Below are 222,236 nucleotides of genomic sequence, written 5' to 3'. Positions count from 1 at the left end.
CCCCGCCGTCCTGCCCCCGCCGTCCTGCCCCCGTCGGCTTGCCCCCGTCGGGCCCCTCGGGCAGTCTCGTCCCGCCGGCGCCGCAGGCCGGGACGAGGAGGAGAGGATCATGCCCGCCCCGACCGATGTCGAGATCCACGACCCGCTCTTCGCCCGCTACATCCTCCACGCGGCGCGGGTGAAGCAGCTCGCCACCGGGTTCGACTGGGTCGAGGGGCCGGTCTGGTTCGGCGACATGAACTGCCTGCTCTTCTCCGAGATCCCGTCGAGCCGGATGATGCGCTGGTCGCCCGAGACGGGTCTCTCGGTCTACCGCGCCGACAGCCATTTCTCGAACGGCAATACCCGCGACCGGCAGGGCCGGCTCGTCACCTGCGAGCACGGCACCCGCCGCGTGACCCGGACCGAGCATGACGGGTCGATCACCGTGATCGCCGACAGCTTCGACGGCAAGCGGCTGAACTCGCCCAACGACGTGGTCGTGGCCCGCGACGGCGGGATCTGGTTCACCGATCCGCATTACGGAATCGGCTCGAACTACGAGGGCCACGCGGCGGAGGCCGAGCTGCCGCTGCAGGTCTACCGGGCCGATCCGGACGGTTTCGGGCTGACGCTGATGATCGATGACATGACGGGGCCGAACGGCCTGGCTTTCTCGCCGGACGAGAGCCTGCTCTACGTCGCGAATACCGGGCGGATGCACATGGAGGACGAGCGCGGCATCCGCGTCTACGACATGGTGGGCGGGCGCCCGATGAACGGACGCCCCTTCCACAGCGTGGACGTGCCCGCCTCGGACGGGATCCGGCTCGACAGCGACGGCAACGTCTGGTCGTCGGCCGGGGACGGGGTGCATTGCATCTCGCCCGAGGGACGGCTGCTGGGCAAGATCCTGGTGCCGGAGCGGGTATCGAACGTCTGCTTCGGCGGGCGGGCCAGACACGAGCTCTTCATCACCGCGACGACCAGCCTCTACCGGGTGGCGCTCAACCGCGTCGGCGACCAGCGGCCCTGAGGTCAGTCCGGCAGGAAGCCGGGGCCGATCGCGTAGTCGGCCAGCACCTCGTGGTGATGGGCGCCCCCCGCAGGGATCGACTGCACCAGCGAGAACCGGTCGGGGGCATAGGCGGGCACGGGCGGGGCGTGCCATGTCGCGAGGAACCGCGCGATCTCCTCGTCGCGCATCGACTGCGCCTCGGTCAGGCGGGCCAGCGTCACGTGCGGGCGGTAGCGCCGCCGCTCCAGCCGGATCCCGGCCCCGGCCAGGCGCGACGCGACGCGCGCGGCCAGCGCCGCCAGGGGGGCGGGATCGGCGGGCACGGCCCAGATCATCCGTCCGTCCTCGCGGTCGAACCGGTCCACATGGGCGAGATGCAGCTCGAACGGGTCCGGCCGCAGCGTCTCCAGCGCCTCGTGCGCGGCCTCGACCCGGCGGTCCGGCAGCTCGCCGAGGAAGGCGAGGGTGACGTGGAACTGGTCGGGATCGCTCGGGCGACCGAAGGGCAGCCCCTCCTGCACGGCTTCGAGCGCGCGGGCGACTGGCTCGGGCACGGGAAGGGACACGAAGCAGCGCATGGGCGGGATGTATCCCGCCCGCCCCGCCTCGCCAAGGTGCGCGCGGGCGGGTAGGCTGGGACCATGCGCGCCGCCCTGCCCCTCCCCGTCCTGCCCCGCTCCGCCCCCGCCCTCCTCGCCCTGCCCTTCCTCGTCCTGGCCGCCTGCATGCCCGTGGCGGACGGCGCCGTGCCGAGCGGCAACGCGCTGCCCCCGGCGATGCACGGAACCTGGGGAGAGAGCTGCGCCGCCCCCTTCGTGATCGGCCCCCGCCGGGTCGAGGGGGCGAACACCGTCTGCATCCCCCAGGAGGTGCGCCCTGGCGCGAGCGGCGGAATCGTCGCCCGCATGGCGTGCGAGGGGCCGGGCGGCCGCTACGAGGATCTCGTCCGCCTCGCCCGCGACGGGGGGGCGCTGACATGGCAGAGCGCGGGGGCGACCCTGCGCTGGGAGAGCTGCGGGCGTTAGGCCGGCCTTCCCCTTCCGGGGTGCGGGAGAGCGCCGATCGGGGAGGAGAGAGCCCATGGACGCCCGATCGGCCCAGCCGTCCCGCGCGCGCCGACCCGCCCCGGGGGGGCTGGCCTTCCGTGATCTGGCCCCGGGGCCGGCCCCCGTGATCTGGCCCCCGTGGTCTGGTCCTCCGTGAAGTGCCCCAGTGATCTGGCCCCCACCCGGGTCGGCCGACCTGACCCGGGGCTTGGCGGTAGCCGAACCCGGCGCCGCTCAGCGGGATCGGCCGCCGGACGAACCGGGTTCCGCTGCCCCGGATGGGCCGGGCATTGCCCCGACACGGGCCGCCGCACCCCGTCCGCTGCCGCACTCCGCGCCACCTTCCGCGACCCGGCCCGCCTCTCCCGGTCCCGGGTTCGGCGTCCGGGGGATGGCCCCGTCGCCCCCCACCCGCTCCCGCAATCTGAGCCACCCCCCGCGGCCCGGCCGCGCCTCCCGGTCCCGGGACCGGTTTCCGGGGGGCTGGCCGTCGCCCGCGCCCGCTCCTACTCTGTCCCCGCAGGCAGAGCGGGGAGGACCATGCCATGGCGACCACCGAGAGGGGCACCGGACCGAGCCACGTCCTCGCGATCGACCAGGGCACGACCTCCTCGCGCGCGCTCATCTTCGACGCCGACATGGCCGTCACCGCCACCGCGCAGGAGGAGTTCGCCCAGCACTTCCCCCGCTCCGGATGGGTGGAGCACGATCCCTCGGACCTGTGGTCCACGACCGCCTCGACCGCCCGCGCGGCGATCGAGAAGGCGGGGCTCACGGGGGCCGACATCGCAGCCATCGGCATCACCAACCAGCGCGAGACCACCCTGGTCTGGGACCGCGCGACCGGCCAGCCGATCCACAACGCCATCGTCTGGCAGGACCGGCGCACCGCCGCCTTCTGCCGCGAGCTCGAGGCGGCCGGCCATGGCGAGACGGTCACCGCCACGACGGGCTTGCTGATCGACCCCTATTTCTCGGCGACCAAGTTGAAATGGCTGCTCGACGAGGTGGAGGGCGCCCGCGCCCGGGCCGAGGCGGGCGAGCTGCTGTTCGGGACGGTCGACACCTGGCTGATCTGGAAGCTGACGGGCGGCGCCGCCCACGTCACCGACGCCACCAATGCCTGCCGCACCATGCTCTACGACATCAGGGCCAATGCCTGGTCGGAGGAGATCTGCACCCTTCTCGGCATCCCGATGGCGATGCTGCCCGAGGTGCGGGACAATGCCGCCGAGTTCGGCGAGACGCGGGCCGACCTGTTTGGCCACCCGATCCCGATCCTGGGCGTCGCGGGCGACCAGCAGGCGGCGACGCTGGGACAGGCCTGCTTCCGCCCCGGCATGCTGAAATCGACCTACGGGACGGGCTGCTTCGCGCTGCTCAATACCGGGGACACGCCGGTCCGCAGCTCGAACCGGCTGCTGACGACGATCGCCTACCGGCTTGACGGCGAGACGACCTACGCGCTGGAGGGTGCGATCTTCATCGCCGGGGCGGTCGTGCAATGGCTGCGCGACGGGCTCAGGATCGTGCGCCACGCCTCCGAGACGGGCCCGCTCGCCGCGCAGGCCGATGACGGGCAGGAGGTGATCCTCGTCCCCGCCTTCACCGGCCTCGGCGCCCCCTACTGGGAACCCGATTGCCGCGGCGCGATCTTCGGACTGACGCGCGGCTCGGGCCCGGCGGAGCTGGCCCGGGCCGCGCTGCAGAGCGTCGGCTTCCAGACCCGCGACCTGCTCGAGGCGATGCGCGCCGACTGGCCGGATGCCGACAGCCCGACCCTGCGGGTCGATGGCGGCATGACGGCGAGCGATTACGCGATGCAGTTCCTCGCCGACATCCTCGGCGCGCCGGTGGACCGTCCGCGCATGACCGAGACGACGGCGCTGGGCGCCGCCTGGCTCGCCGGGCATCGCGCGGGCCTCTATCCCGGGCCCGAGGGCTTCGCCGAGGCCTGGCGGCTCGACCGCACCTTCGAGCCCGGCATGGACGAGCCCGCGCGGGAGGAGAGATACGCCGCCTGGCAGCGGGCCGTCCGGGCGACCATCGCCTCCTGACGGGCCGCCCGGGCCATCGCCAAGGGTCATGGCCCGCCCCGCCCGCCGGTCCGGTCCGTCAATGCGGGGCGGGGCGCGGCGGGGCGCGGCGCCCCCCCCCCACCGATCTCAGGCGCGAAGGCCCTCGCTCCCGAGGCCGGGGTCGTGCTCGGCCACGAAATGCTCCGGCGCGACCTCGACCAGCTTCGGGCGGTACTGCTCGGCCACCGGATCGTCCTTGACCACGGATTTGAGGAACCGCAGAGGCGCGCGGGTGTCGAGCGGGCTGGGCAGGTCGCCGGACAGGCGGACCCGTTCCCGCGCACGCTCGCGCTCCGGGTCCGGGACGGGCACGGCGGCGATCAGCGCCTTGGTGTAGGGGTGGCGCGCATCGGTGTAGATCGCATCGCGTCCCGCCAGCTCGACGACCCGGCCGAGATAGAGGACCATGACCCGGTGGCTCACCTCGCGCACGACGCTGAGGTCGTGGCTGATGAACATCATCGTCAGCCCCATCGTCTTCTGCAGCTCGATCAGCAGGTCCACCACCTGCGCCTGCACGCTGACGTCGAGGGCCGAGACCGCCTCGTCGCAGATCACCAGCTTCGGCCGGGTGATGACGGCGCGGGCGATGCCGACGCGCTGGTTCTGCCCGCCCGACAGCTCGTGCGGGTAGCGGTTGATCATGGCCGGGTCGAGGCCGACCCGGTTCAGCATCTCGCGCACCTTGGCCGCGCGCTCGGCGCCGCGCATCTCGGGGGTGTGGACCTGCAGCGGCTCGGCGATCGAGGCGCCGATCGTCATCCGGGGGTCGAGCGAGGCGAGCGGATCCTGGAAGACGATCTGCAGGTCCTTGCGCAGCGCCTTCATCTGCTGCCGGTCCGATCCCGCGATGTTCCGGCCGAGCCAGGCCACCGTGCCGCCGGTCGGCGGGATCAGGTTCAGCACCCCCCGCGCCAGCGTGGACTTGCCGCAACCGCTCTCGCCGACGACGCCCAGCGTCTCGCCCCGGCGCAGGTCGAAGGACACGCCGTCGACCGCGCGCAGCTTGCGCGTGGTGCCGAAGAGACCGCCGCGCATGCGCACGTCGAAATGGACGTTGAGGTCGCGCACCTTCAGCAGCGGCTCCTCGCCCCGTCCGGCGTCGATGTCGATCTCGCCCTTGCCGCTGCGCTTGACCTTGTCGATGCGCGGCACGGCGTCGAGCAGTATCTTCGTGTAGTCGTGCTGCGGATTGCCGAAGATCTCCTCCGCCGTGCCCGCCTCGACCACCCGGCCATGGCGCATGACGATGATCCGGTCGCACATCCGCGCGACCACGCCCATGTCATGGGTGATGAGCGCGATGGCCGTGCCGGTATCGCGCTTGAGATCGTCCATCAGGTCCAGCACCTGCGCCTGCACCGTCACGTCGAGCGCCGTCGTCGGCTCGTCCGCGAACAGCAGCCGCGGCCCGCAGAGCATCGCCATGGCGATCATCACGCGCTGGCGCATGCCGCCCGAAAGCTCGTGCGGATACTGCCGCAGCCGCCGCTCGGCCTCCGGGATGCGGACCTTCTCGAGCCACTCGATGCAGATCCGGTCGGCCTCCTTGCGGGGAAGCTTCCGGTGGATCTCCAGCACCTCGCGCATCTGCTGGCCGATCCGCAGCTGCGGCGTCAACGAGGTCAGCGGGTCCTGGAAGATCATCGACATGTCGTTGCCACGGATCTTCAGCAGCTCGCGGTCCGAGGCGGCCAGCATGTCGTTGCCGAGGAAGTCGATGCGCCCCGTCGCGGTCCCGTTGCGGGCGAGCAGGCCCATCGCGGCGAGGGCGGACTGGCTCTTGCCCGAGCCGCTTTCGCCCACGATGCCGAGGCATTCGCCCGGGCGCAGCTCGAAATCGACGCCGCGCACGGCCTCGACCGCGCCGTCGGGCGTCTCGAAGGTCACGGCGAGGTCGCGCACCGTCAGAACCGGGGCGCCGTCCGCCTGGGGGCGCGCCGGGGCGGTCTGGGTATCGGTCATGGCCATGGCTCAGCGGTCCTTGGGGTCGAGGGCGTCGCGCAGGCCGTCGCCGACGAAGAACAGCGCGAAGAGCAGCACGAGGAAGAAGGCCAGCGGGAACAGCAGCATCCAGAGCGTGCCGTTATTCATCTGCGCCGTGCCGAGGTTGATCAGCGCGCCGAGCGAGGTCATCGGCTCCTGGATGCCGAGGCCGAGATACGAGATGAAGCTCTCGAAGATGATCATGCCGGGCACCAGCAGCGTGGCGTAGACGATCACGATCCCCAGCAGGTTCGGCACGACGTGGCGCAGGATGATCCGCCACGAGGACACGCCGGTGGCGACGGCCGCCTCGACGAATTCCTTGTTCTTGATCGACAGCGTCTGGCCGCGCGCGATCCGGGCCATGTCCAGCCACGAGATCAGGCCGATGCCGATGAACAGCATCAGGATCGAGCGGCCGAAGATCACCAGCATCAGGATCAGCACGAACATGAAGGGGATCGACATCAGCACGTCGACGATCCGCATCATGATCTGGTCGGTGCGTCCGCCGACATAGCCCGCCGTCGCCCCGTAGAGCGTGCCGACGATCACCGCGACGAGCGCGCCGACGATGCCGACCAGCAGCGAGATCCGCGTGCCGATCACGGTCCGGGCGTAGAGGTCGCGGCCGTCCACGTCGGTCCCGAAATAATGCCCGGTCTCGATCGAGGGCACGCCCCGGTAGGCGTTCGCCCCCATCAGCGAGAAATCGACCTGGGCCGGGTCGTACTGCGCGAGGAAGCCGCCGAAGAAGGCGAAGAGCATCACCAGCCCCAGCACGCCCAGCGAGAAGACCGCCGCCTTGTTGCGGAAGAAGCGCATCCGCGCATCGGCCCAGAGCGAGCGGCCCTTCACCTCGCCGAGCTCGCCCGTCGCGTCGAGGATCTCGGCCTGCGGCTCGCCGTGCTTCTCGCTCTCGATATGATCGATGTCGCGGGTGTCGGTGCCCGGATTGCGGGGTTCGGTCATCGTCCGTCCCTCCCCATCAGTAGCGGATGCGCGGATCGATCCACGCGTAGAGGATGTCGACGATCAGGTTGAAGGTGATCGTCAGCGCGCCCACGAGGATCGTGATCCCCATGATGACGGCGTAATCCCGGTTGAAGGCGGAGTTGACGAAGAACTGGCCGATCCCGCCGGTCGAGAAGATGACGTCGACCACGACCGACCCGGTGATCATGCCGACCACGGCGGGGCCGAGATAGCTCAGCACCGGCAGGAGCGCCGGTTTCAGCGCGTGCCGCACGATCACCCGGCGCATCGGCAGGCCCTTGGCCTTGGCCGTGCGGATGAAGTTGGAATTGAGCGTCTCGAGCATCGAGGAACGCGTGATCCGCGCGATCGAGGCCATGTACGAGGTCGATAGCGCGACGACCGGCAGGATCACGTATTGCCACTGTCCCCCGTACCAGCCGCCGCCCGGCAGCAGGCCGAGCCAGAGCGTGAAGACGAGGACGAGGATCGGGCCCATGACGAAGTTCGGCAGCGCCTGCGCCCCGATCGAGATGCCGACGGCCGTGTAGTCCACCCAGGAATTCTGCCGGATCGCGGCGACGACGCCCAGCGCGACGCCGAAGATCACCGCGACGATGGCGGACCACAGCCCGTAGGTCAGCGTCACGGGAAAGCCCTGCGCGATGATGTCGTTCACCGTGCGGTCCCGGTACTGGAAGGACGGGCCGAAATCGAACTGCGTGACCACGGCCACGACGTAGTCCCACATCTGCTTCCAGTAGGGCTGGTCGAGTCCGTAGCGCGCCTCGATGTTGGCCATGATCTGCGGCGGCAGGGGACGCTCGGAATTGAACGGCCCGCCGGGCGCGGCGAACATCAGCACGAACGAGAAGACGACGAGGAAGAGGAGCGTCGGGACCGCGACCGCGAGGCGCCGGACGATGTATGCGAACATGAGGGGGGATTCCTCCGCTGGGCGCGAAAGCGAAGGCCCGCGCCCCCATCGGGGCGCGGGCGGTCAGTCGTGCGAGGGTCCGGTTACTCGGACTCGGCGACCCGGTACAGGTCCTTGGCGTACCAGTTGTCCTGCGCGTTCTCGAGCGGATAGCCCTCGATCGCGTCGTCCATCATGAAGACGGTCGAGTAGAAGTAGATCGGCAGGATCGGCAGCTCTTCCTGGATGATCGCTTCCGCCTGCTGGTAGAGCGGCAGCGGATCCTCGGCGGTGCGGGCCTCGGCCAGCAGCGCGTCGTATTCCTCGTTCGTCCAGCCCGAGTCATTGTAGCCGGAATCGGACTGCATGATGTCGAGGAACGAGGACGCCTCGTTGTAGTCGGCGCACCAGCCGGCGCGCGCGACGCCCTGGTAGTTCTTGTCGCCCCGGGTGGTCAGGTAGGTCTGCCATTCCTGGTTCGACAGCGTCGTCTCGACACCCAGCGTCTGCTGCCACATCTGGCCGATCGCCACCGCGATGGAGCGGTGCGCGTCAGAGGTGTTGTAGATGATCTCGACGTTGAGCGGCTCGCCGTCGGGACCGTAGCCCGCCTCGGCCAGCATCTCCTGCGCCATCGTGTTGCGCTCTTCCTGCGTCATGCCGATGATGTCGGCCTCCGGCACCTCGAAGCCCGCGGTCGCCCAGTGCGTCAGCGAGTAGGCGGGCCGCTGGCCGCCGGCGGTGACGTTCTCGACGATCACGTCGCGGTCGATGGCGAGGTTCAGCGCCTGACGGACCGACTGCTCCTGCAGCGCCGGCAGGCCGGCCTCGGTCACGTTGACGTTGTAGTAGTAGGTGCACAGGTTCGGCACCGACACGGCCTGCTCGGGATATTCCTCGCTCAGGCGCGGATATTGTCCGGCCGGCACGTCGGTCTGGTCGAGCTCGCCGGCGAGATAGCGCGTCAACGCCTGGTTCTCGTCGTTGATGATGAGCGCGGTCACCTCTTCGAGGTAGACGTTCTCGGCATCCCAGTATTCGGGGTTCTTCGTCAGGACGATGCGCTCCTGCGGGACGCGCTCGGACAGGACGTAGGCGCCGTTCGACACCATGTTGCCCGGCTGGGTCCAGGCGTCGCCGAACTCCTCGATGGTCGCCTGCGGGACCGGGAAGGTCGTCGTGTGCGTCACCATCTGCGCGAAGTAGGGCAGCGGCTGGGACAGGCGCACCTCGAGCGTGTGGTCGTCGACCGCGGTCACGCCCAGCTCGGAGGGCTCCATCTCGCCGGCCATCACGGCGTCGACGTTCTCGATCGCCATCAGGCCCATGTACCACTGGTACTCGGACGCGGTCGCCGGGTCGGCGGCGCGCTGCCAGGAATAGACGAAGTCGCCGGCGGTCACGGGCTCGCCGTTGGACCAGCGGGCGTCGTCGCGCAGCGTGAAGGTGTAGGTCATCCCGTCATCGGAGACCTCGTAGCCCGTGGCGACGCCGGGGACCACGTTGCCCTCGCTGTCCTGGTTCATCAGGCCCTCGAAGAGGTTGCGGCCGATGGCGGAGCCTTCGACGTCCTCGATGAGGTTGGGGTCGATCGACGGGAACTCGTCGAGGACGCGGTAGGTGAAGGTCTGGTTCTCGGCCAGGGTCTCGCCGTTGGGGCCGGTCATGTCCTGCGCGAGCAGCGCGGAACCGGACAGGGCCACCAGAGTGGCGGCGGTGCCGGCCATCAGGTGCGTCTTGAGTTTCATACGAAATGTCTCCCTTGTCGTGACGCGCCCGGTGCATCGCCGGACGCTTGGTCGATGGGTGCCCCGGCGGAACCTGCGGATCCGGCGGGCATGGGCATGATCCTTTGACCTTCGCCCCTGAAACGCAAGTGCGGACCCCACGTTATTTCGGGTCCGCAGGCCCGACGTGAACCGCCGTGAGGGGCAGGGACGCGACGTTAGCGCCCACGGCCCCCATTGCTCAACGCGGCAGAGGAATCACGGGGGATGGACGCGGGCCTCGGCGGCGGCGAGGCTGCCGCCCATGATCGACAAGCTGCAGATGTTCATCGCCCTTGCCCAGGCCCGCCATTTCGGCCGGGCGGCCGAGGCGATGGGCGTCACGCAGCCCACCCTGTCGAGCGCCATCAAGCAGCTGGAGGCCGAGCTCGGCGTGCTGCTCGTCGTGCGCGGCTCGCGCTACGGGGGGCTGACGCCCGAGGGCAAGCGGACGCTGGACTGGGCGCGGCGGATCACCGGCGACGCGCGGATGCTGAAGGACGAGATGCGGGCCGCGCGATCGGGCGTGGCGGGCGACCTGCGCCTCGCCGTGATCCCGACCGCGCTGGCCGCGATCTCGCCCCTGACGGCGCGCTTCGCCGCCGCCCATCCGGGCGTGCGCCTCACCATCGTCTCGGCCCCCTCGACCGAGATCGCCGCGGCGCTCGAGAATCACGGGGCCGATGCCGGGGTGACCTATCTCGGCGGGGAACCGCTCGGCCGGGTGGTGACGGTCCCGCTCTACGAGGAAAGCTACGCGCTCGTCCTGCGCGAGGATGCGCCGCTCGCCGGACGGGCCTCGCTGGGCTGGGCCGAGCTGCCGGACCTGCCGCTCGCCCTGCTCACGCCCGACATGCAGAACCGCCGGATCATCGCCGGGCATCTGGGGTCCGCGGGCCTCGCCCCCCGGCCGCGGATCGAGACGAACTCGACCCTCGCCCTCATCGCTCATGTCCTGACCGGGGAGTGGGCGACGATCCTGCCGCAGGATGCGGTCGCGCCGTTCCTCGGGACCGGTCGGCTTCGGGCCGTGCCGCTGACCGGGCCGGATGCCCGGCATCCGGTCGGCCTGATCGCGCCGCGGCGCGCCCCTCAGGCCCCGGTGGTGGAGGCCCTGCTGGAGGCGGCGGCGGAGGGCGCCCGATAGACCAGGGCTATCGAGGGACGGAACGGCGATATTGATCCGTCGCCCGTCGCGGGGCAGAACGAGACGATCCCCGGGGAGGAGCCGACCCATGTCCATGTCCGAGGCGCCGCACGCCGCCGAGATCGGCGCCCGCCTGCGCGAGATCGTGGCCGCGCATGCCCGCCTCGACGGGCCGCTGTTGCCGATCCTGCACGCGGTGCAGGCCGAATGGGGCCACGTGCCGCGATCCGCCATCGCCCCGCTGGCGGACGCGCTCAACCTCACCACGGCCGAGGTGCATGGCGTGGTCAGCTTCTACCACGATTTCCGCGACGCGCCGGCCGGCCGGCACCTGCTGAAGGTCTGCCGGGCCGAGGCCTGCCAGGCGAGGGGCGGCCGCGGGATCGAGGACTCGGCCCGGGACCGGCTGGGCATCGAGTTCGGCGAGACGACGCCCGACGGCGCCGTGACGCTGGAGCCGGTCTACTGCCTCGGCCTCTGCGCCTGCGGGCCGGCGGCGATGCTCGACGGCACGCTCCATGCCCGGCTCGACAGCGACCGGCTGGACGCCCTGCTGGCGGAGTGCGGGGCGTGAGGGTCTACGTCCCGAAGGACGCCGCGGCCCGCGCGCTCGGCGCCGACGCGGTGGCCGAGGCGCTGACCCGCGAGGCGGAGGCGCGGGGGATGGAGATCACCCTCGTCCGCACCGGCTCGCGCGGGATGATCTGGCTGGAGCCGCTGGTCGAGGTCGAGATGGACGGCCTGCGCCATGGCTGGGGACCGGCCGATCCGCGCGATGCCGCCGCCATCCTCGACGGGGCGGGACCGAAAGCGCTGGGGCCGGTCGAAGAGCTCGACTGGATGAAGCGCCAGACCCGCCTCACCTTCGCCCGGGTCGGCGTGGTCGACCCCGCCTCGCTCCCCGACTACGCGGCGCATGGCGGCCTCGCCGGCCTGCGCCGGGCGCTGGAGATGACGGACGCGCAGATCGTGGCGGAGGTCCGCGAGAGCGGGCTGCGCGGGCGGGGCGGCGCCGGCTTCCCGACGGGCCTCAAGTGGGAGACGGTGCGCACCGCCCCCGGCCCGGTGAAATACATCGTCTGCAATGCCGACGAGGGCGACAGCGGCACCTTCGCCGACCGCATGCTGATGGAGGGCGACCCCTTCTGCCTGATCGAGGGGATGGCCATCGCCGGCCTCGCCGTGGGGGCGGAGAAGGGCTTCGTCTACATCCGCAGCGAATACCCGGACGCCATCGCGGCGATGGAGTCGGCGATCGCCGCCGCCCGCGCGGGCGGGATGCTCGGCGTCTCGGTGCTGGGCAGCGGCCGCGCCTTCGACATGGAGGTGCGTGTCGGCGCGGGCGCCTATGTCTGCGGCGAGGAAACCTCGCTGCTGAACTCGCTGGAGGGGAAACGCGGCACGGTCCGCGCCAAGCCGCCCCTGCCCGCGCTCGAGGGTGCCTTCGGGCGGCCCACCGTGGTGAACAACGTCATCTCGCTGGCGTCCGTGCCGACGATCCTGGCGAACGGCGCGGCGGCCTATGCCGCGCAGGGGCTGGGACGCTCGCGCGGGACGATCCCGATGCAGATCGCGGGCAACGTGGCGCGCGGCGGGCTGTTCGAGGCGGGGTTCGGCATGAGCCTGGGCCGGATCGTGGACGACCTCGCCGGCGGGACCGCCTCGGGCCGGCCGGTCCGGGCGGTGCAGGTCGGCGGGCCCCTGGGGGCCTATTTCGGGCGCGAGAAGTTCGACACACCCTTCGGCTACGAGGAATTCGACGGCCAGGGCGGGCTGATCGGTCATGCCGGGATCGTGGTCTTCGACGACAGCGTCGACATGCTGGCCCAGGCCCGCTTCGCGATGGAGTTCTGCGCCGTGGAAAGCTGCGGCAAGTGCACGCCCTGCCGGATCGGCGCGGTGCGCGGGGTCGAGGTTCTCGACCGCGTCGCCGCGGGAGATCCGGCCGCCCTGCCCCTGCTGGCCGATCTGTGCGAGACGATGAGGGACGGCTCGCTCTGCGCGCTGGGGGGCTTCACCCCCTACCCGGTGATGAGCGCGGTGACCGGCTTTCCCGAGGATTTCGGCGGCGCGCGGGAGGCGGCGGAATGACCGCCTTCGGCGAAAGGCCCGCGAGGATCGCCCGAGCCCCGGGCCGGGCCCGGGACGAAGCCTCGGAAAAGGGAGCGATGCGATGACCGACAAGGTGAAGGGCCCCGCCTCCTACTTTCCGTCCATCGAGGCGAAGTACGGCCGTCCCGTGCAGCACTGGCTGGACCTGATCGCCGCGCGGCCGGAGGAAAAGCACATGGAGACCGTCGCCTGGCTCAAGGCCGAGCACGGGCTCGGCCACGGCCATGCCAATGCCCTCGTCGCCCATCACCGCGCAGGAGCCGGGACATGAAGGACTTCGTCATTCCTTGGGACGACCGCGACCTCGGCACGCCCGCCGCGCGGTCGGGCCTCGCCGTCACCCTCACGGTCGACGGATTCCCCGTTACCGTCCCCGCCGGCACCTCCGTCATGCGGGCCGCGGCGCTGGCCGGCATCCAGGTGCCGAAGCTCTGCGCGAGCGACAATCTCGAGGCCTTCGGCTCCTGCCGGCTCTGCGTGGTCGAGATCGAGGGGCGGCGGGGCACCCCCGCCTCCTGCACGACGCCGGTGGCCGAGGGCATGGTGGTCCTGACCGCCTCCGACAAGGTGCGGCGGATCCGCCGGGGGGTGATGGAACTCTACGTCTCCGACCACCCGCTTGACTGCCTGACCTGCGCTGCCAACGGCGATTGCGAGCTGCAGGACATGGCCGGGGCGGTCGCGCTGCGCGACGTGCGCTATGCGCCGGGCGAGAACCATTTCGACCCGTCGGGGACCGGGGCCTACAGCCAGGCCGAGGGGTGGAGCCGCCTGGGGCGTGAAGGTGCGACGGATGCGGCTCGGCCGACCGGGCCGCCTGCGGCCCGGGAGACGGCCGCACCGCCCCCCCGGGGCGGCCGTTCCGGCCCCCCCGCGGCGCGGCCCTCTCCCTCCGGGGTGCCCGTGTCCCGAAAGACCGGACGCCCTGCCCCACAGAACTGGCGCTACCTCCCCAAGGACGAGAGCAACCCCTACTTCGCCTACGATCCGGCGAAATGCATCGTCTGCTCCAAATGCGTGCGCGCCTGCGAGGAGGTGCAGGGCACCTTCGCCCTGACGGTCGAGGGGCGCGGCTTCGAGTCCCGCATCTCCTTCGGCGCGCGGGGCGACGACGCGATGCACTCGGACTGCGTGTCCTGCGGCGCCTGCGTGCAGGCCTGCCCGACCGCCGCCCTGCAGGAGAAGAGCGTGGCCGAGTTCGGCACGCCCGACCGCAAGGTGGTCACGACCTGCGCCTATTGCGGCGTCGGCTGCTCGTTCGAGGCCGAGATGCGCGGGGACCGTGTCGTCCGGATGACCCCGTGGAAGCATGGCGCGGCGAACCGGGGGCATAGCTGCGTGAAGGGCCGCTTCGCCTGGGGCTATGCCGGGCACAAGGACCGCATCCTCGAGCCGATGATCCGCGAGCGGACCTCCGATCCCTGGCGGATCGTCAGCTGGGAGGAGGCGATCCGCCACGCCGCGACCCGCCTGCGCGACATCCAGGGACGGCACGGCATCCGGGCGATCGGCGGCATCACCTCGTCGCGCTGCACCAACGAGGAGACGTTCCTCGTGCAGAAGATGATCCGCGCGGTCTTCGGCAACAACAACACCGATACCTGCGCCCGGGTCTGCCACTCGCCCACCGGCTACGGGCTCAAGACCACCTTCGGCACCTCGGCCGGGACGCAGGATTTCGACAGCGTCGAGGCGGTGGATGTGGCCGTCGTGATCGGCGCGAACCCGACGGACGGGCACCCCGTCTTCGCCTCGCGGCTGAAGAAGCGGCTGCGGGCCGGCGCGAAGCTGATCGTGATCGACCCCCGCCGGATCGACCTCGTCCGATCGGCCCATGTCGAGGCGGCGCATCACCTGCCGCTGCGGCCGGGGACCAACGTCGCCGTCGTCACCTCGATGGCGCATGTGATCGTGACCGAAGGACTGTGCGACGAGGCCTTCATCAGGGAGCGCTGCGACTGGGACGAGTTCCAGGACTACGCCGCCTTCGTCAGCGAAGACCGCCATTCGCCCGAGGCGACCGAAGCGCTGACCGGCGTGCCCGCCGCCGACCTGCGCGCCGCGGCCCGGCTCTACGCCACCGGCGGCAACGGCGCGATCTATTACGGGCTCGGCGTGACGGAGCATTCCCAGGGCTCGACCACCGTCATGGGCATCGCCAATCTCGCCATGCTGACCGGCAATATCGGCCGGCCGGGCGTAGGCGTGAACCCCTTGCGCGGGCAGAACAACGTCCAGGGCTCCTGCGACATGGGAAGCTTCCCGCACGAGCTGCCGGGCTACCGGCACGTCTCCGACGACGGCGCCCGCGAGGTGTTCGAGAAGCTCTGGGGCCGCCAGCTGGAGCGCGAGCCGGGCCTGCGCATCCCGAACATGCTCGACGCCGCCGTGGATGGAACCTTCAAGGGCATCTACATCCAGGGCGAGGACATCCTGCAATCGGATCCCGACACCCGCCACGTCGCGGCGGGCCTCGCCGCGATGGACTGCGTGATCGTGCAGGACCTCTTCCTCAACGAGACGGCGAACCACGCCCACGTCTTCCTGCCCGGCTCCACCTTCCTCGAGAAGGACGGCACCTTCACCAATGCCGAACGTCGCATCAACCGCGTCCGCGAGGTGATGAAGCCCCGCAACGGCTACGCCGACTGGGAGGTGACGCAGCTGCTGGCGAACGCGATGGGCGCGGGCTGGGCCTATACCCATCCCTCCCAGATCATGGCCGAGATCGCGGCGACCACCCCCTCCTTCGCGGGCGTCTCCTACGACCTTCTCGACCGGCTCGGCTCGGTCCAGTGGCCCTGCAACGAGGATCACCCGGCGGGCTCTCCCATCATGCACGTGGACGGTTTCGTGCGCGGCAGGGGCAAGCTCGTCGTCACCGAATACGTCGCCACGGACGAGAAGACCGGGCCGCGATTCCCGCTCCTGCTCACCACCGGGCGGATTCTCAGCCAGTACAATGTGGGCGCGCAGACGAGGCGCACGGCCAACAGCCTCTGGCACGAGGAGGACCGGCTCGAGATCCATCCCCAGGATGCCGAGACGCGCGGCGTGACCGAGGGCGACTGGGTGCGCCTCGCCTCCCGCGCGGGCGAGACGTCGCTGCGCGCCACGATCACCGACCGGGTCATGCCGGGCGTCGTCTACACGACCTTCCACCATCCGGACACGCAGGCCAACGTGGTGACGACCGACCATTCCGACTGGGCGACGAACTGCCCGGAATACAAGGTGACGGCGGTGCAGGTCGCGCTGTCCAACGGGCCGACGGACTGGCAGGAGGGCTATGCCGCGCAGGCCGAGCGCGCCCGCCGGATCGCCGCGGAATGAGCCGGCCGTGATCCCGGGGACCCGTCTCGTCCCCGCCACCGGGCCGGCCGGCGCCGAGGATCGGGCCCTGCCCGAGGAGGTGCCCGTCGCACTGGTCTACAACGGCGGGACCTTCGCGGTGATGATGGCAAGCCCGGCCGACCTGACCGAATTCGCGGTGGGGTTCACCGTCTCGGAAGGGATCGCCCCGGCGGACGAGGTCGGCGAGGTCGAGATCGCCGGGCATCCCGCCGGGATCGAGCTGCGGATGTGGCTGCCGGCCACGCGCGAGGCCGCGATCGCCGCCCGCCGCCGGGCGCTCGCGGGGCCCGTCGGCTGCGGCCTGTGCGGGATCGAGCGGCTGGAGGAGGCGACGCGCCCCCTGCCCCGCCTGCCACCGCCCCGCTGGTCGCTGAGCGCGGGCGCGGCGCGCGAAGCGCTTGACGCGCTGCGCCGCCACCAGCCGCTGCACGACGCGACGCGGGCGGTCCACGCGGCCGGGTTCTGGGTGCCGGGGACGGGCATCGTCGCCGCCTGCGAGGATGTCGGCCGGCACAACGCCCTCGACAAGCTGATCGGCGCGCTGGCCCTGTCCGGGCGGGACGGGGCGGAGGGCGCGGTCGTCCTGACCAGCCGGGTCTCGATCGAGATGGTGCAGAAGACCGCCGCCCTAGGCGCCCCCGCGATCCTCGCCGTCTCGGCCCCCACGGCGCAGGCCGTGGCGCTGGCGCAGGGCGCGGGCCTCGCCATCCTCTCCGGCGCGGGCGGGACGATCCGCGCCTATTCCGGCACGATCCTGGAGACGCCATGACCGGCACCGACGACAAGCTGATCCGCATGGCGAACCAGATCGCCACCTTCTTCGAAAGCCAGCCGGGCGACGGGGCCGAGGCGGTTGCCGGTCACCTGCGCGACTTCTGGGATCCGTCCATGCGTGCCCGGATCCGCGCGCTGCACGGGGACCCGGGCCTGCGCCCCCTCGCCCGGGCGGGGATCGAGCGCCTGCCGGAGACCCGCGAGGGCGCCGCCTACCCGCTGACCGACGGCCGGATCGCGACCCCGTCCGCCGCCGGGACGGACCGGACTTAACCCCGATTTAAGGCGCGGCGTGGCATCTCGCCCGGGACGGGACGGCCAGGGGGCCGTCCGCCCCTTCGGAGATGCCGCATGTCGCGTTCGATCCGCGCCCAGTTCCTGATCCTGTCGGGTTGCCTCCTGCTCGCGGCGGCCGGCCTCGTCGTCGGGCAGGTGGCCCCGGGCGCGATCGGCGCCGCGGGCGCGGCGATCTCGGGCGGCGCGCTCGCGCTTGGCCTCGGCCTCGGCGCGCTCGTCCACCGGCAGATCACGGACCTGCTGACCGCGATGGGCGCCAGCGTGGCCCGGCAGGCGGCCGGCCAGCCGATCGGCCGGGTGCCGGGGTCCGACCGCGCCGACTGCTTCGGCGACCTGGCCCGCGGACTCGAGGTACTGGGTCCGCCCCGGGCGGAGGAGGGTCCGGCCCCCGCACCCGCACAGGACCTGCTGCTCGCCGAATTGCGGGGCACCCTCGACCGGGTCGCCGCCGGCGACCTGACCGCCCGGATCGATCCGGCCCGGCGGGATCGGCTCGACGCCGCCTCGGCGGCGCTCTGCACCGCGCTCGACGACATCGTGGCCGGCTTCTCGGATCTCGTCGCGGGGGCGCGGCAATCGGGCGAGAGCCTCGGCCGCGGCGCCGAGGAGGTGGCCCGCATCTCCCGCCAGCTCTCCCGCCGGACCGAGGCGCAGGCCGCCACGGTCGAGCAATCCGCCGCCGCGCTGGACGAGCTGACCGCCAGCGTACGCGCCGCCGCCGCCTCGGCCGAGGAGGCGGATCACTTCGTGGCCGAGAACCGCGAGGCGGCCGATCTCGGCGGTCGCGTCGTCGCCGAGGCGGTGACCGCGATGGCCGCGATCGAGAAGACCTCGGCCGAGGTGGTGAAGATCATCACCGTGATCGACGACATCGCCTTCCAGACCAACCTCCTCGCGCTCAATGCCGGGGTAGAGGCCGCCCGCGCGGGTGAAAGCGGGCGCGGCTTCGCCGTCGTCGCCTCCGAAGTGCGCGCCCTCGCGCAGCGGGCCGGCGAATCCGCCGGCAGGATCCGCGACCTGATCTCGATGTCGAACACCCAGATCAAGGAGGGCAGCGCCCTCGTCAGCCGCACCGGCACCGCACTGGAGGGAATCGTCGGTAACGTGGCCGAGGTGGCGCAGCGGATGAACCAGATCGCGACCTCTGCCCGGGAACAGGCGCAGGGCCTGCAGGAAATCAATCTCGGCGTGATGGAGATCGACAAGGCCACGCAGCAGAACGCCTCCATCGTCGAAGAGACCGAACGCGCCGCGGCGACCATCTCGGACGGAGCGGCGGCGCTGGAGCGCAGCCTCGACCGCTACCGGGTGCCCGCCATGACGGCGCGCCCGCTCCCGCTCTCCGTCGTTTCCGCGCCCGATGCGGCCCGGCCGAACGCCGCCTCGGCCCGCCGTCCCACCGGCCCGGCCACGCGCCCGGACCCCGCAGACGCCCGTCGCATCCCTGCCGCCGCGCATCCGGCCCCGGTGAAGCTTCGGCCCGGCGCCACCGCTGCGCAGGCAGATCCCCGCCCGATCCAGTCGGGCGGACGCGCCTCCCCCGGTGCATCCCGCGACAGGGCACCGGCCGCCCGGTCCGATACCGGCAGCGGTGCTGCGGCATCGCGGAGCCCAGCGCGGGCAGCGACCTCAGGCGCCCCCCGCGCCCCTGCGGCCACGGCGATTCCCGCCGCGCATCCACTCGCCGCCCCGACCCGGACGACACGCGCGGTCCACGAGAAGGCGGACGAGAAATGGGAGGATTTCTGAGGCCGGCCCCGGGGCCGGCGGTCCTTGCCCGGCCCCGGACCGCGCGACCCGGTCCCGCCCCAGCGGAAACCGGGCGAACGAGGACTGGGGGGGCGTGGTCCGGGGAAGCAGGGGCAGGGCGAGTCCGACTCCGGCGAGCCGGACTCGGGCGAGCCGGACCAGGGGGAGTCGGACTCGGGCGAGCCGGACCAGTGGTAGCCGGACCAGGGGGAGCCGGACCAGTGCGCGCCGGATCAGGGCGAGGCGAACCCGCGCGGGTTCGACCCGGGCGAGCCGGATCGGGGCGACCGGCTCTCCGGGGGGCGGGTCCCGGGCGGGCGGGTCCGATCGCCTCAGGCGGGGACGCCCGCCGCCTCGACCTCTGCCACCAATCCGTCGACGATCCTTGCCAGCAGACCCTCGTCCTCGCATTCCGCCATGACCCGCACCAGTGGCTCGGTCCCGGACTTGCGGATGAGCAGGCGGCCCCGCCCCTCGAGCTGGCGCTCGGCCTCGGACATCGCGGCCTTCACGCTCGCGGCGGAGAGCGGGTCGGCCCCGGCCGCGTAGCGCACGTTCTTCAGCATCTGCGGCACTGTCTCGAACTGCCGGACCAGCTCGCTCGCCGGGCGCCGCGCGCCGACCATGTGGGCGAGGAACTGCAGCCCCGCGAGGAGGCCGTCGCCGGTCGTCGCGTAATCGGTCATCACGATATGGCCCGACTGCTCCCCGCCGAGGTTCCAGCCGCCGCGCCGCATCGCCTCGACCACGTAGCGGTCGCCGACCTTCGTCCGCTCCAGCCGCAGACCCTGGCCCTGCAGATGCCGCTCGAGCCCGAGATTGGACATCACCGTCGCCACCAGCGTGCCGCCCTGCAGCCGCTGCTCCGCCGCCCAGCGCCCGGCGAAGAGCGCCATCAGCTGGTCGCCATCCGCCACCTGCCCCTTCTCGTCGATGATGAGGACGCGGTCCGCGTCCCCGTCGAGGCAGATCCCGACATCCGCGCCATGGGTCAGCACCGTCTCGGCCGCGACGCGCGGCCGGGTCGAGCCGCAGCCGTCGTTGATGTTGGTGCCGTTCGGATGCGTTCCGACCTCGACCACGTCGGCGCCGAGTTCCCACAGCACCTCGGGGGCCACCCTGTAGGCCGCCCCGTTGGCGCAATCGACCACCACCTTCAGCCCGTCGAGCCGCAGGCCGGCGGGGAAAGTCGACTTCACCCGCTCGGCATAGCGGAACCGGCCATCGTCGATCCGCCGCGCCCGCCCGATATTGACCGCCTGGGCCAGCTCGATCTCGCGCGACATGATCCCCTCGATCTCGGCCTCCGCCGCGTCCGACAGCTTGAACCCGTCGGGGCCGAAGAACTTGATCCCGTTATCCTCGTGCGGATTGTGCGAGGCGGAGATCATGATCCCCACATCCGCCCGCATCGAGGTCGTCAGCAGCCCGACGGCCGGCGTCGGCACCGGCCCGAGCAGCAGCACGTTCATGCCCGTCGAGGTCAGCCCCGCCGTCAGCGCATTCTCGAACATGTAGCCCGACAGGCGCGTGTCCTTGCCGATCACTACCCGGTGCCCGTTGGACCCGTCGTTGCGGAAGAACCGCCCCGCCGCCGCGCCGAGGCGAAGCGCCATCTCCGCGGTCATGGGCGCACTGTTGGCCCGCCCCCGCACCCCGTCCGTCCCGAACAGCTTACGCATCGATCTCACCCGTTCCGCTCATGGCCTCGTGCAGGCGCAGGGCCTGCCGCGTTTCTGCCGCGTCGTGCACCCGGACGATCTGCGCCCCCTGATCGACCGACCAGAGCGCGACCGCGATCGAGCCGGGCCCGCGCGACTTCGCGTCCGGCGCCTGCCCGATCGTGCCTATGAAGCGCTTGCGCGACACCGCCGACAGCAGGGCCGGACCGAGGGCATGATACCGCGCCAGCGCCCGCAGGACAGCGACATTCTGTTGCAGGTTCTTACCGAACCCGATTCCGGGATCGACGATCAGGCGATCCTCCGCCACCCCGGCATCGAGAGCGGCGTCGATCCGCCGGGATAGCTCGTCGAAGACCTCCTCGACCACGTCGCCGTAGACGGCGCGCGCGTCCATGTCCGCCGGCGTGCCGCGGGCATGCATCAGGACGATCGGACAGCGTGCCCCGGCCACAACGCGGCCCATCTCGGGGTCGAAGGACAGCGCGGAGACGTCGTTGACGAGGTCGGCCCCCGCCTCCAGCGCGGCGGCCGCGACCCGTGCCTTGCGCGTGTCGACGCTGATCGGCGTGACGATCCCCTCGGCCCGGATGGCGCGGATCGCCGGGACGACACGGGCGATCTCCTCGTCGGTCCCGACCTCCGCCGCGCCGGGGCGCGTGCTCTCTCCGCCGATGTCGAGGATGTCCGCCGCCCCGGCCATCTCGCGCGCGCGGGCGATCAGCGCCCCCTGCGGCGAGAGGTCCCCGCCATCCGAGAAGCTGTCGGGCGTGACGTTGAGGATCCCCATGATCCGCGGCCTGTCGAGCGGCAGCCCGCAGAGATCCGGCCGCCGCGCCGAGAGGCGCCGCCGCTCTGCCGAGTCCAGCTCGGAGACCGGGACCGCCCGCCCGTCGCGCAGCACCTGCGAGAAGCGGATCCGCGCGCTGCCCGCGAGGGGGAGGCCGCCCTCCGTCGCCGCCGCGCTCGGGATCGGCTGCAGCCGGCTCATGCCATGCTTCCATACGCGGCGAGCCAGGTGGCGAGGTCGCCGCCCGTTTCGGGGGTCTCGCCGCTGTCCAGCAGCATCCGGGCCGGGGCCCAGACACAGGCGCGGCCCTGCCCCGCCATGTGCTCGAGCTCTGTCCGGGTCGCGACGACCGGCAGGCCGAGCCGGCCGCCCGCCGCCCAGGCCGCCTGGTCGAGCGCGAGAAGCGCGATGCGCCGCCGCGCCTCGCCCTCCGCCGCCGGCAGGGCGCGCATCGCGGGCGTGACGCAGAGGATCGCGGCACCCCCGGGGGGCTGCGCCCCCTCCTCTTCCGCGGCCAGGGGCGTGCCGATGCGGAAGCGGCGGGGCCCGGCCGCGCCGCCGTCGCGAACGATCTCCACCCCCAGATCGCCCGGCCCCCGGTCGAGCTTCTCGACCCGGACATGGACCCGCGCGGCCTGCGGCTCGGCCAGGACCCCCGCGGCGATCCGCTCGGCCAGCGTCTCGAGCAGGTCGACGCGCCCCGCCGCGACCGCGGCACCGACCGCGGCGGTGATCCGGTCGTAGGAGAGGATGGAATCGACGTCGTCCGCCCCGCCCGCCCCGGTCCCGCACACTTCGGCCACGACCGAGATCCGCAGCCGCTGGGTCTGGCCCCGCTCCTCTCCGAAGGCGCCGATCTCCACCTCGACGACATGGTCGCGGAGCGAGATCCGGTCGCCGCCGGCCGGGCCGGCGGAGGCAGCGGCCCGGCTTTCCAGCGGGGCGAAGGCGCTCGCGTCGTCGGTCATCTCGGCCTCGTCTGGCAGGGGCGTTGCATCGGGGGAACGGGGCCGGGATAGCCGCCGCGCCGCCGCCGGGCAAGCCGCTCAGCCGCGCGCCGGGCCGTCCCCGCCGAGGATCGCGAGCTGCGCCGCCGCCAGCCGGGCCACCGGGACCCGGAAGGGCGAGCAGGACACGTAGTCGAAGCCGAGCTCGCGGCTGAAGGCGATGGCCCGGCGGCTGCCGCCATGCTCGCCGCAGATCGACAGGGTCACGCCGGGGGACCGGGCCCGCCCCCGCTCCGCCCCCATGCGGATCAACTCGCCCACCCCTTCGGTATCGAGCAGATGGAACGGGTCCTCCTCGTAGACGCCCTCGCGGACATAGGCGGACATGAACCGCCCCGCATCGTCGCGCGACAGCCCGTAGGTCATCTGCGTCAGGTCGTTCGTGCCGAAGGAGAGGAAGGCGGCGTGCTCGGCGATGTCGCCGGCGCGCAGGCAGGCACGCGGGGTCTCGACCATCACGCCGAGGCGGTAGTCGAAATCGACCCCCGTCATCGCGCGGGTCGAGGCGGCGACGGCGTCGATCCGCGCCTTGACCAGCTCGACCTCGCGCATCGCGCTGACGAGGGGGATCATGATCTCGGGCACGACGGGGTCGCCGTGGCGCGCCGTCTCGGCCGTCGCCTCGAAGATGGCGCGGGCCTGCATCTCGTAGATCTCGGGCACGGTCACGCCCAGCCGCACGCCCCGCATCCCCAGCATCGGGTTGTATTCGCTCAGCGCCTCCACCCGGGCGGACACTTCCGGCACGGGCAGCGACAGCGTCTCGGCCAGCTCGCGCAGGCCCTGCTTGTCGGCGGGCAGGAATTCGTGCAGCGGCGGGTCGAACAGGCGGATCGTCACCGGCTGGCCCGCCATGATGTCGAACAGCGCCGCGAAGTCGGCCCGCTGCAGCGGCAGCAGCCGGTCCAGCACGGCGCGCCGGTCGTCCGGCTCCTCGGCGAAGATCATCTCGCGCATGAGGCCGATCCGGTCGCCCTCGAAGAACATGTGTTCGGTCCGGCAGAGGCCGATCCCCTCGGCCGCGAAGTTGCGCGCGGTCTGCGCGTCGCGCGGCGTGTCGGCATTGGCGCGGATCCCGATGTCGCGGAACCCGTCGGCCCAGCCCAGCAGGGTGCGGACGCTGTCGTGGAGGGCGGCCTCGACCGTCGCCGCCTCGCCGGCCAGCACCTCGCCCCGGGTGCCGTCGACGGTCACGATCTCGCCCTCCGCGATGCGCCGGCCGTCCGGGGCCACGATCACCCCCGCCCGCCGGTCGATGGCGAGGTCCGAGGCGCCGACGACGCAGGGCAGGCCGAGGCCGCGCCCGATCACCGCCGCGTGGCTGGTCACCCCCCCGCGCAGCGTGACGACGGCCCGGGCGACGTTCATGCCCCGGATGTCCTCGGGCGTGGTCTCGCGCCGGACGAGGATCGCCTCCTCGCCCCGCGCGGCGCAGGCCTGCGCCTCGGCGGCGGTGAAGCACAGCCGGCCGGCCGCAGCGCCGGGCGAGGCGGCGATGCCGCGGACCAGAAGGTCGCGATGCGCGCCGGCATCGACCTGCCGGTGCAGCAGCTCGGAGATCTCGTTCGGGTCGACCCGGCAGATCGCGTCCGCCCGGTCGATCACGCCGTCCTCGGCGAGATCGACCGCGATCCGCACCGCCGCGCGGGAGGAGCGCTGGACCCGCACCGCATCGAGGATGCGCAGCCGCTCGGCCTCGACCGTGAACTCGATCTGCATCTCCTCGCGCAGCCGGCGGCGGCCGATCCGGCCGAGGCGGTGCAGCTCGTCGAAGATGGCGGGACAGATATCCTCGAGCGAGGGGCCCCGCTCGTCGCGCGTGAGGTAGATCGCCCGCGCCTCGGACAGCGCGTCGCGGCCCTGGCTCTGGCTGAGATAGCGCCCGGTGACCTGCGGCTGGCCGCTGGCCCCGTCGACGAACTGGATCACGCCCGATCCGCTCTCGTCCGGGCCGACGCCCATCGCCATCTCCTGCACGACGAGGCCGAGCCCGGCATCGGCCGGCGCGCCCTTGGCCTGCCGCAGCAGGCGCGCGGTCGTCCCCTCCCAGGCCCGGGCCATCGAGCGCAGCACCTCGGCCAGCTGCACCCCCGGATCCTGCGGGAAGGGCTCGTCCGTCTCGGCCTCCCACGCGGAAAGCAGTGCGGCGAGCGCCGCTTCCGGCGGGGCGCCGGCATCGGGCTCGAACGTCTCGGGATCCAGCCGCGCGACATGGACCGCGTAGGTCTGGACGAAGCGCAGGTAGAGCCGGCTCGCCGCCGCCGCGCCGATGGTGCGGGACAGGCGCGCATGGGCCGCATCCGACATGCCGATGTTCAGCACCGCGCCCGGCCCGCCCCAGTCGGGATCCTGGCTGGACGGGCGGACCGACAGCAGCCGCCCCGGCTCGAACGCGGCGAGGATGGCGGCGATGTCGGGCATCCGCCCGCGTGCGATCCCGCGGATCGCATCGAAGGACAGCGCGACGGTGGCCGGGACCGGGAAGTCCAGCCGGATCAAGCGCTGCAGGCATTTCGCCCGCCCGCCATGCACGGCGGCCGACATCCGCGCCGTGGGCGTGATCGGGGTGACTTCGTCGAAGATCGGAAATTGCTGCATCGCGGCGAGGCTCCTGTCCCGGGCAACATAACCGGGGCGGTCCGCCTTTCAAACGCCGACGATCGCCGCAGCTGTCTAGACGGCGAGCGATATTCCGTGACGGCCCGCGAGATCGGTGAAGAACTGCCAGGCGACCCGCCCCGACCGGGCGCCCCGCGTCGCCTGCCATTCGATCGCCTCTGCGCGGAGGGTATCCTCGTCGACCTGCACGCCGTGGGCCTCGCAATAGCCGCGGATCATGGCGAGATACTCGTCCTGCCCGCAGGGATGGAAGCCGAGCCACAGCCCGAACCGGTCGGAGAGGGAGACCTTCTCCTCGACCGCCTCGGAGGGATTGATGGCGCTGCCGCGCTCGTTCTCGATCATGTCGCGGGGCATCAGGTGCCGGCGGTTCGACGTGGCGTAGAGGATGACGTTGTCCGGCCGCCCCTCGATCCCGCCGTCGAGCACGGCCTTCAGGCTCTTGTAATGCGCGTCGTCGTGGCTGAACGACAGGTCGTCGCAGAACAGCAGGAAGCGCCCCGGCGCGCCGCGCAGCAGGGCGAGGCAGCGGTCGATGGAGGCGAGGTCCTCGCGCTGGATCTCGACGATCTTCAGCGCCGCGTGCGCCCTCTGAACCGCGCCGTGGATCGCCTTGACGAGGCTCGACTTTCCCATGCCCCGCGCCCCCCACAGCAGGGCATTGTTCGCCGGCAGCCCGGCAGCGAAGCGGCGGGTGTTGTCCATCAGCGTGTCGCGCGCCCGGTCGATCCCGACGAGAAGCGAGACATCGACCCTGTTCACCCGCTCCACCGGCACGAGCCGGTCGGGGTCGGGCTGCCAGACATAGGCGCTCGCGCTGAAATCGGGGGCGGCGGCGGGGGGCGGCGCCAGACGCTCCAGCGCCGCCGCGATCCGCTCGAGCGGGTCGGTCACTTCTCGGCCTCGTCCTCGTCGTCCTCGAACCACAGGCCCTGGGCCCTCAGCTCGGCCTCGCGCTTGCGCTCCACCCGGCCGACGAGGATCACCGACACCTCGTAGAGGCCGTAGACGACCGCGAAGAGGATCACCTGGCTGACGATGTCGGGCGGCGTGGCGAGCGCGGCGACCACGAGGATGCCGACCACCGCGTATTTCCGCGTCCGCTTCAGCCCCTCGGCCCCGACAAGCCCCGCCTTGCCCATCAGCGTCAGCAGGACGGGCAGCTGGAAGCACAGGCCGAAGGCGACGATGAACTTGATCGTCAGTCCCAGATAGGCCTGCGCGGACCCCTGGAAGGCGATGCCGGCGACCGCCGTCTCGTCCTCGACGCCGTCGAGCAGGCTGCCCGGCTGCTGGAAGCCGAGGAAGAAGTCGAAGGCGAGCGGCGTGATCACGTAATAGGCGAAGGCCGCCCCGGCGAGGAACATGACGGGCGAGGCGATGAGGAACGGCAGGAAGGCGTTCTTCTCGTTCCGGTAGAGGCCCGGCGCCACGAACCGCCACATCTGGTAGGAGATGATGGGGAAGGACAGGACGAGCCCACCCAGAAGCGAGATGTTGATCGCGACGAAGAACCCTTCCTGCAGGGCGATCAGGATCAGGCCGCAGCTCTCGCGCCCCTCGTCCTCGAGCGCCTGGCAGAGCGGGCGCGTCAGGAAGTCGAAGAGCGGGTTCCAGACGGTGAAGCAGATCACCATCCCCACGACGAAGGCCGCGAGCGACCACATCAGCCGCGTGCGCAGCTCGGCCAGGTGCTCGATCAGCGGGGCCGAGCTGTCCTCGATCTCGTCGCGCGTCGTGCTCACGATTGCGTCTCCGTCTGGGGCGCCGCCTGGCCGGTCCCGGCGGGCGCGCCCGGATCGGGCTGCGGCGCCGTCGTCCGGGCCGGGGCGGGATCGGCCATCGGCGCGGCGGCCGGGGTGGCCCCGGGCCGCGACCCGAAATCGGGCTCGGGCTCGTCCGACATCTCGGCCGCGTCGCTCGCCTCTGCCTCGGCCGCCTCGCGGGCCCTGCGCTCCTCGGCCTTGCGGGCCGCGCCCTCGGCCATCCGGTCGCGCGCCTCGGCGCGCTCCTTCGACAGGGCCTGCGTCGCCCCGCCCGGCTTGACGTTGCGCTTGCCGCTATCGGTCATCGCGTTCTTCACCGCATCGGTGCCGAAGCTCTTGGGGTTGGCCGCGGCGCGGAGCGTCTTCTCGACCTCCTTCACCCCGGCCTCGTCGGCCGCCGCCTCCATCGCGCGCGAGAATTCACGCGCCATGGCCCGGGCCTTGCCGGTGAACTGGCCGACCTGCCGGAACAGGCCGGGCAGGTCCTTCGGCCCCACGACGATGAGCGCCACGATGGCGATGAGGAGCGTCTCGCTCCAGCCCAGCCCGAACATGCCTCAGTCCCCCGCGCGCGGTCAGCCGCGCTGGTGCTCGGAATTGCGGTCGTGGACCGTGCCCTGCTCGGGCGCGGCGCTATCGTGGCTGACCGAATTCGAGGCGTTCTCGATCTCGCCCTTGCCCTCGTCCACGCCCTTCTTGAAGGCGGTGATGCCCTTGCCGACCTCGCCCATCAGCGACGAGATCTTGCCGCGGCCGAACAGGACCAGCACCACGACGGCGATGAGCAGAAGGCCCGGCAGGCCGATATTGTTGAGCATGTCGTCTCTCCCAAACTGACGCATGGGGGCCGGGGCCCCGGTGATCGCCCTCCCTCCCTACCCGCTCGGCGGGGGGCGACGAAAGGGGCGGGGCGGCCCCGCGCCGCCCGATCCGCCCGTCGCGGCCCGCTTTCCGGCCCGGCAGGCTCAACTGCCATTTTCCTGTCTGTTGGGCCGTGATAGGGTCCCGTCATGGCCGACCGTTCCGCCACAGCCGCCCGCCGCGAGGCGCTGATGCGCCTGCTCCAGTCCGGCCGCCTCTGGCGGGGGGAGGATCTGGCGGCGCGCCTCGGCGTGTCGCTGCGCACGATCCACCGCGACCTCGCCCTGATGGGGAAGGCCGGCCTGCCCGTGGCGGGGGCGCGCGGCCTCGGCTACGTGGCCACGGCCGAGATCGCGCTGCCGCCCCTGCACCTGAGCGCGCTCGAGATGGAGGCGCTGCAGGCCGCGCTCTCGGGGCTGGCCGCGACCGCGGACGACCGGGCTCCCGCCGCCGCGGCCCTGCTCGCCAGGATCGAGGGCGAAACGGGCGCGGCCGCACTCCGCGCGGATCCGCTGGAGGCGGCGGCCGGCGCCCTGCCCCACCTGCCGGCCCTGCGCCGCGCCATCGCCGCGCGGCAGAAGGTCCGGCTCGGGGGGCGCGTGCTGCATCCGCTGCGCCTCGCCTGGTGGGGCGGCGCGTGGCGGCTGGTCGCCTGGGACGTGGGCGCGGGGGACTTCGCCGAGGAGGCGGTCCATCGGGGGGCCGGCCGGGACGGCGACCTCGCGGTCCTGCCCGAGCTCTTCGAGGACCGGCCCGGCCAGCGGCTCGAGGATTACCTCGCCGCCGGCTGATCCGCCCCGCCCCGCACCGGGAAGACGAAGCAGCGGTCGCGGCGCATCATCAGCCAGAGCGGCGTGCCCGGCCGCGGGAGGAAGACCGAGGGAACCTGCGCCTTCAGCACGGAGCCGTCGAAGTCCATCCGGAACTCGACCAGGCTTTCCGATCCCATGAAGCGCGCGCGCGTGACGACGCCGCGCGCCGGCGTGCCCTCGGCGGCGGTGGGCAGCGGGCCCCGCCCCGCGCGGTCGAAATCGATCTTGAGGTGCTGCGGGCGGATCACGATCTCGACCTCGGTGCCGTCGGGCAGGCCGGGGGTGAGGAACTGGCCGAAGGCCGTCTCGGTCAGCGCGCCCCGCACCTGCCCCCGGATCACGTTGACGTCGCTGAAGAAGGCCGCCGCCTCGCGGTCCACGGGGGCATTGTAGATGTTGTAGGGCGCGCCCTGCTGCACGATCCGCCCGCCCCGCATCAGCGCGATCTCGTCGGCCATGCGCATCGCCTCGGCCGGCTCGTGCGTGACGAGGACGACGGCCGTCCCCTCGGCCTGGAGGACGGCCAGCGTCTCGTCCCGGATGTCGTCGCGCAGCCGCTCGTCGAGGCCCGAGAAGGGCTCGTCCATCAGCATGATCCGCGGCCGCGGCGCCAGCGCGCGGGCCAATGCCACGCGCTGCTGCTCGCCGCCCGACAATTCGTGCGGGTACTTCCGGGCGAAGCGCGACATGCCGACCTTGGCGAGTTGCGCCTCGACGATCCTGTCGCGGTCGGCGCGAGGGCCCTTCAGGCCGAAGGCGACGTTGCCGGCCACGTCGAGATGGGGAAACAGAGCGAAATCCTGGAACATCAGCCCGATTCCCCGCGACTCCGGCGGCACCTGGACGGTCTCGTCGAAGACGGGCGCCCCGTCGGCGCGGATCGTGCCGGCATCGGGCGTGTCGACCCCGGCGATCATCCGCAGCGTCGTGGACTTGCCGCAGCCGGACGGGCCGAGCAGGCAGGTCACCTGCCCCGCCTCGACGCTCAGCGACACCCCGCCCACGACCTCGCGCCCGCCGAAGCGGCGGACGAGGTCACGCACCTCGAGACGAGGCGGCGCGGCAGAGGCGGCGGGGCTGGGCGGCATCGGTCGGTCCCGACGAAAACGGTCGGGGGCGAGCTAGCAATCCCCCCGCCGGGGCGCAAGGCGCCGCCCGGCCGGGACCCGCCACGCCGCCGACGGCCGGCGGACTCGCCGCACCCTTGCTGCTGCCTGGCGCCTCTGCCTCTCGCAGCGGGGCGTCTTCCCTCTTCCTGCCGGCGGATGCGCCGGGGGCCTGCCGCGGACTGCGGGATCGCGGGCGCCCTCTCCCGATCGCCGACCCGATCCCGCCGGCCGGCAGCGACGCGGCACTGGACAAGCCGGCCCCCCCGCCCCACGGTCCCGCGCATGTTCCCGATCCGCGATCACAATCCGTCCCGGCACGTCCCGGTCGTCACGCTGGGCCTGATGGCGGTCAACATCGCGGTCTATCTCTGGGGGCTGGCCGTGCTGACCGACGACCGGGCGACCTGGGACTTCTATCTCGACTGGGCGTTGTTCCCCGCGCGCCTGTCGGACCTGCAGGGAATGCACACCCTCGTCACCTCGACCTTCCTGCATGCGGGGTTCTGGCACTTGGCCGGGAACATGCTGTTCCTCTGGATCTACGGCGACAACATGGAGGACGAGTTCGGCCGCGTCGGCTTCCTGCTGTTCTACCTCGCCGGCGGGATCGCGGCCTCGCTGCTGCAATGGGCGGCCGAGCCGTGGTCGCCGATCCCGGTGGTCGGCGCCTCGGGCGCGATCGCCGCGGTGATGGGGGGCTACCTGCTGCTCTTTCCCCGCGCCCGGATCGACATCCTGCTCTTCCTCGTCGTCTATGTCCGCACCTTCGCCGTTCCGGCCTTCCTCGTCCTCGGACTGTGGTTCGCGCTGCAGATCTTCGGCGGGGTGAACACGCCCACCGACGAGGGCGGGGTGGCCTACTGGGCCCATATCGGCGGATTCGCGGCGGGGCTGGCGCTGACCGTGCCGCTCTGGCTGCGGCTCGGCGGGCCGGGCTACTGGACGCGGACCCACGGCCATCCGCCCCACCCCGAAACGGCGATGGTCGAGAGCCGGGTGCCCGTCGTGCGGCGCAGGCGATGAGCGCGGAGCGCCCCGGCGCGATGCGCCTGACCTGCCATTGCGGCGCGGTCGAATTACGGGTCCGCCCGTCGGTCCCGCTGGGGGCCGCGCGCCATTGCGACTGCTCGTTCTGTCGCCGGCGGGCCGCCGCGACCGTCACGGTGCCGCTGGAGGATCTGGAGATCCTGCGCGGGGCGGAGGCGCTGACCCTCTACCGGTGGAACACCGGCACCGCGCACCACTGGTTCTGCAGGACCTGCGGCATCTACACCCATCACCGGCGGCGGTCCGCGCCGGAATACGGCGTCAATCTCGGCGCGCTCGACGGGGTCAATCCCGCCGAATACGAGCCGCTGCCCTGGGCGGACGGCGTGAACCATCCCTCTGACCGGGCGGACGGGGCGGGCTAGGGCTGCTGCGGGGCGGCGCCGGGCGCCGCCCGCGCGGCATCAGGCCTCGACCGAGCGCAGCAGGCCGGCGAAGCTTTCGAACACCTCGGGGTTCGCGGCGACGATGCGGCCGGTGCCGATCGGATCCTCGCCCTCGCGCAGGCCCTGGACGTAGCCGCCCGCCTCCTGCACCAGCACGATCCCCGCGGCCATGTCCCAGGCGCCGATCTCGCGCTCCCAGTAACCGTCGAGCCGGCCCGCCGCGACATAGGCGAGGTCGAGCGAGACCGCCCCCAGCCGCCGCACGCCGGCGCTTTCCGGCATCAGCCGGGCGAGGTCCTTCAGCGTCGCGGGCAGCGTCCGCTTGGCGCCGAAGGGGACGCCGGTGGCGAACAGGCACTCGGTGAGGCGCCGCCGGCCCGAGACGCGGATCCGCCGGTCGTTCATCCAGGCGCCCTCGCCCTTCTCGGCCCAGAAGAGCTCGTCCTTGGCGGGGTCGTAGACCACGCCCGAGACGATCTGGCCCTTGTGCTCCAGCGCGATGGAGATCGCCCAGTGCGGCAGCCCGTGCAGGTAGTTCGACGTGCCGTCGAGCGGGTCGACGATCCAGCGGCGCGTCGGATCCTGCCCCTCGATGGTGCCGCCCTCCTCGCCGAGGAAGCCGTAGGAGGGGCGCGCCTCCATCAGGATGTCGCGGATCGTCGCCTCGGCCTTGCGGTCGGCACGGGTGACGAAATCGCCCGGCCCCTTGGTCGAGACCTGCAGCTGCTCCACCTCTCCGAAATCGCGCACGAGGCCGCGGGCCGCGGTGCGGGCGGCCTTCACCATGACGTTGAGATTCGCGCTGCCCGCCATCTGGACTGCCTCCGGAATTCGCCGCTGTCGATCAGGGGGCGCGTATAGGCGTGGGGACCCGCCGCGGCAAGGGAGGGCGGCGGCCCGGGTCCGACCGGGGCGGACCGGTCGGAGCCGCCGCCCGGCGGGGCGGGGAAGGACGACGATGGGCGCCTCGCCCTCCCCCTCGATCCGGCGCCGGATCGGGCGGGCCATCGCCTGCCCCGCCCGGCGAGTTCCGGGACCCCCATGCGGACCCGAACGGAGGGAGCGGGGCGGGGCCGGCGGATCGGACGGCGCTCCCGGATCCGTCGGCGCCCCGGCCCAGGCGGTCAGGGGCGGGCCCGCGCGGGGCCGATCCCGCCCCCTGCCGTTCCGATGATGGCCGCTCAGACCTCGCTCGTGCGCTGCAGCTTCACCGCCTCCTGCCGGGCGAGGCGGATGAGATGGGCCATGAAGGGGCGGCTTTCCTCCCCCGCGCGGGTCGCGGCGTAGAGGCGCCGTGTCAGGCCGCCTTCGGTGATCCGCCGCGTGACGTGGTCGGCGCCGGTGCGGATGCCGCGCAGCACCCAGTCGGGCAGCACCGTCACGCCCCGGTGCGAGGCGACGAGCAGCAGGATCACGGCCGTCAGCTCCACCCGCCGGATCACCGCCGGCTCCACCCCCGCGGGCGTCAGCAGCTCGGTGAAGACGTCGAGGCGCGAGCGGTCGACCGGGTAGCAGATCAGCGTCTCGCCCCGGAAATCCTCGGCCGTGACGAAGGGCTTCCCGGCCAGCCGGTGCCCCGCCCCCGCGACGAAGACCGGCTCGTAGTCGAAGAGCGGGGTGAAGACCGTCTCGGCATCCTCCTCGGGATCGGAGGAGATGACCACGTCCACCTCCTCGCGGCGCAGGGCAGCCAGCGCGTCGAAGGCGCGACCGGGCCGGATGTCGATGTCGATCTCGGGCCAGGCGCGGCGGAACTGCTCGAGCACCGGCAGCAGCCATTCGAAACAGGCATGGCATTCGATGGCGATGTGCAGCCGCCCCGCCCGCCCGGTCCGCAGGCCCGCGAATTCCGCCTCGATGTCGTCCACCATCGGCAGGATGCGCTCGGCCGCCTCGAGCAGGCGCCGCCCCGCGGCCGACAGCTTCATCGGCTTGGACCGCCGGACGAACAGCTCGACCCCCGCCTGGTCCTCGATCCCGCGGATCTGGTGGCTGAGCGCGGATTGTGTGATGCCGAGGCGGTCCGCGGCCCGGGCCAGACCGCCGGTATCGTGGATCGCCTTGATGGTCCGCAGGTGCCGGAACTCGATATGCATCTGGCTCGCTCGTGCAATGCAACTCATCATGAGGATGAGAGTTATGAGTTTGTCTCACGGAGGCATCCGTGGGACAAGGCATGACCAGCCGATGAGAGTGACCGAGATGACCCGCCCCGCCGCCCTGTCCTTCGAGTTCTTTCCGCCGAAATCGCTCGAGGCGTCGTTCCGCCTGTGGGATTGCGCGACGACGCTCGCCCCGCTCGACCCCGAATTCGTGTCCGTGACCTACGGCGCCGGCGGCACGACCCGCAAGCTCACGCACGAGGCGGTCGCGGCGATCCACAAGACGATGGGCCTGCGCGTCGCGGCGCACCTGACCTGCGTCGACGCCACCAGGGCCGAGACGATGGAGATCGTCGACGGCTATGCCGAGGCCGGGGTGAGCGAGATCGTCGCGCTGCGGGGCGACCCGCCGAAAGGATCCGGCGGCTTCGCCGCCCATCCCGAGGGCTTCGCCGGCTCGGTCGAGCTGATCGAGGCGATCGCGGCGCGCGGCGGCTTCAACATCCGCGTCGGTGCCTATCCCGAGCGGCATCCCGACGCCGCGACCGAGGCCGCGGATATCGAGCATCTCAAGCGCAAGATCGACGCGGGCGCGACCAGCGCGATCACCCAGTTCTTCTTCCAGGCCGAGACGTTCTTCCGCTTCCGCGACGCCTGCGCGAAGGCCGGGATCGACGCGCCGATCATCCCCGGCATCCTGCCGGTCGAGAACTGGGCGGGCTGCCAGAAATTCGCCGCCGCGACCGGCACCTCGATCCCGCCGCTACTGCGCGAGGGATTCGACCGCGCGGCCGCAGATGGCAGCGCCGAGCTCTATGCCACCGCCGTGGCGACGCAGCTCTGCGACAACCTGCTCGAGGGCGGAGTGGAGCATCTGCACTTCTACACGCTGAACCGGCCCGAGCTCACCCGCGACGTCTGCCACGCGCTCGGCCTCGCCCCGCCGGTCGCGCTGGAACAGGTGGCCTGACCGGAGCGGCCGGACGGGCGCCTCCCGTCCGGCCCCGCCATTTCCGTCCCGCCTTGCCCCCCGCCCGGCCCTTGCCTATAGGGCACGCCGGACGGCCAGGGACGACGCGATCAATGCCCATCCTCGTGATGAAATTCGGCGGCACCTCCGTCGCCAATCTCGACCGCATCCACCGGGCGGCGAAGCGCGTCGCGCTGGAGGTGGCGAAGGGCTACGACGTGATCGTCGTCGTGTCGGCCATGTCGGGCGAGACGAACAAGCTGGTCGATCATGTCGCCGGCACCTCGCCGCTCTACGACGCGCGGGAATACGATGCCGTCGTGTCCTCGGGCGAGAACGTGACCGCCGGCCTGATGGCGCTGCGCCTGCAGGAGATGGAGATCCCCGCCCGGTCCTGGCAGGGCTGGCAGGTGCCGGTCCGCACGACCAGCGCCCATGCCTCCGCCCGGATCGAGGAGATCCCGCCCGCCAACATCCTGACCAAGTTCGCCGAAGGGATGCGCGTCGCGGTGGTCGCCGGCTTCCAGGGGATCAGTCCGGAGGGCCGGATCACGACGCTGGGCCGGGGCGGGTCGGACACGACCGCCGTCGCCTTCGCCGCCGCCTTCGACGCCGAGCGCTGCGACATCTACACCGATGTCGACGGTGTCTACACGACGGATCCCCGGATCTGCGAGAAGGCGCGCAAGCTCGACCGCATCGCCTTCGAGGAGATGCTGGAACTGGCCTCGCTGGGGGCCAAGGTGCTGCAGACCCGCTCGGTCGAGCTGGCGATGCGCTACAAGGTGCGCCTGCGGGTGCTGTCGTCGTTCGAGGAGCCGTCCGAAGAGGCCGGCACGCTCGTCTGCGCGGAGGAGGACATCATGGAAAGCAACGTGGTCGCCGGGGTCGCCTACAGCCGCGACGAGGCGAAGGTGACGCTGATCTCCGTCGCCGACCGTCCCGGCATCGCCGCCGCCATCTTCGGCCCGCTGGCCGAGGCGGGGGTGAACGTCGACATGATCGTGCAGAACATCTCGGAGGACGGGCGCACGGACATGACCTTCTCCTGCCCGCAGGACCAGATCCTGCGCGCCGAGCAGGCGCTGGCCGCGGCGCGGGGAAGCGAGGCGATCGGCTATTCCGACCTCGTCGTCGACCGGGCGGTGGCCAAGGTCTCGATCGTCGGGATCGGGATGCGCTCGCATGCCGGGGTCGCGGCCAAGATGTTCGCCACGCTTCGCGACGAGGGGGTGAACATCAAGGTCATCACCACCTCCGAGATCAAGGTCAGCGTGCTGATCGACCGCAAGTACATGGAACTCGCGGTGCAGGCCCTGCACGACGCCTTCGGACTGGACCAGGCCGCCTGATCGCGCGTCGCGGCCGGACCTGACGCCGCGGCCCGGCCGGAACCGGCCGAGGCGGCGGGCGCCGCCCGGCAGGATCCGGCCCGTGACGGCCCGGCCCCGCAACCCGTCATCCTGCTCGCCGTTCTGTTCCTGCAAGGCGCCGGTGCCCCGTCCCACCCCGGACGGACGGACCCAGCGCTCCACGAGAGCAGAACGCAGGAGGACGAACCGATGCGCAGGAATCTCGAACTCGCCGCCATCGCCCTGATCGCAGGCACCCTGTCGGGGAGCGCGATCGCCCAGTCGACGGCGACCGACCGCAACGGGCAGGCGACCGGCATGGACGATACGATGTCCACCGAAGGGGAGGCCGGGGCCGACCTCTCTTCCGACGCCGGGGCCGCGCCGGACTGGACCGGCAGTTTCGACAGCTACGGCTCGGTGATCGCCAGCCTGCGCGCGCAGGACAGTGACGCCGCCCGCACCGCCATCGGCTTGGTGGAAAGCGCGGAGAGCGTCGCCTTCGTTCGCCTGTCCGAGTTGAACGGCAATGGCGCCGAGAACGGCCAGGCGCTCGACAATGCGATCTCGGCAGAGAGCGCCGACATGGCCTCTTTCGTGGCCGAGCTCGACGCGTCCGAGCCGGTGCGCGACGCGCTGGAGGCGAACGACTACACCGCCTCGGACGTGGTGGCCTGGAGCAGCGGCAGCGGAGGCAGGCTGACGCTGGTCATCGACGACCGGGCCTGACCCCCCGGAAGAGACCTTGGACCGGTCAGGGAAGGGGTGCGCGCCGCGCGCCCCTTCCTGCGTTCCGGCCCGGCGAAGTTCGGCCGGCACAGCCGCGGGCCGGGAACGGCAGGTCGGTCCGGTCGGTTCAGCCGGCAATGGGGCAAGACCCTGACAGGAGAAGATCCATGCTCATGCGAACGACGAAACTCGCCGCAATGGCCGCCGCCGCCCTCGCCCTCGCCGCCCCCACGCTCGACGCCCAGGGGAATGGCAACGGGAACGGGAACGGGAACGGGAACGGGAACGGGAACGGGAACGGACGCAACAACGGAAACGGCAACGGTAACGGCAATGGCAACCGCGACTTCGTTCCGCCGGGCCATGGCGGCACGCCCCCGGGCCAGCTCCGCCGCGCCGCGCCCGGGGAGTATCGCGAGGACACCGTGGTCGTCGTTCGCCGGATCTACGTCGTGCCGGAGGAGGACATCGTCGAGGACGGGATCGTCGACTATGACGAGGAATACGCGACCGACGAGGACGCCGAGGGCCTGACCTACGGCGCGCTCGTCTCGGGCCTGCGCACCGGCGAGATGGACCTCACGGCAGAGGATCTGGACGGCGTGACGGGAATCGACGTGGTCGATCTCAGCGCACTGCCCGGCGAAGGGGCCGAGAACGGGCTGGGGCTCTACCAGGCGCTCGCGGACGATCCACAATACACGATGGACCTGCAATCCCTCATCGCCGGCACCCCCCTGCTGCGGGACGCGCTGGTCGGTGCCGGATACGAGGTGGCGGACATCGTCGCCTGGACGGTGCAGGGCGAGCAGCTGCTGTTCATCAACGACGATCTGCGCTGACGGCAGGGCGGCGGGCGGGACTTTGTCCTTTCCGCCGCCCCGGCCCCTGTGATCTAAGCGGGCGACGGAAACGAAGCGTTTCGAGGACCCGCCATGGCCGATGCCCGCACCGAGACGGAGAGCCGCAAGCTCCTCGGCCGGCTGCGCGACGTCATGGCGGAGGACAGCGCCGGGCAGGAGCGGCTCGACCGCATCGTGCATCTCATCGCCTCGTCGATGCAGACCGAAGTCTGCTCGATCTACCTCTTCCGCGACCCCGAGACGCTGGAGCTCTGCGCGACCGAGGGACTCGATGCGGGCGCCGTGCACCAGACCCGCATGCGCCTCGGCGAGGGTCTCGTCGGGCGCGTCGCCCGGACCCGGATCGCGGTGAATACCGCCGACGCCCCCTCGGCACGCGGCTTCCGCTACATGCCCGAGACCGGGGAGGAGCGGTTCTCGTCCTTCTGCGGGATCCCGATCCAGCGGCTCGGCGACACGCTGGGCGTCCTCGTCGTGCAATCCAAGGATGCGCGCGAATACACGGCCGACGAGGTCTACGCGCTGGAAGTCGTGGCGATGGTGCTGGCCGAGATGACCGAGCTCGGCGCCTTCACCGGCGAGGGGGCCGCCCTGTCGGCCCGCCATACCCGCGCGGCGATGTTCCGCGGCACCCAAGGGCAGGAAGGTGCGGCCCAGGGCCGGGTCTGGCTGCACGAGCCGCGCGTCGTCGTCACCAATCCCGTCTCGGACGACCCCGAGGCCGAGCTGACGCGCCTGCGCGAGGCGGTCGACCGGCTGCGGCTGTCGGTGGACGACATGCTCTCCTCCGCCCGCACGATGGATGCCGAGCAGGTGCAGGTGCTCGAGACCTACCGCATGTTCGCCAATTCCCGCTCGTGGATGCGGCGGATGGAGGCCGACGTGGAAAGCGGCCTGTCCGCCGAGGCGGCCGTCGAGAAGGAACAGTCGCAGGCCCGCGTCCGGATGGCGCAGGCGGGCGACCCCTATCTGCGCGAGCGGCTGTCGGACCTCGACGACCTGTCGAACCGGCTGCTGCGGATCCTGACCGGCCAGGGCCGCGACACCGGGGCCGAGATGCCCGAGCGGCCCGTCCTCGTCGCGCGCAACATCGGGCCGGGCGAGCTGCTCGACTACGGCAAGCGGCTGAAGGGCATCGTGCTGGAGGAGGGGTCGGTCGGCAGCCATGCCGCCGTCGTCGCCCGCGCCTGGGCGATCCCGCTCGTGATCCATGCCCGCGGCATCCTGACCGAGGCGCTGAACGGCGACACGATCCTCGTCGACGGCGATCAGGGCATCGTCCACCTGCGCCCCGACGAGCAGGTGAAGAACGCCTTCGCGGACAAGATCGCGATGCAGGCCCGCGCGATGGAGCGCTATGCCTCGATCCGGGACGAGCCCGCGACGGCGCGCTGCGGCACGACGATCGGGTTGCACATGAATGCCGGCCTGATCGCGGATCTGCCCTCGCTCCCCTCCTCGGGGGCCGAAGGGGTGGGGCTGTTCCGGACCGAGCTGCAGTTTCTCGTCCGCAACCAGATGCCCAAGCGGGGCGAGCTGGAATCCATCTATTCGCACGTGATGGACAGCGCGCGCGGCAAGCGCGTCGCCTTCCGCACGCTCGACATCGGCTCGGACAAGGTGCTGAGCTACATGAAGCCCACGGACGAGCCGAACCCGGCGATGGGCTGGCGGGCGATCCGGGTGGGACTCGACAAGCCGGGCGTGCTGCGGATGCAGCTCCAGGCGCTGATCCGCGCCGCGAAGGGGCGGCCGCTGAGCGTCATGTTCCCCTTCATCGCCGATCCGCGCGAGTTCCGGGCCGCGCGGGACGAGTTCGACAAGGCCATGGAGCGCGAGCGGATCCTCGGCCACCTCCTGCCCGAAAGCGTCGAGGTCGGCGCGATGCTCGAGACGCCGAGCCTCGTCTTCGCCAATGACAGCTTCTTCCGCGAGGTGGATTTCCTGTCGGTCGGGGGCAACGATCTCAAGCAGTTCTTCTTCGCCGCAGACCGCGAGAACGAGCGGGTGCGCCGGCGCTACGACACGCTCGACGTCAGCTTCCTCAACCTGCTCGACACGATCGTCGAACGGTGCCGGTCCAACGGCACCCCCCTCTCCTTCTGCGGCGAGGATGCGGGCCGCCCGGTCGAGGCGCTGGTCCTCGCCGCGCTCGGCTTTCGGACGCTGTCGATGCGGCCGGCCTCGATCGGGCCGGTCAAGCACCTGCTGCGCCGCGCCCATCTGGGCGAGGTGCGCGGCATCATCGAGGCCGCCCGCAACCGCGGCCACCACGTGCGCGAGGCGGTCACGGACTGGATCGCCGCCCAGCCCCCTGCTCCGGATTGAGGCGACCGGGCGAAGACCCGGCTCCGACGCAGGCCGCCCCGGCCCGGGCGCGGGATCAGGCGCGGGTCACCGGCGCAGAGGCGCGCGCGAGCTCGGCGTGGAACGCATCCAGCACCTGCGCCTCGCCATGCTCGCGGATCAGCTCGCGCAGGCCGAAATGGACGTGGGCGAGTTCGACGTAGTAATCGACGAAGGCGTAGTTGATGCCGGCTCCGGCCACCGCCCCGACCAGCGGCACGGCCCCGGCGGCGAGCTTCTGACCCAGCACGGCGGCGAAGCGCGGCGCGACCCGGCCGATCAGCGTGTGGATCGCCGGGCCGGTCAGGCCCAGCCGCGCGCCGATGAAGGAGGTGTCGATCCCGTCATCCGCCTCTCCCGGCAGGCCCGCGCCGAAGACGCGCAGGCATTCGGCGCGCGTCGCCTCGGCGGTGGGATCCTCGCCATGCGCCTCGGCCACGCCCTGCACGGCGCGGAAGATCACGGCCGTCGTGACGGGAATCTCGGCGAGGACGGTTGGCAGGCCCCCCGCCCCGCCCAGCGCGCCCGAGACGGTGCCGAGCGCGCGGTGATGCCAGTCGGTGCCGACCCGTGCGGCGAGCGGCCCCCGGCGGCTGGCGGCGGCGGCGTCGTAGGCCCGCGACAGGGCCGAGCGCGCGGCCCCCTCGATCTGGCCGCGCGCGCCCTTGGGTAGGAACTTCATCCCGTCCTCGACCTGCTTGCCGGCCAGCGAGATGACACGCATCACCACCCCGTTCGCCGCGCGCTGGCGCCGGGCGAGGCCGGCAATCTCCGTCCGGGCCGCCTCGGTCAGCGGGGCGGGCGGATGGTCGGGGTTCACGTCGCGCAGGGGGCGGCTCTCGGGATCGCTCATGGCACCGAAGATGGGGGGTCGCGGGCCCGCGATCAATCTCCCGCGAAGGTGGATCGCAGGGCGCGGCGCCGGCCGCCGAGGGGACCCGCGGCTCCGTCACGGGACCCGGGCGGCGCGCCGAGCATCGCGCCGCCCCCCCCCCCGGCGACGCGCGCGGGGCCCTTCCGGCGCGCGGGAACGCGGGCCCGGCCTGCCCGGGCGGATCCCCGGGCGCGGCGGCACGATCCGCAGCGGGGCGCCGTCCCCTCGTGCGGGCGCTTGCCCTCGCGGCGCGCCCCCGCGCCCATCGCGGCAGAGCGCGGGCGGGCCCGGTCGGTCCCCGCCGCGCCGATGCGCCAGTGCGCCGATCGGAGACCGGTCCGGCGGCGGCCATGACGGTGCGCCTTCAGTCGGGGGCGCGCCGCACCTCGCCGGTCACGCCGACCCAGCCGCCGGGGGACAGCGCGATGCCCAGAACGCGGTCGGGATTGGTGGGGGGCGGCATCTCCACCCCCGCCAGCTTGCGGAAGCCGAAGCGGCGGTAATAGGGGTAATCCCCCACCAGCATCACCCGGGCCCAGCCGATGTTGCGTGCGATGCCGAGGCACCGGAACATCAGGAGCGCGCCCAGCCCCTCGCCCTGCCGCGTGGGATGGACCGCGACCGGCCCCAGCAGCAGCGCGGGCCAGCCGCCGCCCCCGTGCCCCCCCTGCGGGTCGGGGCCGGCCGGCCCCCGATCCCGCGTCCCGTCGGCCCCGACCGCCGGCCCGCCGCCGATCCGCACCGGCCAGACCCGGATCGCCCCCGCCAGCACCCCCTCGCCGTCATGCGCGACGAGGCAGAGCGGCGCGACCGGATCGACCCCCTCGCGCAGCCGGTAGGACGAGAGCGCCGTCCGCCCCGGCGCGAAACAGGTATCGTAGAGGGCCTCGACCTCCCACCAGTCCGCCGGCCGCTCCTGTCGCAGATGGTATCCCGGCCCGGCCATGGCGTCCCCGTCGAAGCTGGACCCGCGCCTAGCACGCGGCTAGGTCGGGTTCCAGATCGGGGCCCGCCCCATCCGCGCCGCCGGCGCAGGCCCCTGACGCCACACGAGGATCCGCCCGCATGTTCTACCGACCCGAGGATGGCCACGGCCTGCCGCACAACCCCTTCAACGCGCTGGTCAGCCCCCGCCCGATCGGCTGGATCTCGACCCGGGGGGCGGACGGCTCGCACAACCTCGCGCCCTATTCCTTCTTCAACGCGGTGGCCTACACCCCGCCGCAGATCATGTTCGCCTCGACCTCCGCCAAGGAGGATCGCGGCGACACCAAGGACAGCGTCGCGAACATCCGCGCGACCGGGGTCTTCTGCGTCAACATCGTCTCCTACGCCTTGCGCGACGCGATGAACGCGACGTCCGGCCCCTGGCCGAGGGAGACGGACGAATTCGCCCATGCCGGGCTCGAGAAGGCCGGATGCGAGAGCATCGACTGCCCCCGCGTCGCCGCCGCCCCCGCCGCGCTGGAATGCCGTCTGACCGAGATCGTGACGCTGAAGGGGGCGCACAACTTCCTCGTCCTCGGCGAGGTGACGGGGGTGCATATCGACGAGGCCGTGCTGGCCGAGGGCCTGGTCGACTACGCGCGCTACGAGCCGCTCACCCGCCTCGGCTACAAGGACTACGCCCGCATCACCGAGACCTTCGCGCTGACGCGCCCGGGGCAGTAGTCGGGGCCGGTAATCGGGAACAGCAATCAGGGCCAGAGATTTCCGCCCGTGATCCGGGCCGGTCAGGGCCGTCCTTCACCCGCGCCCCATCCGTCCGGACGGAACCTGCGCCCCCCTCCGGCATTGCCTCGCCGAGGGAACCGGGCCGGCGGCCCGGACCGCCGCGAGCGACGAGGACACGACGTGAAGACAGCGATCCACCTTCTCGGCGGGGCGATGCTCCTCGCCGCCTGCGAGACGACAATCCCGACCGCCGTTCCCGAGAACCTGCGGGACGACATGCTGCCCAGCGCCGAGGTTGCCGCCTTCCAGCGGGTCGACGCGAGACTGGGCTACGAGGATGCGCGCATCGGCTACGATCCGGACGGCTGCGCCATCTACGAGGCGACCGGCCCCGACGGCCGCCCCTATGCCGAGTCGCTGCGCGGCGAGGATCGCGGCCCCATCTGCCCCTGACCCGCGGTGGCCCCGGCGGCCCCGGTCGCCCGCGCTGCGGGACCAGCCCGTCCGGCGCCGGCGATCTTGCCACGCCGCCGCGCGCTGGTCATGCTCTCCGCCAGGGGAGAAGGGGCAGGCGGCATGACACGCAGACTCGGCATCGTCGGCGGCAGCGGCGTCTACGGGATCGACGGGCTGCAGGGCGGCCGGTGGGAGGAGATCGAGACGCCCTGGGGCGCGCCCTCCGACGCCGTGCTGCGCGGCGAGGTTGCGGGGATCGACGTCGTCTTCCTGCCCCGCCACGGGCGCGGCCATGTCCACGCCCCGGGCGACCTGCCCTACCGCGCCAATATCGCCGCGATGAAGATGTCCGGCGTGACCGACCTCGTCTCGATCTCGGCAGTGGGGTCCTTCCGGGAGGAGATGGCGCCGGGCGATGTCGTGATCGTCGACCAGTTCATCGACCGGACCCGGGACCGCCCCGCCAGCTTCTTCGGGGCGGGCTGCGTCGCGCATGTCTCGCTCGCCCGTCCGGTCTGTCCGCGCCTCGCCGGGATCGCGGCGGCGGCGGCCGAGGCCCCGGGGGCGCGCGTCCATCGCAGCGGCACCTATCTCGCGATGGAGGGTCCGCAATTCTCGACCCGGGCGGAGAGCCGGCTCTACCGCGACTGGGGCGCGGACGTGATCGGAATGACGAACATGCCCGAGGCGCGGCTCGCCCGCGAGGCCGAGATCTGCTACGCCTCGATCGCGATGGTCACCGATTACGACGCCTGGCACCCCGGACATGACGCGGTGGACGTGGCCGCCGTGCTGGCGGTGCTGAAGGCGAACGGATCCCGCGCGCAGGCGGCGGCCGACGCCCTGCCCGCCCGTCTCGGCCCCGCCGGCCCCTGCCCGCATGGCTGCGACCGCGCGCTCGACCATGCGGTGATGACGGCGCCGGACCGGCGGGACCCCGCACTGGTCGGGCGACTGCGCAGCGTCGCGGGGCGGGTGCTGTGAGGGCGGCGGCCCTCTGCCTCGCGCTGGCCGCCGGCCCCGTGGCCGCGCAGGAGGATTACATCGCCACGCATGGCCGCCTGACGGACGAGGAATTCTACCGTCTCGTCGCCTGCGGCGCCCCGCCCGGCGGAGAGTGCGACATGCCCTTCGTCCGCTGGCCGCGCGAGGCGGCGCGGGCCCTGCCGATCGCCCTCGCCCCGCCGCCGCCGGGCTATTCTCCGGCGCTCGCGGCCGATCTCGAGGGCGCGCTCTCGCGGGCCATCGCCGAGATCAATTCGGCCGGCGCCGCGATCCGCCTCGTCCGGGCCGAGGCGAAGGGCCTGCCCCCCGCCATCACGGTCACCCCGCTGAACTACGGCAACGGCGAGCGGATCGCCGGGTCGGGGATCCCCGACCTCGAAGGCAGCACGATGGGCGCGGCCTTCGTCTACATCTGGTGGGACGGCCGCCACCGGATCACCGAGGGGCGGATCCTGATGGCCGACGACCTGCCGCAGGACGAGGTCTATCCCGTCCTGCTGGAGGAACTGACCCAGTCGCTCGGCTTCATGATCGACATCCGCAATCCCGCCTACGAGCGCGACAGCGTCTTCTCGGAGGACAGCAACAGCGTCACCCGCCTCGGCGCGCAGGACCGGGCGGCCCTCCGGCGGCACTATCCCCGCTGAGGCGGCCGCAGCACCGCGCCGGGATTCATGATCCCGGCCGGGTCGAGCGCCGCCTTGACGGCGCGCATCATCGAGAGCTTCGCCGGGTCGCCGTAGCGCTCCAGATCCGCGACCTTGAGCCGGCCGATCCCGTGCTCGGCGCTGATCGAGCCGCCCCGGGCCGCGACCATGTCGTGCACGCAGCGCTGGATGTCCCCCTTGACGGCGGCGTAATCCTCGCGCCGCCGACCCGGGACCGGGAAGGCGTTGTAATGCAGGTTGCCGTCGCCGAGATGCCCGAAGCAGTTGATGCGGATCTCGGCGATCCGCGCCAGCTCGGCCGGGGCCTCGGCGACGAAGCCCGCGATCTCGCTCAGCGGCAGCGACACGTCGTGCGAGGCGATGGCGCCGACGGCCCGGTTGCCGAGCGGGATGCTCTCGCGCAGGTGCCAGAGCGCGGCGCGCTGCGCCTCGGAGGTGGCGAGGACGCCGTCCACGGCCAGGCCTGCCTCCATCGCCGCCTCGAACAGCCCCTCCAGCGCCTCCGCCGCCGATTGCCCCGCGCCGAGGCCGAGATCGACGAGGACCGACCAGTCCGGCATCGGATCCATCGGCATCGCGATGTCGAAGCCCGTCTCGCGCAGGAAGGCGGGTCCGGCGGCCGAGATCAGCTCGAACCCCGAGACGCCCTCGCCCACCCGTGCCTGCGCGAGCGCCAGCAGCTCCAGCGCCGCCCCGGGGCCCGGAACGGCGATCAGCGCGGCCCCTTCCGAGGCGGGGCGCGGGACCAGCTTCAGCGCGGCGGCGGTGATGATCCCCAGCGTGCCCTCGGCCCCGATCAGCAGGTCGCGCAGGTCGTAGCCGGTATTGTCCTTCCGCAGCCGCGTCAGCCCGTGCCAGATCTCGCCCGTCGGCGTCACCGCCTCGATCCCGAGGCAGAGCGCGCGGGCATTGCCCCAGCGCAGCACCGCGGTGCCGCCCGCATTGGTCGCGAGAAGTCCGCCGATCCGCGCCGACCCTTCCGAGGCGAGCGAGAGCGGGAACAGCCGCCCCGCCCCCTCGGCCGCGTCCTGCACGTCGGCGAGGATCGCGCCCGCCTCGGCCACGAGCACGTTCTCCTCCGGCCAGACCTGCCGGATCGCCGCCATCCGCTCGAGCGTCACGATCAGCGGCACAGCCCCCTCGGCCGCGATCTGGCCGCCGACGAGGCCGGTGCCCCCGCCCCAGGGCACGATCCCCACCCCGGCCGCCGCGCAGGCCCGGACGAGGGCCGCCACCTCCCCGGTCGAGCCCGGCGCCACGACCGGCCCCCGCCCGGCCCAGCGACCCCGTGGCTCCTCGTGGTAGCGGGCGGGCTCCCCGCGGATCGCGAGGCCGGGGATGTCGGCGGCGAGCGCGGCGACGAAGTCGGGGGTGGCGTCTTTCGGCATGGCGCGAGGAAGCACGGCCGCCCCACCCTGCGCAAGCGCCACGCGCGCGAGCCGGGCGGGCCGCCCGCGTACGTCCCGGCCGCGTCCGGCCCTCCGGGGCACGCGGCGCGCCCCCGAGCGGGTCCCGCGGCGGCTGCCCCCCGCCCCGGATCCCGGGCGCCCGCCCCCCTCCTTCGCAGGGTCGCAAATACCGCGGCCGCCGGTCCCCGATGCGCGCGGCGCCGGGCAGGCGCGGGGCGGCTCACTCCCCGAGGAAGGACGGCTCGAGGATCATCACGGTCGGGCGCGACGGCAGGCGCTCGCGCGACATCACCAGCTCGGCGCCCTCCAGCCGCACCACGTCGAACCCCGCCTCGGCCATCCCGTCGGCGAAGCGGCCGAGCGGGACGGGACCGAAGGCATGGATCGGGATCACGACCGAGGCCCGGAGGCGCTCCATCGTCGCGATCACCTCCTCGATCGGCAGGGTCAGCCCTCCGTCCACCGCGACCATCGCGACGTCGACCCGGCCCATCGCGGCGTAATCCTCCTCGGTCGGCTCGTGATGCAGATGCCCCATATGGCCGAGGCAGAGTCCCGCCGCCTCGAACAGGAAGATCGAGTTGCCGTCCGGAATCCGTCCCCCCCGGCCGTTCCGGATATCGGTCGGCACGTTGCGGATCCGCATCTCGCCGAGGTCGAGATCGTGCGCGGCCGCCGCCCCCGCCTCGCCCCAGCCGTTCAGCACATGCGGGATGGCCGGGTCGGGGACGCGGGTGAAATGGGTCGTGTGGGCGCGGTTCATCGTCACCACGTCGGGGACGAGGTCCACGTTGCCCAGATATCCGTTGAAATCGGTGACCGCCCGCAGCGAGGGCGTCTGGATCAGCACCATCGAGTGGTCGACATAGGTCAGCCGCACGCTGTCCGGGGCGACGGGGTCGGTCCATGCGGCCGTCTGCAGCCGGGCCGGCCCCTCGGCGAAGGCGAGGCAATGGGACGGGATCCGCTCCTGCGCGAGGGCGGGCAGCGGCAGGAGGACGGCGGGGAGGAGATGGCGCAGCATGGGCGCCACGCTAACCCGCTCCACGCCGCCGCCGGGATCACGCTCGCGCGAGGGTGGCCGCCCGCCGGGGGCGGGAAACGGAGCCGGGCGCGAGGTCGAGGCTGGAGGCGGCCCGGGTCCCGGCCAGCAGGCTTGCCGCAGCCTGCTGCCGGTCGGGCGGGCGACGGGATCGGCCGCGCCGCGGGGCAGGTCCGGGGTGACGGGCGTCTCGCCTGCGCGCCGGCACGCGTCGGGCGGCCCGTGGCAGGCGGGGCCCCGGTCCGATGCCGGCAACCCCATCGTGGGGGATCGCCAGGTCGCCGACTGCCGGGGCAGAGGAGGGCCGGCACGCAGGAAAGGCGGGGGCGCGGTCTGGAGGCACGCAAGGCGCGTAGACCCGCGCTGCGATGGCGCGGTCGTCCCGGGCCGCGAGCGCCCAAGTCCGGGCGCCGGGCCATACCGGGTCAGCCGGCCTCGGTCCGGCCCCGGCGATCGGCGCGCAGGTTGGCGTAGAGGACATGGTTCCGCCAGCGTCCGGCGATCTGCAGGTAGCTCTGCGCCACGCCCTCGTACTTGTAGCCGCAGCTCTCCAGCAGGCGGCGCGAGGGCGTGTTCTCTGGCAGGCAACCCGCCTCGATCCGGCTGAGATCCATCCGGGTGAAGGCGTGATGGACGACCGCCCGGATCGCCTCGCGCATGTAGCCGTGCCGGGCGAAGGGCTGTCCGATCCAGTAGCCCGTCGTGCCCGCCTGCGCGGGTCCCCGCCGGATGTTGTCCAGCGTGATCGCCCCGACGAGCTGCCCGTCCTGCCTGCGCACGAGGAAGAGCGGCAGCGCCCGTTCCTGCGCGATGGCGCGCTGCGCCCAGTAGACCCGGTTCGTGAAGCTCTTCCGGCCGAGATGATCGGCCGCCCAGGTCGGCTCCCACGGCTTGAGAAAGTCGGCGCTGTCGGCGCGCAGGCTCGTCCACGCACGGAAATCCGAATGCTGGGGCGGGCGCAGGACGAGACGCTCGGTCTCGATCTGCAGCTTCGGCCGCCGCGCGAACATCAGGCGGCGAGCCTGTCCTTCAAGGCGGCGAGGCCGGGGGCCCGCTCCGCCGGTCCGTAGAGGGTCAAGGCCAGCCGGCCCTCCCCCGCGAGCCGGGCGCCGAAGGCGCGCACGTCCTCCACGCTGACCGCGTCGATCCGGCCGACCACCTCGTCGAGATCGGGCACCCGGCCCCAGATCGCGATCATCCGCGCCAGCCGCTCCGCCCGGTGCGAGGGGCTTTCCAGCCCCATCAGCATCCCGGCCTTCATCTGGGCCCGGGCGCGGTCGATCTCGGCCAGGCTCATGTCGTCGGCCGAGCGCCGGATCTCGGCCATCGTCAGGTCCGACAGGGGCGCGATCTCGGCCGCGGACGTGCCGGCATAGATGGTGACCAGCCCGGTATCCTCGTAGGCGCCGGCCTGGGCGAAGATCGTGTAGCACAGGCCCCGGTTCTCGCGCACTTCCTGGAACAGGCGCGAGGACATGCCGCCGCCCATCGCGGTGGCCCAGACCTGCGCGGAATAGATGTCGTCCGACCGGTAATGCGGGCCCTCGAAGGCCATCGCGAAATGGACCTGCTCGAGCCCCTTGTCGACGCGCCTCTCTCCGCCCGCGAAGCGGGCGGGCTCGAAGGGCTTGCGCTCGCCCCGCCGCTCCAGGTGGCCGAACAGCCGCTCGGCCGCGCGGCAGATCTCGTCGTGATCCACCGCGCCGGCGGCGGAGAGGATCATCCGCTCGGGCCCGTAATGCTCGGCCACGAAATCGGCCAGCGCCGCGCGGTCGAAGGCGCCGACCCGCTCGGCCGGGCCGAGGATGGTGCGCCCCAGCGCCTGGTCGGGATAGGCGACCTCCTGCAGCCAGTCAAAGATGATGTCGTCCGGCGTATCGAGCGCCTGCCCGATCTCCTGCAGGATCACCCCGCGCTCGACCTCGATCTCCTCGGGGGAGAAGCGGGGATTGAGCAGGATGTCCGCGATCACCTCCAGCGCCAGGCCGACATCCTCGCCCAGGACGCGGGCGTAGTAGGCGGTCATCTCGCGGCTGGTATAGGCGTTGATGTAGCCGCCCACATCCTCGATCGCCTCGGCGATGGCGAGGGCCGAGCGCGTCTTCGTCCCCTTGAAGGCCATGTGCTCGAGGAAATGGGCGATCCCGTTCTCCTCGGGCCGCTCGTGCCGCCCGCCCGCCGTCACCCAGATCCCGATCGAGGCCGATTTCAGACCCGGCATGTCCTCGGTCGCGATCCGCAGACCGTTCGGCAGGGTGTGGAGGCGGACTGTCACGCGGATACCTTCGACAGGATGAGATCCTGGAGCGCGGCGAGGTCGTCCGGCACATCCGTCACTCGTTCCGGGCGGTCATACAGGTCGGCCATGCGCGAGGGAAGGGGCGGCCGGTCGCCCGTCGCCGCCTCGACCGCGTCCGGGAACTTGGCCGGATGCGCGGTGGCGAGCGTGATCATCGGGACGGCGCCCAGATGCGCCTCCGCGACATGCACGCCGACGGCGGTATGCGGGCAGAGTGTCTCGCCCGTGGCGGCGCGGGTCCGGGCGATGGTGGCGGAGGTCTCGTCCTCGCTGGCGCGGCCGCTGTCGAACTGCTCCCTGAGGTACTCCCAGGCGCCCTGCCCCACCGCGAAGCCGCCCTCCTCGGCCAGCGCCCGCATCTGCGCGGAGGTCACGTCGCCGTCGCGGCCATAGGCGTCGAACAGCACCCGCTCGAAGTTCGAGCTGACCTGGATGTCCATGGACGGGCTGATCGAGGGCGTGACGCCCGCCTTGCGCTGCTCTCCGGTCTGGAGCGTCCGGTGAAGGATGTCGTTCTGGTTCGTCGCGACCACGAGCCGGTCGATCGGCAGGCCCATCCGCTTGGCGACGTAGCCGGCGAAGACGTCACCGAAATTGCCGGTGGGCACGGTGAAGCTGACCGGCCGGTGCGGCGCGCCGAGCGCGACGGCGGAGGTGAAGTAGTAGACGACCTGCGCCAGAACCCGCGCCCAGTTGATCGAGTTCACGCCCGCCAGCCGCACCCGGTCGCGGAAGGCGTGGTCGTTGAACATGTCCTTCAGCCGCGCCTGGCAGGCATCGAAATCGCCGTCGAGCGAGAGGGCATGGACGTTGTCCTCCCCCGGCGTCGTCATCTGCCGGCGCTGCACCTCCGACACCCGGGGGCCGGAGGGGAACAGGATGAAGACATCGACGTTCGACAGGCCCCGGAACGCCTCGATCGCGGCGCTGCCGGTATCGCCCGAGGTCGCGCCGACGATGGTGATCCGCTCGCCCGACCGCGCAAGCGCGGCCTGCATCAGCTGGCCGATCAGCTGCATGGCGAAGTCCTTGAAGGCCAGGGTCGGCCCGTGGAACAGCTCGAGCAGGAAGTGGTTCGGCGCCAGCTGCCGCAGCGGCGCGCGCGCGGGGTGGCCGAACCCCTCGTAGGCGCGGGCGATCAGCGGGCGAAGCTGGTCGTCGGTGAAGCTGCCGGCGACGAAGGGGCGCAGCACGCGCAGCGCGACCTCCTCGTAGGGCAGGCCGGCAAGGGCGGCGATCTCCTCCGCGCTCCAGGACGGGATCTCCTCGGGGACGTAGAGGCCGCCATCCCGGGCGAGGCCGGTCATCATCGCCTCCTCGAAGCTGAGGGACGGGGCCCGGCCGCGGGTCGAGACATAGCGCATCAGGTGGGCTCCTCGGTGTCGCGGGCCACGCCGGGATCGGGGCGGCGGGCCCGCAGGATCAGGAAGACGGACATCACCGCCCAGACCAGCGCCATGCCGAACCACTGGATCGCGTAGCCCAGGTGATTGTTCGGGATGCCGTCCGATCCCACCGGCAGCGGCGTCGCCCCCGGCAGGGGCGGGTCCATCTCGCGGACGACCAGCAGGATCGGCTCGGTCCCCAGCGCCTGCGCCATGCCCTCCAGGTCACGGGCGGGGCGGGCATTGGGCTGGTCGAGGCGGACGGGGCTGCCGTTGCCCTCGGGCGATTCGAGATTGCCGGTGACTGCGACCTCGCCTTCCGGCAGGGGCAGGTCGGTCCGGACCGGGACGAGACCGAGGTCGATCATCACCCGCCTTTCCCCGGCCTCCAGCACCGCGACGGCCATCTCGGCCTCGGCCGAGTAGACGAAGCGGATGACCGGCCCCACGACACGGCCGGTCGCGGCGACGGCGAGGTAATCCTCGCTCGCGGCAGGCAGCGGGACCGGATCGGCGGCGATGGCCGCGTCGATCCGCGCGATCATCTCCTCCTTCTGGTCCAGCCGCGCCAGCTGCCAGAGGCCCAGCGCGACCAGCGCCGCCGTGCCGGCGACGCCGAGGATCAGGGGAAAGAGGAGACGGCGCATGGGGCCCCGGATGTCGGACAGGAAAAACGCGCGGGCAGCCCTCGCCCCCCGCGCGTCCGGATCAGGCGGCCGGCGGCACGGCCGGCCGGCTCAGGCACCCCAGATGTAGATCGAGGCGAAGAGGAACAGCCAGACCACGTCGACGAAGTGCCAGTACCAGGCGGCGGCCTCGAAGCCGACATGCTTGGTCGGGGTGAAGTCACCGGCCTGCAGCCGCAGCAGGCAGACCAGCAGGAAGATCGTGCCGACGATGACGTGGAAGCCGTGGAAGCCGGTCGCCATGAAGAAGACCGCGCCGTAGACGTTGCCGGCGAAGCCGAAGGCCGCGTGGCTGTACTCGTAGGCCTGGAAGAAGGTGAAGATCACGCCGAGGACGACGGCGAGGATCAGGCCCCACTTCATGTCCTTGCGGTTGTTCTCGTGCACGAGCGCGTGGTGCGCCCAGGTCGCCGCCGCACCCGAGCAGAGCAGGATCAGCGTGTTGATCAGCGGGAGGTGCCAGGGATCGAAGGTGATGATCCCCTCCGGCGGCCAGACGCCGTCCTGGGCGGGAGAGTTCGGCCCCATCGGGTAGAGCGCGTTCTTGAAGAACGCCCAGAACCACGCGGCGAAGAACATCACCTCGGACATGATGAACATGATCACGCCGTAGCGCAGGCCGATCACGACGACGGGCGTATGGTCGCCCGAGCGGCTTTCGCGCACCACGTCCGCCCACCAGGCATACATGACGTAGAGCGTGCCGACGAAGCCGATAGCGAACATGAAGGGCGTGACGCCCCGCATCCAGAGCACCGCCCCGAACAGCATGACGAAGGCCGAGACTGCCTGCAGGAAGGGCCAGATCGACGGGTTGATGATGTGGTAGTCGTGGTTCTTTGCGTGCGCCATCTTGTCCGGTCTCTCGTCCCTCTCCGCCCCCTTTGCCGGGGGCGTATTCAGTTCTGGTCTATGGCCGACGGGCGGCTTTCGGTCAATTCCGGCGACAGCGCCGCCTGCTCCTGCGCGGCGGTCGCCTCCGCCCCCTCCTGCCAGTTCTCGGGCAGGTCGATCTCGTAGAAGGTGTAGCTCAGCGTCAGCTCGCGGACGTATTTCGCCTCGCGGTGATCGACGAGGTCGGGATCGACGTAGAAGCTGACGGGCATCTGCACGGTCTGGCCCGGCAGCAGCACCTGCTCGGTGAAGCAGAAGCACTGGACCTTGTCGAAGAAGGCGCCGACCGAATAGGGCGCCACGTTGAAGCTGGCCTGCCCCGCCACCGGCACGTCGGAGGTGTTCGTCGCCTCGTAGAAGGCCAGCCCGCTCTCGCCGATGCGCACGCGCATCTCGGTCTGGACGGGCCGGAATTCCCACGGCATGTCGGGCGCCACGTTGGCGTCGAAGCGCACGAGCATCGTGCGGTCGAGGATGCGGTCGGATTCCTCGCTGGCGACCTGGGTCGTGCCGCCGAAGCCGGTGACGGCGCAGAACCACGAATAGAACGGCACCGCGGCCCAGGCCATCGCGCCCATGAAGACGACGACCGAGCCGGCCATCGCGGCCGTGCGCAGGTTGGGGTCGCGGATCCGGTCGAAGGGGGTCTTCATCGCTGCGTTTCCTCCTCGCCCTGGTCTGTCGGGGCGGCCGCGTCCGTCGTGTCTGCCGCCTCTCGCTCGGCCGCGACGTCCAGCGCCGGGCGGGCGACGTGGTCGAAACGTTCCATCTCGGCCGCCGAGCCGAGGTTCAGCGTCTTGACCACCGTCAGGCCGAAGACGATCCCGACGAATCCGATCAGCACGACCAGCAGGCCCACATTGCGGCCGCGCCGGCGGCGGTGGATCTCGTGCTCGACCCTCAGAGCCATGCGACCGCTCCTTCCAGCCGGACGACGAGCGGCGTCGCCTCGACCATGAGCAGGCCGAAATGGAGGAAGAGATACCACAGCGACAGCTTGAACAGCTTGCGCTCGGCCAGGAAGCGGTCGGCCTCGGCGGTCGCCTGGTCGCGGCGCCAGACCCGCGCCGCGCCCGCCACGAAGGCGGCGTTGAGCGCGATCGAGCCGGCGAGGTAGATCGGCCCCCCGACCGAGGTCAGACCGAGCGCCAGCGCCACTGGGGCGAGCAGGAGCGCATAGGCGAGGATGTGGTTGCGGGTCGCGCGGGCGCCATGCGTCTCGGTCAGCATGGGCACGCCGGCATCGCCGTAATCGGACCGCACGAACAGCGCGAGCGCCCAGAAATGCGGCGGCGTCCACATGAAGACGAGCGCCACCATGAGCCACGGCTCCAGCGCCATGGCGCCGGTCGCGGCGACCCAGCCGACCAGCGGCGGCAGTGCCCCCGCCAGTCCGCCGATGACGATGTTCTGCGCGGTCGAGCGCTTGAGCCACATCGTGTAGACGACGGCGTAGAAGAAGATGGTGAAGGCGAGCAGCGAGGCGGCGAACCAGTTCGTCGCGAGGCCCAGCATCAGCACCGAGAAGCCCGAGAGCGCGACGCCGAGGCCCAGCGCCTCGCCCGCCTCGACCCGGCCGGCGGGGACCGGGCGGCCGCGGGTCCGCTTCATCCGGGCGTCGATGTCGGCGTCCCACCACATGTTCAGCGCGCCGGACGCGCCGCCGCCGATGGCGATGCACAGGATCGCGACGAAGCCGACGAAGGGATGGACCGGCGCCGGCGCGACCAGCAGCCCGACCAGCGCGGTGAAGACGACCAGCGACATGACCCGCGGCTTGAGCAGCGCGAGGTAGTCGCCGAACCCCGCCTCCGGGGTCCTGCCGTCGTCAAGGCCGTCGTTCAGGGACACGTCGGTCATCGTCTCTCCGGGGGACCGGCGCGGCGGGAAGAGCCGCGGCCGGCGCGTATCGGGGTGCGGGGGCGGGCCCCCGCCTGTCGGCTCACCAGGCGCGGTAGTCGCCGTCGGTCTGGACCCGTTCGACCCAGGCGGCATAGGCCTCGGGCGAGACTACCTTCACGGTGATCGGCATGTAGGCGTGGGCCTGTCCGCAAAGCTCGGAACACTGGCCGAAATACACACCTTCCTGCTCGGCCGCGAACCACAGTTGCGCGATCCGGCCCGGTACGGCGTCCTGCTTCACCCCGAAGGCGGGGATGGTCCAGGAATGGATCACGTCGGCGGCGGTGACGTCCATCACGATGGTCGCCCCGACCGGGACCACGACGGCGGTGTCGGTCGCCAGCTTGAACTCGCTGTCGGAATAGCCCGCCTCGGTCAGCTGCTCGCTGATCTCGGGCGACAGGTTCCCCATGCCGGCCCCGATCATGTAGCTCTCGAAGGCGATGTCCTCTTCGGGGTATTCGTAGCCCCAGTACCACTGGTAGCCCGTCACCTTGATGCGGATGTCGGCCTCCGGGATCTCCTGCTGATTGAAGAGGACCGGCAGGGAGAAGGCGCCGATGAAGACCAGGATCACGATCGGCACGATCGTCCAGGCGATCTCCAGCGGGGAATTGTGGGTGAAGGTCGCGGGCGTCTTGTTCCGCCGCGCGTTGTAGCGAAGGATCACGTAGGCCAGCAGGCCGAGCACGAAGATCACGATGACGCTGATGATCACCAGCAGCAGGCCGTCCAGCCAGTGGATCTCGCGCGCCAGCTCGGTCGCGGCGGGCTGCCAGCCCATCGCGCCCGGAACCGGTTCGCCGATGATCTCCAGTCCCTCGAGCGGATCGACCGCCTCGACCAGCGTCTGCGCCGCGGCGGGGGCGGCCAGGGTCAGAGCGGCGAGGCCGGCCCACATCTGTCTGCAATGCTTCATCAGGTCCATCCGGTCGGCCCCTCGCCTCGTCCTAGCGTGATCTTGTCCCTTGCGCGGGGATGCCCCATGTCGGGGCACACGTCTCCCGCGCCGTCGCGGGGGTATTCCCACAATCCGCGCTCCGGAACAAGAAGGCGGGTTGCGGCAAACGGCCGCGAAGGCGGCCGGTCCGATCCAGATCGGCCGCATCCGCGGCCGGCCCGTTCCAAGTCGAGGCTTCCCCATGACGCACGGCACGACCAACGCCCCCGCCCCCTTCCGCCCCTTCGAGGACCAGCTGGACGAGGACCGCGCCCTCGCCCTGCTGCGCGAGGCGGTGGCCGGTGCCGATGACGGCGAACTCTTCCTGGAACGGCGCGCCTCGGAGGTGCTGGCCTTCGACGACGGGCGGCTGCGCACGGCCAGCTTCGACGCGTCGGAGGGGTTCGGCCTGCGCGCCGTCCGGGGCGAGACGGCGGGCTACGCCCATTCGACCACGCTGGACGAGCATGCGCTGCGCCGCGCGGTCGAGACGGCGCGGCTGGCCGTCGGGGATGGCGGCGGCACGATGGCCCCTCCTCCGCCGCGCACCAACCGCCGGCTCTATGCCGATCTCGATCCCGTCTCCGGCGCCGCCTTCGGCGTGAAGGTCGAGACCCTGCGCGAGATCGACGCCTATGCCCGCGCCGCCGATTCCCGCGTCGTGCAGGTCACCGCCAGCCTCGCCGCCAGTCACCAGGAGGTGGCGATCCTCCGGCCCGAGGGCGATCTCTACACCGACGTGCGGCCGATGGCGCGGATGAATGTCAGCGTGATCCTCGAGCAGGACGGCCGGCGCGAGAGCGGGACCGCCGGAAGCGGGGGCCGCCACGGCCTGTCGGGGCTGATGCAGCCCGAGACGTGGAAGGCCCTCGTCGACGAGGCGACGCGCATCGCCGCGGTGAACCTGACAGCCGTGCCCGCCCCCGCGGGGGTGATGGATGTCGTCCTCGGACCCGGCTGGCCCGGCATCCTGCTGCACGAGGCGGTGGGTCACGGGCTGGAAGGGGATTTCAACCGCAAGGGCTCCTCCGCATTCGCCGGGCTGATGGGCCAGCAGGTCGCCGCCGGGGGCGTGACCGTCCTCGACGACGGCACGATCCCCGACCGGCGCGGCTCGCTCACCATCGACGACGAGGGCACGCCGTCGGGAAAGAACGTCCTCATCGAGGACGGCCGCCTGGTGGGCTACATGCAGGACCGCCAGAACGCGCGGCTGATGGGGGTGACCCCGACCGGCAACGGGCGGCGCGAGAGCTTCGCCCATATCCCGATGCCGCGGATGACGAATACCTACATGCTGGCGGGGCCGGACGATCCGGCGGACATCGTGGCGGACCTGAAGGACGGGATCCACGCCGTCGGCTTCGGCGGCGGCCAGGTCGACATCACGAGCGGCAAGTTCGTCTTCTCCTGCACCGAGGCCTACCGTGTCCGCAACGGCGTCAGGGGAGAGGCGATCAAGGGCGCGACGCTGATCGGCGACGGAGCGACCGCGCTGATGAAGATCCGCGGGATCGGCAACGACCTCGCGCTCGATCCCGGGATCGGCAATTGCGGCAAGGCCGGGCAATGGGTGCCGGTCGGGGTCGGGCAGCCGACGCTGATGATCGGCGGTCTGACGGTGGGCGGCGCGCAGGCGGGCGGGTCCGAATGAAGTTCCGGCATCGTTTACCGCTGTTTAACCAATGATCCGGTAGAACCGGACTCGCAGCGGGCCGGGCCCGGGGGCGCGGGCCGGATACGAGGGGTCTCCCTCCTTCCGACTCACCCCCCACTCCCACCCACCAGGAAGCTTTGGTCCCGTCACCGGCCGGTCCGCTGCACCCGATACGGGTTCGCATTCCAGTGATCTCCGCCCCGGCCGGGGCCATACCGGGCGCAGGGCATGCTTCGCCGGGTGTCTCTTGTCCGGGCGCCGCGCACGCTGCGCGCGCTGTCTCCTGTCCGGGCGCCACGCGCCCGGCCCCGGAACCCCGGCGTCGGAAGTGCCGCCGGGCCGTCCCGGGGCCGAACCCGGCCCGCCCTCCCCCATGATCCGCGTCTGCCGTGTCGAATGGCCCGGGCTGCCCTGGCTGGCGGCCGGACGAGCGGTGCCGACCGGGCCTGCGCGCCGGAGCCGTGCGATCGCTCGATGATCCCGGCCGCCCTTTTTCCGCCGCCGGTCTTAACGCCGCCTTAACCCTGACCGCGCGAGGATGGGCCGACAGCTGCCGGGGGGCCGCATGACGACGATGGACAGGGCCTGCGCGCCCGGAACGGACCAGCAGGCGGCCGGCCTCCCCCTGACCGAGGGCGAGCGGCTGGACTGGCTGCGCCTTCTGCGCTCTCGCCGGGTCGGGCCGACGACCTTCTGGCGCCTGATGGAGGAGGAGGGGTCGGCCGCCGCCGGTCTCGACGCGCTGCCGCGCATCGCCGCGGCGGCGGGGGTGAGGGATTACGCCCCCTGCACCGCCGACCTCGCCCGGGCCGAGCTGGATCGCGGCGCGCGGATCGGCGCCCGCCTCGTCGGACGGGACGAGGCGGGCTACCCGCCCGGGCTGCGCGAGCTGCCCGACGCCCCGCCACTGGTCTGGCTTCGCGGGCCCCTGCCCGTAGACCGTCCGGCAATCGGCATCGTGGGGGCGCGCAACGCCTCTTCCCTCGGGCTGCGGATGGCGACGCGGCTGGCCGCCCAGCTCTCGGCCGCGGGCTGGTGCGTCGTCTCGGGCCTCGCCCGGGGGATCGACGCCGCCGCGCACGAGGCCGCCCTGTCCGGCCCCGGGGGGACGCTGGCGGTGATGGCGGGGGGCGTCGACATCGTCTACCCGCCCGAGAACGCGGATCTCGCCCGGCGCATCGGCGCCGCCGGACTGCTGCTCTCCGACCAGCCGATCGGAACCACGCCGCAGGCACGGCACTTCCCCGCGCGCAACCGGCTGATCTCGGGGATCGCCCGCGCCGTGGTGGTGGTCGAGGCGGCCGCGCGGTCCGGCTCGCTCATCACCGCGCGGACGGCGCTGGACCAGGGGCGCGAGGTGCTGGCCGTTCCGGGCCACCCGTTCGACGCCCGCGCCGGCGGGGCGAACGCGTTGATCCGCGACGGGGCAATCCTCGTCCGTCATGCCGAGGACGTGATCGAGGCCCTGGGACCGGCGCCGGGACCGGCGCCGTCCTCCGCGCCGCGACCGGGCACCGGCGCGGTCCCGCAGCCCCGGGCGGTCCGTGGCCCGGCGCCGGTCCCCGGCCCCGCGCCCGGCGGCGGGCCGGAGCCCGCCCCGGGTCGGCCGCTGCGCGAGATCGCGCAGCTGCACCGGCGCATCCTCGACCGGCTCGGCCCCTCCCCGGTGGCGGAGGACCAGCTGATCCGCGATCTCGCCGCCGAGGCGAGCGCGGTCACCCCCGCCCTGACCGACCTCGAGCTGGAGGGCCGGATCGCGCGCCGTCCCGGCGGCCTGATCGCCCGCGCCGATTGAGGGGGCATCGGGGCGCCGCCGCCCCCTCGTCCTTTCCGCGACCGGGGCGCGGGACGGCCGAGGGGGGTGATTGACAATCGCGCGGCAGACCTCACATGGTCCGCAGCCATTCGGGCCGCCCCCCGGCCCGGGCCCCACTTCCGCCCGCATCCCCGAAGGTCCCCATGCCCGTCGTCGTCGTCGAATCGCCTGCCAAGGCAAAGACAATCAACAAGTATCTGGGCCCGGGCTATACCGTCCTCGCCTCCTACGGGCATGTCCGCGACCTGCCGCCCAAGGACGGATCGGTCGATCCGGAGCATGATTTCGAGATGAAGTGGGAGGTGGCCTCGGACAGCCAGAAGCATGTCCGCGCCATCGCCGAGGCGCTGAAGGACGACAATGCCCTGATCCTCGCCACCGACCCCGACCGCGAGGGCGAGGCGATCTCGTGGCACCTGCAGGAGGCGCTGACGAAGCGGCGCGCCATCCGGAAGGACACCGACGTCAAGCGGGTCACCTTCAACGCGATCACCAAGTCCGCGGTCGAGAAGGCGATGGCCGCCCCGCGCCAGGTCGACGCCCCGCTGGTCGAGGCCTATCTCGCCCGCCGCGCGCTCGACTATCTCGTCGGCTTCAACCTGTCCCCCGTGCTCTGGCGCAAGTTGCCGGGCGCGAAATCGGCGGGTCGCGTGCAGTCGGTCTGCCTGCGGCTCATCGTCGAGCGCGAGATGGAGATCGAGGCCTTCCGCCCCGTCGAATACTGGAGCGTGAAGGCGCTGCTGGCGACCCCGCGCGGGGATACGTTCGAGGCGCGGCTGACCACGCTCGGCGGCAAGCGGCTGGAGCGGCACGACCTGAAGACCCGGACGGATGCCGACATGGCGGTCCAGGCCGTCACCTCGCGCGAGCTGAAGGTGAAGTCCGTCGAGGCCAAGCCCGGCACGCGCAATCCCGCCCCGCCCTTCATGACCTCGACCCTCCAGCAGGAGGCGTCCCGCAAGTTCGGCATGGGCGCCAAGGCGACGATGAGCGCGGCCCAGCGCCTCTACGAGGCGGGGCTGATCACCTACATGCGGACCGACGGGATCGACATGGCGCCCGAGGCGGTGATGTCCGCTCGCGACGCGATCCGGGACCGTTTCGGCGAGGCGTACCTGCCCAAATCCCCGCGCATGTACAAGAACAAGGCCAAGAACGCGCAGGAAGCACATGAATGCATCCGGCCGACGGACATGTCCCTCGCCACCGAAAGGCTGCGCATCGCCGAGGCCGACCAGCGGAAGATCTACGACCTGATCTGGAAGCGCACGCTCGCCAGCCAGATGGAGGCCGCGAAGCTGGAGCGCACGACGGTCGAGATCGCCAGCGCCGACGGACAGGTCGGCCTGCGGGCGACCGGCCAGCGGATCGTCTTCGACGGCTTCATCGCGATCTATGTCGAGGGCCGGGACGAGCCCTCGGGCGAGGACGACGACGCCATCCTGCCGCGCATCGAGGAGGGCGAGGTCGCCGCGCAAGGCAAGGGATCGCTGGCCGAGGCCTTTGCCAAGGCGGCCGAGAAGGGCGACGGCGCGGATGCGCTGGTCGAGACCGACGGCTCGGGCAACCCCCACGCCATCCTGTCGAAGGACGAGGGCACGCTGGCGCTGCAGCACCACACCCAGCCGCCGCCGCGCTACACCGAGGCGACGCTGGTCAAGAAGATGGAGGAGCTCGGCATCGGCCGCCCCTCCACCTATGCCTCGATCGTGACCACGATCCAGGATCGCGGTTACGTCCAGAAGGACAAGAACCGGCTGATCGCGCAGGACAAGGGCCGGCTCGTGACGGCGTTCCTGTCGAACTACTTCAAGCGCTACGTCGATTACGACTTCACCGCCGACCTCGAGGAGGATCTCGACCGCGTCTCGGCGGGGGAGAGCGACTACAAGCAGCTGCTCGCCCGGTTCTGGCGCGACTTCTCGGCCGCCATCGCCGAGACGAGCGAGCTGCGGATCACCGAGGTTCTCGACAAGATCAACGAGGTGCTGGAGCCGCATCTCTTCCCGCCGACCCCCGACGGGACCGACCCGCGGCTCTGCCCCAATTGCGGCGCGGGGCGGCTGTCGATGCGGACCGCCCGTTCGGGCGGCGCCTTCATCGGCTGCTCGAACTATCCCGAATGCCGCTACACCCGGCCCTTCGGCCCCCCCGGCATGGCCGAGGAGGGCACGGGGATCGGTCCGGACGGCAAGATCCTGGGCGAGGACCAGGGAGAGAAGATCACGCTGCGCGACGGCCGGTTCGGCCCCTACGTCCAGCGCGGCGAGCCCACGGAGGAGGCGCCGAAGCCCCCTCGTGCCTCGCTGCCCAAGGGCTGGTCGCCCTCCGACATCGACCTCGAGAAGGCGCTGATGCTGCTGAACCTGCCGCGCGAGATCGGCCCCCATCCCGAGGACGGGATGATGATCTCGGCCGGGATCGGCCGCTACGGGCCCTTCGTCGCCCATGACCGCGAGGACGGGAAGAAGACCTACGCAAACCTCAAGGATGTCGAGGACGTCTTCACCATCGGCATGAACCGCGCGGTGGAGGAACTGGCCACGAAGGCGGCCCGCCGGGGCGGCGCGCGCGCGGCGGCCAAGGTGCTCAAGGACCTGGGCGAGCATCCCGAGGGCGGCGCGATGCAGATCCTCGAGGGCCGCTACGGCCCCTACATCAAGTGGGAGAAGGTCAACGCCACGATCCCCAAGGGCACCGCGCCCGAGGACGTGAACGAGGACATGGCGCTCGAACTGATCGCCGAGAAGGCCAAGAAGTCGGGCAAGAAGCCGACGAAGAAGGCAGCGGTTAAGAAGACGACCAAGACCGCGGCGAAGAAGACGACGAAAAAGGAGACCACGGCCGGGAAGACCACGGCGAAGAAGGCCCCGGCCGGGAAGAGCGCGGGCACCGGGAAGACCGCCGGAAAGAGCGCGAAACCCGATGCCGCGAAGGATGCCGGCGAAGGCTGACCGGCCCTTTGGGGATGATCCCCGGCGTTTCAAGGGGCGGGTAAGAGTTTCATCCCGGGCGTCGGCCAAACACGGCCGACGCCCGAGATTATTCAAGGATTACAGCGATCCAGAGCCATCAGCCTATCGTGATTGTTGCATAACGAAGACGCCTCCGCCGGGCGGGCGCGCGCGGCTGGACCTTTTGACCGTCCGCCCCACTTTTCCCCTCGAGCCGTGACGGAACTGTCGCGGACGCTGCATCCCATCCATCCCACTCCGAGGGGCAAGACATGAAAAAGACGACCATTCTCGGCACGGCCGCTGCCGTCGCTCTGCTTTCCGCCGGCACCGCCGCCTATGCGCAGCAGGGCATCGGGGCGACCGGCGCTCTCGACGCCGACCAGCAGAACGAAGACCTGATCGACGCGATCGAGGACGATGCCGAGCGCGACCTCGACCGGTTCGGCAATACCGGCCTGCCGCAGGGCCTGTCCGGCTCGTTCGCGCTGCGCGCCAACCTGCAGGACGGCAACACCGATGCCTACGACCTCGGCATCGGCACCGACCTCAACTACCTGTTCGGGCCGAACGGCATCGAGCTGCAGTTGAACTACAGCTACGGTGAAGAGGACGGCACGACGACGGACGAGAGCCTCGTCTACGCGCTGCAGTACACCCGCGACATCAACCCGCGGCTCTACGGTTTCGCCCGCCTGCAGGGTTCGTTCGACGAGTTCTCGTCCTTCCAGAGCGACACCTTCCTGTCCTTCGGCGCCGGCTACCGCGTGATCGCGACCGAGCAGACGCAGTGGGACGTGCAGGCCGGCGTCGGCTACCGCTACGCCGAGTTCAACTTCGACACGGCGCTCGATCCGCTGACCGACGACAGCTTCGACGAGCCGGCGATCGGCATCGGTTCGAACTACAGCCAGCGCCTGTCGCCGACGATGATCCTGACCAACGACACGGACATCATCTATTCGGACACCGACACGGTCGTATTCAACGACCTGGCCGTGTCCATGTCGATGACCGACAGCCTGTCGCTCCGGACCTCGCTGCTGACCGAGTACCACACCGACCCGCAGCCGGGCTTCGAGGACACCGACAACACCCTCGGCGTCTCCGTCGTCTACAGCTACTGATCGGCGCTTCTTCCGGCCCGGCATCCGTCCCTCGGGATGCCGGACCGGGAACATCGGGGCCTCTCCGCTTTTCCCGGGCGGAGGGGCCCTTCGCGTTTCGGGGGGATCACGACGAAAGCCGCCCTGCCCCCCCGCGTTGACACGCCCCGCCCTTCCCGCGACAACATCGGCGGATCAGGACGGAGGGCGAGATGCAGAAGGTTTACGGCTCGGCGGCGGAGGCCCTGGACGGCCTGCTGTCGGACGGAATGCTGATCGCCGCCGGCGGCTTCGGTCTGTGCGGAATCCCCGAACTGCTGATCGACGCCATCGTCGAGAGCGGGGTCAGGGACCTGACCGTGGCCTCGAATAATGCCGGCGTCGACGGCTTCGGCCTGGGCAAGCTGCTGGATACCCGCCAGATCCGCAAGATGATGTCCTCCTATGTGGGGGAGAACAAGGAGTTCATGCGCCAGTATCTCGGCGGGGAGTTGGAGCTGGAGTTCAACCCTCAGGGCACGCTGGCCGAGCGGATGCGCGCGGGCGGGGCCGGCATCCCCGGCTTCTACACCCGCACCGGCGCCGGCACCGTGATCGCCGAGGGCAAGGAGGTGAAGCGCTTCGCCGGCCCCGACGGCCGGGAGGAGGACTACATCCTCGAGCGCGGGATCTTCGCCGACCTGTCCATCGTGAAGGCCTGGAAGGCGGACGAGACCGGCAACGCGGTCTTCCGCAAGACGGCCCGCAACTTCAACCCGCCCGCGGCGATGTGCGGCCGGGTCTGCGTGATGGAGGTCGAGGAGATCGTGCCCGTCGGCAGCCTCGATCCCGACCACGTCCACCTGCCCGGCATCTACGTGCACCGGCTGATCCAGGGCCGGCACGAGAAGCGGATCGAACAGCGCACGACGCGCGCCCGCACCGACCAGGCGGCGGCCGCCGCCGGCGAGGAGGTCTGAGACATGCCCTGGACCCGTGACCAGATGGCGCAGCGCGCCGCTCAGGAGCTCGAGGACGGGATGTACGTCAATCTCGGCATCGGGATTCCGACGCTCGTGGCGAATTATACCGGCGACAAGGACATCACCCTGCAATCCGAGAACGGGATGCTGGGAATGGGCCCCTTTCCCTACGAGGGGGAAGAGGATGCCGATCTCATCAATGCCGGCAAGCAGACCATCACCGAACTGCCCAAGACCGCGTATTTCGACAGCGCCACCTCCTTCGGGATGATCCGGGGCGGAAAGATCGCCGCCGCCATCCTCGGCGCGATGGAGGTGGCCGAGAACGGCGATCTGGCGAACTGGATGATCCCGGGCAAGCTGGTGAAGGGCATGGGCGGGGCGATGGACCTCGTCGCCGGGGTCGGCCGCGTGATCGTGGTGATGGATCACCAGAACAAGGCCGGCGAGAGCAAGGTCCTGCGATCCTGCACCCTGCCGCTGACGGGGGCCGGCGTGGTCGACCGCATCATCACCAATCTGGGCGTCCTCGACGTGGTCGAGGGCGGCCTGCGCATCGTCGAACTCGCGGACGGCGTCAGCGAACAGCAGATGCGCGATGCGACGGAGGCGACGATTGTCTGAGGCGCCGCAGGTCCGTCAGAGCCGCTCGGGCCCCAGGGGCCGGTTCTGGATCGAGACGGAGGAGGGCGACGCCGAGCTGACGCTCTCCTTCGCGTCCGACGAGATGGCCATCGCCGACCATACCGGCGTGCCCGAAGCGCTGGAGGGGCGCGGCCTCGCCAGCACGCTGGTGCGGGCGCTGGTCGCCGACGCGCAGGAGAAGGGCTACCGGATCGTCCCGCTCTGCCCCTTCGTCGCGGCCTGGGCCCGCCGAAACCCCGAGCATGCCCGGCTGTTCATCTCGCGCTGAGGCGGAGCCTCACGTGCTGCCGACGAAGACGCAGCCGTCCGAGATGAGGACGGGCGGGGTGCGGCACAGGCCCCGCGCCACGGCGAAGGCGGCCAGCACCTTGGGCACGTAATCCCGCGTCTCGGCATAGGGCGGCACGCCGTCATTGCTGCGGACCGCCCCCTCCCCCGCATTGTAGCCCGCGAGCGCGAGGACCGGATCGCCGTCGAAATGCTCCAGCAGCCAGTCGAGATAGGCGACCCCGCCGCGGATCGACTGGGCCGGGCTCGCCCGGTCGGTGACGCCGAACCGCTCGGCCGTGGCGGGCATCAGCTGCATCAGCCCGAGTGCGCCGGCCGGGCTTTCGGCGCTGGCCCGCCCGCCGGATTCGATGGAGATCACGGCCAGGACCAGCGCCGGCGAGACCCGCGTGCCCACCGTCTCCATCAGGATCGTGGGCCCGTGAGCGGCCGCGAGCTCCTGCATGGCCTGCAGGCGCGGCGCGCGCACCTCGCCCCCGTCCGGGGCCTGTCCCAGCGCGCGGAGGGCGGCGTCGAGCCGGCCCGGGCCCGTATCGCCGATCGCGGGCGAGACGAGCCCCCAGAACCAGTCGTAGGCGGCGCGACGGCCCGCGGGCGCGGGACCGGGGGCGGCGACGGGCATCGCCGCCGGCTCTGCCGGCGTGTTGATCGCCCCGCCCCGGAAGTTCGAATCCCCCGCCCGGATCGCCGAGGGCGCGTCCGGGTCGATCTGCACGGTGATCCGCGGACCGCTCGTCGCGCCCGGCGCCATCACGCTGCGAAAGGTGAAGTTCGGCTGAAGCCGCCCGTCCTCGGCCAGCACCGGGCCGGGTACGAGCGTCAGCGCGGCCGCGAGGACCGCGCGTCCTGATCGTCTGGTCATGTCTGCCTGCCTCGGCATGTCATCGGGCCTGCGCCCCGTTTTGCCGCGAGGCTGGCACGGCCCGCCCCGCCGGACCAGCGGGGCCGGGAATCAGGGGCCGCGGGCGCGCCAAATCGGTCACGGGCGCCGAACCTTAGCCCGCCCTGTAGGGTTTTATTCAATATATGCATTGGCTTGCGGGATTGCCGATATTTCTGCCGGACTACAAAATTCACGATTGCGGTCCCATTCGCGCCCCAATCCGACGGGCATAAGGGCTCATCCAAGACGGGGATCGGGCAAGGTGAGAGAGGCTCGAAATGATCCGGCGGGATGTCTGGAAACCGAAGAGAAAACCCTAGGAGTGACCCTCATGACCAAATTCATCAACACCTTCGCCCGTGACGAAGACGGCGCCGTGACCGTCGACTGGGTCGTGCTGACCGCCGCCATCGTCGGCCTCGGCATCGCCGTCCTGGCGTCCGTCCGCAGCGGCGCGACCGATCTGGCCGGCGAGATCCAGACCGAACTGACAAACGCTGACATCACGAGCCCCTCCGGTCTCTGAGCTACGAGCACAGCCGCCTCTCTATAGGGCCGCGGATCCCGCGGCCCTATAGGTACAAGAACAGGCGATTATTGCGGATTCTGCTGTTCCGGTAATTCTCTTACTGCTCCGCTTGATTGGATATCGCGCCGGGGACCGACAACGGTTACGGCAAAATAAATGCAAAAGGCGTCTGGATATGGATTGCACCATTTTTTCCTTCCTGCGCGACTTTCACTCACGAGAGGATGGTGCAGTCACTGTCGATTGGGTCGTCCTGACGGCCGGCATTTTCGGATTTGGAATCCTGATTGTTGGACTAATCGCCCAAGGCGCAACGGATCCGGCTGACAGCGTTGGCGCGACGCTTTCCTCTGCTGACATTCAAGCCGTCAACTTCGACTAGAAACAGGCAGATAGGCACAACGATGCGAGCAGTATTCGGACTTGTCCTCCTCATCGGACTGGGACTGGCCGGCTTCGCCGTCTACATGGTCCAGGGCCATTTCGCGCAACAGGAACTGGCCCTCGCCCAGCAGCGGGCCCAGGCGGCCCAGCGCGTGCCCACGGTCGAGGTCTACGCCCTCGCCCGGGACATCGCCTATGGCGAGGAGATCACGCCGGAGGACGTGAAGCTCGTGCAATATGCCGAGCCGTTCCTGCCCGCCGGCATCTTCCGCACCGAGGAAGAGCTTTTCCCCCGCGGCACCGACGTCCTGCGCGCCGTGACGCAGCCGATGTGGGCGAACGAGCCCGTCCTCGCCTCGCGCGTGACCGAGCCCGGCGTCGATGCGGGGATCGAGACGCGTCTCTCGCCCGGCATGCGGGCATTCGCCATTTCCGTGAACGCGACATCGGGCGTGTCGGGCCATTTGCGGACCGGCAACCGGGTCGACGTCTACTGGACCGGCCGCCCGCCGGGCAACAGCACCTCCGAGGTGACGAAGCTTATCGAGACGTCCCTTCCGATCATTGCGGTCGACCAGTCCTCGGACACGACGCGCGAAGTCTCCCTCGCCGATACCGTCACGGTCGAGGTAACGCCTCAACAGGTTGCTCAGTTGAGGCAGGCGCAGGCGACCGGGTCGCTGGCCCTGTCGCTGATCGGCCAGCGGGACGAGACCATCGCCTCCGCGATCGAGGTGGACCAGCGCTCTCTCCTCGGGATCGTGGAACAGGCGCCGGTCGTCGAGGAGGCGCCCGACATGCCGGAAGTCTGCACCACGCGGGTCCGTCGCGGATCCGAGGTGGTGGACATTCCGATCCCCTGCAACTGACCCGGCGCCGACCGGGCGAGATGGCCGGCGGGGCGCCCTGTAGCGGGGCGCCCCGCCGGCGTTCGGGCCGATCCCTATGTTGCGGCAGTCCCACAACGCATAGCCGTAGGGGAAGGGGATTCTTGCATTAATACGACCCGCTCGTCAGGGTCGGCCCAATCGCGGGCGCAAAGACCCGGACATTTTCGTGATCGAGAGGCAGGTCACATGACAATCGACAAGTTTCTGAGGGCGGCCCTGGCCGGTCTCGCGCTCGGGCTCGCCGTTCCGGCTGCCCCGGCGGCGGCCGAGACGCTGCAGATCCTCGCGGGCTCGCCCAACCGGCCGCTGCAGGTTCCGATGAACCGCGCCGTCGTGGTCGAGAGCGACATCCCCTTTGCCGAGATCTCGATCGCCAATCCCGGCATTGCCGACATCTCGTCCCTGACCGACCGGACGATCTACCTCCTCGGCAAGGAGCCGGGTCGCACGACGATGACGATCCTGGGCGCCGATGGCGGACTGATCGCGAACGTCGAGGTCCAGGTCACGCCCGACATCGCCGAATTCCGCGAGCGCCTCGCCCAGGTGCTGCCGAACGAGCATGTCGAGGTGCGCACCGCCAATGACGGCATCGTCCTCAGCGGCACCGTCAGCTCGATCACGGCGCTCGACGCGGCGCTGGAACTGGCCAACCGCTACGCCCCCGACCGCGTCTCGAACCTGATGAGCGTCGGCGGCCAGCAGCAGGTCATGCTGCGCGTGCGCTTCGCCGAGATGCAGCGCTCGGTCGCGAAGTCGCTCTCCACCTCGCTGGGGCTCGGCGGCACCGCGCTCGGCGGCGATCTGGGGCTGACCGGCGGCACCAATACGCTCGGCAGCCAGGGGGGCCTGGCCAACGGCTTCGCCGGCAACATCCCGGCCGCCACCCAGAACAACGGCGCGATCCTGTTCGGCTTCAATGCCGGCGGCGTCGAGGTCGGCATCCTGCTCGAGGCGCTGGAGAGCCGCGGCGTGGTCCGCACCCTGGCCGAGCCGAACCTCACCGCCCTGTCGGGGCAGGAGGCGCGGTTCCTGGCGGGCGGCGAATATCCCGTGCCGATCAGCCAGGAGGGCGGCAACATCACCGTCGAGTTCAAGCCCTTCGGCGTCGAGCTCAACTTCACGCCGCGGGTCGTGGCGGGGGATCTCATCAATATCGAGCTCGAGGCCGCCGTCTCGTCCATCGACCCGACGAACGGCATCAACATCAACGGCTTCCAGATCGACGCCTTCCGCCGGCGCGAGACCTCCACCACCGTCGAGATGCGCGACGGCGAGAGCTTCGCGATCGCCGGCCTGCTGAGCGACGATTTCCGCGACATCAACGGCCAGGTGCCGTGGCTCGGCGACGTGCCGGTCCTGGGCGCGCTGTTCCGCTCGGCCGAATACGAACGCAACCAGACCGAACTGGTGATCATCATCACCGCCCATCTGGTCAGCCCGGTGCGCGGCGACACGCTGGCCCTGCCGACGGACCGCGTCCGCCCGCCCTCCGAGCGCGACCTGTTCCTGTTCGGACGCGTCTCGTCGGACGACGCGCCGCAGGCCGGCGGCGCGGGCGAAGTGGCCCGGCAGGACTTCTCGGGCAGCTACGGCTACGTGCTCGACTGACACATCACGCAGGCGCGGTTCAGCAACGGGGCGCAAGGCAATGAAGACTCTCGGCATTCTTACCTTGGCCCTTGGCGGGCTCGCGGCCTGCGCGCAGGCTCCGGCCAGCTTCGACCGCGAGGCGGGATCGGTGCAGACCACCTCCCCATTCGGCACCGCGGTGATCGAGAACTACCTTGCCCAGACCGACCCGGCGGCGGCGCGCATCGCGCTCGGCCAGCGGTTCGCGGCCGAGATCGACAGCACGGTGACCTTCGACTTCAACAGCGCCGCCCTGGGGCCAGAGGCGCAGGCCGTCCTCTCCCGTCAGGCGGACTGGATCCGCCAGTTCCCCGAGCTGCGCTTCTCGGTCTACGGGCATACCGACGGGGTCGGCTCGAACGGCTACAACTACAATCTGGGCCTGCGGCGGGCGAATGCCGTCGTGGCCTATCTCGTCGGGCGGGGCGTCGATCGCGGGCGCCTCGAGGCGCTCGTCTCCTATGGCGAGACCCGGCCCGTGGTGCCCACCGAGGCGCGCGAGCGCGCCAACCGGCGCACCGTGACCGAGGTCGCCGGCTTCTACGAGGGCGGCGGCACGCATTGCTGCCTCAACGGGCAATACGCCGAGGTGATCTTCCGCGACTACGTCGCCAGCGCCGGCACGCAGCAGACCCTCACCGGCATCCAGGGCAGCGAGGTCGCCACGGACCAGTAGCCGTTCCGTGCCGGATCCGCGGCTGGGGCGACAACGGCCGCCCCCGCCGCCGATCGTTCGCTCCGCCCTAACAATTACGCTCTTTCAGCCCAATTCCCGTCACCTTTGACGACGAAGGTGAGTGAAACCGGGAATGTCCCCCTCGACCATCTGACCGAATCGGTCGGGGGCCAGCGCCGGGTTCGCGCGACGCGCGGCCCGTGGCGCCCCGGGGTGGGATGAAGGAACGACGCGTATGAGCAGCACTGCCGCCCTGCAGCCGGACCCGGCGCCGATCGTCGCCTGCACGATCAGCCGCGACGTGCAGAACTTCGACCTTCTGATCGAGGACATGGAAGCGCTGATGGGCGAGAGCTGGGGCGATCTCAGCTTCGCCGACGCGCTCGCCTTTCTCGGGCAGGAGGATGCCTCCAGCCTGGAATTCGTCGCCATTGCGCTCGACGCCGAGGACGAGGGGGATCTCGGCCTCGTCATCGACATCGTGGCCGCCGCCAAGGGGCGCGGCATCAAGGTGGTGCTCATCACGGAGGATGTCTCGCCGGGCTCGCTGCATCAGCTGTTGCGCGAAGGCGGGGATGAATTCGTCCCCTACCCCCTGCCCGAGGGCGAACTGAACCGCGCGGTCGAGCGCCTGCGCCGCCCCCCGGTCGAGGATGTCGTCGCCGAGGAGCATCGCACCACGATCACGGCCACCGGCGACCGCTCGGGCGTCATCATCCCGGTCCACGGTCTCGCCGGCGGGACCGGAGCGACGATGCTCGCCGTCAATCTCGCCTGGGAACTGGCCAATGCGGACAAGGACGAGCCGCCGCGCGTCGCGCTGCTCGATCTCGACCTGCAGAACGGCGCGGTCGCGACCTATCTGGACCTGCCCCGCCGCGAGGCGGTGCTCGAGCTCCTGACCGAGACCGAGGCGATGGACAGCGAGGCCTTCATGCAGGCGCTGCTGACCTACGAGCAGAGGCTGCAGGTGCTGACGGCGCCCGCCGACCTCGTCCCGCTCGACCTCGTCGGACCGGCCGAGGTCGAGCGCATCCTCGAGATGGCGCGGACGAATTTCGACTACGTCGTGATCGACATGCCCTCCACCACCGTGGAATGGACCGAGACGGTGCTGTACGCGGCCCATGTCTACCTCGCCACGCTCGAGCTCGACATGCGATCGGCGCAGAACACGCTGCGGATCAAGCGCGCCTTCCAGGCCGAGGATCTGCCCTTCGACAAGTTCCGCTTCGTCCTGAACCGGGCGCCGGGCTTCACCGACCTCAACGGCAAGAGCCGGGTCAAGCGTCTGGCGGAATCGCTCGGCATCTCGATCGAGGTGCAGATGCCCGATGGCGGCAAGCCGGTGGCGGCCGCCGCCGACCAGGGCCGGCCGCTCGCGCTGGCCCAGCCCAAGGCGGCCCTGCGCAAGGAGATCGCGAAACTCGCGCACTCGATCCACGAGATCAACGTCGGCGCCGACGCAGCGCAGACCAGGAAACGCAAGCGGCGCTGAGGCGGAAAGGACGGAACCCGATGTTCTCGAAGTTCAAGAAACCCGACGCGGCGACCGCCGCGACCCCGCGGCCGGCTGAGGCCCCTGCCCCGGCATCGGCGCCGCAGGCCCGCGCCGTGCCCGCCCCGAAACCGGCCGCGCAGAAGGCCCCGCCCGCCCGGGCCGCGGCCACCGCCGCGCCGGTCGACAAGGAGAAGAAGCGCAAGGAGCGGCTGGCCGAGATAAAGCTCGAGCTGCACAAGGCGCTGCTCGAGAACCTGAACCTCTCCGCGCTCGAGAAGGCGGCGGAACAGGACCTCAAGGCCGAGATCCAGGCCATCGCGCAGGAATCGCTCGAGGAGATGGGCGTCGTCCTCAACCGCGAGGAACGGCACGCGCTGAACCAGGATCTCTACGACGAGGTGAAGGGCCTGGGCCCGCTCGAGGCGCTGCTCAAGGACGACACGGTCTCGGACATCCTGGTGAACGGGCCGCAGCAGATCTTCGTCGAGCGCAACGGCAAGCTTCAGCTGTCGGACATCACCTTCAAGGACGAACGCCACCTGATGCGGATCATCGACAAGATCGTGTCCGCGGTGGGCCGGCGTGTCGACGAATCCAACCCCTATGTCGACGCCCGCCTCGCCGATGGCAGCCGGTTCAACGCGATGGTGCCCCCGATCGCGGTCGATGGCTCGCTCGTCTCGATCCGGAAGTTCAAGAAGGACAAGCTCGGCATCGACGACCTCGTGCGATACGGCGCCTTCACCGAAGAGATGGCCGCATATCTGCAAGCCGCCGTCTCAACCCGGCTGAACGTGATCGTCTCGGGCGGGACCGGCTCGGGCAAGACGACCACGCTCAACGCCCTGTCGTCCTTCATCGACAATTCCGAGCGCATCCTGACGATCGAGGATACCGCGGAACTCCAGCTCCAGCAGACCCATGTCGGGCGGATGGAGAGCCGCCCCCCGAACGTCGAGGGGAAGGGCGCGGTGACGCCGCGCGATTGCCTCAAGAACGCCCTGCGGATGCGGCCTGACCGGATCATCGTCGGCGAGACGCGCGGCGAGGAGGTGATCGACATGCTCCAGGCGATGAACACGGGCCATGACGGGTCGATGACCACGATCCACGCCAACTCCGCCCGCGACGGCGTGAGCCGGCTCGAGAACATGATCGCCATGGCCGGGATCGAGATGCCGATGAAGGCGGTGCGCAGCCAGATTGCCTCGGCCGTCAACCTGATCGTGCAGGCGAGCCGCCTGCAGGACGGCTCGCGCCGCATGACCTCGATCACCGAGATCACCGGGATGGAGGGCGAGGTGATCTCGATGCAGGAGGTGTTCCGCTTTCAGCGCGTCGGCCTGACGCCCGACAACAAGATCATCGGCCATTTCACGGCGACCGGCGTGCGGTCGCACTACTCGGAACGCTTCCGGCTCTGGGGCTACGATCTGCCGCCCTCGATCTTCGAGCCCTTCAAGGGATAGACCCGCATGGTAATCTCAGCCGAACCGATCATCTACGGCCTGATCTTCGTGGCCGTCATCGTGCTGGTGAACGGCCTCTACCTGGTCGCCTTCGGCAAGTCGATCAGCCTCAATTCCCGGGTGAACCGCCGGCTCGAGATGCTCGAGAAGGGGACGGGCCGCGAACAGGTGCTGGACCAGCTCCGCAAGGAGATGAGCCAGCACATGAAGTCGCGGAGCATCCCGCTCTATTCCATGCTGGCCGAGAAGGCGCAGAAGGCGAACATCGCCTTCACGCCCAGTCAGCTGATCATGGTCATGGGGGTTCTGGCCGGCGTCGCCTTCGCCGGGCTGACCTTCGGGACGACCGCGTCGCTGCCGATCCGCGCCGCCGTGGCCGTGGTGATGGGCATCGGCGGGGTCTATGTCTGGGTGAACCGCCTCGCGACCAAGCGCATCTCGATGATCGAGGAGCAGCTCCCCGAGGCGGTGGAGCTGATGGTCCGCTCCCTCCGCGTCGGCCACCCCTTCTCCTCCGCCATCCAGATCGTCGCCAAGGAGGTGCCCGACCCGCTCGGCACCGAGATGGGCGTGATCGCGGACGAGGCGGCCTATGGCCGCGACATGGGCGAGGCGCTGAAGTTCATGGCCGAGCGGATCGACATGCAGGACATGCGCTTCCTCGCGGTGGCCGTGAACATCCAGCAGCAGGCCGGCGGCAACCTGGCCGAGATCCTCGACGGCCTCGCCAAGGTGATCCGCGCCCGGTTCCGCCTGTTCCGCCGGGTGAAGGCGATCACCGCCGAGGCCAAGTGGTCCGGCAAGTTCCTTTCCGGCTTCCCCCTGCTCGCGCTCGTCGCGATCAACGTGATGGAGCCGGGCTATTACGACGACGTGAAGGACACGGCCGTGTTCGTGCCGGCCTGCCTCGTCGTGGGCGGCTTCCTCGTGGCGAACATCTTCGTCATGCGGAGCCTCGTGAACATCAAGGTCTGAGGAAGGACCCGCGACGATGCTCGACAGGATGCAAGTTCTGCTGACCGACCTGCTCGGTCCCTTCGGCCCGCTGATCGCGGTCGGCTTTCTGGGCCTGCTGCTGATCCTGCTGACCCTGCCCGTCCTGCTGAGGAAGCAGGAGGATCCGCTCGACCGGCTGAAGCGCGGCCAGGGCCCCGCGGGGGACCAGACGGAAGGCGGCAAGAGCAAGTCGCTGCGCCAGGCCTCCGACGGCGGCGAGAAGCTGGACAAGTATGCCGGCTTCCTCGAGCCGAAGGACGACAAGGAATACGGCGCGGTCCGGCTCAAGCTGCTGCAGGCGGGGTACCGCAGCAAGAACGCGGTGCGGATCTACCATTTCGCGCAGTTCGCGCTGGGGATCGGCGGCCTGATCCTGGGCGCCAGCTACGCGATCTACGCCTCGGCGACGGGGGACCCCTCGACCACGAACCTCATGCTCTATGCGCTGGGACCGGGCGTGGTCGGCTACATGGTACCGAAATACTGGGTGACGAAGCGCCAGCAGACCCGTCAGGAGGCCATCGTCAACGGCTTCCCGGACTCGCTCGACATGATGCTGGTCTGCGTCGAGGCGGGCCAGTCGCTCGACCAGGCGATCATCCGGGTCAGCAAGGAGCTGCGCTCGGGCTTTCCCGACCTCGCCGACGAATACGAGTTGGTCAGCTACGAGATGAAGGCCGGCAAGGACAAGGTCAGCGTCCTGCGCGACATGTCCGAACGCTGCGGCGTGGCCGACATCTCGTCCTTCGTGACCGTGCTCATCCAGTCGCAGCAATTCGGCACCTCGATCGCCGACGCGCTGCGGGTCTTCAGCTCGGAGATGCGGGACAAGCGGGTGATGCGGGCCGAGGAGAAGGCCAACACGCTGCCGACGAAGATGACTCTCGCCACGATGATGTTGACGGTGCCGCCGCTCCTCATCATCCTGATCGGACCGTCGATCTTCGAGATCTATACCACCCTCGGGGGCGGCGGTGCGGCGGAGGCGACGGGTCTGAACTAGGCACCGGCCCCGCCCGGACCCTGACCAGACCGGCGGACGATGCGGCCCTTTCCCCTTCTGACGATCCTCGCCCTCGCCCTTTCCGCCTGTTCCGGCGCGGGGGACGGGGGCGAGGGCCTCTTCGCCCCCGGCGTGGCGGGCGAAATGGATGTCGACGGCCTGACCGTCGGGCATCGCCTGATGGAAGCGGGCGAGTACGAGCTGGCGCTGCAGGCCTATACCCGCGCGGCCGGCCAGCAGGGGCTGACGATCGACACGCTCTCTGCCCTCGGCTCGGCCAACCTGCGGCTCGGCCGGCTCGGCCAGGCGGAACGGCTGCTCCGGCAGGCTGTCGAGGAGGATCCCGACTTTCCGCCGGCCTGGAACAATCTCGGCGTGATCCTGATGGAACAGGGCCGCACCGGCGAGGCGTCCGAGATGTTCCGTCGCGCTTATGCCACGGATAACGGCGATTCCGACGAGATCCGCGACAACCTGCGCCTCGCGCTCGCCAGGCTCGATGCGACCGGCTATGGTGACGAGGAAGAAAACGCAGAGTTTCAACTGATCCGGCGCGGGCAAGGCGATTTCCTGATCCTGAACGCGCCCTGAGGCACTGGCAGGACAAGGACGCATCCGATGCGCCACCCGATCTTTCTGCTGCCCGCGCTCGTCGCGCTGGCGGCCTGCGGCGACCGTGGCGGTGACGCCGAAGTCGCGCGTGCGCTCGACGATATCAACGTCATCGACGAGACCAACCTCAACGACGTGATGATGACCGTCGCCGATCCCGGCGAGGCGGTGAGCTACTTCCAGCGCGCCTCCGACGCCAATCCCGAACGCGTGGACCTGCGCCGGGGCCTGGCGCAGAGCCTGGTGCGCGCCGGCCGCATCCCCGAGGCGGTCGCCGCCTACACCCAGCTCGTCGCCCTGCCCGCCGCGACCGAGGAGGACCGCGTGGCCTATGCCGGCGCGCTGATCCGCAACAACAGCTGGGACCGGGCCGAGAGCGTGCTCGACGCGATCCCGCCCACGGTCGAGACCTTCGACCGCTACCGCTTCGAGGCGATGGTCGCCGACAGCAACGAGGAATGGAGCCGCGCCGACAGCTTCTACGAGACGGCGCTGGGCCTCACGACGACGCCGGCCGGGGTGCTGAACAACTGGGGCTATTCCAACCTGACCCGGGGCAACTACGCAGAGGCGGAACGCTTCTTCGCCGATGCGCTGCGCCACGAGCCGAACATGTTCACCGCCAAGAACAATCTCGTCCTGGCCCGCGGCGCCCAGCGCAACTACGACCTGCCGGTGATCCCGATGACCCAGGTCGAGCGGGCGCAGCTGCTCTACACGATGGCGCTGACGGCCATCAAGCAGAACGACCTGAACATCGGGCGCTCGCTGCTGCAGGACGCGATCGACACCCATCCGCAGCATTTCGAGGAAGCGGTCCGCGCCATGCGCGCCCTCGACCAGGGCGCCTGACGGAGCGGCCGGCGTGGACACGCCCGCCCTGGCCGCGCAGGCGCTGCTGATCGTCGCCCTGCCCGTCTCGCTCTGGGTGGCGTGGTCGGACCTGTCGCGGATGAAGATCCCGAACAGGGCAGTCCTCGCCCTGCTCGCCGGGTTCCTGCTGGTCGGCCCCTTCGTGCTGCCCCTGCCGGATTACGGCTGGCGCTGGCTGCATTTCGCCGTGATGCTGCTGGCCGGGATGGCGGCGAACGCCATCCGCCTGATGGGCGCGGGCGATGCCAAGTTCATCGCCGCCGCCGCCCCCTATGTCGCGCTCGGCGATGTCGGGCCGCTGATCTGGATCCTCGCCACGGCCTCGGCCCTCGGCTACGCGCTGCACCTGATCGCCAGGGTCACTGTCGGCCCGCGCCTCGCGCCCGGCTGGGTCAGCTGGACCAGCGGCCGGCGCTTTCCGATGGGCCTGCCGCTGGCGATGACGCTGGTCGCCTATCTCGCGCTCGCCGCGACGGGCTGAAGGCGAGGCTCCGCGCGGGCGGCCCGAAACAGCCCCCGCCCGATCCCACTTCGGCCACAAACGGGCGCGACCCTGCCCCCGCAGCCGCAATCCCCGTCGCAGCGAGAAGGGCCGTCTTTTTCCGATGAACATGCAGGTCTCCGCCGAGGGCGTCACCCCGCCCCCCGCCCCGCGTTCGCTCGAGCAGATGAAGCTTCCGCTGGTCATGATGCGCGACATCCTGATCAAGACGATGTTCCGCAAGAACGTTTCGGAAGTGCCCGAGATCGCGGCCGCCATCTGCCTGCCGCGCTCCGTCGTGCAGGAACTGGTCGATCTCGCGCGTGGCCAGCGCCTGCTCGAGGCGACCGGCACGATGAGCGCCGGCGCCAGTGGCGAGATGGGCTACCAGCTCACCGACCAGGGCAAGGACCGCGCCCTCGACGCGCTGGCCCAGTCGGAATATTTCGGCGCGATGCCGGTCCCGCTCGAGGTCTACCGCGAGCAGGTGGAGCGGCAGTCCATCCGCAACATCCACATCACCCGCGACCGCCTGACCCAGGCGATGGGCCACCTCATCCTGCCGCCGACGCTGCTGGATCAGCTCGGGCCCGCCGTGGGCGCGGGCCGCTCGGTCCTGATGTACGGCCCCCCCGGGAACGGGAAATCGTCGATCTCGAACGGGATCCGCGACGCGATCGGCGACAAGATCTACATTCCCCGCGCCATCGAATATGCCGGCCAGGTCATCACCGTCTACGACCCGATCGTGCACACCGCCGCCGAGGAGGAGGTGCAGGACGAGAACAGCCTGCGCCGGACCACGGGCCGCTTCGACACGCGCTACGTCCGCTGCGACCGCCCCACCGTGATCACCGGGGGCGAGCTGTCGCTCGACATGCTCGACCTGGTCTACAACCCGACCGCGCGGACCTACCAGGCGCCGCTGCAGCTCAAATCCTCGGGCGGGGTGTTCATCATCGACGACCTCGGCCGGCAGGAGGAGCCGCCGCAGAAGATCGTGAACCGCTGGATCGTCCCGCTGGAAGAGAACCGCGACATCCTCGCCCTGCAATCGGGCGAGAAGTTCGAGGTGCCCTTCGACACGCTCGTGATCTTCTCGACCAACTTCCATCCCAACGAGATCTTCGACAAGGCCGCGCTCCGCCGGATCTTCTACAAGATCAAGATCGACGGCCCGGACCAGGAGAACTTCCTCAAGATCTTCGCCATGGTCGCGCGCAAGAAGAAGATGCCGCTGGACGAGAAGGCGCTGATTCACCTGCTGAAGGTGAAGTACCCGACCATCGACAACAATTTCGCCAATTACCAGCCGGTCTTCCTGATCGACCAGATGATCGCGATCTGCCAGTTCGAGGGCATCCCGAACCAGATGTCCCCGGAACTGATCGACCGCGCCTGGGCGAACATGTTCGTCAAGGAGGAGAGGATCGTCCACTGACGATCCGGCGCCGGCCCGGGGTCGCGGGGGCGGGGCCGCCTCCTCACTTCCCGGCCAGCAGGCGCTGCGGCTCGGACCGGAACTCGCGGCTCCACAGCACCCAGGTCACCGCCGCGGTGGCGATGGCCAGCGCGACCGGGCCCAGCAGCCAGGCCAGCGCGGCCAGCGCGAAGTAGACGGCCCTGAGTCCGCGGTTGAAGTTCATCGCCGCGCGGACGTTGATCTCGCCGGCGACGACGGCGCGGTGATTGACCCCCTCCCCCGGCTGGTTGGGCACGGCCGCGATCAGCACCGCGCAATAGCCGAAGAGACGGTTCGCCCAGACGAAGCGCAGGAAGGCATGGGCGAGGAACAGCAGGACGAGCATGAGCTTGGCCTGCCAGAGGATCTCGGGCGTGCCGTCGCCGATGAACCCCTCCGCCACCCCTTCGAGCGGGGCGGGATTCCCGATCAGGGCCAGCAACCCGCCGATGCTGATCAGCGAGGTGGAGGCGAAGAAGGCGGTGCCCTGCCGCAGCATCCCCATGATCTGGCTGTCGAAGATCCGGTTGTCCCGGCCCAGCATGACGCGCATCCATTCGCGGCGATGCTCGGACATCATCACCGTGACCGAGAGCCGCGCCCGCCCCGGATGCTCGATCCGCCAGCCGACGGCGAGGAACGCCCCGCCGAGCAGCAGCAGGGCGACGATGTCGAGCGGGGAGAGGAGGGAGAGCGTCGCACCGGGATCCATGGGCGCGACGCTACGACGCCGCCCCCGCGCTTGCCCAGAGGCGGATGCGGTTATATTCCCGACCCGATCGAAGCGCTTGGATGCGGACGTCGCGGCGCCCGATGCCCCCCGGGGAGGAGAGACCGGATGCAGATGCCCGCCCCCGATGTCCGGATCATGGGCCTCAAGGCCCGGCTCGTCTCGCGCCTGTCCGAGGTGCTGCCGCCGGATGCCGTGATCGCCGACCCGGCCGAGACGCGCGCCTATGAATGCGATGCCCTCACCGCCTATCGCTGCCCGCCGCTGATCGCGATCCTGCCTGCCTCGACCGAAGAGGTCGCGGCCGCGCTGCGGATCTGCCACGAGGAGGGCGTGCCGGTCGTGCCGCGCGGTTCGGGCACCTCGCTGGCCGGGGGGGCGCTGCCGACGGCCGATTGCGTCATCCTCGGCGTGGCGCGGCTGACCGAGGTGCTGGAGATCTCGACCGAGGACCGGCTGATCCGCGTCCAGACCGGGCGCACGAACCTGTCGGTGACCGGCGCGGTCGAGGATCTGGGCTTCTTCTACGCCCCCGACCCGTCCAGCCAGCTGGCCTGCGCCATCGCGGGCAATATCGGGATGAATTCGGGCGGCGCGCATTGCCTGAAATACGGGGTGACCACGAACAACCTCCTCGGCGTCACGATGGTGCTGATGGACGGCCGCGTCGTGGAACTCGGCGGCCAGATGGAGGCCGGCGGCCTCGACCTTCTGGGCGTGGTCTGCGGCTCGGAGGGGCAGCTCGGGATCGTGACCGAGGCGACGCTGCGGATCCTGCCGAAGCCGGAGGGCGCGCGACCCGTCCTGATGGGCTTCGACAGCTCGGAGGTGGCGGGGGCCTGCGTGGCCGACATCATCCGCGCCGGGATCCTGCCCGTCGCGATCGAGTTCATGGACCGCCCCTGCATCGAGGCGACCGAGGCCTTTTCCGGTGCCGGCTACCCGATCTGCGAGGCGCTGCTGATCGTCGAGGTGGAAGGCTCGGAGGAGGAGATCGCGGACCAGCTGGGCCTCATCGAGGAGATCGCCCGCCGCCACGACCCCGTGGAGCTGCGCCGGGCGAAGGATGCCGAAGAGGCCGGGCGGATCTGGCTGGGCCGCAAGTCCGCCTTCGGCGCGATGGGGCAGATCGGCGACTATCTCTGCCTCGACGGCACGATCCCGGTGGGCGAGCTGCCGCGCGTCCTGCGCCGGATCGGCGAGCTGTCCGAGCAGTTCGGCCTGCGGGTCGGCAACGTCTTCCATGCCGGGGACGGCAACATGCATCCCCTCATCATCTTCGACGCGAACCGCGAGGGCGACCTCGAGAAGGCCGAGGCCTTCGGCGCCGAGATCCTCCGGCTCTGCGTCGAGGTGGGCGGCTGCCTGACCGGCGAGCACGGGGTCGGGGTCGAGAAGCGTGACCTGATGGGCGTGCAGTACGGGCCCGACGACATGGACGCGCAGATGGACGTCAAGGACGTGTTCGACCCGGCCTGGCTGCTGAACCCGGCCAAGGTCTTTCCCCTCGAGGCCAGCGCGGGGCGGCGGGGTTAGGAGGGGGGCCGTCTGCCCCCCGCTGCCTGCGGCAGCCCCCCCCCCGAGAGTATTTGGAGCAAGATAAGAGCATGGACGGGCTGCGGCCGACGAGCGAGAGCGAACTGGCGGATGCGATCCGCGGGGCGACGGGACCGCTTTCGGTCCGCGGCGGCGATACGCGCGGCATGGCCCCGGCCGGCACGCCGCTGGTCACCGCCGGCCTGTCGGGCATCCGCCTCTACGAGCCAGGGGCCCTGACGCTGGTGGCCGGGGCGGGCACGCCGCTGGCCGAGATCGAGGCGGCGCTGGCCGCCGAGGGGCAGCGCCTGTCCTTCGAGCCGATGGATCACCGGGCCCTTCTGGGCACGACCGGGGTGCCGACGATCGGCGGGGTGGCCGCGGCGAACGTGTCGGGCCCGCGCCGGATCCAGGCGGGGGCGGCGCGGGACGTGATGCTGGGGCTGCGCTTCGTCGACGGGACCGGGCGGATCGTCGCGAACGGGGGCCGGGTGATGAAGAACGTTACCGGCTACGACCTCGTCCGGCTGCTGGCCGGGTCGCGCGGGACGCTCGGCGTGCTGAGCGAGGTGGCGCTGAAGACCCTTCCCGTGCCCGAGACCGAGTGCACGCTGCTCGCCGAGGGTCTGGCTCCCGGCGGGGCGGTGGACGCGATGTCGCGCGCCCTCGGCACGCCGTTCGAGGTGAGCGGCGCGGCGCATCTGCCGGACGGGCGCACGGCGCTGCGGCTCGAGGGGCGGGCGGCGTCGGTGCGCTATCGCGCGGAGGCGCTGCGCGGTCGCCTCGGCGGCACCTGGGCCGAGGCGGCGGACAGTGCCGCCCTCTGGCGGGAGGTGCGGGACGTGACCGCCTTCGCCGGGGGCCACGCCGCCATCTGGCGCTGCGCGATCCGGCCCTCGCGCGCGGCGGCGCTGCTGGCGGCGATCGGGACGGATCACCGGGCCCTGCTGGACTGGGGTGGCGGGCTGGTCTGGCTCTCGGTCCCCTCCGGCGGGGCGGAGGCCGTGCGCGGCGCGGCGGCGCGGCTCGGCGGGCAGGCCAGCCTGGTGCGGCGCGGCCCGGTTCCGGCGGAGGTGCCGGCCCTGCCGCCGGAGTCCCCGGCGGTGACCGCGCTGAGCGAGGGCCTGCGCCGGAAATTCGATCCGCGGGGCCTGTTCTCCGCCCCCCTCCGGGAGAACGCCTGATGCAGACGACCTTCACCCCCGAGCAGCTGACCGATCCCGGGATCGCGCGCAGCAACGAGATCCTGCGCGCCTGCGTCCATTGCGGATTCTGCACCGCGACCTGCCCGACCTACCAGGTGCTGGGCGACGAGCTCGATTCCCCGCGCGGCCGGATCTACCTGATCAAGGACATGCTCGAGAACGACCGCGACCCCGATCCGCGGACCGTGACCCATATCGACCGCTGCCTGTCCTGCCTCGCCTGCATGACCACCTGTCCCTCGGGCGTACATTACATGCATCTCGTCGACCATGCCCGCGCCTATATCGAGGCGCGCTACACCCGCCCCTGGCCCGACCGGGCGCTGCGATGGGTGCTGGCACAGATCCTGCCCCATCCGGGCCGGTTCCGGGCCGCGCTGATGGCGGCGCGGCTGGGTCGGCCGCTGCGGGGCCTGATGCCGGGCGCGCGGCTGAAGGCGATGCTCGACATGGCGCCCCGCCATCTGCCGCCGCCCTCGCCGAGCGACGCGCCGCAGGTCTTCCCGGCCGAGGGGACGCGGCGGATGCGGGTCGCGCTGATGACGGGCTGCGCGCAGAAGGCGCTGAACACCGACATCAACGAGGCGACGATCCGGCTCCTGACCCGGCTGGGCGCCGAGGTGGTCGTCGCGGACGGCGCGGGCTGCTGCGGCGCGCTCGTGCACCATATGGGCAAGGAAGAGGCCGCACACCGCTTTGCCGCCCGCAACATACGGGCCTGGATGTCGGAAAAGTCCAAGGCAGGACTGGATGCGATCGTGATCAACACCTCGGGATGCGGAACGACGGTCAAGGATTACGGGCACATGTTCCGCACCTCGCCGCTGGCCGGGGAGGCCGCCGCCATCTCGTCCCTCGCCCGGGACGTGAGCGAGGTCCTGGTCGATCTCCTCCACCCCGATCACGTCCGCACCACGCGGCCCGCGCGCGACGGCATCGCCGGCATCGACGCGCCGCCCGCCGCGGACGCGCCTGCCCCCGGGATGCGGGTCGCCTACCATGCCGCCTGTTCGCTGCAACACGGGCAGAGGATCAAGGCCGCGCCGAAGGACCTGCTCCGCACGGCCGGGTTCGAGGTGGTCGAGCCGGCCGATCCGCATCTGTGCTGCGGCAGCGCGGGCACCTACAACCTCATGCAGCCGGCGATCGCGGGGAAGCTGCGGGACCGCAAGGTCCGAACGCTGGAGGCGAAGGCGCCGGAGGTCATCGCGGCGGGCAATATCGGCTGCATGATGCAGATCGGCGGCGGCACCGGGATTCCGGTCGTGCACACGGTCGAGCTGCTCGACTGGGCCACGGGCGGCCCCCGGCCCCGTGCCCTTGGCGGCGACCGCCCCGGCGAGGTGCCCATCCTGCGCTGAGGAACGCCTGCGCTGAGGAGCGCCCGAGCTGAAAAACGCCCCGTGGCCGCCCTGCCCCGCCCGCGGCCGGGCCGCAAAGGTGCCGCAAGGTCCACCTAGCGTCGCGGCACCCCCCGGTGACAGGATCGGCCATGCTTCGCCCCGCCCTCCAGGCCCTCGCCCTCGCGCTGTCCCTCGCCGCCCCCGCCGCGGCCGAGGACAGCGGGCTGAACGCCTTCCGCACGATGGACGACGCCCGCGGCTGGGAGGCGGTCGGCCGGCTCGAGATCGAGGGCAAGGGCTTCTGCACCGCCACGCTGATCGCGCCCGATCTCGTCCTCACCGCGGCACATTGCCTGTTCGAGACGGAGAGCCAGCAGCGTGTCGACGACGCGCGGATGACCTTTCTGGCGGGGTTCCGCGACGGCCGTTTCGCGGCGGCCCGGCCGGTGCGCCGCTCGGCCATACCGGGCAGCTACGTGTTCCGCGGCGCCGACTGGGTGGAGGGCGCGGCGCAGGATGTCGCGCTGCTGCAACTGGGCCAGCCGATCCGCCTGCCGGGGCTGGAGCCGATCGGCGTCGGCGACGTGATCTCGGCCGCGCAATCGGTCTCGATCGTGTCCTATGCGCATGACCGGGCCGACGCGCCCTCGATGCAGGAACGCTGCGACGTGCTGGGGGGCGGCGACGGGGTCTACGTCCTGTCCTGCCTCGTCGATTTCGGCTCGTCCGGGGCGCCGGTCTTCCAGCTCGGGCCCGACGGGCGACCGCGCATCGTCTCGGTCGTTTCCGCCAAGGCCGTGGTCGAGGATCGCCCGGTGGCCATCGGCGCGCCGACCTCACCCCTTGCCGGCCTCATCGCGGACCTGTCCGGCACCGATTTCGGCGCCACGGCCCCGGGGGGGATCCGCGTCCTCGGGGCGGGGGACAGGGGCGAGCTCGGCGCGCGGTTCGTGCGCCCCTGAGCGGCCCGCGGCAGGTCTTGACCGGCCCGATCCCCCTCCCCACATGAGCGATGCGGACGGGATGCCCATGACGGGGCCCGGCCGCGACGGGTCCGTCCCCGGATGGGAGGCCCCGGGAAACAAGGCATCGCTCAATGGAGGATTCCCATGCGTTCCTACGATTTCGCCCCGCTCTACCGTGCCACCGTCGGCTTCGACCGCGTCGCCGACCTGATGGACCGGCTGATGACGACCGATACCGGGGCCCAGACCAACTACCCCCCCTACAACATCGAGAAGACCGGTGACGACGCCTGGCGCATTACCGTCGCCGTTGCGGGCTTCACCGCCGACGAGCTCACCGTCGAGGTCCGCGAGAACGCCCTGATCGTCGCCGCGCGCAAGGCCGACGAAGGCGAGGAACGGACCTTCCTGCATCGCGGCATCGCCACCCGCGCCTTCGAGCGGCGGTTCCACCTCGCCGACCACGTCCGCGTCTCGGGCGCCGAGCAGGCGGACGGCCTGCTGCATATCGACCTGGTCAAGGAGATCCCGGAGGCGCTGAAGCCCCGCCGGATCGAGATCGCCGGCCCGGCCGCCACGCGGACCAAGGTGATCGAGAACGCCGAGTGACGGCAGGTTCCCCGGCCCGGGCCCGGGCCGGGGCGATCTGACGCCGCCCGGGAAGGGGCTCCGGACCGATCCGGGGCCCCTTTCTCGTGTCCGGGGAAGGATCATGTGCCCGGCCGGCTTCACGCCGGCGGCGCCGTCGCCCCGACCCACGAGAAAAGGCCCCGGATCGCTCCGGGGCCTTTTGTCATGTCGGTTGCGGTCGCCGGCCCCGTCGATCGGGGCCGGGTTCCGCGCGTCAGTGCAGCTTGGCGCCCACCGTGTCGATCGACCGGTCGATCAGGGCGTTGGCCTGGTCCTCGCTCATGCGGCCGGCGATGACCTCGCGGGCGGCGGCCACGGCCACCGTGATCGCGCGGTCACGGACCTCGCGCACGGCCCGCGCCTCGGCATTGGCGATCTGCTCCTCGGCGGCGGCCATGCGGCGATCGACCGAGGTGGCGATGTCCGCCTTGGCCTGCTCGGCCGAACGCTCGGCCTCGTCGCGGGCATTGGCGACAATGCGATCGGCCTGCGCCTGCACCTCGCCCTTCTTCTTCTCGTACGAGGCGAGCAGGGCCTGCGCCTCGTCCCGCAGGGCGCGGGCCTCGGCCAGATCCTTGCGGATCCCGTCGGCGCGCTTGTCGAGCATGCCCGAGAGCTGCTTCGGCACACCGGCGAAGATCAGGATGCCGACGAAGACGAGGAACGCGATCAGGACGACGAAGTCGGTATTGCGCAGCGAGAAAAACACGTCCCCCGCGGCGAAGGCCGGGGCGGGCACGAGCAACGCGGTTGCCAGCAGAAGCTTCTTCATCGGTCAGCCCTCCACGCGGCGGTCCACCGCCTCGTTCACGGCGCCCTGGTCGGCCTCGACGCCCATGACCGAGACGATCTCGGCGGCGACGTCGCGGGCGACCTCGCGGACGCTGGCGACCGACTGGTCGCGGATCTCGCCGATGGCGCGCTCGCTCTCGGCGGTGCGCTCGGCGATGCGGGCATCGGCGGCGGCGAGCTCGGCATCGAGATCCTTCTGGATCCCGGCCCTCGTCTCCTCGACGATGCGGTTGGCCTCGCTGCGGGCATCGGCCAGCGCCTTGTCGTAGGCGCCCTCGGCCTCGGAGGCCCGGGTCCTGAGATCCTCGGCGGCGGCGAGGTCATTGGTGATCGTCCCGGACCGCTCGGCGAGGATGCCCCCGATGCGCGGCAGGGCGATCCGGCTGAGGATGAAGTAGATCGCGACGAGCGCGACGATCAGCCAGAAGATCAGGTTGGGAAAGACGGTCGGGTCGAGCTGCGGCATCCCGGGCGCGCCGGCCTCGGCCGCATGGGCCGCGTCGTTTACGCCGACCTCGGTGGTCAGCGGACCGTCGGCGATGGCCTCGCCCTCGACCGCCAGGTCGGCGCCGATCGGCAGGTCTTCGGTATCATGTTCCATGTCGGCCCCTCGGGGATGGTCGCGGCTGTATGGACGAAGGCCCGGGGGTCGGCGCACCGGCCCCCGGACCCGTCACAGGATCGAAGAGAGATCGATCAGACGGCGAACATCAGCAGGAGCGCGACGAGGAACGCGAAGATGCCCAGCGCTTCCGCGAAGGCGATGCCGATGAAGAGCGTCGCGGTCTGCGAGGCGGCCGCCGACGGGTTGCGCAGCGCGCCGCCGAGGAAGTTCGCGGCGACGTTGCCGACGCCGATGGCCGAGATCCCGGTGCCGAGGCCCGCGATGCCCGCGCCGATGAACTGGCCCATGTTTGCGATATCGCCTTCCATGACTTTTCTCCTGTGACTGGAATTGGCTTGCGAGGGGGTCCTGTCCGCCCGTTCGCGCTTAGTGCGAGGGGTGCAGCGAGTCCTTGAGGTACACGCAGGTCAGGATGGTGAAGACGTAGGCCTGCACCACGGCGACGAGCACTTCGAGCCCGTAGATCGCGGTGATGGCGAGGATCGAGAGCGGCGAGACGAGCGTGATCGCCGCGAAGGCCGCGAAGACCTTCATCACCGCGTGGCCGGCCATGATGTTGCCGGCAAGACGGATGGAATGGCTGACCGGCCGCACGAAGTAGGAGATCAGCTCGATCACGGCCAGGATCGGCCGCAGCGCCAGCGGCGCCGACGAGACCCAGAACAGGCCGAGGAAGGCGGCGCCGTTCTTGACGAAACCGATCACCGTCACGGTGATGAAAACCGCGAGCGCCAGCACCGCCGTCACCGCGATGTGCGAGGTGGGGGCGAAGGACATCGGCAGCAGCGCCAGCGAGTTGGCGGCGAGGATGAAGAGGAACAGCGCCATGATGTAGGGGAAGTACTTCACCCCGTCATGGCCGGCCACGTCCTCGACCATCTTGTAGATGAAGCCGTATATCAGCTCGGCCACCGACTGCATCTTGCCCGGCACGATCGAGCGGTGCCGCGTCGCGAAGGCCATGATCGCCCAGATCAGCAGCACCCCGAGCGCCATCCAGAGGGTGGCGTTGGTGATGGTGAACCAGCTGACCCCGCCATCGCCGAAGAGCGGCGTGACCAGGAACTGGTCGAGCGGGTGAAAGACCAGGCCGGTTTCCTCGCCGTGGATCGCTTCTGTCGCCACCTCAGCCGTCCTCGCGTTCCGGGGGCCGGGGGCCCGCCGATTGATCCGTGATCTCCCTGGCCGTGCGCAGCATGACGTTCACGCCGGCCGCGAAGCCCAGGAGGATGAACAGCACCAGGAAGATCGGCATCGTCCCCAGAAGGGTGTCGAGGCCGTACCCGATGCCGAAGCCGATCGAGAGACCGGCGACAAGCTCGATCACCATGCGCCAGGCGGTCTGCGCCCGGGAATAGTGTTCCTCGGAATGGGGCTTCGGCTCCGTGACCTTCTTCGCCGCCGCGATCCGGGCCTCGAGATCTCTCAAGCGGTCCTGGTCGGTCGGCTGGCGGGGCTCGGTCAAGGCGGCGGGGCTCCGTTCCGGTTGGCAGGGGGTTAAGGGCGGGGGGGACCGGAGTCAAGGAACCGGCGACGTGGTGCGCATGGCACTGTTTCGATTGAGTATTTTAGGCAAGATAAGAGCCTGGCCGAGGGAAGGGTCCCCGGCGGCACGTTCAACCGATCGGTTGACCTTTCTCCGGGGGCGGCGCATCGCTGCGGGCATGGCGCCCCGTCTCGACATCGTCTTCCTCGCCCTCGCCGACCCCACGCGGCGGGCGATCCTGTCGATGCTGCTCGAGGACGACATGGCTGTGACGGACGTGGCGGCGCCCCTGCCGATGTCGCTGGCGGCCGTGTCGAAGCACCTGCGCGTGCTCGCCGAGGCGGGCCTGATCAGCCAGGAGCGGCGCGGCCGCGTCACCTGGTGCAAGCTCGAGCCCGGCGCGCTGCGCGAGGCGAGCGTCTGGATGGCCGGCTTCGGTCAGATGGAGGGGCTGGATCTCGACGCCTTCGAGGCGTTCCTCGCCCGAGAGCTGGGCGAGGGCTGAGCCTCCTCGTCCCGCAGGAGGAGGAGAAGCGCCAGCATCGTCGCCGCGACGCCCAGCAGGGACAGGGCGGGCGGCGCCCCGCCCCCGGCGGCCAGTTCGACCAGGATCACCCAGGACGGGGTGAGGTAGGTATAGGCCATGACCTTGGAGGCCGGGAGCCGGAGCGCCGCGTATTGCAGCAGCACGACCGTGGTCGCCGAGGCGAAGAGGGCGAGGTAGAGGAGCGTGATCCAGGCGATCGGCGGCAGCGCCGCCCAGTCGGTCGCCGCGATGCCGCGCCAGCCCCAGGCGGTGAGGATCGCCCCGCCGCCCAGCAGCGTGCCGAAGGTGAAGACGAGCGGCGCCTCGCCCCGGTTCAGGCGGCGCACCATCGGCGTATAGAGCGCGTGCGCGACGCAGCCGACGAGGAACACCGCCTCGCCCCGGCCGATCTCGAAGCGCAGGATCGCCGCGAGATCGGCGCGGAAGATGACCCAGATCGCCCCGGCCCCGCCGATGGCGAGGGCGGCCGCGATCCGGGGCGAGACGCGCTGCCGCAGCAGGGCCCGGCCGAACAGGGCCGAGAGGACGGGCGTCAGGGTGAACACGGCCGAGCTGCTGACGGGGCTCGCCGTCTTCAGCCCCTCGAACATCAGCACGAAGTAGACGGCGTAGAGCCCGCCGAGCACGAGGTAGCGCCAGGGCGCGCGGGCGGCGCCCGCCAGTCCCGCCCCCCGCGCCAGCAAAGCCGCGCCGATGACGAGGGCGGCGAGCCAGAAGCGCACCGCGTTCAGCGCGGCGGGGTCGATCAGGGTCGCAACCCGCGAGCCGAGCGCGAAGCTGCCCGCGACGATCAGCGAGAAGACGAGCATCGCGAGATGGCCGCGCGCCGGTCCCCCGTCGACCGCCCGATCCCGCCCCTGCCCCGGCCCCTGTCCCGGCCCCTGTCCCGGCCCCTGTCCCGGTCCTCCCCCCGCAGAGGTCATTCCGGCCAGGTCGCCACCGCCTCGCGCAGGGCGGCCAGAAAGGCCTGCACCTTGGTCGTGCGATGCAGATCGACATGGGTCACGACCCACAGGTCGGCCGCCCAGTCCTCTCGCGGATCGCAGAGCCGCTCCAGCCCCAGGCCCTCGGCCTGCCAGCCGGTGAGGAAGCCGATCCCGGCCCCGGCGCGGACCGCCTCGACCCCGGTCGTATCGTCGCCGGTGCGGAACACGACCTGCTCGCGCGGCACGTTCCGGGCCATCCAGGCGTGGAAGGGTGCGCGGCTGCCCTCGTCGTCGGGGCCGACATAGAGGTGCCCGTCCGTGTCCTCGGGCCGCTCGGGTCGGCCGTGGCGGGCGAGATAGCCCGGCGCGGCGTAGAGCGCGGGGCGGATCTGGGAGAGCTTGCGCACGACGTTGTCGGGCTGTTCGGGCGGCGCGCCGGCCCGGATCGCGACATGCGCCTCGCCATATTCGAGGCGGAACAGGCGCGCGCCGACGAGATAGCGCACGATCAGCCCGCTATTCGCCTGCTGGAAGTCGTGCAGGACCGGCACCATCAGCGGCGCGAGCATCGTCAGCGTGGTGACGGTGAGGTCGCCCGACACGCTCTCGCCCCGGCCGCGGATCCGGCTCTCGAGCTGGTTAAACTGGTCGTCGGTGGCCTGCCCGACCTGCAGCAGGTCCGCGCCGGCCTCGGTGGGGGTGTAGCCCCGGGCATGGCGCTGGAACAGCTTGACCCCCAGCCGCGCCTCGAGCGCGTCGATATGGCGGATCACCGTCGCGTGGTGCACGCCGAGCGCATCGGCCGCGCCGCTGACCGTCCCGGCGCGGGCGACGAAATAGGCGGTACGGACCTCGTCCCAGTTCTTCATCACGGTTCCTGTCCCGTCGTCCCCCGTTCCGGCGAGGACGCTATTGCGCCCCGCCGGCGAGGGGAAGGGCTCGCCCGTCCCTTCCCTCCCGCTCGGCGCCCAGGCCCCCCCGCGCCTTGACTCCGCGCCCTGCCCCAGCGTAGACGCGCGGCGTTCCGGAAGCCCCACGACGCTTCCGGTCCCCGGGACGGTCCCGGGGATCGCCCCCCGTCAGCGCAGGTGCGCCCACGGGGGCGTTTGTCGTTTGCTTCGCCGGTCCCTATCTCGGGGCCACCTGATACAGCCCCGGAGGCGCGCGCATGTTCGAATCCCTCTCCGACCGTCTCGGCGGCGTCTTCGACCGCCTGACGAAGGCGGGCGCGCTGTCGGCCGACGACGTCAAGACCGCCCTGCGCGAGGTGCGGGTCGCGCTGCTCGAGGCGGATGTCTCGCTTCCCGTGGCGCGATCCTTCGTCAAGGCGGTGGAGGCCAAGGCGACGGGCGCGGCGGTGACGAAATCGGTCACGCCGGGCCAGCAGGTCGTGAAGATCGTCCATGACGAGCTGATCGCGGTCCTCACTGGCGAGGGCGATCCCGGCCGGCTCAAGATCGACAACCCGCCCGCGCCGATCCTGATGGTCGGCCTGCAGGGCGGCGGCAAGACCACGACGACCGCCAAGATCGCCAAGCGCCTGAAGGAGCGCGAGGGCAAGAAGGTCCTGATGGCCTCGCTCGACACCAACCGCCCCGCGGCGATGGAGCAGCTGGCCATCCTCGGCAGCCAGATCGGCGTCGACACGCTGCCGATCGTCAAGGGCGAGGATCCGGTCCAGATCGCGAAGCGGGCCAGGACGCAGGCCAGTCTCGGCGGCTACGACGTCTACATGCTCGACACGGCCGGGCGGCTGCATATCGACCAGGAGCTGATCGCCCAGGCGGCGGCGGTGCGCGACGCGGTCAATCCGCGCGAGACGCTGCTGGTCGTCGACGGCCTGACGGGCCAGGTCGCGGTCGAGGTGGCGCAGGAATTCGACGAGCGCATCGGGGTCTCCGGCGTGGTCCTCACCCGGATGGACGGCGACGGGCGCGGCGGCGCGGCGCTGTCGATGCGCCAGGTCACGGGCAAGCCGATCCGCTTCGTCGCCACCGGCGAGAAGGTCGACGCGCTTGAGACCTTCGAGCCCGAGCGCATCGCGGGCCGCATCCTCGGCATGGGCGACATCGTCTCCCTCGTCGAGAAGGCGCAGGCGACGCTCGAGGTCGAGCAGGCCGAGCGCATGATGAAGCGCTTCCAGAAGGGTCAGTTCAACATGAACGACCTGCGGATGCAGCTCGAGCAGATGATCAAGATGGGCGGCATGGAAGGCGTGATGGGCATGATGCCCGGCATGGCCAAGATGCAGAAGCAGGCCGCCGAGGCGGGCATGGACGACACCATGATCCGCCGCCAGATCGCCCTCATCAACTCGATGACCAAGCGCGAGCGGGCCCAGCCCGACCTGCTGCAGGCCTCGCGCAAGAAGCGGATCGCGGCCGGCGCCGGGCTGGAAGTGAGCGAGCTGAACAAGCTGCTCAAGCAGCACCGCCAGATGGCCGACGTGATGAAGAAGATGGGCCGCATGGGAAAGGGCGGCATGATGAAGCAGGCCATGAAGCAGATGATGGGTGCAAAGGGTCTTGGTGGCGGCGCCATGCCCGACATGAACGACCCCAAGGCCATGGAGCAGGCGGCGCAGGCGCTGGGGCGGTCGATGCCCCGCGGCGGCGGCCTGCCCGGCCTCGGCGGCGGCGGCCTGCCCTCCGGCCTGTCGGGCTTCGGGAAGAAGAAGTGACAGGTTCGGCCCGACATAATGGGACCTTCGCGGCGCGTAGGTCGGTTTCGTGCAAGCGCGGGGACCAGGCGTGATCCCCGTCCTGCACACCCGACGGCTGACGCTCGGCCCCTGCACGCCCGATCACGTCGCGGCCTTCGCGGGCTTCGTGGCGAGCGAGGCGTCGCGCTTCCTGGGCGGGCCGTCGGACGATCCGCGGGACGCCTGGTCCTCCTGCGCGATGCATGCCGGGCAATGGGTGATCCGCGGATACGGCACGTTCTGGGTCTCGGACGCGGCGGGAAGGCCGGTCGGGCGTGTCGGCATCTGGCATCCCGGCTGGCTGGACGAGCCGGAACTCTCCTGGGTGATCTACCCGGCGCATCACCGGCGGGGCTACGCCGTCGAGGCGGCCGTCGCCGCCCGGGACTGGGCAGCTGACCGGGGTCTGCCGCCGCTCGTCTCGCTGATCGCCCCGGGCAATGCCCCCTCCCTCGCCCTGGTCCGCCGCCTCGGCGCGGTGCGCGACGGGATCCATGTCTACGACCATGGCGGCGAGGTGGAGCGGTGGCGCCATCCCCGGCCCGCGCAGGAGGCCGCGTGATGGAACGGCTCGAGACCGAACGCCTGGTGCTGCGCCGCCCCGATTCCCGCGACTGGGAGCCGGTGCGCGGCTTCTTCATGTCCGAGCGGTCCGGCTTCATCGGCGGCCCGCAGAGCGAGCGCGACGCCTGGCGCAGCTTCGCCGCGGAACTCGGGCACTGGGACATCCGCGGATACGGGATGTGGACCGTCACGCGGCGCGGGGCCGAGGACGAGGGCCTGGCCCTGATCGGTCCCTGGTATCCGATCGACTGGCCCGAGACCGAGATCGGCTGGCTGATCCTGTCGCCCGAGACCGAGGGCACCGGCATCGCCACCGAGGCGGCCCGCGCCGCCATCGACCATGCATGGCGGGTCCTGCACTGGACCAGCATGGTCAGCTACATCGATCCGGCTAACGCCCCGTCGATCCGCGTGGCCGAGCGGCTGGGCGCGGTCCACGATCCGGATGCGCCCGCGCCGGGCGACAAGCCCGTCCTGGTCTACCGCCACACCCGGCCGGAGGGCGCATGATCCCAACGCTCACCACCGACCGGCTGACGCTGCGCCCCTTCGCGATGGGCGACTTTCCGGCCTATGCCGCCTTCCTCGCCTCGGACGAGGCAGTCTACATGGACGGCCCCCACGGCGAGGAGACGGCCTGGGGCTGGTTCTGCCACGACACGGCGAGCTGGCACCTGCAGGGCTACGGCTCGCTGATGATCGAGGATCGCGCGACGGGCGCCGCGCTCGGCCATGTCGGCATCCACCGCCCCCCCTCCTTCCCTGAGGTCGAGATGGGCTGGGTGCTCTATCCCGCCGGACGCGGACGGGGCGCCGCGACCGAGGCGGCGGCCGCGCTGCGTGACCACGTGACGGCCGATGCCGACCTGCCGGGCCTCGTCTCCTATGTCGATCCGCGCAATACCGCGTCGATCCGCCTCGCGCAGCGCCTCGGCGCGGTGCGCGACGACGATGCCGCCACGCCCGGCGGCGCCCCGACCCTCGTCTTCCGCCACCCCCTCCCCCAGAGGACCGCATGACCGAGACATCGCAGATCCATCCCTGGCAGGAGCCGGTCCACGGCCAGTCCGCCGTGGCCGTCGACCGCATCGCCGGCGCCCTGCCCCGCATCGCCCGCGACCGGATCATCCTGCGCGCCCCCTATCTCGAGGACTGGCCGCATTACCGCGGCATCGCCACCACCCAGCGCGCCGTCCATTTCGACGGCCCGATGGACGAGGACGAGGCGTGGCAGGACTTCCTGCAGATGACCGCCTCCTGGATCCTGCGCGGCTGCGGCCTCTGGGCCGTCGAGGTGCAGGAGACGGGCGAGACGGTGGGCTTCGTCGTGCTCAACCACGAGGCCGGGGATCCCGAGCTGGAGCTCGGCTTCATGTTCACCGAGGAGGGCGAGGGTCACGGCTACGCCTTCGAGGCGACCCGCGCCGCCCGCAACAACGCCTTTTACTCGCTCAACCGCGACACGCTGGTCAGCTACATCGCCCCCGCCAACGACCGCGCCATCGCGCTGGCGCAGAAGCTGGGGGCCGCGCACGACGAGGCGGGCGACATCGACGGCTGCCAGTGCTGGCGCTACCCCCGCCCCGAGTTCGACTATGAGTGACGCCGTGGAAAAGGCCGCCGCCCTGCTGCGCGAGCATCGCGAGTCGATCGACCGGCTCGACGCGATCCTCGTCTTCACGCTGGCCGAGCGGTTCAAGCACACCCAGGCCGTCGGCCGGCTCAAGGCCGAGCATGACCTGCCCCCCGCCGATCCGGTCCGCGAGGAGGCCCAGATCGCCCGTCTTACCGAGCTCGCCCGCCAGGCCGATCTCGACCCCGCCTTCGCCAAGAAGTTCCTGGCCTTCATCATCCAGGAAGTCATCCACCACCACGAACAGCACCAGAGCTGACCCAAAGCCATTCGAAGGAGAAGACACGATGGCCATGAAGATCCGTCTCGCCCGCGGGGGCTCCAAGAAGCGCCCCTACTACTCGATCGTCGCCGCCGACAGCCGCATGCCGCGCGACGGCCGCTTCCTCGAGAAGCTGGGCACCTACGCCCCCCTCCTGCCCAAGGACAGCGAGGACCGGGTGAAGATGGACACCGACCGCGTCCAGTACTGGCTCGACAAGGGCGCCCAGCCGACCGACCGGGTCGCCCGGATGCTCGAGGCCGCGGGCCTGCGCGAGAAGACGACGCGCAACAACCCGAACAAGGCCAAGCCGGGCAAGGCCGCGCAGGAGCGCGCGGACAAGAAGGCCGCCCGCGACGCCGCGCCGGCCGAAGAGGCCGCGGCGGAGGAGTGATCCTCTCCCGGGACCGGCCCTCGCGGCCGGTCCCTTTCGTTCGGGGACCCGCTGAAAGGGCGAGGGACATGCAGGACAAGGTCATCGTCGGGGCCATCGGCGGCGCCTTCGGCGTCCATGGCGAGGTGCGGCTCAAGAGCTTCTGCGCCCAGCCCGAGGCCATTGCGGCCTATGCCCCCCTGACCGACGCGTCCGGGCGGAGCTACCCCGCCATCCGCCTGACCGGCGCCACGAAGGGGGCGCTGACCGCCCGCATCGACGGCATCGCCACCCGGGAAGAGGCGGAGGCCCTGAAGGGCACCCAGCTCTATGCCGAGCGAGCCCGCCTGCCCGAACCTGACGAGGAGGAATACTACCATTCCGACCTCGAGGGGCTGACCGTCGTCGATACCGGCGGGGCCGAGATCGGGACGGTGCGCGCGGTGCAGAACCACGGCGCGGGCGACCTGCTCGAGATCGCGGTACCCGGCCGCAGCGCGACCCTGCTCCTGCCCTTCACGATGGAGGTGGTGCCGGCCGTCGACCTCGCCGCCGGTCGCCTCGTCGTCGATCCGCCCGAGGGCGCGCTCTAGGCCGGGTGCGGCCCCGCGTCCACACCTGCCTCCCCGGACGCCCCCGGGGGGACTCGCCCTGGCCGCGGCCCGTCTTCAGGATGGCCCCCGTATCCTTTAGGGGGCCCCGTCCGTGCCGCGCCGCATCCACCTGCATCCCGGCTTCCACAAGACCGGCACCTCGTCGATCCAGCATTTCCTCTGGTCGAACCGCCAGCGCATCGCGACGCGCGCCGACCTCCGGATGCTGCGCCACCTCGCCCCGGTGACGAAGCTCTGCGCCGCCTACAGCCGCAGCGCCAACCCGCTCTTCGTCGTCGACATGGTCGAGGCGCTCGACGCCGCCTTCGCCGATCCGCCGCTCTGCGCGGAGGCGGATCTCCTGATCTCGACCGAGGGGCTGGCCGGCCACCTGCCCGGCTGGCCGGGGGTCGAGGATTACGCGGCCGCGCCCGTCACGATCGGCGCGGTGGTGACCTGGGCGCAGGAGCGGTTTCCGCAGGCCGCGATCGACATCGTGCTCACGACCCGGGATCCGGGCGACTGGCTCTCCAGCGCGTGGCGGCACCACCTCCTCGGCCAGCGCCTGCGGCAGGACGAGGCCGCCTTCGCCGAGGCCCACCGGGCGGCGGCCGATCTGGGCGCGGCGGCAGCGGACCTGGCCGGCGCGCTGGCCCCGGTCCCGGTCCGCACCCTGCCGCTGGAGACGGCGCGCGAGCATCGGCTTGGGCCCGGGGGCGCATTGCTCGCCACCTTCGGCTGGACCGAGGCCGAGATGGAAGGGTTCGAGCCCGTCGGTCACGGCAATCGGGGCCCCCGTCCCGACCTCGCCGCGCGGCTGCTGGAGCTCAACCGGTCCGACATGCCCGATCCCCGCCTCGCGGCCGAGAAGGCTGCGCTGGCCCGGGCCGCCGGCCTCGCCGGCTGGGCGCCGTCGCCCGCCGGGACGGCCGGGGGTTGAGTGTCCGCCACATCCCCGGCCGAACCGCGCCGCGGCGGCCGAGGGGGGGAACCTCGCGCCGGGGCACACGTTGCGCCGGGGAAGGCCCGGGGTTGATCCCGCACGGCCCGGGACATCAGAAAAGGAGCCCCCCATGATCGAATGGATCCTCATCCTCCTCGTCGTCGCCGCGATTGCCGGCCTGCTCGGTTTCGGCCGCATCTCCGGCGCCGCCATGACCGGCGCCAAGATCCTGATCGGCATCGTGCTGGTGCTGTTCCTTCTGGTGCTGTTCGGCATCATCGCCGTCGCGGCCTGACGGCCGCATCGGGAGGGGGCGGCATCTTCCGCCCCCCTCCGCGCCGCGCTATGGGCGGGACATGACCGATCCCGCCCCCTCCCGCGCCGCCGGGCGCCTCGCCGCCCGGCCCTCCGTCCGCCCCCGCGACCTGATGACCGACACGCCGGACCTCGCCGGGGCGTGGCGGGCGCAGGTCGTCACGCTCTTCCCCGGCGCCTTTCCCGGCGTGCTGGGCGAGAGCCTGACCGGCCGCGCCCTCAGGGACGGCTTGTGGAGCCTGCGCTGCATCGACCTGCGCGCCCACGGGATCGGGCGCCACCGCAATGTCGACGACACGCCCGCCGGCGGCGGGCCGGGCATGGTGCTGCGGCCCGACGTGATGGCCGCCGCGATCGCCGAGGCCGGCGAGGGCGTGCGCGGGCGGATGCCGCTCGTCTACCTGTCCCCGAGGGGACGGCCCTTCGACCAGGCGACGGCGCGCCGCTTCGCCGCCTGCGACGGGCTGACGCTGATCTGCGGCCGGTTCGAGGGGCTCGACCAGCGGGTGATCGACGGCTTCGGGATCGAGGAGGTCTCGCTGGGGGATTTCGTCCTGACGGGAGGCGAGATCGCGGCCCAGGCGGTGCTGGACGCGACGATCCGCCTGCGCCCCGGCCTGCTCGGAAACACCGCCTCCGCCGAGGAGGAGAGCTTCTCGGACGGGCTTCTCGAACATCCCCAGTTCACGAAGCCCGCCGAATGGGAGGGCCGGCCCATCCCTCCGGTCCTGCTCTCCGGCAACCATGCCGAGATCGCCCGCTGGCGCCGGGCCGAAGCCGAACGTCTCACGCGCGAGCGGCGCCCCGATCTCTGGGCCCGGCGCGAGGGCGGCTGACCCGCCCCGGCAGAAGATCGCCCGGGACCATGGCCCCGACCAGAGGGGCCGCATCCGGTCCGCCCGGAACCGGCCAGGGGACGACCTTCCGCTCTTATCTTGCCGGAAATACTCCGCGGGGGTCCGGGGGCACGAAGCCCCCGGCCTTCGGCGGCCGCCGGCCGCTCAGCGCACCTTCAGCGTGGCCAGACCGATCATCGCCAGGATCAGGGCGATGATCCAGAACCGGATCACGATCTGCGGTTCCGCCCAGCCCTTCTTCTCGTAATGGTGGTGGATCGGCGCCATCAGGAAGACCCGCTTGCCGGTCCGCTTGAAGTAGAAGACCTGGATGATCACGCTCAGCGCCTCGACCACGAAGAGGCCGCCGACGATGGCGAGCACGATCTCGTGCTTGGTCGCGACGGCGATCGCGCCGAGCGCGCCGCCGAGCGCGAGCGAGCCGGTATCGCCCATGAAGACCGCCGCGGGCGGCGCGTTGTACCACAGGAAGCCGAGCCCGCCGCCGATCAGCGCGGCGGTGAAGATCAGGAGTTCCCCGGTATCGGGGACGTAGTGCACGTCGAGATACTCGGTGAAATCGGTGCGCCCCACCGCGTAGGCGATGATGCCGAAGGTCCCGGCCGCGATCATCACCGGCATGATGGCGAGGCCGTCGAGCCCGTCGGTGAGGTTCACCGCGTTGGCGGCGCCCACGATCACGATCATTCCGAAGGGCACGAAGAGCACGCCGAGATCCAGCAGGTAGGCCTTGAAGATCGGGAAGGCGAGCTGGCCGGTCAGTTCGGCCGGATGGTGCCAGGCCGCCCAGGCCGCCGCGAGGCCCGCGATGACGAACCCGATGAGAAGACGGACCCGCCCCGGCACCCCGGCGGAGCTCTGCTTCTTCACCTTCGCCCAGTCGTCGGCGAAGCCGATCGCCGCGAAGCCCAGCGTCACGAACAGCACCATCCAGACGTAGGAATTGTCGAGCCGCGCCCAGAGCAGGGTCGAGGTGGTGAGCGCCGCGATGATCAGCAGCCCGCCCATCGTCGGCGTGCCGGCCTTGACGAGGTGCCCCTCCGGCCCGTCGAGGCGGATCGGCTGGCCCTTGCCCTGGGTCCGGCGCAGCACGTTGATCAGCGGCGGGCCGAACAGGAAGCCGAAGACCAGCGCGGTGAGGAAGGCCCCCCCGGCGCGGAAGGTGATGTAGCGGAACAGGTTGAAGAAATCGCCGCCCTCGGAGAGCGTCGTCAGCCAGTAGAGCATGTCAGTCGGTCTCCCTCGGCCCCGCCGCGATCCCCGCCGGCGCAGATTCCGGCGCGGGATCCGCCGCCGATGACGTCGCCCCTGCCGCCGCCCCGCCGCGATGCCCGATCCCGCGGATGGCGTCAACGAGGGTGGAGACGCGGCTCGACTTGCTGCCCTTGACCAGCACCACGTCGCCGGCATCGACCAGCCGGCCGATCTCGCCCTTCAGCGCCTCGGGCGTGGGTGCCCAGCGGCCGCGCTTCTCCTCCGGCAGGGCCTCGTGGAGGTGGCGCATCAGGGGGCCGACGCAATGCAGGCGGTCGATCCCCGCCATCGAAGGATCTGCGGCGATGGCGGCGTGGAGCGCGGCCTCGTCCGGCCCCAGTTCGAGCATGTCGCCGAGGATCGCGATCCGCCGCCCGCGCGAGACCCGCCCCTCGCCGTCGCGGGGACGGCCGGCCGCGAGCACGGCGAGCGAGGCGGAGAGCGAGGCGGGATTGGCGTTGAAGGCGTCGTCGATCAGCTCGAGCGTCTCGTCGGCGATGGCGGGATCGATCGTGACGATCTCGCGGGTGCCGCGCCCGCCGGGCGGCGCCCAACGCCCCAGCGAGATCAGCGCCCGGGCCCGGTCGGCGCCCATCGCCTCGACCGCGGCGAGCACGGCCATCGCGTTGCGCGCGAAATGGGCCCCCTCGGCCCCGACCTTCAGAAGGATGTCGGTCCCCGCGGCGCTGGCCCGGCCGACCGTCGCGCCGGGGCGCACCCGCGCCTCGGACAGGCGGTAGAGCGCATCCGCCCCTGCCCCGAAGGTCACGATCCGCGCCGCGCCGGCGGCAGAGGCCTTCAGGATCGGTGTCGTGGGCAGATCGGCATTCACCACGGCCGTGCCGCCGGATTCGAGCGCGCCGAAGATCGCTCCCTTCTCGCGCGCGATCCCCTCCAGCCCGTCCGCGAAGGCTTCCAGATGCGCCGGCGCGACCGTCGTGACGAGGGCGACATGGGGCCGCGCCAGCGCCGCGAGCGGCGCGATCTCTCCGGGATGGTTCATCCCGATCTCGATCACCGCGAAGTCGGTCTCGCGCGGCATCCGGGCGAGCGTGAGCGGAACGCCCCAATGGTTGTTGTAGGAGGCCTCGGCCGCATGGGTGCGGCCCTGGTCCGACAGGACGGCGCGCAGCATCTCCTTGGTCGAGGTCTTGCCGACCGAGCCGGTCACGGCCACGACCTTGGCGCCGGTCCGGGCGCGGGCGGCGGCACCGAGCCGCTCGAGCGCCGGCAGCACCTCGTCCACCACGAGGAGCGGCGCGTCCCCGGCAACGCCGTCCGGGCGATGCGTGACGAGAGCGGCGGCGGCCCCCTTCGCGAGGGCCTGCGCGACGAAATCGTGACCGTCCCGCGCGGCGGCGAGCGCGACGAAGAGATCGCCCGGCCGCAGCGTGCGGGTGTCGATGGAGACGCCCGTCGCCTGCCAGTCGCAGGTCGCGGTCCCGCCCGTCGCGGCGGCGGCGTCCCGCGCGGTCCAGAGCGGCGCCTCCGGCGGCGAGGGCGGAGGGGGGGCTGTCTGCCCCCCCGCGCTGCGCGCCCCCCCCGAGAGGTATTTGAGGCAAGATAAGAGCAGGGCGCGAAGCCGGGCGGCGGGCCCCGGCGCCGGGCGATTCCCCCCGGTCACACGCGCCCCTCGAGCGCGGCGACGGCGACGCTGGCCTGTTCCACGTCGTCGAAGGGCAGGACCGCGTCGCCGACGATCTGGCCGGTCTCGTGTCCCTTGCCGCAGATCAGCAGGGCGTCGCCGGGGCCGAGCAGGTCGACCCCCCGCAGGATGGCCTCGGCGCGGTCGCCGACCTCCATCGCGTCCGGCGCGCCCTGCATCACCGCGGCGCGGATGCCGGCGGGGCTCTCGCTGCGGGGATTGTCGTCGGTGACGATGACGGTATCCGCGTTCTCGGCCGCGGCGGCGCCCATCAGCGGACGCTTGCCCCGGTCGCGGTCCCCGCCCGCCCCGACGATCGCGACGATCCGGCCGAGGACATGCGGCCGCAACGCCTTCAGCGCCGTGGCGACGGCATCGGGCGTGTGCGCGTAGTCGACGAAGACGGTTGCGCCGTTCTCGCGCGTGGCGGCATGCTGCATCCGGCCCCGCACGGTGACGAGGGAGGGCAGCGCGGCGAAGACCTCCTCGGGCGACTCGCCGGCCGCGATGACGAGTCCGGCGGCCATCAGGACGTTGGCCGCCTGGAAGCCGCCGATGAGGTCGAGCCGCACCATCTGCGCCTGGCCCTGCCAGTCGAAGCGCAGCTCCTGCCCCGTGGCGTCGAAGCGCTGGCCGAGCAGGCGCAGCCGCGCGCCCTCGCGCGCACCGACCCCGATCACCTCCATCCCGCGCTCCTGCGCGATGTCGGCGACGGCGGGCCCCTTGGGATCGTCGAGATTGACCACGGCGACCGCCTCGTCCGGCAGGACGCGGTGGAACAGGCCCATCTTGGCGCGGAAATAGCCGGCCATGGTCAGGTGGTAGTCGAGATGGTCCTGCGTGAAGTTCGTGAAGCCGCCCGCGGCCAGCATCACCCCGTCGAGCCGCCGCTGGTCGAGCCCGTGGGACGAGGCCTCCATCGCGCAATGGGTGACGCCCGCGTCCCGCGCCTCTGCCAGCGCGCGGTGCAGGGTGACAGGGTCGGGCGTGGTATGACGCAGCGGATACGTCCAGGCCCCCTCGATGCCCGTGGTGCCGAGATTGACCGCCTTCCGTCCCAGCGCGATCCAGATCTGCCGGCAGAAGCTGGCGACCGAGGTCTTGCCGTTGGTGCCCGTCACCGCGACCATCGTCTCGGGCTGGGCCCCGAACCAGAGCGCGGCGGCGGCGGCCAGCGCGGCGCGCGGATCCTCGGCCACGACGAGCGCGACATCGGACCCGGCGAGATGGGCGGCGGCGATCCGGGCGCCCTCGGCATCGGTGAGGATCGCCCCCGCCCCCCGGGCGAGCGCGGTCCCGGCGAAGGTGGCGCCGTGCTGGGCGCTGCCCGGAAGCGCCGCGAAGAGGAAGCCGGGAGCCACCTCGCGCGAATCCGCGGTCAGCCCCCTTACGGCGAGGTCGCGGCCGCCCGCGGCCCTGAGGCCGAGATCGGCCAGGGTCTTGCTCGGTCGGGTCATGCCGGGTCCCCCGGATGCTGGTCGGTTGGCGTCAGTTGCTCGACACCGCTGTTACACCTTCCGGGTCGAGGGCCGCAATCTCGGGGCGAAGGCCCATCAGCGGCGCGGTGCGGCGCACGAGCTCGGCCGCGACCGGAACGGCCGTCCAGCCCGCGGTCCGGCGCAGCTCACCCGCGGCGAAGGTCTCGGGCTCGTCGAGCGAGACGATCACCACGTATTCGGGATCGGAGGCGGGAAAGACCCCGGCGAAGGTCGCGATGACCCGGTCGGTATAGTAGCCGCCCGTGGGGCGCGGCTTGTCGGCCGTGCCCGTCTTGCCGCCCAGCTCGTAGCCCGGCACGTCGGCGAAGCTGGCCGTGCCTTCCGTCACCACGGCGCGCAGCATCTCGCGGGCGTCGGCGCTCGTGCTCTCGGACACGACGCGGGGGCCGGGGGCGACGGGGCCGTCCTGCCGCAGCAGCGTGGCATCCACCCGGGTGCCGCCGTTCAGCAGCGAGGCATAGGCCTGAGCCAGGTGCAGCGGCGAGGAGGACATGCCGTGACCGTAGGAGATCGTCATCAGCGAGATCTCGGACCATTGCGCGGGCAGGAGCGGCCGCCCGGTCGGCGCCTCGACCATCTCGACCTGCGTCGGCTCGAGGAAGCCGAGCGATCCCAGGAACTCGCGCTGGCGCGGGGCGCCGATCATCAGGGCGAGGCGCGAGGTGCCGATGTTGGAGCTTTCGACGATCACGTCGCGCACCGTCAGCTCGGGGCCGTAATCGTGGAAGTCGCGGATGCGGAAACGCCCCCAGGTCATCGGCCCGCGCGTGTCGATCATCGTCTGCGCGTTGACGAGGCCGAGCTCGATCGCCTGCGCCGCGGCAAAGATCTTGAACACCGAACCCAGCTCGTAGACGCCCTGCACCGCGCGGTTGAAGATCGGGCTGATCGAGGGATCGTTGCCCAGCACGGGCCGCGGCCGGTCATTGGGATCGAAGTCGGGCAGGCTCGCCATCGCGACGATCTCGCCGGTATGGATGTCCATGATGATGCCGGTCGCGCCTTCGGCCTCCATCACCGTCATGCCGCCGGAGAGCACCTCCTCCATCGCGGCCTGCACGGTGAGGTCGAGCGAGAGCTCCAGCGCCTGCCCCTCGTTGGCGGGGTCGCGCAGCCAGGCGTCGAAGTAGCGCTCCACCCCCGCGACGCCGATCACCTCGGCGCTGTCCACGCCTTCGCGCCCGTAGGACGCGCCGCCGAGGATGTGGGACGCGATGGGCCCGTTCGGATAGAGCCGCATCTCGCGCGGGCCGAAGAGCAGGCCCGGATCGCCGATGTCGTGCACCGCCTGCATCTGCTCGGGGCTGATCTGACGGCGGATCCAGAGGAAGCGGCGCTCGCCGGTGAAATCCTCCAGCAGCTCCGCCTCGTCCAGCTCGGGGAAGATGCGCGCCAGCTCGCGCGCGGCGTGCGCGGGGTCGATCATCTGCGGCGGCTGGGCGTAGAGCGCGTGGGTCTCGAGATTGGTGGCGAGAACGCGCCCGGCCCGGTCCGTGATGTCGGCGCGCTGGTTGATGATCGGGTTGCCGGCGGCGGTGGCGCGCGGCTCCTCGGCCTCGGTGCCCGAGATCGCGCCCATCTTGGTGCCGATGGCGGCGAAGGCGAGGAAGAAGAACGCGCCCAGCACCAGCAGGCGCCCTTCGGCGCGGGCGCGGGCCTTGTCCTGCATCGCCTCGTGGCGCAGGCGCAGGTTCTCGGCGGCGATGGCGTCCGGGTTCTCGCCCCGGTCCCGGGCGGAGAGGATGCGGACGAGCGGGCGTAGCGGCGTTCGGATCACAGCGGTTCCTCCCCGTTGGGGCCGCGCAGGTCGGACGAGACCTCGACGGGATCGGTGATGATGCCCAGCTCCGGGATCGGGGGCAGCGGCAGCGGGATGTCGGCCGCATGGCCGAAGCTCTCGGGCGTCATCGGCAGCAGGCCGAGCCTGTCGAAGTTCAGATCGGCCAGCTCGCGCAGGCGCTCGGGGCGGTTGAGATAGGCCCATTCGGCCTTGAGCACGTTCAGCCGCTCGTGCGCCGCCCCGATCCGGGCGTTGAGCTGCCCGACCTCTCGGATCGTGGTCTGCGTGCGGTAGTTCTCCTGGTAGGCCCAGAAGCCCAGCGCGATCACGGCGATCGCCGACAGGACGTAGAGCAGTCCCTTCATCCCCGTTCCCCTTTCAGCATCGGCATTCCCAGCTCGGCCGGATCGACGGCCCGCGCGGGGGCATCGGTCCGGCGGGCGACGCGCAGGCGCGCGCTGCGGGCGCGCGGGTTGCGCGCCACTTCGCCCTCGTCCGGATCGACCGCCTTGCGCGTCACCAGCTCGAAGCCGGGGGCGATCTCCCGGGTCGCCGGCGCGTGGCGGTTGCCGCCCCCGGCCCGGCCCGAGCGGATCTGGAGGAAGCGCTTGACCATGCGGTCCTCGACGGAATGGAACGTCACGACCGCGAGCGTGCCGCCGGGGCGCAGCGCGCGCTCGGCGGCCATCAGCCCCTCGGCCAGCTCCCGGTATTCGGCGTTCACGGCGATCCGCAGCGCCTGGAAGGTGCGGGTCGCGGGGTGGCTCTGCCCCGGCTTCTGGCGCGGCAGGCAGGATTTCACGATCTCGGCGAGCTGGTCGGTCGTCGTGACCGGCCGTGCGGCGACAATGGCGCGGGCGATCCGGCGCGAGGCCCGCTCCTCTCCGTAGAGGTAGAGGGTGTCGGCCAGCTCGCCCTCGGGCAGAGCGTTGCACAGCTCGGCTGCGGTGGGCCCGTCATCGCCCATCCGCATGTCGAGCGGACCCGCCTTCTGGAAGCTGAACCCCCGCTCCGCCCGGTCGATCTGCATCGACGAGACCCCGAGATCGAGCGCGACGCCGTCGAGGGGCCCGGTCGCCAGCTCGTCGAGCTGCGAGAAGCGGCCGGGCTGCAGGACGAGGCGTTCGCCATAGGCCCCTGCCCAGTCCTGCGCCATCTCGAAGACGGTCGGATCGCGGTCCACCGCGATCACCTTCTCCGCCCCCGCCGCGAGCAGCGCGCGGGTATAGCCGCCCGCCCCAAACGTGCCGTCGAGCCAGGTGCCGCGCACCTCGCCAGCGGCCGCGATGAGCGGCGCGATCAGGACGGGGACATGGGGGGCGGGCGCGTCGGTCATGCAAGGTTACGCAGCGGCGCCCTTCTTCCTGTTGGTCAGGGTCATCGGGTTGAAGCCCGCACCGCGCGCCGCCAGCTTGCGGGTCAGCTCGACCTGGTAATTCTCCCATGCGGGCATCGTGTAGATCCGGAAATGGGTGACCGACCCGGTCAGCATCAGCTCCTCGCCCTTGTCCATGTCGAAACCCGCCCTTTCGCGGATCGACTTGGGCAGGATGATCCGCCCGGCATCCATGATTTCGATCGTCTCGGAGAAATTGGCGAGGGTCGCCATCGCGATCTCCTGCTCCTCGCTGCCGGCCTCCATCTCTTCGATGCTCTCGACGACGCGGTCGTAGCCATCCATCGAGTAGGCTTCGAGATGCGTCTCGAGATGGGGACTGTAGATCAGCTGGAAGCTCGGCTGCGCCTTGGCGTTACCTTCCGCCACCGCCTTCAGGTACTCGGGGTCCTTGGCCTGGAGCACGTCGCGGAACTTGGCCGGAATGCTCATCCGTCCCTTCCCGTCGATCTTCATGGGGAATTGCCCCGTGAAGTGCGCGCTTGCCACCTGGTCCCTTCCCCGATTCGCCCGAAGTTGATAAAGTGAAAGCCGCAAACGAAAACGGCGGACCGAACAGCTGCCAATGTTCGATCCGCCGCCTTCACTCCCGAAAGAGGGGGAGACCAGCGAAGCGCGACACTCTGGGGGGATTGGTGTGTCTGCTCGCGTTCCCGCTGGATTTTGTCGTCATCGAAGGAGGTGCCTGTTGAAACCGCCTCATTCCGTCAGGGTCTGTTTTGTCGTCTTGCCCCTTGGTGTCGTCGGCCTCCGTCGATGAACAAATGATTAGCCGGGAATTTTCGGGATTCCTAGGGATAATCTTGGACCGCCCCCCGGTTTGACCGGTCGGCCACAGCGTTCGCCGTCAAGTTCGGCCGCCATGCGACTGGCGGATTGACGCATCATCTTCCGTATCCTGAGCCAGGGTGCCGCAACATGTTGCGGTGAGCGGTTGCGCGGCTGGGGAAGACCGCCCACGCAACCGCCGCGCGATTTTTCTGGCGGAGACGGTGGGGGACGCGGGCGCCCGGCCCCGGAATCCGGGCCGGGTCCATCAGAATCCAGGGCCCCGGACGAGTCGCGGCCGGGACTCACAGAGAATCCCGGCCGCGTCCGATTCGAGAAGACAGAGGGGAGGTCAGGCCATGCCGCCCGCCACCAGACCGCGGGCGATCTGGGCATAGGCCCGCGCCATCGCCCCCTCGCCCGCCGCGACGGGCGTGCCGCCGTCGCCGGCCAGCCGGGTATCGAGGTCGATCGGCAGGGCGCCCAGCAGCGGCACGCCCAGCCTGTCCGCTTCCTGCCCGACGCCGCCATGTCCGAAGAGATGCGCCTCGTGCCCGCAATTGGGACATATGTAGAGAGACATGTTCTCGATCATGCCGAGCAGCGGCGTGTTCAGGGTGGCGAACATGTCGATCGCCTTGCGCGCATCGAGCAGCGCCACGTCCTGCGGGGTCGAGACCACGATGGCGCCGGTCAGCTGCGTGCGCTGGCACAGGGTCAGCTGCACGTCGCCGGTCCCGGGCGGGAGGTCGACGAGCAGCACGTCGAGCTCGCCCCATTCCACCTGGCCCAGCATCTGCTGGAGCGCCCCCATCAGCATCGGGCCGCGCCAGACCACGGCCTTGCCCGGATCCATCATCAGGCCGATCGACATCATGGTGACGCCATGCGCCCGCAGCGGCAGGATTCGCTTGCCGTCCGGCGATTTCGGCCGCTCGCTCACGCCCATCATGCGCGGCTGCGAGGGGCCGTAGATGTCGGCGTCGAGCAGGCCGACACGCCGTCCCTCGCGCGCGAGGGCGACGGCGAGGTTGGACGAGACCGTCGACTTGCCGACCCCGCCCTTGCCCGAGCCGATGGCGATGATCCGGTCGACGCCCGGCACCCGGGCCGGACCGCCCTGCTGCGGAGTCGGGTGGCCGCCGATCTTGAGTTGCGGTGCCTGGCCGGATCCTGCCCCCGCCCCGGCACCCGATGCGCGCGGTGCCGCCTTCGGCGCGGCGGGTCCGTGCGCCGTCAGCACGACCGAGACCGCCTCGACCCCCGGCAGGGACTTCACCTGCGCCTCGGCGATCTGGCGCAGCGCCTCGAGCCCGTGCGCGGCCTCGGGGCTGGGGGCTTCGATGACGAATCGCACGATGCCCCCTTCGACCGAGAGGGCCCTGATCATGTCGGCCGAGACCGGATCGCCCCCATCGGGCAGCGACAGTTTCGACAGCGATTCGAGGATGTCGTTCCGCGTGACGCTCATCGGCGCCCTCCTTTCCGCTCCGGGCGGGTCAAGGCGCCCGGCGCCGTGACCCCGCGTCCTTTCGATCGCCGCCCTGCAGGTCGCCCCGGAACCGTGTCCGAAGAGACGCGTATATGACAGACGTATGACGATCGCCGTTTTCGGAACGCTGCAATATCAGGCACATGCGCGCGAGAATAGGTCAGTCATGCATATGCACTTTCTGCATGGCAGCGTTGCCGCGATGGTCGTTGTGCAAGCGCAGCATTCGCATAGTTTGGGTCTCGACAGCGGCGCCGCGATTGGTGCCGCGCCGGACCGCACCGACCTAGCAGCGGCTCCGGCGGGAAACCAGAGAGACCGGCGGGAGACGTCAGAACGACGCCCCGCGAGCAGACGACAGAAAGAGAGGCCACGATGGCTTACGCGACCAACACCACCACCCTCGGCGCCCTCCGCACCGGTGGATTCGCCGAATTCCGTGCCGCCCTGACCGAGCGCTGGGCCCAGCACCGCACCTACCGCGCCACCTTCAACGAGCTGAGCGCCCTCAACGACCGCGACCTCGCCGACCTCGGCATCGCCCGCAGCCAGATCCGTTCGATCGCCCTGCAGGCCGTCGCGAAGTGACGAGATACGGAGCCGGGCCGGGTCTTCCTCCTCCCTGACCCGCCGGCTCCGGACGATCGCGGCCCGCCCTTCCTCCTCCCTCGGGCGGGACGCGACAGACAGGGCGGCGGCGCCTCCACCTCCTCCCGGGGGCGCCGCCGATCCCGCAGCCACAGAATACCGCCGGAGCGCCCCTCCTCCTCCCTCGGGCCTCCAGGCGGATCGGCGACCGGCCTTCCTCCTCCCTCGGCCGGGAGCCTCCAGCCCGGCCCGTCGCCCACGCGGTGGCGGTGCGGGCGACACGACGGACAGGCGGCGGCGCCTCCACCTCCTCCCGGAGCGCGCCGCCCCTGCTCCCTCGATCGGACGACCCGCAGCCGGGCGGGCAACCGGCACCAGAATACGCGGCGGCCCACCTCCTCCCGGGCCAGTCGCGGCAGCGGACCGGCCCTTCCTCCTCCCTCGGGCCGGGACGCGTGACGGACAGGCGGCGGCGCCTCCCACCTCCTCCCGGGACGGTGCCGCCCCTGATCCTCCCGCAGCCGGGCGGGCAACCGGCGACGAGATACGCGGCGGCCCTCCTCCTCCCTCGGGCCGCGGCGGACGCGCGGACCGGCCCTTTCCTCCTCCCTCGGGCCGGGACGTGCCAGACGGACCGCGGGCTGCACCCACCTCCTCCCGGGTGCGGCCCGCGCGCTCCGGCCCCGGGATCCGCGAGGCCCCTCCTCCTCCCCGGGTCATCGCGAGCGCCGCCCCGGCCCTTCCTCCTCCCTCGGGCCCGGAGACGGCACCACAGAGCGGCGACGGCCCACCTCCTCCCGGGCCGTCGCCGTTTTGCGTCCTGGAGGGAGGGAGCTTTCGGATCGTCAATTCACAGGGCGAGGCTCGGACCGGCACGAACGTCGAGAAGGTCAGCCAAGCTCCCGGCAACCCGGAGGCGAGGCACCCGCCATTCCGCGCACCGGGCGCCCCGACCCGGCGGAGGCGAAAGCCGCCCCTCCAGCTCGAGGCGCCGCGCTACCGCTTGGACCGCATCCCGCGAAGCACCGTGATGTCCTCACGCTTCGCCAGATCCTCCACTTCGTCAGATGTCGGATCGAGCAGCGCGATCCGTCCCGATCCATCGAAATGGGCAGCCCAGCCGTGGGTCTTCATCAGCGGTGACGCGCGCAGGCAGGGCTGCCCCTTCGAGAAGAGCTCGTCGCGGAGCGCTGGCAGATCCGCTTCGGAGAGACCCCTCCGGATGCCGGTCACCGCGGCGAGCAGATCGTCGGAGGTGTGACCGTATGGCGCTGACATCAGCATGTCGTACTGCAGGGCGGCCACGCTGCCCGGTTTGTCGGGAGCCTTTGCCATGGCCCGGCAATCGTCGGCCGGGAGGATCAGGGTATCGCGATAATTCGTGCTGTGCATCAGAACGGAACGTCGTCCGCCTGACCGGCCTGCACGACGAAGCGGGCGACGACGTTCTTCGTCCCCGCCTTGTCGAACTCGATCACCAGCTTGTCGCCCTCCAGCGCCATCACCTCGCCGTAGCCGAACTTCTGGTGAAAGACCCGGTCGCCGGTGGAGAAGGACGAACTCGCCTCGAGATCGATCGTGATGCCCCGGGCCTCCTGGGGTTGCGCCATGCCCCGCTGGCCCGACCTCGATTGCAGGCGCTTCCAGCCCGGCGAATTGTAGACATCCGCCCGGCTCGCCCGCTCCTGCACGCTCGACGCGGCGAGGCCCTGAAGGATCGGCGAGGCGCTGGCCGACATGCCCGCCGCACCGTAGCCGCCCCCGTAGAGGCCGGGCGGCGTCAGCACCTCGACATGCGCCTCGGGCAGTTCGTCGATGAACCGGCTGGGCAGCTGCGACTGCCACTGGCCGTAGACCCGGCGGTTGCCCGCGAAACTGATCGTGCAGAGCCGCTCGGCGCGGGTGATCCCCACATAGGCCAGCCGCCGCTCCTCCTCGAGTCCCTTGAGCCCGCTTTCGTCCATGCTGCGCTGGGACGGAAAGAGCCCGTCCTCCCAGCCCGGCAGGAAGACGACGGGGAATTCGAGGCCCTTCGCGGCATGGAGGGTCATGATCGTGACCTTCTCCTCCGAATCCTCGCTCTCGTTGTCCATGATGAGTGCGACATGCTCGAGGAAGCCCTGAAGGTTGTCGAAGTTCTCGAGCGCCTTCACCAGTTCCTTGAGATTCTCGAGCCGGCCCGGCGCCTCGGGCGTCTTGTCGGCCTGCCACATGCCCGTGTAGCCGCTCTCGTCGAGGATCATCTCGGCCAGTTCGACATGGGTGTCGGCCTCGGCCACGACCTGCCCGTGCCAGCGGTCGATCGCCTCGACCAGCACGCGCAGCTCGCCCGCGCCCTTGCCCCGGATCAGCTGGCCCTGCACGGCGAGGCGCGCGCCCTCGTGCAGGCTCACGCCGTTCGACCGGGCGGTCTTCTGGATCGTCTGCACCGCCTTGTCACCGAGGCCGCGTTTCGGCGTGTTCACGATCCGCTCGAAGGCGAGGTCGTCGTCCGGCGAGGTGGCGAGGCGGAAATAGGCCATCGCGTCGCGGATCTCGAGCCGCTCGTAGAAGCGCGGCCCCCCGATCACGCGGTAGGGCAGTCCGATCGTCAGGAACCGGTCCTCGAAGGCCCGCATCTGGTGCGAGGCGCGGACGAGGATCGCCATCGAATCCAGCCCGAACGGGTCGAGCCCGCGCGTGCCGCGCTGCAGATCCTCGACCTGCTCGCCGATCCAGCGCGCCTCCTCCTCGCCGTCCCAGTGGCCGATCAGCCGGACCTTCTCGCCGTCCTCTCCGTCGGTCCAGAGCGTCTTGCCCAGCCGGCCCTTGTTCGACGCGATCACGCCCGAGGCGGCGGCGAGGATGTGGCCCGTCGAGCGGTAGTTCTGCTCCAGCCGGACGACCTTGGCCCCCTCGAAATCCTGCTCGAAGCGCAGGATGTTGCCGACCTCGGCGCCGCGCCAGCCGTAGATCGACTGGTCGTCGTCGCCCACGCAGCAGATGTTCCGGTGCCCGCCGGCCAGCAGGCGCAGCCACAGGTACTGGGCGACGTTCGTGTCCTGATACTCGTCCACGAGGATGTAGCGGAACCAGCGCCTGTACTGCGCGAGCACGTCCTCGTTCTCGCGGAAGATGCGGATGACGTGCAGCAGAAGGTCGCCGAAATCGACCGCGTTCAGGTCGCGCAGCCGGGCCTGGTAGGCGGCGTAGAACTCCACCCCCCGCCGGTCGAAGGCCTTCGCCTCGTCGGGGGGCACCTGCTCCGGCGTCCAGGCCCGGTTCTTCCAGCCGTCGATGATCCCGGCCAGCATCCGCGCCGGCCAGCGCTTCTCGTCCACGTTCGCCGCGGCGAGGAGCTGCTTCATCAGGCGGATCTGGTCGTCGCTGTCGAGGATCGTGAAGTTGCTCTTGAGATCCGCGAGCTCGGCATGCCGGCGCAGCAGCTTGACACAGACCGCATGGAAGGTGCCGAGCCAGGGCATCCCCTCCACCGCCTCGCCCAGCGTCCGGCCGACCCGCAGCTTCATCTCGCGCGCGGCCTTGTTGGTGAAGGTGACAGCGAGGATCTCGTTCGGCTTCGCCGTGCCGGTGGCCAGCAGATGCACGATGCGGCTGGTCAGGGCCTTGGTCTTGCCGGTGCCGGCGCCGGCCAGCATCAGGACCGGCCCCTCCAGCGTCTCGGCCGCCTCCCGCTGCGCGGGGTTCAGCTCGTCGAGATAGGGGGCGGGACGCGCGGCCACGGCCCGCTGGCTGAGGGGGGTGCTGCTCATGCCGGCCAACATAGCGCGGACGGGCCGCGCGTTAAAGTGTTGTTCGCTTTTCGTTCGGATCCGGTCCCGCGCCCCCGCCCGCCGCTCCGGGCGCCCGCCCTCCCCCTTCGCAGGGTTGCAAATACCGCGGCGACCGCGGACCGGGACCGCGACGCCGCAGAAGGGGGTGCCGTCACGCGCTGCGCAGCCCCTCGACGAATCGCGGGAACAGCCGGGCGAAACTCTCCACCTCCTCGGCGGTCCAGCCCTCCATCCCCTTCATCAGGCGACCCCACCGGGCCTCGCGGAAGCCGCGCAGCTCGTCGAGGGCACGCGGGGTGAGGACGAGGACGGACTTGCGCCCGTCGTCCTGCGCCGCCTCGCGCCGCAGGTAGCCCCTGCCGATCAGGTCGGCGGCGATCCGGCTCGCGCGGGAGGGATCGATCTCCATCTCCTCGGCGAGCAGGCCGACAGTCGCCTCGCAGGGGCCGTCGCGCCCGATGCCGAGGTTCAGGCGCTTCACCGACATGAGCACGTGGAACTGCGCGAGATCGAGATCGAGGCCGAGCTCCGCGATGAGCCTGCGGGGCACCTCGCCGCGATAGGTCATCCGGGCGAACTGGAAATGCGCGGCCTCGATCGCCCCGAAATCCTCGGCGATTCCCGCCCCCTGCGGCTGGTCCGCGAGGAAGGCGCGCAGCGCGTCGATCAGATCCTGCCGGTCCGGCGCGGCGGGCCCGGCCGGACCGGGCTGGCGGGGCTGCTCGGAAGACGCGGCCATCGGGGGCCGGACGGAACGGTCGGGGGCGGTCATGCGGCGGCCTTATGGTTCGTCGATCTGGGGCGGTCAACTGATTGCTGTCGTCAGATATATGACATTGACATGTATTTGCCAGAGGCCTACCTGCCACCCGGATACGAACAGGATTCCCGCCATGGCCGCCTCCGTCACCGATACCGCCCCGACCGTCCCGCCCCATCCGGCGACGGATCTCGATCCCTCCGCGCCGCTGTCGGGCACGACCAAGCTCGTCGTCGTCTCGATCGGCCTGCTGCTTCTGCTCGCCGCGCTCGACCAGACCATCGTCTCGACCGCCCTGCCGACCATCGTGGCCGATCTCGGCGGGCTCGAGCATCTGGGCTGGGTCGTCACCTCCTACATCCTGGCCTCGACCATCTCGGCGCCGCTCTACGGCAAGCTGGGCGATCTCTACGGCCGGCGGAACATGGTCTTCGTCTCGGTCGGGCTGTTCCTGCTGGGCTCCGCGCTGTGCGGGATCTCGCAGGACATGACCCAGCTCATCCTGTTCCGCGCACTGCAGGGCCTGGGCGGGGGCGGGCTGTTCGTGCTGGCGCTGTCGGTGATCGGCGACGTGATCCCGCCGCGGCAGCGGGGCCGCGTGCAGGGCGTCTTCGCGGGGGCCTTCTCGGTCGCCTCGGTCGTCGGCCCGCTGCTGGGCGGATGGTTCGTCGAGGTGGCGTCGTGGCACTGGATCTTCTTCTTCAACGTGCCGATCGGCGCGCTCGCCGTCGCGATCTTCGCCGGCGCGTTCAAGCCGACGGGCAACCGCACGAGACACCGGATCGACTGGCTGGGGGCCGCCATGCTGACGCTGGCGCTGGGCTCGCTCACCCTGTTCTCCTCGCTCGGCGGGGCGACCTATCCCTGGGGCTCGTGGCAGATCCTGTCGCTGGGGGCGCTGGCGGTTGCCGGGATCGGCCTGTTCCTCTGGGCCGAGAGCCGGGCGGCCGAGCCGATCATCCCGCTGGCGCTGTTCGGCATGAACACGTTCTGGGTCACCTCGCTGCTCGGCTTCATCACCGGCGCCGCGATGTTCGGGGCAGTGACCTTCCTGCCGGTCTTCCTGCAGATCGCGCAGGGCGCCTCGCCCACCATGTCGGGCCTGATGCTGATCCCGCTGACGGCCGGCATCCTGACCGCCTCGCTGCTCGCCGGGCAGTTCATGCAGCGCACGGGGCGCTACAAGTGGCTGCCCGTCACCGGGCTGTCGCTGATGACGCTGGGCGTCCTGTCGCTGACGCAGCTCGGGCCCGACACCTCCACCCTCGTCTTCTCGCTGATGATCGCGCTTCTGGGTCTCGGCCTCGGCCAGGTCTTCCCGGTCGTCACCACGGCGGTCCAGAACGCGGTGGATCGGCAGTTCCTCGGCACCGCGACGGCGGCCGGCGTGATGTTCCGGCAGGTCGGCGGCTCGCTCGCCGTGGCGATCTACGGCGCGATCTTCAGCACGCGCCTCGCGGCCGAGATGGGCGACATGCCGGGGGCCGAGGGGCTTGCCGGGGCGGGGCTGGAGATCGGCCCGCAGACCCTGGCCGGGATCCCCGACACGGCCCGCGCGGCGATCGCCGAGGCGGTGACGGCCGCGATCCACCCGATCTTCTGGATCTCGGCCGCGCTGGCCGTTGCGGGCGTGCTGGTCGCGCTGCTGCTCGAGGACAAGCGGCTCTCCGGTCGGGGCTGACCCCGCCACCGCCGCGGGGACCCGCGCCCCTCCCGCCCCCGCTTCGCGCGGGCCGGGCGGCGGTCAGGCGGCCGGCTGCGGGATCTCGATCTCGAAATGGGCGCCCCGGTCGGCCTCGCGCCGATGGATCACGCCCCCCGCCTGCTCGGCGAAGGCGTCGAGCAGGCCCTGCCCCTGGCTGCCGTCGCGGGCCGGCTCGGGCCCCAGGCCGACGCCGTTGTCCCGGACCGTCAGGATCAGCTTGCCGTCCCGTGCGGCCAGGTCGACATCCACCCGCGCGTCGTCGCGCGAGCGGAAGGCGTGCTTTGCGGCGTTGGTGCAGAGCTCGTTCACGACGAGGCCCAGCGCGATGGCCCGGTCCCGCGGCAGGCTGACCGGCTCGACGCGGGGGGCGATCACCCGGGCCCCGTGGAAATAGGCGCCGTCGAGTGAGGCGCAGAGCGCGGAGAGATAGGGCTGCATCGGCACCTCGCCGATCCCCCCCTCGCCCCGGTAGAGCGCCTCGTGGGCGCGGGCGATACTCTCCACCCGGCCGCCCACGACCTTGAGCGCGGCGGCGGCCTCGGGGCCCGCGTTGCGCGATTCCACGCGGATCATCGAGGCGACCATGGCGAAGTTGTTGCGTACCCGGTGGTCGAGTTCGGCGAGCAGCAGGCGACGTTCCTCGGCGATGGCGTCGCGCTCGACCAGGGCCCGGCGCACCACCCGGCGGAAATACTCGGCCAGCACCACGATCAGGAATCCCGAGAGGACGTTGACCAGGACGCGCGGCCCGTCGCCGGCATTCTCGAACCGGAAGGAATGGTGGTAGGGAAGCACGACGTACCAGGCGTAGAGCGCGCAGAGGGTCATCGCCCCCACGCCGGCAACCCAGCGACCGAAGAGCGTGGCGAAGAGGACGAAGGGCAGTGTCAGCGCGAAGGGGCCGGCCCCGTAGAAGGCCACGTCGACGAGCATGCGCGCCCCGATCGCGAGCAGCGCCGAGACGACGGCGAAGCCGAGCGAGCCCAGGACGGGGGGCATGCCGGGCGGCAGCCGGTCCACGATGTCGAGCTTCACGAAGCGTGCAGGCATGTCGGTTTCGATGCGTATGGGGAGGCGGCGGGCAGGCGCCGGCCCGGCGGGGGCCGGGCCCGCCACCTCAAGACGCGCGGCCCGCCCGTGTCAACGGCTTCCGCCCCGACCCGCCCTTGAAGCCCCCCCGGAGATACGGTTCAGTCGCGTTGCTGCACCTGCAAAGAGGACCCCCCGCCCATGGCCGACTTCAAGAAGATCCTCATCGCCAACCGCGGAGAGATCGCGATCCGCATCATGCGGGCGGCCAACGAGATGGGAAAGCGGACGGTCGCCGTCTACGCCGAGGAGGACAAGCTGGGCCTGCACCGCTTCAAGGCGGACGAGGCCTATCGCATCGGCGAGGGGCTGGGCCCGGTGCAGGCCTATCTCTCGATCCCCGAGATCATCCGCGTCGCGAAGATGAGCGGGGCGGACGCGATCCATCCCGGCTATGGCCTGCTGTCCGAGAATCCCGACTTCGTCGATGCCTGCGACGCCGCCGGCATCGCCTTCATCGGGCCGAAGGCGAAGACCATGCGCGAGCTCGGCGACAAGGCGAGCGCCCGCAAGGTCGCCATCGCGGCCGGCGTGCCGGTCATTCCCGCGACCGAGGTGCTGGGCGACGACATGGACGCCATCGCGAGGGAGGCCGAGGAGATCGGCTATCCCCTCATGCTCAAGGCCAGCTGGGGCGGCGGCGGCCGGGGCATGCGCCCGATCGAGGGGCCCAAGGAGCTGGCCGAGAAGGTGCGCGAGGGACGGCGCGAGGCCGAGGCCGCCTTCGGCAACGGCGAGGGCTACCTCGAGAAGATGATCACCCGCGCCCGGCACGTCGAGGTGCAGATCCTCGGCGACAAGCAGGGGAACATCTACCACCTGTGGGAGCGCGACTGCTCGGTCCAGCGCCGCAACCAGAAGGTCGTCGAGCGTGCGCCCGCCCCCTATCTGTCCGAGACCCAGCGCGAGCGGCTCTGCAACCTCGGCAAGAAGATCTGCGAGCACGTGAACTACGAGTGCGCGGGCACGGTCGAGTTCCTGATGGATATGGACTCGGGCGAGTTCTACTTCATCGAGGTGAACCCCCGCGTGCAGGTCGAGCATACCGTGACCGAGGAGGTCACCGGCATCGACATCGTCCGCGCCCAGATCATGATCGCGGAAGGCAAGAGCATCGTCGAGGCGACCGGCAAGGCCTCGCAATACGACGTGGAGCTCGACGGCCACGCGCTGCAATGCCGGGTCACGACCGAGGATCCGCAGAACAACTTCATCCCCGATTACGGGCGCATCCAGACCTATCGCAGCGCCACCGGCCCGGGCATCCGGCTCGATGGCGGCACCGCCTATTCGGGCGCGGTCATCACGCGGTTCTACGATTCGCTCCTGACCAAGGTGACGGCCCGCGCGCCGACGCCGGAAATGGCCATCGCCCGGATGGACCGCGCCCTGCGCGAGTTCCGCATCCGGGGCGTCAGCACCAATATCGACTTCGTCATCAACCTGCTGCGGCACCCGGTCTTCCTGAACAACGAGTATTCGACGAAGTTCATCGACACGACGCCCGAGCTCTTCGACTTCAAGGCGCGCCGCGACCGCGCGACGAAGCTGCTGACCTATGTCGCGGACGTCACCGTCAACGGCCATCCCGAGACGAAGGGCCGCGCCCTGCCCCCCGCCGATATTCGCCCGCCCCGGGCGCCGATGCAGCCCCCCGTGGACTGGCAGCCGGGCACACGGCAGCTGCTGGACGAGAAGGGGCCGAAGGCGGTCGCCGACTGGATGCTGGCGCAGCGCAAGCTGCTGATCACCGACACGACGATGCGCGACGGCCACCAGTCGCTTCTGGCGACGCGGATGCGCTCGATCGACATGATCAACGCCGCCCCGGTCTATGCCGCGAGGATGGGCGATCTCTTCAGCGTGGAATGCTGGGGCGGCGCGACCTTCGACGTGGCCTACCGCTTCCTGCAGGAATGCCCCTGGCAGCGCCTGCGCGACATCCGGGCCGCGATGCCGAACGTGATGACGCAGATGCTGCTGCGCGCCTCGAACGGGGTGGGCTACACGAACTATCCCGACAATGTCGTCACCGGCTTCGTCCACCAGGCGGCGAAGAGCGGCGTGGACGTGTTCCGTGTCTTCGACAGCCTCAACTGGGTCGAGAACATGCGCGTCGCGATGGACGCGGTGATCGAGAGCGGCAAGGTCTGCGAGGGGACGGTCTGCTATACCGGCGACATGCTCGACCCCGACCGGGCCAAGTACGACCTCAAGTACTATGTCGGCATGGCCAAGGAGCTGGAGGCGGCGGGGGCCCATGTCCTCGGCCTCAAGGACATGGCGGGCCTGCTGAAGCCGGTCGCGGCGGACAGGCTGATCCGCGCGCTGAAGGAGGAGGTCGGCATCCCGATCCACTTCCACACGCATGACACGTCCGGCGCCGCGATCAGCACCATCATGGCCGCCGCGCTGGCCGGGGTGGATTGCGTCGATGCCGCGATGGACGCGCTGTCGGGAAATACCAGCCAGCCGACCCTCGGCTCGGTGGTGGAGGCGCTCAAGCATACCGACCGCGCCACCGGCCTCGACATCGCGGCGATCCGCGAGATCAGCAATTACTGGGAAAGCGTGCGCCACCAGTACGCCGCCTTCGAGAGCGGCATGCAGGCCCCCGCCTCCGAGGTCTACCTGCACGAGATGCCGGGCGGGCAGTTCACCAACCTCAAGGCGCAGGCCCGGTCCCTGGGTCTGGAGGAGCGCTGGCACGAGGTCGCGCAGACCTATGCCGACGTGAACCGGATGTTCGGCGACATCGTGAAGGTCACCCCCTCGTCCAAGGTGGTCGGGGACATGGCGCTGATGATGGTCAGCCAGGGCCTGACGCGCGAACAGGTCGAGGATCCGAAGGTCGAGGTCAGCTTCCCCGACAGCGTGATCGACATGATGAAGGGCAATCTCGGCCAGCCCCCGGGCGGCTGGCCCGAGAAGATCCAGAAGAAGGTGCTGAAGGGCGAGAAACCCATGACCGACCGCCCCGGCAAGCACCTCAAGCCGGTGGATCACGAACAGGTCCGCGCCGAGCTTGCCGAGCAGCTGGGACAGGAGATCGACGACGAGGATCTGAACGGGTACCTCATGTATCCCAAGGTCTTCACCGACTACGCCGCGCGCCACGCCGAATACGGCCCCGTCCGCGCCCTGCCGACCCGCACCTTCTTCTACGGGATGGAGCCGGGGGAGGAGATCTCGGTCGAGATCGACCCGGGCAAGACGCTGGAAGTGCGGCTGCAGGCGGTGTCCGAGACCAGCGAGGACGGCGAGGTCCGCGTTTTCTTCGAGCTGAACGGCCAGCCGCGCACCGTTCGCGTCCCCGACCGCAAGGCGACGGGGGGAAGCGCGAAGCGCCCGAAGGCCGAGCTCGGCAACCCGGCCCATGTCGGCGCGCCGATGCCGGGCGTGGTGTCCTCCATCGCCGCGCAGGCGGGCAAGACGGTCTCGGCGGGTGACCTGCTGCTGACCATCGAGGCGATGAAGATGGAGACCGGCATCCATGCCGAGCGCGACGGGGTCGTCGCGGCGGTGCATGTCACGCCCGGCGCGCAGATCGACGCCAAGGACCTGCTGGTGGAGTTCGAAGGGTGAGGGCCGCGCTCCTCGCCCTCGCCCTGCTCGCCGGCTGCGCCGCCGCCCCCACGGCCGAGGATCTGACCGGGGGTGTCGTCGGCTTCGACCCCGCCGATCCCGGCATCGCGGGCGCGGTGCAGGCGGCCACCGCGACGCTGCCCCTCTTCTACCGGTATGCGCTGTCGGGCGGGCAGAGCCTGCCGCCCGCCTCGATCAAGGTCGCCTTCCCGACCGGGCCGGGGCGCGGCGACGAGGTGATCTGGGTCTCGCCCTTCCGGATGGAGGCGGACGGAAGCTTCATCGGCCTCCTCGCCAACCAGCCCGTCGCGATGCCGCAGGGTTTCGGCGACCCGGTGGAGTTCGACAGCAGCATGGTCCGCGACTGGGCGTGGGAGGAGAACGACCGGACCTACGGCAACTACACCGCCCGCGCGACGATCGCGTCCGGGGTGCTGACACGCGAGCAGATCCCGGGCCTCTCGGCCGATCCCCTGCCCCGGTCCTGGCAGTGACCGAGCGTCTCGCCGCGCTGTCGATCCTCGTTCCCGATTACGACGAGGCCATCGCCTTCTTCTGCGGCACGCTCGGCTTCGCGCTGGTCGAGGACATCGACCAGGGGACCAAGCGCTGGGTCCGCGTCCGCCCCTCGGGCGGAGGGGCCGACCTGATCCTCGCCCGCGCGACCGGCGATCAGGCGTCGGGCATCGGCGCGCAGGGCGCGGGGCGCGTCTGGCTGTTTCTCGAAACCTCGGACCTTGCCCGGATGCGCACCCGGATGGAGGCGGCGGGCGTGCCCTTCGAGGAGCCGACGCGGAGCGAGCCCTATGGAAGGGTCGCGGTATTCCGCGACCCCTGGGGGAACCGCTGGGACCTGCTGGAGCGGGCGAAGTGACGAAGCTGCTCGTCATGTCCGACCTCCATGTCACGCCCGAGGGGGCCCGGATCATCGGCCTCGACCCGCTGGAGCGCCTGCGCGCGACGCTGGATCACGCGATGTCGCGGCACGGGGATGCGGACCTGCTGGTCCTCTGCGGCGACCTCGCCCACCGGGGCGACGCCGAAAGCTACGCGCGGCTCGCGGCGCTGCTGGACCCCCTGCCCCTCCCCGTCGTGACGATGCTCGGCAATCACGACCGCCGCGGGCCGTTCCGCGCCGCCTTTCCCGGGGCGCCGGATGCCGGGGGCTTCGTCCAGTCCCGGCGCGACGCGGGCGACTGGCGGCTGATCTTCCTCGATTCGCTCGACGAGGGGTCGGCGGCCGGACGGCTCTGCGACGAACGGCTCGCCTGGCTGGACGGCGCGCTGGCAGATCCGGACGGGCGCCGACCGCTGGTCTTCGTCCACCATCCGCCTGCCGATTGCGGCCTGCCCGGCATGGACGCGATCCGTCTGGCGGAGGGGGAGGCGCTGCTGGACCGGCTCGCCCCGCTCGGCGGGCACCTCGTCTGCGGCCATGTCCACCGCACGGCCAGCGGATCCGCCCGGGGCGTGCCCTGGGCCATGCTCAAGAGTCCCTGCCACCAGGCGCCGCTCGATTTCGAGACGGCCGATTCCTCGCTCTCCATCGACGAGCCGCCCGGCTACGGGGTGATCCTGCTGCGGCCCGGCCGCGTCGTGATCCACCACGAGGACGTGCTGGCGAAGGGTTGGACCGGCCCCGTCGGGCGGGACTGAACTTTCCCCCACGGCGGGCGAAATTTCCTCTTGCAGGCCCGCGGCGCTCTTTATACATCCCCGCTCACCGAAACCGGACGCGGGTGTAGCTCAGGGGTAGAGCATTACCTTGCCAAGGTAAGGGTCGTGAGTTCGAATCTCATCACCCGCTCCAGTTTCGAGTTCGAAAGAGCCGCCCTCCGGGGCGGTTTTCTTTTTCCGGCAATCGGATAAAGAGCCTTCGTTGACATCGAGAGGGCATCCATGCGCCAGGCCAGCCTCACCCGGAAGACAGCCGAGACCGAGATCGCGGTGTCCGTGAACCTCGACGGGACCGGAACGCGCGATTGCGCCACCGGGATCGGGTTCTTCGACCACATGCTCGACCAGATGGCCCGGCACTCGATGATCGACCTGCACGTGCGTGCGACGGGAGATCTGCATGTCGACGACCACCATACGGTCGAGGATACGGGCATCGCGCTCGGGCAGGCGCTGCGGCAGGCGCTGGGAGACAAGCGCGGGATCCGGCGCTACGGGGAATGCCACCTCGCGATGGACGACGCGCAGGTGCGCTGCGCGCTCGACCTGTCGGCGCGGCCCTATCTCGTGTGGAAGGTCGACTTCCCGACCGCCCAGATCGGCCGCTTCGACACCGAGCTGGTGCGCGAGTTCTTCCAGGCGCTCGCCACCCATGGCGGGATCACGCTGCATGTCGACCGCCTGCACGGGATCAACAGCCACCACATCGCCGAGGCCGCGTTCAAGGCCGTTGCCCGCGCCCTGCGGATGGCGGCGGAGCCCGATCCGCGCGCGGGCGACGCCATCCCCTCGACGAAGGGCGCGCTGTGACGACCGCCCTCATCGATATCGGCAGCGGCAACCTGCACTCGGCACAGAAGGCGTTCGAGCGGATGGCGGCCGAAGGGGGCGGCGGCGAGATCGTGGTGACCGACGATCCCGGCGTCGTGGCGCGGGCCGAGCGGGTCGTCCTGCCCGGCGACGGCGCCTTCCCCGCCTGCCGCCGGGCCTTGGCCGGGATCGCGGGGCTCGAGGACGCGCTGCGCGAGACGGTGGAGGTGCGGGGCCGTCCCTTCCTCGGCATCTGCGTCGGGATGCAGATGATGGCCAGCCGGGGCCTGGAATACGAAGAGACCGAGGGCCTCGGCTGGATCGACGGGACGGTGATCGGGATCGAGCCCGGCGAGGAGCGCAAGGTCCCCCATATGGGCTGGAACGACCTCGCCGTGATCAAGGCGCATCCGGTGCTCGAGGGGATCGCCACCGGGGACCATGCCTATTTCGTCCATTCCTGGCACATGGACGTGGCAGAGGGACCGGACCTGCTTGCCACGGTCCAGTATGGCGGGCCGGTCACGGCCATTGTCGGGCGGGACACGATGATCGGCACCCAGTTCCACCCCGAGAAGAGCCAGGAGACGGGCCTGCGCCTGATCGCCAACTTCCTGGCCTGGCGACCCTGAGTGACGGGGACCGGAAGAACCCCCGGCCCCCGAAGGGCTCAGCCGCGCAGGAAGTCGAGCAGGTCCTGCGTCACGCGGTCCGGCTCGGTCGCGGTCAGGCCGTGGGGCGCGCCCGCATATTCCTTCAGCGTGGCGCCCTTGACGGCCTTGGCCGCCGCGCGGCCCGCGCTGTCGATCGGCACCGTCTGGTCGTCCGTGCCGTGGATCACCAGCGTGGGCACGTCGAAGGCGCCCATGTCGTCCCGCAGGTCCGTCTTGCCGAAAGCGTCGACGCAATCCAGCGTCGCCTTGGGCGAGGCCATCATCGCCATCGACCACGTCCAGTGCAGCACCGCCTCCGATACGCCGCCCGCCCCGGTGCCCTGCCCGTAGAAATCCTTGAAGAAGTCCTGCAGGAAGGCGGCGCGATCCTTGCGCAGCCCCTCCTTCATCCCGGCGAAGACGTCCTCGGGGACGCCGTCGTGGTCGTCGGTCTGCAGCATGTAGGGCGCGATGGACGAGATCAGCGCGGCCTGCGCGACGCCCTTGCCCTCGTGGCGCGACATGTAGCGGGCCACCTCGCCCCCGCCCATCGAGAACCCCGCGATCGCGGCATCGCTCAGGCCGAGCGTCGAGATCACCGCCGCGAGGTCGTCCGACATGGTGTCGTAGTCGTAGCCGCCCCAGGGCTGGCCCGAGCGGCCGAAGCCGCGCCGGTCGTAGGAGATCACGCGGAACCCCGCCTCGGCGAGGCCGAGGGCCTGATGCTCCCAGCTGTCGGCGTTCAGCGGCCAGCCGTGGATCAGCACGACCGGGCGCCCCTGCCCCCAATCCCTGACATAGAGGTCGACGCCGTCGGTCGTCGTCACGATGGGCATGTCCGTTTCCTTTCCCTGTGGGGCCCCGGACCGGGACCCGTCGGACGGGAAACGTTCCGGGGGCGGCGGGTCGTTCCGCGCCGCCCCCGTTCCATCACGGCTTCGGCAGAAGGATCAGTTCCGCGTCCAGGTCTGCGCGCGGCAGATCCCGATGAAGCAGCCGCGGACCGTCAGGGTGTTCCCGGCGAGATCCATCTCGGACGCATAGGTGGAATCGCGGTCCGGCGCGTAGATCTGGCCGTCGTCGTAATGGCCGTTCCCGTAGGGGCGCATGTCCCAGATGATCTGCCGGCCGGTATTGGGGCTGTCGAGCTCGTTGCCCGCGCCGTCGAAGCTGCGCACGAGCACGCCGCAATAGGCGTCGCCGCAGACCGAGATGTCGACCAGCCCGTAATTGCCGTTGTCGTCCGGCTGGGTGCGCCAGGTGCCGAGCACCTCGGCGTTCTGGGCGAGCGCCGGCAGGGCGAGCGTGGCCGCCAGCGCGGCGGCGGCGATGGTGCGGATCATGGTGTCCTCCCTCATGTCTCCTCTGACGGGAATGAGGCGGCGGTGCGCGGCGACCGGGCAAGGGTGACGTAGGGGACGCCCGATCCGGAACGTTGCGTTGCCGGCCCCGTCATGGGACAGGACGAACGCCTGCAACGGGAGCCCGGCCATGATCCTCTACCCCGCCATCGACCTCAAGGACGGCAAGGCCGTGCGGCTTTTGCGCGGCGACATGGAAAGCGCGACGGTCTTCAACGACGACCCTGCCGCGCAGGCCCGGGCCTTCGTCGAGGCCGGGTGCGACTGGCTGCATCTCGTCGATCTCGACGGCGCGTTCGCCGGGGCGCCGCGCAACGCGGGGGCGGTCGAGTCGATCCTCGCCGCCTGTCCGGACACGAAGGTCCAGCTCGGCGGCGGGATCCGCGACATGGCGACCGTCGAGGGCTGGCTGGGCAAGGGTGTGGCCCGCGTGATCCTGGGCACCGCGGCTGTGGAGGATCCGGATTTCGTCCGCGCCGCCTGCGCCGCCCATCCGGGACGCATCGCGCTGGGCATCGACGCGCGCGAGGGGCGCGTGGCGACCCGCGGCTGGGCCGAGGTGACGACGATGCAGGCCGTCGACCTGGCCGCCCATTTCGAATCCGCCGGGGTCGCCGCGATCATCTATACCGACATCCAGCGCGACGGCGCGATGGCCGGCCCCAACGTGACCGAGACCGAAAAGCTGGCCCGTCACACCGGGATGGAGGTGATCGCCTCGGGCGGCGTGTCCTCGATCGCCGATCTGCAGGCGCTGAAGGCGACGGGCGTGATTGCCGGCGCGATCTCGGGCCGGGCGCTCTACGACGGCAAGATCGATCTCGGCGTCGCGCTGTCGATCGTGAAGGGCTGACGCGGCCCTATTGCGGGGCGGGCCCCTCGGCCGGATCGTCCTCGTCGCTCGTCTCGGGCGGCATCTCGCCCTCCGGCGCCTCGGCGACGCCCGTCGTCAGCGCCTCGAGCGCGTCCGAGATCGGCTCGAGATAGGGGGCGGCCGGCGGCACGTCGAGCTCGTCCAGCATGGCCCTCACGTCCTCGTAGACGATGAAGGTCTGCCCGTCCCGGTCCATCACCAGCACGCGCAGCGGCAGGTAGAGACCGGCCTTGAGGTCGGCCTGCAGCACGGGCGTGCCCAGCTCGGGATTGCCGAAGACCAGCAGCGTCGCGGGCTCCAGCTCCAGGCCCGCCGCCTCGGCCCCCGCGGCATGGTCGACCCGGGCGAAGAGTGTCGCGCCCGCCTCCTCCACCGCCGCGGCGAGGCGGTCCGCGACCTGGGGCACGGTGCCCTCCGCCTCGACCTCCCTGAACTCGGCCAGGGCGGGGGCGGCAAGGGTCGCGGCGGCGACAAGGGCGGCGGCGGCACGGATCGGCATCGGGGTCTCCCGGGTCACATCATTCGGTCCTGATGCTAACACGTCCGGGGGCCTCTTGGCTCCCTCCGCGTCAGGCGCTAAGGGCGCGGTCATGCTGAAGGTCCGCGTCATCCCCTGCCTCGACGTCGCCGACGGGCGCGTGGTCAAGGGCGTCAACTTCGTCGACCTGATCGACGCGGGCGACCCGGTGGAGGCCGCACGCGCCTATGACGCGGCCGGCGCGGACGAGCTGTGCTTCCTCGACATCCACGCCACGCACGAGAATCGCGGCACGATGTACGACCTCGCCACCCGCACGGCCGAGGCGTGCTTCATGCCGCTGACCATCGGCGGCGGCGTCCGTACCGTCGAGGACGTGCGGAACCTGCTGCTGGCGGGGGCGGACAAGGTGTCGTTCAACTCGGCGGCCGTGGCGAATCCCGATGTGCTGACCGAGGCCGCGCTGAAGTTCGGCAGCCAGTGCATCGTCTGTGCCATCGACGCCAAGAGCGTCGGGCCGGATCGGTGGGAGATCTTCACCCATGGCGGGCGCAGGGCCACCGGCATCGACGCGGTCGAGTTCGCCCGGACCGTCGCCGCGAAGGGCGCGGGTGAGATCCTGCTCACCTCGATGGACCGCGACGGGACGAAGGCCGGCTTCAACCTGGCGCTGACCCGGGCCGTCTCCGACGCTGTGGACGTGCCCGTGATCGCCAGCGGCGGGGTCGGCACGCTCGACCACCTGGTCGAGGGCGTGATCGAGGGCGGGGCCTCCGCCGTCCTTGCGGCCTCGATCTTCCATTTCGGCACGTTCACGATCCCCGAGGCCAAGGCCCACATGGCCGCGGCCGGGATTCCCGTCCGTCCTGCCCCCCTCTCCACCCCCGCGAGTTCCGCATGAGCGCCCTCGATCGCCTCGCCGCCACCATCGCCGCGCGCCGGGGCGCCGATCCCGCGACCAGCTGGACCGCCCGGCTGCTGGCCGATCCCGACAAGGCGGCCGAGAAGTTCGGCGAGGAGGCGGTGGAGGCCGTGATCGAGGCGGTGCGCGCCGACCCGGCCAAGCTGACGTCCGAGGCGGCGGACGCGCTCTACCACCTGCTCGTCATGTGCGCGGCGCGCGGCGTCACCCTCGCCGATATCGAGGCCGAGCTGACGCGCCGCGAATCGCGATCGGGGCTCGAGGAAAAGGCCGCCCGCCGGCGCTGAGCCGCCGATTCCTCGCGGCGATCGGCCGGACTTCGCCGCAGCGCGGCATTTGCGCTCACGGGGCCGAGAGCGGCCTCTTTTGCCCGGACCCCACCCTGTCTAGGTCGCCGCTTTCCAATGGGGCGCGGCAGGAACCGTCCGACCCGTTCACCGGAACCCTGGGGGCATGGATCCATGAGCAACACCATCGTGGCCGAGGCGGCGCGCGCGCCGCAGGGAATCGAGCTGGACGAGACCGTCCTGATCGGGCTGTTCCTCTCCGAGACGCCGACCGCCCTGATGCGCCTGGCCGACGGCCGCGTCGTCAAGGTCGGCGTCGGCACCGCGATCGGCACGGCCGAGATCGTCGCCATCGACGAGGGCGGCGTCCGCCTGCTCGAGGACAGAGTGGCGCGTTCGCTGCAGATGCCGGCCTGAGTCCGGCCGGGTCGTGCGCCGCCCTCTGGGCAGCGGCGCGGCCCGCGCCTAGCCTGACCGCCATGACCACGCGGCTCGCCCTCGTCCTGTTCGTCTTGATCGCCACGCTGATCGGGCTGGATCTCTATGCCGGCTGGGGCGGGACGCTCGCGGGGGCGCGGGCCTTCACCGACCTGCTGCGGACCATCGCCTTCTGGCGATGAGAGCGGAAGTGTTGACCTTTCGCCCCGAAAGGCAAATGTGGCGGGCGACCCCGCCCGCGCGTCCCGCGCGGCGCGCCCCATGTCGCCGCGCCGCCCGGGCGCCGGCGGCTCATCCAGACCCGGAGGCCCTCATATGGCAGTCAAGGTGGCAATCAACGGCTTCGGCCGCATCGGGCGGAACGTCCTGCGCGCGATCATCGAATCCGGCCGTACGGATATCGAGGTGATCGCGATCAACGATCTCGGCCCCGTCGAGACCAACGCGCACCTGCTGCGCTACGACAGCGTGCACGGCCGCTTCCCGGCCGAGGTCAAGGTCTCGGGCGACACGATCGACGTGGGCCGCGGCCCGATCAAGGTCTCGGCCGAGCGGAACCCGGCGGACCTGCCCTGGGGCGACGTCGACATCGTGATGGAATGCACCGGCATCTTCACCTCGCCCGACAAGGCGAAAGCCCATCTCGAGAACGGCTCCTCCCGCGTGCTCATCTCGGCCCCGCTCTCGAACGCGACCAATGCCGAGAAGACGATCGTCTACGGCGTGAACCACGAGACGCTGACCGCCGACGACCACATCGTCTCGAACGCTTCCTGCACGACGAACTGCCTCTCGCCGGTGGCCAAGGTGCTGAACGACGAGATCGGGATCGTGAAGGGCTTCATGACCACGATCCATTCCTACACGGGCGACCAGCCGACGCTCGACACGATGCACAAGGATCTCTACCGCGCGCGCGCCGCGGCGCTGTCGATGATCCCGACCTCGACCGGCGCGGCCAAGGCCGTGGGCCTCGTCCTGCCCGAACTCAACGGCAAGCTGGACGGCGTCGCGATCCGGGTGCCGACGCCGAACGTCTCGGTCGTCGACCTGACCTTCGAGGCGGCGCGCGAGACCTCGGTCGAGGAGATCAACGCCGCGATCAGGAAGGCGGCCGACGGCCCGATGAAGGGGATCCTCGGCTATACCGAGGAGAAGCTCGTGAGCTCGGACTTCAACCACGACCCCCATTCCAGCGTCTTCCACATGGATCAGACCAAGGTGATGGAGGGGACGATGGTCCGCATCCTGACCTGGTACGACAACGAGTGGGGCTTCTCCAACCGGATGAGCGACACCGCCGTCGCGATGGGCAAGCTGATCTGATCCGGTTTTCGTGACCGGATGGGACAGGGCCCCGCACCGACCGGCGCGGGGCCCTTTCCGTTTCGGTGGACCGGAGGAATGGGCCTGCTGCCGCGTCGGCTCGCCGGGGGATGCGCGCGGACATCCCGGGCCGATGGGCAACCGGCGCCACAGCCGTGGGCGCCCCAACTGGACATCGCCACCAAGGGCCGCCTTTTCGATTGCCGCCCGGGGCCGGCACTGCCGGAACGGGACGGCGGGCGGGGCGATGCGCGCTCGGCGCGCGAGCGCCGGTCCGGCCGTCAGCCCTGGAACTCGACCACCGTGCCCTCGCTCACCAGCCGGGACAGCTCTTCCACGTCCCAGTTTGTCAGGCGCACGCAGCCATGGCTCTGGCGGGAGAACAGCGAATCGGGCTCCGGCGTGCCGTGCAGCCCGTAGGAGGGCTCGGACAGGTCGATCCACATGCTGCCCACCGGCCCGTTCGGGCCCGGCGGCAGGGTCAGGGCAGACATGTTCTCGCCCTGCACGAAATTGTCCGGGTTGTAATGGTAGGTCGGCAGCGGTGCCACGGCCGTCACCGTCACCGTTCCGGAAGGCGATGGCGTGTCGGGCGAGCCGATGGTCACGGGGTAGTCGACGACGAGCACGCCCGAGGCGTCATAGGCGCTGAGACGAGAGGTGCTCTTGTCGACCGTGATGCGGGTGACGGGGGTCGCGACGGCGCCGCCGGTCGAGGCGACCCAGATCGTGTCCCCGCTGGCGAAGGACACGCCCGGATTCATCGCAATGAGGAAATCCTCGTCCATGTGGAAGGCCTCGGCCACGCGCTCGGTGATGCGGCGGTGCGGGATCGAGGACAGGGCCGCGAGATCTGCATAGTCGCTCGGCAGGTCGGGGTTCAGATCCTCGAAATCGACGTCCCGCAGCGTGTAGCGCATCATGATGGGGTCGGCCGCGTCGCCGCCCAGCGCCTGCCAGACGGCGGCGTCGAGGATGCCGTCCACCGGCAGATCGCGCGACCGCTCGAAGGCGGCGAGCGCGCTTTCGGACATGCCGCCGCGCCATCCGTCGACGACGCCCGGCGAGATGCCGGCCCGGTCGAGCAGCACCTGCACCTTCACCGTCAGGGCCGATCGGCCGTCGGGCAGCGGACCGCCCTCGTAGCGGGCGGCCTCGATCTCCTCCAGCGTGGGAAGGGGTTGCTGCGCGGTCGTGTCCTCCCCGGCCTCCGGCGCGGCGGGCTCCGGCTCGGCGGGCGCGGGATCGGCCGGCAGGGGATCGGCGGGCGCGGGATCGGCGGGGGCCGGCGCCGGATCGGGCGCTGCCTCCGGGGTCGCCCCCGGCACCGGGTCGGGCGCGGTCAGCGCTTCCTGCGTGGCCTCGAGGATCGCGCGGATCTCGGAGGTGCTGGGCAGGTCGGCCTGGGCGAGGCTGGCCCCGGGCAGGAGAAGAAGGGCGGCGGCGGGCAGAAGCGGAGAGGTCACGGGCGGGCCTTCGGCTGGAACGTGGTTTCCCCAGCTAATGCCCCGTCGCGGCGACCGGGTCCATCGCCGCGGCGCTCACGACTTCGTCGCCCGCACGGGCGCGGATCGGCCCATGCAATTCCTGCAAGGCGGGGCTGACCATCCTGCGGTGGTGCCGCAGCGCAGCATGACTAGATGGGCGGTCAAGGGAGACACGCAAAGCCAAGGAGCGACAGATGACCTTCTTCGATACCGTCCGCGCGCGCATCGCCCGCCGCGCCGCCTACGCCCGGACCCTGCGCGAACTGTCGGGTCTCGACCCCCGGATCGCCCGCGACCTCGACATGGACCGGACCGATCCCCGCGACATCGCCTACCGGGCGGTCTACGGCGCCTGAGCCGTGGATCCGGCCCTGTCCGGGCCGGTCCGGCCCCGTCGGACATCGAGCGGAGCCGCCCCGAAGGGCGGCTTTTCTCGTCTCAGGGGGCCAGTCTCGCCAGCAGCGCGTCCCGCACCCGGGGCGGGACGAAGCGCGAGATGTCGCCGTCCAGACGGGCGATCTCCTTCACCAGCTTGGACGCGATGGCCATGTGCTTGAGATCGGCCATCAGGAAGACGGTCTCGATCTGCGCGTCGAGCACGCGGTTCATGCCGACCATCTGGAACTCGTACTCGAAATCCGCGACGGCCCGCAGGCCCCGGACGATCACCTGCGCCCCGACATCGCGTGCGCAGTCGATCAGCAGGTTGTCGAAGGGATGGACGACGATCTCGCAGTTCCGCCGGGTGGCGATCGGCGCGCATTCCGCCTCGACCAGGGCGACGCGTTCCTCCAGCGGGAAGAGCGGGCCCTTGCCCTCGTTGATGGCGACCCCGATCACCAGCCGGTCGACGAGGCCGCAGGCCCGCTCGACGATGTCGAGATGGCCGATCGTGATCGGGTCGAACGTGCCGGGATAGAGGCCGGTTCGCATGTCTCTCCTCGCCCCGGGCCGTCCGGGATGGACGCACGCAACGATATTGCGCAGCGGATGGCAAGCGGATGGGACGCGGCGGCCCGTCCTAGTGGCCCATGATCATCCCCTCGAGGGCGTCCTTCTCCATCGCGAGTTCGCTGAGGCGAGCCTTGACCACGTCGCCGATGCTCACCAGTCCGACCAGCCGCCCGTCCCTCAGCACCGGCAGGTGCCGGAACCGCCCGTCCGTCATCGCCTGCAGCACCGCGACCGCGTCGTGATCCTCGGTGCAGGTGCTGAGCTCGCGCGTCATCAGCTCGCTCACGGCCTGGTCCAGCACCGCCGCGCCCTGCCGGCCGATCTCGCGCACCACGTCGCGCTCGGACAGGATACCCGCCGCCGTCGCCCCCTCGTCGGACGAGACGATCACGGTGCCGACGCGTTTCGAGGAGAGGATGCCGACCGCGTCGGAGACCCGCGCCTCCGGCGTGACCCAGAGCAGGTCTGACCTGTCCTTGTCGGCGAGGATCTGGCGGACGAGCATGGCGAGCCTCCCTTGACGTGCCGTCGTAACGAAGCGTCCCCGGTGGGGCGCCCGTCTGTCAAGCGCCGCGCGTAGGGGCGCCCCCCCGGGGCCGCGCGGGGTCCGGGGGCCCTGCCCCGCGAGATTGCCGCTTTATCCGGCGCCGCCGGGGCGCTACCCGAGAGGGAAACAGGAGGAACATCGCCATGCAGGACCTGCATCACTGGATCGACGGCGCGAAGGTCACCGGAACGTCGGGCCGCTTCGCCGAGGTCTACAATCCCGCGACGGGCGAGGTTCAGGCGCGCCTGCCGCTGGCCTCGAAGGACGAGCTCGACGCCGCCGTCGCCCGCGCCGCCGAGGCGCAGAAGGGCTGGGCCGCGACCAACCCGCAGCGCCGGGCCCGGGTGATGATGAGGTTCGGCGCCCTCATCAACGAGCACATGGACGAGCTGGCCGAGCTGGTCAGCCGCGAACACGGCAAGACCCTGCCCGACGGGCGCGGCGACGTGCAGCGCGGGCTCGAGGTGGTCGAGGTCTGCATGGGCGGGCCGTCTCTGCTGAAGGGTGAGTTCACGGACGATGGCGGCCCGGGCATCGACCTCTACTCGATGCGACAGCCGCTGGGCGTCGTGGCCGGGATCACCCCGTTCAACTTCCCCGCGATGATCCCGCTCTGGAAGATGGCGCCCGCCCTGACCTGCGGCAACGCGATGATCCTCAAGCCGTCCGAGCGCTGCCCCTCCACCTCGCTGCGGCTGGCCGAGCTGCTGCAGGAAGCCGGTCTGCCCGACGGCGTTCTTCAGGTGGTGAACGGCGACAAGGAGGTGGTCGACGCGATCCTCGACAACGAGACAGTGCAGGGCGTCGGCTTCGTCGGGTCGACCCCGATCGCGCAGTACATCTATGGCCGCGCCGCGACGAACGGCAAACGCGCGCAGTGCTTCGGCGGCGCCAAGAACCACATGATCGTCATGCCCGACGCCGATCTCGACAAGGCGGCCGACGCGCTGGTCGGGGCCGGTTTCGGCGCCGCCGGCGAGCGCTGCATGGCGATCTCGGTCGCCGTCCCGGTTGGCAAGGAGACGGCGGATCGCCTGCGCGACAAGCTGGTCCCCCGGATCGAGAAGCTGAAGGTCGGTCCCTACACCTCGGGCGAGGACGTGGATTACGGGCCCGTCATCACGAAGGCCGCGCAGGAGCGGATCGAGCGGCTCGTCAACAGCGGCGTCGAGGCGGGCGCGACGCTGGTCGTGGACGGGCGCGACTTCCGCCTGCAGGGCTACGAGGACGGGTTCTTCGTCGGGCCGTCCTATTTCGACGACGTGACCCCTGACATGGAGATCTACAAGGAGGAGATCTTCGGCCCCGTACTCAGCCAGGTGCGCGCCGACAGTTACGAGGCCGCGCTCAACCTCATCATCGACAACCCCTACGGCAACGGGACGGCGATCTATACCGCCGACGGCGACACCGCCCGCGACTTCGCCCACCGGGTCAATGTCGGCATGGTCGGGATCAACTTCCCGATCCCGGTGCCCCTGTCCTACCACACCTTCGGCGGGTGGAAGAAATCGGCCTTCGGCGATCTCAACCAGTACGGGCCCGACGCGTTCCGCTTCTACACGCGGACCAAGACCGTCACGGCGCGCTGGTTCTCGGGCATCAAGGAAGGCGGCGAGTTCAACTTCAAGCAGATGGATTGAGCGGCCCGCCTGCCCCTGCATGAACGAGGCGCGCCCGGCCCGGTGCCGGGCGCGATCCTCGGCGACGCGACGAAGGGCAGACAGAATGACCTTGCGTCAAGACAGGCCGGAAGGTCTTGATCGGGAAAGGTTCCGCAGGGGAAGGAACGGGACGTTCCCCACGAGGCCACCCCATGCCCCTCGACTACGCGTTCCTACCCGACCTGAACCTCGTTCACGTCCGGTTCGCTGGGCATGTGACGATCGCCGAGACGATGGAGGGCTTTCGCCGGTTCGCGGCCGATCCGGCGCTCCGTCCGGGGGTCCGGCAACTCGTCGATTTCCGCCAGGTGCGCAGCTACGAAAAGGATCCGCCGGCCTTCATGCAGATGCAGGCCCGCATCCTCGAGCATCATGCCGACCTCGACCCGGCGCCGGACGCGCCGGCCCACATGCATATCGTCTTTCTCGCCCCTGCCCCAATCCACCAGCAGATGGCGGCCCTCGCCAAACGCAGCTGGGAGGGACTGGGCATGATGTCGATCTCGGTCGCCGGCACCCCGGAAGAGGCGCTCGCGATCCTCGACCTGCCGGAGCGCGCGGCCGCTTCGCTGTTCGCGGCCCGGGACTGACACCCACGGACTGACGCAAGGGACACGCGGTGCGCCTGCGGCCGGCCACGGAACGAGGCCGGCCGAAGGGGCGCGACCGCCAGGCTCGGCGCTACTCGGCGGCCACCTTGCGCGGCTTCAGCATCGGGGCGAGGTAGCGGCCGGTATGGCTTTCGGCGACCTGGGCCACGTCCTCGGGCGTGCCGGTCGCGACCAGCGTGCCGCCGCCGTCGCCGCCTTCGGGGCCGATGTCGACGATCCAGTCGGCGGTCTTCACCACGTCGAGATTGTGCTCGATCACGACGACCGTGTTCCCCTGCTCGACCAGCTCGTGCAGCACCTCGAGCAGCTTGCGCACGTCCTCGAAATGGAGGCCCGTCGTCGGCTCGTCGAGGATGTAGAGCGTGCGGCCGGTGGAGCGTTTCGACAGCTCCTTCGACAGCTTCACCCGCTGTGCCTCGCCCCCCGACAGGGTCGTGGCCTGCTGCCCGACCTTGATGTAGCCGAGGCCGACGCGGACGAGGGCGTCCATCTTCTCGCGGATGCTCGGCACCGCCTGGAAGAAGTCCTGCGCGTCCTCGACCGTCATGTCGAGCACGTCGGCGATGGACTTGCCCTTGAACTGGACCTCCATCGTCTCGCGGTTGTAGCGGGCGCCCTTGCAGGTCTCGCAGGTGACGTAGACGTCCGGAAGGAAGTGCATCTCGATCTTGATGACACCGTCGCCCTGGCAGGCCTCGCAGCGGCCGCCCTTCACGTTGAAGCTGAACCGCCCGGGCTTGTAGCCGCGCGCCTTCGCCTCCGGCAGGCCGGCGAACCAGTCGCGGATCGGGGTGAAGGCGCCGGTATAGGTGGCGGGGTTGGACCGGGGCGTCCGGCCGATGGGGCGCTGGTCGATGTCGATGACCTTGTCGAGATGCTCGAAGCCCTTGATCGTCTCGCAAGGCGCAGGCGTCTCGCGCGCGCCGTTCAGCTTCATCGCGGCGTTCTTGTAGAGCGTCTCGATCGTCAGCGTGGACTTGCCGCCGCCCGACACGCCGGTCACGCAGACGAACTTGCCCAGCGGGAAGTCGACGGTCACGTCCTTGAGGTTGTTGCCGGTCGCCTTGACCACCGTCAGCTTCTTCTTGTTGCCCTTGCGCCGTTCGGCCGGGACCGCGATCTCACGTCGCCCGGCGAGGTAGTCGCCGGTCACGCTGTCGGGATTCTCCATGATCTGCTGCGGCGTGCCGTGGGCCACGACATGGCCGCCATGCACGCCCGCGCCCGGCCCGATGTCGAAGACGTAATCCGCCTCGCGGATCGCCTCCTCGTCATGTTCGACGACGATGACGGTATTGCCCTGGTCGCGCAGGTTCTTGAGCGTGGTCAGCAGCCGGTCGTTGTCGCGCTGATGCAGGCCGATGGACGGCTCGTCGAGGACGTAGAGCACGCCGGTCAGGCCCGAGCCGATCTGGCTCGCCAGCCGGATGCGCTGGGACTCGCCCCCCGACAGCGTGCCGGCATTGCGCGACAGGGTCAGGTATTCGAGGCCCACGTTGTTGAGGAAGCCCAGCCGCTCGCGGATCTCCTTGAGGATGGCGCGGGCGATCTCGTTCTTCTGCTTGCTCAGCTGCGCCGGCACGCGCTCGCACCAGTCGAAGGCCTCGCGGATCGACATCTGCACGACCTGGCCGACATGCAGCCGGTCCTCGGGCTTCGGGCCGCCGATCTTCACCGCCAGCGCCTCTTCCCGCAGGCGGTAGCCGCCGCAGGTGCCGCAGGGCCGGTTGTTCTGGAACTGCTCGAACTCCTCGCGGACCCAGCTCGAATCGGTCTCGCGGTAGCGCCGCTCCATGTTGGGGATGATCCCCTCGTAGGGCCGGCTGACCGTGTAGACGCGCCCGCCCTCGTCGTAGCGGAAGGCGATCTCCTCTTTGCCTGAGCCCGACAGGAACACTTCCTGCACCCGCTCGGGCAGGTCCTTCCAGCGCGACTTGGGATCGACGCCGTAATGCTTGGCGATCGCGTTGATCGTCTGCGTCACGTAGGGGCTCTTGGACTTGCGCCACGTGGCAATGGCGCCGTCGTTCAGCTTCATCGTGACGTCGGGCACGATCAGGGCGGGGTCGAAGAACAGCTCCACCCCCAGCCCGTCGCAGGACGGGCAGGCGCCGAAGGGCGCGTTGAACGAGAAGAGGCGCGGCTCGATCTCGGGAATGGTGAAGCCGCTGACCGGGCAGGCGAACCGTTCGGAGAAGGTGGTCCGCTCGGGCTCGGCTCCCTCCTCCTCGCGCGGGGCGCTCTCGAAGATGGCGATCCCGTCGGCGAGGTCGAGCGCGGTGCGGAAGCTGTCGGCGAGCCGCGTCTCCAGCCCCTCGCGCACGACGATGCGGTCCACCACCACGTCGATGTCGTGCCGGAATTTCTTGTCCAGCGTCGGCGGATCGTCGAGCTCGTGGAAGACCCCGTCGACCTTCACCCGCTGGAAGCCCTGCTTGCGCAGCTCCAGCATCTCCTTGCGATACTCGCCCTTGCGGTCTCGCACGATGGGGGCCAGCAGGTAGCCCCGCGTCCCCTCCTCCAGCGCCATGATCCGGTCGACCATGTCCTGCACCTGCTGCGCCTCGATCGGCAGGCCGGTGGCGGGAGAATAGGGGGTGCCGGCCCGCGCGAAGAGCAGGCGCATGTAGTCGTAGATCTCGGTGACCGTGCCGACGGTCGAGCGGGGGTTCTTGCTCGTCGTCTTCTGCTCGATCGAGATCGCGGGCGAGAGGCCGGAGATGTGGTCCACATCCGGCTTCTCCATCATGTCGAGGAACTGCCGGGCATAGGCCGAGAGCGATTCGACGTAGCGGCGCTGCCCCTCGGCATAGATCGTGTCGAAGGCGAGCGACGACTTGCCCGACCCGGACAGGCCCGTGATGACCACCAGCTCGTCCCGGGGAATCGTGACGTCGATGTTCTTGAGGTTGTGCTCGCGGGCGCCCCGCACCTCGATATGTCTCAACTCGGCCATGTCGCCCCCTTGCAACCAAGGTCAGGAGATAGGGGCGCGCGCGCCGAATGCCAGCCGGCCGGGCCCTGACCGGACATAGAACATTAAGGAAACATTTACCATCCCGATCCCCCGCCCCGTGGGGGCTTGGCAGGGGAACGCCGAATGTGCTGACGTTACGGCGATTTCCGACTGCCCGATTACCCGAAGGACCCGTTGATGACCCGCCTGATCGCCGCCCTCTGTGCCCTGCTGTCGCTGGCCGCCCTTCCCACGATTCTCGCGGCGCAGGACGGGCCGACCGACACGATCCTCGTCCTCGACGGGTCGGGGTCGATGTGGGGCCAGATCGACGGGGTGAACAAGATCGTCATCGCGCGCGACGCGGTCGGCGCGATCCTCGGCGATGTCCCGGGCGACCAGAATCTCGGCCTCGTCGTCTACGGCCACCGGACCCGGGGCGACTGCTCGGATATCGAGACGGTGATCGCCCCGGCCCCCGGTACGGCGGACGCGATCCGCGATTTCGCGGCCGGCATCAACCCGCGCGGCATGACCCCGATGACGGACAGCGTCGTCGCCGCGGCCGAGGCGCTGCGCTCGACCGAGCGGGCGGCGACGGTGATCCTCGTCTCGGACGGGATCGAGACCTGCAACCCCGACCCCTGCGCAGCCGCCCGCGTGCTGGAGGAGACGGGGGTGGATTTCACCGCCCATGTCATCGGCTTCGACGTCTCGTCCGAGCCCGAGGCGCTGGCGCAGATGGAATGCCTCGCCGCCGAGACCGGCGGGCTCTTCCTGACGGCCGACAATGCGGCCGAGCTGTCGGGCGCCCTTCAGCAGGTGGTCGAGGCGAATGCCGCCCCGCCCGCCGCCCCGGCGACGATCACGCTCGAGGCGCGGATCGGCGCGGACGGCCCGCTGGTCGAGGGGCCGGTCCTGTGGACGCTGGACGCGCCGGACGAGGCCCCCGCCCTGCTCGTCGATGGCGAGGGCAATCCCTACACCGCAGAGCTTTCGCCGGGCGACATCACCGCCACCGCCTACTGGACGATCGAGGAGACGACGGCCGAGGCGACCTTCACGGTCGGCACCGAGAATGCGGTGCAGGTCGTCGCCTTCCCCGAGCCGGTCCTCGTCGCCACGCTCGAGGCGGCGGACAGCGCGCCGCTGGGCGGGACCCTGAGCGTGGACTGGACCGGACCGGACGAGCCGAACGACTACATCGCGGTCGGCCGTCCGGGCGAGGATCGCGCGATCAACTACACCTATACCCGCGACGGCGCCCCCCTGCCCCTCGTCATGCCGCCGGAGGCAGGGACCTACGAGCTGCGCTACGTCCGGTCCGAGGGCGACCGCGTGCTCGCCACGCGCCCCGTGACGGTCACGGAGGTCGCGGTCAGCCTCGACGCGCCGGAGGACGCGGCCGCGGGGGCCGATGTCACGGTGACCTGGGAGGGACCCGATTACGACGGCGACTACATCGCGGTCGGCCTGCCGGGAGAAGGCGGGGCGATCAACTATGCCTATACCCGCGACGGCGCCCCCGCCGCGCTGGAGATGCCGGTCGAGCCGGGGGAGTACGAGATCCGCTACGTGCTGGCGCAGGGCGACACCGTGCTGGCGACCCGGCCGATCGCGGTCAGCGACCTCGCCCCCACACTGCAGGCGCCGGAGACCGCCATGGCGGGCGAGACGGTGCAGGTCGCCTGGGACGGCCCGGATTACGACAACGACTACATCGCGGTCGGCCGCCCGGGCGAGGACCGCTCGATCAACTACACCCGCACCCGCGACGGCAACCCGGCCTCTCTGATGATGCCCGTCGAGCCGGGGGAGTACGAGATCCGCTACGTCCTCGACCAGGGCAACGCCGTCGTGGCGACCCGGCCGATCACCGTCTCGGAGGTCGCGCCCTCGCTCGAGGCGCCGGAAACCGCCGTCGCGGGCGAGACGGTGCAGGTCGCCTGGGACGGCCCGGATTACGACAACGACTACATCGCGGTCGGCCTGCCGGGCGAGGACCGCTCGATCAACTACACCCGCACCCGCGACGGCAATCCGCTCGGCCTGATGATGCCCGTCGAGCCGGGGGAGTACGAGATCCGCTACGTCCTCGACCAGGGCAACGCCGTCGTCGCGACCCGGCCGATCACCATCTCGGAAGTGAAACCGGTACTCGAGGCGGCGGAGAGCGCGCCGGCCGGGTCCGACCTGTCCGTCGCGTGGGAGGGGCCCGATTACGACAACGATTACATCGCGGTCGGCCTGCCGGGCGAGGATCGCTCGATCAACTACACCCGCACGCGCGACGGCAATCCCACGACGCTGCTGATGCCGGTCGAGCCGGGGGAGTACGAGATCCGCTATGTCCTCGACCAGGGCAACACGATCGTGGCCCGCCGGCTCGTCACGGTCGAACCGATCGAGGCGCGGCTGGTGGCGCCGCAGACCGGGGCGGCGGGCGGAACGGTGATGGTGGGCTGGGACGGGCCGGACTACGCGAACGACTACATCGCCATCGGTGTGCCGGGAGAGGACCGCTCGCTCGAATACGCCAGGACGAACCGGGGCAACCCGGTCGAGCTGGACCTGCCCGAGGATGCCGGCACCTACGAGCTGCGCTACGTTCTCGACCAGGGGAACAGTATCCTGGCGCGGACGCCCTTCACCGTCGAATGACGGCCCGCCTTCGGGCCGCCAGCGCCAGATGCGCGGCGGCCCCGGCGACGAAGATCGCGGTGACGCCCGCCATCATGCCGCCATAGCCCGCCCCGGCGGTCACCGCCGCGATGACCGGCGTGCCGAGCGTGTTGCCGATATTGCCCATCTGCGCCATCGCGCCGTTGGCGCGGGCGCGGTCGGCGGGCGTCTCGTTCAATTCCGCCACGGCGGCGAAGCTCGCCCCCTGGACGAGGCCCATCACGCCGATCACCGCCACAGCCGCGACGGGAGAGCCGGGCACCGCCCAGAGCCAGAGCGCCGCGAGCGCCGAGGCGAGGAACCCGGCCACGACCACGCGCACCGCGCTGAACCGGCGCAGCGCCACGACGCCCAGCGTCATCGACACCGCGATCGCGGCCAGCGGGGCGAGGCCCTGCACCGCGGCGCGGCTTCCCTCCGGCAGGAAGGGCGGGAGCAGGGTCAGGAGCGCGACGAAACAGAAGGTGTAGAAGAGCCAGCCGATCCCCGCCGCCGCCAGCCGGGGCGAGGCGTAGAGCGCAGCATGCTCGGCCAGCAGGTTGCCCAGGCGCAGCGGCGGACCGGGCGTGGGAGGCAGGGTCCGCAGCCCCTGCCCCAGCACCAGCGCGAGGATGCCCATGCAGAGTGCATGGGCCGCGAACAGCGCTTCCGGCCCCGGGCCCAGCGCCAGCGGCCGCCCAGCCCAGGCGATCAGCGCGAAGGTCACGCCGAAGAACGTGCCCCAGAGCGTCAGTGCCAGCCCCCGATCCCGGTCGGTGGCGAGCGCGGCGATGAGCGTCGGGGCGGCGACGACGATGGCCAGATGGCTCGCCCCTTCGATGACGCGGCTGGCGAGGAACCAGCCGAAGGGCAGCCCCGCGGCCTGCACGGCGGAGAGCGCGGCGCCCAGCCACAGCGCCCAGAGGAGCGACCGGCGGTAGCCGATCCGCGCGACGCCCATTCCGGCCACGACGCCCAGCACGATCCCGACGGCCCCGACCAAGCCGACCGCCCAGCCGAGCCGGGCGCCCGCCCCCGGCCAGACGGCCGGGAGCAGGTCGTAGATCACACTGATCTTGCCGTATTGCGCGGCCGCCCCCAGCCCCGCGCCCCAGAGCGCGAGGATGAGGGGCCAGTTGCCCCGGTCGTTCGGGGACATGGACCCGGCCGCCTCAGTAGTGGATCGCGCGGCCGTAGGCGTCGAGCACGCTCTCGTGCATCATCTCGCTGAGCGTGGGATGCGGGAAGACGGTCTGCATCAGCTCGGCCTCGGTGGTCTCGAGCGTGCGGCCGACGACGTAGCCCTGGATGAGTTCCGTCACCTCGGCCCCGACCATGTGCGCACCCAGAAGCTCGCCCGTCCTGGCGTCGAAGACGGTCTTGACCAGGCCCTCGGGTTCGCCCAGCGCGATGGCCTTGCCGTTGCCGATGAAGGGGAAACGGCCGACCTTCACCTCGAAGCCCGCCTCCTTCGCCTTCGCCTCGGTCATGCCGACGGATGCGATCTGCGGCTGGCAATAGGTGCAGCCGGCGATGGTGCCCGGCTTGATCGGGTGGGCATGCTCGCCCGCGATCACCTCGGCCACCATGACGCCTTCGTGGCTGGCCTTGTGGGCCAGCCAGGGCGCCCCGGCGATGTCGCCGATGGCATAGACCCCGTCGACCCCGGTCCGGCAGTATTCGTCCACGACGACGTGGCTGCGGTCGAGCTTGCAGCCGACCTCCTCGAGCCCGATCCCCTCGACATTGCCGACGATCCCGACGGCGGAGATGACGGTATCGAACTCCTGCGTCTCGGTCTTGCCGCCCGCCTCGAGATGGGCGGTGACCTTGCCCTTGCCGCGGTCAAGCTTCGTCACCGTCGTCTTCTCGAGGATCTTCATCCCCTGCTTGACGAACTGCTTCTTGGCGAAGGCGCTGATCTCGGCATCCTCGACCGGCAGGACGCGGTCCATCACCTCGACCACCGTCGTTTCGGCGCCGAGCGTGTTGTAGAAGCTGGCGAATTCGATCCCGATCGCGCCCGAGCCGATGACCAGCAGTTTCTCGGGCATGCGCGGCGGGACCAGCGCATGCTTGTAGGTCCAGACGAGGTCGCCGTCCGCCTCGAGCCCCGGCAGCTCGCGCGCGCGGGCGCCGGTCGCGACGACGATGCCCTTCGATGCGGTCAGCGTCTCTTCGCCCTTGTCGGTCTTGACCGTCACCTTGCGGTCCCCCGCGAGGCGGGCCTCGCCCATGATCGTCGTCACCTTGTTCTTCTTGAAGAGGTGGCCGATCCCGCCCGACAGCTGCTTGGCCACCCCGCGCGAGCGCTTGACCACGGCGTCGAGGTCGTAGCCGAACTTCTCGGCCGTGAGGCCGAAATCCTTCGCCCGCTCCATCAGGTGGAACACCTCCGAGGACCGCAGCATCGCCTTGGTCGGGATGCAGCCCCAGTTCAGGCAGATGCCACCCAGGTGCTCGCGCTCGATGCAGGCGACCTTGAGGCCGAGCTGGGCACCCCGGATCGCGGCGACGTAGCCGCCGGGGCCCGCGCCGATGACGATCATGTCGTAGTCCGTGTCGGCCATGGGGCCCTCCTCGCGGGACGTGCAAATTCGTTCGACGTTAAACCAATTCCGGGCGACGCGGTCCAGCGCCGCGGCCGCCGTGACCTGCCGGGATCGGGCGGCCGGCCGGGATCGCGCGCGGCTCGGCGCGGCAACCTAGCCCGGCCTCAGGCCGAGACGAGGCGGACGCAGTTCCGCCCCTCCGACTTCGCCCGGTAGAGTGCCTCGTCCGCGAGCCGCATCAGCACCTGCCCGATCGTCGCGTCCTCGGGAAAGACGGCGATGCCGCAGGACACGGTGATCCGGGGCAGGAGCCGGTCCAGATGCCGGACCTGGCTGGCCGAGACCGCCTCGCGCAGCACCTCCGCGAGGTGCGAGGCGGCCCTGCGGTCGAAATCGGGGAGGAGGATCGCGAATTCCTCGCCCCCCGTGCGGCAGCAGGTGCCGCGATGGCCCACCACCTCGCCCATGCGATCGGCCACCGCGCGCAGGACGAGGTCGCCCGCGTCGTGGCCGTGCTGGTCGTTGAACCCCTTGAAATCGTCGACGTCGAAGGCGACCAGCGCGAGCGGCGCGCCGCGGCGTTCCGCCTGGGCGAGGTCGCGGCGCAGCGCCTCCATGAACCAGCGGCGGTTGTAGAGACCGGTCAGGCTGTCGCGGATCGCGCGCTCGTGCAGCTCGTCCCGCAGGCGGACATTCGCGATCGCCATCGAGATGTGCTCGGCGCAGCGAACGGCGAAGGGGCCCTTGTCCGCGATCCGGGCCGCCCCTTCCGCCCCGGTGTCGAAGCGGATGTGCAGCAGGCCCACCGTGTCGCCATGCGCGACGATGGGCACGCAGATGTATTCCTCGACCGGAATCCGGTGCTCGTGGGCCGCGACATGTTCGCAGGCAAAGCACAGCACGTCCGGCCGGAACTCGTAGGCGCGGCCCCGGCGCAGGGCCCAGCAGCTGTCCGCCTCGATCGAATCGTGCAGGTCGGTCGTGTTCCAGTTGCAGATCCCGTCCAGAGCATCGCGGGAATTGGAATAGACGTAGAGCTCGCCCTTCGAGGCGGGCAGCAGCGTGACCATGAAGTGGGTGACGACGTTGTAGAGCTCGCTCAGCGACTTGCAGGATTGCAGCCACTCGTCGAGCTGGCTCAGCATCTTCGCCTCCGCCTGTCGGGCACGTTCCTGGTCGAGCAGTCCGACCGCGCGGTCCTGCGCCTCCTCCGCCTGGCGCTTGGCCCGGTCGAGGTCCTGCGCGGCGCGGCGGGCATCGGTCACGTCGGTGAACGTGACGACGTAGCCCCCGCCGCGCGTGGGTCGGCCGTTGGTGAAGACGACCCGGCCCGAGGGCAGCGTCCGGTCGAAGCTGTACGGCTGGTGCACCGCGATCTGCGCCGCCAGATAGGCGTCCGTATCGGCGCCGGTATCGCCCCGGGCGAGGGTGCGCTCGCGGAACGCCTCGTGCGTCATGCCGATGGCGAGGTCCTGGGCCGTCAGTTCCAGCACCTTGAAGATGCGGCTGTTGTGCAGCTCGCAACGGCCCGAGGCGGACCAGAAGACGATCCCCTGCTCCATGATGTTGAGGATGTCGATGATCGCCACGGTCGAGGGGTCGGCGCCCGGCCCCGCCACCTGCCCGATCTCCGCCCCGGACTTCGCCGCATCCCCGCCGTCGGGGGCGTCCCCCCCTTCGGGCCAGGGCGCGGGCGGGCTGACCGCTTCGTGCTTCACCTCATGCCTTTCCGGGCCGCTCGGGCCGCCCCCCCCTGCGCGCGGCCGACCCTGACGACAAAGGGTAAAGGTTAGGTCAACCGGCCCCCGTCCCGGCCGCGGCCCCGGTCCCGGCCGCTTCCTGCAGGGCCCGCACCTCGCCGCCATAGCCGGTCGTCTCCATCCACTCGGCCTCGGCCGCGGTGGTCTCGCGGCCGAGTGCCTCGTTCCGGAAGGGGAATCGGCCGAAGCGGCGGATCACCGCCCGGTGGGCGCGGGCATGAAGGAGCGTGTTCTCTCCAGTCTCGGGCATCCGCGTGGCGACGAGGCGCACGCAGCGCTCCTGGTCCGAGATGTTCTCGGAATGCATCAGCGGCAGATAGAAGAACTGGCGCTCGGGCTCGGGCACCTTGCGGTCCCAGTCCTTCGAGATCGCCGCCTTGGCGACCGCGCGGGCCAGGGCGTCGGTGGCGAAGGCGCGCCCCTCGCCCCGGAACATGTTCCGGGGGAACTGGTCGGTCACCAGGATGTAGGCCAGCGCGCCGAACGCCCCGGTGAGCCAGAGCCCGTAGCCGCCCTCGACCAGCTCGTCATAGGCGGGACGGAACCGCTCGATCACGGCGCGGTCCATCTCCTCGCCGCCGGCATACCACCCTTCGGGGCCGATCTCGTCGATCCACCAGCCCAGCACGTCGGAGGCCGTCGTCATGGATCCGCTCCCCTTTCCAAGTCGTCCCGTCGCCGACGCTGGCAGAGGCGCCCCGTCCGCCGCAAGGGGGACCTCAGTCGATGCCGGCGCGCGCGCCGTCCTGTTGCCCGATCTCGTCGGCGTAGATCTCCTGCGCGACCTCCGCCACGTAGCTCGAGGCGGCGACCGGGATCGGGGCGTAGCTGACGCTTTCCGCCACGATGGTGTCGTCGCGCTCGCGCCGGGTCATCCGCCAGGCGGCGTAGGCGGCGAGCCCGCCCATCAGCACCGCGATCACCGCCCAGAACATCTGCGCCCCGCCCCAACCCATCAGCCAGCCGATGGCGAGCGGGCCGAGAATGGCCCCCACCCCGTTGATGAAGAGGAACCCGCCGGAAGCGGCGGCCATGTCCTCGCGCGCGATGTAGTCGTTGCCGTAGGCGATCAGCAGCGCGTAGAGCGGATTCGACGTGCCGCCCGCGATGGCCCCGGCCAGGACGATGGCCCAGAACTGGCCGATGAAGATCAGCGGGACCAGCGCGCCGGCCGAGCCGATCGCGGCGAGGGCGAGGATCAGCACCCGCCGGTCGATCCGGTCCGAGACCCAGCCGATCGGGTATTGCAGCACCAGGGCGGTGACGTAGGTCGCGGTGACGAAGAGCGAGATCTGCCCCACGCTCAGCCCCGCCTGGGTGCCGTAGACGGCCGACATGCCGAACTGCGCGGCATAGACCCCGCCGAGCAGGAACATCCCCATGCAGGCCAGCGGCGAGGCTTCGACCAGGGCCTTCAGCGGCAACGGCTTGGTGGTGGAGAATTCGGGCGCGGGGTTCACCGACAGCAGGATCGGCGCGAAGGCGAGCGAGACGAGCACGCTGGGAATGATGAAGAGGATGAAGCCCGAGATGTCGCCCAGCGTCAGGATGTACTGCGCGATCGAGATGCCGGCCGTCTGCACGATCATGTAGAGCGACAGCGCCTTGCCGCGCGTCGCGTTGGTCGAGGCGTCGTTCAGCCAGCTCTCGGCCGTGATGTAGACCCCGCAGAAGCAGAAGCCGATGATGACCCGGCCCGCCGTCCAGGCCCAGACCTCGGTCAGGGCGGGGTAGAGGATCAGCACCGCCGAGATGGTGGAGCCGAGCGCCGCGAAGAGGCGGACATGCCCGACCCGCTGGATCATCCGCGGCGCCATGCGCGAGGCGAAGAGGAAGCCGACGAAATAGGCCGACATCACGACCGACATCTCCTGCGGCGAGAACCCCTCGATCCCGCCCCGCACGCCGAGCAGCGTGCCCTGGAGGCCGTTGCCGATCATCAGCATGAACATGCCGACGAAGAGCGGCCATGCGCTGCCGATCACCTGGAACATGGGACATCTCCTTCGCGGGTCGCGTCCGTTGCGGCGGCCTAGCGTGCCGGCGCGGGGCCGGTCAGGTCCGTCCGCGGCACGGCATGTCGCTTTCGCGCCGCCTACTAGGGGGCGGCCTTGCCGTCCAGTGGGGCCCCGATCCCGCCCGGCAGGAGGAGCGAGGCGTCGCCGTAGGAGAAGAAGCGATAGCGCGCGGCGATGGCGTGGTCGTAGACGGCGCGGATCCGCTCGGCCCCCATCAGCGCCGAGACGAGCATCATCAGCGTCGATTTCGGCAGGTGGAAATTGGTCACCAGCCCGTCCGCAACCCGGAAGCGGAAGCCCGGCGTGATGAAGATGTCCGTCGTCCCCTCGAAGGGGGCGATCGCCCCGTCGGCCCCCGCGCTCTCGATCAGCCGCAGGGCCGTGGTGCCGACCGGAATCACCCGCCCGCCGGATGCCTTCGTCGCCGCGATCTCCTCCGCTGCGCGCGGCGTCACCTCGCCCCATTCGGCGTGCATCCGGTGCTGGCTGATGTCGTCGACCTTGACCGGCAGGAACGTCCCCGCCCCGACATGGAGGGTCACGCGCGTCGTCTCGACCCCCCGCGCCGCCAGCGCCGCCATCAGCGGCGCATCGAAATGGAGAGAGGCGGTGGGCGCGGCGACGGCGCCGGAGCGTTCGGCCCAGATCGTCTGGTAATCCTCCTTGTCGGCCTCGTCCGCCGGACGCCGGGCCGCGATGTAGGGCGGCAGCGGCATCGCCCCCGCCTCGGCGAGCGCGGCGTCGAAATCCTCTCCCGCAAGCGAGAAGCGCAGCCGCGCCTGCCCCTCGTCCCGCGCCTCGAGCACGGCCGAGAGCCGCTCCGAGAAGCGGACCGTCTCGCCCTCGCGCAGCTTGCGCAGCGGTTTCAGCAGCGCCGCCCAGGTGCCGTCCGCCCGCGGCTCGAGCAGGGTCGCCTCGATCCGGCTGACCGCCTCGCCCCGGGTCCGGGTACCGCTCAGACGGGCGGGAATCACCCTCGTGTCGTTCAGGACCAGCCGGTCGCCGGGCCGCAGGAAGGCCGGCAGGTCGTAGGCGTGACGGTCGAGAATCGCCGCGCCATCGGCGACGAGCATCCGTGCGGAGGAGCGCGGCCGCGCGGGACGGGTCGCGATCAGGTCCTCCGGCAGGTCGAAGTCAAAATCGGACAGCTTCATCGCGGCGCTCCGTCGCATGGGCCGGCAGGGCCCGCCGGGCGGTGGGAAAGGACGCGCGTCACTGCCCCGCCCCCGGCGCCGGACGGCGGAAGATCTCGCGCACCATGCCGGGGGCAAGCAGCGAGAGCGGATTGGCCCCGACCTGCGGCGCCGAAGGCGTGCCGCGCAGCGTGAAGGTCACGCCCAGAAGCCCTTCTCCCGGCCGGGTCAGTCCCGCGCCGATCGCATTCACGAAGTAGAAGGGGGAAAGCACGCCCTGGAAGTCCATCTGGGATGTGGCGGGCGTGTAGGTCCCGTCGAGGGAAATGCCAAGGCCGGCGCCGACGGCCGAGGACCGGGTGACGGTGATCGCCTCCGGCGCGATGCGGAACTCGGCCTCGACCGTGTCGAAGGGCAGGCCCTGCCCGTCCAGCTGCTGCAACAGCCCGACGACCGAGACGGCGTTGAGCAGCGAGGCGAGGGCCGGCGCCTCGCGCACGCGGACCCCCCCGGTGATCGCGGCGCGTCCGTCCCAGGTGCCGGGGGCTCCGGCGGGCACCAGGGTCATGTCGAACGCCCCCCCGACCGCGTTCGGCAGCAGCCCGGCATCGCGCAGCACCCCGCCGCCATCGGCCGCGCGCAGCCGGATCGCCGTGCCCCCGTTGCGCGGGGCCAGCGCGCCCTGCACCGGCGTGCCGCCGTTCAGCGCCCCGGCGAACTGCCCGGCCAGGCCCCCCCGCGTGGTCAGCTCTCCCGCCAGGCCCGTCAGCGCGATCGCCCCCGTCACCTGCAGCCGGTCGAGACGCAGCGCGATCGGTCCGCCCCCTCCGCCGCCGCCGCCCCCTCCGCCGCCGAAACTCGCGCCCCGCAGGTCGAGCGTTCCGCCCTCCACCGCGATGGCGGGGGCGCCGCCCGGGCGCGCGGTCAGCGTCACCGGCGCGTCGAGCCAGTCGCCGACCTGCAGCCGCGACAGGCGCAGCGCCCGGAACCGTCCGCCGGAGAGGTCGACGATCCCGCTGGCGGACAGGCCCGGCGCGGAGAGGGCCAGCCGCTCCACCTCCGGCGCGGGGCCGAGCGTGGCGGCGAGCGTCAGCTCGCCCCGCGCGCCCGGCCCCTTCGACCAGCCGAGCTGCGGCACCGACAGCGACAGCCCCGCGAGGTCGGAGCTGAGGTCGAGCCGCGGCGGCGCGCCCGACGGCAGGTCCAGAGCGATCCGCGCCCGCCCCTCCCCCCGCACCGTGCCCTCCGGCAGGGCGACGCCGAAGGTCCGGAGCGCGGCATCGGTCACCGCGACGCTGCCCGTGACACGCGGCGTGGCGCCCTCTTCGCGGGTCCAGGTCACGTCGGCCTCCACCCCGTCCAGCGCGACGGGGCCGGCGACCGACAGCGCCCCGTTCGACGCCTCCAGCATCAGCGGGCCGGTCCCCTCGACCTGCCGGCCGGGCACCAGGGCCGTGCTCTCCATCCCCGTCAGCCGGGCCGTGGCGGCGTAGCGCAGCGCCCCCGGCGGCACGGGGTTCAGCATCGGGAAGGTCAGCTCGGCGGTCACCTCGGCCTGCCCGGACATGTCGGTCGGGGCCAGCCCGGCCCGCCCGACCAGCCCGAAGGGCGGCGCGTCGAGCAGGGCGAGCGCGGCGGGGATCGGCCCCCGCGCCGCGACCGCCACCTCGGCCGCGGCCGGCCTCACCCGCGTATCGGGCAGCGTGAAGCTCGTCCCCGAGAGGTCGAGCCGGCCGGACGCGGTCTCCACCCGGCCCGCTTCCAGCGCGACGGCGGTGCGCGCGCCCTCGACCGCGACCCGGCCCGCGGCCCCATCGATCGGCGGCCAGGCGGCAAGCGCACGGATCCGCGCCTCCTCGAAGCCGAAGGTCGTCCAGCGCTCCGGCGCCGCGCCGGGGGCCAGCCGCAGGGCGGTGGCGATGTCCGTCAGCGTTCCGGCCTCTACGTTGCGGGACAGCCAGTCGCGCGTGCCCGGCGCGATGCGCTCGGGCCAGTAGGCGACGATCTCGTCGATTCCGGCGCGGGGCATGGTCGCGTCGGCGGCCAGCGTCCAGCCCCCCTCGCCCGCCTCGGCATGGCCCGACAGCGTCAGGGCCGAGCCCGCCCCCGTCGTCGCGGTCAGCTGCCCCAGATCGACCCGGAAGGGCCCGGTCCGAAGCCGAAGCGCCGCCTCGGCGCTGTCGAGCCGCAGCGGCGCGGACCACAGGCCCGGCGGGGCCAGGACCGCATCGCCCAGCGTGACCTGCGCCTCGAGGGTCCCGCCGTCGCGCAGCCAGACCCGGCCGGTCCCGGTCAGCGACCCCCAGTCCGAGGCGAGCTCGATCCCGTCGATCGACAGCTCGCGCCCGCCGGGATCGGCCGAGAGATAGGCCTTTGCCGTCTCGAAGCCGAGCGGATCCGCGCCGCCGCCGGGGCGCAGCGTGCCGGCCCCGATCTCCAGCGTCGCGGCCACGCGGCCGGGCCCGCCCCCCGCCGCGACCGGCATCCGGGCCGAGAGCGAGATCGGCGCCTCGAGAAGGGCGAGCGCCTCGAGCGCCGGCACCTGCGCGGCGATGTCGCGCGCCCGGGCCCGGCCCACATCGACCGAGAGGGTCGCGTCCGCGCCCCGCCGCGCCAGCTCGGCCGACAGGGTGGTCACGCCCTGCGCCCCCGGCAGCGCCGCCGAGGCGCGCAGAGCGACCCGTCCGTCCTCGCGCCGCAGGGCGAGCCTGCCGTCGTCCAGCAGCCAGGTCCGGCCGGCCCGGGCATCGCGGAAGTTGACGATCAGTCCCGTCGCCTCCAGCCGCTCCACCGCCTCGAGCGCGGGGCGCTCGAACAGCGCGTCGAGATCGGCCGGCGAAAGCGGCAGGGGCGTGCCGGCCCCGCCCTCGAAGCCGAGAGCGAGCGTGCCGTCGGCGTCGCGGGCGAGGTCGATCTGCACGCCGCCCAGCTCGATCGACTGGACGAGCACCTCGCGGCGGAAGAGCAGCCCCCGGGGGGAGACGGTGATGGCGGTGCGCGGCACGCGGGCGATCACCGTGCCGTCCGGGGCGCTCAGCACCGCGTCCGCCAGGTCGATCCGCGGATGCAGGTCGGATCCCACCGTCAGCGCGATGCCCCCGAAATCCAGCGCGCCGCCGCCCAGCGCCCGGTCGGCCTGCCGCTCCAGCGCCGCGACGACCCAGGCCGGGGCCGCGATCTGCTGGCCGAGCGAGAGGATGGGGATCGCGAGCGCGAAGACGAGCGGGATCGACAGGACCAGCAGCGCCGCGCGGACCCGCCACCAGACCGGCCGCCGACGCCCGCGCCGCGCTGCGGACCGGGGGACAGCGGCCGGCGGAGGTTCCGCGGCGGTCTGGCCGGCATCGCCGGTCCGCCCGGCCGCCGATTCGCCGGCTCGCGCTTCCGTGGCTGCGCGGGTCTGCGGACCGGGAGGCGGCCCGGCGGAGGTGCCGGCGGGGCCTGTCCCCGCTGCGAGTCCTGGCGCGCCGACATCCGCGTCATCTGCGCGGGACGGAGGCCCGGTCCCGGCGAGGCCAGGGGCGGGCGGCTTTGGCTCCGCCCGCCCGATCTTGGCGGCTTCGGGACCGCTCGCCCTGCCGCCGTCCGCCGCCTCCCCGGGCGTCGCTCCGCCGGTGGGCCCGTCCGCCTGACCGGGCGGGCGGATGTCCCCGGCGGCGGGGGGGCCCGCGAAAGGCACTTCCGGCTCCCCCCGCTCCGCCACCGGCCGGACGGAGGCCGGCATGGGGATCGGCGCCGGGGCGGGACGGTGCGCCGCCCCGGCGCCCGAGCGCGCCGGACCGTCCGGCCGCGCCGGGCCGGTCGTTCCCTGCGCTCTGTCCGCCCACCAGGCCATGCCGCGTCCGCCATTCCCCTTGCCGCGCCCGGGATCGACCTAGAACCAGCCGCAGGACATGATGCAAGTCACAGGAGAGCGCGATGACAGAGGTGACGAAGGGTGACACGGCCCCCGCCTTCACCCTGCCGGCAGCCGGCGGCGGCGAGGTGAGCCTGTCGGATTTCGCGGGCAGCCCCGTGGTCCTCTACTTCTATCCCCGCGACGACACGTCCGGCTGCACGACCGAGGCGAAGGACTTCACGACGGCCGCGGCGGAGTTCGAGGCCGCGGGCGCGGTGGTGCTGGGCGTGTCGAAGGACAGCGTGGCGAGCCATGACAGGTTCGCGGCCAAGCACGACCTGAACGTCCGGCTGCTCTCGGACGAGGAGAGCGACGTCTGCGAGCGTTACGGCGTCTGGGGCGAGAAGAAGATGTACGGCAAGACCTTCATGGGGATCGAGCGCGCGACCTTCCTCGTCGGGCCGGATGGAAAGGTCGCCGAGATCTGGCGCAAGGTGAAGGTGCCGGGCCATGTCGACGCGGTGCTGGACGCGGTGAAGTCGCTCTGAGACCGCTCAGGACCCTGCCCGGTCAGGAGACCGGGCAGTCCGCGACCCTTAGCGCGATCTCGATCCGCTCGCCCGGCGCGTGCGAGAGCCCGGCGACATTCAGGCGCAGCTCCTGCGACCCGAAGCTGACGGCCTCCGCCGGGACCGGCTGGGTCGAGCCTTCGGCGACCGGTTTCGCCCTTTCGATCAGCGCGCACTCGCCCGCGAAGCGCATGACATAACCGTTGAAGGCGGACGGGTAGAAGGTGCCGGTCCAGTCGCCTTCGTAGGAGAAGGTCACGCGGCTATCCGAGATGTCGATGGTGACGGGCACGACATTCATGCCCAGCCACCCCTCCTCGGTCATCTCGATCTCCGCCCCCGGACCGACGCGCGCCGTATAGGCCCCGCTCTCCAGCAGCGGCGCCTGGGGGTCGTCCCAGACCTCGACCGTGAAGACCACGGTCCGGCCCAGAAGGCCCTCCGCCTGCGACGCCTGGGGCGCGGCGAGGCAGGCAAAGACCAGCGCCAGGCTCGTGCGGATCACGCCGCCAGACCCTTGGCCCCCATCCCGAGGAACTTCTTGCGGCGGTTCTCGCGCACCGTCTTGGCGCTGGACCGGTCGAGCCCCTTCAGCATAGCCGCGATGGCGTCGCCGACGGCCGCGATGGCCGCCTCGGGGTCGCGATGGGCGCCGCCGACGGGCTCCTTGACGATCCGGTCGATCACGCCGAGCCGCTCGAGATCCTGCGCCGTCAGGTGCAGCGCCTCGGCCGCCTCGCGCATCTTGTCGGCATCCTTCCACAGGATCGAGGCGCACCCCTCGGGCGAGATCACCGAATAGACGGAATGTTCCAGCATCGCCACGCGGTTGGCGGTGGCGAAGGCGACCGCCCCGCCCGAGCCGCCCTCGCCGATCACGACCGAGACGATGGGCACCCCGAGCGACAGGCACTTCTCGGTCGAGCGGGCGATGGCCTCGGACTGGCCGCGTTCCTCGGCACCCTTCCCGGGATAGGCGCCGGGCGTGTCGACCAGCGTCACCACCGGCAGGCCGAAGCGGTCGGCGAGGTCCATCAGCCGGATCGCCTTGCGGTAACCCTCGGGCCGGGCCATGCCGAAATTGCGTTCGATCCGGGACCTCGTGTCGTGCCCCTTCTCCTGGCCGATCACGACGACCGGCTGGTCGCGGAACCGGGCGATTCCGCCCATCACCGCCTGGTCGTCGGCGAAGTTGCGGTCCCCGGCGAGCAAGGTCCACTCGTCGAACAGCGCCTCGATGTAGTCCTTGCAATGCGGCCGCTCGGGATGGCGGGCGACCTGGCACTTCTGCCAGGGCGTGAGCCCCCCGTAGATCTGGCGCAGCTGGTCGGAGGCCTTCTTGTCGAGGGCCGCGGCCTCCTTGCCGACATTCGTCTCGGGATTGGAGCGGGCCATGGCGCGCAGTTCCTCGGCCTTGCCCTCGATCTCGGCCAGGGGTTTCTCGAAATCGAGATAATGGGTCATCGCCTGCCTCTCCGCCGGTGTCGGAGGGCGATATAGAAGAGGGGGGGCCCCGCTTGCAATGGAGGGCGCCGCCACGGACGTGGCCGGGGACCGGCGGACGGGGCCGTTGCGCGACGACTGACCTTGGGTCAGGGTGCGGCAAACGCCCGACCGGAGATCCGTCATGACGCCGCGCCGCCTCGCCCTCGCCCTTGCCCTCCTGATCGCCCTTCCCGCCGCCGCCGCGGCGCAGAAGGACACGGGCGCGGGCGCCCCTGCCCCGACCGGAACCCCGGCGCCGCCGGCCGCCGGCGCGGGCGGGACGGGACCCGTCTTCGGCGACGACAGCGGCGACTTCGCCAATGACGGCGAATGCGACGACCGCCGCTTCACCGGGCCCGGCGTCGCGACGGCCGGGCTCAGCCTGTCCAATACCGGCCGCGACGCGACCGATTGCCGGCAGCTCTTCGAAGCCGGGCGGATCCGGCTCTTCGACGTGGCGACCGCGCAATGCACCGGGGTCGAGTTCGGCGACGACAGCGGCGACTACGCCAACGACGACGAATGCGACGACCTGCGCTTCGAGGGGTTGGGCATGGCCCATGCCCTCGGCGCCGGGCTGGTCCGCCGCGATGCCAGCGACTGCCGCCGCTACTGCGATCTCGGGATGATCGGGCTGCGCGACTGACCCGGCCTTTCGCCGGGGCCGCATGTCGCCGGGGCCGATCCGGTTCCGCCAACCACGGAAAAATGAGCGAAAATCTGCCAGAAACTCCCGGCCGGACGGAGCCGGGGTGCAGAATCGCGCAAATGCGTTGATGGGCCGCGTCGGCGCCGGTAGCGATAGCCGGGAACAGGAACGACCAGGGGACAGGGCATGCGTTCACGGATCGCGCAGCGTTTGCACAAGGCACTCGAGAAGAGGTTCCCGGAGCGGAGACTCTTCCTGCGGTCCGATACCGAGACCCGGTTCATCCGACTGAAGTCCGAGACCCAGCTGATCGCCTGGACAGGTGCGACGCTGCTGGTCGGCTGGGCCATCGTCGCCACCGCGATCCTGCTGATGGATTCCATCGGCGCCGGGAACTTCCGCGCCCAGGCCCTGCGCGACCGTCTCGTCTACGAGGACCGGCTGAACGCGCTGGCGACCGAGCGCGACGCCCGCGCCGAGGAGGCCGCAGCGGCGCAGGCCCGCTTCGCCTCGGCGCTCGAGCAGATCTCGGTCATGCAGAGCACGCTCCTCGCCACCGAGGACAACCGCCGCGAACTGGCGACCGCGCTCGGCGTCGTGCAGGACACGCTGCGCCGTACCATGAGCGAACGCGAGAGCGCGCAGGACCAGCTGGCCGCCGCCACCGCCGCGATCGAGAACGGCGAGGCGCTGCCCGGCGCCGCCGCCGGGGGCGAGCTGTCGGGGACGGTCGACATGCTGTCCGAGGCGCTGGCCGAGACGGCCGAGCAGCGCGACCAGATCGCCGCCGACGCGGATTACGCGATCAGCCATGCCGAGGAGCTTGAGCTTCAGCTGCGCCTCCTGCGCGAGCGCAACGACGAGATCTTCGGCCAGCTCGAAGAGGCGATGATGGTCTCGGTCGAGCCGCTGGACGACATGTTCCGATCCGTGGGCATGGACCCCGACGACATGATCTCCACCGTGCGCCGCGGCTATTCCGGCACCGGCGGCCCGCTGACGCCGCTCTCCTTCTCGACCATGGGGGGCGATCCGGACGACGACACGCTGCGCGCCAACTCGATCCTGAACCGGCTCGACGAGATCAACCTCTACCGGATCGCGGCCGAACGCGCGCCCTTCTCGATGCCCGTGCGCGACAGCTTCCGCTTCACCTCCGGCTTCGGTCCGCGCTGGGGCCGCATGCACGAGGGCACCGATCTTGCCGGCCCGATCGGCACCCCGATCTACGCCACCGCGGACGGCGTCGTGATCCATGCGGGGTGGTCCTCGGGCTACGGCCGGCTGATCAAGATCCAGCACGAATTCGGCATCGAGACGCGCTATGCGCACCTCAACCAGATCCGCGTCCAGGTCGGGCAAAGGGTCTCGCGCGGGGACAGGATCGGTGATATGGGCAACTCCGGACGGTCCACCGGCCCCCATCTTCACTACGAGATCCGCGTCGGTGGCTCCCCCGTCAACCCCATGAATTTCATCAGGGCCGGAAGCGATGTTTTCTAAGAGCAAAGTCAACGAAGCCGGGCAGCCCCCCCACAGCCAGGGAAGCGCCCCCGCGCCCGCCGCGTCCCAGGACTACCGGCCGTCCACCCCCAAGGCGAAGCCGCCGGCCTCGGTGCTGTCCTCGGACCTGCACATCGTCGGCAACGTCAAGACGAGCGGCGACGTCCAGATCGAGGGCACGGTGGACGGCGACATCCGCGCCCATCTGCTGACCATCGGCGAGGGCGCGACGGTCAAGGGCGAGCTGATCGCCGACGACGTGGTCATCAACGGCCGGATCATCGGCCGGGTGCGCGGCCTGAAGGTGCGTCTGACCTCCACCGCGCGGGTCGAGGGCGACATCATCCACAAGACCATCGCCATCGAATCCGGCGCCCATTTCGAGGGCTCGGTCCAGCGGCAGGACGACCCGCTCGCCACCGGCGGGCAGAAGACGCTGCCCAAGCCCTCCCCGGCCGAGAGCCAGGGCTGACGCCCGGCCCCGGGACCGCAGGTTGACCGAGACAGTAACCGCCCGCGGGGCACCGGCATCGGTGCCCCGTTTCGATTCGGCCTTCTGCGATCCCGCCTCGCGGCGCTGGATCCTGATCGCCGCGATCCTCGGCTCCTCGATGGGATTCATCGACGGCTCGGTCGTGGCCATCGCGATCCCGGCGATCCGCGCGGGACTCGGCGCCTCGCTGGCCGAGGCGCAGTGGATCAACAATGCCTACATGGTCGCGATCTCGGCCCTCGTCCTCGCGGGCGGGTCGGTCGGCGACCGGTTCGGCACCGCCCGGATCTTCACCCTCGGGATCCTCGTCTTCCTCGCCGCCTCGATCGCCTGCGCGGCGGCGCCCAGCGCCGATGCGCTGATCTGGGCGCGCTGGGTCCAGGGCGGGGGGGCGGCGCTGATGGTGCCGGGCTCGCTGGCGATCATCGCCCGGGCCTATCCGCGCGAGGTGCGGGGCCGCGCCATCGGCTACTGGGCGGGCGCCTCGGCGATGACGACGGCGCTGGGACCGGTCATCGGCGGTCTGGTCATGTCCTTCGGCCCCGACGGGATGTGGCGCTCGGTCTTCGCCGTGAACCTGCCGCTCGGGCTCGTGGCCCTGTGGCTGGTGCGGCGGCACGTCCGGCGCGACCGCACCCGCCCGGATCGCGGCCTCGACATCCCCGGTGCGGTGCTGGCGACGCTCGGCCTCGGCCTGCTCGCCTGGGGCTGCATCCGGATCGAGACCGGACCGGGCGCGCGCTGGCTGCTCGCCGGGGGCGCGGCCGCCCTCGTCCTGTTCCTGCTGGCCGAATGGCGCGCCCCCCGTCCGATCATGCCGCTCGACCTGTTCCGCGACCGCGCGTTCCGGGTGTCGAACCTCGCGACCTTCGCACTCTATTTCGGCCTCTCGGCCATCGTCTTCTTCCTGCCGATGCTGCTGATCTCGGGCTGGGGCCTGAACGAGATCGAGGCCGTCCTCGCGCTGGGGCCCATCGCGGTGACCATCGCGCTCCTCTCCCGCCCCTTCGGCAAGCTGGGGGACCGGCTGGGGCCGGTCACGATGATCTGCGCGGGGTCCCTCGTCGTCGCGCTGGGCTACTGGTGGCTGAGCCACGCGGTCACGACGCAGACCTTCTGGGGCGGGATCATCGTGCCGATGTGCGTCATCGCGCTCGGCATGGCGATGGTGGTGGCGCCGCTCTCGACCGCGATCATGGCCGGCGCGGGCGAGGATGCGGGCGGCGTCGCCTCGGGCGTGAACAACGCGGTCAGCCGGGTGGCCGGCCTCTTCGCCGTGGCGGCGATGGGCCCGGTCGTGGCCAGCGCCTATCGCCGCGCGGGGGGCACGCTGTCCTATGGCGAGGTGCGCGAAAGCTCCGAGATCCACGTCGCCGCGATGACAGAGGCCTTCTCCGCCGTCGCGACGATCTGCGCGGTCTTCGCGGCGATCGCGGCGGCGATCGCGCTGCTCGCCATCATCCGTCCGCCCCGCCGCCGGGCCTGACGCCGATCCCGATCCGCCGGCTCGGCGAATCGACGATCCCGGGCCGGTCGAATGACAGCCGGACGCCCCCGACGGGGCGCGGACCGAACGCGAGGCAGGTCTATCCGGCCGGGCGCGAGGAGAGGGCAGCACCGCCCGCCCCCGCCCCGATCACTCCTCTGCCGTCGCCTCCGCCCGGCTCTTGCCCGAGACGTCGGAGGCAAGGGTCGCGGCCATGAACCCGTCGAGATCGCCGTCGAGCACGCCCTGCGTGTCCGATGTCTCATGGCTGGTCCGCAGATCCTTCACCATCTGGTAGGGCTGCAGGACGTAGGACCGGATCTGGTTGCCCCAGCCCGCGTCGCCCTTGTTCTCGTGCGCCTCGGTGATCGCCGCGTTCCGCTTCTCCAGCTCCATCTGGTAGAGCCGGGCCTTCAGCGCGTTCATCGCGGCATCCCGGTTCTGGTGCTGCGATTTCATCGAGCTGGTCGTCACGATTCCCGTCGGGATGTGGGTGATCCGCACGGCCGAGTCGGTCGTGTTCACGTGCTGCCCGCCTGCGCCCGAGGACCGATAGGTGTCGACCCGGATGTCGGAGGGGTTCACCACGATGTCGATGTTCTCGTCCACCACCGGATAGACCCAGACCGACGCGAAGGAGGTCTCGCGCGTGCCCTTGCCGAAGGGGCTGATCCGCACCAGCCGGTGCACCCCGCTCTCGGTCTTGAGCCAGCCATAGGCGTTGGGGCCGGTGATCTTGTACGAGACGGACTTGATCCCCGCCTCGGCGCCCGCTTCCTCGGATTGCAGCTCGACGGTGTAGCCCTTCTTCTCGGCCCAGCGGACATACATGCGCTGCAGCATCTGCGCCCAGTCGCAGGCCTCGGTCCCGCCGGCGCCGGCATTGATCTCGAGGAAGGTGTCGTTGCCGTCCGCCTCGCCGTTCAACAGCGCCTCGAGCTCCTTCTGCGCGGCCTTGCCCCGCAGGGTGCGCAGGGCCGCTTCGGCCTCGGCGACGATGTCCTCGTCCTCCTCCATCTCGCCCATCTCGATGAGCTCGCGATTGTCGGCGAGATCGCGCGACATCTGCTCGTAGCCCTCGATCGCGTCGAGCAAGGCCTGCCGGTCGCGCATCAGCTTCTGCGCGCCCTCGGGGTCGTCCCACAGCGTCGGATCCTCGACCCGGGCGTTGAACTCCTCCAGCCGGTGCTTCGCCGTGTCCCAGTTCATCCGCCGGGCGACGAGCGCGAGGGATTTCTCGATGGACTCGATGGTGGCCTGGGTCTCGGCGCGCATGGGAGGGGGGCCCTTCCTGACGGGGGTCTGATGGTGGCCCGACCTATAACCCGCCCCCTCGCCGCGCAAGTGGCGGGACCCCGCCGAGGGGGGCGGCGCGTTCCCCCAGCAGGGTCGTCATCCCGGAAGGAGACCGGACATGGGCTGGAACAGGAGCACGATCTTCGGCTTCGTCGTGGGCCTCGGCATGGGCGTCGCGATGGGCGTGGCGCTGGGGAATGTCGGGATCGGAATCGCCATCGGGGCCGGACTCGGCACCGCCTTCGCCATCGCCTTCAACGAGGCGCACAAGGACCGTTCGGATCGGTCGGGCCCCGACCGGGACAAGGGCGATCCCTGACCCGCGCCCCGTCGGGGCCGGCCGGGACCGGGGCGGTCTTCCCGGAAGGGCGGCGGGGTGCCCCCCTGCCCGCCCTAGTACAGGCCGCCCGAGGACAGCGTGCCGAAGGTCGCGCGCGGCCCGACCGTCGCGGTGCCGCCGGTCGATGTCGTCACGTTGCGCGAGGCGGCCCGGACCTCGTCGACGAGCGGCAGGTCGCCCGACATCTCGAAGCCCCCGTCGAAGGTGATGCCGAAGAGCGGCTCCTCGCCGATGCGGAAGCATTCCGACACCACGTTCGGGCCGGAGGCGCTGTCGGGCAGGCGGGCACCGGTGAAGCGGTCGATCTTGATGAACTGGCACTCCTCCGGCACGTCGAAGGCACCGCCGCCGTATTCCGAGATCGCGGCCTGCATGAATTCCTGGAAGACCGGCCCGCACAGGGTGGAGCCGTAGGCCGATCGGCCGAGGCTGCGCGGATTGTCGAAGCCGATGTAGCAGCCCGCCGCGATGGTCGAGGAGAAGCCGACGAACCACACGTCCTTGGCGTCGTTGGTGGTGCCGGTCTTGCCCGCGATCGGCACCGGCAGGTTGATCGCCCCCGATGCCGTGCCGCGCTGCACGACCCCCTCCATCATCGAGGTCAGCTGATAGGCGGTGACGGCGTTCATGATCCGGTCGCGGTTCGACACGATGGCCGGCGCCTCGCCCCTCGCGAGGGTCGGCACGGCGCAGTCGGTGCACATCCGCTGGTCGTGGCGGTAGATCGTGTTCCCGAACCGGTCCTGCACGCGGTCGACCAGCGTCGGCTCGACCCGCTCGCCGCCATTGGCGAACATCGAGTAGGCGGCGAGGATGCGGAACAGCGTCGTCTCCTGGGCGCCGAGCGAGTTGGCGAGCACCTGGTTCATGTCGTCGTAGACGCCGAAGCGCTCGGCATAGGCCGCGACCGTGTCCATGCCGATCTCCTGCGCGAGGCGGATGGTCATCAGGTTGCGCGACTGCTCGATCCCGGTGCGCAGCGGGGTCGGGCCGTAATACTGGTTGGACGAGTTCTGCGGCCGCCAGACGCCCTGCGGCGTGTTGATCTCGATCGGGGCGTCGACGACGATGGTCGCGGGGGAATAGCCGCTGTCGAGCGCGGCGGCGTAGACGAAGGGCTTGAAGGACGAGCCGGGCTGGCGCATCGCCTGGGTCGCGCGGTTGAAGACGCTGTCCTGGTACGAGAAGCCGCCCTGCATCGCGATGACGCGGCCGGTATTCACGTCCATCGCCATGAAGGCGCCCTGCACCTCGGGCACCTGCCGCAGCGTCCAGCGGATCAGGTCGCCGGTCCCGTCCTCGCCGGTCGTCATCCGGCGGACATGGACCACGTCGCCGGGGGCGAAATTGTCGAAGAAGTTGCCGCTGATCCACGAGATGTCCTCGCGCGGGACCACGACGCTGCTCTCCTCGCGGCCCTGCACGCCGAGCGTCAGCGCCTGGTCCGCGACCGACAGCACGACGGCGGGATACCACGTCCCGTCGAGCGTGATGTCGCGCGCCACGTCCGCATTCGCCAGCGCCTCGCGCCAGGCGGCCTCGTCCTCCAGCGTCTCGACCGGGATCGTCACGCCGGTGCCGCGCCAGCGGCCCTGTCCCCGGTCGTAGTTCTCCAGCTGCCGCTGCAGCGCGTGGGCCGCGCGGACCTGCAGGTCGGGGTCGATCGTGGCCCGGATCGCGAGGCCGCCGGAGAGGAACTCCTCCTCGCTGTAGCGGGCCGAGAGCTGGCGGCGGATCTCGTCGGTGAAGTAGTCCCGCGGCGGCAGGGCGGAGCGGAAGCTCTCGATGTCGCCCGACTGCACCGTCGTCAGCGGCGTCTCGCGTTCGCTGCGATAGGTCGCCTCGTCGATGTAGCCGTCCTCCCACATCCGGCGCAGCACGTAGTTCCGCCGGTTCAGCGCGTCCTCGTATTGCCGGACGGGGTGAAGGTTGCCCGGCCGCTGCGCGAGCGCCGCGAGATAGGCCGCCTGGGCGGGGCGCAGTTCGGACAGGGTCGCGTTGAAATAGGTCAGCGCGGCGGCGGTGACGCCGTAGGAGTTCTGCCCGAGAAAGATCTCGTTGAGGTAGAGCTCGAGGATCCGCTCCTTGTCCATCGCCCCCTCGATCCGGACGGCGAGGATCAGCTCCTTGATCTTGCGCTCGACGGTGCGGTCCGACGACAGAAGGAAGTTCTTCATCACCTGCTGGGTGATGGTCGAGGCGCCGCGCACGTCCTGCCCGCGGCTGCGCACCGCCTCGACCCCCGCGGCGATGATGCCCTGGATGTCGAATCCGGGATGCGTGTAGAAATTCTGGTCCTCGGCCGCGACGAAGGCGTGCTTCACCACCTCGGGGATCTCGGCCGCCGGGGTGAAGAGCCGCCGCTCGACCGCGAATTCGTCGATGATCTGCCCCTCGCCGTTGTAGATCCGGCTGATCTGCTTGGGCTGGTACTGGGCGAGCACCTCGTAGGAGGGCAGGTCCCGGCCGTACATGTAGAAGATGCCGCCCACGGTGAAGGCGGCCATGGCGAGGCCGAGCGTGAGCATCGAGAAGATGCCCCCCAGGAACGAGAGGATGAATCGCAGCACGTCGGGCGGCCTCGTGAGGTCGGAGGATGTGGCGGGGCTTATACCGGGCGCGGGGGGCCCGGTCAAAAGCCCATCCGGGCGAACGGGCGCGGAACGGGCCGGAACCCGCCGTCCCGGCGGTCACGACCGCGTGCGCCCCTTGCGCCCGGCGGCCGCCCGCGCGAGGCGGGGCGGATGAGCACCCCGGGCGCGATCCTCACCACCTACGATTCCGTCGCCGACCTGTTCGACGCGCAGCGCGACCGCTCGCTCTACGAGCGGCGCTGGCTGGACCGCTGGCTGGGCACCGCGCCGCGGGGGGCGGGGGGCACGCGGGTTCTCGACCTCGGCTGCGGGACGGGGCGGCCGATCGCCGCCTACCTGGCCGAGCGCGGGGCCGCGGTGACCGGCGTCGACGGCGCCCCCCGGATGCTGGAGCGGTTCCGCGCCAACGTCCCTGCCGCCCGCGCGGTCGAGGCCGACATGCGCGGTCTGCAACTGGGCGAGCGGTTCGACGCGATCCTCGCGTGGGACAGCTTCTTCCACCTGGCGGCCGGGGACCAGCGGGCGATGTTCGGCACCTTTGCCGGCCACGCCGCCCCGCGCGCGGCGCTGATGTTCACCTCCGGCACCTCGGCCGGGACGGCGATGGGCGAGGTCGGCGGACAGCCGGTCTTCCACGAGAGCCTCGATCCCGACGAGTACCGCGCCCTGCTGGACGAGGCGGGATTCGCCGTCGTCGACATGCGGATGGAGGATCCCGATTGCGGCGGCCGGACGGTCTGGCTCTGCCGCGCGCGGCCCGCCCCCTAGCGGCGGACCGCGCCCGCGACCGGCGCCGGCAGGACCGCCGCCTAGCGCCGGATCAGCGGGGCGCGCGCCTCCTCTCCCGCCGCGAAGCGGACGATACCGAGGAGCAGCCCCTCGACGAGCGGGGCGCGGCCCTCGGCCGTCGACAGCCTCTCGCGGTCGGCTTCGGAGGACAGGAACCCGGTCTCGACGAGGACGCTGGGGAAGTCGGCGGCGTTCAGCACGGCAAGCGGGGCCGACCGTCGGGGCCGGGAATTGAGCGGCGCGCCGCGGCTCTGCAGCCCCGAGACCAGCGCCATCGCCAGCCGGTCCGAGGCGGGCCCCGTCTCGAGCCGGGCGAGGTCCATCAGCACCGTCGCCACCGTGTCGTCCTGCCCCGACAGGTCCAGCCCGCCCAGCAGGTCGCCGCGATCGTGTCGCTCGGCCATGCGTTCCGAGGCCTCGCCGCTGGCGCCCGCGTCGAGGGTGTAGATCGACGCCCCGGTCGCCCGTCCCTCCTCCAGCGCGTCGGCGTGGAGCGAGATCAGCACCGATGCCCCCGCCGCGCGCGCAAGGGTCATGCGCTGGCTCAGCGGGACGAAGACATCGTCGTCGCGGGTCAGCATCGCCTGCATCCCGTCGGTCCGGTTGATCGCCTCGGCCAGCTCGCGCCCCAGGGCGAGCATCAGGTCGGCTTCGGTCAGGCCCGCACGCTCCGCCCCCGGGTCGATCCCGCCATGACCGGGATCGACGGCGACGACGAGCGGGCCGTCCTTGGCCGGGGCGGGCGGCGGCAGGTCGGCGATGAGGTCGTCCCAGCCGGAATCGTCCGGCGCGCCGGACGCGGCGGCGAAGGCCGCCTGACTCGCCGGGTCGAGGCGCACGGTCAGGTCGGCCCGCCCCGCCGGCGTCACCTCCATTCCCGCGCTCGCCACGACCAGCGGCCCGGCGAGGTCGACCACCAGCCGCGACCAGCCCGGCCGCAGCGGACCGAAGCGCAGCCCGGTGGCGTTGTCGGCGTTGAGCAGCGTCTCGCGCCGGGCACCGGTCCAGTCCACCTCGCGGAAGTCGAGGACGAGGCGGGACGGATCGGCCAGCGTGTAGACGCGCCACGGAACCGGGATCGACAGGCCGATCTCGACCGACAGCCCCGCCCCCGCATCGGTGACCACGGACCGCGCCGGGTCGAACCGGGCGAGGCCGCTCAACTCCTGCGCCGGGGCCGGGGCCGTCAGCAGGCAGGCCAGGGCCAGCGTCGCGGCCGCGAACAGATCCCGCAGCCGCCTCACCGCGCGTCCCCCCGCGGGGTGCGTCCGGCCATGAACCGCTCCAGCCGGCGGGCGCCCTCGGCGATCTCCTCGGTTCCGCGCGCATAGGACAGGCGGATCCAGCGGTGCCCCTCCTCGGGGTCGAAATCGAGGCCGGGCGTCACGGCGACATCCGCCTCGCGCAGGATCTCGTCCGCGAAGGCGCGGCTGTCATGCGACCAGCGCCCGATATCGGCGTAGATGTAGAAGGCCCCGTCGGGCGGCGCGATCCGGTCGAAGCCGATGCGCGGCAGCGCCTCCATCAGCAGGTCGCGGTTCGCGGCATAGGTCGCGACATTGGCCTGCAGGTCGACCTCGCACTCCATCGCGTGCAGCGCCAGCCGCTGCCCGGCATGGGAGGGGCAGATGAACATGTTCTGGGCCAGCCGCTCCACCTGCCGGACGGCATGGGGCGGCACGACCATCCAGCCGACGCGCCACCCGGTCATCGAGAAGTATTTCGAGAACGACCCGATCACCCAGGCGTCGTCCGTCACCTCGAGGGCGCTGACCGCGCGGCTGCCGTAGTCGATCCCGTGATAGATCTCGTCCGAGATCAGCGCGCTGTCGTGCTCGGCGCTGGCATCTGCCAGCGCGGCGAGCGCGTCGCGGGTCAGCATGGTCCCCGCGGGGTTCGACGGCCCCGCCACGATGAGCCCGTCCAGCGCCCGGTCGGCGATGTCGGACGGGCCGGGCTGGAGGCGCGCGGCCATCGAGGTGCGGAACGGCACGGCATGCAGGCCCAGCGCCTTGAGGATGTGGCGGTAGGACGGGTAGCAGGGCAGGCCCAGGCCGACCCGCGCCCCGGTATCGAAGAGCGCGGTGAAGGCCAGCAGGAACGCCCCCGACGCGCCGGCCGTCACGACCACCCGCGCGGGGTCGAGATCGACGCCGTACCATTCGCCGTAATGCCGGGCGATGCGCGCGCGCAGCTCGGGCAGGCCGAGCGCGACCGTGTAGCCGAGCGGGCCCCCGGCCATGTCGGCGGCCAGCCGGTCGAGCGCGGCCTTCGGCGCGCCCGTCCCGGGCTGACCGACTTCCATGTGGACCACGTTGCGGCCCGCCGCCTCTGCGATGCGGGCGGCTTCCATCACGTCCATCACGATGAAGGGATCGACCGACCCGCGTCGGGACAGTCGCCTTGAGCTTGCCATGCGCGCCCCCTTATGCTCCGGCCCCGATACATGCCCAAGAGGGCGGCGGGGCGCAACGCCCTGCCCCGCCCGTCCAGAACACCGGGAGTTCACGACGATGTTTGCCCTCCGCCGCCTGGCGCCGGCCGCCCTCGCGCTGGCCGCCGCGACCCCTGCCCTCGCCCTCGACATCGAGAGCATGACCGACGAGGAGCGGCAGATCTTCCGCGACGAGGTGCGGTCCTACCTGCTCGACAATCCCGAGGTCATCATGGAGGCGATCGGCGTGCTCGACATGCGCGAGCAGGAGGCGCAGGCCCAGGCGGACCGCGATCTCCTCGCCGCGCTGGGGCCCGAGCTCGACGATCCCGCCGTCTCGTGGGTGGGCGGCAACCCGGACGGCGACGTGACCCTGATCGAGTTCATGGACTACCGCTGCGGCTATTGCCGCCGTGCCTTCGAGGAGGTCGAGCAGCTGGTCAACGAGGACGGCAACATCCGCTTCGTGGTGAAGGAGTTCCCGATCCTCGGCGAGCAGTCGACGCTGGCCTCGCAATTCGCGGTGGCGGTGCGCCAGCTGCACGGCGACGACGCCTACAAGGAGGTCCACGACCTGCTGATGACGATGGAGATCGATGTCAGCGAGGCGACGCTGACCCGCCTCGCCGAACAGCTCGATCTCGATCCCGCGCCGATCCTCGACGCGATGGGATCGCCCGAGGTGGCCGAGGTGCTGGCCGCCAGCTTCGAGCTGGCGCAGCAGCTGGGCATCAACGGCACGCCGACCTTCGTCCTCGGCGGCGACACGATGGTGCGCGGCTATGTTCCGCTCGACAGCATGGAGGCGATGGTCGCCCGCGCCCGCACCGACGAGGGCTGACCTGTCGGCCCGGTCCGGAACGGCGAAGGGCGGCCCGGCGGGCCGCCCTTCTTCTTGCGTGGAGGGGGTCGGTCAGCGGGAGATGTAGATAACCTGCCGCGTCTCCGGCTCGACCAGCACGGGCTGGCCGTTGACGTAGATGTAGCGCACCTCGTCGGACGGGGTATCGTAGAGCGTCACCTCCTCCGGCACCGTGGCGCCGATGGCGACCTCGCCCGGCACGTAGACCGGCTCGACCGGGTTGGCGGTCACGTAGGTCACGACCTCGCCCTCGGGATTGGTGAGGGCGCCTCCGACCAGACCGGCCGCCGCGCCGGCCAGCGCGCCGACCGGGCCGCCGAAGGCGAAGCCGGCGATCGCGCCCTGGGTGCCGACGCCCAGCGCCGCCTCGTCATCGGACGTCTCGGGCTCGTAGGTCACGGTGCCGACGGTCACGGCCGTCTGGGTCGTCTCCATCCCGTCCATCGTGCGGAGGGGGGCGTTGTCCTCCTCGGCGTTCAGGTAGCCGCCGGAGGCCCAGCCGGAGGTGCCGTCATAGGTGACCTCGCACCACAGGTCGCCGTCCTGGCACCCCGTGACGTCGACGCTGGTCTCGGCCGGAATCACGCCCACGACCTCGAAGGCGGGACCGGGGCCGGCCCGCAGGTTCAGGTCGACGCTGGTGGTCGCCATGGTCTGCGCCATGGCGGGACCGGCGAGGGCGGCGGCGGCGACGCCGCCGATGAGGAAGGTACGGATCGACATGATGTCATGTCCTTTTTCGGATAACGCCCCGGCGGATCGTCCCGCCGGCGCTTCTGGCGGGGCAAACACCGGCCGGGGCACCCCGGCTCCGGCATGGTTCGGGACAGGCGGATCGCCGCCGACCCCGCGTCCGGGCCGTTCACGTCCCCTGTCGCGACTGGCGCCGGGATCGGCCGCTCTCCGCCTCGTGACCCTAGGGCAGCCCGGGGGCGTGGGCGGAACCGGATGCGGCGCTATCTGCCCGGCACCCGAAACATGACGGAAAAGGAATATCCTGCCATGACGACGCGACGCTCCTTCCTCGCCGGGGCCGCCGCCGCCGGCTCGATCACGGTCCTGCCCTTCCGGGCCGGCGCGGAGGCCCATATGGGCGCGAACACGTTCGAGACCGATGGCGGACAGGTGGTCGTCCATCCCGTCCACCACGCCTCCATCGTGCTCGAGACGCCGGCTGGCGTGATCTATGTCGACCCGGTCGGCGGCGCCGGGATGTACGCCGACATGCCGGCGGCCGATCTGATCCTGATCACCCACGAGCATGGCGACCATTACGACGCCGACACGCTGGAGGGTCTGCAGGGCGAGGCGCCCCTCGTCGTGAATCCGGCCGTGATGGACATGCTGCCCGAGGCGCTCGCCGCCCGCGCGACCGCCATCGGCAACGGCGAGAGCACCGACGCGCTCGGCACGACGATCGAGGCGATCCCCGCCTACAACATCACCGAGGGGCGGACCGACTTCCACCCCGAGGGCCGCGACAACGGCTACGTCATGACGATCGACGGCTTCACGATCTACGTCTCGGGCGACACCGAGGCGACGGAGGAAATGATGGCGCTGAGCGGCATCGACCTCGCCTTCGTGTCGATGAACCTGCCCTACACGATGACCGCCGAGCAGGCGGCGGAAGGCGTCAACGCCTTTGCCCCCTCCTACGTCTATCCCTACCACTACCGGGGACAGGACGGCGGCACGCAGGATCCCGAGGCCTTCGCCGCGATGCTGCAGGACGGGATCGAGTCGAAGATGGGCGACTGGTACGAACCGGGCGAGCTCGAAGGGTGAGCCCCCGTCGGGCGCGGGTCAGCCGCGCCCGATCCGTCCCAGATGGGTGGAGGCGAAGCCGTCGGGCAGCTTGAGCCCGTAGCCCAGCATGCGGTCGAATCCCGCATGGCCCAGCCAGAGAGCGCCGAGCGCCGCGACGACGGGCCATGACGCGAGCAGTCCGATCGCGATCAGCGCCCCGCCGAAGCCGAGGAAATGAACGAGGTTGTAGCCCGCGGCGCCGATCCTCGGTCCCGCGAGATAGGCGGCGAAGGACAGGTCGGGCACGAAGAACAGCAGGATCGCGGCCCACCAGACGAAGGGCGCGCCCGCGGCCGTGTAGAGCGTCAGGCCGAGGGCGAAGAGGATCGCCCCCTCGGCCCGCTGCCAGCGGACCGCACCCCCCGGCCCTTCCGTCACTCGGCAGGCTCCGCCGGCTCGGCCTCGGCCGCGCTGCGCGCCTCGATCTCGGCAGCCTTCTTCTCGACCTGTTCGACGATGTGGTCGACCATCTGGTCGTTCGACATCCGGTGCGACTGCTTGCCGGCGAGGTAGACCATGCCGTTGCCCGCGCCGCCGCCGGTGAAGCCGACATCGGTCATCAGCGCCTCGCCCGGGCCGTTCACCACGCAGCCGATGATGCTGAGGGACATCGGCGTCTTGATGTGCTCGAGCCGCTTCTCCAGCACCTCGACCGTCCGGATGACGTCGAAGCCCTGCCGCGCGCAGGACGGGCAGGAGATGATGTTGACGCCCCGGTGCCGCAGGCCGAGCGATTTCAGGATCTCGTAGCCTACCTTGATCTCCTCCACCGGGTCGGCCGACAGGGACACCCGGATCGTATCGCCGATCCCGGCCCAGAGCAGGTTGCCGAGGCCGATCGCGCTCTTGATCGTGCCCGAGGTCAGGCCCCCCGCCTCGGTGATGCCGAGATGGATGGGCGCATCCGTGATCTCCGCGATGCCCTGGTAGGCGGCGGCGGCGAGAAAGACGTCGGACGCCTTGGCGCTGATCTTGAACTCGTGGAAGTCGTTGTCCTCCAGCAGGCGGATATGGTCCTGCGCGCTCTCGACCATCGCCTCCGGGCACGGCTCGCCGTATTTCTCGAGCAGGTGCCGTTCCAGCGAGCCCGCGTTCACGCCGATCCGGATGGAACAACCGTGATCCTTGGCCGCCTGCGTCACCTCGCGCACGCGGCTCGCGTCGCCGATATTGCCGGGATTGATCCGCAGGCAGGCCGCGCCCGCCTCGGCCGCCTCGATCCCGCGCTTGTAGTGGAAATGGATGTCCGCGACGATCGGCACCGGGCTCTCGCGCACGATCTCCTTCAGGGCCCTGGACGAGGCCTGATCGGGGACCGAGACGCGCACGATGTCGGCCCCCGCCTCGGCCGCCGCCTGGACCTGCGCGACGGTCGCGGCGACGTCGGTGGTCAGCGTGTTCGTCATCGTCTGAACCGAGATCGGCGCGTCGCCGCCCACGGGGACGGAGCCGACCATGATGCGGCGGGATCTGCGGCGGTCGATGGCGCGCCAGGGACGGACGGAGGCGAGCGACATGGAAAAACTCCCGGGAGGGGCTGCTGTCGCGCCCTACCTAGGCCCCCGCCCCGCCCCAAGCAACGGGGCGCGGCCGGATGACCCGGATCAGTCCTCGGCCTCGGGCGCCGGCAGCATCTGCGCCTGGGCGTAGCGCACGTATTCGGCCAGATCGTCGTCGCGGTTCAGATCGGCGACCGAGAACTCGCCCGTCACCCCCTCGGGGGCGAGCGCGACGTTGCTGATCGTGCCGCGCGGACCGGCCGGGCCGTAATGCTGCCCGTTCACCGCGAAGTAGAGCGCCCCCGCCTCCCCCGTGCGCAGCTGCGCGGGTTCCTCGGTGGCGGGCACTTCCCAGGTCTCGCCGGCATCCATGATCTTCTCGAACAGGGTCGTCCCGTCGGACGAGCGGACCCGCACCCAGGTCGGACGGACGGCGACGATGACCATCTCGGGCACGTCGCCGCGGACCTGCGGCATGGACGGGGCGACCGGCCCCTCGGCCCCGTCCTGGCGGGCCTGGGCCAGCGCGAGATCCAGCGCGTCGGGCAAGGCTGCCTCCGGCAGGGTGGCGCCGTCGGCCCCGGCGACCTGCGCGGCGCCCGGGCGCGTGGGCTGCGTGTCGATCCCGATCGAGCCGCCGCCGACCAGCGCGCCGATCTCGGACGGGGAGAGCGCGGCGATCGGCCCGTCGCGCGAGACCAGCACCGGCACGTCCAGCGCCTCAGGCCGGTAGAGCCGGTCCAGCGCCTCGGCCGAGGGGGCGGGGGAAATCGCGGCGACCTGCAGCTCCGGCGCCTCGGCCCGGGCACCGCCGCCGGCCAGCGGGTCGACCTCGGCCACGACGGCGGGGGCCTGCTCGACCGGGGCGAGCTGCACCTTCTGCACCTCCTGCAGGACCGACCAGCCGCCCCAGCCCAGCCCGCCGATCAGCGCGGCGAGCACGGCGATGGATCCGATGGCCCGCGGCTCGATCCCCGAGAACAGGCTCTCGCCCGCCGGGATGAAGGGCGTCACGGAGGAGGCGAAGATGTCGCGGCCGCCATCCTCGACCGGGGCCGGCCGGGCCGGGCGCGGCGAGGCGGAGGGCGACATGCCGTGGGCAGGGGCAAAGCCGCTCTCGGCGCAGAAGCCGGCGAAGGCCTGATCGGGATCCATGCCGAGATACCGGGCATAGGACCGCACGTAACCGGCGATGAAGCCGGGCGTGTCGAAGGCGGTGGGATCGCAGTTCTCGATCGCCGCGATGTAGGCGGCCTTGATCTTCAGCTCGCGCTGCACGTCCAGCAGGCTCTTGCCCATGGTCGCGCGCTCGCCCCGCATGACGTCGCCAAGGCGGAGCTCGAACGCGTCGAAGCCGCGCGAACCGGCATCGCCGTCACCCGTCGCCCCGTCCCGTCTAGGAGTCCTGCCGATCATGCAGCCGTCCCGTCCTGCCTGTCCCCAATGGGCCAGCGCGTCTCGTCCAGCTATCGTGTCCCCAACGATTCGTGAACCGGCGCGAGCCTCGTTTGCGCCTAGCATACCACAATTTGGGCTGCACGGGCGGAAAAAGACTAGCCGGCAAGCTCGGCACGATTCAGCGCACATCGCGACCAGAGCGAATCGAGCGCGCCGACGAGGGCGTCCATTTCCTTCGGGCCGTGCACCGGAGAGGGGGTGAAGCGCAGCCGCTCGGTCCCGCGGGGCACGGTGGGGAAGTTGATGGGCTGGACGTAGATGCCCCAATCCTCGAGCAGCATGTCCGACATCATCTTGGTGTGCTTGGGATCGCCGACGATCAGCGGCACGATGTGGCTGCCATGGTCGATGATCGGCAGGCCGAGGCCGCGCAGCCGGGTCTTGAGCACCCGGGCCTGGGTCTGGTGCGCCTCGCGCAGGTCCCGCGCGCTTTTGATGAACCGGACCGAGGCTGCCGCCCCCGCCGCAACCGCGGGCGGCAGCGAGGTGGTGAAGATGAAGCCCGGCGCGTAGCTGCGCACCGCGTCGACCATCCGCGCGCTCGCCGCGATGTAGCCGCCATGCACGCCCACGGCCTTGCCGAGCGTGCCGTTCACGATGTCGATCCGGTGGCCCAGCCGGTCCCTCTCGGCCACGCCGCCGCCGCGGGGCCCGTACATACCGACCGCATGCACCTCGTCGAGATAGGTCAGCGCGCCGAATTCCTCGGCCAGGTCGCAGAGCGCGCCGATCGGGCCGAAATCGCCGTCCATCGAATAGACGCTCTCGAAGGCGATGAGCTTCGGCGCGGCGGGATCGTCCGCCTCGAGCAGCTGGCGCAGGTGATCGAGATCGTTGTGCCGGAAGATCCGCTTGGCCCCGCCGTTGCGGCGGATGCCCTCGATCATGCTCGCGTGGTTGAGCGCGTCGGAATAGATGATGAGCCCAGGGAACAGCTTCGGCAGCGTGCTGAGCGTGGCGTCGTTGGCGATGTAGGCGCTGGTGAAGAGCAGTGCCGCCTCCTTGCCGTGCCAGTCGGCCAGCTCGCCCTCGAGCGCCTTGTGGTAGACCGTGGTGCCCGAGATGTTGCGCGTGCCGCCAGATCCCGCGCCGACCGCGTCGATGGCCCCGTGCATCGCGTCCGTGACGACGGGATGCTGGCCCATGCCGAGATAGTCGTTACCGCACCACACGGTGACGGGCCGCTCGGTCCCCGAGGGATGGTGCCAGACCGCGTGGGGAAACTGCCCGTTCGTCCGGGCGATGTCGACGAACGTGCGGTAGCGCCCCTCGTCGTGCAGCTTGCCGAGGGCGGCATCGAGCGCATCGTCGTAGTTCACCAGACTTCCTTTCCGGCCCTTGCTGTCCCGGACCTATATAGTCGGGGGGAGCCATTGAAAACACGTGCACTACCGGACGAGTCGTCGCACCGCGCCCGGCCGGCGCGCCGTCACGATCGCCGGTCCGGGGCGGCGGCGCCTTGATCTGCGTCAAGGCCGGCCCCCTTGCCCCCCGACCGCCCGCCCGGTCCCGCAGATGCCCGCGCAGATCGGGGCTGGACGGCCGCGCGCCGCATCGCCTACCCTTACGTCATTCAGAGATACGATCATTCAAGTCCCGGGCCAATCCGATTCAGGCCCGACCGTTTCGGGAACGCGCCGCAGATGGCCTCTCTCCTCTCGCTGTCGCCGGCCCTGCTGCTGGTGGCGACCTCGCTCGGCTACGTCGCCTCGACGCTCGGCATGAAGGTGGTGGCCGAAGGTCATGCCCTGCCCGGCCTCGTCGTGATGGGGCTGGGCTTCGCCTTTGCCGTCCGGGCCGAAATCCTGCTGATGCGATCCGTCGACCTCTCGGTCGTCTATGTCGCGATCCTCGGCCTCGAGACGCTGGTCGTCCTCGCCGTCGCGACCGGCATCGGCGAGGGGCTGGGCCCGCGGCAGGCGGTGGGGGCGGCGCTGATCCTAGGCGGCCTGCTCGTGGTGGGCAGCTGAGCGCTGGACACCCGCGCCGCCGCGCCTAGTGTGCCGGTCGATCCCGGGGGGCGCGCGCCCCCTTTCCCTCCCCCCGCCCGTGGAGCCACAAGATGCCCGACGATTCCCGCCTCGCCGCCCGACTCGACCCCGTCCTCGCCCGGATCGACGCCGATCTGGACGACGCGCTCGACCGGCTCGCCGCGCTGCTGCGGATCCCGTCGATCTCCACCGACCCGGCCTATGACCGCGATGTCGAGACCGCCGCGGACTGGCTGGTCGCGAACCTCGCTTCCATGGGCTTCGATGCGGGCAAGCGCGCCACCCCGGGTCACCCCATGGTCGTCGGCCATGGCGGGACCGGCGGGCGGCACCTGCTGTTCTACGGCCATTACGACGTGCAGCCGGTCGATCCGCTGAACCTCTGGCGGCGCGATCCCTTCGACCCCGAGATCCAGGAAACCGGCGCGGGCCGCGTGATCCGCGGCCGCGGTGCCTCCGACGACAAGGGGCAGCTGATGACCTTCGTCGAGGCCTGCCGCGCCTGGACGAGCGTGCATGGCGAGCTGCCCTCGAAGCTGACGATCTTCCTCGAAGGCGAGGAGGAGAGCGGCTCGCCCAGCCTCGTGCCGTTCCTGCGCGAGAATGCGGGCGAGCTGAGGGCCGAACTGGCGCTGATCTGCGATACCGGCCTGTTCGACGAGGACACGCCCGGCATCTGCACCACGCTCCGCGGCCTGCTGGGCGAGGAGGTGATCGTCACCGGGCCCGACATGGACCTGCATTCGGGCAGCTACGGGGGGCCCGCGATCAACCCGATCCGCGTCCTGTCCGGCATCATCGCGAGCCTGCACGACGAGAGCGGCCGGGTCACCGTGCCCGGGTTCTACGAAGGCGTGCCGGAAGTGCCCGAGGATGTCCGCGCCCAATGGGAGGGGCTGGGTTTCGACGCCGGCCGCTTCCTCGGCGAGGTGGGCCTGTCGCGCCCGGCCGGCGAGCGGGACCGCTCGGTGCTGGAGATGCTTTGGTCGCGCCCGACCTGCGAGGTGAACGGGATCATCGGCGGCTATACGGGCGAGGGATTCAAGACCGTCCTGCCGAGCCAGGCCCGGACCAAGATCAGCTTCCGCCTCGTCGGCACGCAGGATCCGCACGCGATCCGCGAAAGCTTCCGCGCGATGGTCCGCGCCGCCCTGCCCGAGGATTGCAACGTCGAGTTCGTCGGCCACGGCGCCTCGCCCGCCAGCGTCATGGCGACCTCCGACCCCGCGTTCGAGACGGCGCGGCTGGCGCTCAGCGACGAATGGCCCCAGCCGGCCGCCTTCGTCGGCGGCGGCGGGTCGATCCCCGTGGCCGGCTACTTCAAGACCGAGCTGGGCATGGATTCGATGCTGATCGGCTTCGCCAAGGACGACGACGCGATCCATTCCCCGAACGAGAAATACGACGTGCGCAGCTTCCACAAGGGAATCCGCAGCTGGGCCCGGATCCTGGCCGCGCTGTCCTGATCCGCGCCGGTGCGCGCGCCGCCGGCCGCGCCGCCGGCCATCACGGGCGGAGCGGGGGCCAGCCCCCGCACCCCCGGAGTATTTGCGGCAAGATAAGAGCAGGGGGCGGGCGTCGGAGAGCGGCGGCGGGCGGGCCTGCCGGGGCCCTGACCGGGCGGGGCGACAATCTGCCGGCGCATCCGGGCCGACGCATCCGGGCGGGCGCATCGGGGAGCGTGCCGCGCCCGGGCGGGCGCCCTCGGTGGGCAGGCGGCCGGGCGCGGGTTCGAGCGCCGGGCGGGCCCTCCGGCCGCCCGGCGCGGCGCCGGATCACTCGGCGGTGATCGTCACGCTCTCCATCCGGTCGGGCTCGCCCACGACGGAGCCGTTGGGCCCGGTGCCGCGCTTGATCGCGTCGACCACGTCCATTCCCTCCACGACCTCGCCGACGATCGTGTACTGGCCGTTCAGGTGCGGCGCATCGGCGAACATGATGAAGAACTGGCTGTTGGCGCTGTCGGGATCCATCGAGCGGGCCATGCCGACCATGCCGCGGGTGAACGGGGTGTCCGAGAATTCGGCCGCGAGATCCGGCATCTCGGAGCCGCCCATCCCGGCGGAGGCCATGTCGAACTCGGCGGCGGTGGAATCGCCGAACCGGACGTCGCCGGTCTGGGCCATGAAGCCGTCGATCACCCGGTGGAAGACGACACCGTCATAGGCGCCCTCCCCGGCCAGGGCCTCGATCCGCTCCACATGGGCGGGGGCGACGTCCTCGAAGAGGTCGATGACGATCGTGCCGGACGTGCCGCCCGCGACGTCGATCCGCATCTGGTCGGCGAGGGCGGGGGCGGCGACGAGGGCCGCCGTGGCGGCGGCGATGAGGGTGCGCATGATGGCTCCTGTCGGTTACTGGTCGGCGGCGACGCGGACACGGATCATCCGGTCCGGCTCGGCGGGGGGCTCGCCGCGGGTGATGGCGTCGACATGCTCCATCCCCTCGATGACGCGGCCGTAGACGGTGTACTGCCGGTTGAGGAAATGGTTGTCCTTGAAGTTGATGAAGAACTGCGAATTGGCGCTGTTGGGGTTCTGGCTGCGCGCGGCACCGAGCGTGCCCCGGTCGTGCGGCACGCCGGAGAATTCCGCCGGCAGGTCCGGCAGGTCGGACCCGCCGGTCCCGGCGCGGCGGATCGAGAAGCTCTCGCTGTCCATGTTGCCATGCTCCACGTCGCCGGTCTGGGCCATGAAGCCGTCGATCACGCGGTGGAAGGCGACGCCGTCGTACTTGCCGGCCCGGGCCAGCTCCTTCATCCGCTCGGCATGCTTGGGCGCGATGTCGGGCAGCAGCTCGATCACGACCTCGCCGCCCTTGAGTTCCACGACGATCGTGTTCTCGGGATCCTTGATCTCGGCCATCGGGCCCTCCTCAATGCGTTGCGCCGCCCTAGCTAGTCGCCGCGACGGGCGATGCCAAGCGGCGGCTTGACCGGCCGGCGCCTGCCCGCCACGACGGGACGCGAGCGAAGAATGGAGGGCGCGATGGCCTGGAAGAGCCTCGACGACATGGACCTGGCGGGCAAGCGCGTGCTGACCCGCGTCGATCTCAACGTCCCGATGGAGGACGGGCGCGTCACCGACACGACGCGGATCGACCGGATCGTGCCGACGGTGAAGTCGATCATCAATCGCGGCGGCCGGCCGGTCCTGCTGGCGCATTTCGACCGGCCCAAGGGGAAGGTCGTGCCGGAGATGAGCCTGCGGCAGATCGCGGGGCCGCTGCAGGACGCGATCGGGCGCAAGGTGGTCTTCGCCGCCGATTGCGTCGGCCATGCCGCGAAGGAGGTGGTGGACGGGCTCGAGGAGGGCGAGGTCGCGCTGCTGGAGAACACCCGCTTCCACCCCGAGGAGGAGGCGAACGACCGCCACTTCGCGGAGCGCCTCGCCGCGAACGGCGACGTCTACTGCAACGACGCCTTCTCGGCCGCGCACCGGGCCCATGCCTCGACCGAGGGGCTGGCGCATCTGCTGCCGTCCTGCGCGGGGCGGCTGATGGCCGAGGAGCTGGAGGCGCTGGACGCCGCGCTCGGCAATCCGGTCCGGCCGGTCGTCGCGATCGTGGGCGGGGCGAAGGTGTCGACCAAGCTCGACCTCCTCGCCAATCTGGTGACGAAGGTCGACACGCTGGTGATCGGCGGCGGCATGGCGAACACCTTTCTCGCCAGCCAGGGCTACGACGTGGGCAAGTCGCTCTGCGAGCACGACCTGAGCGGCACGGCGAGGGAGATCGGCGAGAAGGCGGTCGCGGCGGGCTGCACCATCCTGCTTCCCCGCGACGTCGTCGTGGCCAGGGAGTTCAAGGCCGGGGCGGAGAGCCGGACCGTCAAGGTGGAGGACGTGGCGACGGACGAGATGATCCTCGATGCCGGCCCGGATTCGACGGCCCATATCGCGCAGGTCCTGGACGAGGCGAAGACGCTGGTCTGGAACGGCCCTCTCGGCGCCTTCGAGATCGCGCCCTTCGACCGGGCCACGGTCGAGGCCGCCCGCCACGCGGCGGAGCTGACCCGGACCGGTCAGCTCACCTCGGTCGCGGGGGGCGGCGATACCGTCTCGGCGCTGAACATGGCCGGAGTGGCGCGGGACTTCACCTACGTCTCCTCCGCCGGGGGCGCCTTCCTCGAATGGATGGAAGGCAAGGATCTGCCCGGCGTGGCGGCGCTGGGCTGATGGCCGCGCCGGCGGTCGCCCTCGTCACCGGGGCGAGCTCGGGCATCGGGCGCGAGCTGGCGCGGCTGCATGCCGAGGCGGGCGGCACGGTCGTCGTGACCGCCCGGCGTGCCGGGGCGCTGGAGGATCTCGCCCGCGACATCGCGGCGGATACGCCGGGCCGGGCGATCCCCCTGCCCTGCGACCTCGGCGCGCCCGGCGGGGCCCGCCGGCTGATCGAGGCGGTCGAGGAGGACGGCCACGAGATCGGCGTGCTGATGAACAATGCCGGCTTCGGCGGCGCCGGGCGGCATGTCGAGCGTCCGCTGCAGGACGAGCTCGGCATGATCGACCTCAACGTCCGGGCGCTGGTCGAGCTCACCCACCATTTCGGGGCGCGCATGGCCGCGCGCGGCGGGGGGCGGATCCTGAATGTCGGCTCTTCCGCCGGGCTGATCCCGGCCGGTCCGAACCAGAGCGTCTATTTCGCCACCAAGGCCTTCGTCGCCAGCTACAGCCAGGGCATCGCCGCGGAGCTGGCGCCGAAGGGGGTGAGCGTGACCGTCCTCGCCCCCGGCTATGTCGAGACGGAATTCGCGGATACGGCGAATCTGCGCGGCACGAAGCTGGTGAAGACCGGGGGCCGCACGCCCCGCCAGACGGCGGAGGCGGGATATGCCGCCATGATGAAGGGCAGGCGCGTCGCCTATGACCGGCCCGGCCTCGGCGCGGGGCTGTGGCTGGCGCGGGTCGCGCCGGCGCGACTGGTCGCCGGCCTGATGGGCCGGATGCAGGAGACGGAGCCCGGCCGCCGGTAGCGCAACCGGCATTGAAGGCGCCGATGGGCCGGGCCCATAAACGACCCCGACAGGACAGAGATCGAGGAGAGACGAGAATGGCCGATGCCGCGATGACGAAGAAGATCCGGGAGGGGCGCGGCTTCATCGCCGCGCTCGACCAGTCCGGCGGATCGACGCCGAAGGCGCTGGCGCAGTACGGCGTGCAGGAAAGCGAGTATTCCGGCGAGACCGAGATGTTCGACCGGATCCACCAGATGCGGACCCGCATCGTCACCTCCCCCGCCTTCACCGGCGAGCGCATCATCGGCGCGATCCTGTTCGAGCAGACGATGGACCGCGAGTTCGAGGGCAAGGGCGCGGCGCGCTACCTGTGGGACGAGAAGGGAATCGTCCCCTTCCTGAAATGCGACAAGGGTCTGATGCCCGCGGTCGACGATTGCCAGCTGATGAAGGACATGGGCGATCTCGACGCGCTGCTCTCGCGCGCGGTCGAGAAGGGCGTCTTCGGCACCAAGATGCGGTCGGTCATCGGCGGGGCGAACCGCACGGGGATCGAGGCGAACGTCGCGCAGCAGTTCGAGATCGGGGCGCGGATCGCGGCGCACGGCCTCGTCCCGATCCTCGAGCCCGAGGTGACGATCACCATCGACGACAAGGCCGAGGCAGAGGAGATGCTGCGCGCCTCGATCCTGGAGCATCTGGATGCCTGGGAGGGCGAGCCGCTGATGCTGAAGCTCTCGCTTCCCAGCGTCGACGACTTCTACAAGCCGCTGATCGACCACCCCAAGGTCCTGCGCGTCGTCGCCCTGTCGGGCGGCTATTCGCGGGACGAGGCGAACGCCATCCTCGCGCGGCAGGACGGGATGATCGCCAGCTTCTCGCGCGGGCTGAGCGAGGGGCTCTCGGCGCAGCAATCTGAGGCCGAGTTCGACGCCACGCTCGATGCCGCGGTGCAGTCCATCCACGACGCCTCGGTCGCGCCCTGACGCCCCCGGGGGCCGGTCGCCCCTTCGCGCGATCCCGGGGGTCGGCGCCTAGCGCGCCGATCCCGCGCTGCCGACCGGCTCGACCGGAGTGTCGTAGGTCAGGCGGGCGGGGCTGCACTCCGCCTCCCGGCCCTCGCGGCACAGCCGGAACTCGGCCCCGCCGGTCACCCGGCCCCCGCCCTCCGCCCTCTGCAGGACGAGCGAGCCCAGCCCTTCCGCCTCCCATCGCTCGGCGGGGGCGGCGTGGCGTGTGAGGCTGCCCTGCGCCTCCGGCAGGGCGTTCATCGGCCCGCCGCCGAGCAGCATGAGGTCCAGCGTCCACCCGCCACCGACGGCCCGCAACTCGATCCCGTCGCCCAGCATCCGGGGCAGGCAGCCCGCGGCGCAGTCCACCCCGGTGGCGAGGTCGAGGGCGCGGCCGTCGAAGAACAGCCGCGCGGTTCCCGTACCGGCCGCGGCGGCGCTCGTATCGACCTCCGGCAGGGGTCCGGGCGGCGGCGCCGGGGCGCAGGCCGGCAGGAGCAGGAGGGAGAGGGCAAGCGGGCGCATGCCGAGAGACTGCGCCACGCGCGCGCCCCGATCAAGCCGGTGGTGGCGGTGTCCGCAGCCGGAACGATGGGCGGTTGCCGTCGGGGCATCCGCGCGCCATTCTCGCCGCGCCTGACCGCGGGGACCGATCATGAGGGCTGCCCTTCCCGTCCTGACCCTTCTCGCCGCCTGCGCGGCGGCGCCGGACCGCCCGGCGGACGCACCGCCGCCCCTCCTCCCGGGCGACGTCGTTCTGGGCGGCGGCCCGCCGGAGGGCGGCTGGCCCGCCATGGGCCGCGTCGAGGCCCGGCTGGACGGCAGGCCCCATGAATGGACGACCTTCGACTACTCGCTCGGGGCGTTCTCCGCCTCTGCCTGGATCGCGCGGCGAGACGAGGCGCCGCAGATGTCGCTGAGGGCGCTGCCGGACGGGAACCCGGAGGCCGAGGGCGGCTGGCTCTTCGCCCGGGGGACGTTGGCGGACCTGGCGCCGGGGCCGACGGACGACGCCCTTGTCGCGCTCACACTCGAGGACAGCGTCGTCGGCCCCCGCTGGCAGTCGCGCCCGGGAACCGCGACCCTCGTGCTCGAGACGCTGGAGCGGGAGGCCGGCGCCGTCTACGGGCGCGGCACCGGGTCTTTCGCGGCCACGCTCTGCCGTACGGACGGTGAGGCGGAGATCTTCGACCCCGGGGATTGCAGGCAGATCGAGGGCCGCTTCAACACCGAGTTGCAGTTCGACGGGACCTAGCGGCTTTTCCCCGTGGCGTCCCGCCCGCAGGCGGCAGGAAAGCGCGGCGGGGGGATTCCCAAGCCTGCGCCCCTGTGGCAGCGTGCCCGGCACAGCGGCCCGCCACGAGGCCGGACCATGAGGCGAGCCATGACACGCACCCCCCGCCCCGCCATCGGGTTCCTGACCTACATGATCTCGATGCTGCTGCTCGGGCTCTACTTCGTCTATGCCGCGGTGCAGGGCAATTACGGCGTGCTGCGCCGGGCCGAGCTGACGGCCGAGGCGCGCGCGCTGTCCGACCAGGCGACCGCGCTCGAGACCGAGGTCGCACGGATGGAGAACCTGACCCGGCGCCTGTCGGACCAGTATCTCGACCTCGACCTGCTGGACGAGCAGGCCCGCGACATGCTGGGCCTCGTCCGGGCGGACGAGGTGGTGATCCGCTAGGATCGTCCGGGCCCGGCGCCGCCTCGGGAACGCCCCGCGATCCGCGCCTAGCCCGGCGCGGCGCGCCTCGCGGCGAGCGGGACAGTCCCGACCGGGATGCCGCCCCCTGCCGCCCGCGAGGACCCGGGCCAAGGCAAGGAACGGCGGGCCAGCGTCGCGCCCTCCACGGCGAAGAGCACCCGCGCCGCCCCGCGGGTCGAGGCGGACATTCCGGCGGCAGGCGGAGGGATCCATCCCCGCGGCGTCACCGGGGCCACGGCGCCCTGCCCCCGGCCGCGTCGCCGAGAGGGTGCGGGGCGACCCCCCGCCATGCCTCGTCATCGCGAGGCCCCCGCCGAACGGCGCGATGGCCCTTGCAAGCCGCCGCGGCCCTCCTAGCATGTTCCGAACCGCCCGTCGCGGGTGGTATGCGTCGCGGGGATGGGCTAGAAGATAGTTCAACGCTAAACGATCTGCGATCTGCCCGGCGTGGCACCTGTTGGACGAGACGGAGGAGCACTCATGGCGACCAGGAAAGCGGCGGCGAAGCCGAACGTCTCGGCGGACGAGCTGAAGACCTACTACCGCGAGATGCTGCTGATCCGCCGCTTCGAGGAGAAGGCCGGACAGCTCTACGGGATGGGCCTGATCGGCGGCTTCTGCCACCTCTACATCGGGCAGGAGGCCGTCGTGGTCGGGCTCGAGGCCGCCGCCGACGAGGGCGACAAGCGCGTCACCTCCTACCGCGACCACGGCCACATGCTGGCCTGCGGCATGGACCCCAAGGGCGTGATGGCCGAGCTCACGGGCCGCGAGGGCGGCTATTCGAAGGGCAAGGGCGGCTCGATGCACATGTTCAGCCGCGAGAAGCATTTCTACGGCGGGCACGGCATCGTCGCGGCGCAGGTGCCGATCGGCGCCGGCCTCGCCTTCGCCGACAAGTATCTCGGCAACGACCGCGTCACCTTCACCTATTTCGGCGACGGCGCGGCCAACCAGGGCCAGGTCTACGAGACCTACAACATGGCCGAGCTCTGGGATCTGCCGGTCGTCTTCGTGATCGAGAACAACCAGTACGCGATGGGCACCTCGACCAAGCGGTCGACCAAGTCCCCCAGCTACTGGGAGCGCGGCGCCGCCTACGGGATCGAGGGCGAGGAGGTTGACGGGATGGACGTGCTCGCGGTGAAGGCCGCGGGCGAGAAGGCCGTCGCGCACTGCCGCGCCGGCAAGGGGCCCTACATCCTCGAGGTGAAGACCTACCGCTACCGCGGCCATTCCATGTCGGACCCGGCCAAGTACCGGACCCGCGAGGAGGTGCAGAAGATGCGGGACGAGCGCGATCCGATCGAAAGCGTGCGCCAGCTCCTGCTGACCGGCAACCACGCCAGCGAGGAGGATCTCAAGGCCATCGACAAGGAGATCAAGGACGTCATCAACGAGGCGGCCGAATTCTCCAAGGAGAGCCCCGAGCCCGGCCTCGACGAGCTCTGGACCGACATCTACGCCAAGGACATTCCCCAGGGCGAGGCGGTGGAGGCGTGAGCCACCCCTGCCCCCCGGCACGGCACGCCGCTTCCGGCGTGCGCTCCCCCGCGAGAGCGGGGGGCCGGACGACGCGGCCGGGCGGGCATCACGCGACCGGGCGGAGGACGGCCGGCGCCGCCCTGCTCTGCGGCGTCTCCGCCTTCCTCTGCGCGCCCGCCGCCGCGCAGGAGGCGGCGCAGCTCTTCTCCCGCGCCCTCGCCCATGAGGGGGCGGCCGGCCTGACCGCCGGGGCCTCGGTCGAGTCCTGCCTCGTCCGCCTGACCTACGAGGAGCCGCTCGGCCAGGGCCGGGTCGCCACCGAGGTGACGGTCGAGGCCGGCCTGCTGCAGACCGGGCTGGTCGAGACCGGGCCCGCCGGCGACACCGCGATCGGCGAGATCCCCCTGTCGGAGGGAAGCGCGACCGTGATCGCCCGCGCCACCGGCCTCGCCCCCGAGCAGGTCGCCATGTTCGAGCGGGAGAACGGCGCGACCTGCGACGCCACTTCCTGCGAGACGCGCGCCAGCCTTCCGGGCCTGGTCCTCATTTCCATCGGCGACGATGCCGTCGCCCGTCTCGACACCGCCGTAGAGGCCCTCGGCGAGATCGCCGAGTCCTGCCGCACGTAAGTCCCCAAGGAGCGACGAGGATGCCCACCGAGATCCTGATGCCCGCCCTCTCCCCCACCATGGAGGAGGGCACCCTCGCCAAATGGCTGAAGAAGGAGGGCGACACCGTGTCCTCCGGCGACATCATCGCCGAGATCGAGACCGACAAGGCCACGATGGAGTTCGAGGCCGTGGACGAGGGCACGCTCGGCCGGATCCTCGTCGAGGAAGGGACCGAGGGCGTGAAGGTCAACACGCCCATCGCCGTCCTGCTGGAAGAGGGCGAGAGCGCCGACGACATCGGCAAGGAGGAGGCGCAGCCCTCCGGCGGCTCCGAGGCGAAGACCGAGGTGAAGGAAAGCGACAAGACGGACAAGGCGCCGCCGGCCGACGCCCCCGTCGCCGCCTCCCCCGCCGCGGCGGCGCCCAAGCCCCCCCGCACCCCCGACTGGCCCGAGGGGACCGAGGTGAAGTCCACCACCGTCCGCGAGGCGCTGCGCGACGCGATGGCCGAGGAGATGCGCGGCGACGAGGGCGTTTTCGTCATGGGCGAGGAGGTGGCCGAGTACCAGGGCGCCTACAAGATCACGCAGGGCCTCCTCGACGAGTTCGGCGCCAAACGGGTGATCGACACGCCCATCACCGAGCACGGCTTCGCCGGGATCGGCGTCGGCGCGGCCTTCGGGGGCCTCAAGCCCATCGTCGAGTTCATGACCTTCAACTTCGCCATGCAGGCGATGGACCAGATCATCAACTCCGCGGCCAAGACGCTTTACATGTCGGGCGGACAGATGGGCTGCCCCATCGTGTTCCGCGGCCCGAACGGCGCCGCCGCCCGCGTGGCCGCCCAGCACAGCCAGGATTACGCCGCCTGGTACATGCAGGTGCCGGGGCTGAAGGTGGCGATGCCCTATACCGCCGCCGACGCCAAGGGCCTGCTCAAGAGCGCGATCCGCGACCCCAACCCGGTCATCTTCCTCGAGAACGAAATCCTCTACGGCCGGTCCTTCGACGTGCCGGTGATGGACGATTTCACCATCCCCTTCGGCAAGGCCAGGATCGCGCGCGAGGGGACGGACGTGACCATCGTCTCCTTCGGGATCGGCATGAGCTACGCCCTGCAGGCCGCCGAGACACTGGCCGAGGACGGGATCGACGCCGAGGTGATCGACCTGCGGACGCTCCGGCCCATGGATACCGACGCGATCATCGAGAGCGTCAAGAAGACCAACCGCTGCGTGACGGTCGAGGAAGGCTGGCCGCAGGGCAGCGTCGGCGACTACATCACCGGCGTCCTCATGCGCGAGGCGTTCGACTGGCTCGACGCGCCGGTGATCTCGCTCACCGGCAAGGACGTGCCCATGCCCTATGCCGCCAATCTCGAGAAACTCGCGCTGGTGACGGCCGACGAGGTCGTCGAGGCCGTCCGCAAGGTGACGTACAGGTAATGCCCGACACGCCCCCCATCGAATCCGCGGGCCGGGACTACGTCCTCACCCTCGGCAGCCCCGACCGCAGCTACCGCGTCACCGTGCCCGGCGATTTCCTCGACGACGAGACCGGCCCGGCCTCGACCGATGCCGAGCGCCGGTCCTGGATCGAGGCGAACCTGCCCGGCATCCTCTCGGCGCTGACGGCGCGCGAGACCGGTGGCATGGTGCGCGAGCCCTGGGGCCGCGTCGTCGTCGAGGAGCTGCCGTGATGGACAGGACGAGGCGCCCCGCGGACCGCATCGACCCGACCGACCAGGCCCGTGCGGCGGGGCGCTGCCCCGCCCGCCCGCGCATCGACCTCATCCCCGCGGAGGACTGATTCATGCCCACCGAGATCCTCATGCCCGCCCTCTCCCCCACGATGGAGGAAGGCACGCTGGCGAAATGGCTGGTCAAGGAGGGCGACACCGTCTCCTCCGGCGACCTGCTGGCCGAGATCGAGACCGACAAGGCCACGATGGAGTTCGAGGCCGTGGACGAGGGCATCGTCGGCAAGATCCTGATTGCCGAGGGCACCGAGGGCGTGAAGGTGAACACCCCCATCGCCGTCCTGCTCGAGGAGGGCGAGAGCGCGGACGACATCGACGCCTCCCCCTCGGGCGGCCGCAGCGAGGAGCGGGTGGAGGCCGAGGCCGACGCCGAGAAGGGCTACGGCGCCGGCCAGGCCCCCTCCCCCGGCAAGGCCGAGCCCGAGGGCGCCCCGCAGACCGCCCGCCCCGCGACCGCGGGGGGCGAGGGCGGCGCGTCCTCCTCCGCCTCCGAAGGCGGGTCCGAAGGCCGCATCTTCGCCTCTCCCCTCGCCCGGCGCATCGCGGCGGAGAAGGGCCTCGACCTGTCGCAGATCGAAGGGTCGGGCCCGCATGGCCGGATCGTGAAGGCCGACGTGGAGAATGCCCGGCCCGGCAGCAAGCCCGCCGAGGCCGCCTCCGACGCGCCGAAGGACAAGGCCGCGCCCGCCGCCGCCGGGGACGGAGCCAGGGATACCGGCGGCGCCAAGCCCCCGATGCCCGCCGGCCCCTCCACCGAGACGGTGCTCAGGATGTACGAGGGCCGCGAGTACGAGGAGGTGAAGCTCGACGGGATGCGCCGGACGATCGCCGCCCGCCTCACCGAGGCCAAGCAGACGATCCCGCATTTCTACCTGCGCCGCGACATCCGCCTCGACGCGCTGCTGAAATTCCGCAGCCAGCTGAACAAGCAGCTCGAATCCCGCGGCGTGAAGCTCTCCGTCAACGACTTCATCATCAAGGCCGGCGCGCTCGCGCTGCAATCGGTGCCGGACGCCAATGCCGTCTGGGCGGGGGACCGCGTGCTGAAGCTCAAGCCCTCCGACGTGGCCGTCGCCGTCGCGATCGAGGGCGGGCTCTTCACGCCGGTGCTGAAGGACGCGCATCTCAAGTCGCTCTCGGCCCTCTCGGCCGAGATGAAGGACCTGGCGAAGCGCGCCCGCGATCGCAAGCTCGCGCCCCACGAATACCAGGGCGGCAGCTTCGCGATCTCCAATCTCGGCATGTTCGGCATCGACAATTTCGACGCCGTCATCAACCCGCCCCATGGCGGCATCCTCGCCGTCGGCGCGGGGGTGAGGAAGCCCGTGGTGGGCGAGGATGGCGAGGTCACGACGGCGACGGTGATGAGCGTCACGCTCTCCGTCGATCACCGCGTCATCGACGGCGCGCTCGGCGCGCAGTTCCTGCAGGCCATCGTCGACAATCTGGAGAACCCGGTCGTGATGCTCGCCTGACCGGCGGACCCGGGCCCCGCGTCCCGCCTCTTATCTTGCCGGAAATACTCTCGGGGGGTCCGGGGGGCGGAACGCCCCCCGGCCTCCGGCGGCCGCAGGCCGGGGCCCCCCTTCCTCAGACCTCGGGCATGCCCTGGAGCAGCTGGTCCATGCTGACCGAGGGCTGGGCACAGCCCGCCTCGCCCACGACCCTGGCGGGCACGCCCGCGACCGTCTTGCAGGGCGCCACGTCGTGCAGCACGACCGAGCCCGCCGCGATCCGGCTGCAATGGCCGATGCGGATATTGCCCAGCACCTTGGCCCCGGCCCCGATCAGCACGCCGTCCTCGATCTTGGGATGGCGGTCCTCGGTCTCCTTGCCGGTCCCGCCCAGCGTCACCGAATGCAGCATCGAGACGTTGTCGCCGACCACCGCCGTCTCGCCGATGACGATGGAATGGGCATGGTCGATCATGATCCCCTTGCCGATCCGGGCATTGGGGTGGATGTCGATGCCGAAGCTCTCCGAGATCCGCATCTGAAGGAAATAGGCGAGGTCGCGGCGCCCCTCCATCCACAGCCAGTGGCCGAGGCGGTAGGCCTGGATCGCCTGGAAGCCCTTGAAGTAGAGCAGCGGCTGCAGGAAGCGGTGGCAGGCCGGGTCGCGCTCGTAGACGGCGACGAGGTCGGCGCGCGCCGCCTCCGCCAGGGCCGGCTCGGCTTCATGGGCCTCGTCCGCGATCTCGCGCAGGATCTGGGCGCTCATCTCCTCCGACGACAGCTTGGAGGCGATGCGATAGGCCAGGGCGCGCTCGAACGAGGCGTGGTGCAGGACGCTGTCATGGATCAGGCCGCCCATCTGCGGCTCGTCGAGGATGGCGCGTTCGGCCTCGCGGCGGATGCGGTCCCAGACGGGGTCGATCTCGGCGAGCTGGACGTGGGCATGGGCCATGGCGGGACCTGTCGGCAATCGGTGTCGGTGGCGTGTCGGGGTCGTGCCTACCGCAGATAGGGCCCGCGCGCCAATCTCAAAGGCCCTCGGCCCTCCCCGCCGCTCTCCCCCTCGCGGCCCCCGTCCCGCCGTCGGTCCGCCCGCCGCGCGCCGCCGCCCGCGCGCGCCGCGCCTCCAGCGCGGCGAGCAGCAGCGTCAGGGCCGCACTCGCCTCCGGCCCGATCCGCCGCACCGGGGGCGCGAGCGCCCGCGCCAGGCAGGCCGCTCCCAGCGTGCCGTCCCCCGCCCCCAGCCGCCGGCCGGTGCGCCGCCGGTAGCGGTCGGCGAGGTCGGCCTCCTCCAGCAGGCGCACGGCCAGGGCGGGGCGCGCCTCCGCCTCGGCCGCGAGCAGCGCGCGCAGCGCCAGCGACAGGTCGTCGAACCGGATGGCCCTCATCCGAAGGCCAGGATCCGCGCCGGCCCGGCCCCCCAGGTGGTGGAGAGCTGCGCCACCTCCACCCGCCAGCCCGTCGCGCCCGGGCCGGTCCCGTCCGCCGCACGCTCGGCGGCGGGATAGGTCCAGGTCGGGGACGACACCTCCACCTCGCGGAGGAAGATGCCGCCGGCGACGATCCCGACCCGGTAGCGCTCGACCTCCTCGCCGAGGGGCACCTCCGCGGCCGTCCAGTCGTCGCCGCCGATCCGGGTGCGCCGGATCCAGCGGAGGGCGAGGTCTCCGCCCGTCTCCTTCGCCGACAGGTGGCAGACCGCGTAGGGGCGAGAGCCGACGCCCCGGAAGGCCAGTTCGGCATGGCGCCAGGTGGGATCGCCCGGGGGCCGCGCCTCCGGCCCCCAGCGGTAATGCCGGGCGAGGCCCCGCGTCCCGGGGGCGAGCTGCACTTGCCGCACCCGGCCGTCCAGCAGCACGACGCGGCTGCCCGCCGGCCACTCCTGCGGCATCGTGCCGTCCGTCCCCGCCTGCCCGCGCAGCCGCATCCGCAGGTCCCACAGGTCCGGCCCCACCGCCTCGGCCTCGGCGAATTGCAGCACCTCCCAGGGTTCCGGCCCGCCCGTGCCGATGGCGAGCGCGTTGCGCCCGGCCAGGACCTGTGCCTCGCTCGCGCTCGAGAAGGCGCCGCGCAGCAGCCGCACCCGCAGCGCCGGGCCCCGGTCCCACAGGCCCGGCGCCGCGGCGCGGAGCGTCGTCTCGGTCACGCCGATCGTGGCGGGACGGACGGAGCGGGCCAGTGGCACGTATCCGGCATCCTCCGGAGCCGAGAGCAGGGCGACCGGGCCCGGCCAGGGCCGGGACGACAGCGCCAGATGCGGCGCGTGGGGCGTCTCCCCACCCGTCAGGAGAGGCAGGTCGAGGAACAGCGCGGTCACCGGCACCGGCGGGGCGAAGGGCGCGGGCGCCCCCTCCTCGTCGCCGGTCTCGTGCGGGACGTAGAGGCCGGGCTCGATCCGCGTCGCCTCCAGCGATTGCAGCTCGGTCGCCTCCAGCCGGTCGACGCGCCACAAGGCGGGCTCCCCCTCGATCCGGAGGACGTCGCCCGGACCGATGCCCAGTCGCGACGGCGGCAGGGAGAGGGCGAGCCCGTCCCGCGCGAGGCGCGACTCGGCCAGCCACCGTTCGGCGATCCGCCGCCCCTCGGCCCGCGTCAGCGCCAGCGGCAGGTCGGTGCGGGCGACGCCCTCTGCCGCGTCGCCGGGAAAGCGCGCCTCGCTGGCCGCCGCCTCGTAGGCGCCCTCGGACGCGACATGGGTGATCCGCACCCGGCCCGCCAGCTCGGCCTCGGCCGCGCGGGTCAGGCGCCGCAGGCCGTCGGTCTCGTCCTCGACGGCCAATCGCTGCGGATCGACCGGGACGGGGCGCAGCCCGTCCCGGGTGAGAAACGATAGCGTGCCGTCCCGCTCCACCGCGTCGAAGCCATGCGCCAGCATCAGCGGCTGCAGCGCGGCGCGCGCGGTCGTCACCTCGTCCAGCGCGTAGCCCCGGACATGCCCCCGGAGGCGCGAGGTGTCGATCCGGGTCAGCCCGGCCCCGCGGCAGATCTCCTCGACCACGGAGGCGAGCGGGCGGCCGGCCGTCCGTCCGGTCAGCCAGTGGCCGCGCGCATAGTTTCCGCCGTCGGACCACAGGTCGCTCCGCGCCGGAAAGGCCGGCCAGGGCCGCGCGTCCCAGGCCCAGGCATGGGCCCTCTTCATGTCGACCATCCGGCCGCCATAGACGTCCGAGACCGGGTTGGCCGCCTCCCCTGCGAAATGCCGGTGGACGGCGCGGTAGTACTGGATCTGGATCAGCTCGTCCCGGATCCCGCGCGAGAAGTAGGGCAGGCGGGATTCGCTGCTCTTGGGATCGAGGAACTTGTTCGGCTGGTTCGTGCCCCGGTCGATCGCCGCGCAGCCGAACTCGGTGAAGCGGATCGGCTTGGAGCGCGGCTCCCACGCCGTGGGGACCGTCTGCCGCCGCCCGCCGATGCGCGGGTGATGCGGGTTCGACCACCAGCCCTTCAGGTCCTTGACGCGCCAGACCCACGGCTCCCCGTCGCCATCGGTGATCGGGGTGCGGATCTGCGCGTCCCGCGCCTCTTGCGAATGGTAGAACCAGTCGTACAGCTCGCCGCCCGCGACGTTGCCGGCCAGGTAGGACAGGTCGTGGACGGACCGCGCGACGGCGGCGTCGAGGTGATCGTCCCCGTCGCGCCAGTCGGAGAGCGGCATGTAGTTGTCGATGCCGACGAAATCGATCGCCGGATCGGCCCAGAGCGGGTCCAGGTGGAACAGCTTGTCGCCCGTGCCGGGCGGCTGGTAGCCATGATATTCCGACCAGTCGGCGGCGTAGCTCAGCGCCGTGCCGGGGCCGAGGATCGCGCGGACCTCCCCGGCGAGGCGGCGCAGCGCCTCCACCGCCGGAAAGGTGCCGCCCTCGCCCCTGATCTGCGTCAGGGCCACCATCTCGGACCCGATGCAGAACGCGTCGACCCCGCCGGCGGCGGCGCAGAGATGCGCGTAATGCAGGATCATCCGGCGGAAGGACCATTCGGGCGGGCCGTCATAGGCGACGCTCTCCCCGGTCATCGTGAAGTCCCCCGGCGCGGCGGCGCCGAAGAAGGCGGCGACCTCCGCCTCGGCCTGCAGGGTACCGTCGGGGCTGCCCTCGACCCCGGGCGCGCGGTCGGTGGTGATCCGGCCCCGCCAGGGCAGCGCGGGCTGGCCGGGTAGGCCCGTCCAGGGATCGGGCAGCCCGTTGCCCGCCAGGTGCTCCATCAGGATGAAGGGATAGAACATCACCTCCAGCCCCCGGCCGCGCATCTCGCGGATCGCCTGCACGACGGCGGCGTCGGCGGGCGTGCCGCCATAGACCGGGCTGCCGCCGACGCGTGGCACCAGCCCGGCCGCGGCGCGCCCCAGGCCGGAGACGGACCAGGGCATCGAGCCGTCGGTCTCGCGCTGCTCGACCTTCGGCCTGAGGCGGCACCGACCGGCGCGCAGATCGTCGCCGAACCAGCTGACGACGAGGCTGACCGAGCGGGCGTTCGGCAGTTCGCCCTCCAGCGCGTCGAGCGAGGTGGGCAGGTCCGCCTTGCCGGACGGTGTGGCGACGTTGGCGACCCTCGTCTCGCCGAACTCCCGGCCGAGATAGACCGGCTCGGTGGCGAGCGAATATTCCCCGGTGCCGGGGATCATCGCGACCCCCCGGATAAGGTGCGCCATGTCCTCCGCCCGGGCCGGATCGTCGATGGTCGCGGGGCGGAACACCTCGAAGGAGAGCTGCGGCACCCGGTTGCCGAACGGGGCGAGGTCCAGCTCCTCCATCACCACATAGGCGGTGCCGCGATAGGCGGGGGCGTCCGGCCCCGCCTCGGCCGCGATGGCCGGGTCGGGAAGCTGGTCCTCCGACCCCCGGTAGAGGCGCAGGTTCAACCGGTCCTTCGCGATCTCGGCCCCGTCGGCCCAGACCCGGCCGAGATGCGTGATCTCGCCCTCGCAGAGCGCGATTGCGAGGCTGATCGTGTAGCCGTATTCGGTCATGCGCGGGCGGGGGGCCATGCCCTTGCCGCCGCCGGTCGTGGTGCTGCCCTCGCGCAGGGGGCCGGCCCAGATGACCTGTCCCGGCACCCGCATCCGCCCCCAGACCCGGCCGACCGGGGCCCCCTCGGACGCGCCGGTCAGGCGGAGGCGGTCGATCCGCCCCGTCTCCACCGGCTCGGCCCCCTGCCCCAGCAGGCGCTGGTCGATCGCCCGGCCGAGCGCGGCGCCGGCCGCCCGCCCGATCACGGCGGTGGAGAGGCCGAGGACGGACCCGCCGAGCGCGCCGCCCAGCGCCATGCCGGCGGCGGAGAGGACGATGGTGGCCATGGGACTACTCCGGGATGCGGGGAACGGGACGGGGAAAGGCGAAGCGCGCCACGATCCGGCGCGCCCAGGGGGCCGAGAGCGGGCTCTCGACCACGCCGTGCCTCTCGTAGGCGTGGATGAACCTGTCCGGGGCGGAGAGCAGGCCGAGATGTTTCGCCACGGCGCCCGCGCGCATGCGGAACAGCAGCACGTCGCCGGGCGCGGCGTCGGCGACGGGGACGAGATGCCGCGCCGCGGCAGCCCAGAGCCGCTCCTCCCCCTGCGGCTCGGACCAGTCGGTCGTGTAGGGCGGCGGGAAGGCCGGCTCCGTGCCGTGAATCTCGCGCCAGAGACCGCGGATCAGGCCGAGGCAGTCGCAGCCCGTGCCACGGAGGCTGCCCTGGTGCAGGTAGGGCGTGCCGATCCAGCCCCGGGCCAGGGCGACGATCTCGCTCACGCCTCCGCCTCCGGCCCCGGGTTCAGCAGCCAGTCCTCGCCCGGGATGTGCGGGAAGCCGCGGAAATTGACGACGTTGTCGAAGCTGTCGCGGCAGGTGGCGAGCCGCTTGTCGCAGCCGGGCGTCAGCGTGACCGTCTGGCCCGGGACCAGACCGGCCCGGATCGGCGCCCAGAGTGCGAGCCGCCGGCTGCCATCGGGAAGGAGCCGGTCGGTCCTGACCACGCCGGTCAGCCCCGCGCCCGGTCCGTCCTCCACCCGAAGCAGACCGCGCTCGAACCACCGGTCGGAATATTCGTCGAAGATCGGAAAGATGAAATCGACGCTGCCCTCGACCGACCCGATGGCACGGGTTTCGGCGTATTCGGTCAAGTCGACCCGGCAGGCGCCGTCCCCCAGAACCGCCTGGCACTGGGGCTGGTAGGCCCGGCCGTGCGCCACGTTCAGCGGCTCCGCCAGGCCCCGCAGCTCGGCGGCGAAGGCGTCGCCGTGGCGGGTGATCTGGCCGATGGTCCCGGCGAAGCGGAGCATCCGCTGGGACGGGTCGGCCCAGTTCACCAGCCAGGCCTCGACCCCGGCCCCGTCGTAGCGGCCCTGCTCGATATGCTCGGCCTCGATCCCGTCCGAATCGAGCACGCCCAGCGCCTCTGTATTGTCGACCGCGAGGCCCGTTCCCTGCTGGATCGCCCGCGCGGCAAGGCCGCTGCCCGGGGCGAAGTCGGTCCCGTCGAAGGAGAGCGGCCCGTCGTGGTCGGTGAAGCCGCGGCGCAGGCCGTCGCGCCGCGTCACCCGCCAGCAGCGGCAGACGGTGGTCGATCCGGTGGCGAGATGGTCGAGAAAGGTCACAGCCGCACCTCCACGATCGGGACGGACGGCACGTCGCCCGCGCGGAACGACGCGACCGAGACCGCGATCCGGTCGGTGTCGAACCGCACCGGCACGTCGAACTCGAACCCCGCGGTGATGGTCGCGCCCTGCGCCGGCACCTCGAGGAAGGTCACGCGGCCGGTATCCACGTCGAGCGTCCAGTCCACCGCCTCCTGCAGCTGGTCGCCCTCGACCGCGACGACCACGGTCCCGGCGACCGGCTTCAGGATCGGGCGGACATGCTCGATCCCGCCCGAGCCGTAGCGCTTGACCAGCTGCCAGGTCGCGGTGACCTCGTCGCCGGTGCCGATCACCTGGTCGAAGGGCGTCACCCTGGCGGTGGGCCGGGCCGAGGAATGGTCCGCCCAGTCCTTCCACCGGAAACCGTGCAGCTGACCGGCCCGCGCCTCGAAGAAGGCGATCAGCGTCTCGACATCGTCGAGGCTGCGCAGGCCGAGCCCGGCATCGTAGCGCCGCCGCGACTGCGCCCAGGGCGAGTTGCGCTCCTCGTAGCCGTTGGCGAGGGTCACGATCTCCGTCCGCCGCTCCGGCCCGCCGACCGAGCCGAAGCTGAGATTGGCGGGAAAGCGGATGTCGTGAAAGGCCATGTCGCGCCCCCTCTCAGCGGTTGCGCGCGCCATGCGCCATCAGCCGGCCCATCCGGGCGGCGATCTGGCTCTGGCTGCGCTGGAAGCCCGCGACGTCGGGCGTGGCGATGTTCATGGTGACGTGGACCGACCGTCCGGCCGCGGCCTGCACGCCGAGCCGCCCGTCCGGTCCCCGCGCCAGCGGCATGATCGCCTCGGGCCCCGCCTCGCCCATCAGGCCGGTCCCGCCCCGCATCGGAAAGGCGACCGGCCCCGACAGAACCCCGCCCCGGGCGAAGGGCATGACGCGCCCCTGGCTGAAGGGCGCGCCGTCCGCATGGGGCATGAGGCCCGCCACGACATTGTTCAGCCCGGCCGCCATGATCCCGCCGACATGGGTCGTCACCGGCCGCAGCGCGGCGGAATAGACGGTGTCGGCCATCGACGCGGCGAGGCCCCGCAGCGCGTCCGACAGCGAGCGTCCGTCCAGGATCACCCCGTCGAAGGCGCGCCGCAGCCCGCTGGAGAACCCGCGATCCAGCTCTCCCAGGTCGCGGATCGTCGCGCCCAGCGTGGACCGCATCGAGACCAGCTCGGACGCGAAGACGCGCGTGACCGTGCCCGCGTCGCCCATCGCATCGTCGAGCCGCGCCAGCGCGTCTCCGTACTCCTCGGGATCAGCCATCCTGCCCTCCTCTCGTTCCGTCGGGGAATCGCCGCATCAGTTCGTCCAGCCGGTCCCGCGCCATCGGGCGGGCGGCGGCGCCGAGGCCGAGCATCAGCGACAGCTCGGCCGGGGTCAGGGCCCAGAACTGCGCCGGCGTCAGGCGCAGATGGGTCAGGCCCGCGCGCAGCATCCCGGCCCAGTCGAGGCCGGGGCCCGCCGGGCGGGCGCCAGGGGGGGCCGCCCCGGTCGCCGGGTCCCCGCTCATTCCGGCACCGCGAAGGCGCGGGCGATCAGCGCCGCGGCCGCCCGCGCCGCGCCGACCGGACCGCCGGCCGGATCCCCGGCGACGAGATCGGCGCGGGTGCCCCGCCAGCCGCCGCCGCGCAGCCCCGCTTCCAGCACAGCGATCACGTCGGCGGCGCGAAAGCGCCCGGTCTCGAACCGCTCGACCAGCGCGACGAGGCTGTCCTCGCCCAGCTCGGCCTCGAGCTCGGCCAGCGTGCCGAGCGTCAGCTTGCAGACATGCGACCGCCCGCCCAGCGACAGCGCCACCTCGCCGGCTTGGGGATTGGCCCCCATCAGGCCGCGTCCGCGACGAAGGTCAGCGCCCCGGCCGAGGCGAGCGACATCTCGTAGGTCGCCTCGCCGTCATGGCTGCCGGCATAGTCGATCGCGGTGATCTGGAACGGCCCCTCGACCACCCCGAAGGACGGGATCACGACCTGGAAGGCGGGCGTCTCGCCGTCGAAGAAGATCTGCCGCGCCCGCTCGTCCGTGGTCGCATCCCGGAACACGCCCGAGCCCGAGATCGCGGCCGAGCGCACGCCGGCCCCGCCGAGAAGCTCGCGCCAGCCGCCCTGGCTCTCGAGCGAGGTCACGTCGACGGTCTCGGCGTTGAACGAGACCCGCGTGGCGCGCAGCCCCGCCACGGTCTCGAACAGGCCGTCGCCCGTCATGTCGATCTTGATCAGCAGATCCTTGCCGTTCTGGGCCGCCATGGCGTCCTCCTCTGGTGAAACGGGGCTACGCTTCGATCAGCGCGCGAAAGGTGAGGTCGATGCGGCGACCGGCGCCGCCGCCCGTGCGCCGCGCGGTGGCGCGGCGGAACCGCAGACCGACGAGCCGGCCCGCGGCCAGATCGAGGGGGGCGCCCGACAGCGCCTCCGACACGGCGGCCGCCGCCTGCTTCGCCGCGGCGAAGCCCTCGCTCCCTGACAGGACCGAGACGGTCACGTCGTGCCGGCCGCCCGCATGGGTCGCGTCCGAGAGATCGGCCACCCGCTCCTCCCCGATCAGGACATGCAGCGCCGGCAGGGGCCCGGAGGGAGGCGCGTCGAAGATCGCCGCGCCGACCAGCTGGGTCAGGGCGGCATCGCCCGCGAGCCGCTGGTAGAGCGCCGCCTGCAGGTCCAGGGCACCGGCATAGCTCATGACGAGACCTCCTCGCGCGCTTCGCAGACCAGCAGGCGGCCGCGCGGATCCTCCTCGCGCACGGCCAGGATGGTGAAGATGCGGGCGCCCTCGCGCAGGCGCTGCTCGGGCCGGGGCCGCATGGCGGACCCCCAGGGCGCGGCGCGCACGGTGATCCGCAGCGTCACCACCGAGAGCGGCCCGCCCCCGCCGCCGGTCTCGCGGCCCGCGCGCGCATCGATCGCGCCCCAGAGCGTGCCGAGCGCCCGCCACCCGCCCGCATGACCGCCGGCGCCGTCGGCGCCCCGCAGGGGCGCCTCGAGCACGAGCCGCCGGTTCGGCCGGAACGCGCCGCTCATGCCGTGCGCCCCCACAGGCGCAGGACGCGGTAGCGCTCGATCAGGGCCGCGACGCCGAAGGGCATGCAGCCGGAGACCAGGCCCGTATCCTCGCGGTACTCGTAGTAATGCGCCGCCAGCAGCAGCACCGCCTGCGCGAGATCGGCGGGGATGTCGGACCAGTCGGGCCCGAACCCGGCCAGCACCTCGATCCGCACCGCGCCGCCCGGGGGGATCGCGGGAAGCGGGCCGCCCCGCCCCTCGATCACCGGTTCATGTGCATCGGGCAGCAGGCGCCACCTGGCCCCGGGGACGACCGTCTCGGCGCCCGTCGCATCCTCGACGATCAGCGCGCCCACGGCGGCGACCGGCGCCAGCGGCAGGGCGACGCGATCCCCGGCGCGCCAGGCCGTCACCCGCAACTCGTATTCCCGCTCGAGCAGGACCTTGCCGGTCCGTCCCTCGATGGCGGCCATCGCCGCGCGCAGGAAGCCGGCCAGCAGCCCGTCCTGCAGCCCGTCCTCGGCGAAGCCGCTGCCGAGGCGCAGGTGCTCGCGGAAGGCGGCGACGGGCAGGCTCGCCTCCGGTATGGATGTCGTCTCGGTCAGGTTCATCAGCCTCTCCGCCCTTGCGGCCCGGTCCCCGGGGGTCGGGACCGGCGCCGATGCGCCGGCCCCGCCGGTCCCGTCAGCTCGCGGCGAAGCGCAGCAGCTTGATCGCGGCGTAGTCGCTGACGCCCCCGCCCACGCGCTTGGTCGCGTAGAACAGCACGTTCGGCTTGGCCGAGAAGGGGTCGCGCAGGACCCGCAGGTCCGGCCGTTCGGCGATCGTGTAGCCCTTGCGGAAATTGCCGAAGGCGATGGCGTCGGCCCCGGCGGAGATGTCGGGCATGTCCTCGGCGATGAGCACCGGGTAGCCCAGCAGGCGCGCAGGCTCGCCCGCGGCGAGGCCGTCGGACCAGAGGAACCGCCCGTCCCCGTCCTTGAGCTTGCGGACCGTCCCGGCGGTGCGCGAGTTCATCACGAAGCTGGCGCCCGCGCGATAGGCCGCGCCCAAGGTGTAGACGAGGTCGATCAGCGCATCGGCCGGGGCGGTCTCGTCGAACTCGCCGGCGGCGCCGGTGGCGACGTAGCCGAGATTGCCCCAGCTCCACGACGCCTGCGCCACGGCCGGCACGGCGAGGAAGCCGGTCGGCTTGTCCACGCCGTCGCCCGCGACGAAGGCCGCGGCCTCGGAGCGCGCGAACGTGTCGGCGATGCGCTCGGCCAGCCAGCTTTCGAGGTCGAAGGCGCTGTCGTCCAGCAGGCGCTGGCTGACGCGCGGCAGGGCGGACAGCTCGTGCAGGCGGATGGTGATCCGGTCGAGCTGGGGCGTGCCGGTCTCGGCCACCGCGCCGGTTTCGGTCGCCCAGCCCGCGCCGCTCTCGGCATGGTCGACGAGCACGTCGTAGGAGGTGCTCTCGGTCTGCACGACATTGGCGATGGCCCGGATCGAGGCAGTCGCGTTCAGCACCGCCTGGATCGAGGCCGAGGTCTCGGGATCGACGAGGTAGCCGCCATCGGCCGCCACGGCGGTCGACATCGCCTTGCCCTCGAGCTCCAGCCCGCGCAGCGCGTCGTCGTCGCCCGAGCGGAGATAGCCGCCGAACGCCTTCTGGTGCGGGGCGGCGCCGGTGGTATCGCCCCCGGCGAGGGCGGGGCGCGACAGGCGCAGCGTCTTGCGGTCGATCTGGGTCATGCGGGTGTCCTGCTGTTGAAGTGTCGTCCTCACCTCGGCGGCGAAATTCCTGAACTCGCCGAGGAAGTCGGTGACGGACCGGGTGAGGTCCTCGGCCGGGGAGAGGCTCTCCCCCTGGCCGGTCGCGGCCTGCTTGGTGGTCATTCGCTCTCTCCTTTCGACAGAAGGGCCGGTCCGGCGATCAGTCGCCGGGCGGCGTCGAACTGGCGCGCGAGGCGCGTCATCTCGGCGGGGGACGGGGCGGCCTTGGCGCTGAGCCGCGCCTCGGCCTGCATCGGGAAGGTCACGAGCGACACTTCCCAGAGCTCGATCTCGGTCAGCCGGCGCGTGCCGTCCGGCCCCCGCGCCGCCTTCAGCGCGCGGTATCCGATGGACAGCCCGTCCAGCGCGCCGGCGGCGATCAGGGCCCGGGCCTCGCGCGCCCGGGCCACGTCGGGCAGCAGCCGCCCCTCGACCCACAGGCCGCGTCCGTCCTCGCGCACCACGTCCCAGATCCCGACCGGCTGCGCGGGATCGTGCTGCCAGAGCATGCGGACCCGGCCGCCACGCTCGCGCAGCCGCGCCAGCGAGCGGGCATAGGCCCCGGGCTCCACGCTGTCGCCGCCCTGGTCGCGCAGGCCGAAGAGCGAGGCGTAGCCGGCGATCCGGTCGTCCGGCTCCAGCGCCAGCGCGGCCGGCAAGGTCTTGGTCTCCAGTTCCACGGGCATTCCCCTCACGTTCCGGCGGACAACAGCGGCAGGACGGCATCGCCGAGGATCACCCCGACGACGGCGAAGACGGTCAGCCACAGGCGCTTCTCCAGCCGCTCCATCGCGGCCTCGAGACGCAGCATCGCGGCGGCGACCTGCTCGAACTGCAGCTCGGTCAGCCGGCGATGCGCCTCGAGGTTCAGCCCCGGCGCGCAGAGAAAGCGTTCCTCGGGCTCAGCCATCGGCCGCGTCCTCGTCTCGTGCCCCGGATCCGGCCCCGGCGGCCGAGTTGGCGGGCAGGCCCAGCAGCCGCCGCTTCTCCGCCTCCGACAGGAAGCCGGCCGCCCCGACCCGGGCCCAGAGCGCGTCGCGTTCGGGCGCGAGCGCCGCGATCTGGTCGAGATCGGGGCGCAGCTCGAACCGCTCGCCCGAATGGTCGGACAGGAAATCGGCGATGGCGGCGGCGACCCGCGTCACCAGCGGCAAGACGGTCAGCCGGTAGAAGGCGCGGTTCGCCTCCTGGTAATTGGCGTAGGTCGCGTCCCCCGGGATCCCCAGCATCATCGGCGGCACGCCGAAGGCGGTCGCGATCTCGCGCGCGGCGGCCTCCTTCGTCTTCTGGAACTCCATGTCGGAGGGGGAGAAGCCCATCGGCTTCCAGTCGAGCCCCCCCTCCAGCAGCATCGGCCGGCCCGCGTTGCGGGCGCCCTGATGCATCGTCTCCATCTCGGCGACGAGCCGGTCGTACTGGTCGGCGGTCATCCCCGCCGCGCCGTCCGGCCCGGAATAGACGATCGCGCCCGAAGGCCGCGCGGCATTGTCGAGCAGCGCCTTCGACCAGGCCGAGGCGGCGTTGTGGACATCGACCGCGCCCGCCGCGGCCTGCAGGGGCGAGAGCCCGTAGTGGTCGTCCTGGGGGTGAAAGCTGCGGATGTGGCAGACCGGGCTCGCCGCGTCGGCGGTCACGGCAAAGCGGTGGCGGCGCCCCCCGGCCGCGTAGTCGTAGCCGATGGGCCAGCCATCCGCGCCCGGCACGACGCTCATCCGGTCGGAGCGCAGGACATGCAGCTCCTGCGGCAGACCGCCCGTACCGACCGCCTCCACGTAGCCGTTCCCTGTCAGCAGGATCTGCCCGTAGAGCGCCTCGAACAGCTCCGCCCGGCCCTGGGCCTGGTTCGGCCGCTCGATCAGGGCGAGCGCGGGATGCGCGGCGTAGCGCCGCGCCGCGTCCTGCAGGACGAGCGGGATCGCGGCCGCCGCCTCGGCCACGATCTTCACCGCGCGGAACCCGACCGGGTTGCCGAGGAAACCCGCCCGGGTGAGCGAGCCGGTGTCGCGCGGGCTCCACGCCACGCGGCCGGCAGGGCCCAGCGCCATCGCCCGCCGCGCGGCCGAGGCCTTGGTCTCGGGCACCGCCCCCGGTCCAGGTGCGTCGGCATTGCCCCGCTTTAGAAAGTCGAACATGCTGGCGCTCCCCGGGATCGCTTGCGTCGGGACCGACAATCGCAGGACCGGGTGAAGACGGGGCGAGCGCGCCGCGCGGTGCCCCGGCCGTCGGCGCAACGCCCCCGGGAGGACGGCGCCCACGAGAAAGGGCCGGCGCGTCCCCCGCGCCGGCCCCCCGGAATCGCCGTCTCGGTTGTCCTATCGCTGGATCGGCCGCATCCTCGGCCCGGCCCCGCCGGACGCCGCCTGCAGGTCCGAGAGCGCCCAGACCAGCGCGTCGACCCGGTCGGGCGAGCCCGGCCCGTCATAGCCGCGCGCCGTCATCAGCAGCATCTCGGCCTCCAGTGCGGGGAACGCGCCGGCATGGACGATCCGCCCCTGCTCGTAGAGCGCGGCGACCGGTTCGGCACGGACGCCCTTGGACTTCGTGGCATGGACGGCGCGGTAGTTCACCAGCGGGTCGACCTGCCGCACCACCGCCGCGACCATCGCGCCGCCCATGTTGACCTCGGCCACCAGCCGGTCGGCGCCGTGACGATGATAGGCCTCGACCGCGGCCCGGGCCCAGACATGGGGGCTTGCCGCCTCGACCGTCGCGTCCTCGAGCACGCAGGCCCGCCATTCCGTGCGCGAGGCCCCGGCGACCGCGCCCGCCACCACGATGCCGCAGGCGTCGGATCGGCTGTGCCCGCTGGCCGGCGGATCGACCGCGACCACGATCCGGTCGATGCCGTCCGGTCGGGGCCCCCGCGCCCGCGCGATCAGGTCGTGCGACCAGAGCGCGCCGGGCGGCGTCTCGATGTAGACGCCGTCGAGTTCCTGGCTCGCCAGCGCCCCGGCCCCCAGCATCGCCCGCATCTCGCGCAGGAACCCGGGGGCGAGGTTGGCGGCGTTCGCCTCGGACACGGCATGGGTGACGACGGTCGAGGGCAGGTCCATGATCTGCCGCAGCAACGGGCCGCTGCGCGGCGTGGTGGTGGCGCAGACCCGCGGATCCTCTCCGAGGCGCAGCGCCAGCGCGAGCATCCGCCAGGCGTCCTCGCCCTTCTTCCACTTCGCCAGTTCGTCGACCCAGGCCGCGTCGAATTGCGGGCCGCGCAGGCTTTCGGGCTCGCTGGCCGAGTGCAGCGTCGCCTGAGCACCGTTCGGCCATTCCAGCATCCGCCGGGTCGCCCGCCATTCGGGACGCCGGTCGGGCGGGCTGGTGGCCAGAAGCCCGCTTTCGCCGAACACCATGACCTCCCGGGCCTGGTCGTAGGTCTCGCCCACCAGCGCGATGCGGCGGGACCGGCCCGGACTGCGCGCCCGCGCGCCCTCGACGCGGGCGCGCACCCATTCGGCCCCCGCCCGCGTCTTGCCGGCCCCGCGTCCGCCCAGGATCAGCCAGGTCCGCCAGGCGCCGCCGGGCGGCCGCTGATGCGGCAGCGCCCAGGCGTCGAAGAGCCAGGGCAGCGCACGCAGCTCGGTCTCACTCAGGTCCTTCAGGTCCTCGGCGATCCTGGCAGCATTGCCGCAGCCGCGCGATCCGGCAGCCGAGATCGGCGCGGACGGCGTCGAAGTCGATCTCGTCGGGGGCGAGGTAGGTTCCGTCATGGCGTTCCCTCCATTCGTTGAACCTGATCTCGATCTGCAGGGCCATCCGCAGGCTCTGCTCCAGCTCGCCGGCCTTCTGGACGAGGTCGCGGATCGTGAACTCCCCGGTCTCGTCCTCGACGGCGTCGAGGACACGGCGCACCGACTTGCGCACGCTGCGCAGCAGGGCGAGCGACTCGTCCAGCAGGTCCGCAAGGCCCGGGGGGACCGGCGGCGGGTCCGTCCTGTGATCGGTCATGGGACATCTCCGGTGATCTAATGAAGATCGCCAGAGGATCGCGCATCGCCCTCAAGGCCTGCGGAAGGCATCGCGCGGTGCTGGGGGAATCGGGGCCGTCGGTTCCGCCCGGCTGCCGATGTCGGAGGGCGCGGGGGGACGGCGCGCCGCCGTTGAACGGGCCCCGCGGCAGCCGGACCGGCCGCCCCGGGGGCCTCAGCCGTCCTCGGCCGCCACCGCGGCCTGCTCGGCCTCGATGGCGCGCCAGGCGGCGACGTTGCGGTTGTGATCGTCGAGATTGGTGGCGAAGGCGTGCCCGCCGGTCCCGTCCGCGACGAAGAAGATGTAGTCCGTCTCGGCCGGATGCAGCGTCGCCTCGATGGCGAGCCGGCCGGGATTGGCGATCGGCGTGGGCGGCAGCCCCTCGATCACGTAGGTGTTGTAGGGCGTCGCCTCGCGCAGCTCGGACGCCCTGAGGCCCCGGCCCAGCACGCCCTGCCCGTTGGTCACCCCGTAGATCACGGTGGGATCGGTCTGCAGGCGCATGCCCTGCCGCAGCCGGTTGACGAAGACGCTCGCCACCTGCGGCCGTTCCTCGGCGATACCGGTCTCCTTCTCGACGATGGAGGCCATGATCAGCGCTTCCTCCGGCGTCTCGTAGGGCAGGCCCTCCTCGCGCTCCGCCCAGGCGGCGGCGAGGATCGCGGCCTGTCGCCGCTCCATCTCGGCGATCACGCCCGCGACGTCGTCGCCCGGCACCACCTCGTAGCTGTCGGGCGAGAGGTAGCCCTCGGCCGGGATCTCGCTCACCTCGCCGTCGAGCACGTCGAGCGCGTTCAGCGCCTGCACGACCTGCCAGGAGGTGACCCCCTCGGCCAGCGCGATGCGGTAGCGGGTATCAGCGGCCTGCCGCACCTCGGTGTATTCGGCCGGCGCCTCTTCCGTGGCGGGATCGAACTCCGCCACCTCGGCGAAGCGGCCCGTCGCGGGGTCGAGCTCACGCACCTGGGTCGAGGCGCTGTTCACGCCGATCCGGTAGACCACCTCGGTCCCGCAGGTCGACTGGCCGCCGCGGGTCACGATGTCGACGATCTCCTCCATCGGCGCCTGTTCGGGGATCAGGTAGCTGCCGGCCTTCAGCTCGGAGGAGCGGCCGGCATAGTCACTGCCGATGCGGAAGATGGTGCCCGAGGTCACCGCCCCCTGCGCTTCGAGCTCTTCGGTCACCCGGCCCATGTTCGAGCCCGGGGCGACGGTGACGCAGATCGCCTGCGACAGCGGCCCCGGCGCGCGGTACTGCGTCGTTCCCCAGGCGATGATCCCGCCGACGAGGAACAGCGCGACGACGAAGAAGGTCAGCGCGTTCGAGGCGATGTTCCGCCACATCACGGCGCCCTGCCGAAGATGACCGAGGCGTTGGTGCCCCCGAAGCCGAAGGAATTGGACAGCGCATGGTCGATCCTGCGCTCGACCTTCGCGTTCGGGGCGAGGTCGACCGGGCTTTCGGCCGCCGGATCGTCGAGGTTGATCGTCGGCGGCGCGACCTGATCGCGGATCGCGAGGATCGAGAAGATCGCCTCGATCGCGCCCGCCGCGCCCAGCAGGTGCCCGGTCATCGACTTGGTCGAGGACATGGTGACGTTGCCCGCCGCCTCGCCCATCAGCCGCTCGACGGCCTTCAGCTCGATCACGTCGGCCATCGTCGAGGTGCCGTGCGCGTTGATGTAGTCGATCGCCGACGGCTCCAGCCCGGCATCCGCCAGCGCGGCCTGCATCGAGCGGTAGCCGCCGTCGCCGTCCTCGGACGGGGCGGTGATGTGGTAGGCGTCGCCCGACATGCCGTAGCCCAGCACCTCGGCGTAGATCTTGGCGCCCCGGGCCACGGCGTGCTCGTACTCCTCCAGCACGACGATCCCCGCGCCCTCGCCCATGACGAACCCGTCGCGGTCGGTGTCGTAGGGGCGCGACGCCCTGGTCGGGTCGTCCGCGCGCTTGGTCGAGAGCGCCTTGCAGGCGTTGAAGCCGGCGATGCCGATCTCGCAGATCGCGGCTTCGGCCCCGCCCGCGACCATGACGTCCGCCGCGCCGCGCCGGATGATCTGGGTCGCGTCGCCGATGGCATGCGCCCCGGTCGAACAGGCGGTGACGACCGCGTGGTTCGGCCCCTTGAAGCCGTAGCGGATCGAGACCTGGCCCGAGATCAGGTTGATGAGGGCGCCGGGGATGAAGAAGGGCGAGACGCGGCGCGGCCCCTTCTCGTGCATCGTCAGCACCGTCTCCTCGATCGACTTCAGGCCGCCGATCCCCGACCCGATCAGCACGCCGGTCCGGGTCAGGCTCTCCTCGTCCTCGGGCGCCCAGCCGCTGTCCTCGACCGCCTGCTGCGCGGCGGCGATGCCGTAGAGGATGAAGTCGTCGATCTTGCGCTGTTCCTTCGGCTCCAGGTAGCGGGCGGCGTCGAACGTGCCGTCCGTCCCGTCGCCGCGGGGCACCTCGCAGGCATAGGTCGTTGTCACGCGCGACGTGTCGAACTGCGTGATGGGACCGGCGCCGGATTGTCCGGCCAGGATCCGGCTCCAGCTTTCCTCGACCCCGTCGGCCAGCGGCGTGACGAGGCCCAGTCCGGTGACAACGACTCGGCGCATGACGCCCCCCAAACGCTTGTTCCAGTGCGGGCCCGTCCTACACGCGCCCGCCCTTCAGGGGCAAGCCTAAGGGCCCTCCCGCCCGGCAGGCCCCCGCCGAGGGGTGCCGTCATCCCGGTCGCGCCGCACCCGCCGCACCGCCCGGCCGGACGCCGCGGGACGCGGAGGGCGGCGCTCCGCCGCCGCCGTCGCGCCGCCCGCCGGGGGCCGCACCGGGCCCCTCCACTCCTGGAGCGGCCCCCCGCCCGGCGGCCCGGACCGGGGCCCGGAACGAGAACGGGCGGCCCCGAGGGGCCGCCCGTCCGTCGCGTCGCAGGAGGCGAGGCCCGGAAGGGCTCAGGTCGCGTCCTTGATGTACTTCACGGCGTCGCCGAAGGTCTGGATGTTCTCGGCCGCGTCGTCGGGGATCTCGATCCCGAATTCCTCTTCGAAGGCCATCACCAGCTCGACGGTGTCGAGGCTGTCGGCGCCGAGGTCGTCGATGAACGACGCGTTCTCGGTCACCTTGTCCTCTTCGACGCCCAGGTGCTCAACCACGATCTTGCGCACGCGGCTTTCGACGTCGTCGCTCATGTCACTTCCTCACGTTCTGTCCGGCCCGCGGCCGTTTGCTTGCCCTTGATGGGGCGGCTCGTTGCCCGATTGCCGGGGCCTTGTCCACCCGCTCCGGTAGCGGAAACGGGCGAAAATCATCCCCGGACATAGCAGAGATCGGGGGACAGGCAAACGCTTTCACCGGCGCGGCGCATGCCCCCCTCTGCCACGCGCCCGCGGCGGTCAGAGCATCGCCATCCCGCCGTTCACGTGCAGCGTCGCGCCCGTGACATAGGCTGCCTCCGGGCTGGCGAGGTAGAGCGCGGCGGCCGCGATCTCGTCCGCCGCGCCCATCCGCCCGGCGGGGATCTGCGCCAGGATGCCGGACTTCTGCTCGTCAGTCAGCTTGTCCGTCATGGCCGTGGCGATGAAGCCGGGCGCGACGCAGTTCACGGTGATCCCGCGGCTCGCGACCTCGTAGGCGAGCGATTTGGACATCCCCACCATGCCGGCCTTGGCGGCCGCGTAGTTCGCCTGCCCCGGATTGCCGGTCGCGCCGACGATGGACGAGATGTTGACGATCCGCCCCCAGCGGGCCTTCATCATGCCGCGGATCACGCCCTTGCACAGCCGCATCGTGGAGGTGAGGTTCACCTCCAGGACCTGCGCCCAGTCCTCGTCGTTCATCCTCATGAAGAGGTTGTCGCGGGTGATCCCGGCATTGTTCACCAGGATGTCGACCCCGCCCATCGCCTCGGCCGCGCGCTTGGGCAGGCTCTCGACCGCCGCCGCGTCGGACAGGTCGCAGGGCAGGACATGCGCCCGATCGCCCAGCGTGCCGGCCAGCTCCTGCAGCGGGGCCTCGCGGGTGCCGGACAGGGCGACGCTCGCCCCCGCCCCGTGCAGGGCGGTCGCGATCGCGCCGCCGATGCCGCCGCTCGCACCGGTGATCAGCGCGTTTCTTCCCGTCAGATCGAACATGGTTCCGTTCCTCCCCGTCACGCCGCGCCGGCGGCGTCCTTGACCTCGTCCGGCGTGCCGACCTGCCGGACGGACGCCTCCTTCGCGATCCGGCGGATCATGCCGGACAGCGCCTTTCCGGCGCCCATCTCCCAGAACTCGGTCACGCCCTGCGCGGCCATCCACGAGACGCTCTCGCGCCAGCGGACGGCGCCGGTGACCTGATCGACCAGCAGGCCGCGGATCTCCTCGGGGTCGGTGACCGCCTCGGCACGGACATTGGCGACGACCGGCACGGCCGGCGGGGCGAGCGTCACCTCCGCCAGGGCCGCGCGCATCGCCTCGGCCGCGGGCTGCATGAGCGCGCAGTGGAACGGGGCCGAGACCGGCAGCATGACCGCCCGCTTCGCGCCCTGCGCCTTCGCCGCCTCCACGGCGCGCTCGACCGCGGCCTTGTGGCCCGAGACGACCACCTGCGCCGGGTCGTTGTCGTTCGCGGCCTGACAGACCTCGCCCTCCGACGCGGCGAGGGCGATCCCGGACGCGGTCTCGAAATCGAGGCCGAGCAGCGCCGCCATCGCGCCCTCGCCCGGGGGCACCGCCTTCTGCATCGCGTCGCCGCGGATCCGCAGCAGCCGCGCCGTGTCGGATAGCGACAGGCTGCCGGCGGCGCAGAGCGCGGAATACTCGCCGAGCGAATGGCCCGCGACGAAGGCTGCGCTCGCCATCTCCACTCCTTCGGCCTCCAGTGCGCGCAGCGCGGCGATCGAGGTCGCCATCAGCGCGGGCTGGGCGTTGCGCGTCAGGGTCAGCGTCTCGGCGTCGCCCTCCCAGACCAGGGTCGAGAGCGCCTCGCCCAAGGCCGCGTCGACCTCGTCGAAGACGGCGCGGGCCTGCGGGTAGGCCTCGGCCAGGGCGCGCCCCATGCCGACGGCCTGGGCCCCCTGCCCCGGAAAGACGAATGCGCGCATGACGGGTCCCCCTCGCTGGTTGGGGGGTGATCTAGCGGCCGGGACGGCGGGCGACAACCGCCGGGGGTCCGCGGCGGGGTCAGGCGGGCCGCGGCCTGCGCCGGCGCTCGACGAGCGGCTGCACGGCATCGAACTGCGCGGCGCGGCGCGACCCGGCGGCCAGGTCCCGCGAGAGTCGCCCGACCAGCGGCGCGATCGCCGCCCGCTCGGCGCGCACGACGGTCAGCGATTGCGTCCCGTCGAGATCGTGCAGCATCAGCCAACCGAGATCGCCCCGCCCCCGGCAGGGCTCGAAGGTCGCCCGTCCCAGCCCGTCGAAGCCGTAGCGGGCGCTCAGCGTCGGCCGCCCGGCGCGGTTGCGCACGACCTCGCGCAGCTCGCCCAGCGAGGTGTCGAACTGGAACTCGATCCGGTCGCCCCGGGTCGCGAACCACAGAAGCAGCCCCGCCAGGGCGGCCATCAGCACCGTCGCGCACAGCTTTATCGCGAGGATCCCGCCATCTCCCGCGCCGCTGCCGAACAGCCAGAGCGCGATCGCCGCCCCGGCAAGCACGCAGCCGAGCAGCGCCGCCACGGCCTGACCCACGACGACATAGGCCGGGGCCGGCTCGGTCGAGCGCAGGATGTAGCCCCAGTAGGTCTCGACCACCTCGAACCGCCGCGAGGGGCCGGGCGCGTCCGCGCCCTCCGCCCGTCCGTCCCCGCCGGGCGTTCCGAAGGAAGCGCGGGGGCCGGCGGCGGCGTCTGCGGCGGTGCTCATGGGTCGGGTCCTCGTCCGTCTCGCGGCCTCCGCCCATCGGGATCCGCCCCCGCATCTGGCGCGCAGATTGGGGCGGCATCTGGGCGGGGCACGGGAAATGCGGTGACGCCGGCCCGCCGGGCTCGCCCGCGGCGCCGCCCCGCCCGGCCCCCGCGCCCCTTGCGCCGCGGCCCCGCCCGGCGTAAGGGCGGGACTTCTTCCGCGGACCTCACCGATGAACCGCGCAGTCTCTCGTGGGCGGGGGGCGGAAGAGCCTCGGCCCCGTCCTATGAAATGCGCCGCGACAACAGGAGAATGCATGCCGCTGTACGAGCATGTCTTCATCGCGCGTCAGGACCTGTCCAACGCGCAGGCCGAAACGCTGATCGACCATTTCACCCAGGTCCTTTCCGACAACGAGGGCAAGGTCCTCGACAAGGAATACTGGGGCGTCAAGACGATGGCCTACAAGATCAACAAGAACCGCAAGGGGCACTACGCCTTCCTGCGCACCGACGCCCCCGCGCCGGCCGTGCAGGAGATGGAGCGCCTGATGCGCCTGCACGACGACGTCATGCGCGTCATGACGATCAAGGTGGAGGCCCACGAAGAGGGTCCCTCCGTCCAGATGCAGAAGCGCGACGAGCGCGATTCGCGCCGCGACCGCCGGTAAGGAGATCGACACATGGCCGCCAAACCGTTTTTCCGCCGCCGCAAGACCGATCCGTTCGAGGGCCCCGACGCGCCCAAGATCGACTACAAGGACACGCGTCTGCTGCAGCGCTACATCTCCGAGCGGGGCAAGATCGTCCCCTCCCGGATCACCGCCGTCGGCGCCAAGAACCAGCGCAAGCTCGCCCAGGCGATCAAGCGCGCCCGGTTCCTGGCCCTTCTGCCCTACGCCGTGAAGTAAGGAGGGACACCCCATGGACGTCATCCTGCTGGAACGCGTCGCCAAGCTCGGCCAGATGGGCGAGATCGTCTCCGTGAAGGAGGGCTACGCCCGCAACTTCCTTCTGCCCCAGGGCAAGGCCCTGCGCGCGAACGAGGCCAACAAGGCCCGGTTCGAGGACCAGAAGGCCCATCTCGAGGCCCAGAACCTCGAGACCAAGAAGGAGGCCGAGAGCCTCGCCACCCGCCTCGACGGTGAGACCTACGTCATCATCCGCCAGGCCTCCGACGGTGGCGCGCTCTACGGCTCCGTGACCCCCCGCGACGTGGCCGAGGCCGCCGGCGGCAAGGGCACGACCATCGACAAGCGCCAGATCGTGCTCACCGGCCCGATCAAGGAGCTCGGCCTGCACAAGGTCACCGTGAACCTGCACCCCGAAGTCGACGTGCAGATCACCGTGAACGTGGCCCGCTCCGAGGAGGAGGCCGAGCTCCAGGCGTCCGGCAAGTCGATCCAGGAGGCCGCCGCCGAAGAGGAGGCCGCCGCCGAATACGAGATCCAGAACCTGTTCGACGACATCGGCTCGGCCGGTCAGGACGAAGGCACCTCCGTCGACGACATCCTCGATGCCGTCGGTGGCGGTCGCTCGCGGGACGACGAGAACCGCGACTGAGTCCGGATCGTCCGGCGCCGCTACGGAAGGGCCGCCCCGCGAGGGGCGGCCCTTTCGCGTTCCGGGGTCGACGCCCCGCGGCCGCGGACGGACGCGGAGGCGCCTGCGGCCCGCCCCGGCCCGCTACGCGGTCCTTTGCGCCGCCCCGGCCGGTTCCTCACCCCGCTGTTCGTGCATCCCGCCCCGCGCGATAGCGACGGAGCGCTGCCGCTTCCCCCGTGGGACCGCCCCCGCTTCCGACGCCGGACGGCGCCCTGTGCTCGGCTAGCCCTGTGCTCGGCTCGCTCGGTGCAGACATCTACCCCGAAAAGGGCGCCACGCCGCGCCGAGGGACAGCCCCTGCCCGCCCGGAACTCCCGCAGTGAAAACTTTCCCCTTGATCTAACCTTTCGATCCGCTCATACTTAGCCGTATGGAAAACAGTTACACCGATCTCGACCCCGTCTTCCGGTCCCTCGCCGATCCGACCCGACGCGCGGTCGTGCAGCGGCTCGGCCGGGGCGACGCGACGATCAGCGAACTGGCCGAGCCGTTCCCGATCTCGCTCCCCACCTTCCTGAAGCACATCGCCTCGCTGGAAGCGGCCGGGCTGATCGAGACGATCAAGGTCGGACGCGTCCGCACCTGCTCGCTCAGGCCCGAGACGCTCGGCGCCGCCGAGCGCTGGTTCGAGGCACAGCGCGAATTGTGGAGGGGGCGCTACGCCCGGCTCGACGACCTGCTGGAAGACATGCAAACCAAGGAGGACAGAAGAACATGAAGCCCGATCACCGCTTCGACTTTGTCGTGGACCGCGCGGCGCATACGATCACCATCCGGCGCGACTTCGCCGCGCCGAAGGAGATGGTCTGGGACTGCTACACCCGGGCCGAACTGCTCGACCGCTGGTTCTCGCCCGCGCCCATGACCACCCGGACGGAATCCATGGAGTTCCGCCCGGGCGGACACTGGCACTACGTCATGCTCGATCCCGGCGGCGCCGAATACTGGAGCCGTCTCGATTACGAGGAGGTGGAGCCGACGGACCGCTTCACCGGCCATGACGGCTTTACCGACGCGACCGGCATCGTGAACCTGGACCTGCCGCGCGCTCATGTCGAGAACCGCTTCACCGGATCCGGCGATACCGCCACGGTGACGGTGGTGACCACCTACGCCTCGGCCGAGGACATCGACACCGTCGTCGGGATGGGGATCGAGGCCGGCATGGGGTCGACGCTCGACCGGCTCGACACGCTGCTCGCCGATCTGCAACCCGAGAGGACCAGAGCATGACCGACCCGATCGCCATCGAGACGATGGTCTCGAAGACCCCGGCCGAGGCCTGGGACAGCTACACCGCCCCGGACCACATCACACGGTGGAACTTCGCCGACCCGTCCTGGTGCTGCCCCTCCGCCAGCAACGACCTGCGCGTCGGCGGCGAGTTCAGAAGCCGGATGGAGGCGCGCGACGGCTCGATGGGCTTCGACTTCGTCGGCACCTACGAGGAGGTGACGCCGGCCGAGAGCCTGGCCTACCGGCTCGAGGACGGCCGCCGCGTGCGCACGACCTTCGCCCCGGTGGAGGGCGGGACCAGGGTGACGACGACCTTCGATCCCGAGGCCGGGAACCCGGTCGAGATGCAGCGCGGCGGCTGGCAGTCGATCCTCGACAGCTACGCGGCCCATACGAACGGCCTCTGATCCCGGGCACGGGCGGCCCCCCGCCCCGCCCCCGGCAGCCCCGCGACTGCCCGCCTCGCGGGCAGCCCGCCCTGCCTGCCCTCGCGAAAACCCGCGCGGAGCCCGCAAGAGGGTCGCATCCCTGTCACGACCGTCCGATACTCCCGCCATGACTCGCCCGGCAGCAGACCGGGATCCATCAGGGAGTAGACCTATGACCTTCCGCATCTCGCGCCGCGCCTTCCTCGCGAGCACGGCCGGGGCGACCGCCGTCGCCCTCCACCCCTTCTCCGCCCGCGCCCAGGCAGGCCAGGCCCACCTGCGGCTGATGGAGACGACGGACATCCACGTCCATGTCTGGCCCTACGACTACTACGCCGACCGCGAGGCGGACACGCTGGGCCTCGCCCGGACCGCCGACCTGATCGACGGGATCCGCTCGGAGGCGACGAACTCGATCCTCTTCGACAACGGGGATTACCTCCAGGGCAACCCGATGGGCGATTACATGGCCTACGAGAAGGGCATGGACGACGAGACCGTCCACCCGGTCATCGCCGCCTTCAACGCGCTCGGCGTCGAGGGGGCGACCGTCGGGAACCACGAATTCAACTACGGCCTCGACTTCCTCATGAAGTCGGTGGACGACACGACCTTTCCCGTCGTGCTCGCCAACGTCGTGACCACCATGGGCGCGACCCCGCTCGAGGACGAGACGCTCCTCCAGCCCTACGCGATCATCGAGCGCGACATCACCGACGGCGCGGGCGAGACCCACCCGATCCGCATCGGCATCATCGGCTTCACCCCGCCGCAGATCATGACCTGGGACCGCGCCCATCTGGAGGGCAACGTGCAGGTCCGCGACATCGTCGAGACGGCGGAGGCCTATGTTCCGCGCATGAAGGAGGAAGGCGCCGACATCATCGTCGCCCTCGCCCATTCCGGCATCGGGCCCGAGGAACACGAGCCGATGATGGAGAACGCGGCGATCCCGCTCGGCCGGGTCGAGGGGATCGACGTGGTCTTCTCCGGACATTCCCACCTCGTCTTCCCCGGCCCCGACTACGCGGACTGGCCGGGCGCGGATGTCGAGGCCGGCACGCTGGGCGGCAAGCCGGGCGTGATGGCCGGCTTCTGGGGCAGCCACATGGGCCTCGTCGACCTCGCGCTCGAATGGGACGGGGAGCGCTGGCAGATCGCCGGCCACGAGGTCGAGGCGCGCCCGATCTCCGAGCGGGACGCGGACGGCAACGTCGTGCCGCTGGCGGACAGCTACGAGCCCGTGCTCGAGGCGACCGAGGCGGAACACGAGGCGACGCTCGACTACGTCCGCGCCGAGGTCGGCCAGACGGACGCCCCGCTCTATTCCTACTTCGCGCTGGTCGCGGACGACCCCTCCGTCCAGATCGTCTCGAACGCCCAGACCTGGTATGTCGAGCAGCAGCTCGCCGGGTCCGAGCATGCGGGCCTGCCGATCCTCTCCGCCGCCGCGCCCTTCAAGGCCGGCGGTCGGGGCGGCCCGGACTACTTCACCGACGTGCCCGCAGGCCCGGTGGCGATCAAGAACGTCGCCGACCTCTACCTCTATCCCAACACGGTCCGCGCGGTGCGGATCACCGGGGCACAGGTGAAGGACTGGCTCGAGCGCAGCGCGGGCATGTTCAACCAGATCACCCCGGGCGAAGAGGACCAGGTCCTGCTGAACCCCGACTTCCCGTCCTACAATTTCGACGTGATCGACGGGGTGACCTACGAGATCGACCTCAGCCAGCCGAACCGCTTCGACCGGGACGGCAACGTGGTCAACGAGGGCGCGAGCCGCATCGTGAACCTGCAATACGAGGGGCAGCCCATCGACCCGGCGCAGGAATTCATCGTCGCGACGAACAATTACCGCGCCTCTGGCGGCGGCAACTTCCCCGGCGCGCAGGGCGACACGATCGTCTTCGAGGGGCCGGACACGAACCGCGACGTGATCGTGCGCTACATCGTCGACCAGGGCACGATCAGCCCATCGGCCGACGCGAACTGGAGCTTCGCCCCGATGGACGGCACCACCGTCCTCTTCGACACCGGCCCCGCGGCGGCGACCTATGTCGACGACGTTCCCGGCGTGGAGCTTTCGCCCACCGACGAGACCACGCCCGAGGGCTTCGCCCGCTTCCGCATCCGGCTCTAGCGTCCCTAGAACGGCAGCACCGATCCCGCGCAGGCGGGGCGGCGCATCCCCGCCCGATCACGGCCCCCGCGCGCGAGTGCGGGGGCCGTTTTCCGGCCGGCCGGGGGGCGGACGCGCCCGCGGCTCCCGTCAATCCGCCATCGCGAAATGTGCCTGCTGGTCGCGGCGGACCCTGGCGAAGGCGGGGCGGGCGGTGGCCCCGCCCAGATGGGCCTTGCAGGCGGGAAACTCCGCCCGTCCGTCGAACCGGTCCACGGAGGCAGCACGTCCGCCAGCAGGATGTCGGCCCCCGAGAATTCCCCCGCCAGCCAATCGCCGCGGTCCCTCAAACGCGGTATCGAGCTCGCCCAGCCGCATCGTCAGCAGCTTGTCCCACCGCGCTTTCCCCGCCGGATCGGCGGTCTCCCCCTCGAAGGCGACGAGGCTCCAGGGGAGGGAGAAGATCTCCACCGAGTTCAGCGGCGCGAAGGGCCACTGGATCGACTCGGATCGAGCGGCGGGCTCCCGCGGGCAGCAATCCGCCCTTCTCGCCGATATGCAGCAGGATCGCCCCGCTCTCGAAGACGGTCCGAGCCGCATCCTCGATCCATGGAACCTGGCGGAACGGCTGGTGTGCCCGGTGGTCCGGAGCCCGGTCCCGGAACGGGGTGCTTTCGACGCGGTAGTCGAGGCCCGCCTCCTCCAGCGCCCGGCGCACCCGCAGGCCGCGGACATGGCCGCGCGGCGGCTCGGGCATCCGGTCGTAGGTCGTCAGAACGATCATGGCCGGTCTCCTGGGATCCGTCCCGCCAAATGCCGCGCGTCGACCGTTCGCTCCACCCGATGGACTTTCCGCATCGATCCGGGCATCACTCGCCGGTAAACCGCTTTCCCACGACAGGAGGCCCCGGATGGCCCTCTCCGATATCGCCGCCCGCGGCGTGGCCCTCATCGGCGCCGCTGCGATCCGCGCCCGCCGCTTCACCCGCCATGACGGGCCGCCCGCCATGGGCGGGGCGCCCGACATCCCCGAGGCGCGCTCGCAGAAGATCATGACGCTGAAGATGCCGACCGCGAAGGGTTGGCAGGGCAGCCACATGCCGACACCCGCCGCGGGCCTGGCCGTGACGCCCTTCGCCCGCGATCTGCAGCATCCGCGCTGGATCCATGTCCTGCCGAACGGCGACACGCTGGTGGCCGAGGCGATTCCCGCCCGCGGCAAGCCGCGATCCGCCTTCGACTATGCCGCGCAGGTGACGATGCAGCGCGCCGGGGCGATGGGCGTCAGCGCCAACCGCATCACGCTGCACCGCGACCCCGACGGCGACGGCATCGCCGAGATCCGCAAGGATTTCGCGACCGGGCTCAACCAGCCCTTCGGCATGGCACTCGTCGGCGACACCTTCTACGTCGGCAATACCGACGGGCTCGTCGCCTTCGACTATGTCGAGGGGGCGGACAGCGTCTCGGGCCCCGGCCGCAGCATCGCGCCCTTCCGGCCCGAGGGGCACTGGACCCGCTCGCTCCTGCCCTCGCCCGACGGCACCAGGCTCTTCGCCGGCGTGGGTTCGCTCTCCAACATCGGCGATCAGGGGATGGAGGCCGAGGAGGGCCGCGCCGCGATCCACGAGATCGACCTCGCCACCGGCGCGCAGCGCATCTTCGCCTCCGGCCTGCGCAATCCCGTCGGGCTCGCCATCGAACCCACGACCGGCACGCTCTGGACCGTGGTCAACGAACGCGACGGCCTCGGCGACGAAACCCCGCCCGACTACCTGACCAGCGTGAAGGACGGCGGGTTCTACGGCTGGCCCTGGTGCTACTGGGACCGCATCGTCGACGACCGCGTACCGGCGAACCCCGCCATGGTGGCGAAGGCCGAGACGCCGGATTACGCGCTCGGCGGGCATACCGCCTCGCTCGGGCTCTGCTGGGTGCCCGAGGGCACGCTTCCCGGCTTCGGCGAGGGCATGGCGATCGGGCAGCACGGCTCGTGGAACCGGGCGACCCTGTCGGGCTACAAGGTGATCTTCGTGCCGTTCTCGGACGGCAGGCCCTCCGGCCCGCCGCGCGACATCCTGACCGGGTTCCTTTCGGACGACGAGAAATGGGCGTACGGCCGCCCGGTCGGCGTCACGCTCGGCGGCGACGGTCGGTCGCTGCTGGTGGCGGATGACGTGGGCAACGTCGTCTGGCGTGTCACGGGGGCCTGAGCCCGCCGGAGCGGTTCATGCGACGGTAAGGGGCCGGGTCTAGACGGGGGCGTGACCCCGACCTGACCCGGACCCTGCCATGCCCCTCTTCTCGCGCGCCGCGGCCCCTTCCCCACTCGACCCGGCCGATGCGGCCCTCCTGCAGATGGTCGACGCGACCCAGGCGGTGATCCACTTCACCCCCGACGGCACCATCCTGCAGGCCAACGCCAACTTCCTCTCCGCCCTCGGATACACGGCGGACGAGGTGGTCGGCCGGCACCATTCCATCTTCATGGAGGACAAGTTCAGGGACAGTCCCGATTACAGGACCTTCTGGACCCGCCTCGCGGCGGGAGAAAGCATCTCCGACACCTTTCCGCGACGTTGCAAATCAGGCGACCGGGTCTGGATCCAGGCCACCTACGCCCCGGTGCGCGATGCGGCGGGCCAGGTCTCCCGCGTCGTCAAGGTCGCGACGAATGTCGATGCCAGGATGGAGGCGGTGACCAACCTCGCCCGCGGTCTCTACTTCCTGCGCGAGGGCAACCTCGATCACCGCGTCGCGTCCAGCCCCCTGCCGGACATGGACAACCTCGCCACTGCCTACAACGCGGCCGTCGACAACCTGAAGGAGCTGATCGCGAAGGTCGACGCCATCTCATCCCGCCTCGCGCAGACCTCCTCCGCGCTCACCGCGTCCTCCGGCGACCTGGCCAAGCGGACCGAGACGCAGGCTGCCACGCTGGAACAGACGGCCGCCGCGATCCAGCAGCTCACCTCGGGCGCGCGCAGCGCCGCGGACAGCGCGAAGGGCGTCTCCGACGCCGCCCGCCAGGCCCGGGTCGCGGCGGAGGGCAGCAACGACTCCGTCCGCCGCGTCACCGCCGCGATGGAGAGGATCACCGAATCGTCGCGCCGGATCTCGCAGATCGTGCACGTGATCGACGACATCGCCTTCCAGACCAACCTGCTCGCGCTGAATGCGGGGGTCGAGGCGGCCCGCGCGGGCGAGGCGGGGCGCGGATTCGCCGTCGTCGCGTCCGAGGTGCGCGGACTGGCCCAGCGCTCGTCGGAATCGGCCCAGCAGATCAAGGACCTGATCGAGGAAAGTTCCCGCCAGGTGACCGAGGGCGCGGATCTCGTCGATCACACCAACGCAGAGCTGGCGCGGATCTTCGAAGGGGTGGGCACGATCTCGGACGGCGTGGGCGAAGTGGCCGGCACCCTGTCGGAGCAGTCCATCACCCTGACCGAGATCAATGCCGCCATCGCCCAGCTCGATTCTGTCACGCAGCACAATGCGGCGATGGTGAACGACACGATGGCCTCGAGCGACTCCCTCACCCGCGACAGCGAGGCGCTGGAACAGGAAGTCGCCTGGTTCCGTGACGCGGCAGGCCGCGAGGGGACCGCGCGCGCGGGCCGTCCCAGCCTGCGGCTCGCCGGCTGACCGGCCGCATCGGCCTGCGCCGCACCGAAAAAGAGGCCGCCCCGGCAGGGACGGCCCCGAAGATCCGCAACGGCGAGACGCCGATCAGGCCTCGGCCGCCTCGTCGGCCTCCAGCTTCTCGACCGCGGCCTGAAGCTCGTCCTTCGTGACGGTCTTCTCTTCGACCTTGGCATTCTCGAAGATGTGGTCGACGACCTTGTCCTCGAAGATCGGCGCCTGGATCTGCTGCCGGGCCTGGGCGTTCTGCTGAACGTATTCGAAGAACTGCCGCTCCTGGCCGCGATACTGGCGGGCCTGGTTGAGGATCGCCTGGGTCAGCTCGGCATCGGTGACCTGCACCTCGGCCTTCTGGCCCACATCGGCCAGCAGCAGCCCCAGCTTCACCCGGCGCTCGGCCAGCGCCTTGTGCTCGTCCGTGGGCTCGATCCGGTCGTGATCGTGGCCGTGGTGGTCGGGATTCTCCTCGTGCCACAGCTGGTGGGCGATCTGGTTGGCCTCCGCCTCGACCAGGCTCGGCGGCAGTTCGAAGGAGACCGCCTCGTCCAGCGCGTCGAGAAGGGCCCGTTTGGCGACGGCGCGCGAGGCCTGGGCATATTCGGCGCCCAGCCGCTCGCGGATCTGGGTCTTCAGCGCATTCAGATCCTCGGCCCCGTACTTCTTGGCCAGCTCGTCGTCGATCTCGGCCGGCTTCGGCGCCTTGACCGCCTTCACGGTGCAGGTGAACACGGCCTCCTTCCCGGCGAGATGGGCGGCCTGGTACTGCTCGGGGAAGGTCACGGTGACCTCCTTCTCCTCGCCGTCCTTCACGCCGACCAGCTGCTCCTCGAAGCCGGGGATGAAGGAGTTGGAGCCGAGCACGAGCGGGTAATCCTCCGCCGCGCCGCCCTCGAACTCCTCGCCGTCGACCCGGCCGACGAAGTCGATCACGACCTGATCGCCGTCCTTCGCCTTCGAGCCCTTCTTGCGGTCCTCGAAGTCCTGGGCGTTCTCGGCCAGGTTCGCCAGCGCCTCGTCGACCGCGGAATCGTCGGCCTCGACCTTCAGGCGCTCGATCTCGATCTTCGAGAAGTCGACCTCCGGCACCTCGGGCAGGCGCTCGTAGGACACGTCGACCTCGACGTCGTCGCCTTCCTTCCAGTCGTCGTTGGTCATCTTGACCTGCGGCTGCATCGCCGGGCGGTCGCCCGTCTCCTCGAGATGCGAGGACAGGGCGCCGTCGATGGTCTCCTGCATCGCCTCGCCGAGGAGGCGGGGGCCGAACTGCTTCTTCAGCATCGGCAGCGGCACCTTGCCCTTCCGGAAGCCCTTCATCGCCACCTCGGGCTGCGCCTCGCGCAGCTTCTCGGTGACCTTCTCGTCGAGTTCGGCGGCCGTCACCTTGATCTGGTAGCCGCGCTTCAAACCCTCGTTCAGCGTCTCGGTGACTTGCATCTCGGGCGCGTCCTCTTCTTGCCGTCCGGCATGGATGAAGGCCGCCCCGAGGGCGGCCGCAATTGACTGGCGGCCCTTCTATGCGGGGGGTCATTGCGGCGCAAGGCGGAACCTCGGCACGGGGGCGGGCCCCGTGGACGGTCCGGCATGCGCGGCGGGGCGACCCGGCCCGGCCGACCGGTCCCGATGGTGCGGGTGAAGGGACTCGAACCCCCACGCCTCGCGGCGCCAGAACCTAAATCTCGCGACCATCGAGCGTAGTCAACGCAGATCCCAGGATAGTTTCCCAAGACGAAACGGGAACAAATGGTGAAAGCGGGAAACGTCGCTCAGAGGCAGCCGCGACGAAACCCGCAGCTCCCGCACGATGTCTCGCAGTGCGGCCGAGGCGAGCGCCTCGATCGGCCCGGCCGGTGCCGGCCAGTCCATAGCGAGCGGCCGGCTTTGCAGGATGAGCTCATCGAGCTCGGCGCGGGAGCTGCGGCGGGGCAGAGCCAGGGGAGGACCTCGGCGAAGGCCAAGGCGGGGGTGATCTTCGCGAGCTGGGCGGAGGTCAGGGCGGAACGAACCAACGTAGGCAATCTATGTGGCGGCGGCGGCAGCTCAGTCGCCGCAGACCGCCGAGATGGGGATCGTAGGTTACTTTCTTGCCCGGTTTGAGCGCGCAATCGCGCGGGGCGCCAGCTCGTCAACGTGACGGGCAGGGGCCGGGAGAAGGAACCGGCAATAGTGACAACTCGTTCGACACAGCCTAAAGTCATTTGAGGTGAGTGGCCGAACTGAGATTGCCGCGAACAGAAGACTTCCGCGGAATGGAGTATAGCTTTGAAGGTATTGCTGCCCTGCGCGGTATGTTTTCACGAGAATGGGTGGCCGGACATGTCGCTTTCGATTCTCAATCTTAACGATGAGGGCTATTACACCATCGTATGCCAAAATGGTCACCAAACCAATACAATAATTTGGCAACCGAAGTACGAGCTACTTTTTGAGTTGGGGATGAACGCAATCGCAGACGGTTATCTTCGAGAAGGCGTGACTGCGTTTGCGTCCAGCCTAGAAAGATTTCGAGAAACCTGTTTTCGCTTTATCCTTCATTTAGCTGATGTTGATCATTCTTTTGTCGATGAGTCATGGAAGAGAAATTTCGTTAGATGGTCCGAACGTCAATATGGGGGCTTTCACGCCGTCTGGCTGGTGACCATAAAGGGTGCGCCAAAAACTATCACGCCAAAGCAGACCGAATTAAGAAATAAGGTCGTTCATCAGGGATATATTCCGACCTTAGCTGAGACTAAGAGCTACGGCGAAGCAGCCGCGCATGAGATTGAGGAAAACTTCCGAACGCTCGTTGCGACTTACGGCAGCAAAGTAGATGAGTTTCTTCGTCATGAATTCTCGGGCCGCGCAATGATGAAGAATGTTGATATCAGCACTCTATCTATACCGACAATAATAGGGACCAGACTACAATCCCAAAATAGTATCGAATTTGACGACTGGATCGAGAAGATTAGGAAAGATCGCGTAATTTTCGACTGGCCGAAACCTTAAGGCTCAATTGCCACTAACTGATCCCCAATCCTTGACCTGTATGTCTGGAATCTTTTCTCTACACCCCGGCTCTCGACTCCGCCCATGCCAGCCCCAACCTGCCCCGCCGTGAACTGAGAACCCGGCAACTCGATCGAAGTCGAGGCCTAGATCTTTATCGACAATAGCCCGTACGGGCAGATCGATCGCCGGCGGTCCGGCCGTTGCGTCCGCCCCTCCCTGCCGCGAACTGAGCGACAGCTGTTGCCCCAGCGCCATCGCCATCGGCCGCCTTGGTGGCGCGCCGAACTACGCCATTGAAATCTACCCGCTCGCCTGCTGAGTTCGGGGCCTTGTTCCTGTGGGCAGCTTGGCCAAGGTCGACCTGCCGAGGTTTATTGATGCTGTACCGGCTCGCCTATGTCAGCTCCGCAGTCCGGCCGCTGTCCCCGGATGCGGGGAGGGAGCTTCTGCTGGTGTCACGGAGGAATAACCTCCGCGACGAAATCACCGGCTTCCTCTGCTATCGGAACGGGATGTTCTTCCAGCTGCTGGAGGGACGGAGGTCGGATGTCGAGAAATGCTTCGGCCGCATCTACCTCGACGCCCGGCACGGCGCCCCGCCCCCATCCTGATGGAGGAGATCGAGGAGCGCTCGGTCCCGGATTTCTCGATGGCCTACATCACCCGGGACGAGATCCGGCAGGAACGGCTGAGCATCCTCCGTACGATGAAGGGGTTCCGAGACCACGACGCGCCGCGGACCAACGACCCGGCCGTCGCCGATCTCATCGGCACCTTCACCGGCGCGCTGGCGCGCCAGCGATGGAGCGGGGAAGCCAGGGGGCTGACCTAACGACCCCCCGCGCCTGCATCAAAGTGCCCCTCGACAGGATACGGCTTCGCTGCGACATCGCCCCATGCCCCGCCGCAGCTCCCGCCCCGACCTCGACCTCAACTTCCCCGTGCGCGTGAAGATCCGCGTCCCGCCGACCGGTCTCGGCCAGCGCCTTGTCGAGGCGATCCAGTGGCTGCGCCGCGAGCTGCCGGACCGGCATGGCCATGGCTCCGCGCGAATGCTGCGCGGCGACGCGATAGCGCTCCACTTCGTCAGCCTCGAGGACGCCGCGCACTTCGTCGCGGCCTTTCCGGACTTCGAGCTCGCCGTCTGAGCGGATCACTCGCTGCCCTGCGAAACATCGGTGTCGCAGCCCGCGCCCGCCTGTGTCGAAAACTAAGCAGCAACGGATTGTTTCCGCCTCCGAGCTGCCACGATTCCGCCATACTCCTTGCCGGACCGCGGTGAGGGTGCCTATAGGTCACCCGCGCCGTCAGTGATCGGGTGGGTTGGCCGTGCAATACGACATGATCCTGCGGGAGAGCGCGCTGAAGCGGCTGCCGGGCATCCCGAGCCTGAGACTTCGGCTGGCGCGTGAGGGTCAGCTGGTCGGGTGCCCGCATTACGGCCGCTTCTGGTACGCCCGGGACGAGCAGCAGGGGCAGATCGGGCCGATGATCATCACGGCGGAGAGCCACGAGGCGACCTGCGCCAGGGCCACCCCGGAGGAGCGCCGCGCGATCGCCCGCCTCGACGAGGACGAATGGCGGACGAGCCGGCCGGGCTTCATCGTGGACAACGACCACAGCCATTCCGGCTTCGGAGGCGAACCGGTCTGGCCACGACCGGCGCGCGGCCGTTCCGCGACGACCTGACACCTGCTCGTAAGGCCGGCGCGCGGCGGCTCCATGGGCCACGGCCACCGGTCTGGCTGGCAGTTCCCCGGTTGGGCTCAGAACGGAGCGTTTCCCGGATCGTGGGTGATCTCGAGGCCATGCGATTCTAGATCGGATGGGCGGCACCCACGCGATGACGCCTCCCGAAGCAGGTCCTGAAATGCCGAGCGACGCAGTCTTGAGAGATCGAGCGGAAGCTCGAGCCGAGATCCTCGAGGCCGACGGCCCCCTGAGGACGTTCGAGGACCGGCTGATGGGATGCCCGCACTGCGGGCGACACTGGAGCAGCCTTGAGGTTCAGAGCCATCCGCCTGGGTCCCTGCTGACTGCTGCCTGGAACCACGTTCGGGTCTGTGCCCACGCGACGCCGGAGGAGCGGAGGGCCATTGCGCGGCTGGACGAGCGGCGCTGGCGCGTCAGTCCCCCGCCCCACACCGTCGAGAACGATCACCGGCATCCAGGCTTCGACGACCGGTCCACGGCTCGTTAACCAGTCGTTAACCCCTTCACAGGCAACGCTCCCCCACGGGAGAGTGGAGCATGAAACGCTGGCAGTTCCGCGCCGGATGTCGGCTTGCGGGGTGGTCGGAGATCGACGCCGCGCGGGCACTCGGGATCACGGTCGACGATTTGCGCGAGATCGAGAGTGGAGACCTGGACACCGAGCTGACCGGGCCGGTGATCGACCGCGCGCGGGACCAGTTCCTCGCGTGGCGGCTGGCGAGCGCCCTGCGGCTCAGTTAGCGACACAGCATCACGATCGTTCGTCGCCTCGATCTAGGGTCGCACTGCGGGCGCCCCGAAATTTGCGAATGCCTGAATTCCCGGAAACTACTCGCCGACGGCGCGCGTAGACGTCGCGGTGGCGCGAGGTCGGTGCCGCGCGGCATTCCGAGGGCGACGATGGATCAGACGCGCGTCCTCATACTGGAAGACGAGCTGCTATTGTTGCTCGACCTGTCGCTCATGATCGAAGATGCCGGCTGGCAGAGCGTTCCGGCAGGGAACGTAGGCACGGCGATCACGATCCTCGCGGAACACGCGCCAGACGTGGCCATTCTGAACCTGCTCATGCCGGATGGAGGGACGTCGGAGGCTGCGGCCATCCGGTGCTCAGAACTCGGGGTGCCCTTCCTGCTGTATACGGGAGCAGCGGACCTCAGCGGCGAGTGGATCAGAAGACTCTCGCCCGTGATCCTGTCGAAACCGTCAAGCCACGAGGTTATCATCTCGGCAGTCCGAAAGCTGCTGAGCCGGTAGGCCGTCTCCTGCCAGCTCGGGCAGCACTAGATCCCGTCGGCCAAGAACGGGAAGTCCGCGAACTCGACCCGGTTCCTCCCCCGATCCTTCGCCGTATACAGGGCACTGTCAGCGATGGCGATCGCCGGCTCGAGCTCCGGGAACACCTGCCCGAAGGTGACCACCCCAACGCTTGCCGTGACGACCAGCTCGGGGCAGTCGACCAGGACGATCTCGCCGATGCGCATACGGACGCGTTCGGCAACCCGGAGCGCGTCGATCCGGGTTGCACCTGGCAGAAGCACGGCGAACTCCTCCCCGCCCAAGCGCGCGACGGAGTCCTTCGACCTCAGGGCGAGCCGTGTCTGCTCGACGACCGCCTTCAGGATCTTGTCTCCGACATCATGGCCGTGACGGTCATTCACCGCCTTGAAGTGATCGAGATCGAGAACGAGGATCGCGGCTCCCCGGTCGTCGTTCAGCGCGGCGGCCTCACGGTACCGCGTGACCAGGCCCCGACGGTTCAGCGCGCCGGTCAGAGGATCCGTGAGCACTTCGCGGAGGAGGTCGCGCTGCTCCCTGGTCAGCGACCGTTCACGCTCGATCATGGCTCCGAAGATCAGGGCCCCGATAACGTTGAAGAGGACCTGAGCCGGGACCGCCAGTTCCAGCGCGGCGTTTCGCTGGGCCGCGGGCAGCAGGAACACCACGACGAGGGCGAGCGATATGCTGAGCCCCATGACAGGGAACCGCCACCACTTGAGCGCGACAGCCTTCAGGCTGCTCGGGTTCCAGAGAAGCCCGATGAAGGCAGCGATCACCATCGACCCGACGCCGATCATCGCCCCGCTACCGCCGATCATCAGCCGCGTTCCACAGGCGACGAGGAGCGAAGCCGCGGCGCCGATCGGCCCGAGAAAGGCCCCCGAGAAGGCGACGAAGAGGTTGCGGCTGTCGACGATCACGCCGGGCGCGACCTCCACCGTGTTGAACATCACGAAGGCCGCTCCGATCCCGAACACGAGGCCGAGGAGCAGGTGACGGATGTATCGTGGCCAGCGTCGGCGCTGGACCAAAGCGTATGATCCGGTAGCCAGGGCCATGATCCCCAAGCCGTTCATGAAGCTGATGAAGACTTCCATTCTGGCACCCTCCACTTCCATTGCCCTCAAGCAGACGCGGACGAAAGTGGCGCCGGAAAGGCGGTCAGGTGGCTTGGCGCTAGGTAAGGTGGGAGTTAGCGCCCCGACCCGGCGAGAAGGAGCCCGGCGAGCCGGAGCGCGGCACCGCGGCCGACGGGTTCACGAAGTGGCCGGGGCGGCGGGGGGACCCGACCTAGCGCGATCAGCCGGTCTCGGCCGGGCCGCCGGCTTGGCGACTCTCGCAATCCATCAGGCTCAGCTGCTCGTCATCCGCCACCCACCCCCAGACGAGCGCCGCGATCCCGGACCAGCACATGAGGGCCCAGATCCAGACCACGGGGGACGGCCGCCAGGTCTCGGGATCACGGCTTTCCATGTTCAACAGCTCCGACTTCCACCGGAAGAGGATACGCAACCTCTGGCTGTATCGCCAGCGATACATGTGATCATCGGGGTGCAGGAGATTCGACGGCGCGAAGCTGCTGGCTTCAGCGCCTCGTCGCGCTCAGGGCGACAGAGGACACTCCCGCGCCCCGAGCCTGATCACCTCGGCCCCCGTCATCTCCATCGGCACCATACCTAGAGGCAGCGACAGGAACCACGCTGCAATCGCTGGCGGGTAGTGCCCGGCCAACACCTCCCGCCAGTGCTGCGTGTCCGGGGTCGGCAAGTGGAAGATCAGCCGGGCGCCGGAATGCACACAGCCGGTAGCCAGGTGCATCGTGCAGGCGCTCATGCAGCGGCCCTGGATCTCCGCCGGCTCCACCTCCGCCCGGATCAGCGCAGCCCGTGCTCCGATGCGCCCGCCCCGGTCGTAATCGATCACATAGGCGGACGGCCACAGCGCCCACAGGATGCCACCCAGCAGGCCGATGATGGTCAGCAGGAGGGCGGCGATCATCGAGGCGCCGGGCGCGCCGTGGCGGTCAGGGGGCATCGCTCGGAGCAATCTGCACCAGCCCCGCCTCCCCCATCAGCCCCGCGAGCAGCTCCTGCCCTGTGTCGGCATGCCCCGCGCGCGGGGCGAAGGCGAATTTGACCTGCGCCAGCACCTCGGCGATCGACGCCTGCTCCTCCCCCTCGATCCCGTCGATCCCCGCCTCGATGTAGGCGAGGTCCTCGGCGAAGGAGAGCATGGCAGGCGCGGCCAGGACGAGGTGCGTGGCGGGGCCGTCGGGATCCGGGCCCGCCTCGACCGAGAAGTTGGCGGGGCCGTGCTGCATGCCGGCGAGCATGCGGTTCGCGGCATCCCGGTGGGCGACAGGGCAGATCCCGGCGACGGTGAGCGTGTAGGCGGTCATGCGGCCTCCAGCCATAAAGCCGACTTTTCGGCCACCTGCTCGAGGGTAAGAGCTTCCTGCAGAGCGGCCACGCGATAGATGGACCCTCGCCATTCACCTGGCGTGACGCCGGTGTTCTTCAGAAGCGTGGCGATGCCAATGTCGAGATTGAGCGCCGGTGCCCCTGATTGCGCTTCGTCGAGATAAGGCACACCGTTCCAGAAGCCGCGCACTCGAGTGCCGCTCCAACTAATTGCCAGAACGCCGGTCTGCCCTGTGATGACAGGACCGATGCCGTAATCGCCCGAGTGCTCGTTCCCGACCCCTGTCGGGCGCCATGGAAAACTACCCCCCTGACGACATGAGGAACTGACCCCCTTTGTCGGAAGGAGGTCACATGACGGAAGCAGTATCGCAGGGT

225 protein-coding genes, 1 tRNA gene and 1 pseudogene are annotated in these 222,236 nt (G+C 71.0%); 116 read left to right on the top strand and 111 right to left on the bottom strand.

From position 1 onward, the window contains the following. The first annotated feature begins 109 nt into the window (after window positions 1-109). A complete protein-coding gene (locus tag BUE30_RS14700; protein WP_073332662.1) occupies window positions 110-1,015 on the top strand; it encodes an SMP-30/gluconolactonase/LRE family protein in 906 nt (301 codons plus the stop codon). A gap of 2 nt (window positions 1,016-1,017) precedes the next feature. Here the strand turns inward: BUE30_RS14700 and thpR are convergent, their stop codons facing one another. Beyond that, a complete protein-coding gene (gene thpR / locus BUE30_RS17860) occupies window positions 1,018-1,575 on the bottom strand; it encodes an RNA 2',3'-cyclic phosphodiesterase (RefSeq protein ID WP_073332658.1) in 558 nt (185 codons plus the stop codon). A 63-nt stretch (window positions 1,576-1,638) separates the two neighbouring features. Here thpR and BUE30_RS17855 point away from each other — a divergent pair, with 63 nt between their 5' ends. Beyond that, the gene (locus tag BUE30_RS17855; RefSeq protein WP_073332653.1) at window positions 1,639-2,022 is read left to right on the top strand and encodes a hypothetical protein; all 384 of its coding nucleotides are present in this window, start codon (window positions 1,639-1,641) and stop codon (window positions 2,020-2,022) included. Between the two features lie 566 nt (window positions 2,023-2,588). After that, a complete protein-coding gene (glpK, locus tag BUE30_RS14685; protein WP_073332650.1) occupies window positions 2,589-4,100 on the top strand; it encodes a glycerol kinase GlpK in 1,512 nt (503 codons plus the stop codon). Window positions 4,101-4,208: 108 nt separating this feature from the next. Here the strand turns inward: glpK and BUE30_RS18175 are convergent, their stop codons facing one another. From BUE30_RS18175 to BUE30_RS14665, 4 genes are all read right to left on the bottom strand, one after another. Next, window positions 4,209-6,092, bottom strand: coding sequence for an ABC transporter ATP-binding protein (locus tag BUE30_RS18175; RefSeq protein ID WP_342068329.1), 1,884 nt, complete (start codon window positions 6,090-6,092; stop codon window positions 4,209-4,211). Window positions 6,093-6,095: 3 nt separating this feature from the next. Next, window positions 6,096-7,079: an ABC transporter permease subunit gene (locus tag BUE30_RS14675; protein ID WP_083601404.1), complete on the bottom strand. Its 984-nt coding sequence runs from the start codon at window positions 7,077-7,079 to the stop codon at window positions 6,096-6,098. A 16-nt stretch (window positions 7,080-7,095) separates the two neighbouring features. Continuing rightward, window positions 7,096-8,019: an oligopeptide ABC transporter permease OppB gene (oppB, locus tag BUE30_RS14670; protein WP_073332646.1), complete on the bottom strand. Its 924-nt coding sequence runs from the start codon at window positions 8,017-8,019 to the stop codon at window positions 7,096-7,098. 83 nt (window positions 8,020-8,102) lie between these two features. Beyond that, window positions 8,103-9,746: a peptide ABC transporter substrate-binding protein gene (locus BUE30_RS14665; RefSeq protein WP_073332642.1), complete on the bottom strand. Its 1,644-nt coding sequence runs from the start codon at window positions 9,744-9,746 to the stop codon at window positions 8,103-8,105. A 283-nt stretch (window positions 9,747-10,029) separates the two neighbouring features. On the opposite strand from BUE30_RS14665, the gene BUE30_RS14660 reads away from it, so the two are divergent. The 8 genes from BUE30_RS14660 (at window position 10,030) to BUE30_RS14615 (ending at window position 19,197) form a co-directional block, all read left to right on the top strand. After that, a complete protein-coding gene (locus BUE30_RS14660; RefSeq protein ID WP_073332638.1) occupies window positions 10,030-10,911 on the top strand; it encodes a LysR family transcriptional regulator in 882 nt (293 codons plus the stop codon). 88 nt (window positions 10,912-10,999) lie between these two features. Next, a complete protein-coding gene (locus tag BUE30_RS14655; RefSeq protein WP_139300579.1) occupies window positions 11,000-11,485 on the top strand; it encodes a formate dehydrogenase subunit gamma in 486 nt (161 codons plus the stop codon). Continuing rightward, window positions 11,482-13,002, top strand: coding sequence for an NADH-ubiquinone oxidoreductase-F iron-sulfur binding region domain-containing protein (locus BUE30_RS14650; protein WP_073333022.1), 1,521 nt, complete (start codon window positions 11,482-11,484; stop codon window positions 13,000-13,002). The genes BUE30_RS14655 and BUE30_RS14650 overlap by 4 nt, the downstream gene beginning before the upstream one ends. 82 nt (window positions 13,003-13,084) lie before the next feature. Next, a complete protein-coding gene (locus BUE30_RS14645; RefSeq protein ID WP_073332635.1) occupies window positions 13,085-13,294 on the top strand; it encodes a DUF4287 domain-containing protein in 210 nt (69 codons plus the stop codon). Next, window positions 13,291-16,356, top strand: coding sequence for a formate dehydrogenase subunit alpha (gene fdhF / locus BUE30_RS14630; RefSeq protein WP_083601403.1), 3,066 nt, complete (start codon window positions 13,291-13,293; stop codon window positions 16,354-16,356). Before BUE30_RS14645 ends, fdhF begins: the two co-directional genes overlap by 4 nt. A gap of 7 nt (window positions 16,357-16,363) precedes the next feature. Then, window positions 16,364-17,146: a formate dehydrogenase accessory sulfurtransferase FdhD gene (fdhD, locus tag BUE30_RS14625; RefSeq protein WP_244526374.1), complete on the top strand. Its 783-nt coding sequence runs from the start codon at window positions 16,364-16,366 to the stop codon at window positions 17,144-17,146. Next, window positions 17,143-17,424, top strand: a complete 282-nt coding sequence (locus BUE30_RS18210) for a formate dehydrogenase subunit delta (protein WP_073332625.1) — start codon at window positions 17,143-17,145, stop codon at window positions 17,422-17,424. Before fdhD ends, BUE30_RS18210 begins: the two co-directional genes overlap by 4 nt. A gap of 78 nt (window positions 17,425-17,502) precedes the next feature. Beyond that, entirely contained in the window at window positions 17,503-19,197 is a 1,695-nt protein-coding gene (locus tag BUE30_RS14615) for a methyl-accepting chemotaxis protein (RefSeq protein WP_073332621.1), read from the top strand. Between the two features lie 332 nt (window positions 19,198-19,529). On the opposite strand, the gene glmM is transcribed toward BUE30_RS14615, so the two are convergent. From glmM to BUE30_RS18070, 8 genes are all read right to left on the bottom strand, one after another. Next, a complete protein-coding gene (gene glmM / locus BUE30_RS14610; RefSeq protein WP_073332618.1) occupies window positions 19,530-20,879 on the bottom strand; it encodes a phosphoglucosamine mutase in 1,350 nt (449 codons plus the stop codon). Further along, window positions 20,872-21,870, bottom strand: a complete 999-nt coding sequence (gene folP, locus BUE30_RS14605) for a dihydropteroate synthase (RefSeq protein ID WP_073332613.1) — start codon at window positions 21,868-21,870, stop codon at window positions 20,872-20,874. Before folP ends, glmM begins: the two co-directional genes overlap by 8 nt. Beyond that, on the bottom strand, window positions 21,867-22,637 hold the full coding sequence (locus BUE30_RS14600; RefSeq protein ID WP_073332609.1) for a dihydroneopterin aldolase: 771 nt from the start codon (window positions 22,635-22,637) through the stop codon (window positions 21,867-21,869). Before BUE30_RS14600 ends, folP begins: the two co-directional genes overlap by 4 nt. Before the next feature lie 78 nt (window positions 22,638-22,715). Beyond that, window positions 22,716-25,274 (bottom strand): putative PEP-binding protein, encoded by a 2,559-nt coding sequence (locus BUE30_RS14595; protein ID WP_073332605.1) that lies wholly within the window; start codon window positions 25,272-25,274, stop codon window positions 22,716-22,718. Window positions 25,275-25,349: 75 nt separating this feature from the next. Then, window positions 25,350-26,189, bottom strand: a complete 840-nt coding sequence (locus BUE30_RS14590; RefSeq protein ID WP_073332601.1) for an ATP-binding protein — start codon at window positions 26,187-26,189, stop codon at window positions 25,350-25,352. After that, on the bottom strand, window positions 26,186-27,040 hold the full coding sequence (gene tatC, locus BUE30_RS14585) for a twin-arginine translocase subunit TatC (RefSeq protein WP_073332596.1): 855 nt from the start codon (window positions 27,038-27,040) through the stop codon (window positions 26,186-26,188). Before tatC ends, BUE30_RS14590 begins: the two co-directional genes overlap by 4 nt. Then, window positions 27,037-27,615 (bottom strand): Sec-independent protein translocase protein TatB, encoded by a 579-nt coding sequence (gene tatB, locus BUE30_RS14580; RefSeq protein WP_073332591.1) that lies wholly within the window; start codon window positions 27,613-27,615, stop codon window positions 27,037-27,039. Before tatB ends, tatC begins: the two co-directional genes overlap by 4 nt. Window positions 27,616-27,636: 21 nt before the next feature. Further along, entirely contained in the window at window positions 27,637-27,879 is a 243-nt protein-coding gene (locus BUE30_RS18070; protein ID WP_073332588.1) for a twin-arginine translocase TatA/TatE family subunit, read from the bottom strand. 192 nt (window positions 27,880-28,071) lie between these two features. On the opposite strand from BUE30_RS18070, the gene BUE30_RS14570 reads away from it, so the two are divergent. Then, window positions 28,072-28,713 carry a helix-turn-helix transcriptional regulator gene (locus BUE30_RS14570; RefSeq protein WP_073332585.1) on the top strand — a complete coding sequence of 214 codons (642 nt, stop codon included), beginning with the start codon at window positions 28,072-28,074 and terminating at the stop codon, window positions 28,711-28,713. Here the strand turns inward: BUE30_RS14570 and BUE30_RS14565 are convergent. Then, window positions 28,695-29,822: an ABC transporter ATP-binding protein gene (locus BUE30_RS14565; RefSeq protein ID WP_073332580.1), complete on the bottom strand. Its 1,128-nt coding sequence runs from the start codon at window positions 29,820-29,822 to the stop codon at window positions 28,695-28,697. The genes BUE30_RS14570 and BUE30_RS14565 overlap by 19 nt on opposite strands. A gap of 303 nt (window positions 29,823-30,125) precedes the next feature. Here BUE30_RS14565 and BUE30_RS14560 point away from each other — a divergent pair, with 303 nt between their 5' ends. Then, a complete protein-coding gene (locus tag BUE30_RS14560; protein WP_073332576.1) occupies window positions 30,126-30,866 on the top strand; it encodes a rhomboid family intramembrane serine protease in 741 nt (246 codons plus the stop codon). Window positions 30,867-30,886: 20 nt separating this feature from the next. Further along, window positions 30,887-31,255 carry a GFA family protein gene (locus tag BUE30_RS14555; protein ID WP_073333020.1) on the top strand — a complete coding sequence of 123 codons (369 nt, stop codon included), beginning with the start codon at window positions 30,887-30,889 and terminating at the stop codon, window positions 31,253-31,255. Between the two features lie 39 nt (window positions 31,256-31,294). Here the strand turns inward: BUE30_RS14555 and BUE30_RS14550 are convergent, their stop codons facing one another. Next, a complete protein-coding gene (locus BUE30_RS14550; RefSeq protein ID WP_073332571.1) occupies window positions 31,295-32,089 on the bottom strand; it encodes an inositol monophosphatase family protein in 795 nt (264 codons plus the stop codon). Window positions 32,090-32,457: 368 nt separating this feature from the next. Further along, a complete protein-coding gene (locus tag BUE30_RS14545; protein ID WP_073332566.1) occupies window positions 32,458-33,372 on the bottom strand; it encodes a LysR family transcriptional regulator in 915 nt (304 codons plus the stop codon). Window positions 33,373-33,478: 106 nt separating this feature from the next. Between BUE30_RS14545 and metF the strand changes: the two genes are divergently transcribed. The 5 genes from metF to ptsP all read left to right on the top strand — a co-directional run bounded on the left by metF (window position 33,479) and on the right by ptsP (window position 39,620). After that, a complete protein-coding gene (gene metF / locus BUE30_RS14540; protein ID WP_073333018.1) occupies window positions 33,479-34,348 on the top strand; it encodes a methylenetetrahydrofolate reductase [NAD(P)H] in 870 nt (289 codons plus the stop codon). A gap of 113 nt (window positions 34,349-34,461) precedes the next feature. Beyond that, window positions 34,462-35,700: an aspartate kinase gene (locus tag BUE30_RS14535; protein WP_073332561.1), complete on the top strand. Its 1,239-nt coding sequence runs from the start codon at window positions 34,462-34,464 to the stop codon at window positions 35,698-35,700. A 210-nt stretch (window positions 35,701-35,910) separates the two neighbouring features. Continuing rightward, entirely contained in the window at window positions 35,911-36,429 is a 519-nt protein-coding gene (locus BUE30_RS14530) for a hypothetical protein (protein ID WP_073332549.1), read from the top strand. A 173-nt stretch (window positions 36,430-36,602) separates the two neighbouring features. Continuing rightward, on the top strand, window positions 36,603-37,271 hold the full coding sequence (locus tag BUE30_RS14525) for a hypothetical protein (RefSeq protein WP_139300577.1): 669 nt from the start codon (window positions 36,603-36,605) through the stop codon (window positions 37,269-37,271). A 93-nt stretch (window positions 37,272-37,364) separates the two neighbouring features. Beyond that, on the top strand, window positions 37,365-39,620 hold the full coding sequence (gene ptsP / locus BUE30_RS14520; protein WP_073332539.1) for a phosphoenolpyruvate--protein phosphotransferase: 2,256 nt from the start codon (window positions 37,365-37,367) through the stop codon (window positions 39,618-39,620). A 55-nt stretch (window positions 39,621-39,675) separates the two neighbouring features. On the opposite strand, the gene BUE30_RS14515 is transcribed toward ptsP, so the two are convergent. Continuing rightward, window positions 39,676-40,491, bottom strand: coding sequence for an EcsC family protein (locus BUE30_RS14515; RefSeq protein ID WP_073332534.1), 816 nt, complete (start codon window positions 40,489-40,491; stop codon window positions 39,676-39,678). A 385-nt stretch (window positions 40,492-40,876) separates the two neighbouring features. After that, window positions 40,877-41,458, bottom strand: a complete 582-nt coding sequence (locus BUE30_RS14510; protein ID WP_073332530.1) for a GNAT family N-acetyltransferase — start codon at window positions 41,456-41,458, stop codon at window positions 40,877-40,879. 119 nt (window positions 41,459-41,577) lie between these two features. Here BUE30_RS14510 and BUE30_RS14505 point away from each other — a divergent pair, with 119 nt between their 5' ends. From BUE30_RS14505 to BUE30_RS14490, 4 genes are all read left to right on the top strand, one after another. Continuing rightward, window positions 41,578-42,183 (top strand): flavin reductase family protein, encoded by a 606-nt coding sequence (locus BUE30_RS14505; RefSeq protein ID WP_073332525.1) that lies wholly within the window; start codon window positions 41,578-41,580, stop codon window positions 42,181-42,183. Window positions 42,184-42,366: 183 nt separating this feature from the next. After that, window positions 42,367-42,639: a hypothetical protein gene (locus BUE30_RS14500; RefSeq protein ID WP_073332521.1), complete on the top strand. Its 273-nt coding sequence runs from the start codon at window positions 42,367-42,369 to the stop codon at window positions 42,637-42,639. A gap of 123 nt (window positions 42,640-42,762) precedes the next feature. Beyond that, complete coding sequence (locus BUE30_RS14495; RefSeq protein WP_073332516.1) at window positions 42,763-43,626, top strand: S-methyl-5'-thioadenosine phosphorylase; 864 nt, start codon at window positions 42,763-42,765, stop codon at window positions 43,624-43,626. Then, window positions 43,623-44,294 carry a DUF2927 domain-containing protein gene (locus tag BUE30_RS14490; RefSeq protein ID WP_073332512.1) on the top strand — a complete coding sequence of 224 codons (672 nt, stop codon included), beginning with the start codon at window positions 43,623-43,625 and terminating at the stop codon, window positions 44,292-44,294. Before BUE30_RS14495 ends, BUE30_RS14490 begins: the two co-directional genes overlap by 4 nt. Here BUE30_RS14490 and BUE30_RS14485 read toward each other — a convergent pair. The 11 genes from BUE30_RS14485 to coxB all read right to left on the bottom strand — a co-directional run bounded on the left by BUE30_RS14485 (window position 44,282) and on the right by coxB (window position 54,860). Further along, window positions 44,282-45,703 carry an FAD-binding oxidoreductase gene (locus tag BUE30_RS14485; protein ID WP_073332508.1) on the bottom strand — a complete coding sequence of 474 codons (1,422 nt, stop codon included), beginning with the start codon at window positions 45,701-45,703 and terminating at the stop codon, window positions 44,282-44,284. The two genes, BUE30_RS14490 and BUE30_RS14485, sit on opposite strands and share 13 nt — an antisense overlap. Window positions 45,704-45,944: 241 nt before the next feature. Beyond that, window positions 45,945-46,748, bottom strand: a complete 804-nt coding sequence (locus BUE30_RS14480; protein ID WP_073332503.1) for an MBL fold metallo-hydrolase — start codon at window positions 46,746-46,748, stop codon at window positions 45,945-45,947. A gap of 443 nt (window positions 46,749-47,191) precedes the next feature. After that, on the bottom strand, window positions 47,192-47,776 hold the full coding sequence (locus BUE30_RS14475) for a GNAT family N-acetyltransferase (protein ID WP_073332499.1): 585 nt from the start codon (window positions 47,774-47,776) through the stop codon (window positions 47,192-47,194). Then, window positions 47,776-49,041 (bottom strand): M16 family metallopeptidase, encoded by a 1,266-nt coding sequence (locus BUE30_RS14470; RefSeq protein WP_073332494.1) that lies wholly within the window; start codon window positions 49,039-49,041, stop codon window positions 47,776-47,778. Before BUE30_RS14470 ends, BUE30_RS14475 begins: the two co-directional genes overlap by 1 nt. Next, a complete protein-coding gene (thrC, locus tag BUE30_RS14465) occupies window positions 49,038-50,429 on the bottom strand; it encodes a threonine synthase (protein ID WP_073332491.1) in 1,392 nt (463 codons plus the stop codon). The genes BUE30_RS14470 and thrC overlap by 4 nt, the downstream gene beginning before the upstream one ends. After that, window positions 50,429-51,097: an SURF1 family protein gene (locus BUE30_RS14460; RefSeq protein WP_073332488.1), complete on the bottom strand. Its 669-nt coding sequence runs from the start codon at window positions 51,095-51,097 to the stop codon at window positions 50,429-50,431. The genes thrC and BUE30_RS14460 overlap by 1 nt, the downstream gene beginning before the upstream one ends. Before the next feature lie 90 nt (window positions 51,098-51,187). Continuing rightward, window positions 51,188-51,988, bottom strand: coding sequence for a cytochrome c oxidase subunit 3 (locus BUE30_RS14455; RefSeq protein WP_073332484.1), 801 nt, complete (start codon window positions 51,986-51,988; stop codon window positions 51,188-51,190). A 47-nt stretch (window positions 51,989-52,035) separates the two neighbouring features. After that, window positions 52,036-52,683 carry a cytochrome c oxidase assembly protein gene (locus tag BUE30_RS14450; RefSeq protein ID WP_073332481.1) on the bottom strand — a complete coding sequence of 216 codons (648 nt, stop codon included), beginning with the start codon at window positions 52,681-52,683 and terminating at the stop codon, window positions 52,036-52,038. Continuing rightward, entirely contained in the window at window positions 52,680-52,940 is a 261-nt protein-coding gene (locus tag BUE30_RS14445; RefSeq protein ID WP_073332476.1) for a hypothetical protein, read from the bottom strand. Before BUE30_RS14445 ends, BUE30_RS14450 begins: the two co-directional genes overlap by 4 nt. Continuing rightward, complete coding sequence (gene cyoE / locus BUE30_RS14440; protein ID WP_073332472.1) at window positions 52,931-53,890, bottom strand: heme o synthase; 960 nt, start codon at window positions 53,888-53,890, stop codon at window positions 52,931-52,933. The genes BUE30_RS14445 and cyoE overlap by 10 nt, the downstream gene beginning before the upstream one ends. An 82-nt stretch (window positions 53,891-53,972) precedes the next feature. Then, window positions 53,973-54,860: a cytochrome c oxidase subunit II gene (gene coxB / locus BUE30_RS14435; RefSeq protein WP_083601402.1), complete on the bottom strand. Its 888-nt coding sequence runs from the start codon at window positions 54,858-54,860 to the stop codon at window positions 53,973-53,975. Between the two features lie 214 nt (window positions 54,861-55,074). Here coxB and tldD point away from each other — a divergent pair, with 214 nt between their 5' ends. The 7 genes from tldD to BUE30_RS14400 all read left to right on the top strand — a co-directional run bounded on the left by tldD (window position 55,075) and on the right by BUE30_RS14400 (window position 64,280). Further along, window positions 55,075-56,526, top strand: a complete 1,452-nt coding sequence (tldD, locus tag BUE30_RS14430; protein WP_073332468.1) for a metalloprotease TldD — start codon at window positions 55,075-55,077, stop codon at window positions 56,524-56,526. Between the two features lie 577 nt (window positions 56,527-57,103). Further along, entirely contained in the window at window positions 57,104-58,324 is a 1,221-nt protein-coding gene (gene dprA / locus BUE30_RS14425; protein WP_073333013.1) for a DNA-processing protein DprA, read from the top strand. 164 nt (window positions 58,325-58,488) lie between these two features. Beyond that, window positions 58,489-61,299 (top strand): type I DNA topoisomerase, encoded by a 2,811-nt coding sequence (gene topA / locus BUE30_RS14420; RefSeq protein WP_073332463.1) that lies wholly within the window; start codon window positions 58,489-58,491, stop codon window positions 61,297-61,299. Between the two features lie 272 nt (window positions 61,300-61,571). Continuing rightward, window positions 61,572-62,426, top strand: a complete 855-nt coding sequence (locus BUE30_RS14415; RefSeq protein WP_073332458.1) for a DUF481 domain-containing protein — start codon at window positions 61,572-61,574, stop codon at window positions 62,424-62,426. A 191-nt stretch (window positions 62,427-62,617) separates the two neighbouring features. Beyond that, the gene (locus BUE30_RS14410) at window positions 62,618-63,364 is read left to right on the top strand and encodes a CoA transferase subunit A (protein WP_073332454.1); all 747 of its coding nucleotides are present in this window, start codon (window positions 62,618-62,620) and stop codon (window positions 63,362-63,364) included. A 3-nt stretch (window positions 63,365-63,367) separates the two neighbouring features. Then, on the top strand, window positions 63,368-63,991 hold the full coding sequence (locus BUE30_RS14405) for a 3-oxoacid CoA-transferase subunit B (protein ID WP_073332450.1): 624 nt from the start codon (window positions 63,368-63,370) through the stop codon (window positions 63,989-63,991). Then, the gene (locus BUE30_RS14400; protein WP_244526373.1) at window positions 63,984-64,280 is read left to right on the top strand and encodes a GNAT family N-acetyltransferase; all 297 of its coding nucleotides are present in this window, start codon (window positions 63,984-63,986) and stop codon (window positions 64,278-64,280) included. The genes BUE30_RS14405 and BUE30_RS14400 overlap by 8 nt, the downstream gene beginning before the upstream one ends. 9 nt (window positions 64,281-64,289) lie before the next feature. Here the strand turns inward: BUE30_RS14400 and BUE30_RS14395 are convergent, their stop codons facing one another. Further along, window positions 64,290-65,162, bottom strand: coding sequence for a lytic transglycosylase domain-containing protein (locus BUE30_RS14395; protein WP_073332440.1), 873 nt, complete (start codon window positions 65,160-65,162; stop codon window positions 64,290-64,292). A 352-nt stretch (window positions 65,163-65,514) separates the two neighbouring features. Here BUE30_RS14395 and BUE30_RS14390 point away from each other — a divergent pair, with 352 nt between their 5' ends. From BUE30_RS14390 to BUE30_RS14330, 13 genes are all read left to right on the top strand, one after another. After that, the gene (locus BUE30_RS14390; protein ID WP_073333007.1) at window positions 65,515-65,709 is read left to right on the top strand and encodes a Flp family type IVb pilin; all 195 of its coding nucleotides are present in this window, start codon (window positions 65,515-65,517) and stop codon (window positions 65,707-65,709) included. Between the two features lie 178 nt (window positions 65,710-65,887). Then, entirely contained in the window at window positions 65,888-66,094 is a 207-nt protein-coding gene (locus BUE30_RS14385) for a hypothetical protein (RefSeq protein WP_083601401.1), read from the top strand. 22 nt (window positions 66,095-66,116) lie between these two features. Continuing rightward, window positions 66,117-66,965, top strand: a complete 849-nt coding sequence (gene cpaB, locus BUE30_RS14380) for a Flp pilus assembly protein CpaB (protein WP_073332435.1) — start codon at window positions 66,117-66,119, stop codon at window positions 66,963-66,965. 207 nt (window positions 66,966-67,172) lie between these two features. Further along, on the top strand, window positions 67,173-68,597 hold the full coding sequence (locus tag BUE30_RS14375; protein ID WP_073332431.1) for a type II and III secretion system protein family protein: 1,425 nt from the start codon (window positions 67,173-67,175) through the stop codon (window positions 68,595-68,597). A 40-nt stretch (window positions 68,598-68,637) separates the two neighbouring features. Beyond that, window positions 68,638-69,294 carry an OmpA family protein gene (locus tag BUE30_RS14370; RefSeq protein WP_073332429.1) on the top strand — a complete coding sequence of 219 codons (657 nt, stop codon included), beginning with the start codon at window positions 68,638-68,640 and terminating at the stop codon, window positions 69,292-69,294. A 235-nt stretch (window positions 69,295-69,529) separates the two neighbouring features. Beyond that, window positions 69,530-70,792 carry a CpaE/TadZ family protein gene (locus BUE30_RS14365; protein ID WP_073332427.1) on the top strand — a complete coding sequence of 421 codons (1,263 nt, stop codon included), beginning with the start codon at window positions 69,530-69,532 and terminating at the stop codon, window positions 70,790-70,792. 20 nt (window positions 70,793-70,812) lie between these two features. Then, window positions 70,813-72,264, top strand: a complete 1,452-nt coding sequence (locus tag BUE30_RS14360) for a TadA family conjugal transfer-associated ATPase (protein WP_073332424.1) — start codon at window positions 70,813-70,815, stop codon at window positions 72,262-72,264. A 6-nt stretch (window positions 72,265-72,270) separates the two neighbouring features. Then, window positions 72,271-73,239, top strand: coding sequence for a type II secretion system F family protein (locus tag BUE30_RS14355; protein WP_170865653.1), 969 nt, complete (start codon window positions 72,271-72,273; stop codon window positions 73,237-73,239). Window positions 73,240-73,255: 16 nt separating this feature from the next. Next, window positions 73,256-74,263, top strand: coding sequence for a type II secretion system F family protein (locus BUE30_RS14350; protein ID WP_073332421.1), 1,008 nt, complete (start codon window positions 73,256-73,258; stop codon window positions 74,261-74,263). Window positions 74,264-74,302: 39 nt separating this feature from the next. Continuing rightward, window positions 74,303-74,854 (top strand): tetratricopeptide repeat protein, encoded by a 552-nt coding sequence (locus BUE30_RS14345; RefSeq protein ID WP_073332416.1) that lies wholly within the window; start codon window positions 74,303-74,305, stop codon window positions 74,852-74,854. A gap of 27 nt (window positions 74,855-74,881) precedes the next feature. Then, window positions 74,882-75,727 (top strand): tetratricopeptide repeat protein, encoded by an 846-nt coding sequence (locus BUE30_RS14340; RefSeq protein WP_073332412.1) that lies wholly within the window; start codon window positions 74,882-74,884, stop codon window positions 75,725-75,727. A 13-nt stretch (window positions 75,728-75,740) separates the two neighbouring features. Then, entirely contained in the window at window positions 75,741-76,229 is a 489-nt protein-coding gene (locus BUE30_RS14335) for an A24 family peptidase (RefSeq protein ID WP_073332408.1), read from the top strand. A 124-nt stretch (window positions 76,230-76,353) separates the two neighbouring features. After that, window positions 76,354-77,670: an ATPase gene (locus BUE30_RS14330; RefSeq protein ID WP_073332404.1), complete on the top strand. Its 1,317-nt coding sequence runs from the start codon at window positions 76,354-76,356 to the stop codon at window positions 77,668-77,670. A 43-nt stretch (window positions 77,671-77,713) separates the two neighbouring features. Here the strand turns inward: BUE30_RS14330 and BUE30_RS14325 are convergent, their stop codons facing one another. Continuing rightward, window positions 77,714-78,403 carry a DUF599 domain-containing protein gene (locus BUE30_RS14325; RefSeq protein ID WP_073332401.1) on the bottom strand — a complete coding sequence of 230 codons (690 nt, stop codon included), beginning with the start codon at window positions 78,401-78,403 and terminating at the stop codon, window positions 77,714-77,716. A 126-nt stretch (window positions 78,404-78,529) separates the two neighbouring features. On the opposite strand from BUE30_RS14325, the gene BUE30_RS14320 reads away from it, so the two are divergent. From BUE30_RS14320 to BUE30_RS14300, 5 genes are all read left to right on the top strand, one after another. Next, window positions 78,530-79,957, top strand: a complete 1,428-nt coding sequence (locus BUE30_RS14320; protein WP_073332398.1) for an FAD-linked oxidase C-terminal domain-containing protein — start codon at window positions 78,530-78,532, stop codon at window positions 79,955-79,957. Window positions 79,958-80,037: 80 nt separating this feature from the next. Then, window positions 80,038-81,141 carry an FAD-binding protein gene (locus tag BUE30_RS14315; protein ID WP_073332994.1) on the top strand — a complete coding sequence of 368 codons (1,104 nt, stop codon included), beginning with the start codon at window positions 80,038-80,040 and terminating at the stop codon, window positions 81,139-81,141. Continuing rightward, window positions 81,141-82,523: a glycolate oxidase subunit GlcF gene (gene glcF / locus BUE30_RS14310; RefSeq protein WP_073332395.1), complete on the top strand. Its 1,383-nt coding sequence runs from the start codon at window positions 81,141-81,143 to the stop codon at window positions 82,521-82,523. The genes BUE30_RS14315 and glcF overlap by 1 nt, the downstream gene beginning before the upstream one ends. Window positions 82,524-82,654: 131 nt before the next feature. Then, window positions 82,655-83,467: a trypsin-like serine peptidase gene (locus BUE30_RS14305; protein WP_073332392.1), complete on the top strand. Its 813-nt coding sequence runs from the start codon at window positions 82,655-82,657 to the stop codon at window positions 83,465-83,467. 147 nt (window positions 83,468-83,614) lie between these two features. Beyond that, window positions 83,615-84,079 (top strand): Hsp20 family protein, encoded by a 465-nt coding sequence (locus tag BUE30_RS14300; RefSeq protein WP_073332389.1) that lies wholly within the window; start codon window positions 83,615-83,617, stop codon window positions 84,077-84,079. A 235-nt stretch (window positions 84,080-84,314) separates the two neighbouring features. Here BUE30_RS14300 and BUE30_RS14295 read toward each other — a convergent pair whose 3' ends face one another. From BUE30_RS14295 to BUE30_RS14275, 5 genes are all read right to left on the bottom strand, one after another. After that, window positions 84,315-84,872: a F0F1 ATP synthase subunit B gene (locus BUE30_RS14295; RefSeq protein ID WP_073332386.1), complete on the bottom strand. Its 558-nt coding sequence runs from the start codon at window positions 84,870-84,872 to the stop codon at window positions 84,315-84,317. A gap of 3 nt (window positions 84,873-84,875) precedes the next feature. Then, window positions 84,876-85,493 (bottom strand): F0F1 ATP synthase subunit B', encoded by a 618-nt coding sequence (locus BUE30_RS14290; protein WP_083601400.1) that lies wholly within the window; start codon window positions 85,491-85,493, stop codon window positions 84,876-84,878. 95 nt (window positions 85,494-85,588) lie between these two features. After that, window positions 85,589-85,825, bottom strand: a complete 237-nt coding sequence (locus BUE30_RS14285) for a F0F1 ATP synthase subunit C (protein WP_073332383.1) — start codon at window positions 85,823-85,825, stop codon at window positions 85,589-85,591. 58 nt (window positions 85,826-85,883) lie between these two features. After that, complete coding sequence (locus tag BUE30_RS14280) at window positions 85,884-86,642, bottom strand: F0F1 ATP synthase subunit A (RefSeq protein ID WP_073332380.1); 759 nt, start codon at window positions 86,640-86,642, stop codon at window positions 85,884-85,886. Window position 86,643: 1 nt separating this feature from the next. Then, complete coding sequence (locus BUE30_RS14275; protein WP_073332377.1) at window positions 86,644-86,982, bottom strand: AtpZ/AtpI family protein; 339 nt, start codon at window positions 86,980-86,982, stop codon at window positions 86,644-86,646. Window positions 86,983-87,181: 199 nt separating this feature from the next. Between BUE30_RS14275 and BUE30_RS14270 the strand changes: the two genes are divergently transcribed. Next, window positions 87,182-87,508 (top strand): ArsR/SmtB family transcription factor, encoded by a 327-nt coding sequence (locus BUE30_RS14270; protein WP_073332985.1) that lies wholly within the window; start codon window positions 87,182-87,184, stop codon window positions 87,506-87,508. Here the strand turns inward: BUE30_RS14270 and BUE30_RS14265 are convergent. Further along, window positions 87,442-88,374: pseudogene (locus BUE30_RS14265) on the bottom strand (DMT family transporter); the annotation flags it as partial. The gene BUE30_RS14270 and the pseudogene BUE30_RS14265 overlap by 67 nt on opposite strands. A 95-nt stretch (window positions 88,375-88,469) precedes the next feature. Further along, the gene (locus BUE30_RS14260) at window positions 88,470-89,345 is read right to left on the bottom strand and encodes a LysR family transcriptional regulator (RefSeq protein WP_073332370.1); all 876 of its coding nucleotides are present in this window, start codon (window positions 89,343-89,345) and stop codon (window positions 88,470-88,472) included. A 299-nt stretch (window positions 89,346-89,644) separates the two neighbouring features. Here BUE30_RS14260 and ffh point away from each other — a divergent pair, with 299 nt between their 5' ends. The 11 genes from ffh (at window position 89,645) to trmD (ending at window position 96,696) form a co-directional block, all read left to right on the top strand. Then, window positions 89,645-91,156, top strand: coding sequence for a signal recognition particle protein (gene ffh / locus BUE30_RS14255; protein ID WP_073332366.1), 1,512 nt, complete (start codon window positions 89,645-89,647; stop codon window positions 91,154-91,156). 70 nt (window positions 91,157-91,226) lie between these two features. Continuing rightward, window positions 91,227-91,739: a GNAT family N-acetyltransferase gene (locus BUE30_RS14250; protein ID WP_073332362.1), complete on the top strand. Its 513-nt coding sequence runs from the start codon at window positions 91,227-91,229 to the stop codon at window positions 91,737-91,739. Next, window positions 91,739-92,251 (top strand): GNAT family N-acetyltransferase, encoded by a 513-nt coding sequence (locus tag BUE30_RS14245; protein WP_073332358.1) that lies wholly within the window; start codon window positions 91,739-91,741, stop codon window positions 92,249-92,251. Before BUE30_RS14250 ends, BUE30_RS14245 begins: the two co-directional genes overlap by 1 nt. Then, entirely contained in the window at window positions 92,248-92,760 is a 513-nt protein-coding gene (locus tag BUE30_RS14240) for a GNAT family N-acetyltransferase (RefSeq protein WP_073332355.1), read from the top strand. Before BUE30_RS14245 ends, BUE30_RS14240 begins: the two co-directional genes overlap by 4 nt. Further along, entirely contained in the window at window positions 92,757-93,344 is a 588-nt protein-coding gene (locus BUE30_RS14235) for a GNAT family N-acetyltransferase (protein WP_073332352.1), read from the top strand. The genes BUE30_RS14240 and BUE30_RS14235 overlap by 4 nt, the downstream gene beginning before the upstream one ends. Continuing rightward, on the top strand, window positions 93,337-93,633 hold the full coding sequence (locus BUE30_RS14230; protein ID WP_073332349.1) for a chorismate mutase: 297 nt from the start codon (window positions 93,337-93,339) through the stop codon (window positions 93,631-93,633). Before BUE30_RS14235 ends, BUE30_RS14230 begins: the two co-directional genes overlap by 8 nt. Window positions 93,634-93,661: 28 nt before the next feature. Further along, window positions 93,662-94,030: a 30S ribosomal protein S16 gene (rpsP, locus tag BUE30_RS14225; RefSeq protein ID WP_073332346.1), complete on the top strand. Its 369-nt coding sequence runs from the start codon at window positions 93,662-93,664 to the stop codon at window positions 94,028-94,030. Between the two features lie 68 nt (window positions 94,031-94,098). Further along, entirely contained in the window at window positions 94,099-94,602 is a 504-nt protein-coding gene (gene rimM / locus BUE30_RS14220) for a ribosome maturation factor RimM (RefSeq protein ID WP_073332343.1), read from the top strand. Window positions 94,603-94,714: 112 nt separating this feature from the next. Next, window positions 94,715-95,542, top strand: coding sequence for a hypothetical protein (locus BUE30_RS14215; protein ID WP_073332339.1), 828 nt, complete (start codon window positions 94,715-94,717; stop codon window positions 95,540-95,542). A gap of 133 nt (window positions 95,543-95,675) precedes the next feature. After that, window positions 95,676-95,840 (top strand): DUF1328 domain-containing protein, encoded by a 165-nt coding sequence (locus BUE30_RS14210; RefSeq protein WP_073332336.1) that lies wholly within the window; start codon window positions 95,676-95,678, stop codon window positions 95,838-95,840. Between the two features lie 61 nt (window positions 95,841-95,901). Beyond that, window positions 95,902-96,696 carry a tRNA (guanosine(37)-N1)-methyltransferase TrmD gene (gene trmD, locus BUE30_RS14205; RefSeq protein ID WP_073332333.1) on the top strand — a complete coding sequence of 265 codons (795 nt, stop codon included), beginning with the start codon at window positions 95,902-95,904 and terminating at the stop codon, window positions 96,694-96,696. 165 nt (window positions 96,697-96,861) lie between these two features. On the opposite strand, the gene mraY is transcribed toward trmD, so the two are convergent. The 8 genes from mraY to BUE30_RS14165 form a co-directional block, all read right to left on the bottom strand. Beyond that, entirely contained in the window at window positions 96,862-97,944 is a 1,083-nt protein-coding gene (gene mraY / locus BUE30_RS14200; RefSeq protein ID WP_073332330.1) for a phospho-N-acetylmuramoyl-pentapeptide-transferase, read from the bottom strand. 1 nt (window position 97,945) lies between these two features. After that, window positions 97,946-99,595: a UDP-N-acetylmuramoyl-tripeptide--D-alanyl-D-alanine ligase gene (locus BUE30_RS14195; RefSeq protein WP_244526372.1), complete on the bottom strand. Its 1,650-nt coding sequence runs from the start codon at window positions 99,593-99,595 to the stop codon at window positions 97,946-97,948. Next, window positions 99,592-101,073 carry a UDP-N-acetylmuramoyl-L-alanyl-D-glutamate--2,6-diaminopimelate ligase gene (locus tag BUE30_RS14190; RefSeq protein WP_073332327.1) on the bottom strand — a complete coding sequence of 494 codons (1,482 nt, stop codon included), beginning with the start codon at window positions 101,071-101,073 and terminating at the stop codon, window positions 99,592-99,594. The genes BUE30_RS14195 and BUE30_RS14190 overlap by 4 nt, the downstream gene beginning before the upstream one ends. Window positions 101,074-101,104: 31 nt before the next feature. Then, window positions 101,105-102,892, bottom strand: a complete 1,788-nt coding sequence (locus tag BUE30_RS14185; RefSeq protein ID WP_073332324.1) for a peptidoglycan D,D-transpeptidase FtsI family protein — start codon at window positions 102,890-102,892, stop codon at window positions 101,105-101,107. Further along, window positions 102,889-103,260 (bottom strand): cell division protein FtsL, encoded by a 372-nt coding sequence (gene ftsL, locus BUE30_RS14180; RefSeq protein ID WP_073332320.1) that lies wholly within the window; start codon window positions 103,258-103,260, stop codon window positions 102,889-102,891. The genes BUE30_RS14185 and ftsL overlap by 4 nt, the downstream gene beginning before the upstream one ends. Next, window positions 103,257-104,231 (bottom strand): 16S rRNA (cytosine(1402)-N(4))-methyltransferase RsmH, encoded by a 975-nt coding sequence (gene rsmH / locus BUE30_RS14175; protein WP_073332317.1) that lies wholly within the window; start codon window positions 104,229-104,231, stop codon window positions 103,257-103,259. Before rsmH ends, ftsL begins: the two co-directional genes overlap by 4 nt. Before the next feature lie 6 nt (window positions 104,232-104,237). Then, the gene (locus tag BUE30_RS14170) at window positions 104,238-104,723 is read right to left on the bottom strand and encodes a hypothetical protein (protein ID WP_170865652.1); all 486 of its coding nucleotides are present in this window, start codon (window positions 104,721-104,723) and stop codon (window positions 104,238-104,240) included. Window positions 104,724-105,411: 688 nt separating this feature from the next. Then, window positions 105,412-106,530, bottom strand: coding sequence for an Mrp/NBP35 family ATP-binding protein (locus BUE30_RS14165; RefSeq protein ID WP_073332311.1), 1,119 nt, complete (start codon window positions 106,528-106,530; stop codon window positions 105,412-105,414). A 396-nt stretch (window positions 106,531-106,926) separates the two neighbouring features. On the opposite strand from BUE30_RS14165, the gene BUE30_RS14160 reads away from it, so the two are divergent. Beyond that, window positions 106,927-107,139, top strand: a complete 213-nt coding sequence (locus BUE30_RS14160; protein WP_073332308.1) for a DUF1127 domain-containing protein — start codon at window positions 106,927-106,929, stop codon at window positions 107,137-107,139. A 996-nt stretch (window positions 107,140-108,135) separates the two neighbouring features. Here BUE30_RS14160 and BUE30_RS14155 read toward each other — a convergent pair. The 3 genes from BUE30_RS14155 to BUE30_RS14145 all read right to left on the bottom strand — a co-directional run bounded on the left by BUE30_RS14155 (window position 108,136) and on the right by BUE30_RS14145 (window position 111,684). After that, entirely contained in the window at window positions 108,136-108,531 is a 396-nt protein-coding gene (locus BUE30_RS14155) for a DUF6157 family protein (protein ID WP_073332303.1), read from the bottom strand. Continuing rightward, window positions 108,531-110,891 carry an ATP-dependent helicase gene (locus BUE30_RS14150; RefSeq protein WP_083601415.1) on the bottom strand — a complete coding sequence of 787 codons (2,361 nt, stop codon included), beginning with the start codon at window positions 110,889-110,891 and terminating at the stop codon, window positions 108,531-108,533. Before BUE30_RS14150 ends, BUE30_RS14155 begins: the two co-directional genes overlap by 1 nt. 172 nt (window positions 110,892-111,063) lie before the next feature. Beyond that, window positions 111,064-111,684: a MarR family winged helix-turn-helix transcriptional regulator gene (locus BUE30_RS14145; protein ID WP_244526371.1), complete on the bottom strand. Its 621-nt coding sequence runs from the start codon at window positions 111,682-111,684 to the stop codon at window positions 111,064-111,066. Between the two features lie 121 nt (window positions 111,685-111,805). Here BUE30_RS14145 and BUE30_RS14140 point away from each other — a divergent pair, with 121 nt between their 5' ends. Then, entirely contained in the window at window positions 111,806-113,353 is a 1,548-nt protein-coding gene (locus BUE30_RS14140; RefSeq protein WP_073332295.1) for an MDR family MFS transporter, read from the top strand. Window positions 113,354-113,416: 63 nt separating this feature from the next. Here the strand turns inward: BUE30_RS14140 and BUE30_RS14135 are convergent, their stop codons facing one another. After that, window positions 113,417-114,427, bottom strand: a complete 1,011-nt coding sequence (locus BUE30_RS14135) for a sensor histidine kinase (protein WP_073332290.1) — start codon at window positions 114,425-114,427, stop codon at window positions 113,417-113,419. 180 nt (window positions 114,428-114,607) lie between these two features. On the opposite strand from BUE30_RS14135, the gene BUE30_RS14130 reads away from it, so the two are divergent. The 7 genes from BUE30_RS14130 to hisH all read left to right on the top strand — a co-directional run bounded on the left by BUE30_RS14130 (window position 114,608) and on the right by hisH (window position 121,170). Further along, window positions 114,608-118,051: a pyruvate carboxylase gene (locus BUE30_RS14130; RefSeq protein ID WP_073332287.1), complete on the top strand. Its 3,444-nt coding sequence runs from the start codon at window positions 114,608-114,610 to the stop codon at window positions 118,049-118,051. After that, a complete protein-coding gene (locus BUE30_RS14125; RefSeq protein WP_073332283.1) occupies window positions 118,048-118,545 on the top strand; it encodes a DUF2314 domain-containing protein in 498 nt (165 codons plus the stop codon). Before BUE30_RS14130 ends, BUE30_RS14125 begins: the two co-directional genes overlap by 4 nt. After that, on the top strand, window positions 118,542-118,925 hold the full coding sequence (locus BUE30_RS14120) for a VOC family protein (protein WP_139300575.1): 384 nt from the start codon (window positions 118,542-118,544) through the stop codon (window positions 118,923-118,925). Before BUE30_RS14125 ends, BUE30_RS14120 begins: the two co-directional genes overlap by 4 nt. Further along, window positions 118,922-119,707, top strand: coding sequence for a phosphodiesterase (locus BUE30_RS14115; protein WP_073332280.1), 786 nt, complete (start codon window positions 118,922-118,924; stop codon window positions 119,705-119,707). Before BUE30_RS14120 ends, BUE30_RS14115 begins: the two co-directional genes overlap by 4 nt. A 79-nt stretch (window positions 119,708-119,786) precedes the next feature. Further along, window positions 119,787-119,861, top strand: a tRNA-Gly gene (locus tag BUE30_RS14110). 89 nt (window positions 119,862-119,950) lie between these two features. Next, window positions 119,951-120,538 carry an imidazoleglycerol-phosphate dehydratase HisB gene (gene hisB, locus BUE30_RS14105; protein WP_073332277.1) on the top strand — a complete coding sequence of 196 codons (588 nt, stop codon included), beginning with the start codon at window positions 119,951-119,953 and terminating at the stop codon, window positions 120,536-120,538. Then, the gene (gene hisH, locus BUE30_RS14100) at window positions 120,535-121,170 is read left to right on the top strand and encodes an imidazole glycerol phosphate synthase subunit HisH (RefSeq protein WP_073332274.1); all 636 of its coding nucleotides are present in this window, start codon (window positions 120,535-120,537) and stop codon (window positions 121,168-121,170) included. The genes hisB and hisH overlap by 4 nt, the downstream gene beginning before the upstream one ends. 38 nt (window positions 121,171-121,208) lie before the next feature. Here the strand turns inward: hisH and BUE30_RS14095 are convergent, their stop codons facing one another. Both BUE30_RS14095 and BUE30_RS14090 read right to left on the bottom strand, forming a co-directional pair. Continuing rightward, complete coding sequence (locus tag BUE30_RS14095; RefSeq protein WP_073332271.1) at window positions 121,209-122,027, bottom strand: alpha/beta fold hydrolase; 819 nt, start codon at window positions 122,025-122,027, stop codon at window positions 121,209-121,211. A gap of 114 nt (window positions 122,028-122,141) precedes the next feature. Then, complete coding sequence (locus BUE30_RS14090; RefSeq protein ID WP_244526370.1) at window positions 122,142-122,549, bottom strand: DUF2147 domain-containing protein; 408 nt, start codon at window positions 122,547-122,549, stop codon at window positions 122,142-122,144. A gap of 133 nt (window positions 122,550-122,682) precedes the next feature. Here BUE30_RS14090 and hisA point away from each other — a divergent pair, with 133 nt between their 5' ends. Beyond that, window positions 122,683-123,405, top strand: a complete 723-nt coding sequence (hisA, locus tag BUE30_RS14085; RefSeq protein ID WP_073332268.1) for a 1-(5-phosphoribosyl)-5-[(5-phosphoribosylamino)methylideneamino]imidazole-4-carboxamide isomerase — start codon at window positions 122,683-122,685, stop codon at window positions 123,403-123,405. Window positions 123,406-123,412: 7 nt separating this feature from the next. Here hisA and BUE30_RS14080 read toward each other — a convergent pair whose 3' ends face one another. Continuing rightward, a complete protein-coding gene (locus tag BUE30_RS14080; RefSeq protein ID WP_073332265.1) occupies window positions 123,413-123,943 on the bottom strand; it encodes a DUF302 domain-containing protein in 531 nt (176 codons plus the stop codon). Window positions 123,944-124,016: 73 nt separating this feature from the next. On the opposite strand from BUE30_RS14080, the gene hisF reads away from it, so the two are divergent. The 5 genes from hisF to gap all read left to right on the top strand — a co-directional run bounded on the left by hisF (window position 124,017) and on the right by gap (window position 126,877). Next, window positions 124,017-124,805, top strand: coding sequence for an imidazole glycerol phosphate synthase subunit HisF (gene hisF, locus BUE30_RS14075; protein ID WP_073332262.1), 789 nt, complete (start codon window positions 124,017-124,019; stop codon window positions 124,803-124,805). Then, the gene (locus BUE30_RS14070; protein WP_073332259.1) at window positions 124,802-125,113 is read left to right on the top strand and encodes a phosphoribosyl-ATP diphosphatase; all 312 of its coding nucleotides are present in this window, start codon (window positions 124,802-124,804) and stop codon (window positions 125,111-125,113) included. Before hisF ends, BUE30_RS14070 begins: the two co-directional genes overlap by 4 nt. A gap of 174 nt (window positions 125,114-125,287) precedes the next feature. Continuing rightward, window positions 125,288-125,530, top strand: a complete 243-nt coding sequence (locus BUE30_RS14065) for a hypothetical protein (protein ID WP_073332255.1) — start codon at window positions 125,288-125,290, stop codon at window positions 125,528-125,530. A gap of 62 nt (window positions 125,531-125,592) precedes the next feature. Continuing rightward, a complete protein-coding gene (locus BUE30_RS17850) occupies window positions 125,593-125,733 on the top strand; it encodes a hypothetical protein (protein WP_170865651.1) in 141 nt (46 codons plus the stop codon). Window positions 125,734-125,866: 133 nt separating this feature from the next. Then, the gene (gap, locus tag BUE30_RS14060) at window positions 125,867-126,877 is read left to right on the top strand and encodes a type I glyceraldehyde-3-phosphate dehydrogenase (RefSeq protein ID WP_073332253.1); all 1,011 of its coding nucleotides are present in this window, start codon (window positions 125,867-125,869) and stop codon (window positions 126,875-126,877) included. Window positions 126,878-127,158: 281 nt separating this feature from the next. Here gap and BUE30_RS14055 read toward each other — a convergent pair whose 3' ends face one another. Next, window positions 127,159-128,343 carry a L,D-transpeptidase family protein gene (locus tag BUE30_RS14055; RefSeq protein WP_244526369.1) on the bottom strand — a complete coding sequence of 395 codons (1,185 nt, stop codon included), beginning with the start codon at window positions 128,341-128,343 and terminating at the stop codon, window positions 127,159-127,161. A 215-nt stretch (window positions 128,344-128,558) separates the two neighbouring features. Here BUE30_RS14055 and BUE30_RS17845 point away from each other — a divergent pair, with 215 nt between their 5' ends. Then, complete coding sequence (locus BUE30_RS17845) at window positions 128,559-128,720, top strand: hypothetical protein (protein WP_170865650.1); 162 nt, start codon at window positions 128,559-128,561, stop codon at window positions 128,718-128,720. 82 nt (window positions 128,721-128,802) lie between these two features. On the opposite strand, the gene coaD is transcribed toward BUE30_RS17845, so the two are convergent. Together coaD and BUE30_RS14045 are read right to left on the bottom strand one after the other, a co-directional pair. Further along, window positions 128,803-129,297, bottom strand: a complete 495-nt coding sequence (gene coaD, locus BUE30_RS14050; RefSeq protein WP_073332250.1) for a pantetheine-phosphate adenylyltransferase — start codon at window positions 129,295-129,297, stop codon at window positions 128,803-128,805. Between the two features lie 88 nt (window positions 129,298-129,385). Beyond that, a complete protein-coding gene (locus BUE30_RS14045; protein WP_073332244.1) occupies window positions 129,386-129,823 on the bottom strand; it encodes a CBS domain-containing protein in 438 nt (145 codons plus the stop codon). A 185-nt stretch (window positions 129,824-130,008) separates the two neighbouring features. Here BUE30_RS14045 and BUE30_RS14040 point away from each other — a divergent pair, with 185 nt between their 5' ends. Then, window positions 130,009-131,508 carry a CoA-acylating methylmalonate-semialdehyde dehydrogenase gene (locus BUE30_RS14040; RefSeq protein ID WP_073332241.1) on the top strand — a complete coding sequence of 500 codons (1,500 nt, stop codon included), beginning with the start codon at window positions 130,009-130,011 and terminating at the stop codon, window positions 131,506-131,508. Between the two features lie 173 nt (window positions 131,509-131,681). Beyond that, window positions 131,682-132,119, top strand: a complete 438-nt coding sequence (locus BUE30_RS14035) for a hypothetical protein (RefSeq protein WP_073332238.1) — start codon at window positions 131,682-131,684, stop codon at window positions 132,117-132,119. A 91-nt stretch (window positions 132,120-132,210) separates the two neighbouring features. Here BUE30_RS14035 and uvrA read toward each other — a convergent pair whose 3' ends face one another. Then, window positions 132,211-135,096 (bottom strand): excinuclease ABC subunit UvrA, encoded by a 2,886-nt coding sequence (uvrA, locus tag BUE30_RS14030; RefSeq protein ID WP_073332235.1) that lies wholly within the window; start codon window positions 135,094-135,096, stop codon window positions 132,211-132,213. 198 nt (window positions 135,097-135,294) lie between these two features. On the opposite strand from uvrA, the gene BUE30_RS17950 reads away from it, so the two are divergent. Then, window positions 135,295-137,757, top strand: coding sequence for a VWA domain-containing protein (locus tag BUE30_RS17950; RefSeq protein ID WP_073332231.1), 2,463 nt, complete (start codon window positions 135,295-135,297; stop codon window positions 137,755-137,757). On the opposite strand, the gene BUE30_RS14020 is transcribed toward BUE30_RS17950, so the two are convergent. The 7 genes from BUE30_RS14020 to BUE30_RS13990 form a co-directional block, all read right to left on the bottom strand. Further along, window positions 137,744-138,916, bottom strand: a complete 1,173-nt coding sequence (locus tag BUE30_RS14020) for an MFS transporter (RefSeq protein WP_073332227.1) — start codon at window positions 138,914-138,916, stop codon at window positions 137,744-137,746. The two genes, BUE30_RS17950 and BUE30_RS14020, sit on opposite strands and share 14 nt — an antisense overlap. A 13-nt stretch (window positions 138,917-138,929) precedes the next feature. Further along, window positions 138,930-140,327, bottom strand: a complete 1,398-nt coding sequence (lpdA, locus tag BUE30_RS14015; protein ID WP_073332222.1) for a dihydrolipoyl dehydrogenase — start codon at window positions 140,325-140,327, stop codon at window positions 138,930-138,932. A gap of 146 nt (window positions 140,328-140,473) precedes the next feature. Further along, entirely contained in the window at window positions 140,474-142,027 is a 1,554-nt protein-coding gene (locus tag BUE30_RS14010) for a sensor domain-containing diguanylate cyclase (protein WP_139300574.1), read from the bottom strand. 76 nt (window positions 142,028-142,103) lie between these two features. Continuing rightward, entirely contained in the window at window positions 142,104-142,715 is a 612-nt protein-coding gene (locus tag BUE30_RS14005) for a DUF924 family protein (protein ID WP_073332218.1), read from the bottom strand. 73 nt (window positions 142,716-142,788) lie between these two features. Continuing rightward, complete coding sequence (locus BUE30_RS14000) at window positions 142,789-144,063, bottom strand: MFS transporter (RefSeq protein ID WP_073332213.1); 1,275 nt, start codon at window positions 144,061-144,063, stop codon at window positions 142,789-142,791. 104 nt (window positions 144,064-144,167) lie between these two features. Next, window positions 144,168-145,241: a tRNA preQ1(34) S-adenosylmethionine ribosyltransferase-isomerase QueA gene (queA, locus tag BUE30_RS13995; RefSeq protein WP_073332210.1), complete on the bottom strand. Its 1,074-nt coding sequence runs from the start codon at window positions 145,239-145,241 to the stop codon at window positions 144,168-144,170. 58 nt (window positions 145,242-145,299) lie between these two features. Further along, a complete protein-coding gene (locus BUE30_RS13990; RefSeq protein WP_139300573.1) occupies window positions 145,300-148,899 on the bottom strand; it encodes a YhdP family protein in 3,600 nt (1,199 codons plus the stop codon). A 239-nt stretch (window positions 148,900-149,138) separates the two neighbouring features. Between BUE30_RS13990 and bcp the strand changes: the two genes are divergently transcribed. Next, window positions 149,139-149,606, top strand: coding sequence for a thioredoxin-dependent thiol peroxidase (gene bcp / locus BUE30_RS13985; protein WP_073332207.1), 468 nt, complete (start codon window positions 149,139-149,141; stop codon window positions 149,604-149,606). Window positions 149,607-149,628: 22 nt separating this feature from the next. On the opposite strand, the gene BUE30_RS13980 is transcribed toward bcp, so the two are convergent. Beyond that, entirely contained in the window at window positions 149,629-150,132 is a 504-nt protein-coding gene (locus BUE30_RS13980) for a hypothetical protein (protein ID WP_073332204.1), read from the bottom strand. Further along, window positions 150,129-151,091 carry an acetyl-CoA carboxylase carboxyltransferase subunit alpha gene (locus tag BUE30_RS13975; RefSeq protein WP_073332201.1) on the bottom strand — a complete coding sequence of 321 codons (963 nt, stop codon included), beginning with the start codon at window positions 151,089-151,091 and terminating at the stop codon, window positions 150,129-150,131. The genes BUE30_RS13980 and BUE30_RS13975 overlap by 4 nt, the downstream gene beginning before the upstream one ends. 163 nt (window positions 151,092-151,254) lie before the next feature. Between BUE30_RS13975 and BUE30_RS13970 the strand changes: the two genes are divergently transcribed. From BUE30_RS13970 to BUE30_RS13955, 4 genes are all read left to right on the top strand, one after another. Then, the gene (locus BUE30_RS13970) at window positions 151,255-151,758 is read left to right on the top strand and encodes a hypothetical protein (protein ID WP_073332198.1); all 504 of its coding nucleotides are present in this window, start codon (window positions 151,255-151,257) and stop codon (window positions 151,756-151,758) included. Window positions 151,759-151,947: 189 nt separating this feature from the next. Continuing rightward, window positions 151,948-153,264, top strand: a complete 1,317-nt coding sequence (locus BUE30_RS13965) for a M23 family metallopeptidase (RefSeq protein ID WP_073332195.1) — start codon at window positions 151,948-151,950, stop codon at window positions 153,262-153,264. Beyond that, window positions 153,254-153,736 (top strand): bactofilin family protein, encoded by a 483-nt coding sequence (locus BUE30_RS13960; RefSeq protein ID WP_073332192.1) that lies wholly within the window; start codon window positions 153,254-153,256, stop codon window positions 153,734-153,736. The genes BUE30_RS13965 and BUE30_RS13960 overlap by 11 nt, the downstream gene beginning before the upstream one ends. A 61-nt stretch (window positions 153,737-153,797) precedes the next feature. Then, window positions 153,798-155,243 carry an MFS transporter gene (locus BUE30_RS13955; protein WP_073332189.1) on the top strand — a complete coding sequence of 482 codons (1,446 nt, stop codon included), beginning with the start codon at window positions 153,798-153,800 and terminating at the stop codon, window positions 155,241-155,243. Between the two features lie 150 nt (window positions 155,244-155,393). Here the strand turns inward: BUE30_RS13955 and prfB are convergent, their stop codons facing one another. Further along, window positions 155,394-156,518: a peptide chain release factor 2 gene (gene prfB, locus BUE30_RS13950; RefSeq protein ID WP_073332187.1), complete on the bottom strand. Its 1,125-nt coding sequence runs from the start codon at window positions 156,516-156,518 to the stop codon at window positions 155,394-155,396. Window positions 156,519-156,657: 139 nt separating this feature from the next. Here prfB and BUE30_RS13945 point away from each other — a divergent pair, with 139 nt between their 5' ends. Then, window positions 156,658-156,858, top strand: a complete 201-nt coding sequence (locus BUE30_RS13945; protein ID WP_073332184.1) for a hypothetical protein — start codon at window positions 156,658-156,660, stop codon at window positions 156,856-156,858. A gap of 74 nt (window positions 156,859-156,932) precedes the next feature. Here the strand turns inward: BUE30_RS13945 and BUE30_RS13940 are convergent, their stop codons facing one another. Further along, on the bottom strand, window positions 156,933-159,449 hold the full coding sequence (locus tag BUE30_RS13940; RefSeq protein WP_073332182.1) for a penicillin-binding protein 1A: 2,517 nt from the start codon (window positions 159,447-159,449) through the stop codon (window positions 156,933-156,935). Between the two features lie 174 nt (window positions 159,450-159,623). Here BUE30_RS13940 and BUE30_RS13935 point away from each other — a divergent pair, with 174 nt between their 5' ends. Beyond that, window positions 159,624-160,241 carry a class I SAM-dependent DNA methyltransferase gene (locus BUE30_RS13935; RefSeq protein ID WP_073332179.1) on the top strand — a complete coding sequence of 206 codons (618 nt, stop codon included), beginning with the start codon at window positions 159,624-159,626 and terminating at the stop codon, window positions 160,239-160,241. Window positions 160,242-160,282: 41 nt separating this feature from the next. Here BUE30_RS13935 and BUE30_RS13930 read toward each other — a convergent pair whose 3' ends face one another. Then, on the bottom strand, window positions 160,283-161,506 hold the full coding sequence (locus BUE30_RS13930; RefSeq protein WP_083601394.1) for an N-acetylmuramoyl-L-alanine amidase: 1,224 nt from the start codon (window positions 161,504-161,506) through the stop codon (window positions 160,283-160,285). Next, window positions 161,503-162,624 carry a pyridoxal phosphate-dependent aminotransferase gene (locus BUE30_RS13925; RefSeq protein ID WP_073332176.1) on the bottom strand — a complete coding sequence of 374 codons (1,122 nt, stop codon included), beginning with the start codon at window positions 162,622-162,624 and terminating at the stop codon, window positions 161,503-161,505. The genes BUE30_RS13930 and BUE30_RS13925 overlap by 4 nt, the downstream gene beginning before the upstream one ends. A 151-nt stretch (window positions 162,625-162,775) precedes the next feature. Between BUE30_RS13925 and BUE30_RS13920 the strand changes: the two genes are divergently transcribed. Then, complete coding sequence (locus tag BUE30_RS13920) at window positions 162,776-163,537, top strand: DsbA family protein (RefSeq protein ID WP_073332173.1); 762 nt, start codon at window positions 162,776-162,778, stop codon at window positions 163,535-163,537. A gap of 72 nt (window positions 163,538-163,609) precedes the next feature. On the opposite strand, the gene BUE30_RS13915 is transcribed toward BUE30_RS13920, so the two are convergent. Further along, complete coding sequence (locus tag BUE30_RS13915) at window positions 163,610-164,281, bottom strand: SH3 domain-containing protein (protein ID WP_073332171.1); 672 nt, start codon at window positions 164,279-164,281, stop codon at window positions 163,610-163,612. A 279-nt stretch (window positions 164,282-164,560) separates the two neighbouring features. Here BUE30_RS13915 and BUE30_RS13910 point away from each other — a divergent pair, with 279 nt between their 5' ends. Continuing rightward, on the top strand, window positions 164,561-165,346 hold the full coding sequence (locus BUE30_RS13910; RefSeq protein WP_073332966.1) for an MBL fold metallo-hydrolase: 786 nt from the start codon (window positions 164,561-164,563) through the stop codon (window positions 165,344-165,346). Between the two features lie 18 nt (window positions 165,347-165,364). On the opposite strand, the gene BUE30_RS13905 is transcribed toward BUE30_RS13910, so the two are convergent. The 4 genes from BUE30_RS13905 to hemA form a co-directional block, all read right to left on the bottom strand. Beyond that, the gene (locus BUE30_RS13905) at window positions 165,365-165,745 is read right to left on the bottom strand and encodes a DUF4260 domain-containing protein (protein ID WP_073332169.1); all 381 of its coding nucleotides are present in this window, start codon (window positions 165,743-165,745) and stop codon (window positions 165,365-165,367) included. Next, complete coding sequence (ispG, locus tag BUE30_RS13900; RefSeq protein WP_073332166.1) at window positions 165,742-166,884, bottom strand: flavodoxin-dependent (E)-4-hydroxy-3-methylbut-2-enyl-diphosphate synthase; 1,143 nt, start codon at window positions 166,882-166,884, stop codon at window positions 165,742-165,744. The genes BUE30_RS13905 and ispG overlap by 4 nt, the downstream gene beginning before the upstream one ends. A gap of 87 nt (window positions 166,885-166,971) precedes the next feature. Further along, window positions 166,972-168,282, bottom strand: coding sequence for a helix-turn-helix domain-containing protein (locus BUE30_RS13895; RefSeq protein ID WP_073332163.1), 1,311 nt, complete (start codon window positions 168,280-168,282; stop codon window positions 166,972-166,974). 137 nt (window positions 168,283-168,419) lie between these two features. Then, window positions 168,420-169,643 (bottom strand): 5-aminolevulinate synthase, encoded by a 1,224-nt coding sequence (gene hemA / locus BUE30_RS13890; protein ID WP_073332160.1) that lies wholly within the window; start codon window positions 169,641-169,643, stop codon window positions 168,420-168,422. 324 nt (window positions 169,644-169,967) lie between these two features. Between hemA and BUE30_RS13885 the strand changes: the two genes are divergently transcribed. Beyond that, window positions 169,968-170,294 carry a hypothetical protein gene (locus BUE30_RS13885; protein ID WP_073332157.1) on the top strand — a complete coding sequence of 109 codons (327 nt, stop codon included), beginning with the start codon at window positions 169,968-169,970 and terminating at the stop codon, window positions 170,292-170,294. A 92-nt stretch (window positions 170,295-170,386) separates the two neighbouring features. Further along, on the top strand, window positions 170,387-171,781 hold the full coding sequence (locus BUE30_RS13880; protein ID WP_073332154.1) for a M20/M25/M40 family metallo-hydrolase: 1,395 nt from the start codon (window positions 170,387-170,389) through the stop codon (window positions 171,779-171,781). A gap of 309 nt (window positions 171,782-172,090) precedes the next feature. On the opposite strand, the gene BUE30_RS13875 is transcribed toward BUE30_RS13880, so the two are convergent. Beyond that, window positions 172,091-172,654 (bottom strand): peptidylprolyl isomerase, encoded by a 564-nt coding sequence (locus BUE30_RS13875; protein ID WP_073332152.1) that lies wholly within the window; start codon window positions 172,652-172,654, stop codon window positions 172,091-172,093. Window positions 172,655-172,669: 15 nt separating this feature from the next. Next, on the bottom strand, window positions 172,670-173,179 hold the full coding sequence (locus BUE30_RS13870; protein ID WP_073332149.1) for a peptidylprolyl isomerase: 510 nt from the start codon (window positions 173,177-173,179) through the stop codon (window positions 172,670-172,672). 123 nt (window positions 173,180-173,302) lie between these two features. Between BUE30_RS13870 and BUE30_RS13865 the strand changes: the two genes are divergently transcribed. The 3 genes from BUE30_RS13865 (at window position 173,303) to BUE30_RS13855 (ending at window position 176,255) form a co-directional block, all read left to right on the top strand. Beyond that, entirely contained in the window at window positions 173,303-174,490 is a 1,188-nt protein-coding gene (locus tag BUE30_RS13865) for a phosphoglycerate kinase (RefSeq protein ID WP_073332963.1), read from the top strand. Continuing rightward, window positions 174,490-175,287 (top strand): SDR family NAD(P)-dependent oxidoreductase, encoded by a 798-nt coding sequence (locus tag BUE30_RS13860; protein ID WP_073332146.1) that lies wholly within the window; start codon window positions 174,490-174,492, stop codon window positions 175,285-175,287. The genes BUE30_RS13865 and BUE30_RS13860 overlap by 1 nt, the downstream gene beginning before the upstream one ends. A gap of 77 nt (window positions 175,288-175,364) precedes the next feature. Further along, window positions 175,365-176,255 carry a fructose bisphosphate aldolase gene (locus BUE30_RS13855; protein ID WP_073332145.1) on the top strand — a complete coding sequence of 297 codons (891 nt, stop codon included), beginning with the start codon at window positions 175,365-175,367 and terminating at the stop codon, window positions 176,253-176,255. 48 nt (window positions 176,256-176,303) lie between these two features. Here BUE30_RS13855 and BUE30_RS13850 read toward each other — a convergent pair whose 3' ends face one another. After that, window positions 176,304-176,804, bottom strand: a complete 501-nt coding sequence (locus BUE30_RS13850; RefSeq protein WP_073332143.1) for a hypothetical protein — start codon at window positions 176,802-176,804, stop codon at window positions 176,304-176,306. Window positions 176,805-176,934: 130 nt separating this feature from the next. Between BUE30_RS13850 and BUE30_RS13845 the strand changes: the two genes are divergently transcribed. From BUE30_RS13845 to BUE30_RS13815, 7 genes are all read left to right on the top strand, one after another. Further along, a complete protein-coding gene (locus BUE30_RS13845; RefSeq protein ID WP_073332141.1) occupies window positions 176,935-177,534 on the top strand; it encodes a hypothetical protein in 600 nt (199 codons plus the stop codon). 129 nt (window positions 177,535-177,663) lie between these two features. Beyond that, entirely contained in the window at window positions 177,664-177,963 is a 300-nt protein-coding gene (locus BUE30_RS13840; protein ID WP_073332139.1) for an FtsB family cell division protein, read from the top strand. Window positions 177,964-178,464: 501 nt separating this feature from the next. Further along, window positions 178,465-179,487, top strand: coding sequence for a pyruvate dehydrogenase (acetyl-transferring) E1 component subunit alpha (gene pdhA / locus BUE30_RS13835; protein ID WP_073332137.1), 1,023 nt, complete (start codon window positions 178,465-178,467; stop codon window positions 179,485-179,487). After that, complete coding sequence (locus BUE30_RS13830; RefSeq protein ID WP_139300571.1) at window positions 179,484-180,098, top strand: hypothetical protein; 615 nt, start codon at window positions 179,484-179,486, stop codon at window positions 180,096-180,098. The genes pdhA and BUE30_RS13830 overlap by 4 nt, the downstream gene beginning before the upstream one ends. Before the next feature lie 20 nt (window positions 180,099-180,118). After that, complete coding sequence (locus BUE30_RS13825) at window positions 180,119-181,525, top strand: pyruvate dehydrogenase complex E1 component subunit beta (RefSeq protein ID WP_073332132.1); 1,407 nt, start codon at window positions 180,119-180,121, stop codon at window positions 181,523-181,525. Then, the gene (locus BUE30_RS13820; RefSeq protein WP_073332129.1) at window positions 181,525-181,779 is read left to right on the top strand and encodes a hypothetical protein; all 255 of its coding nucleotides are present in this window, start codon (window positions 181,525-181,527) and stop codon (window positions 181,777-181,779) included. The genes BUE30_RS13825 and BUE30_RS13820 overlap by 1 nt, the downstream gene beginning before the upstream one ends. A 113-nt stretch (window positions 181,780-181,892) precedes the next feature. Next, on the top strand, window positions 181,893-183,314 hold the full coding sequence (locus tag BUE30_RS13815; RefSeq protein ID WP_073332126.1) for a pyruvate dehydrogenase complex dihydrolipoamide acetyltransferase: 1,422 nt from the start codon (window positions 181,893-181,895) through the stop codon (window positions 183,312-183,314). Between the two features lie 115 nt (window positions 183,315-183,429). On the opposite strand, the gene cysE is transcribed toward BUE30_RS13815, so the two are convergent. The 25 genes from cysE to BUE30_RS13690 form a co-directional block, all read right to left on the bottom strand. Continuing rightward, a complete protein-coding gene (gene cysE / locus BUE30_RS13810) occupies window positions 183,430-184,245 on the bottom strand; it encodes a serine O-acetyltransferase (RefSeq protein WP_073332124.1) in 816 nt (271 codons plus the stop codon). A gap of 76 nt (window positions 184,246-184,321) precedes the next feature. Then, a complete protein-coding gene (locus BUE30_RS13805; protein ID WP_073332121.1) occupies window positions 184,322-184,681 on the bottom strand; it encodes a DUF7742 family protein in 360 nt (119 codons plus the stop codon). Continuing rightward, a complete protein-coding gene (locus BUE30_RS13800) occupies window positions 184,678-188,586 on the bottom strand; it encodes a baseplate multidomain protein megatron (protein ID WP_073332119.1) in 3,909 nt (1,302 codons plus the stop codon). Before BUE30_RS13800 ends, BUE30_RS13805 begins: the two co-directional genes overlap by 4 nt. 4 nt (window positions 188,587-188,590) lie before the next feature. Then, window positions 188,591-189,022 (bottom strand): NlpC/P60 family protein, encoded by a 432-nt coding sequence (locus BUE30_RS13795; protein WP_073332116.1) that lies wholly within the window; start codon window positions 189,020-189,022, stop codon window positions 188,591-188,593. After that, entirely contained in the window at window positions 189,019-189,867 is an 849-nt protein-coding gene (locus BUE30_RS13790) for a DUF2163 domain-containing protein (protein WP_073332112.1), read from the bottom strand. Before BUE30_RS13790 ends, BUE30_RS13795 begins: the two co-directional genes overlap by 4 nt. Beyond that, complete coding sequence (locus BUE30_RS13785; protein ID WP_073332109.1) at window positions 189,864-190,496, bottom strand: DUF2460 domain-containing protein; 633 nt, start codon at window positions 190,494-190,496, stop codon at window positions 189,864-189,866. Before BUE30_RS13785 ends, BUE30_RS13790 begins: the two co-directional genes overlap by 4 nt. 13 nt (window positions 190,497-190,509) lie before the next feature. After that, window positions 190,510-191,160: a phage tail tape measure protein gene (locus BUE30_RS13780; protein WP_073332107.1), complete on the bottom strand. Its 651-nt coding sequence runs from the start codon at window positions 191,158-191,160 to the stop codon at window positions 190,510-190,512. Further along, complete coding sequence (locus BUE30_RS13775; RefSeq protein WP_073332104.1) at window positions 191,153-191,407, bottom strand: rcc01693 family protein; 255 nt, start codon at window positions 191,405-191,407, stop codon at window positions 191,153-191,155. Before BUE30_RS13775 ends, BUE30_RS13780 begins: the two co-directional genes overlap by 8 nt. Next, window positions 191,404-191,721, bottom strand: a complete 318-nt coding sequence (locus BUE30_RS13770; RefSeq protein WP_073332101.1) for a gene transfer agent family protein — start codon at window positions 191,719-191,721, stop codon at window positions 191,404-191,406. Before BUE30_RS13770 ends, BUE30_RS13775 begins: the two co-directional genes overlap by 4 nt. Continuing rightward, window positions 191,721-192,140, bottom strand: coding sequence for a phage major tail protein, TP901-1 family (locus BUE30_RS13765; RefSeq protein ID WP_073332099.1), 420 nt, complete (start codon window positions 192,138-192,140; stop codon window positions 191,721-191,723). Before BUE30_RS13765 ends, BUE30_RS13770 begins: the two co-directional genes overlap by 1 nt. A gap of 25 nt (window positions 192,141-192,165) precedes the next feature. Next, complete coding sequence (locus tag BUE30_RS13760; protein ID WP_073332096.1) at window positions 192,166-192,573, bottom strand: DUF3168 domain-containing protein; 408 nt, start codon at window positions 192,571-192,573, stop codon at window positions 192,166-192,168. Continuing rightward, the gene (locus BUE30_RS13755) at window positions 192,570-192,911 is read right to left on the bottom strand and encodes a head-tail adaptor protein (protein ID WP_073332961.1); all 342 of its coding nucleotides are present in this window, start codon (window positions 192,909-192,911) and stop codon (window positions 192,570-192,572) included. Before BUE30_RS13755 ends, BUE30_RS13760 begins: the two co-directional genes overlap by 4 nt. After that, on the bottom strand, window positions 192,908-193,504 hold the full coding sequence (locus BUE30_RS13750; protein ID WP_073332093.1) for a head-tail connector protein: 597 nt from the start codon (window positions 193,502-193,504) through the stop codon (window positions 192,908-192,910). Before BUE30_RS13750 ends, BUE30_RS13755 begins: the two co-directional genes overlap by 4 nt. A 73-nt stretch (window positions 193,505-193,577) precedes the next feature. Beyond that, window positions 193,578-194,771 carry a phage major capsid protein gene (locus tag BUE30_RS13745; RefSeq protein WP_073332090.1) on the bottom strand — a complete coding sequence of 398 codons (1,194 nt, stop codon included), beginning with the start codon at window positions 194,769-194,771 and terminating at the stop codon, window positions 193,578-193,580. Continuing rightward, window positions 194,768-195,334 (bottom strand): HK97 family phage prohead protease, encoded by a 567-nt coding sequence (locus BUE30_RS13740; RefSeq protein WP_073332087.1) that lies wholly within the window; start codon window positions 195,332-195,334, stop codon window positions 194,768-194,770. Before BUE30_RS13740 ends, BUE30_RS13745 begins: the two co-directional genes overlap by 4 nt. A gap of 5 nt (window positions 195,335-195,339) precedes the next feature. Continuing rightward, the gene (locus tag BUE30_RS13735; protein WP_073332083.1) at window positions 195,340-195,558 is read right to left on the bottom strand and encodes a GTA head formation protein, RCAP_rcc01685 family; all 219 of its coding nucleotides are present in this window, start codon (window positions 195,556-195,558) and stop codon (window positions 195,340-195,342) included. Beyond that, the gene (locus tag BUE30_RS13730; protein WP_073332081.1) at window positions 195,551-196,780 is read right to left on the bottom strand and encodes a phage portal protein; all 1,230 of its coding nucleotides are present in this window, start codon (window positions 196,778-196,780) and stop codon (window positions 195,551-195,553) included. Before BUE30_RS13730 ends, BUE30_RS13735 begins: the two co-directional genes overlap by 8 nt. Before the next feature lie 180 nt (window positions 196,781-196,960). After that, a complete protein-coding gene (locus BUE30_RS13725; RefSeq protein WP_073332958.1) occupies window positions 196,961-198,259 on the bottom strand; it encodes a DNA-packaging protein in 1,299 nt (432 codons plus the stop codon). After that, window positions 198,231-198,593 (bottom strand): hypothetical protein, encoded by a 363-nt coding sequence (locus BUE30_RS18065; protein WP_073332077.1) that lies wholly within the window; start codon window positions 198,591-198,593, stop codon window positions 198,231-198,233. Before BUE30_RS18065 ends, BUE30_RS13725 begins: the two co-directional genes overlap by 29 nt. A 195-nt stretch (window positions 198,594-198,788) precedes the next feature. Then, window positions 198,789-199,958: an endolytic transglycosylase MltG gene (gene mltG / locus BUE30_RS13715; protein WP_073332075.1), complete on the bottom strand. Its 1,170-nt coding sequence runs from the start codon at window positions 199,956-199,958 to the stop codon at window positions 198,789-198,791. Then, the gene (gene fabF / locus BUE30_RS13710; RefSeq protein ID WP_073332071.1) at window positions 199,958-201,217 is read right to left on the bottom strand and encodes a beta-ketoacyl-ACP synthase II; all 1,260 of its coding nucleotides are present in this window, start codon (window positions 201,215-201,217) and stop codon (window positions 199,958-199,960) included. Before fabF ends, mltG begins: the two co-directional genes overlap by 1 nt. Before the next feature lie 336 nt (window positions 201,218-201,553). Further along, complete coding sequence (locus tag BUE30_RS13705; protein WP_073332068.1) at window positions 201,554-201,790, bottom strand: acyl carrier protein; 237 nt, start codon at window positions 201,788-201,790, stop codon at window positions 201,554-201,556. A 204-nt stretch (window positions 201,791-201,994) separates the two neighbouring features. Further along, window positions 201,995-202,732, bottom strand: a complete 738-nt coding sequence (gene fabG / locus BUE30_RS13700) for a 3-oxoacyl-[acyl-carrier-protein] reductase (RefSeq protein WP_073332064.1) — start codon at window positions 202,730-202,732, stop codon at window positions 201,995-201,997. A gap of 17 nt (window positions 202,733-202,749) precedes the next feature. Continuing rightward, window positions 202,750-203,682: an ACP S-malonyltransferase gene (fabD, locus tag BUE30_RS13695; protein WP_073332061.1), complete on the bottom strand. Its 933-nt coding sequence runs from the start codon at window positions 203,680-203,682 to the stop codon at window positions 202,750-202,752. Window positions 203,683-203,761: 79 nt separating this feature from the next. Beyond that, window positions 203,762-204,442 carry a hypothetical protein gene (locus tag BUE30_RS13690; RefSeq protein ID WP_073332057.1) on the bottom strand — a complete coding sequence of 227 codons (681 nt, stop codon included), beginning with the start codon at window positions 204,440-204,442 and terminating at the stop codon, window positions 203,762-203,764. 298 nt (window positions 204,443-204,740) lie between these two features. On the opposite strand from BUE30_RS13690, the gene rpsF reads away from it, so the two are divergent. The 7 genes from rpsF to BUE30_RS13655 all read left to right on the top strand — a co-directional run bounded on the left by rpsF (window position 204,741) and on the right by BUE30_RS13655 (window position 209,832). Next, a complete protein-coding gene (gene rpsF / locus BUE30_RS13685; protein ID WP_073332052.1) occupies window positions 204,741-205,094 on the top strand; it encodes a 30S ribosomal protein S6 in 354 nt (117 codons plus the stop codon). 12 nt (window positions 205,095-205,106) lie between these two features. Next, window positions 205,107-205,334, top strand: coding sequence for a 30S ribosomal protein S18 (gene rpsR / locus BUE30_RS13680; RefSeq protein ID WP_073332047.1), 228 nt, complete (start codon window positions 205,107-205,109; stop codon window positions 205,332-205,334). 13 nt (window positions 205,335-205,347) lie between these two features. Continuing rightward, window positions 205,348-205,986 (top strand): 50S ribosomal protein L9, encoded by a 639-nt coding sequence (gene rplI, locus BUE30_RS13675; protein WP_073332044.1) that lies wholly within the window; start codon window positions 205,348-205,350, stop codon window positions 205,984-205,986. Between the two features lie 412 nt (window positions 205,987-206,398). Next, window positions 206,399-206,746 (top strand): ArsR/SmtB family transcription factor, encoded by a 348-nt coding sequence (locus BUE30_RS13670; RefSeq protein ID WP_073332039.1) that lies wholly within the window; start codon window positions 206,399-206,401, stop codon window positions 206,744-206,746. Then, window positions 206,743-207,261 carry an SRPBCC domain-containing protein gene (locus tag BUE30_RS13665; protein ID WP_073332035.1) on the top strand — a complete coding sequence of 173 codons (519 nt, stop codon included), beginning with the start codon at window positions 206,743-206,745 and terminating at the stop codon, window positions 207,259-207,261. Before BUE30_RS13670 ends, BUE30_RS13665 begins: the two co-directional genes overlap by 4 nt. Next, on the top strand, window positions 207,258-207,671 hold the full coding sequence (locus BUE30_RS13660; RefSeq protein WP_073332031.1) for an SRPBCC family protein: 414 nt from the start codon (window positions 207,258-207,260) through the stop codon (window positions 207,669-207,671). The genes BUE30_RS13665 and BUE30_RS13660 overlap by 4 nt, the downstream gene beginning before the upstream one ends. Window positions 207,672-207,864: 193 nt before the next feature. Continuing rightward, entirely contained in the window at window positions 207,865-209,832 is a 1,968-nt protein-coding gene (locus tag BUE30_RS13655) for a bifunctional 2',3'-cyclic-nucleotide 2'-phosphodiesterase/3'-nucleotidase (RefSeq protein WP_073332026.1), read from the top strand. A gap of 129 nt (window positions 209,833-209,961) precedes the next feature. On the opposite strand, the gene BUE30_RS18170 is transcribed toward BUE30_RS13655, so the two are convergent. Beyond that, the gene (locus BUE30_RS18170; RefSeq protein ID WP_280157197.1) at window positions 209,962-210,087 is read right to left on the bottom strand and encodes a hypothetical protein; all 126 of its coding nucleotides are present in this window, start codon (window positions 210,085-210,087) and stop codon (window positions 209,962-209,964) included. A 70-nt stretch (window positions 210,088-210,157) separates the two neighbouring features. Continuing rightward, window positions 210,158-210,595 (bottom strand): glutathione S-transferase N-terminal domain-containing protein, encoded by a 438-nt coding sequence (locus tag BUE30_RS13650; protein ID WP_212590725.1) that lies wholly within the window; start codon window positions 210,593-210,595, stop codon window positions 210,158-210,160. A gap of 127 nt (window positions 210,596-210,722) precedes the next feature. Here BUE30_RS13650 and BUE30_RS13645 point away from each other — a divergent pair, with 127 nt between their 5' ends. After that, window positions 210,723-212,024, top strand: coding sequence for a PQQ-dependent sugar dehydrogenase (locus tag BUE30_RS13645; protein ID WP_073332020.1), 1,302 nt, complete (start codon window positions 210,723-210,725; stop codon window positions 212,022-212,024). A gap of 79 nt (window positions 212,025-212,103) precedes the next feature. Continuing rightward, a complete protein-coding gene (locus tag BUE30_RS13640) occupies window positions 212,104-213,456 on the top strand; it encodes a methyl-accepting chemotaxis protein (protein ID WP_073332017.1) in 1,353 nt (450 codons plus the stop codon). Window positions 213,457-213,540: 84 nt separating this feature from the next. Here BUE30_RS13640 and tig read toward each other — a convergent pair whose 3' ends face one another. Continuing rightward, window positions 213,541-214,887 (bottom strand): trigger factor, encoded by a 1,347-nt coding sequence (gene tig / locus BUE30_RS13635; protein WP_073332013.1) that lies wholly within the window; start codon window positions 214,885-214,887, stop codon window positions 213,541-213,543. A gap of 879 nt (window positions 214,888-215,766) precedes the next feature. Between tig and BUE30_RS17590 the strand changes: the two genes are divergently transcribed. From BUE30_RS17590 to BUE30_RS13605, 7 genes are all read left to right on the top strand, one after another. Beyond that, entirely contained in the window at window positions 215,767-216,441 is a 675-nt protein-coding gene (locus BUE30_RS17590; protein WP_139300569.1) for a hypothetical protein, read from the top strand. A gap of 380 nt (window positions 216,442-216,821) precedes the next feature. After that, the gene (locus BUE30_RS13630) at window positions 216,822-217,055 is read left to right on the top strand and encodes a BLUF domain-containing protein (protein ID WP_073332010.1); all 234 of its coding nucleotides are present in this window, start codon (window positions 216,822-216,824) and stop codon (window positions 217,053-217,055) included. Continuing rightward, window positions 217,055-217,276, top strand: coding sequence for a hypothetical protein (locus BUE30_RS13625; RefSeq protein ID WP_073332005.1), 222 nt, complete (start codon window positions 217,055-217,057; stop codon window positions 217,274-217,276). The genes BUE30_RS13630 and BUE30_RS13625 overlap by 1 nt, the downstream gene beginning before the upstream one ends. 64 nt (window positions 217,277-217,340) lie before the next feature. Then, complete coding sequence (locus tag BUE30_RS13620; RefSeq protein WP_073332000.1) at window positions 217,341-217,592, top strand: hypothetical protein; 252 nt, start codon at window positions 217,341-217,343, stop codon at window positions 217,590-217,592. A 175-nt stretch (window positions 217,593-217,767) separates the two neighbouring features. Next, window positions 217,768-218,133 (top strand): hypothetical protein, encoded by a 366-nt coding sequence (locus BUE30_RS13615; protein ID WP_073331995.1) that lies wholly within the window; start codon window positions 217,768-217,770, stop codon window positions 218,131-218,133. 561 nt (window positions 218,134-218,694) lie between these two features. After that, window positions 218,695-218,898, top strand: a complete 204-nt coding sequence (locus BUE30_RS13610; protein WP_073331990.1) for a hypothetical protein — start codon at window positions 218,695-218,697, stop codon at window positions 218,896-218,898. 159 nt (window positions 218,899-219,057) lie between these two features. Next, window positions 219,058-219,414, top strand: a complete 357-nt coding sequence (locus BUE30_RS13605; protein ID WP_073331986.1) for a DNA-binding transcriptional response regulator — start codon at window positions 219,058-219,060, stop codon at window positions 219,412-219,414. A gap of 26 nt (window positions 219,415-219,440) precedes the next feature. On the opposite strand, the gene BUE30_RS13600 is transcribed toward BUE30_RS13605, so the two are convergent. The 5 genes from BUE30_RS13600 to BUE30_RS17585 all read right to left on the bottom strand — a co-directional run bounded on the left by BUE30_RS13600 (window position 219,441) and on the right by BUE30_RS17585 (window position 222,048). Further along, entirely contained in the window at window positions 219,441-220,535 is a 1,095-nt protein-coding gene (locus BUE30_RS13600; protein WP_073331981.1) for a GGDEF domain-containing protein, read from the bottom strand. A gap of 202 nt (window positions 220,536-220,737) precedes the next feature. Next, window positions 220,738-220,977, bottom strand: coding sequence for a hypothetical protein (locus BUE30_RS13595; RefSeq protein WP_073331977.1), 240 nt, complete (start codon window positions 220,975-220,977; stop codon window positions 220,738-220,740). Between the two features lie 63 nt (window positions 220,978-221,040). Continuing rightward, window positions 221,041-221,436, bottom strand: coding sequence for a hypothetical protein (locus BUE30_RS13590; RefSeq protein WP_139300568.1), 396 nt, complete (start codon window positions 221,434-221,436; stop codon window positions 221,041-221,043). A 25-nt stretch (window positions 221,437-221,461) separates the two neighbouring features. Next, on the bottom strand, window positions 221,462-221,836 hold the full coding sequence (locus tag BUE30_RS13585; RefSeq protein WP_073331968.1) for a hypothetical protein: 375 nt from the start codon (window positions 221,834-221,836) through the stop codon (window positions 221,462-221,464). After that, on the bottom strand, window positions 221,833-222,048 hold the full coding sequence (locus BUE30_RS17585) for a hypothetical protein (protein WP_139300567.1): 216 nt from the start codon (window positions 222,046-222,048) through the stop codon (window positions 221,833-221,835). Before BUE30_RS17585 ends, BUE30_RS13585 begins: the two co-directional genes overlap by 4 nt. Window positions 222,049-222,236: the final 188 nt, after the last annotated feature.

The sequence above is a fragment of the Wenxinia saemankumensis genome (genome assembly GCF_900141735.1).
In the GTDB taxonomy this organism is placed as follows: Bacteria; Pseudomonadota; Alphaproteobacteria; order Rhodobacterales; family Rhodobacteraceae; genus Wenxinia; species Wenxinia saemankumensis.
This window is presented reverse-complemented; position numbering and strand designations above follow the sequence as displayed.

Coding starts and splice junctions, on each gene's coding strand:
- BUE30_RS13800 (WP_073332119.1), bottom strand. CDS start 188,586: ATGGCCACCATCGTCCTCTCCGCCGCCGGCATGGCGCTGGGCGGCGCG.
- BUE30_RS14545 (WP_073332566.1), bottom strand. CDS start 33,372: ATGCATATCGAGTTCCGGCACCTGCGGACCATCAAGGCGATCCACGAT.
- BUE30_RS14145 (WP_244526371.1), bottom strand. CDS start 111,684: ATGACCGCCCCCGACCGTTCCGTCCGGCCCCCGATGGCCGCGTCTTCC.
- BUE30_RS13820 (WP_073332129.1), top strand. CDS start 181,525: ATGCCCGACACGCCCCCCATCGAATCCGCGGGCCGGGACTACGTCCTC.
- BUE30_RS14450 (WP_073332481.1), bottom strand. CDS start 52,683: ATGAAGACCCCCTTCGACCGGATCCGCGACCCCAACCTGCGCACGGCC.
- BUE30_RS13640 (WP_073332017.1), top strand. CDS start 212,104: ATGCCCCTCTTCTCGCGCGCCGCGGCCCCTTCCCCACTCGACCCGGCC.
- BUE30_RS14370 (WP_073332429.1), top strand. CDS start 68,638: ATGAAGACTCTCGGCATTCTTACCTTGGCCCTTGGCGGGCTCGCGGCC.
- BUE30_RS14555 (WP_073333020.1), top strand. CDS start 30,887: ATGCGCCTGACCTGCCATTGCGGCGCGGTCGAATTACGGGTCCGCCCG.
- BUE30_RS14230 (WP_073332349.1), top strand. CDS start 93,337: ATGAGTGACGCCGTGGAAAAGGCCGCCGCCCTGCTGCGCGAGCATCGC.
- BUE30_RS13925 (WP_073332176.1), bottom strand. CDS start 162,624: ATGGACGTGATGGAAGCCGCCCGCATCGCAGAGGCGGCGGGCCGCAAC.
- BUE30_RS13730 (WP_073332081.1), bottom strand. CDS start 196,780: ATGTTCGACTTTCTAAAGCGGGGCAATGCCGACGCACCTGGACCGGGG.
- BUE30_RS14615 (WP_073332621.1), top strand. CDS start 17,503: ATGTCGCGTTCGATCCGCGCCCAGTTCCTGATCCTGTCGGGTTGCCTC.
- rpsP (WP_073332346.1), top strand. CDS start 93,662: ATGGCCATGAAGATCCGTCTCGCCCGCGGGGGCTCCAAGAAGCGCCCC.
- BUE30_RS14355 (WP_170865653.1), top strand. CDS start 72,271: ATGGTAATCTCAGCCGAACCGATCATCTACGGCCTGATCTTCGTGGCC.
- BUE30_RS13745 (WP_073332090.1), bottom strand. CDS start 194,771: ATGACCACCAAGCAGGCCGCGACCGGCCAGGGGGAGAGCCTCTCCCCG.
- BUE30_RS13965 (WP_073332195.1), top strand. CDS start 151,948: ATGCGTTCACGGATCGCGCAGCGTTTGCACAAGGCACTCGAGAAGAGG.
- BUE30_RS14665 (WP_073332642.1), bottom strand. CDS start 9,746: ATGAAACTCAAGACGCACCTGATGGCCGGCACCGCCGCCACTCTGGTG.
- rpsF (WP_073332052.1), top strand. CDS start 204,741: ATGCCGCTGTACGAGCATGTCTTCATCGCGCGTCAGGACCTGTCCAAC.
- BUE30_RS17855 (WP_073332653.1), top strand. CDS start 1,639: ATGCGCGCCGCCCTGCCCCTCCCCGTCCTGCCCCGCTCCGCCCCCGCC.
- BUE30_RS14700 (WP_073332662.1), top strand. CDS start 110: ATGCCCGCCCCGACCGATGTCGAGATCCACGACCCGCTCTTCGCCCGC.
- BUE30_RS13815 (WP_073332126.1), top strand. CDS start 181,893: ATGCCCACCGAGATCCTCATGCCCGCCCTCTCCCCCACGATGGAGGAA.
- BUE30_RS14330 (WP_073332404.1), top strand. CDS start 76,354: ATGAACATGCAGGTCTCCGCCGAGGGCGTCACCCCGCCCCCCGCCCCG.
- BUE30_RS14600 (WP_073332609.1), bottom strand. CDS start 22,637: ATGACCGACGACGCGAGCGCCTTCGCCCCGCTGGAAAGCCGGGCCGCT.
- fabD (WP_073332061.1), bottom strand. CDS start 203,682: ATGCGCGCATTCGTCTTTCCGGGGCAGGGGGCCCAGGCCGTCGGCATG.
- BUE30_RS14535 (WP_073332561.1), top strand. CDS start 34,462: ATGCCCATCCTCGTGATGAAATTCGGCGGCACCTCCGTCGCCAATCTC.
- BUE30_RS14045 (WP_073332244.1), bottom strand. CDS start 129,823: ATGCTCGTCCGCCAGATCCTCGCCGACAAGGACAGGTCAGACCTGCTC.
- BUE30_RS14295 (WP_073332386.1), bottom strand. CDS start 84,872: ATGAAGAAGCTTCTGCTGGCAACCGCGTTGCTCGTGCCCGCCCCGGCC.
- glmM (WP_073332618.1), bottom strand. CDS start 20,879: ATGCGTAAGCTGTTCGGGACGGACGGGGTGCGGGGGCGGGCCAACAGT.
- BUE30_RS17850 (WP_170865651.1), top strand. CDS start 125,593: ATGACCACGCGGCTCGCCCTCGTCCTGTTCGTCTTGATCGCCACGCTG.
- BUE30_RS14660 (WP_073332638.1), top strand. CDS start 10,030: ATGATCGACAAGCTGCAGATGTTCATCGCCCTTGCCCAGGCCCGCCAT.
- BUE30_RS14035 (WP_073332238.1), top strand. CDS start 131,682: ATGCCCCTCGACTACGCGTTCCTACCCGACCTGAACCTCGTTCACGTC.
- ffh (WP_073332366.1), top strand. CDS start 89,645: ATGTTCGAATCCCTCTCCGACCGTCTCGGCGGCGTCTTCGACCGCCTG.
- BUE30_RS13660 (WP_073332031.1), top strand. CDS start 207,258: ATGACCGACCCGATCGCCATCGAGACGATGGTCTCGAAGACCCCGGCC.
- BUE30_RS14005 (WP_073332218.1), bottom strand. CDS start 142,715: ATGACGACGGCCTCCGACGTGCTGGGCTGGTGGATCGACGAGATCGGC.
- folP (WP_073332613.1), bottom strand. CDS start 21,870: ATGAGCCGGCTGCAGCCGATCCCGAGCGCGGCGGCGACGGAGGGCGGC.
- BUE30_RS14140 (WP_073332295.1), top strand. CDS start 111,806: ATGGCCGCCTCCGTCACCGATACCGCCCCGACCGTCCCGCCCCATCCG.
- rimM (WP_073332343.1), top strand. CDS start 94,099: ATGCAGGACAAGGTCATCGTCGGGGCCATCGGCGGCGCCTTCGGCGTC.
- BUE30_RS13855 (WP_073332145.1), top strand. CDS start 175,365: ATGGCCGATGCCGCGATGACGAAGAAGATCCGGGAGGGGCGCGGCTTC.
- pdhA (WP_073332137.1), top strand. CDS start 178,465: ATGGCGACCAGGAAAGCGGCGGCGAAGCCGAACGTCTCGGCGGACGAG.
- gap (WP_073332253.1), top strand. CDS start 125,867: ATGGCAGTCAAGGTGGCAATCAACGGCTTCGGCCGCATCGGGCGGAAC.
- BUE30_RS14495 (WP_073332516.1), top strand. CDS start 42,763: ATGACACGCAGACTCGGCATCGTCGGCGGCAGCGGCGTCTACGGGATC.
- ptsP (WP_073332539.1), top strand. CDS start 37,365: ATGGCCGATGCCCGCACCGAGACGGAGAGCCGCAAGCTCCTCGGCCGG.
- BUE30_RS13785 (WP_073332109.1), bottom strand. CDS start 190,496: ATGGCCTTTCACGACATCCGCTTTCCCGCCAATCTCAGCTTCGGCTCG.
- BUE30_RS14165 (WP_073332311.1), bottom strand. CDS start 106,530: ATGAGCGTCACGCGGAACGACATCCTCGAATCGCTGTCGAAACTGTCG.
- BUE30_RS14325 (WP_073332401.1), bottom strand. CDS start 78,403: ATGGATCCCGGTGCGACGCTCTCCCTCCTCTCCCCGCTCGACATCGTC.
- BUE30_RS14480 (WP_073332503.1), bottom strand. CDS start 46,748: ATGCTGCGCCATCTCCTCCCCGCCGTCCTCCTGCCGCTGCCCGCCCTC.
- BUE30_RS14365 (WP_073332427.1), top strand. CDS start 69,530: ATGAGCAGCACTGCCGCCCTGCAGCCGGACCCGGCGCCGATCGTCGCC.
- BUE30_RS14675 (WP_083601404.1), bottom strand. CDS start 7,079: ATGACCGAACCCCGCAATCCGGGCACCGACACCCGCGACATCGATCAT.
- BUE30_RS13780 (WP_073332107.1), bottom strand. CDS start 191,160: ATGGCTGATCCCGAGGAGTACGGAGACGCGCTGGCGCGGCTCGACGAT.
- rplI (WP_073332044.1), top strand. CDS start 205,348: ATGGACGTCATCCTGCTGGAACGCGTCGCCAAGCTCGGCCAGATGGGC.
- lpdA (WP_073332222.1), bottom strand. CDS start 140,327: ATGGCCGACACGGACTACGACATGATCGTCATCGGCGCGGGCCCCGGC.
- BUE30_RS13945 (WP_073332184.1), top strand. CDS start 156,658: ATGGGCTGGAACAGGAGCACGATCTTCGGCTTCGTCGTGGGCCTCGGC.
- BUE30_RS13865 (WP_073332963.1), top strand. CDS start 173,303: ATGGCCTGGAAGAGCCTCGACGACATGGACCTGGCGGGCAAGCGCGTG.
- BUE30_RS14405 (WP_073332450.1), top strand. CDS start 63,368: ATGCCCTGGACCCGTGACCAGATGGCGCAGCGCGCCGCTCAGGAGCTC.
- mraY (WP_073332330.1), bottom strand. CDS start 97,944: ATGCTCTACTGGCTGACGACGCTCTCCGAGGGCGGCGATTTCTTCAAC.
- glpK (WP_073332650.1), top strand. CDS start 2,589: ATGGCGACCACCGAGAGGGGCACCGGACCGAGCCACGTCCTCGCGATC.
- BUE30_RS14645 (WP_073332635.1), top strand. CDS start 13,085: ATGACCGACAAGGTGAAGGGCCCCGCCTCCTACTTTCCGTCCATCGAG.
- BUE30_RS14130 (WP_073332287.1), top strand. CDS start 114,608: ATGGCCGACTTCAAGAAGATCCTCATCGCCAACCGCGGAGAGATCGCG.
- BUE30_RS14345 (WP_073332416.1), top strand. CDS start 74,303: ATGCGGCCCTTTCCCCTTCTGACGATCCTCGCCCTCGCCCTTTCCGCC.
- BUE30_RS13975 (WP_073332201.1), bottom strand. CDS start 151,091: ATGACCCATTATCTCGATTTCGAGAAACCCCTGGCCGAGATCGAGGGC.
- BUE30_RS14550 (WP_073332571.1), bottom strand. CDS start 32,089: ATGGCGGGCAGCGCGAATCTCAACGTCATGGTGAAGGCCGCCCGCACC.
- BUE30_RS13870 (WP_073332149.1), bottom strand. CDS start 173,179: ATGGCCGAGATCAAGGATCCCGAGAACACGATCGTCGTGGAACTCAAG.
- BUE30_RS17950 (WP_073332231.1), top strand. CDS start 135,295: ATGACCCGCCTGATCGCCGCCCTCTGTGCCCTGCTGTCGCTGGCCGCC.
- trmD (WP_073332333.1), top strand. CDS start 95,902: ATGACCGATCCCGCCCCCTCCCGCGCCGCCGGGCGCCTCGCCGCCCGG.
- BUE30_RS13610 (WP_073331990.1), top strand. CDS start 218,695: ATGAAACGCTGGCAGTTCCGCGCCGGATGTCGGCTTGCGGGGTGGTCG.
- BUE30_RS14390 (WP_073333007.1), top strand. CDS start 65,515: ATGACCAAATTCATCAACACCTTCGCCCGTGACGAAGACGGCGCCGTG.
- BUE30_RS14515 (WP_073332534.1), bottom strand. CDS start 40,491: ATGAGCGATCCCGAGAGCCGCCCCCTGCGCGACGTGAACCCCGACCAT.
- BUE30_RS13735 (WP_073332083.1), bottom strand. CDS start 195,558: ATGGCTGAGCCCGAGGAACGCTTTCTCTGCGCGCCGGGGCTGAACCTC.
- BUE30_RS14445 (WP_073332476.1), bottom strand. CDS start 52,940: ATGGCTCTGAGGGTCGAGCACGAGATCCACCGCCGCCGGCGCGGCCGC.
- thpR (WP_073332658.1), bottom strand. CDS start 1,575: ATGCGCTGCTTCGTGTCCCTTCCCGTGCCCGAGCCAGTCGCCCGCGCG.
- BUE30_RS14560 (WP_073332576.1), top strand. CDS start 30,126: ATGTTCCCGATCCGCGATCACAATCCGTCCCGGCACGTCCCGGTCGTC.
- BUE30_RS13970 (WP_073332198.1), top strand. CDS start 151,255: ATGACGCCGCGCCGCCTCGCCCTCGCCCTTGCCCTCCTGATCGCCCTT.
- BUE30_RS14505 (WP_073332525.1), top strand. CDS start 41,578: ATGTTCTACCGACCCGAGGATGGCCACGGCCTGCCGCACAACCCCTTC.
- BUE30_RS14240 (WP_073332355.1), top strand. CDS start 92,248: ATGATCCCAACGCTCACCACCGACCGGCTGACGCTGCGCCCCTTCGCG.
- hisA (WP_073332268.1), top strand. CDS start 122,683: ATGATCCTCTACCCCGCCATCGACCTCAAGGACGGCAAGGCCGTGCGG.
- tldD (WP_073332468.1), top strand. CDS start 55,075: ATGACGCACGGCACGACCAACGCCCCCGCCCCCTTCCGCCCCTTCGAG.
- BUE30_RS13670 (WP_073332039.1), top strand. CDS start 206,399: ATGGAAAACAGTTACACCGATCTCGACCCCGTCTTCCGGTCCCTCGCC.
- BUE30_RS13805 (WP_073332121.1), bottom strand. CDS start 184,681: ATGAGGGCCATCCGGTTCGACGACCTGTCGCTGGCGCTGCGCGCGCTG.
- ftsL (WP_073332320.1), bottom strand. CDS start 103,260: ATGAAGGGACTGCTCTACGTCCTGTCGGCGATCGCCGTGATCGCGCTG.
- BUE30_RS14655 (WP_139300579.1), top strand. CDS start 11,000: ATGTCCATGTCCGAGGCGCCGCACGCCGCCGAGATCGGCGCCCGCCTG.
- BUE30_RS14235 (WP_073332352.1), top strand. CDS start 92,757: ATGACCGAGACATCGCAGATCCATCCCTGGCAGGAGCCGGTCCACGGC.
- BUE30_RS13605 (WP_073331986.1), top strand. CDS start 219,058: ATGGATCAGACGCGCGTCCTCATACTGGAAGACGAGCTGCTATTGTTG.
- coxB (WP_083601402.1), bottom strand. CDS start 54,860: ATGGACCTGATGAAGCATTGCAGACAGATGTGGGCCGGCCTCGCCGCT.
- coaD (WP_073332250.1), bottom strand. CDS start 129,297: ATGCGAACCGGCCTCTATCCCGGCACGTTCGACCCGATCACGATCGGC.
- BUE30_RS13845 (WP_073332141.1), top strand. CDS start 176,935: ATGAGGGCTGCCCTTCCCGTCCTGACCCTTCTCGCCGCCTGCGCGGCG.
- BUE30_RS14300 (WP_073332389.1), top strand. CDS start 83,615: ATGCGTTCCTACGATTTCGCCCCGCTCTACCGTGCCACCGTCGGCTTC.
- BUE30_RS14070 (WP_073332259.1), top strand. CDS start 124,802: ATGAGCGCCCTCGATCGCCTCGCCGCCACCATCGCCGCGCGCCGGGGC.
- mltG (WP_073332075.1), bottom strand. CDS start 199,958: ATGTGGCGGAACATCGCCTCGAACGCGCTGACCTTCTTCGTCGTCGCG.
- BUE30_RS14190 (WP_073332327.1), bottom strand. CDS start 101,073: ATGACCCGACCGAGCAAGACCCTGGCCGATCTCGGCCTCAGGGCCGCG.
- BUE30_RS13645 (WP_073332020.1), top strand. CDS start 210,723: ATGGCCCTCTCCGATATCGCCGCCCGCGGCGTGGCCCTCATCGGCGCC.
- cysE (WP_073332124.1), bottom strand. CDS start 184,245: ATGGCCCATGCCCACGTCCAGCTCGCCGAGATCGACCCCGTCTGGGAC.
- BUE30_RS14460 (WP_073332488.1), bottom strand. CDS start 51,097: ATGCGCCGTCTCCTCTTTCCCCTGATCCTCGGCGTCGCCGGCACGGCG.
- BUE30_RS14270 (WP_073332985.1), top strand. CDS start 87,182: ATGGCGCCCCGTCTCGACATCGTCTTCCTCGCCCTCGCCGACCCCACG.
- BUE30_RS13750 (WP_073332093.1), bottom strand. CDS start 193,504: ATGAACCTGACCGAGACGACATCCATACCGGAGGCGAGCCTGCCCGTC.
- metF (WP_073333018.1), top strand. CDS start 33,479: ATGACCCGCCCCGCCGCCCTGTCCTTCGAGTTCTTTCCGCCGAAATCG.
- BUE30_RS13840 (WP_073332139.1), top strand. CDS start 177,664: ATGACACGCACCCCCCGCCCCGCCATCGGGTTCCTGACCTACATGATC.
- BUE30_RS18065 (WP_073332077.1), bottom strand. CDS start 198,593: ATGACCGATCACAGGACGGACCCGCCGCCGGTCCCCCCGGGCCTTGCG.
- BUE30_RS17590 (WP_139300569.1), top strand. CDS start 215,767: ATGTCGCTTTCGATTCTCAATCTTAACGATGAGGGCTATTACACCATC.
- BUE30_RS14040 (WP_073332241.1), top strand. CDS start 130,009: ATGCAGGACCTGCATCACTGGATCGACGGCGCGAAGGTCACCGGAACG.
- queA (WP_073332210.1), bottom strand. CDS start 145,241: ATGAAGCTGTCCGATTTTGACTTCGACCTGCCGGAGGACCTGATCGCG.
- BUE30_RS14290 (WP_083601400.1), bottom strand. CDS start 85,493: ATGGAACATGATACCGAAGACCTGCCGATCGGCGCCGACCTGGCGGTC.
- BUE30_RS13895 (WP_073332163.1), bottom strand. CDS start 168,282: ATGATCGGCAGGACTCCTAGACGGGACGGGGCGACGGGTGACGGCGAT.
- rpsR (WP_073332047.1), top strand. CDS start 205,107: ATGGCCGCCAAACCGTTTTTCCGCCGCCGCAAGACCGATCCGTTCGAG.
- BUE30_RS13880 (WP_073332154.1), top strand. CDS start 170,387: ATGCCCGACGATTCCCGCCTCGCCGCCCGACTCGACCCCGTCCTCGCC.
- bcp (WP_073332207.1), top strand. CDS start 149,139: ATGACAGAGGTGACGAAGGGTGACACGGCCCCCGCCTTCACCCTGCCG.
- BUE30_RS14160 (WP_073332308.1), top strand. CDS start 106,927: ATGGCTTACGCGACCAACACCACCACCCTCGGCGCCCTCCGCACCGGT.
- BUE30_RS13920 (WP_073332173.1), top strand. CDS start 162,776: ATGTTTGCCCTCCGCCGCCTGGCGCCGGCCGCCCTCGCGCTGGCCGCC.
- BUE30_RS14510 (WP_073332530.1), bottom strand. CDS start 41,458: ATGGCCGGGCCGGGATACCATCTGCGACAGGAGCGGCCGGCGGACTGG.
- hisB (WP_073332277.1), top strand. CDS start 119,951: ATGCGCCAGGCCAGCCTCACCCGGAAGACAGCCGAGACCGAGATCGCG.
- BUE30_RS13915 (WP_073332171.1), bottom strand. CDS start 164,281: ATGTCGATCCGTACCTTCCTCATCGGCGGCGTCGCCGCCGCCGCCCTC.
- fabF (WP_073332071.1), bottom strand. CDS start 201,217: ATGCGCCGAGTCGTTGTCACCGGACTGGGCCTCGTCACGCCGCTGGCC.
- BUE30_RS14285 (WP_073332383.1), bottom strand. CDS start 85,825: ATGGAAGGCGATATCGCAAACATGGGCCAGTTCATCGGCGCGGGCATC.
- rsmH (WP_073332317.1), bottom strand. CDS start 104,231: ATGACCGACGCGCCCGCCCCCCATGTCCCCGTCCTGATCGCGCCGCTC.
- BUE30_RS13935 (WP_073332179.1), top strand. CDS start 159,624: ATGAGCACCCCGGGCGCGATCCTCACCACCTACGATTCCGTCGCCGAC.
- thrC (WP_073332491.1), bottom strand. CDS start 50,429: ATGCGCTATGTCTCGACCCGCGGCCGGGCCCCGTCCCTCAGCTTCGAG.
- BUE30_RS18210 (WP_073332625.1), top strand. CDS start 17,143: ATGACCGGCACCGACGACAAGCTGATCCGCATGGCGAACCAGATCGCC.
- BUE30_RS13655 (WP_073332026.1), top strand. CDS start 207,865: ATGACCTTCCGCATCTCGCGCCGCGCCTTCCTCGCGAGCACGGCCGGG.
- BUE30_RS13875 (WP_073332152.1), bottom strand. CDS start 172,654: ATGCGCACCCTCATCGCCGCCGCCACGGCGGCCCTCGTCGCCGCCCCC.
- dprA (WP_073333013.1), top strand. CDS start 57,104: ATGGACAGGGCCTGCGCGCCCGGAACGGACCAGCAGGCGGCCGGCCTC.
- BUE30_RS14475 (WP_073332499.1), bottom strand. CDS start 47,776: ATGTTCGCGCGGCGGCCGAAGCTGCAGATCGAGACCGAGCGTCTCGTC.
- fdhF (WP_083601403.1), top strand. CDS start 13,291: ATGAAGGACTTCGTCATTCCTTGGGACGACCGCGACCTCGGCACGCCC.
- tig (WP_073332013.1), bottom strand. CDS start 214,887: ATGCAAGTCACCGAGACGCTGAACGAGGGTTTGAAGCGCGGCTACCAG.
- ispG (WP_073332166.1), bottom strand. CDS start 166,884: ATGTCGCTCGCCTCCGTCCGTCCCTGGCGCGCCATCGACCGCCGCAGA.
- uvrA (WP_073332235.1), bottom strand. CDS start 135,096: ATGGCCGAGTTGAGACATATCGAGGTGCGGGGCGCCCGCGAGCACAAC.
- BUE30_RS14485 (WP_073332508.1), bottom strand. CDS start 45,703: ATGCCGAAAGACGCCACCCCCGACTTCGTCGCCGCGCTCGCCGCCGAC.
- BUE30_RS14320 (WP_073332398.1), top strand. CDS start 78,530: ATGCAGATGCCCGCCCCCGATGTCCGGATCATGGGCCTCAAGGCCCGG.
- glcF (WP_073332395.1), top strand. CDS start 81,141: ATGCAGACGACCTTCACCCCCGAGCAGCTGACCGATCCCGGGATCGCG.
- BUE30_RS14260 (WP_073332370.1), bottom strand. CDS start 89,345: ATGAAGAACTGGGACGAGGTCCGTACCGCCTATTTCGTCGCCCGCGCC.
- BUE30_RS14155 (WP_073332303.1), bottom strand. CDS start 108,531: ATGCACAGCACGAATTATCGCGATACCCTGATCCTCCCGGCCGACGAT.
- BUE30_RS14065 (WP_073332255.1), top strand. CDS start 125,288: ATGAGCAACACCATCGTGGCCGAGGCGGCGCGCGCGCCGCAGGGAATC.
- BUE30_RS14135 (WP_073332290.1), bottom strand. CDS start 114,427: ATGCCTGCACGCTTCGTGAAGCTCGACATCGTGGACCGGCTGCCGCCC.
- BUE30_RS14385 (WP_083601401.1), top strand. CDS start 65,888: ATGGATTGCACCATTTTTTCCTTCCTGCGCGACTTTCACTCACGAGAG.
- BUE30_RS14415 (WP_073332458.1), top strand. CDS start 61,572: ATGAAAAAGACGACCATTCTCGGCACGGCCGCTGCCGTCGCTCTGCTT.
- BUE30_RS14090 (WP_244526370.1), bottom strand. CDS start 122,549: ATGAGGGAGGACACCATGATCCGCACCATCGCCGCCGCCGCGCTGGCG.
- cpaB (WP_073332435.1), top strand. CDS start 66,117: ATGCGAGCAGTATTCGGACTTGTCCTCCTCATCGGACTGGGACTGGCC.
- BUE30_RS14570 (WP_073332585.1), top strand. CDS start 28,072: ATGGCCGACCGTTCCGCCACAGCCGCCCGCCGCGAGGCGCTGATGCGC.
- BUE30_RS17845 (WP_170865650.1), top strand. CDS start 128,559: ATGACCTTCTTCGATACCGTCCGCGCGCGCATCGCCCGCCGCGCCGCC.
- cyoE (WP_073332472.1), bottom strand. CDS start 53,890: ATGACCGACGTGTCCCTGAACGACGGCCTTGACGACGGCAGGACCCCG.
- BUE30_RS14245 (WP_073332358.1), top strand. CDS start 91,739: ATGGAACGGCTCGAGACCGAACGCCTGGTGCTGCGCCGCCCCGATTCC.
- topA (WP_073332463.1), top strand. CDS start 58,489: ATGCCCGTCGTCGTCGTCGAATCGCCTGCCAAGGCAAAGACAATCAAC.
- BUE30_RS14360 (WP_073332424.1), top strand. CDS start 70,813: ATGTTCTCGAAGTTCAAGAAACCCGACGCGGCGACCGCCGCGACCCCG.
- hisF (WP_073332262.1), top strand. CDS start 124,017: ATGCTGAAGGTCCGCGTCATCCCCTGCCTCGACGTCGCCGACGGGCGC.
- BUE30_RS13770 (WP_073332101.1), bottom strand. CDS start 191,721: ATGGGGGCCAATCCCCAAGCCGGCGAGGTGGCGCTGTCGCTGGGCGGG.
- BUE30_RS13585 (WP_073331968.1), bottom strand. CDS start 221,836: ATGACCGCCTACACGCTCACCGTCGCCGGGATCTGCCCTGTCGCCCAC.
- tatB (WP_073332591.1), bottom strand. CDS start 27,615: ATGTTCGGGCTGGGCTGGAGCGAGACGCTCCTCATCGCCATCGTGGCG.
- BUE30_RS13650 (WP_212590725.1), bottom strand. CDS start 210,595: ATGATCGTTCTGACGACCTACGACCGGATGCCCGAGCCGCCGCGCGGC.
- BUE30_RS14350 (WP_073332421.1), top strand. CDS start 73,256: ATGCTCGACAGGATGCAAGTTCTGCTGACCGACCTGCTCGGTCCCTTC.
- fabG (WP_073332064.1), bottom strand. CDS start 202,732: ATGTTCGATCTGACGGGAAGAAACGCGCTGATCACCGGTGCGAGCGGC.
- BUE30_RS14020 (WP_073332227.1), bottom strand. CDS start 138,916: ATGTCCCCGAACGACCGGGGCAACTGGCCCCTCATCCTCGCGCTCTGG.
- BUE30_RS14595 (WP_073332605.1), bottom strand. CDS start 25,274: ATGCAGCAATTTCCGATCTTCGACGAAGTCACCCCGATCACGCCCACG.
- BUE30_RS14150 (WP_083601415.1), bottom strand. CDS start 110,891: ATGAGCAGCACCCCCCTCAGCCAGCGGGCCGTGGCCGCGCGTCCCGCC.
- BUE30_RS13630 (WP_073332010.1), top strand. CDS start 216,822: ATGCTGTACCGGCTCGCCTATGTCAGCTCCGCAGTCCGGCCGCTGTCC.
- BUE30_RS13910 (WP_073332966.1), top strand. CDS start 164,561: ATGACGACGCGACGCTCCTTCCTCGCCGGGGCCGCCGCCGCCGGCTCG.
- BUE30_RS14375 (WP_073332431.1), top strand. CDS start 67,173: ATGACAATCGACAAGTTTCTGAGGGCGGCCCTGGCCGGTCTCGCGCTC.
- BUE30_RS14210 (WP_073332336.1), top strand. CDS start 95,676: ATGATCGAATGGATCCTCATCCTCCTCGTCGTCGCCGCGATTGCCGGC.
- BUE30_RS14525 (WP_139300577.1), top strand. CDS start 36,603: ATGCGAACGACGAAACTCGCCGCAATGGCCGCCGCCGCCCTCGCCCTC.
- BUE30_RS18070 (WP_073332588.1), bottom strand. CDS start 27,879: ATGCTCAACAATATCGGCCTGCCGGGCCTTCTGCTCATCGCCGTCGTG.
- BUE30_RS13850 (WP_073332143.1), bottom strand. CDS start 176,804: ATGCGCCCGCTTGCCCTCTCCCTCCTGCTCCTGCCGGCCTGCGCCCCG.
- BUE30_RS13595 (WP_073331977.1), bottom strand. CDS start 220,977: ATGTATCGCTGGCGATACAGCCAGAGGTTGCGTATCCTCTTCCGGTGG.
- BUE30_RS13755 (WP_073332961.1), bottom strand. CDS start 192,911: ATGAGCGGCGCGTTCCGGCCGAACCGGCGGCTCGTGCTCGAGGCGCCC.
- BUE30_RS13740 (WP_073332087.1), bottom strand. CDS start 195,334: ATGCCCGTGGAACTGGAGACCAAGACCTTGCCGGCCGCGCTGGCGCTG.
- BUE30_RS13775 (WP_073332104.1), bottom strand. CDS start 191,407: ATGAGCGGGGACCCGGCGACCGGGGCGGCCCCCCCTGGCGCCCGCCCG.
- BUE30_RS14000 (WP_073332213.1), bottom strand. CDS start 144,063: ATGTTCCAGGTGATCGGCAGCGCATGGCCGCTCTTCGTCGGCATGTTC.
- BUE30_RS13760 (WP_073332096.1), bottom strand. CDS start 192,573: ATGAGCTATGCCGGTGCCCTGGACCTGCAGGCGGCGCTCTACCAGCGG.
- prfB (WP_073332187.1), bottom strand. CDS start 156,518: ATGCGCGCCGAGACCCAGGCCACCATCGAGTCCATCGAGAAATCCCTC.
- BUE30_RS14395 (WP_073332440.1), bottom strand. CDS start 65,162: ATGACCAGACGATCAGGACGCGCGGTCCTCGCGGCCGCGCTGACGCTC.
- BUE30_RS13620 (WP_073332000.1), top strand. CDS start 217,341: ATGCCCCGCCGCAGCTCCCGCCCCGACCTCGACCTCAACTTCCCCGTG.
- BUE30_RS14340 (WP_073332412.1), top strand. CDS start 74,882: ATGCGCCACCCGATCTTTCTGCTGCCCGCGCTCGTCGCGCTGGCGGCC.
- BUE30_RS14530 (WP_073332549.1), top strand. CDS start 35,911: ATGCGCAGGAATCTCGAACTCGCCGCCATCGCCCTGATCGCAGGCACC.
- BUE30_RS14170 (WP_170865652.1), bottom strand. CDS start 104,723: ATGAGCATTCCGGCCAAGTTCCGCGACGTGCTCCAGGCCAAGGACCCC.
- BUE30_RS18175 (WP_342068329.1), bottom strand. CDS start 6,092: ATGGCCATGACCGATACCCAGACCGCCCCGGCGCGCCCCCAGGCGGAC.
- BUE30_RS13825 (WP_073332132.1), top strand. CDS start 180,119: ATGCCCACCGAGATCCTGATGCCCGCCCTCTCCCCCACCATGGAGGAG.
- oppB (WP_073332646.1), bottom strand. CDS start 8,019: ATGTTCGCATACATCGTCCGGCGCCTCGCGGTCGCGGTCCCGACGCTC.
- BUE30_RS13860 (WP_073332146.1), top strand. CDS start 174,490: ATGGCCGCGCCGGCGGTCGCCCTCGTCACCGGGGCGAGCTCGGGCATC.
- BUE30_RS13765 (WP_073332099.1), bottom strand. CDS start 192,140: ATGGCGGCCCAGAACGGCAAGGATCTGCTGATCAAGATCGACATGACG.
- BUE30_RS14305 (WP_073332392.1), top strand. CDS start 82,655: ATGCTTCGCCCCGCCCTCCAGGCCCTCGCCCTCGCGCTGTCCCTCGCC.
- BUE30_RS13625 (WP_073332005.1), top strand. CDS start 217,055: ATGGAGGAGATCGAGGAGCGCTCGGTCCCGGATTTCTCGATGGCCTAC.
- BUE30_RS14410 (WP_073332454.1), top strand. CDS start 62,618: ATGCAGAAGGTTTACGGCTCGGCGGCGGAGGCCCTGGACGGCCTGCTG.
- BUE30_RS13960 (WP_073332192.1), top strand. CDS start 153,254: ATGTTTTCTAAGAGCAAAGTCAACGAAGCCGGGCAGCCCCCCCACAGC.
- BUE30_RS13690 (WP_073332057.1), bottom strand. CDS start 204,442: ATGAGCACCGCCGCAGACGCCGCCGCCGGCCCCCGCGCTTCCTTCGGA.
- BUE30_RS14565 (WP_073332580.1), bottom strand. CDS start 29,822: ATGCCGCCCAGCCCCGCCGCCTCTGCCGCGCCGCCTCGTCTCGAGGTG.
- BUE30_RS14095 (WP_073332271.1), bottom strand. CDS start 122,027: ATGCCCATCGTGACGACGACCGACGGCGTCGACCTCTATGTCAGGGAT.
- BUE30_RS14455 (WP_073332484.1), bottom strand. CDS start 51,988: ATGGCGCACGCAAAGAACCACGACTACCACATCATCAACCCGTCGATC.
- BUE30_RS13590 (WP_139300568.1), bottom strand. CDS start 221,436: ATGATCGCCGCCCTCCTGCTGACCATCATCGGCCTGCTGGGTGGCATC.
- BUE30_RS13705 (WP_073332068.1), bottom strand. CDS start 201,790: ATGAGCGACGACGTCGAAAGCCGCGTGCGCAAGATCGTGGTTGAGCAC.
- BUE30_RS13885 (WP_073332157.1), top strand. CDS start 169,968: ATGGCCTCTCTCCTCTCGCTGTCGCCGGCCCTGCTGCTGGTGGCGACC.
- BUE30_RS13600 (WP_073331981.1), bottom strand. CDS start 220,535: ATGGAAGTCTTCATCAGCTTCATGAACGGCTTGGGGATCATGGCCCTG.
- BUE30_RS13665 (WP_073332035.1), top strand. CDS start 206,743: ATGAAGCCCGATCACCGCTTCGACTTTGTCGTGGACCGCGCGGCGCAT.